Source organism: Rhizobium sp. FG113 (genome assembly GCF_057809895.1).
Genome location: NZ_JBMDKV010000009.1, coordinates 1 through 221,063, shown reverse-complemented (window position 1 = coordinate 221,063; position 221,063 = coordinate 1). Strand labels below are relative to the sequence as shown.

The window sequence follows — 221,063 nt, the reverse complement described above, 5'->3', positions numbered from 1 at the left end:
AGCTGATCATCGGCACTTACACGATCGTGTCGCTGACGCCGGTCGTCGTCTCGGCACTCGTTTCCACGCTGGTCGCCCGGCTGCTGGCCGGCAGCGATTTCATCATCGATGTCGGCGATTTCGGCACCGTCATGCCGGCCGACTATGTGCCCGCCATCCTGCTCGGCGCCTTCTGCGCCGGCATCGGCATCCTGATCATGCAGGGCGTCGCCTTTATCGAGGAGCTCGCACGCCGCAGCTCGATCGCGCTCCCCTTCCGCCCGGCGCTTGGCGGCATCATCGTCGGGTTGCTTGCGCTGGTGACGCCGCAGGTACTGTCGGCAGGCCATGGCGCCCTGCATCTCAATCTCGACCGAGAAGTCGTGATTCCCGTGCTGATCGGCCTTTTCCTGCTAAAGGCGCTGGCCTCGGCGATATCGATCGGCTCCGGCTTCCGCGGCGGCCTGTTCTTCGCCTCGCTGTTCATGGGCGCGCTGCTCGGCAAGTTCTTCGCCTACTCGGCCCCCTATTTCGCCCATGCGACACTGACACCGATCATCTACGCCGTCGTCGGCATGAGCTCGCTTGCCGTGGCCGTCATCGGCGGACCGCTGACCATGACCTTCCTGGCGCTCGAGATCACCGGCGACTTCCCGATCACGGCGCTGGTCTTGGCTGCCGTCATCACCTCGTCGCTCGTCGTGCGCAGCACCTTCGGCTACTCCTTCGCCACATGGCGCTTCCACCTGCGCGGTGAAAGTATCCGCAGCGCCCATGATGTCGGCTGGATCCGCAATCTGACGGTCAACAAGCTGATGCGCGCCGACGTCAAGACCGCGAAGGTCGGTATCAGCATCGAGCAATTCAAGGAAAGCTTCCCGATCGGCTCGGCCCAGCGCGTGATCCTGGTCGAAGACAGCGGCAAATATGCCGGCCTCGTGCTTGTGCCGGATATCTACGCCAACCTCACCGACACCGCCGACGAGAGCAAAGGCCTCGACGAATTCGTGCGCTACCGCAACGACTTCCTGACCCCGCAGATGAATGCCAAGCAGGCCGCCGCGATCTTCGACAAGACGGAAAGCGAAGCGCTCGCCGTCGTCAACAATCTCGTCGAGCGCACCGTGGTCGGCCAGCTCAGCGAAGCCCACACGCTGCGCCGCTACAGCGAAGAACTGGACCGCCGCCGCCGCGAGGTCTCCGGCGAGATTTAACTGAGCAGACTATCCAGCCAGCGCTTGTCGAGATGCGTTTCGAGCTCTGCAGCAACCTCGTCAAGCGCCTGCTCGACGCCGGCGCGATAGTCGCGGCTTTGGCCTGTCAGGCCGAAGCTTGCAAGCAGCCGGGACCGGTAGCCGTCACTCGCAAACAGCCCGTGCAGATACGTCCCAACGATCCGCCCGTCCCCTGAGATCGCGCCATCAGGCTTGCCATCGACGATCGCGAAGGGCCGCACGCGGTCGGCGCCTTCGGTAATCCCGAGATGGATCTGGTAGCCCGAGAGAGCCTCGCCATTCTCCGCCGAAACCGCCACGCTGTTGCGCACGGTCTTCTCCGCGTCCATGACGGTCTCGACGTCGAGCAAGCCGAGCCCCTCGATCTCGCGCACGCTCCCTTCGATCCCCAGCGGATCACGCACCGTCCGGCCGAGCATCTGGTAACCGCCGCAAATGCCGATGACCCGTCCACCGCGCCTGATATGCGCGGAGAGATCCTGATCCCAACCCTGCGTCCTGAAATCGGCAAGATCGGAAATAGTCGACTTCGACCCAGGAAGGATGATCAACTGCGCATCGGCAGGCAATCGTTCGCCAGCGCGCACAAAGACGAGTTCCACATCCGGCTCCGCCAGCAGCGGATCGAGATCGTCAAAGTTGGCGATCCGCGGCAAAACCGGAACCGCGACCTTCAGCGCCCCGGCCTGCCCCCGCGCCAGCCGCTCCAGCGCCACCGAATCCTCCGCCGGCAGCCGCGAAGCGGCCTTCAGCCAAGGCACGACGCCGAAACAGGGCCAGCCGGTGAAACGCCCGACAGCAGCAATCCCGTCATCGAATAGCGACACGTCGCCACGAAACTTGTTGATGATATAGCCCGAGATCATCGCCCGATCCTCGTCAGACAGGATCGTGTGCGTACCGACCAGCGAAGCGATCACGCCGCCACGATCGATATCGCCGACGAGAACCACGGGAACGCCGGCGCGCGTCGCAAAGCCCATATTGGCGATATCGCCGGGCCGCAGGTTGATCTCGGCGGGCGACCCCGCCCCCTCGACGATGACGAGATCGGCGCCGCCCGAAATCCTCTGAAAGCTTTCGGTGACATAGTCGAGCAATTGTGGCTTCAGCCGCTGGTAGTCGCGTCCCTTGGCCTGCCCCCAGACCTTGCCCTGCACGATGATCTGGCTGCCGACATCCGATTGCGGCTTCAAGAGCACCGGGTTCATGTGCACGGACGACGGCACCCGCGCGGCCATCGATTGCAGCCACTGCGCCCGCCCGATCTCGCCGCCATCATCGGCGACCGCGGCATTGTTCGACATGTTCTGCGGCTTGAACGGGCGCACCGAGATGCCGCGATTGGCGGCCAACCGGCAAAGGCCGGCGACGAGCACCGTCTTGCCGACATCCGAGCCGGTTCCTTGCAGCATGATGGCTTTGGTCATTTGGCGCGGCGCTCCTCAAAACTGAAGACGGCGTACAACGGCGTTTCAGCCCCGGTCAATCGCAACGGCTCAATCGCAGCCGCTTGAAATGCGAAAGCCGCGCAGACCTAAGGTCGCGCGGCTTGCCGAAATACGCTGGCGCTTTGCCCATACACGGCGAAGCTCACGTTCCCCGGGACGCAATACCTGATCCGGAGAAGCAGCGGTTGTCCCCCGCCACGCAGCTATTCTTAGCGCCACATTGTTACCGGATGGTTAGTGAGCACTTAACCAAATATGAATTCAGGCCCTTTTGACGATTTTGTTTCGGCAACGATATGAGCGGATTGAGACAGGCTGCCGCACGGGCGACAGGTTTCGGCAAGCCAGCGCGTTGCATATAAGTCGCCGAAGACGACTCGCCGCTTCCAGCGGCGAACGAGTACCGATGACATGGAGAATGACGATGACCTCAGCCCCGTTTCCCGATTCCGAGACGATCGCCGCCAAGTTTTCCGCGCTGGGCGAACAGGACAAGTCCTATCTTGGGCTGATCATGGAAAACCCGGCGCAGGACGACAGCCTGCTAGATGGCATCCATCGTCACCTCGACAATGCGTCGCGCGCACCGTTCCTGAACACGCTGAAGCTCGAGGCATTGGGAAAATGGGTTGGGGACGCAGCACCGCCGCGTCTCCAGATTCGTTTGATGGAAGCTTCCAAGTCCAGCCAGCATCCGACCTACTCCGCCTTCCGCAAGGGCCTGACGGCATCGGGTGGCCTAGAGAAAGCCTATCCGCAGGCGAAGATCTGAGCCGGCTTAGCGCTGCGCGGCGTGATTGACGTTGCGGCCGGCATCCTGCGTGGCGTTGACGGCGTTCGCCGTATCGCGACCGACGCCACGGATGGTGTTGGCGCAAGAGGCCAGAGTGAACAGAAGCATGATGGCAGCACCAATCTTTACCGTGGTGGTCATAGTCGGAAATCCCTTGTTTAAAAAACCGCTCTCCGCAGCCAGTCGCACGACTGCTGCGCGCTGATAACGCACTGAACCGAAAAAGGTTTCAGCCGGACTTCTCTTTTTTAAATGAGCGATATTAGCCGGGCACGAATACCCTGCCCGGCTGACCTTCAGGCGGCGATCGCCTTGGCTTTTTCGCTGAACGCAAGCCGGATGCTTTCGGCCACCGTTTTCATAGGCGCGGTCATCTGCGAGATGGTCAACAGGCGGATATCGAAGGAGCCGAGCTCGGGAAGCCCGTCCTGCGCGCCGAGGATTTCCATATCCTCTCCGACATAGGAGCGCGGTAGCGGCGCGATCGCGAGATCAGAGACCACGGCGGCGCGCTGCGCCATCGTGTGGCCGCTCAGAAACGCCACGCGGAAATCCCGCTTCATCCGCTCGAGCTGCGCAAGCGCCTCAAGCCGCCAGATGCATCCCTCTTCCCAGATGGAGATTGGCAGCGGCTCGCGGCGATGCGCGGTACCGCATTTGGCGCCGGCCCAGACCAGCCGCTCGCGATAGACGATCTCACCATCGGTCGGCAGCGGGCGCGTGGCGCAGTTGATCAGCGCCAGATCGAGCCTCTGCTCCTCCATGCGCTTGCGAAGCCCCAGGCTCATGTCGATGGTCACATCGACCATGATGCCAGGGAAATTCTCGGCGAAGTTCTTCAGGATCCCGGGCAGGATGCGCTCGCCGATATCCTCGGGCGCCCCCAGCCGCACGACGCCGCTCAGCTCCGGCATGATGAAGCGCGACACGGCCTCATTGGAGAGAGCCAGCATGTTGCGCGCATAGGAGAGAAGGACCTCTCCGTGCTGCGTCAGCGACACCGAGCGGGCGTCGCGCAGAAACAGCGTCGCGCCGAGCTGCTCCTCGAGTTTCTTGATCTGCATGGACACGGCCGAAGGCGTTCTGAAGACGGCTTCGGCGGCCGTTGAAAAATTGCCGGTCTCGGCGATCGCCACGAAGGTGCGCAGCACATCGTTGTCGAGGAGCGGAATGGGACGGCGAAGCGGAGCTGTCATCATCTCATCTTTCAATTTTCTTGATACATAACACAATATCATTTTGTTTGATTGAAAGTCAACCAAGGTTCAATCTGGCTGGCATCGGATCACTTCGATGAAGGAGACAAACCGATGACCACTCGAACCCTGATAGACAGCCTGCGCGACTTCATCGCCCGTCGGCGCGTTTTGGCGATGCGACGGACCGCCATCGAGCAGATCGCCCGCCAGCCCGGCCACCTTGCCGCCGATGTGAACGTGCCGCGCCGGTATGCGCCAGCGGGCATCACTGTCGTCATCGTGTACGGAGAACATTTTTTTGATTCATCTAACCATTTGAAATTATTGATCAGCGGAAAATTTTTTCGATTCTGAGTACGCAATTCTCTAAGCTCTGCCGATGATCGATAGGAGATACTGTTCTCCATCGTCACGGTGATATCGATGCAAGTCAAGTAGGGTCAGCTTTGCTCCAGCTGCTTGAAGGCCAGCCCCAATTTGAATGACCGACTGTGGCTTTATGCCCTCCATGATCAGTCTGGCTCTAATCTCGAACGGCGAAATGAACTCGTCTTGGAAACGCCAGATTTCTTCCATGGTGATGATGTCACCTTTGAAATATCCATGACGCTTTAACGCCCCAACATCTCCGGTGCCCATTCGCAGGTAAAACTTTGCTTCTCTCACATTGACAATCGCCTTCGGATCGACGCTCGCCTGATGAGTTTCGCATATGTGCCGGACACGCTCTACGTTGCCGGTGTAAGCGCTTTCCAAAAAGTTCTTGGACGAAGCTAGGATGCTCACGCCAATCTTTTTACTGAGGACTTCTTGCATGACTTGCGACCAGGGATGCCGAGACGACTTGCTCCCCCAGACAGCAACGGGAAGCGAGACCAAACCCCTAGCCCTCGCCTTAGCTGTATGTCTCGCAAATGCGTCAAAATTCATGGGAGGTGCGCCGCTCGGGATGCCCAACCGCTCTGCATATCGCCTATCTGGGCATTCGATGACCTGATCAGCATACAGCGAAAGCATATCGAGAACAGGCAGACCAAACTTCTTCGCCTGCTTCATGACAGCAGGTGATGACCAAAATTTCACTTGTGTTGCGCCGCGACGTGCTTGGGAGTTCACGTCGTAATTTCTTGTCCGACCGCTCAGAACTGTGGCGAGTTCCTTCCTCACGACCTTTCTCAAGTCCGCCGTCACACCGTACAAGCTGCTGTCTAGGGTGTGGTTCTGATCCGGCCTCTTATTTGAGGCGTAAATCTCAACGACTTCGGCAAATTTCTTCGGCCAACCTTTGATGGCACTCCCTGCCAGACTAAGGCTCTCGGCTGTGGGGCTCGGCCTTCTGGTACCTCCCGAATCTTCTGTTTGGATGACTCGTGCCAAGGTCGTCGCCAGCGTAAAGATTTCTCCCGTGCCGAAGCTTTTCAAGTCATCGTGTACTCGGCAGGCGCTCTGGGCTTCCGGGTCGATCAAGTTGGTGACGAAGTCCAAGCCTTCAACATCGTCGACCTCGACAAGTGCTTGGGGATAGTCGCGAAAGTCGGCTATCCCACAACGAGTGCACCGGCAGATGTCTCCCGCAATTCGATATTGAAGGATCGAATTGCACTCTGGGCAGCGGTCTAAAAGTCGCTCTTTTGTGCGGGGATCGAACGAGAGGCTACGAATAGACCAGATCGCCTTTGCAAAAGGTTTCTCACTCAATGAACGCGGGGAAATACGACGAGTGGCTATCAGCTCGTTCCCGCTGATCTCGACGCCAAAAAAATTAACGCCACGACTTCCCTTCCGGTACATCAGGCGCTCGATGTCCGCGACACCGTTGGGGACTCCAAGAAAGTCCGCAAGCACTTTCACATCAAAATCGGACCGAGCGAAACGTGAATGACCCCACCCCTGCTTTATGCTGTGTTTGCCAAGCAGGCGGTTGATAATCCAAAGATCATGGAAACCATTTTCCGCACATGCACGGAACACGATATCTGCCAGCCCCTCCCCTGGTTGCGGTTCTACTGGAATAGCAAGGGCTTTCGGTCCTGACACACTAGGATGCTCAAAACCTCCAGCCATTGCATCACCTCTCGTCTTTCGCTTCGGTGTTTTCCGTTTGGGTTGGAGCTTCAGGGCGGATGTCTTTTATCCAACGAACACCCGCGCCGAACGCGATTGTCTCAGACGTCATCTCGATGTTCTTCGTGCGAAGCCCGTTCACAAGGCTGTTCAGCGTTCGCTCGTTAACAGCGTCATACCGGTTCTTTTCCAGACGAGCGATGAAGCTCGGATCGACACCGGCTGCCTTTGCTAGCTCGCGCTGACTAAGGTCTGCCAAGCCTCTGGAAGCCCTGATTATCCGACTGCCGAAATGGTCAAGTGTCTTATCTTCCAGAACGGTGCCAGGCTTCCTCCACCTAACACCAGCTCCGTGCCCTTCACCGGCCTCGACGAACTCGACCCCTGCGTCCTGATAATAAGCTTTCAGTATCCAGGCTTCTCGCGGGAGCAGCTTATACTTGCCACCCTCAATCAACTGGATGGTCTTGGCTTTGATCCCCGTCGCCACGCCAACTTCAGCCTGACTCCAGCCAAGCATAAAACGTGCAGCTCGCAACAGCGGAATTACCGGGTTCATGTCCCCGAAAAAACGCTCAGGGCTGAGAATGTCAACATTATTCGCTGTGCGTCACCCAACCGCGTTTTGCGTCATTTTCCTTTGATTTTGAGTCAAGAATCGGTTTTCTTGCTTCAGGCCAACTTCCTCAAACCGAATCGAAGGTGCTCTCGATGGACAAATGGCTTGGAACTTCACCCAGTGTAATCATTCCCCGGCTGCAGTCCCTGCTCGCCGACTTACAAGGCTTGTCATCGCCTGGCGGCTTCGACGGTCCCGTAAATCCTGTTACCATTCGCAACTGCATGCTCGTCCAGCGCTCCGTGCCATGCCTTATCGGCGAGATGTCCGGTCATCCGCATATCAAAGAAGGTAGCCCCGGCGTTACGAGCGAACTCTTCTACCTCGATCAAAAACGCAAAATCGGCCGGACTCTCAGCAGGTGGTACTATTTCGACCACGGGCTGATCGGTTAGCGACGAAAGAGGAGCTGATCATGGACAAAGCCCTGACCGATAGCCTGGACCGTTACATTGCGAAGCTGCAGCAAGCCGCCGAACAGCTCAAGACGCCTCGAACTAACGAGTTCCGGTTGACGAAACGGAATCTACCTGCAATCGCTCGCAAGTCAGCGACTGACTTTCTAGCTTATTGCGCTCTCGTGGCGCTCTTCCGCAGAAACATTGGTGCCCTCTCCGAACCTTCATGCGTCGCAGTGATCGCCGTCCCTCCCCAATGGCAGCTGAAAGACGTTCATGACGCGGCGAACATCATTTTGAAGGACAAGAAGGGCGTCAAGTTCTGCCTCCATCCTACTTCCAAGCACAAACGTGGATGGGAAATCGACCCGGCGGAATTCCTTGAGACGGGAGAGAAACTGATCGTCTTTACTCAGGAGGGTTCTGTCCTTCATGAGGATTTCGAGCTGGCGGCCACGCTCTCTGACAGGCTCGCTCTTTGCGATGTTCGGCACTTACGAGCGCTATGTACCTTTCGCAAGTGCGGCATGCTGACGGACGAACAGGCAGCAGTCATCTCGGAGCAAGCATCAGAGCGAATGGAAGCCATCTTCCGTCGGGACCAACCCGCGAGCCGGGCCGCTATGAAGCTGTTGAAGGTCGCGAAGGTGCCTTCCGGCAATGAACGGCTGCTGGATGTCACCAAGGGCTTCGGCGAAGCGAGCGTGTGGGCCGAGGCTCTGAAGAATGACCTATCCGATTGGCGGCAAGGAAAACTTCCATGGGCCGAGGTGGACAAGGGTTGCTTATTGTACGGTCCACCCGGAACAGGTAAGACGCGATTTGCAGCAGCTCTAGCGTCCCACTGCGGCCTCCATCTGGAAGCAACATCAATCCCGAAGTGGCAGTCTTATAAAGACGGCGATCTCGGTGACATGTTGAAGGCCATGTATCAGGCGTTCAGTGCCGCCAAGGAAAATTCGCCCTGCTTATTATTCCTAGATGAATTCGACGCCATTGGGGACCGAGCCAAATTTCCTAGCCGCCACGAGACCTATTCGACAACCGTCGTGAACGCGCTCTTAGAATGCTTGGACGGAACGGAAGGACGCGAGGGCGTCATCGTCCTTGGTGCGTGCAACTATCCGGAACGGATCGACCCTGCTCTTCTAAGGAGCGGTCGGCTCGAAAAACATGTCAAATTTCCTTTGCCTGACGCAACAGCGCGAGGACAAATCCTTGAATTTCATCTTCCGGACCTAGTGGGTGATGCCGCTCTCAGGGAAATAGCTGCACGAATGCCTGGCAAGAGCGGCGCGGACATTGAAAGGCTGGCCCGCGAAGCCAGAAGGATTGCCCGAAAGGAAAATCGAGATGTCAACATTTCGGACGTCAGATCACAGGTGCAAGTGCCGCCTCCGCTTGATGCCGAAACTCTGTACCGCGTCGCGATTCACGAGGCGGGTCATGCCCTCGTGACCCACACGTTGCAGCTGGGCAAGATCGAGTGGGTCGAAATCTACGACAACGTGGAAAACTTCGCCACCGCTGTCGATGCGAACGGCGGCATGTTCATGGAAAGACCCGCCCGCGAATTTCTAACCCAATGGGACGTTATGAAGATGATTACTTCGGACCTGGCAGGAGCAGCAGCGGAGGATTTGATTTTCGAGCACCGCGCCAGTTGGTCAACCGGAAACCAGGGCAGCGACTTTGCCAGCGCGACCATGTTGGCGATCAGGATGGTGACGGAATACGCCTTCGGAAATTCTTTGTATTACCTTCCCGGATCGGTCGACATGACGTCCCCTCCCAAGCTTTGGGAGGACCTCGCTCTTCGCGACGACGTCAAAGAAATTCTTCAAGAGCAGTACCAGCGGGCGAAAGAAATGCTCGACGGCGTTAAGCCCGAACTGCTCAAGCTTGCCGACGCGCTCGTGAAACACAAACGGCTGGACGCCCGCCAATTGGAGCCGTACTGGCCGGGATCGCGGAAGACTCGGCAGTCGACGCCGCAACGCCCAAAAAGCCGCCGTCAACATTAGTGGCGCTCGACACTCAGCCAATCCTACCGACCATACACACGCCGCATTCCTTTGCGGCCGATGGAGGCCCCGTGAAAGCTTGGATCATTAGTGACATCCATCAAAGCCACCTCACAAGGTTGCTTCGCGACCCGCCCAAAGTTCCCATAGCGGAAATCTGTATATGTGCTGGGGACGTCACGAACTTCATCGATGACAGCATCGGCTTCATCCGTCGAGTCATCGAGCCGAAGATGCCGGTAGTGCTCGTGCTCGGCAATCACGATTACTACGGCAGCAGCATCAGCGGCGCACTAGAACGGGCCCGACGTCTTGTTGAAGGAAGCCGAGTTCATTTCCTTGAGAACGATACCGTCACAGTCGGCGACTGTCGCTTCATCGGTGCTACCCTGTGGACCGATTTCGCGGTCTCCGTTGGGCATGATGAACACATCCCTCCTGAAGAGAGGCGGGTTAAAGCATTCGAACTGGTGCCGTCGCGGATGATGGATTTCCAATGTATTTATCGTTCCGACCCTCGAAGACCAGGCGAAAACGGAATGGTTACGGCCTGGGAAATCCTTGAACGCCACAGAGAAAGTCGGAGATTTATAGACAGAGAATTATCGGTTGATTTTCCCGGACGTACCGTCGTGGTAACCCATCATGCGCCCTTGATGCAGAGCTTTAACCCCGACTTTTTCGGGAACGTGACAAACGCTGCTTTCGCTTCCGATCTTTCCGACCTGATCATACGCCGACGCCCAGGCCGATGGGTTCACGGTCACATACATAAGTTTCGGGACTATATGGCCGATCAGACGAGAGTCATCTGTAACCCGTGGGGCTATAGGGGCGAACTTTATACGTCCGGCTTCCGCCCAGGTTTCATCATCGAATTATAAACAGTGACAGAGGCCGGTTTTCGTTTTTCTGTGTCCGAATGCAACAATTCCTAAACTCCTGATGCGACAAGGAATTGATCGAGGAGATTGCGGAGTTCGTCAAAAGCGAATTCGCGGATTTCCTTGAGGCGGAACTCATAAGGACCACATAAACCATGAATGACGATCTCTTTATCGCGTCTTTGATCGTCGTGCTGGCGTTTGCTGCCCATGCTCTATTCTTGTGCATTTGGCACGCTATGGACGCTTTTACCAACAAGTTCAGTCCAAGCGAGTGGGCACCTGACCCAGGCAAACCGCTTAGCCTTGGCCGCTTCAAACTCCCCGTCTTGTCTGCTCTCATGGTCGTGGGCACTATCGCATTTTCAGTGGTGCTCGGCCAAACGCTGCTGATGCTCGGTGTCCGCCCTCCCGGCACTTGATTCCTTGAGCGTCAGCGGCGAAAGAAAATTCAGTAAAATTTGAAGGGCAGAAGCACTAGACGACGAGAGTGACGGTGCAGTTCGTGGAAAAGTCAACATAATGGACCCGAAACTTCTCACCCTTCCCTGGGTAACGCTTCTGACCCTCGCCGCCGGATACATGGGTTACTTCGTTGCCCATGTCGGTCTTCGGGATCACCACAAGACTGTGGACGTCACGTTCAGTACACTTGTCTTTGGGTTTTGTGCTGCGTTCGCCTATCAGCTGCTCAGATATGTGAACATTAACATCCTGGCCGCTTCTGGGGCCGCTGTGGTGACGTCCATTGTCCTTGGAGCAGTATGGCGAGCGCTGCTGCGGCCGGTTTTCTACAACATAATGCGGAACACGAATGTCAGTTATGCCGACGATATACCCACAGCGTGGCTCAATCTCTTTGGCGAGACGAGCATCGTCGCCTCTCAGTTGATCGTGCGACTGAAGGACGGACGGACGCTGATGTGCGCCGATCTCCATCGGTTCAAGGACGAGCCCAACGGCCCCTTCCGGTTCGGTGCGACCGGCGACATCCTAATGTATGTCACCGACCAGAAGGTGGGCTATGCGTGGTCGACAATAGACGACGTGTTTTGGGACGAATGGGGATCGGAAATAACCTACATCCCCGCTTCAGAGGTTGCGCAGGTCAACTTTCGCCGTCGAGGGCGATAGACTACTTCTTGGGCGGCGGCGGCCGGTTATGGTTTTCGGTCGGCGCGGTATAGCTCCCCCTTTTGCCGTCGGTGTTTCCGATAGGCGGTCTGGGAGGCTGGGGTACGACAACTTTCTTTTCAGTCATGGCGTTTCCTTCACTGGCTCGTACTCGTGCAGTTCATTTTCAAGTTGAACAACCTGCCGTTTGAACGGCTTGGTCTGGAAGTCGTACACGGTCTTCCCGCAGGTTATCGCGAACAGAACGGTCGCCCCGGCTTCTTCAAGGGTTTCCTTGGCTGCGAGCATTGAACTTCCAGTGGAAAGTACGTCATCGATGAGGACGACGCTGCGGCCAGCAATATTTCCTTGCACCCGAAGGAACTGCTTCAATTGCGCACGGCTACGATGCCCGTTTCCCTCATGTGATCTGGGCAGGGGCTTGGCCCACCTGAGCCCATCGTAAATGACGCCACTATATCGCTTGTCCTTCAGCGCTTCCGCAACCATCCACAATGATCGGTATCCGCCTTTGACGTTCGGCTGCGCATCCTTCGAGGGAATCGGAATCAACAGCGCGTTCTTCGGCACCTCAGCGTTGTCGAGCGTCGCCACAATGAACTGTCCGAAAGCGCTTCTTGCCCTCTTGATGTTCCCGGTGGTGATCCTAACCCTCTCCCCGTTTCGGAATAAAATTGTGAACGGGGTCTTATATTGCCCGGTCTTGACCGCCCAAACGAACAGGTAGGAATCCCAATATTCGGGCTTCCGCTTTGCCTTTTCCTTGTGCGCCAGCTCCGAATAGTAGGCACTGATAAAGTGCACGTTCATTTACGAAATCCGAGACAGAATATCTTGTACGCTGGTCAAGACCACCGTTTTGGGGTTTCCCAAGAAGCGCTCGGGCCAGGATAACGCTTGGTTCTCGACGACGGAGCGCATGATGAAAAGCCAGCGCCCGAGACGAATGCATTCAGCCGCTTGATGAAGCGTTCCTGAGGTGTCGGACGCCTCGACTATAACGCTGCCGTCGGAAAGCGCTGCCATCAAACGATTGCGTTTTGGAAAGTCCGATTGAAAGGTCCGCTGGCCTGGGTGGAATTGCGACACCAGAAGATGGCGCTCGTATATTTCCTGTTGGAGGTCGGCGTTTTCGGCTGGATAGGCCTTGTCGAGAGGCGTTCCGATGACTGACACAGTTTTACCGCCCTCGGCGATAGCAGCTCGATGAGCAGCAGTATCGACACCTTTTGCCAGCCCGCTTGTTACGACTAGCCCCGCAGACGCCAGTTCTCGCGATATCCTAGCCGCGCGAGCCAAACCGTCAGTAGATACGGACCGTGCACCGATGACAGACAGGGACTTCACTTTAAGCAGATTAAGATCGCCGGAGAAGAAGATTATCGGATCGCGTTCTTCCGCCTTCTTGAACAGCCCTTCGAGTTCTTTAGGCATCGGCCGCCCAGCGTACTCCATCATCTCGCCCAGTGGCATGGAGCCAAAGCTCGTCGGCGGTGTGTAACCGGACGCCCGGGTCACTTTCGTCACTCGATTCTGTTCAGAGTGCATATCCATCAGCACTTCAACTTCTCCAGAAATGCTTTGTTCGATGTCTACCGCGATTCGAGCACCCGGGTCACGTTCTGCCCCGGCGGCCGAGTGCATTTCGCTGTGGGTAAAGCGACAGCGAACTTGAAAGCAGCAGACCCCGTGGATCAATCGCGGCTTGATGTTCACTATATGTTCTGATGCAGTTTTGTCAATCTTGGGACGTTCTGGCGTTCATGCGCAGCCGCTTGCGACCAATCGAGAGGCGAGACCGCGCCCTGCAATCGGCCTGCTTCTTGTTGCCTGACCATGCCTTTTTCAGGATACGATCAGAAATTCATTGGAGGTGCGTAGAAGCAGCGCAACGTGTCTTCGTTTGGAAACAAACATAGGTGGTAAAGCCCATCTGGTGATGGAAAGCTTTTGGCTTGAGGGACGATGAATACATGCTCTCGCGTAGCAAGGCGGTGATCTCCCGCTTTGAGCGTAATTTTGTAATTCGCTCCTTCCAACGTAACATCGTCGCTGGGTATCGGCTGACAATCGCCAGTCTCACCATCGCCATTGCAACAAAATGCGTCGTACTTGAAACCAGAGGGAGCGTGGTGAGCCTCTGCAGCGGCGACAGGCGTCAAGGCAAACACTGCAGCGAGTAAGACGCGCATCACGATCCTCCAGGTCGAGGGCAAGAGCGTATGGCTCTTGCCTGGTTTCACTTGCCTCCGACGAAGGGGTCAGCCAATGCGGCTGCCGGTCTACTGATGGGATATTTAATGTCGGAAACCTTTTCAGCGAGCTTCGTGTCACCGTTTTCCTTCAGGAGCGCACGGAAGCTGGGGTGCATTCCGCCGTCCTGATAGGCTAACGGTTGGAACGACTTTTCCAGAAGCTCACCTAGTTTCTTATCGTCGGCTGCCGATTTGGCCGCAACTGCTGCATCCGGTTGATCGACCCGCTTGGGGCAAGCCGCCAAAGGATTAGTCGGCTCGCCGCCGTCGAACTGCGCGTTGAAGGTATAGTTCCCGTTGCACGCGGAAACTTTCGGTTCCCTGCGACGAACTTCGAAACTGTCGTAACCGACCTTGAGCGTCTTCCAGAAGGCCATATTTGGGTCGTCCCGGTGTGCTGCAAGGTTTTCGGGCGTCATTCGGAATGGATAGGACTGCACCTGAAACGCGGGCTGGCCTGCACGCAGCGCTTTCTCCACAACTGCGTAGATTTCGCCCACCCCCTGGTCTGTCAGCGCAAAGCATCCCGAAGACGAACAAGCACCGTGGACCATCAGGGCCTCCCCGGTGTAGCCTAGCGCAGACTCCAGCCGGTTCGGGTAGCCCAGGTTAAAGGAGAGGAAAAACTGCGATTTCGGGTTTAGTCCGCCGAGGGACACACGATAGAAGCCCTCAGGAGCCTGTCGGTCGCCTGTCTTTTTCTTCGGCCCGAGTTTCCCCGACCAACGGCACATCGGGTAAGTGTTGAGCAGGGCGTAGTTGCCCGATGCGTCGACTTTCCAGACCTCCAGTTCGCTCTCCATCTTGAAGATGCGCACAAGGACAGGGCTGTCCGAAGACATCCTTTTGCTTTTCATGTCGGCAAGAAGCTTTGATGGGATTTCTCTCGATGAAACGCCCAGATCATCAAGAGAGGCAGAAACGCAGCCGGACAGCACCAGTGCCGTGGCCGGAAGGATCAGCCACCGCGCCCACCGCCGCAGCTTTCCTGAAATCTTATAGGTAGGAGTGCGAGCAATAACGCTCGTTGAGAAATGGCCAAGCGCCATGATGAATCCTCTGACAGTAAATCGACCCAGGTCCAAATACTTCAGATGATCGGCGGGCGGTGCTCCACCTCAGCAGACAGCCCGACCGCCGCCGAATACGCGTCTTGTCCATAGGCTTCGCTACACTCGCGCGATTGCGCCAGCAGTGTTTCCGTTTTCAGCAGCCCTGCGTCCAGTTTACAATGCGAAGCCTGCCTCGCGTCTGCTGGCGAATGATCGTGGTCATGATGAACTGGAGACATCAGCGCGATCACTACGGAGGATTGAGGAGAAGCAGACGCAGTTTCACTGCAAGGAAGGACCAAGACCCCTCCCAGCATACTGATGATCAGCAATAGCTTCAAAAAATGCCGCAATGAATCAGCCCGCTTCAACGACCAGCATGATGGTGCCCCATACCGGAAACGTCAACAACAACAGGAACAAGGCAATCTGTTGACATTCCAACGGTGGTAATCTTCTCGCGATCAGTGCTTGATCCTGGAGACCAGCGATTTGATCCAGGACATGCAGGTCTCTATGGCCCAGCTAGTCTGCTCAAAAGTCAGCGCAGGCATCGGCTCATCACCCGGTCCATGCCCCAGCGGATTTCTGACTTTGGAGAAGAAAGCCTTCAGAATCTCGCCCTCCCATACGTCGATAAAGCGGCCATTCTTTTGGCTGACCAAGTTGTCGATATAGCTGGACGCACCGTTTTCCTTTCCATGAGTCCAGTTGTTCATCCCGGAAATGATCTTGATGGTGCTTTCCAATGCCCTTGCTGCCGATAGTGAAGCGTCTCGGTCGCCAGTGTCTCTTTGATCAACCGCTCTCAGCATATCATTCTGGACATTTTCTCACCTGACGTCAGCAACAAGCTCCCAGAAAGGCTTCTCAATCGTCTTGTCCACCAGCGCGTCGCTCGAAAGCTGTACGAACCCATTGTGATACGACAGTGGGAATTTTGCCTGCCGAAACCGCTCGTTCAGTTCGTCAAAGTTCGCTGCCCATCGCTGATTAAGCGCCTCGTTCTGCTTGGAAAGAAACTCCTTGGTAAACTCAGGCAATTTCAGCGACTTGGCGAGCCCTGCCAGTCCGACGCCATATTCAACGTCAGACACCTTGCCTGGCAGCGCTCTATTGGCGGCCTGCACCTGATCGCCGTATTCCCTGAAGGCTAACTCCACCAGGCTGATCCGGCGCTTTATGTAAACGTCGGGATCGAAGCCATCTTCGAACTCACGTTGCAGGAAATTCTTCAGGACGTCCGCGATTGTGTGCCGATAGCTGCCCAGAAAAAGCGGAGATAGAGGGTCAATGCCGATCTCCATGGCAAGCTTATTATGAATACGTTCCAGGCTTTCTTTCGCCGGTTTGTTGATTTCGCCGTTGATGTAGAAAGGAAAAAGCTGCTCGGTGACCATCTTGGTCGCCTGGACCATGAAGCGACGAGCATTCTCTCCGTATGAAGTCCAGATCATCGTGCCGTCGTATCGATTGACAAAGACGTCGGTCAGCATCGGGAAGCTCCATCGGTTGGTTTGCCATCGATGTCAGCTCGACGATAGCTGTTCAATCGTAAGAAGGCATCGAACGCGTCCGCTCCACAGCAATATCAGAAATTAGCCGCCCACCGTGGTACAGTCGGCGCGAAAATTGAGCAGCAGAGGTCTCAGGTGGGTCGAAAGCGCCATCAGCGGAACAGTCCGCAACTGCGCCAGCCTTATAAGCAGCGGCCTCCCAGGCGCGTCCGTCACCGGGTGAAGCTGGCGGCCAACAAACAGATCGCGATCATCGCCGGGATTGCCTTCACCCTTGCGATGATCGCGGTTGGACTTGACGCGCTTATGAACTAAGCGCCGATCTTCATGTAGATAGCTGGGACAGCCCCCTGCTTGCCAAGGCTGTAAACTTCGTAGGAAGCGTTGGGATTATCTCCCATCCCGAGCGACCCGGCAGGCATACCGGGAACGGCAAGCCCAGCGATGGACGGCTTCTCGGAAAGGACCTTTTCGACGGCCTCCAGTGGTACATGACCTTCAAAGACGTAGTCCCCAACGACCGCCGTATGGCACCCCTGCAATCCGGCAGGTATGCCGTATTTCGTCTTGACCGAGGCCAGATCGTCGACATCGTGGACGATCACGTTGAAGTCGGCATCTGCCATCGCCGCCGCCCAGGCTCCGCAGCATCCGCACGTCGGGTCCTTGTAGACGTCCATCTGCTTTTGAGAAGCGATGGCGGACCGGGCGGCGAACACCGCCAACCCCGTTACTGCCAGACAAATGAAGCTTCTCCTGTTCATGCTCGCTTTCCTTCCAGGTAAAATTCTTCAGCGTCGCTGGCGTCCGCATCCACGTCGCCTTGCGAGGAGCCCTTCTCAAGCCTCCATCCCTTGACTATGCCGTAGACGGCCGGAATGACGATCAATGTTAGAAGTGTCGACGAGATCATGCCTCCGATCATCGGTACTGCGATCCTTTGCATGATCTCGGAACCAGTTCCCGTCCTCCAAAGAATCGGCACCAGGCCCGCCATGATGGCAACCACAGTCATCATCTTCGGTCGAACTCGCTCCACAGCACCAATCATAATAGCCCGATTGAGGTCAGTCCTTGTGAATGCACGGTGATCAGCCGCGCATACGGCCTTCTGCTCCTTCATCGCGTGATCCAAATAGATCAACATGATGACTCCGGTTTCGGCGGCGACGCCTGCCAAGGCTATGAACCCTACAGCCACTGCAACCGCGGCGTTGAAACCCAGCCACCACATCAACCAGATGCCGCCCACCAACGCAAACGGCAGGGACAGCATGACAATGAGCGTCTCTGTTAGCGCCTTGAAGTTGAGGTACAAAAGCAGGAAGATCAACGCCAGCGTCAACGGAACGACGACCGCCAGACGCGCTTTGGCACGCTGCAGGTATTCGAATTGCCCGCTCCATGCGACTGAATAGCCGGAAGGCATGGTCACACTCTTGGCAACTGCCGCCTGCGCCTCTGCAACGTAACCGCCGAGATCACGGTTGGAGATGTCGACGAAAATGTAGACTGCAAGCTGACCGTTTTCAGTTCTGATTGTGGTCGCACCCCTGCTGAGCCTTACCTCGGCGACCTCGCCTAGCGGAACTGTACCGCCGCCGGGTAGAGCAACCTGCACATCTCGTGCAATCGACTGCGGGTCGCTTCGCATCCAGCGGGGGTAACGGATAGCTACACCATATCTCTCCCTGCCTTCGACCGTCGATGTCACGGTTTCCGAACCCAGCGCAGTACCGATCACTTTCTGCACATCATCGATTGTTAGCCCATAGCGGCCAAGCGCAATCCTGTCAGGCACGATGTCCAGGTAGTAGCCGCCGATCACCCGCTCCGCATAGGCGCTTGACGTACCGGGTATCGTTTTCAACACCTGTTCAATTTGGCGGGCGACCTTTTCCATTTCGCCAAGATCGGTCCCATAGACCTTCACGCCGACCGGCGTTCTGATGCCTGTCGAGAGCATATCGATGCGGGCGCGGATTGGCATTGTCCATGCATTGGAAACCCCTGGAAATTGAAGGGCGGAATCCATTTCCTGCTTCAAGCTCTCGGTCGTCACGCCCGGCCGCCACTCAGACTTCGGCTTCAGCGTGATGATCGTTTCGAACATCTCTGTTGGGGCAGGATCGGTCGCCGTAAGCGCACGCCCGGCCTTGCCGAATACGCTCTCCACTTCAGGGAACGACTTGATGATACGATCCTGGGTCTGCATCAGTTCCGCCGCCTTGGTGACGGAAATACCGGGCAGCGTGGTCGGCATATACATCAGCGTTCCCTCATCGAGGTTCGGCATGAACTCGCTACCAATGTGCTGCACCGGCCAGATCGTCGCTGCTAGGACGATGATCGCCAACAGTATGGTCACTGTTTTCACCTTCAACACGCCTGAGATGATTGGCCTGTAAACCCAGATCAGAAACCTGTTCAGAGGATTCTTATGCTCGGGTACGATACGGCCCCTGACGAAGATCACCATCAGCGCGGGCACCAAGGTCACGGATAGGAAAGCGGCTGCCGCCATGGAGAACGTCTTGGTAAACGCCAGAGGCCCAAACAAACGACCTTCCTGAGACTCCAGAGTGAAGATGGGTAGGAACGACACGGTAATGATCAACAAACTGAAGAACAGCGCCGGTCCGACCTCGCTCGCCGCCTCGACCAATATTTCGACTCTCGGCTTGCCAGGCGGCGCTCGCTCAAGATGTTTGTGTGCGTTCTCGATCATGACGATTGCAGCGTCGATCATCGCACCGATAGCAATCGCGATCCCGCCAAGGCTCATGATGTTCGCGCCGATGCCCAGCAGCTTCATCGCGATGAAGGCGATGAGAATGCCAACGGGCAGCATGATGATTGCCACAAGCGCACTGCGGACATGCAAGAGGAAGGCTATGGTCACCAGTGCAACCACTATCGATTCTTCGACCAGAGTGCCCTTCAACGTCTCAATGGCAGCTTCGATCAACGTCGAGCGGTCATAGACAGGGACGATCTCGGTTCCTGCAGGCAGGCTGCCTTTCAAGCCCTCCAAGCTTCTCTTCGCGTTGTCGATCACAGTCAGTGCATTGGCCCCGAACCGTTGCAAAACGATCCCGCTTGCGACTTCGCCTTCGCCATTAAGCTCAGTGATACCGCGTCGTTCATCGGGGACAAGTTCGACTTTCGCGACGTCGGCCAGGCGCAAAGGTACGCCGCCACTGGTCTTCAGGACAATGTTCTGAATGTCGCTGACGCCTTTAAGGTAGCCGCGACCGCGAACCATGAATTCGAACTCAGAAAGCTCAATTGTCCGGCCGCCGACGTCCGTATTGCTCGCCTTTACAGCATTCGAGATGTCCATCAGCGACACCCCCTGAGCCTTAAGACGCGAGGGATCGACCACAATCGAATATTGCTTGACGAAACCGCCGACGCTGGCAACCTCCGCAACGCCTTCCGATTTTGAGACCCCGAACCTTACCACCCAGTCCTGAAGCGAACGCAGTTCCGCGAGGCTGAGGTTTTTCGCCAGAACGGCGTACTGATAAACCCAGCCGACGCCTGTTGCGTCAGGTCCAAGCGTTGGCGACACGCCTTGAGGCAATCGGCTGGCAGCCGCGTTCAGATATTCGAGGACGCGGCTTCGGGCCCAGTAGGGGTCCGTGCCATCCTCGAAGATCACGTATACGAACGAGACACCAAAGAACGAGAATCCTCGGACGACTTTGGATTTTGGCACCGTTAGCATCGACGTCGTCAGAGGATAGGTCACCTGATCTTCAACGACCTGCGGTGCCTGGCCAGGATACTCTGTGTAAACGATGACTTGGATGTCGGAGAGATCGGGGATGGCGTCCAAGGGAAGCGAACGCAAGGCAAAGATGCCCCCGCCGACGGCGAGAGCCGCCCCAACGATGATCAGCACCAGGTTGTGAGCTGACCACGAAATAATTCGCGAGATCATGGCTTTGCCTCCTGAGGTGTCATCGCACTCAGAGCCGAGTTCAGGTTGCTCTCAGCATCCAGAAGGAAGTTAGCTGCGATCACGACGCGGTCGCCTGGAGCGATACCCTTGGTGATCTGGCTCCGTTCATCGCCGCGAACCCCGAGCGTCACGTCCCTTGGCTCGAAGCGGCCTTCGCCCTTGTCAACGAACACCACCTGGCGGTCGCCCGTATCTATCACCGCGCTGGAATCCACGCTCAACACGGGAGACGGGGCACCCGCTTCGATGTCGACATCGGCGTACATGTTCGCAAAGAGCTTGCCTTGAGGATTAGGCAGCTCAATGCGGATTTTCGTCGTCCGGGTCTGCTGCTCGACCTCAGGATAAATCAGGCTGACGTTACCGCTGAACTTTTGCCCCGGCAGGCTTCTCACTGTGACGGTGACCGGGGACCCGATCTTGACCGAGCCGATATCGTATTCCGGAACCTCAGCCACAACCCAGACCACTGATGGATCGGCAACACGAAACAGCTGATCACCAGGTTTGGCCATCATGCCCGTTGTTGCCATTCGCTCCAGAACGATGCCTTCACGCGGCGAAGCATAGTCGATGCTCGCCGGGACCTGACCTTGCGCTGCGATTTGCTCGATTGCCTCCTGGGGGACGCCGAGGTTTTTCAGGCGAAGCGCGGAGCCTGCTGCAGTTCCCCTTCCACCTCTACCGGCAGCATATTCAGCTCCGGCGGTGGCAATCTCCTGGGAGTAAAAGCTGAAGAGCTTCTGCCCTTTCGCGATACGATCTCCAGTGGTCACGTTCGCAACGGCATCGATGAAGCTGTCCGTGCGCATCGAGACGACGCTGACCAGCCGCTCATCCCAGCCGACGACACCCGGAACGCGGACCTTCCGAGAGATCGGCATCATCTCTGCCAGGGCTGTCTTCACGCCAGTCCGCTGCAGCTTGCCGAGCGAGACCTTGACCGTCGAGGTTTCCGCCTGCTCTCCTTCGTAGACAGGAATGTAGTCCATCCCCATCGAATCCTTCTTCGGTTCCTTCGAGGTGTCCGGAAGACCCATCGGGTTGCGGTAATAAAGGACCTTCCGCTCCGGCTCTGACGTCGCGCCTACCTTTGGGTTTTGCGCGGCAGCTGCAGAAGTAGGCGCGACCACACCTGATGCGTCGAAGCTTATGTCGGCGCTCTGGCGGACAGCAATGAAATCGCGGCCATCGGACGTTTTCCTGGGGCCGTGAGAATATTGGGCTTTGCCATCAGGATCGCGGTAATAGATGATCGCGCCCGCACCTACCGGCGGAAGGGGTTCGGCATCGGCTGCCTTCCCAAGGATGTTGTTGAGGTATTGCTGGCCAACTCCATTGGCACCAGCCAAGTACGCTCCCCCGCCGAATACGGCGAAGGAGGTAACGGCAACCAGCCATGTGACCCTCTTCAAGGGACGGCCTTCACGACGACTTCACCTTGAACGGTAGCGCCCTCGCCCTGCACTTTCGCGCCCAGCTGAAAGCGCCAACCGCCCTGCATACTGAGGTTTGTCTTAAACTTGTACGTGCCCGGCTGCGGAGCCGGAAGCTCTTCAACGGGTGTGGTCATCATCTCCATCCCCTCAGGAGCCATATCCATACGGGTCGTGAAGATGACGGCATCCGAGACAGGCTCCCCGGTTCGCTTGTCGATCAGGCGTACCGAGACTTCCGCCGTCGGCCCTTGTTTAACTTCCGAGGAGAGGAGCTGGAACTCGTAGTCCTGCGGAGCCGCGTGTACGGTCGAGAAAGGGATGGTAGCAAGAGTGATTGCCGCGAGAATTGCTCGCGTTGAAACGTAGATTTTCTTCATTTGACTACATCATTTGCTGGCGGGCAGAGCCTCGCCATGAGATTTGGATACCAGCCTATCAGGGCCAGCGGTCTAAATTTGCGATGTAGTTGGCCCGAGGTGGGCGGGCTGGAGGTTTCACTTCGGCGGACGGTGCTTCATCGTCGTGCAGAAGCGAGTAACGGACGACTAGCGGATATGCGGCCCGTTCCCCAACCCCGTGCAGGGGATGGACCAGGATCATCGATGCGCAGATGAGAGCCAACGGGCAGTTCTTCTGGCACCCTGGCGCAACAGGCTTGGCCTTCGGGCAGCAGGGCATCTCGTCGACGTTAGCTTGCTCCCCGGCAACAGCCGACGACGTCATCAGCATGCCGTCTTGAATGTGCGTTTCAGTAACGTCACTAGCTGACATCGTCATACCGTTCGATGAAGCCATCGCACTTTCAGCCATAGCAACGCTCACGGGACCAAGCATGATCCCGAGCACAGCCAAAAGGCAAACCAGGCGCTGAAAAACGACGAACTTCATAGCGCTTATTGTGGCACGGCATTTTTGCGGGCGGAAGTGCATCACGAAGATTTGCGGCTTTTTGTCCGATCTCGCGTTCTTTCGGGTCCCGTAAATTGATCTTTCGAACCTACTTGACCTTCCCATGGTGGGAAGCACCACATACAGGTCATCACCTTCTAAGGAGACGTCAAAATGATCAGATTCGAAGTTCCGGACATGACTTGCGGCCACTGCGCTGGCACCGTGGAAAAGGCGATCAAAGCAGTCGATCCGAACGCTTCCGCCAACGTCGATCTCTCCACAAAGACCGTTTCGGTTGAAAGTGCCATCGCGCCTGAGATCATCAGCGCATCAATCGCAGACGCGGGTTATACACCATCGCTTGCGAAATGAATGATCTCCAGCGGCGGGCTTGGAATGTCTCGTCCGCCGCTGACACGATAGCTAAAATGGGGAACTGAATGGTAGCGTGCCCTTGCGGGTCAGTCCGCGAATACGAAGCTTGCTGCGGCAGGTACATTTCCGGAGAACCAGCTCCTGACCCGGTAACCTTGATGCGTGCACGCTATACTGCGTTCACTCGTGGTGACCTCGATTTCATCGAGCGGACCTGCACGGACGACGGCAAGTCGAGCCTCGACAGGTTCGAAATGGAGCGCTCGCTTCCCAAGACGACCTTCCTTGGCTTCGAGTTACGGGAAGCAACTGAGGAACCCGAACGAGATACCGGAAGCGTCACGTTCGCCTTTCGATATCGCTTCCAGGACAAAGAGTTCACCCAGGTCGAGATCGCCAACTTCCGACGCGTCGACGGAATTTGGTTGTTCAATGACAGCGTCGTGAACCCGAAACCCGCCACCATCAGAGTGGAGTCAATCGGACGGAACGAGCCCTGCCCCTGCGGCTCCGGGAAAAAGTACAAAAAGTGCTGCGGTGCTAATGCATGAAGGAGCAGAGGTTCGCATGCACTGCCTGTGGCCTCTGTTGCTACGGCCTACTGCCGCTCACCATCAATGAAGCAATCAGCCGCGCCGACAGGTTTCCGCTCGCGATTTCCGTGACGCCGGTACGATCCGGAACACGCGGTCATACGTCGATCTCACGCATTGGCGTCACCGCTAGCATCGGCAAGGGCAAGCCAATCAATCTGCTAGTCACCCCAATATCGTTCATTCCACCTTCATCGCCCTGCCCGGCTCTTGGTGCGGATAACCTTTGCTCGATTCACAATGAGAAGCCAGAGCGCTGCAAGACGATGCCGTTCTATGCTTACAAAGACGAGGATAGCCAGCGCGACATGCTCGTCCCCCGCCCTGGCTGGGAGTGTAATACCGGCGACGATGCTCCGGTTGTCTACCGCGACGGATCGATCATCGACAAAGCTGAATTCAGCGCCGAACGAGCGGCACTTGTAGAGCAGGCACCAACACTGCAGCGCTACATCGACTTGCTGCTGAAGTACGATCCAACCTTCGTCATGCGTCTGCAGAAAGGTATCCACCTCCTGCCGGGCGGGAAGATCGTCCTTAACTTCGCTTCACTCCTGCGCCACATCAAGAGCGCGGACGTGACCGAGTACGCCCGGAGGCAGCACCCAGTGTTGGCTGAGTGGGCTCTTAAAACGGCTGACGACCCCAAGTCGTCCCAGTTTCACGCCTATTACAAGGGCGCTCTGTCCGAGATCGCACGATACCTAGTCTGACAAGCAGCCTGGGTCGAAGGGGCAGCGCTGCCGCCCCCTTCCCGGCGTGCCTTCAATATGATTGAAGCAGCGCGGCTCCTTCCTGCCCGAAGCGAGCTTCAACACCAAGCAGCGGTGCTGCCCTCTTGATGATATCGCGAACCATGGGTGCCGCCGTATAGGCAGCGATGTTCTGACCCTGCTCGCCGTTCTTGGGCTCGTCGCAAAACGTCAGCACGACATACTGCGGCTTCTCAATTGGAAACGCGGCCAGGAAGGCATTGAAGTTCAGGTTGTCAGCATAGCGTCCGTTCACGACCTTGTCGGCAGTACCCGTCTTTCCGCCTACGTTGAACCCGGCAACATCAGCGTTGCGACCTGACCCCTTCACACCGTTGAGCTTGAATAGGTAACGAACGTCATCGCTAGTCGAAGGTTTGACGATCACCTTTGCGACGGTATTCGCTTGTTCGCGCGTCCGTGGCAGGAACGTCGGGTTCATCAATTTTCCTCCGTTGACAAGGGCTGCTCCGGCGACAGCTGTCTGCAGAGGCGTCGTCGCAGCGCCGTGTCCGAATGAGATCGTGATCGAGTTGATCTTCTTCCATTCCTTTGGCTGGGAGGGCGACTTCACCTCGGGCAATTCGGTCTGAAGCCGCGTCAACAATCCAAAGTCGGTCATATATCGCCGCTGGGTCTCCATCCCTACTACGTCGATGATCCGAGCTGTTCCAATGTTTGACGAGAACTCGAAGACCTCCGGGAGCGTTAGCCAGCGCCGTTGCCCATGAAAATCATTGATCGTGAACCCACCAATTCGCAGCGGCTGCGTAGCATCAAAACTATCACTCATCTTGACCTTCCCAGTGTCGAGAGCCAGTGCCAGCGAGAAGGTCTTGAAGGTCGAGCCCATTTCGAAGGTGCCAGCGGACATCCGATTGAGCCAGCCATCTTTCGCTCCTTCGAGCGGATTGTTCGGGTTGAAGTCAGGAGCTGAAGCCATCGCCAGCACCTCCCCCGTATTGACATCAAGGATGACTGCGCCCGCGCCCTTCGCTTGATAATTGGCCACCGCGTTCACGACGACATCGCGAACAATGTTCTGCACGCGATTATCAATGGAGAGCATCAGCGGCTCCAGGGGCTGATCGTTTGTGAGCCCGGCAGACTTCAGATCGGCGAAGCCTTGTTCGTCGATATAGCGTTCCATCCCTGCCACACCACGGTTGTCGATGTCCACGTAGCCCAGGATATGGGACGCGGTCGCACCACCGGGATAGAACCTTTTCTTTTCAGGCCGGAAACCGATACCGGGTACGCCAAGGGCAAGGATGTTGCTTTGCTGGCGTGGCGTGATTTGCCGACGCAGCCAGGCAAATCTGCCGCCGTTTACCGTCAGTTTCCTATAGATGTCGCGCCGGTCGAGGTCAGGAAAAACAGTCGCCAGCTTCTCTACGGCCTCATCGGCATCAACGATGCGATTGGGCTCCGCAAACAGCGAAACCGTGTTGATGTCAGTCGCGAGTAACTCTCCATTCCGGTCAACGATATCCGGGCGCGACGCCATCAGTCGATCACCCGGTGGAATCGACGCAGCGCTTTCGGGGTCGCGGATCGCATACTGGATCAACCTTCCGCCGATGACCGTGTAGAGGCCGACGAACAGGATGATGAGAATGCGGGTTCGGCTCCGCGCCTGCCGCCTCTTCTGGCCACCCCGTACCCCCTTTGTGGATGTGGCACCAGGTAACACGCCGGACCGAAAGTGGGCCCTGCTCTTCATGGCGATAATTCTAGTGAGGAAGGTCATAACAGCGATCCTCCGCCTTCAGGGGATCGGTGACCGAACGAACTGGATGGAGCGCACAGCCGCGCTCGCGAGAGGAATGAAATCATAGTTGCCCATCCGCCGGGCATTGCCCGCACGCGTTGAAACCAATGGTTTTTTGGTGTCAGGCAGTCAGAATGGGCGGACGATGCCCCGGAGCAACCGGTGTGCCAGTGATTGAGGTAATGGCCTCTGAAAAATGAGCGCGATATTCGACCCGTACCATCGAAATTTCGGGATGGTCGCAGTTGAGCTGGACCGAGAGACAATGTTCGCTCTGGCCTATGTGCGGAACGGCGTGTTTATCTGCGGAAATAGCCTTCGACAGCGTCAATTCCTGCCCATAGCTATGCTCCGCCTGGTCCGGACAGCCAACCTGCCCGCCGACCAGCATCAGCAAAACCAGCATAACGCCCGCGATGATCCTTCGCATGGAATCCTGTCCGACAATCGCGGAAAACTTGTCACCGCACGCTTGCGCAAAGTTGGAGCCAGACAAGGCTTGCCCAACCTTGCCTGGCAGACGACCGCCCTTTGAGAGCAACGAAGGCGCGGCCGCAAACGTCAGGCTTCATACCCGACGTATGTCATCATCCCGCTCACCATGTGATAGAGATGATGACAATGCAACGGCCATCGGCCGGGGTTATGAGCGTCGAACACTATCGACACCTGCGACAGGCTCGGGATCAATACCGTATCGCGTAAAGCGCCATTGACTTTTCTGCCCTCGATCTGGGTGACCTGGAAGTGGTGACCATGTAGATGCATCGGATGTGACATCATTGATCCGTTCCTGATGGCGATCTCTACGCGGTCGCCAGGAAAAACCGTTAAGGGATCGCCGCTGATACCCCAGGAATATTTGGCCATGTCACCCGTCAGGGACAGAGTGAACGACTTGTCGATATGCCGTTCCGCCGGAAGACTTGTAGGCTTAAGGCGCATCTCCAGATCGAGGCCTACCAAGGGACCCGCTGTTTCACCGACCGGCGCGACCTTCGAGATATTAGCCCCCACGGTGGACAAAACTACCCCGGTGCGCTCTCGGGCTCCTTCCCGCAACGCAAGCACAGGAAAGGTGCCCCCTTCCTTCGGTATCTGCAGCAGAATATCGAGGCGTTGCCCCATCGACACCGGGAACATCATTCTTGGGATCGGCTGTACATCCTGGCCGTCAACCGCCACAAGTTTTGCATCGAGCTTCCCCGTGTCAATCGTGAAGGCGGTAGCCGCAGCACCGTTGATCAACCGCAGCCTGACCCGGCCGCCCTTTTCAACCTGAAAGACCTCCGGATCGTCGAGCGTCCTGTCGTTGGCAAGATAGGCGTCGTAGTCAATGTCGTTGATATCCATCGCGGGCATGTCCATTCCGGTCATCGACGAAGCATTGCCCATGGCCATACCCGATCCACCGGCATCATGGGACATTCCGCCCATATCCATGCCGGTCATGTCCATGCCGGTCATGTCATGAGGTGTTGCCGTGCTGTCAGACGGTTTCCGCAAACCGGCGAGAAGCTCCTCAGGAGTCTTGAACGAAAAATCGTGAAGCAGGACAACCACCTCTTGCTCATCGCGCTTTTTGTCTTCCGCAGTACGCACGATCAAGGGTGCAGCCAGCAGGCTCTGCTCTTGAAGCGTATGGGCATGCATCCAATGGGTGCCCCCAGCCCCAAGGTGAAAATTGTAGGCGCGGTTTTCGCCAGGCTTGATGGGTGCTGCCGGATTGTCGGGTACGCCATCCTGGTCCCAGGGCGGTGTGAGACCGTGCCAGTGGATCAAGGTCGGCTGGTCGATCTGGCTCGAAAGCTGGACGTTGAAGGCAGTGTCAGCATCGAGCACCAACCCGGGCTGGCCATCGGGGCGATAGAGCCCGAGCACGTTGGCTGGCTTTCCGTTCACCTCGATAACGCGTTTGACGATTTCAAGGGTTTGAAGGGGAGCCGTTTCATGAGCTGCGGCCGAGTTCGGAGCTGCCCTGACCATAGCATCTGGAAGACCGCCTAAAGCGCCGTAAGCGGCGGCACCGGTAACAGTCTTGGTGAGAAAATCACGACGTTTCATAAACGTATTCCTGTTCCTGTCGGCTATTGCCGAACAATAATGAAAAGGCCTGCAAAGCCTCAGCTGGGATCAGGAATTGTAACGGGGCGGATCGAGGCCCGGGGCCACCGAAATCCCATGAAAATTTCTCAAGGTGGAAACGTACGAGACCGTTTGAACAGCCAACGATGGGCCGCTCATTGCTTCAAGCAACGGCACCGCGCAGGATGCACAAACCGAAACGCAACACATCGGCGCTTTTGAAGGGGCGGAGTGTTCTTGATGCGTGATGTGTGCAGCAGCCGTCCGGCCTTCTACGGTACTCAGCTCGCAGCTGGCATGGGCGCTCGATACGGCCGCAGCAGAAACAACGAGAGCTAGAAGCAATCTCGCCATCATGCGCACCAGCCCTGCTGCCCAGTCTGCTCTCATAGGACCAATGTACAATGCGAACGCATAGGCGGCAACCGGATGCGGCTGATCGCCGCCAGATGGAGACAGGAGCCGCGAGCGGTTCCTTCAGCGGGCTCAGCGGGATTAAAGAAGGATCAATCAATCTGAAGCGGCCCGAGAGCCCTGTCATATCGCCCGTCAGAATCTCTCAGAGCGATCTCATCCTGAAGCCGTTGCCTTGAGACGCGTGCTTCTTCCCGATCCAGTTCGATCTCCTCGATCTTTTGCTCCAATGATTTCCGCAGATCGCCTTTCCGTTGGCTCTCAAACTTTAGGCCGTAGTCACCTTTGATGCGGTCAAGCAGATGGAACGCTGAGAGCCCGATAGCGGCATATCGAAGCTGGCGCTCATCGAAATATTCTTCATAGTCCGGCGGACCGGCAATGTTCTCCGAGATGAAGGCCAAGCTTTCGAGGGCGCTTTTGACCATCCCCGGCAACAGCAGACAGCGGTACATAACCTCAGTGTTGAGGAGCGGCCAATCTAAAGCGTCGGGCCAAACAATAGCCGGATTTGCCGACGTCGTGACTCGCTCACCCTCCTGATCTGCGATCCCGTCGTCGAACGCTGCAGTCATGCAATCGTCAACAAGCTGGTCCAGCGTCACGGCAAGCAACATGGCGTGGTATCGCGCTTGCCTTCTGCGCCGCCACCAGTCGGTGAAAAGTTCTTTAAATGCTCCAAGCCAGACACCGAAACCGGTGACCAACAGGGTCCCCGCCACCGTGAAGATGGCTTTCCCGAAATCGTCACTGACGAAATTCTTCAGCGAATCCACGACATTCTCCCGTCAAACGAACTGATACAGCAAGGGCCGAAGCTCGCCAGCCGCGAGAGACTTGAAAGCCACGCAATTCCCAACTATCTTTATGTTGTTCCCGGCAGGAGCACGCCGCCCGTCAGTTGCGAAGCTGTTGACAGCACTGCCTTAGGTTAGACGCTCACCCGTTCATGTTTTTGATCGGGCTCGCGAGGTGGTTGACGGGTGACGCTTCAAAAGAGTCTGGGAGAGAAAACATGTCCGTTCACGACGTCACACCCACCACCATCGAAGGAATCAAGCGCCTAGCGAGAGATATCTCGAAGCATGACGGCGTTGCTCATTCAATCGGGCTCGACCGCGCTTCGTCCCGCGCAGGTTTCTCGAACTATCAGCACGCCCGGCGCTCGATATTGGCTTCGAGCACCACTACTATCGCGTCTGAGTTTTCGACGTTCATCAGCGTCTATTGGCGTGACCCGAAGACGAAGATCAGCGGCAGCAAGATCATACAAGTAGCTCTCCCCAAGGCGCTGGACGAGATTGTTCCCAGTAGGAACTACAAGCACGCACGCGGACTGGCGTACTTCAAGCGTTCAGCGTCGGACCTTATTTACTGTGAGATGACTAGCGACAGCTCATCTGCACTCGCATTGGCTTGCAAGGCAGCGCGGGCCTTGCAATTCATGGCGGCAACCGGACTTCAGCCATCTTCAAAGGCTGTGCCCGTGAGTGACGGGCGTGGGAGTGGACTGCCGGGTAGAGACCACGGAAGCAGCTGGTTCGATCCGGAATCGAGGCGGTACATCTACGTCGACGAGCCTTACGCAGCCGCAGTGAAGGACCGCCAGGACGAACGTGCCGATTGGGGCCGCCGGAATGGATGGGAAGTCGCCAGAGCAATCTGGCCGGGGATGTATTATCCCGAGGGTGGTAGCGAGCTTTATCTTGCAACGGAAGGAAAGAGGGGACTGCCTATCGGCCCTGTTCTTGCAGACTTGTCCCACATTCAGGCTGCGACCGTGCCGGAGAACTGCAAGCAGGTTCATGTGCCAGATGGCGAGTATTTCAGGTCACCCGGGCAGGAACGCGACGCCAATGCAAAGGTTTTGAAGCCAAAGCAAAAGCGCCCTTCCCGCGCGGCTGCTGATACCGTCCCCTTCAAAATGGTCATGGCATCAGGACGGCGGCCGAATGCAAAAATGGCTGTCCCAACGCACCAGCGGGTCGGGCAACTGCTTAAAGACGTGCTGTCGGCGACCCGTGATCGAGCTGGCGTTGCTAACAGACTTGGGTCTGTTCGGTCAGAACTCGACGATTGGGTCCAGATGGAGTACGACCACGAGGCACTTCCCAATGATGTCTTTTTCGAACTCTACTACCGGGAGCGTGTGACTGTCCCCGATGATGAGCGTGGTCTCGCTGGTCGCGACGTGCACATTGAGCGGCTTATGGAAGCCAAGGAACTGATTGGCTCTGCATATCCTGATTGCCAGCCCGTCCGCGCCTTGCTTCGCAAGCTCGACTTGGCGGTGCAGTCGCTGATGAACTGGAAGTAACAGCAACATTGACCCGGGGTCAGTGGCCGCGTTGGCGTACTTTCCGCGACGCGGCCGTCTTGGGGCGATGTTCGACGAGCTTTCAGGTCTGGAAGGGGGTTTCCGACAGCTCCGCCTGTACCGAAACGCGCATCGCTTCGAACGCGGATAAAGTTGATTGACACATCGGATATATCCATTATCTTGGATATATGGATTCTATCAAAGCTATCGCAGCTCTCGCCGCCCTTGCCCAGGGCACCCGCCTCGAAACGTTCAGGCTGCTTGTTAAGCACGAGCCCGACGGCCTACCGGTAGGCGAGCTTGCTGCTGCAATCGGCATCCCGCAGAACACTATGTCGGCCCATCTCAAGACCTTGTCCCAAGCGGGCTTGCTCTCCGGTGAGCGACATAGCCGCTCGATCATTTACAGAGCAAAGCTGGATACTCTCCGGGACCTAACGCTGTTCCTGCTGAAGGATTGCTGCGGCGGTTCGAGCGAGCTTTGCGCTCCGTTGATCGCCGAACTGACACCGTGCTGCGAGCCAGGAGTGCGGCCATCATGACAAGACTTGCTCTGACGCCCGTACAAGGAGCCGATCCTGGCTTGAAAGTCGCCCTGGCGGCGTCTGGCCTACCAATTGAGGACTTGGCCTACACTGACCGCTCATTTTTTTGCGCGACCAACGAGGATGGCGAGGCTATCGGCTACTCTGGAATTGAAGCGTGCGGCGACGACGCCCTGCTTCGTTCGGTCGTTGTCCTGCCGGAACACAGAGGGCAGGAACTTGGAGCTTTGCTTGTGCGAGAGACGCTGGCTTTCGTCGGCGAACACGCGGCGGTCTACCTCGCGACAACATCGGCTGCATCGTTCTTTGAGAAGCTTGGTTTCGAGGCGGTGAACCGCGCTGACGTTCCTGCCGATGTCATGGCCACGCGACAATTGTCCGGCATTTGCCCAGCTTCCGCAACCGTCATGAAACTAACCCGATCTCGAACTTAACCACGGATCACGACCATGACCGACAAGACCTACAACGTGCTCTTCTTGTGCACGGGCAATTCCGCACGCTCTATCTTAGGTGAATCCATCCTTAATGCCGAGGGCAAAGGACGCTTCAGGGCGTTTTCTGCTGGCAGCCAGCCGAAGGGACAAGTCCACCCGCTTGCGCTCGATACACTAAGAGCGCTTGGCTACCCCACGGAGGGTTTCAGTTCCAAGAGCTGGGATGTTTTTGCCTATCCCAGCGCTCCGAAGATGGATTTTATCTTCACCGTCTGCGACAGCGCTGCTGGAGAAGCCTGTCCTGTCTGGATAGGCCATCCGATGACGGCACACTGGGGGATTGAAGACCCGGCCGCCGTAGAAGGAGCCGACTTTGAGAAGGCCCGCGCTTTCTCGGACGCCGCGCGGTTCCTCAAAAACCGCATTACTGCTTTCCTCAGCCTACCTCTGTCGTCCATCGAAAAACTCGCACTGGAGCAGCAGCTTCGGCAGATCGGCCGAATGGAAGGGGCAAGCATTTCACAGGAGAAGGCCAGCTGATGTCGACGTTCGAACGCTACCTGACAGTCTGGGTTTTCCTTTGCATCGTCGTCGGCGTAGCACTCGGCCACCTGATGCCTGGCGTCTTTGAGACAATCGGCGCGGCAGAGATCGCCAAGGTGAACATTCCCGTAGCCATCCTCATCTGGCTGATGATTATCCCGATGCTCGTCAAGATCGACTTCCGGTCCCTTGCAAGAGTTGGGACCTACTGGCGCGGTATCGGCGTCACACTTTTCATCAACTGGGCGATCAAACCGTTTTCCATGGCGGTGCTTGGTTGGCTATTTGTAGGCTGGCTGTTCCGGCCGTATTTGCCTGCCGATCAGATCGGCTCTTACATCGCGGGCTTGATCATTCTGGCGGCGGCCCCCTGTACGGCGATGGTCTTCGTCTGGAGCAATCTGACGCGAGGCGAACCGCTGTTCACCTTGTCACAGGTCGCGCTCAACGACGCGATCATGATCGTGGCCTTTGCGCCCATCGTCGGATTGCTGCTTGGTTTGTCGGCGATCACCGTGCCGTGGAATACTCTGGTAATTTCCGTGGCTCTGTACATCATCGTTCCGGTCATCATTGCTCAGGTGCTCAGGAGCCGTCTCACCGCCGAAGGAACCACAGGGGCATTGGATTTGATGCTGTCAAAGCTTCAGCCGGTTTCGCTGATTGCCTTGTTGGCGACACTCGTTCTGCTCTTCGGGTTCCAAGGCGAGCAGATCATTGCGCAGCCTACAATTATCGCGCTGCTAGCGGTTCCGATCCTGATCCAGGTCTACTTCAACTCCGGACTTGCCTACCTGTTGAACCGCCTCTCCGGCGAACAGCACTGCGTTGCCGGGCCGTCAGCGCTTATCGGAGCAAGCAACTTCTTCGAACTTGCAGTAGCCGCCGCCATCAGCTTGTTCGGCTTTCAATCCGGTGCAGCGCTCGCAACCGTCGTGGGCGTGTTGATCGAAGTTCCTGTCATGCTGTCGGTCGTCTGGATCGTGAACCGCTCGAAGGGCTGGTACGAGGCATCACCCGCCGTCTCCAAGAACACAGCAACCGAAAGGGTCTGAAATGGACGTCACCATATACCACAATCCCGAGTGCGGGACCTCACGCAACACCGTGGAGCTGATTAAGCACGCTGGCATCGAACCAACAGTGATCATCGAGTATCTGAAGACACCGCCCACGCGCGAACAGCTCGTCAAGATGATAGCAGATGCCGGTCTGACAGTGCGTCAGGCGATCCGCGAGAAAGGAACGCCCTAAGCCGCGCTCGGCCTCGACAACCCGAAACTGTCTGACGATCAGCTTCTTGATGCAATGCTGAAGAACCCGATCCTTATTAACCGGCCGTTCGTAGTCACACCATTGGGTACTCGCTTGTCACGTCCCTCCGAAATGGTGCTGGATATTCTGCCGAGTGAGGCCTTCAAGGGCCCCTTCACCAAGGAAGACGGCGAACGCGTACTCGATGACGAAGGAAAGCGCATTGTCTGAAACATTTCCTGCTGCATCGCCCGAGCATTTTCGTGCGCCTGATCTGGATGCTCTACGACCACCGTTCTCGACACACAAGCCTCGGATTCTGGTTCTGTACGGCTCTCTTCGAGAAGTATCGTACAGCCGACTTCTGGCGTTCGAGGCTCAGCGCCTTCTGGAGCATTTTGGATGCGAGGTGCGGGTTTTTGATCCTAAGGGATTGCCTCTTCCGGATGAAGCGCCGGTCACGCACCCGAAGGTGCAGGAGCTTCGGGAGCTGTCCGAGTGGTCAGAGGGTCAGGTATGGGTTAGTCCGGAGCGGCACGGCTCTATGACGGGTGTAATGAAGTCTCAGATTGACTGGATTCCGTTAGCTGTCGGTTCTGTCCGTCCAACACAGGGGAAGACGCTCGCAGTGATGCAGGTGTCGGGTGGGTCGCAATCATTCAATGCTGTCGGCCAACTTCGAATTCTTGGCAGATGGATGCGGATGATCACGATCCCCAACCAGTCTTCGGTTGCGAAAGCGTTTCAGGAATTCGACGCTGATGGCAGGATGAAACCATCGTCCTACTACGACCGCGTCGTTGACGTCTGCGAAGAGCTTGTCAAGTTCACGCTACTGACCCGGGATGCCTCTTCCTATCTCACCGACCGCTATAGCGAACGGAAAGAAGATGCCGAGAAGTTGGAAAAGCGAGTGCAGCTGAAATCCATCTGAGATTCACTCAGCCGGGGCTAAGTTCCGCTTGGTCGACTTAGCGACGCTGATAAACGCGGCCATGCCGACCATCCCCAGCGCAGCGGTAGCGAACAATGACAATCCGATCCCGAATTGAGCCATCGCCGTCGCGAACATGAATGGCGCAGCCGCCCCTGTTGCCAGTCGCGCTGCCGCCATCTTGCCGGTGACCGAGCCGTACCCATCGCTTCCGAAAAGATACAGGGGCAGGCTGCCCTGCGCGATTGAATTGATGCCTGAGCCAAGACCAAGGCAGATTGCAAATGAGACTGCACCCACAAGGGAGTTGCCGGTCAGGCCCAAAATGGTAATGCCGGTGACCATCAACCCGGCCGAGATGACCGCTAACATCGGCGGTGATAAGCGCGTGCCGAAGATCATGTTGATCAGGCGGCTGAGAACCTGCGCCGGGCCGAACAACGAGCCGACAACAACGCCTGCGGTACCGAGACCGAGTTTACCAAGCATCGGCACCATATGAGCAAGGATCGACGCCAATGTGAAGCCAAGGATGGCGAACGCAGCTGAGACGACGATCATTGCGCCACGTCGCCCTTCCAGCGGGATCGCGCCCACGACGTGCTCGCGTGCCCGCCTGGTAGCTTTCGAGCTTTCGGCTCTGCCTTTCCGTATCATCCAGAGGTGCAGAGGCATACAGATGACAAGGTTGAGAGCAGCGAAGATAAGGTAGATTTCGCGCCAAGATAGATATCCCATCAACGCGGCAGAGATCGGCCAAAAAATAGTCGAAGCGAACCCGCCAATCAGCGTGAGGTAGGTGATGCTCCGCGACGCCGTCTTAGGATCGCTTTCTACCAGAGCGGCGAACGCTGCCTGGTACTGGACCATGCCTGAGGACACCTCCAGCAAGATAATCGCCAGGGCGAAAACGACGACCGATGGCGACCATGCGCAAAGCATGAGCGTCAGTGCCGACAAAACCGAGCCGACCGTCAGAACGGTGGCAGCGCCGATCCTGTCCATTTCCTTGCCAATGATAGGGGCCGACAGCCCCCCGATGAAGAGCGAGATTGAAAATATCGCGAACACGTTTTCAAGGCTGATGCCAAGGTCTTCTGCTATGCCAGGCGCGAGGATCGAGAATGAGTAATAGAGCGTACCGTACCCAATAATTTGAGTAAGGCCGAGAGCGGAAACCAGACCGACGTGAATACTGTTCTCACGCAAGGTTGGCGTCCTCGGTCAGTGCGGAACAGTCGTCCGACTGCTCGACTGAGCTGCAAATTCTCGGGTGGCCAGAGCAGCAGTCCTCCATGAGAAACTTTATGAGGTCCGCAAGGGCATCAAAATTCGCGGCGTAAATCAGCGAGCGCGATACACGGCGCTGGACAACTAGGCCAGATCGTTCAAGCTCCTTCAGATGAAACGAAATGTTCGACGGGGAAACCCCCATCTGGTCTGCAATAATCCCCGCTGGCAACCCATCCGGTCCGACGACAACCAGTGCCCTGACGACCGCGAGCCGGGTTGCCTGAGAGAGTGCCGCGAATGACAAAAGCGCTTGATGGTCATTCATATTTCAATATTCCTTGAATTATCAAAGAACCGATAACAGAGATGAAGGTGACCAGCAAGGTATTCGACCGCGAATTCGCTAGGGAAGCTTAAGTGCAGCCTTTCTGCTCCCGCACTTAACCTTGCTGCGAGGTTCTTTTACAGACTGTTCCTACCACACCAAGACCTTGTTGTAGTCGTCGTGAACGGCAGGCGAGCCGATCCTCAGGACGAAATGATACTCCCGTCAGAGAACCAGCTTGGCACCTGAGATCACCAGAAGGCCTGCCAGTATGAACCGCAGCCATCGCTCGGGAAGGTAACGGCTGCCAGCAAAAGCACCTGCCAAGCCGCCTGCCGCCACAGCAATCGACCAGAGCGGAAGAGCGCGGGGAGCCTGGTCCCATATTGCATACGCTCCGATCAATGCCGCTGCTGAGTTCATGAGGTTATAGACGGCGGTCGTGGCAGCCAACTGCCTGGCCGTCGCCCAATTCATGCCCAGGATCACAGGAGCTAAAAAGACGCCGCCGCCCGTTCCAGTCGTCCCCGAAACGAAGCCGATCACCGCTCCGGTTGCTAACGCTGCGCCAAAAGGAGGGACAACAGGAGGCTGATCGGCTTCCCGTGACTTATCCCGAAAGGCGGATCGAGCCATCTGGGCTCCCGAGACGATCAGCACAATACCTACCACCGGGAAATAAGCTTGCTCTGGCAAGTGAACAGCGCCACCCAGCATAGAGAAGGGAAAACCAAGTGCCGCAAACGGCCAAACGCTTCGCCATGACACTCGGCCAGCTCGCAAGAATACGGCGGTTCCGATACCAGCCACTATCAAGTTCAGTACCAGAGCCGTCGTCTTCATGGCGATGGGCTCGAAGCCTGCCAAGCCCATGACAGCTATGTAACCTGATGCTCCGGCTTGCCCAACGGCCGCGTAAAGAAGAGCGATTAAGAAGAAGGCGGCGGCAAGCTCACTGGTCCCACTATCCACTAACGATCCTGACTGTCCTGGTAGGGTGGTTTCGGTTCAAACCATTCGTGGATGAAGGCAGCGCCATGAACACGCCGCTATAGCTTGGAGTTGACGGACGCCCCGGAACCATCACCCACTAAACTTCTTATGTTCGCTTCGCAGCAAGCGTTTCAACAAGAAAAGTTGCAACAGCTCCTGCGGTGTTGACGGCAAGGCTGGCGTGACGTGGTGATGGCCGCACAGGAAGCGAGCCGCCCCGTCCGTGGGCATCACTGAGACGATTTCTCAACGTGCCTATCCCGTTCACTAAAGTCATCGCACCTCCGAGAATTTGTTTAATCGGCTCCTCCGTGTGCTGGTCGGGGGCAAGGTTGAGTTCCTTTGCCGCCATCCGATAAAGCTGGGGAAGGTCTTCCTTGTCGGTGTATTTCACCGCCAGCTCATCGAGAACCCGCTTGCAAACCGTCTCTAGCAACGTCCGTGCAACAGTGATCGCTCCTTCTGGATCGCTTTGCCGTCTTGCCAACGCCTTGTGCCAAACCGCATGAACGCCCTCCGCATCAAACGTCAGCAGAGCGTCCGACGTAACGCTGTCCCCTGGATGTCGATTACGCCCTTCCAAATGCTCGATTAGCGGCGTGAAGGCTTGGCTAATGTACTCCCGGCGCTCGGCATAAGTCCCAGCGGTGCGCTTGATGAAGGGCCAGAAGGTTTCGAGGGTGCGGCTCGTCCGGACGAAGCTCGGCAGCAAGTCCTTGAGTTCGTCGACCAGCATGAATTCCTGCCGAAGATGCTCATATGTATGCGTATCAGCCTCCTTTCCTGTGGCGCTGGCGGTAAGAAGCTGCTCCATCATTGTAGCTTTCTCCAGCAGCGAACTGGGTAATTCGTCTTCATAGATCACCACGTCTCCTCTCCCTCTCGAATTATATATTTTCGAAGCTTGACCTTCCCGTCATGGGAAGGTTTACATATCTGTGCAGTTAAGGAAAGGATTTCTCCGATGACTGCTTTATTAAAGATCGAGGCTGCGGCAGGGCCCTTCAAATCGGTCGATTTCGCCATTGAAGGCATGACCTGCGCGTCCTGCGTCGTCCGGGTTGAGAAGGCAATCGCCTCGGTCCCCGGCGTCACATCGGCGACCGTCAACCTTGCCACCGAAAAGGCAACCGTTCATTTCGCTGCCCCGGCTGACACGTCCTCACTTCTATCCGCTATTGAACGCGCGGGCTATGAGCCAAGGCTCTCGACCGAAGAGTTTGAGATTCAAGGCATGACATGCGCATCCTGCGTTGCCAGGGTCGAGAAGGCGCTGAAGTTGGTGCCCGGCGTCGCCGAGGCTAGCGTAAACTTGGCGACAGAGCGGGCGACGGTTCGCCTTGCATCTGGCGCTGCCGACTTCGCTGCCCTGGAAGCGGCCGTTCAAAAGGCGGGCTACAACGTCCACCGTATGCAGCGGACAGATATTCGAGATGACGCGACAGACCAAAAAGCGTCCGAGGTCGCGAATTTGCGGGCATTGCTGATATTTTCCGCAGCACTGACGCTTCCGCTGTTCATTCTGGAGATGGGTTCTCATTTCATTCCAGGCGTCCATGAGCTGATCATGGACACAATCGGCATGAAAAATAACCTCTATCTCCAGTTCACGCTGGCGACCGTCGTCCTATTCGGTCCCGGGTTCAAGTTCTTCAGGAAAGGCGTGCCCAACCTGTTACGTTGGACGCCGGATATGAACTCGTTGGTTGTTCTCGGCACATCGGCGGCCTGGCTGTACTCGGTTGTAGCCACGTTCCTGCCCACTGTACTGCCGGAAGGCACCGCCAACGTCTATTACGAGGCAGCTGCTGTCATCGTGACCCTGATCCTGCTTGGACGTTTCCTTGAGGCGCGGGCGAAGGGTCAGACCAGCCAAGCGATCAAGCGTCTCGTCGATCTGCAGCCGAAGACGGCCTTCGTGCTTCGTAACGATCACTTTGTTGAGGTCCAGATAGAAGAGGTGATTGCCGGTGATGTGATCCGCATTCGCCCGGGAGAGAAAATTCCTGTCGATGGCAAGGTCGAAGAAGGCAGCTCGTTCGTCGACGAATCCATGATCACAGGCGAGCCGGTGCCAGCCGAAAAAGTTGCCGACAGCGAGGTGGTCGGCGGGACCATCAACAAAACTGGTTCATTTACCTTCAAAGCCACTAAAGTCGGCAACGAAACCCTCCTTGCCCAGATCATCAAGATGGTCGAGGCAGCACAGGGATCGAAGCTGCCGATCCAGGCACTGGTCGACAAAGTCACCGGTTGGTTTGTTCCGGCCGTGATTATGGCAGCCGTGGCAACTTTCGCAGCATGGTATCTGCTCGGTCCCTCACCTGCTTTGAGCTTTGCGCTTGTCAACGCAGTGGCGGTCCTCATTATTGCTTGCCCCTGCGCTATGGGCCTAGCGACACCGACATCGATCATGGTCGGCACTGGTCGTGCGGCAGAACTGGGCATTCTTTTCCGAAAGGGCGAGGCCCTTCAAAGTCTGCGGGAAGCGGATGTCGTTGCCTTGGATAAGACCGGCACCCTGACTAAGGGCCGTCCGGAGCTGACCGACTTCGTCGCCACCGACGGCTTTGCGAAGGACGAGGTGCTGGAACTGGTGGCGAGCGTGGAAGTGCTCTCGGAACATCCGATTGCCGAAGCGATTGTTGCGGCGGCAAGGGACGCCGGGACCGATCTCCATTCGGTAACAGATTTCCAGGCCGCTCCCGGGTTCGGCATCGAGGGGATTGTGAAGGGCCACAAAGTCCTCGTCGGCGCGGACAGAGCGCTGGTCAAAGCAGGTATCTCGGTGGCTGAGCTGAGTGACACGGCCTCAGCGCTGGGAGACCAGGGCAAGTCTCCGCTCTACGCGGCTGTGGACGGAAAGGTTGCCGCCATTATTGCGGTCGCTGATCCGGTCAAGGACACGACACCAGCGGCCATCCAAGCGCTGCACGCGCTCGGTCTCAAGGTTGCGATGATCACTGGCGACAACAAACGGACAGGAAATGCAATCGCGAGGCAGCTGGGGATCGACGAAGTAGTGGCCGAGGTCCTGCCCGAAGGTAAGGTTGAGGCTGTGAAACGGCTCCGCTCAGGCGGACGGAAGGTCGCCTTCATCGGTGACGGGATCAACGACGCCCCTGCCCTGACGGAGGCCGACGTTGGGTTGGCCGTCGGGACTGGAACGGATATCGCAATCGAGAGCGCCGACGTCGTTCTGATGTCGGGCGACCTGAATGGTGTGCCGAAGGCGATAGCCCTCAGCAAGGCCACGATCCTCAACATCAAGCAGAACCTTTTCTGGGCTTTCGCTTACAATGTAAGCCTGATCCCGGTCGCCGCTGGCGCTCTTTATCCTGTAAACGGCACCTTGATGTCGCCAATTTTCGCTGCAGCAGCGATGGCTATGTCCAGCGTCTTCGTGCTGGGCAACGCCTTGCGTCTGCGCTCTGCAAATCCTTGAAGGAGACGAAAAATGAATATTGGACAAGCCGCGAAGGCAAGCGGGGTCTCCGCGAAAATGATCCGCTACTACGAACAGATCAAACTGATCAGTCCAGCGCACCGGACGGAGGCGAGCTACAGAACCTATAGCGAAAACGACATCAACACCCTGAAGTTCATTCGCAGAAGCAGGGACTTGGGGTTCTCGGTCGAGCAGATGAAGACATTGCTCGCCCTGTGGCGAGATAAGTCTCGCAGCAGCGCTGATGTTAAAGCTATGGCGCTGGAGCACGTCGAGGAACTTGAACGGAAAGCAGAGGCAATTCAGGCGATGTCGCGCACACTGAAGCATCTGGCCAGTCACTGTCATGGCGATGAACGGCCAGATTGCCCGATCATCGACGAGATCGCCACCGGCAAGGAAGAGATGCCGGAGATCAAGGCGAAGTTCGGCGTGAACGGTCTAAGAGCCGAGCAGGCGCGATAACAGCTGCCCGTACCCCAATCAAGCGACTACTCCTTCCTGAAGCGAGCATGGCAGGTGGTACATGTCTGCAGCATCAGGTGGAAGGCGTGCTCGGCAGACATTTTCGACAGCTGCGTCTCGTCCCGTAGTCTGGTGCCCAATGGACCGCCGCCCATCGCCTCTCCCTGTTTCATACGCATGTCGTCGGTCATCTCTCCGGGATGAGATTCCGCCGCGACCGCCAACGCATCCGCGTAAGTTTTCAGGTCCTTGGCCAGGGCGGCAAACCTTTCCGGATCGCCTGCTATCGTCTCCGCTGCCTTGGAGCCCTCTGACACGGTGACCTTGGAGAAGTGGTCGGCAAGCCGACGGTCAGCACGTGTGCTGATTGATTGTGCGGCCTGTCTGAAAGCTGCCGAGGCATAGGTTCCTGGTGACTTGAACATCTCTGCCATCGTTTTCGCCGAAGCTGCTATAAGCTTCATGTCGTTCTGTCGTTCGGCGACAACATCTTCGGAAGCGGTTCCGATAGCTGCTGTGCCAATCACAGCAACAGCAATCGCTGACGTCAGAGCGGCAACAAGACCGGCTGGACGTCGCGTTTCACGAGGTGATCGCTCTGTCACGTTTGTCCCCATAATAGGCAAGCATGTGTTTGCGGGGAATGTGGCGGATTCACGATCCTGAAACAGCAAGCCTCCCGCCTTCGTCCCAGCTCAGCACGGCTGATCAATCGCCTGACGACCGGTATTGGCAGTCATAGGCGGACAAGGATCGTCGCCGAAACGGTTGCTATCAAATGCACCCGAAGTGGCGTGGGAGAAAGTCCGCGAGACGAAGTTGGCCGTCTCATAGCTCTTGGCGAAATGAGCAGTCGCCTCCCCAGTAACGCTAGCCGGGATCAACAGGGCAACGGCACCAGTCCTGGGAACGAAAGGAGCGACCTTGACGTACTCAGGCTGCGGCTCGATTGAAGCCGTGACGATCTCGTCATCCGTTCGTTCTTCGCTTGCGCGAGACGCGAAGGTTGGTACAGGGATCGCTCCCGAGGGAACGAGGACTTCATCCTCTAAATCGTCGGATTCCTCGTTGCCAGAAGTAGCAGCCAACAGGCCTTTGTGAACCTCCTCTGGCCTGACCGGCAGCATCGCAAGGAGAACGCTATCAGACGGACGCATCGCTGGAACCGGCGCAGCAAAAACTGCATCCGCGCTTCCGGACGCCGTGACGGGAGAAGAGACCACCATAGAATTCGGAGTTGTCCCTGCGACAGCCGACGCCCTGGCTCCAGCAGTGGATTTCGCCTCTTCAGCATCCGCCCCCCTGAACAGGCTCCTCTTTCTGCTTCCCGTTTCCGTGCTCAAGCTTGCGACGCTAACAGTCGAAAGCGATCCCCGTCGCTTGTACTCCGCAACAGCCTCCGCATACCCGGCCAATGGCCTGCCATCGCTCGGCAGATGGAGGGTCCGCCCATCGGGGAAAAGCTTCGCAAGCTCCTGGTGGCTCATGCGCGGCCAGGCGCGAACGCCGCCGACGTCGATGTGAACGAAAGGCGAGGCCGACCGTGGATAATAACCAACGCCCCCACCCTGCATCTGCATTCCAATGGCGCGGAGAGTAGCGAGGTTCACACCAGGAATAAAAAAGTCGATAGCCTTACCTCGGGTGTGCTGGCTCTCTTTCGCAACGCCCGAGGATCGCGACCGGAGCATGGCGTTCGTGTTCGGCGAGCGGTAGCCGGAGACGACATTGATGTAGTCCCTTGCCCCGCTTCGACGGTACATTTCCCAGACGATATCAAATAGACGCGGGTCCATCCGGATCGTTTCATTGCGTCGCCAATCACGAAGGAAATGGTTCAGCTGGGCAAGGCCATTCTGGTCGAAGACACCGTTGCGTTTGTATGTGATGATAGCTCGCTCACCCGTGTTCCCAAAGTACAGCTTCAGCGTCTTGTCTTCGTTCTGCGCTGCTCCGCTTGTTGTCGCCGACGCAGTCACGAGACAGGAAGCAAGCAAAACCTTGGAGAGTAAGCCCCTTGCGGAATTTTCGGAGCGTGGGTTCGCCCTTCCCTTCTTTGACAATGAACTCGCTCCTGCATAAGGCTGCGTCACAGCAACGCCAGCTCGGTTTTCGTGACTAAGCATTGTTAACAAACATGCTCAAAAAACCGTTAAGACCGGCTCTCACTGCGGCGTTGCGGCACTCCCTCATTAGTTGATAATGTGATTTCGGGAATCAACCGAGGGACTTTGATGGCTGACTTGCAGGATATCGAACGGGGAAAATTAAGGTCCCTGTCGGTAAGAAATTTCAGATGTATCGGCAATGACCCGGTCAAAGTCGATCTCGACGATATCGTGGTTCTCGTCGGACCAAATAATTCGGGCAAAAGCTCGATCCTGCGAGCCTATGAGATTGCGGTCAGCGAGGGATCGAAACCGGGTAACCTAAAGCAGGAGGATTTCCCGAACGGCATCTCAAATCCTGATACGCCCACCGAGATAGAACTCGTGACCGAGGTGGTTGATGGCGATCCTGGAAAGCACTGGATTGGAGACCTCGACGGAAACCCTGTCGAAGGAGGCGGCCGAAAATACGTCAAGGAAAAATGGGTCTGGACGGCAGCTGGCAAGGGTACTCGGTTCGGCTGGAACGTTGATAAGCAATCGTGGGATGACAAGAAGCCATGGGGCTGGGCAAACGTTGCGAACGCTCGTCGACCAGCTGTACATCCAGTTCGGGCGTTCGACCCACCAGAAGCGCAGGCAAAACAAATACATGATCTCCTCAGCAAAGCGATCATCGGTTCGGCACGGCAACTGACAAAAGACGGCGTGAACCTGTACGACAAGCTGCTAGCCGACGTTACCGAATTTCAAAAACTTGCCGTCGACCATAACAAAGGAAAAATCGAAGAAGCGGAAAAGATGTTGAACGAGATCGTCTCTTCGATCTTCATCGATCACGCGGTTGAGTACGTGCAAAGCACCGATGCCTCAGAGTCCTCGTTGAAGCTGTTTCCGGACGGCGGCAAGCTCACGATGGGTCACAAGGACGGCCATATGTCGGACCTTGAGTCCCAAGGCAGCGGCGCTCGCCGAACTATGCTCTGGGCCACCCTAAAGCTTCTTAAAGACAGCGCTCCAGACCAAAAACGGGCTAACGTGCTGTTGATCGATGAACCGGAGCTATGCCTGCATCCGAGCGCGATCAGGGATGCCTGCAAGGTGCTGTACGACCTGGCATCCAAGGACGGCTGGCAAGTGATGATCACCACGCATTCGCCGGTCTTTATCGACCTCTCGCGCGACAACACCTCAATCGTCCGAGTCGAGCGCAAGGATAAAGGAGAAATCGTCGGGACGACACTCTATCGCCCTGAAAATGCGCAGCTCGACAGCTGCGACCGGACAAACCTCAAGCTGCTGAATATCTACGATCCCTACGTAGCGGAGTTTTTCTTCGGCGGGTCGGTGATCCTGGTAGAAGGAGATACGGAATACTCGGCCTTCCGCATGATCATGGATGGGGACAAGACATTTCCGAACGTTCATGTCATCCGAGCCCGAGGAAAGGCAACGATTGCCTCGCTCGCAAAAATCCTGAACCAGTTCGGCGCGAGGTACTCGATCTTGCATGACACGGACACACCGAAAACGATGCGCAAGAACCCGAAGAGCGGTGAAAAAGAGGAAATCGTCAATCCTGCCTGGACGACAAACCAGAACATCCTTACCGCCGTTCAAAAGCAGCTCGATAGCAAGACGGTTCGACTTGTCGCATCCAGAGTGCACTTCGAGGCAGCATTCTTTGACACCGCTCTGACCGGGGAGAAGCCTTACACTGCAGTGCAAAACCTGGAGAAGGATGAAGGCCGCCGCAAGGTAATCACAGCGCTTCTGAGAGGTTTGGTGGACCACGATGAGCCGCTGCCCGAGGGTGCAATCCAGTGGTCGGTCATAAGTGATTTGGAAGCAGCCGTCGTTTGATCGCTTCAAAGACGACCGAGGGCGGCTTGAAAAGCCGCCCTCGCCTATTCAAGCGGCCATTTGCTCACAGCTTTCCGCACACTTGCGGCAAGCATCTACGCAGCTTTCCATGTCACCGACGCGTTCACAGTCGGCCGCACATTGTCGGCAGATTTCCGCGCATTCACGGCAGGTGTGCTTGTGATGTTCGGTGCCGATCAACATGAAATGCGCCGACGTCCGACACATTTCAGCACATGCCATCATAAGGCGGAAGTGATCCGGCTTCGTGTGTTCGCCACCCATTTCCAGGCAGTGCGACATCGCCATCGAAAGGCACTCCTGGTAGCAAGCCAGGCAGTTTTCGATGCAGCGCTTCATCTCTTCTGATTGATGGTGCATGACGATCTCCCTACTTTGCTTCCTTATCAAGCCACTTGGTCATTTCGGTGATCTCTTTCTTCTGAGCGTCGATCACCTTCTGTGCCATCTCTTTGGCTTCCTTGTTGTCACCATACTTCAGCTCGACCTCAGACATGCTGATCGCGCCCATATGGTGAGCAATCATCCCGCAGATGAACGACACGTCAGCGTCTTTTTTCATCATGCCCTGCATCATGTTCATGTGCATGGACTTCATGCCTTCCATCGACGCCTTCTGGTAGTCGGTCATTTCACCCATGCCGGACATGTCCATTTTCGACATATCCATCTTCGACATATCCATGCCGCCTTCCATTTTGCACTTGTCTGGATAAGCCATCTCTTGCGCCATCGTTGGCATGGCGATCACAGAAATAGCTGCGGCTGCAGCGAATGCTGCGAGAAACGGGGTCTTGTTCATCAGTATTCTCCTATTGATCTACGGGTAAACGATTCAGAACTCGGCCGTCTTCGGCGGAGGGTCGATTGCCCTGATCAGCAAGAGCGGTACGGCCGCTGCGATCCACGACCCAACAGCGTCCGTCCCTGGCGATGGCGCTTTGGCAGCTGGAAGGGCGGGAATGAGCGGGCAGCAGTGCATGTCGGTGCAGCACGAAGTGCTTTGGTGATGCTGGTCACCTGTCGAGTGCTGCTGGTAGTTCGTCGTGACACAGTGAACTGCAGGCACGGCGGCAGCTGACGGTCCTGCCATAAGGACAATCATCAGGCCAAAGGCGGCAGCAACGAAAATGTGGCCGATTTTTTTGCCAAGCGTCAGCAACTGGAAATCCCTTCCGCCCCCGAACCTTCCGGCTAGAAAATTGTTCCACGGAATGTGGAGCAGCGGAAAGAAAGGACAAGGAGGGTCGGCGATCCTAACCTCGGCTGGCTGACTGCGTCCTGTGCCGTCCACTCACAAGAAGGCGGTCTCGTACAAGCAAGAATGACCGCTCCACGACCAGCCAGAGCAAAAATGCCGCTGCAAAGCTGGTCACGCCGTAGACGGCGAAGCCCCACAGACCAGTGAGATTCTCCTGCCCGATGAGCGCCCTGTCGATGCTGAAAACAGATTTGTGCGTCAGATATAAGCTGTAAGAAAGCGTGGCCACCGCCGCCACGCCGGGGACCGGTATATTTCGCAGCGTCTGCTCTCCATCGAGCGCCGCCCCTAGCAGCAGCGCGATACCCGCCGAAATCAGGGGGAAACCCGCTACCGCCCCAGGCATCGCCTGAAAAACAAGGAAGAGGTTTGTCCCTTCCAGAGGCCCCCGTATCGTGAAGAGCACAATTGCAATCGCAATCAGGGCAGAGCCGAGTGGAATAGCGATCAAGGGCGGGAGGAAACGCTTGTATAGGTCTGACTTGAAGAACCGAGCGGCAGCAAGAAACACCCCAAACAGCAATCCATCCAATCTTGTGTAGGTGGGGTAGTAGATGTCCTTAAGGTATACGGCGAATGCTTCCCGCGCTCTACCGTCATCGATCAACACACCGATCTGGCCTTCCCACAAGAGAGAACGACACACGACCCCTGCCGCAACGAGGAGAATCAACGTGACCATGGATGCGAACACAGACAAACGGCCTACGAAAACCATCGCTAGCACGGGCAGGACCAGATAAAATTGCTCTTCCACACTTAAAGTCCAAGCCTGTGTGAAAGCGTTTCCTGTTCGCGGATCAAGACCGAAGTTCACAGTGAAAGTCGCGAAGCGCCATAGGGGCTGCATGTTCGGCGTGTCGCGGAACAGCGGAACGAACGCATAAAGCGCCAATACAACAAAATAGGCGGGAAAAATGCGGAGCGCCCGTTTCAGGTAAAAGGTCTTTAGGTCGACGCCTCCGGTCTCGACAATCTCCTTGAACAGCTGCGTACCGATGAGATAGCCGCTCAGGACGAAGAAGACATCTACGCCGAGCCAACCATAGTTGCGGATCGTAACCAATCCGTACGGCGTTGCCTCCAGAGGCAAATGCACCAGCATCACCAGCAATATAGCAACAGCACGGAGAAGATCGGGCCCAATTGTTCGCGAAGAGCCCGCCTTTACGGTGATGACGTCCGGTTTGGTCGTGGCGAAAGATAAAGTCGCTTCTTGAAGAGCCATTGCAGTTCCCACACACGCGGATAATGCGTGCGCCAGCAACCTAGAGGACATGCGCGGGCTCGAAAATCCATCCGGCTTCCGAACTGCCCATAAGCTAAACATTTAGTAAAAGTGAGCAGAAGCCGTTAACTTAAACCGCCTCGATGAATGGAGCGCTATCTCAGGTGGTCGATTTCGGCTGCGATGTTAATGCGGCACATAAGATCGCGTGGATGACATTGAACGGAAGGACAGCTTCGGATGCGGCATTCAATCCAACGAGTTGACTTAGACCTGGAAGGGCTCCCGGCAGATTGAAAGATGAGAAACGTCGCATGTATGATGGCATATCAAAGCTGTCCGTGGCTACGCTCGCGATATTGGCCTCTACCAATCTTGCTGCTCCAGCAAAACCTCGGTCTTCAGCTATTTCCGGCGCGGCCGTCTTCGAGAACGTCTGTCTTGCCGACGGTCCGATCCTTGATCATCTTGAGGACCTCGCCAAGGCCTCTCGATGGAAGCCGCTCGCGGAGGACTTGGTGGTCGCATTCACCCTGAGCGAAAACGCAGCAGCCGCAAAAGGGTGGATTATCGCGGATGATCCATTCGTCGCGGTAGCATCAAGCATGAATATAGTTGCTGGCCGTGCAGTGGAGGCATGCACCGTCGCCGCAGCAAATCAGGACGTCTCGCTCTTCGAGAAGCAGATCGTGGCAAAAACGGTCGCGACGCTTGAAGATACGGTTCAAAGCGAAAGAACAATCCTCAAGCGGTACTCGGCCCCCGACGGTCCGGAGAAGCAGGAACTCACCCTAACCCTACCAATCAACCTCATGGGTAAGGGCGCGGTAACCGCCTCGATTACAAGGAATCAGAGAATGGAAAATTGATCGAATGCGGGGCACGTAAAGTTAACGCCAGCGCTTTAGTGTGACTCCCAGAAGCGGGGGAACCAATGCGCAACGGATACCATCTTTCCCAAATTGTCATGCATTGGTTTATCGCGCTTCTCTTGCCGATCCAGTATCTGACGGGCGGAAGCATTGAGCGAACCCATCACGCGGTTCACATGGGAATGCAGCCCGCTTCCTCCGACATCCTCCAGCACACCATTCATAACTACGCCGGGCTTTTAATTGGCGCAGCAATGGTACTGCGCCTGCTTCTCCGAGTGCTTCAGCCGCCAAGCCCTCGAAAGCGGTTGAAAGGACAGCATCTCGCGGCCGCCCTGCTCCACGGCAGCATGTACGTGGCCATCATCTTCCAGGCCGCGCTGGGCGTGGTCGCAAGCTACGTGACATTTGCGGTCGCGCCGCTCCACGTCATCGGGTCGAATGTCATTCTCGCTGTCGTGGGCTTACATTTCGTTGCTGCGGCATGGCACACGTTGGTTCGTCGCGATGCCACCCTCGACCGCATGATGCTGCCACGTTCGGATCAGCCAAGGACCTGGACCGTCAAAAATGCCAAAACTACGTAGCGCCCGGATTTCGCGACAAACACGAGAAGAGTGAACGTCAACAGCGGCTCCCGCAAAATCCCTGCAACCACGGTGATCGCGTCCCCGAAGATCGGCATCCAGGACAGCAGTAGAGACCATTTTCCATACCGACGGTACCAGTCTGATGCCCGCTTCAACCGCTCCTCTGTGACTGGGAACCACCGTCTCCCCTTGAAGCGTTCGATGCCCCTCCCAAGGAACCAGTTCGTCACGCTGCCCAGCGTGTTGCCGATGCTGGCAACGACGAGGAGAAGCCAAAGCGAAAACTTCTGCGAAATGATCATCCCGACCAGCACCGGCTCCGACTGAAGCGGAAGAACACTTGCCGCGCCCAAAGCGGTGAGAAACAGAGCTGCATAGGAAGTGAGAGTCAGAAGCACGCCTGGACCCGATCCGAACTATGAGACGCGGCCGATTTGCTGGTCGGGCCTTCTCGACGCCGTAACATTTGGTTTATTCTGCCTCAGCCTATAAACCGCGTGCGCAAGTGCAAGCGCTACTGAGTAGACAAGCACGACGAAGGCGATATCGAGTACGGGATTGAGGGAAGGTTGCAGGCTCTGGGGCAGAGCCTCGCTGCGCCAGATGAAGGCTGCGGCCATGCAGAAGACTGCTGGCACAACCCGATGCAACAGCGCTCTCGCTGTCGATTTCGCTTCCAGACCCCCGCTGTCATGCTGAAGACCAACCGTCGACCAAAGACCGTAGGCAGCAACCCCGCACTGGGCAATCGCCAGCATAACGGGCCCTAGCGGCGCGAATGCGAAGGTCGCCCCGACGAGGAGCGCAACATTCCTTATCGTTATCTTCAGCCGCTTCGCTATCGTCCCGGTCACTGATAGCAAGGGTTCATTGAAGTAGCCGGGCAGCAGCAGCAGTTGCTTCACAGCAAGGATTGAGACGATAAGGGCGCTAGCGTGCCAGCGCTCTCCGAGCAGCTTGTCAACGATCTCGCCGGAGAACAGCAGCAGGACGAAAAAGATGGGAAAGGAAACTGCATAAAGCGCCACCCAAGCCGTTGCCACGAACTCCCGCAGCGTTCCCTTCCCTTCAGCATACCCCCGCCGGAACATGATCCAGGAAAGTGCTCGCGTCGGTTCCCCAAGGGCTTCCGAGAAGGCCGCAACAATTCGCTCGGCCGCACGGTAGTAAGCCGCATCTGTGACGCTTTGAAATCCTGCGACTGCGAAGGTGCTACAGAACGAGCCCGCGAATATTATGAGGCGATTGACGACGATGTTGAACGAGAAATCCGCCAGTTCCCGGGCATCACGAACTGTCGGGCGCAGCGATGGCCGCTCACGCATATGATAAAAATACAAGCCAATGGCGACAATCTGAGACATAAACCGTCCCAAGGGCAATGACACGACGCCGAGTTCGGTTGCCATACCACCGGCCGCAATTGCGAGCCCCGCAAACTCTGACACCAACCGGACTGTAGCCTGGGCTTTCAGATGCCCTTGGGATATGAGGGCGGCCTCGAACGAGGTGGCAACAGTGGTTGGCAAGATCACCAAACTATACACGGCGAGCAAAGTCCCCGCTGCGGGCCCGGCCAGTGCCGCGACAAAACCAGCCAGCGCTAGAGAGATCACCGAGCAGAGCCCGGCGCTTCCCACAGAGAGCGAGGTAACTATCTGGAACAATGATCGGCTGTAACCCGTGCGCAGTAGGTGCTCGGCCCATCCAGCTTCCGCGATGATTGTCAGCAACGTCATCACGGCGGACAAAACGGCGTAAAGACCGAACTCTGACGCCTCCAAGAACCTGGCCGCCATGAAAAAGAGCAGAAACTGGATCGCCTGCGACCCGATCTTAGCTCCCAAGAGCCACACACCATGTCTGAGCGTATCGTTGACCTCCGTGGGCAGCGGCGGCTTGATCGACGCCGCCGCCCTGTTATCAATGTGAACGCTGAAAAATGATGGTGTAACGCACCCGCCAGTCTGGCTCGCTCCGGTCAATTGGCTCAGCGGCCCACCGCAACCACGGCCAGCCCTGCTTTGACTCGTCTGAAGTCCAAATCGCGTCCTGATTGATAAGCACCGGGGTGAACCGAGAACCCCGGATGGTCCGCGTCTTTACATCAAGATCGACGCCGTCGATGACAAGGATGCCACCTGGGCGGACCAGACCCATCACATTACGAAGACATTGATCCGCTGAACGATCATCCATTGGACCCATAAAGTTATTCGCGAGAACTACGTCCTGCGGTCCGATCATCGCTACGATGTCGTCCTTGATTGCGTCGGCAACAAACCATGAGGTCCCAGCCTTCAACCAGTCGTGGACCTCACACACCCCATCTCTGCCCGGCTCCATCAATCCGGAGAACTCGGCGACCTCTGAGGCCTCCACTTCAGGCCGACCAGCGTGGAACATTCCTCCTTCGCCAGCCGCTCTTCCTGGCTGGTATCTTCCTAGCTGCGCGACCTTGACTACCTCCTCAGACAGGTCCGAGCCATATCCGAAAATTTCCTTGCCTGGATAAGCTTTTCGAAGCGTGTAAAGCACAGAGTACAATTCGGCCCCGGTACTGCATCCTATCGAGGCGATGCGGAGAGGTTCACCTGTCTCCATCCTGCCGGTCAGTTGGGTCAGTGCATCCAGGAGAGGTGGATTGCGCATGAAATGCGTGAAGTGCGTCTGCACTTTCACGGTATCTCGGGTAAACCGCCGATAGATGAACCGACCGGTTTTATTCATGATTGGCGTCTGTGCGACGGACGCTGGCATGGTCTCCCACACTGTCCGGCAGACACGACGCGGCATTCGGCGAAACTTCGCCATCGTATGAGTAAGCATAAGGGCTCCTTCAGCGCTCTGCGGCTCAGCGCGGCGCTCAGGTCAAAAAGACAGTGGCTGTTGGCTCCAAGAGGCGCATCAAGCCAGGTGATTTGAAATGGAGATGGTCTCGCTGACGCGTTCGGCCCAGACGGGCAGGAAGCAGGATGCGAGATCGGCGATCTTATGCTCGCGGCGGACGAAGGATACCAGACGGCGATTGAGACGTGAGCGACGACACGACCGGGTCAGGCTCCGTCCCGCTGACTTGCGGGAGTCGAACCTGCGCAAACGCAGTGAGGATGGCTGGAGAGTTGCATGTGGGGCTGCAGCAGCGCCCGTTCTGGTGCTGATCCTTTGCCGAAGGCTCGCCTTTTCCGCAATGATTTTTGGCACTTTCGTGGAGGGACACTTGGTCAGCTCGCCCCGTATCGTCGTGATCGAGGGATAACGAAATCGCACCAAAGCTCATCGAGATCGCGAACCACAAGATCGCAACTGCTTTCCACAGCGAGTTTCTCGACATCTTAGCCATGGCTGATTTTCTATGAGGAGAAGCAGCCTGATTCAATTCGTCCAGATGGTCGGGCTATGACCGAATGACGTAGAATTCATTGATCACGCAGGTTGACCTTACAACGATGGCAAGGTCTACACGCTCCCTCGTCCGCCTCGAAAAGGTCGCGAATCTTTGACAGGCAGGACGCTCCGATTGAACTTGAGCTGCTTTCGATGTAGCTCTTTGGAATGGGCAAAATGTATCGAATCGCACTGAGCAAGATGCTCGTCATTGTGCGGCTGGTGATCATTGTATCACTGGCAGGATACACGTTGTCCAATGCGAACGCCGCCATGCATGGCAACGCGTTTCCCGAAGTATCTGTCGCGGACGTTTCCGCAACGGCCCATGCTGTTCATTTAGAGGCGAAAGCGCCGGGTCAGCATGCCGCCCATCACCATGCCGGTGCCGAGAATGCAGCTGATGGTGATAACGATCAGATTGCCAAGCAAGAGTGCTGCAAAGATTTCTGCGGTGGATTTGGAATCATTTGCGACGGCCACGATGTTGGCGGGCCCATCGTCGCCGCCATCCGGCAGTTCGTCGATGATCGCGAAACAGTTGGCGAACTGCCGGTCCTTCATCGTCCGCCTAATATCTGAATAAGCAATCCCGTTCGGCCGGGCTCACCAGGCGCTGCGAATACCGCACGCCGGAATGACATTGCTTATTTGGATTCCGAAAAATGAAAACGACCATATTCGTGGTTGGTCTGCCCCTTCTGCTGGGCAGTTGCGCCGCCACGTTGCCTCCTGACGTCGTCGCCTCGTCTGACGTCGACGAAACCTACTCAGTTCGTCCGGTTCAATATGCATCGCCGATCTCAGGTTACACCGCTCGGCAGCCTGTCGATCCCAAGCCGTGGCGCAGGCAGGACAACCGCACGACAAAGCAAGAAGGAGGTGCTTCATGACCTCCCTGAGAACCCTTCTGATCGTTGCGGTCATCCCTCTTGCGGTCGCGGGCTGCGTTACTAATCCCGAGTATTCCAAGAAGGATGGCGGTTTCAGCACCGTCGCCAATAAGACTGCTGCGATCACAGCGAAAGAAACGGTCTGGATTCAAAGCCAGCAGCAGGCGCAAGCGACCTCTGCTCAGGTCAGGACCCTGCTTTCGCGAAAGAAGACGCTCGATGCCGATACAGCTGTCCAGATTGCCCTTCTCAACAACAAGGGTCTCCAGGCAGCCTATTCCGAGCTTGGGGATAGCTCAGCCGACGCTTGGCAGGCGACAATGCTGCTGAACCCGACGGTCTCGGTCGGCTTCTCCGGTATCGGCACACCGGAACTTGAAGCTTTTCGGGCCATCGAGGGCGCGATAACAACCAACATTCTCGCACTGATGACCAAGAAACGTGACATCGAGATTGCCGACACGCGATTTCGCCAAGCGCAGCTCAACGCGGCTGTCCGTACGTTGCAAACAGCCGCTGATACTCGCCGCGCGTGGATAAATGCGGTCGCCGCCTGGGAGAATGTCGGCCAGCTGCAGCGGGCGCAGGTAGCCGCCGATGCCGCGTCGGAGCTGGCACAGAAGCTTGGCGAAACGGGTGCGATGGCGAAAGGTCCACAAGCGCGTGAGCATGTGTTCGTCGCTGAATTGGCGGGCGAAACCGCAAAGGCACGGTTGGCAGCTCGTCTGGCAAAGGAAGAACTTACCCGTCTTATGGGACTGTGGGGATCAGACCTTGATTACAAGGTGCCCAATAGCCTGCCTTCCCTGCCCAAGGGCGTGACCAAACGCGATGCCATCGAGGCCGAGGCGCTTCGCAACCGTATTGACCTCCAGGTTGCGAAACTAGAGCTTGAGGCAACCGCGCGGTCTTACGGCCTGACAGAAGCCACACGTTACGTGACCGATCTCGAAATCCTGACAGGCTTCGAATCCGAGCGTGAAGTCGAAGACGGCAAGAAAAAGTGGGAAACCACGGCGTCCGGGGAACTAGAATTCGCCATCCCCCTTTTCGACACCGGCAAGGCGCGAATGCGCAAGGCTGAACTCGGCTACATGCGTGCTGCCAACCAATTGGCGGAAAAAGCCGTCAACGTGCGCTCGGAAGCTCGCTCTGCCTATGAGGCTTACCGGTCGAACTACGACATCGCTCGGCACTATCGGAACAACGTCGTGCCCCTACGCACCAAGGTCGAAGAGGAATCCCTCCTCACCTACAACGGCATGATCACCAACACGTTCGAACTCCTGACCGACACCCGAGACAAGATCAATTCCATCCTGCTTTCCGTCAACGCCAAGCGCGACTTCTGGCTTGCCGAAGCAAACCTCGCACCTGCTGTCTACGGCGGCGGCTCCTCTGCGGCATCAGCCGAAACAGAAGTGGCCGCAGCGTCCGAAGGCGGCGGTGGTGGCGGGCATTGAGAAAGGGCATCCAAATGTTCAACAGACGACAACTATTTGGCGCGGGCGCAGCTCTGATGGCGGCCGGTGCCTGGACCAAGACATCGGCGATGGGCCTGCCTGACGCGCCGACGATGGAGTCGGCCGATATGCAGCCGCCGCTTCATCCGACGTCCGGTCCCGACTACCAGCCGGTGGTCACTCTCAACGGCTGGACCCTGCCCCACCGGATGAATAACGGCGTCAAGGAATTCCACCTCGTCGCGGAGCCAGTGGAACGGGAAATGGCCGAAGGCATGACCGCCTACCTCTGGGGCTACAACGGCCAGTCCCCGGGTCCGACGATTGAAGCCGTCGAAGGTGATCGCGTCCGCATTTTCGTCACCAACAAGCTCCCTGAACACACGACGATCCACTGGCATGGCATGATCCTGCCCTCGGGAATGGACGGCGTCGGCGGGCTGACGCAGCCACACATCCCGGTGGGCAAGACTTTCGTCTACGAGTTCGACCTCGTGAAGTCCGGCACCTTTATGTACCACCCGCATTCGGACGAGATGGTCCAGATGGCGATGGGCATGATGGGCTTCTTCGTGATCCATCCCAAGGACCCGAAGTTCATGCCGGTGGACCGGGATTTCGTGTTCCTTCTAAACGCCTACGACATCGATCCGGGTTCGTACGTTCCCAAGATCATGGAGATGACCGACTTCAACATGTGGTGCTGGAATAGCCGGGTGTTCCCGGACATCAGCCCCTTGGTCGTGTCGAAGAACGACCGCGTGCGCGTGCGCGTCGGCAACCTCACCATGACCAACCACCCTGTCCACATGCACGGGTATGATTTCGAAGTGACTTGCACCGACGGCGGCTGGGTACGCCCCGAAGCCCGCTGGCCGGAAGTCAGCATCGACATCCCGGTTGGCGCAATGCGGGCTTACGAATTCGACGCAAAGTACCTCGGCGACTGGGCGATCCACTGCCATAAGTCACACCACACGATGAACGCGATGGGGCACGACATTCCAACCTTCATCGGCGTCGACAAGTCAAAGGTCGCCGAGAAAATCCGAAAGGTCCAACCCGAGTACATGCCCATGGGCACCAAGGGTATGGCCGACATGGGCGAGATGGAGATGCCAATCCCTGAAAACACCGTTCCGATGATGACCGGTTGGGGTCCCCACGGCCCCATCGAGATGGGCGGAATGTTCTCCGTCGTGAAGGTTCGCGAGGGTATCTCTGCGGACGATTACTCCGATCCGGGTTGGTACGAGAACCCGCCCGGGACCCAGGCTTGGGAATGGACCGGCGAACTGCCGGACGCCACCAAAGCCACAGACGCCAAGACACAGATCACGCCAAAGCCGACGAACGGCTGAAGCATACTCCCCCCCAAGAAGAAGGAACCTGCAATGAAGCATTATGTAATCGCCCTCGCCCTCGCCGCTCTCGCGAGCCCAACGCTGGCCTCCGGCAACCATGCTGGCGGACATGGCGAGAAGCTTGCTGTCGGCGAACCCGGCGACAAGACCAAGGCCACGCAAACCATCCGCGTGACCATGAAAGAAACCGACGACGGCAAGATGATCTTCCAGCCTGCAATCATCAAGGTCCGCAAGGGTCAGACCATCAAGATCGCTCTGAAGAACGCGGGCGGCACTGACCACGAGTTCGTGCTCGATCAGGAAGACAAGATCATGGAGCATAAGGCTGTGATGGAGAAATTCCCGGAAATGGAACATGCCGACCCCAATTCCATCCGTCTGGCAGCAGGCGCGACGGGTGAAATCGTCTGGAAGTTCACGAACGACGGTGAATTCAAATTCGCCTGCCTCATCCCCGGTCACTACGAAGCTGGCATGCACGGCGACGTGTCCGTTGCAGCAAAGTAAGGAAAGGAAACTCGTTATGAAATTCGCAATCAATCTCGCGCTGGCAGCCACAATTGCCCTCGCAGGAACGTCGATGGCTCTGGCTCAGGAATTCACGAAAGGCGTCGTCAACAAGATTGACGCCAAGGCGCAGAAGGTCACCATCAAGCATGAAGACCTCAAGAACCTCGATATGCCAGCCATGACGATGGTCTTCCGTGTCAAGGATGCGGCAATGCTCGAAAAGCTAAAGGAAGGTCAGAACATCGAGTTCGTCGCTGAGCGCGTCGATGGAAAACTGACAGTCACTGAAATCAAGTGACCAATCATCCCTGGGCTCCGTAAAGGGCCCAGGGACCCCAGTTTGAGTTCTTATAGCCGATACGCATGTCACCCAACGTTGATCTCAGCGCCCTCATTTTACGGTTAGCCTCAGCTCTCCTGGTCTCGTCGGCTCTCTGGACCGGCAGCCTCGATTCCGCTGCCATCGTGGTCTTGTCGTATCTGTTCTGGAGCGTCTTGGGAGATGCATTGCTTAGGCCTAGAATAGGCTGGATCGCTCCGATTGGCCTTGCGATCCTGGATGCGGCGCTGGCGGGGTATGTACTCTACGAGCATCTGCTGGCTCCCTCACCCCAAGCCCGTCACGAGTTGACAGCATCCAGTCTGGTCGTTGTCTTTCTTCTCTTGAACCAAGTCGCGATGCGCCTAGACACCGCACTCGTTCTGGTATTCGGGGCCGCTGTCGCGCTAGCCTGGAGCGCGATGTTGGTGGTGCTGGCTTTTAGGCACACGGGCAGTCAGCACGGCCCGTTGGTCGACATCATTCCGTTGCAGGACCTCCTGCTTCTTCTTTGCTTTTGCCTGGCCATCGGTGCAGCCGCCCTTTCCGCGAGGCGTTTTAGGCACGTACGTGTACATGCCTACCGGCTTGAGGAGCGACGCGCGAACCTCTCACGCTTCTTCTCTCCGACGGTAATCGGCGACCTCCAAGATGCGACATCTGTCCTTGATCTTGAACGGCGCGAAGCAGCCATCATGTTCATCGACCTACGAGACTTCACGGCCTATGCCGAAAATGCACCGGCCAGCGAGATGGCTAGCGTGCTTGCGCAATACCGGCGCATCATCGCTGGCGCGGTCCTCAGCTTCAATGGGACCGTCGATAAGTTCATCGGCGATGGAGTCATGGTTGTTTTTGGTCAACCAAAGGCCTCGCCAGACGATCCCGAGCGAGCACTGTCTTGCGCTCTATTCGTTGCGCAGGAACTCGAAGTGTGGCGCAACGAGGCGTTCGCAAGAGGACAACCTTCCTTCCATGCAGGGATCGGCGTTCATTGCGGAGTGGTTGTCGGCGGCGTCTTGGAGAGCGGCTTCCATGATGAATTTACGGTCATCGGAGACGTGGTGAATGTGGCCCAGCGCTTGGAGGCGCTTGCCAAAATACTCGGTTCGCCGCTGGTCGTTTCTGAAAATCTGCTGAAACGAGCGCCAGCCCAAGCGGCAAAAATACAATGGGTCAGAAAGAGAGATGTCAGTCTGACGGGTCGAAGTGGCTCCCTCGACATTGCCTTCATCCGCCGGAATTCGTCTGCAACCGGTCAAGTCGATGGGGCCGAGCACAGCGCTTCAAGCAAATCTTCTTTCCAATCCCGTTTGGCATCGACCGGCCTCGGCAGGTAATCCGCCCCTCCAACGTATACCCGGCCGGGAGTGCACTTGACCTTGGCTCCATGCGCTCCTCCGTCGGTGAACACCGTAACGCCCGCCTTTGTCTTTTCCGAAAGCCCAATCGTGACTTCGTAGTCGTAATCGTCTTCACGAAGTGCCGTCACCTCGTTGATCGTCAAAGCGACCGAGATGTCTCCCGGAAAACTAGATGTGTGAAATGGAGAACGCTCTCCAGCGCTCGCTGCCGCTGGAGCGATGATAACTGCAAGCAGGGTAACTTTCGCCCACATTTGGCCCTCCTCGCCTGAGCAGACAGGTGATTATACGCTTCTTGAGCGATCCCGTCGACTCACGCCCCGTCAGCTCGGAAGCTGCTGCAAACGCCAGATTGGTCGCGGCTAACCTCATTTTGATGGCGTTCGATGTGTTCAAGCCCAGATGTCTACGCAGGCGAGTCATGTAACAGGCAACTACCCTCGGTCTGAAACGAATGCTTATACAGGCAACTGCCAAGTCACTCGCGTGATAACGATGCCCCATAGGGCGGCAACGGCCAGCGCGAACCTGCCGTGACGGACAACCCAGATCAGGATTGCCCGGTCCGATGTTAGGCCGTGCGCCCTTCTCAGTCCTCCTCCTCCTGCATTTCGATCCACTCCCCAGATGCCCTATCGAAAGCGCGAGAGATTGGCAAAGGCTTGTCCAACGCAGCGACTTCGAGTTCAGCTGTGTACGGCACCTCAATGCCCAAAGCCTTCGCGCGTTCGAAGACTTGCGGGCCACTCAGCCCAAGGCGTTTTACGACGCGTCGTAAACTAAGCGAGCCATAAGACCATCCATCAATCATCGTTCGCTCGTAGTCCGGATGGCCCTTCTCGAAGCGGCCTCGATCTTCTGTTCTATAAAGCTCGACGGCTTTCAAGACACAGCCAATAGCTTCTTCGTCAGTCATATATCCGGCACCGAAGCCATCATCGGTCGGCCACTCCTCCCCGTGCCACCAACCAGGAGCCCGGGTGCCACTTTCATTTCCGCCGATCTCAAGCCGCCACTCGGCTCCCCTTGCCCGGAAATACCAGAATTCCCCGTCGATTATTCCTTGAGCCTGAACAGGGCATGAGCCAGCTAGCTCGAACAAGGTAAATTCCGGCAAGCTTTCGAGTTTTGCCCGGGTGTCTGGATCGAGCTTAAGCCGCTGGAGATTGAGCGGGCCACCCTCTTCTCTGTCGAATTCGAAATGAAAGCCCCTTGCTCTTGCGACCTGAAAGAACTCCATCAGCTTGGTGTTCGCAGTTGTCGCCCAACGGTTACCGTCGATCACGATGCCTTCGTGTTCGGCGGCAAGCTCGATTTCACGACGCTGCTCTGCAGAGGCATCGGAAAACGTCACAAGGTGTGTCGGTGATCCGTTTGACCATTCGGTCCGCCAGTGGATCGTTCGCGTAGCTGCCATTCATTTCCCCCGCGCAGGTCGTGTCGGCTCGGCGACCAGCGCCGCCACTCGAATTTCCACCTTAAACGTGCTTACCTCAACGCAGACAGTATGGTTGGCCTCTTGGTGCGACGTCGATGTCGTTTGTTGTCCTAGCATCGGGCGACCGACCGCCATTTTGCTCGCCTAGCGCAAGCCGAGGCATGATAACGCGGCATCCCGTTGCCAGAGCACCATGTTCTCCGCCAAAATATGTGGCACTTCTGCTCTCTGCAGAAGGGTAAACACCTTTGGCGTTCTGATTCTGCGGATCACGCACAAATCCGTCAGTTCGAAGCTGAATGCATAGGATCGACGCAAATCTGCCAACCTCCTTATCGTCGCGACGCTCTGCCATTGGAAGTGCTTCGACAAAATTGCAGCTATCCTCCGAGTTTTCCCCATTGTCATTGCCAACTCCGAGGAGGTTAGAAAAACTTCGGCAAAGCGATTGGGACGTGGAGGAACATCAAGAAGAGCTGTCAGCTCTTCGAAATCGTCGACGTACAGGCCGCGCAGAACACCCTGATCGCAACCGGGACCTCGCTGCAAATGCACCTCCCCTTCGATTGCGGCGTGCAATACCACCGACCAAGGAAGAGAATGTGTTGGATCGAGAGCGAACTTGGCCGCAACCAAACTCATGCCGTTTGGCTTTCGCGCGACGGGCACATTGGCGTTGATCCATTCCAATACGTCGACCGGCTTTTGCCGAACCTCCTGATCAATTCCAATCGCCGACATATGTTGGTGCAGCGGGTCGAGGAGACCTGAGAGGTAGACTTCCACAAGATCGGGTATCGAGAGGCCGAGCTTAGTCGAAAGGAGCCGGGCCGAACGGATGTCTCGGACAACACGGATAGCGACCTCGGTGCCGTTCCTCACGTTGCCTGGTCTGTTCACTAGCTCAAGCATGCTGGTCCGCGCATTTCGCGCGGGGGCGGAAGATACTATGGCACCGGCAAAACCTGGAAATTTTTCCAGCCCCTGGAAAACGCCGAGAGCCATCTTCCGCGTTTGAACCTCCATCAGCGCCCGGATATCAGCCCTAACCGCTACGCTAAGCGAGGAATCCCCCTCCAGATATTTCAGCATTCGTGTGTCGTTGCGGGTCGCGCCATGTTCGTCAGCTAGTTCGAGCAACCCTGCTGGCCAAGCGAGCAATGCACGACCCGCTCGCTGAATGTTGTTGGAAGAGAGGTGTTTAACAGGGCCTCGGCGGCGCTCCTCGTGGCGCTGGCATTCCATAGCTAGCTTAACAACGAACTGGTAAAGCTCTGCGCGTGTCTTCGGCAGATAGGCCGTCGGCCATCGCGCCTTAAAGGAACCATCGGATATTAGTGGGTCCAAAATTTCCAGGACAAATTGCATTGCATCCGGATCATCGGGCTCGACCAAGGGCTGCGGAAAATCACGCAGGTCGGTCATTGGACCTCTGCATCTGTGGCAGAAGGATACTCCTCTGGTCGTCTGCCAAGCCAGATGTGCATGACACACCGGACAGCGATCTATCAGACGCTCCATCGTAGCGGGATCACAGGGCAGCCAGCGGACCGACCAGATTGCCCGTTGATACTCTGCCACCTTTAACGCTCGGGGGGAGACCCGGCGGAACTGTGAAAAGTCGGCTCGCTGTAGATGGTGGCCAAAAAACGAAACATACTGCCTAGAGCGGACCTGACGGTTTTCCAAAAGCTTGTACAAGTTCTCGGCATCACGGCGAATACCGAGGACATCAACGATGCGAGAGACATCCTCCTGATGGGCAACTGATGTAAATCCGGATAAGCTCCTGAACGAAACGGGACGCGCTAGACGAACCACCAACTCCGTACGCCGATAACCGTTCTCCTCTGTGGCGCGATACGCAGCGTCGCGAAGGCTTTCACCAGGTTGCAGCTCAAGCGCCACCGGAAAAAACATATCTAAGGTTTCCTCCCGCAGAACATCAAAGTCATCGCCATCTACAGGCGGGCGATCCAGCGCTCCGACGATGTCATCGACCTCGCGGTCGCCTGGGCGTGTGCTTAGAAGATCAGGCAACGCGGGTCTCCTTTTTGCGAGTCTTGCGGCTCTCGCGGAAGGGGTTGTGGGTCACGATCTTATTCTTGATCGAATACGCGTCGGTCGCGGCTTCCAAATGGTCGAGTCGGACCTCCTCCGCATCTTCATGTCGTGCAATGTATGCGGCGTGTTCGACGAGGCGCGATACACGACCACGAAGCCCGCCACTGGCGATAAAGAGACAGGCGATGGTATTGTCGATGACGAAATTACTCCGCTTGGGAAAGAGGCCATGCTCCTTCAATGCAAGGCCGAGATCGGCACAGTAACTTCCGAAGAGGTGCATATCTGCAGCGCAATCTTGCTTTAACGTCTTTATCGACACGTCGTGATTCATGCTGACGAGCTGGCCGTCGCTGAGAATCTTACTTTCGGCCTCTTCCGTACCTGCCACAACCACGGGACACCCCATTTTGGCAAACCCGCGAAGCGTATTGTGGGTCTTGGTCGCGTCAAGATCAGTTGCTTTGCGAATACGGAGGTTGCTCGCTTCGTCGAAGATCAACAACTCGGTCTTGTAGTAATTGATGTACTTGATGATCCTTTCCAATTTGTCGTCCGCATTGCCGTCACCGGGAAACGGGTCTTTGTAAGCTCGCAGTATTTGCTTGACGAAACTCAGGTAAGAAGAGTCGCCGTTCAAGGTTATTCCAACGATTTTACGCTGGGGTCTCTTGTTATCTGGCTTTTCTGGATCGACATCATCAGGAAAGTGGGCCTCCATGTACGCCTCCAGGATTGTCGTCTTTCCTGCGTGCGACTTTCCAAAAAGGCTGACCAGCGAGCCTTCGATCTTCGACCGCCCGCCAATCTCTAGTGCGCTTCTTCGCGCCTCTCGAACGTTGTCAAAGGCGGAATGGGCAGCCACCATCTCAGGATAGATGATGCGCATGAGGCGAAATTCGGTTGTTATGTTTGGCCGTCCATCCATCGCTCTTGTTCCTCAAATAGGTAGTCAGTGCCGAAGGGAGCGACGTCCACTTCGCTCTAATTGGTCCAGAAAAGCCTCACTCGCTTCGGCCGACATTGCATATGTGGCGGGCACGTCGGGTTGATCGCGGATCACTGGTTCGGACGGAGGAGCCGACTTTTCGGTCTTCTTCATGGATCGGTTAAGCCCAGTCTGTTTTGGCGTTTCCGTTGGCCCTTGTATGTGCTCCAGCCGAAGTTGGACCGGCACGTCAACCTGCGACACGCCGAGATTGGTCACAGGGATGACCACGTCGAACTGTTGAACGTCGGCCGAAATGACAACAGCTCTGCCGCCTTCGAGCAATCGCGCGGTCTTCTTAGCATCGCGATGCGTCTCCTTTTTGATGCGGGCTTGCAGCATTTCGAAAAACTCGCGCAGGTACTTCGCCCTGGTGGCGGGAGGATAGTATTCTTCGAATATCTTCTTGTTCGCCTGACGCGCGGATGTCGCGAATTCGAACGAGACGGCCTTGTTTGCGAACACCGGGTCAACGTTTTCGAAAAACAGTATGTCGTTCGATTTTGCGTCGATCACTCCAAGCGATGAGACATCGCTGGGATTCCATAACACCTCGACTTCTAAGGTGGATCGCTTGCCAGTTTTCAACGTCAACTCAGATGCGCGTGAATTCAAGATTTGGGTCGTGTATGCTGTATTCTGATATCGGTGGCCTTTGAACATCACGCCGCTCGGCGTGAGCTTGGCTTTGCCACGTCGTCTGAGTAGCAGGTCGAGAACGCGAATATCGGCTACCATTCCACGGCCGTGCAAAGGCAGATGTTTAGACCACCGATAGGCTGGTGGCTCATCGGTCCCACCGTGCACGAGCATGTGGTGTTCAGTGACGATCTTGTGGATCACCAGATCGTTGATTTCTTCAAGATCGAAACGTGCGTATTTCCGATAATCTGCAGATGTCACATCCTCATCGATTGAGAATCCGCCTGGCAATGTGGCCATCACCCGTTTGCACGTACCGATAGCTCTTTCTACGACTGCCTTCCACTCGGGGGAGGCTAGTGGTGCGTACTCAATGCCGATCCCAATCGACAGCAAACCCAACTGAACGCTTCTAGTGACATGAGAACGAAGGTTATCGACAACAATAGTCGTGGGACATCCATAGCCATCAGTCGCATCAGCCAGGTCCGGAAACCGCTTAATCCACCCGATCTTCGGTGTCATGACCATCTTCAAGCACGCCATGAACGTCGAAATGCTAGGTGGCGCAAAGGTCAAGATGATGCCAAGCGTCATCCTTGTGAACGCGTCAACGGCGTAAACGACCTCAACGCGCTTCGTATCAAGAATTTCAGCTTCTTCCCCATCGGCTGGCACTTCCTGATGAGTTTGGCCACTCTCCGTCGTCTGGCGTTTAACCGCTGACCAAATGTTCCCCAATGTTTGATCGATGATGACGATGTGTAGTGGGTATCGAGCATCCTGTGGCACGATTGTCCCTTGCAGCCGTCGCGCGGCTTCTCGTTCGCCTTGAAGCTTTGCAAGCCTCTCTTTAGTTGCGTGTTTCTTCAGCCAGTTGTTGAAGGTTTTTTCATCCGGCGGTTTCTGCCGCTTGCCTGTGGGAATCCCGACGCCTTCGTCGCGTTCCTTGTAGAATTCGGCGAAGAACCACTCGTATGCCTGGCCGGGTGTGGCGAACCCACCGTCGAACCGCTGCTCTATCGCCTCCGTCGCAAGTTCATAAACCCAGCTAGGCCAAATTCCTCTGTCACGTACACCACCACCTTGCCTGCGGAAGCAGTCGACAAGCGAAACGTGCGAAGTCCTTCCGAAGACAAGCTTTCTGATCGTTGACGCTGACGGTATGGTCTTCCCGAACCCTCGACTCGACGCATCGGCATGGTTGGCTGCGATAAATTCCGTGAGATGAGGGTCTCCCTTAGTGTAATAGCCCACTTCGGCTCGGTGATCGATGTACCGATTGGCATAGAATTGCTTGGTTCCCGCCCAAAGAACCGCTTCAAGCTCTTCGTCATGATCCTTAGCCTGACCCGCCGTAACTTGGCGTCCTTCAGGTTCGAATAGAGCAAGAAGATGCTTCACTTTCATCGTCGCAAGCTTCTGTCCGGCACTTGCGGTCTTGGTGATGTGTCCGCCCGCGTGACGGACCGCAAACTCTGTGAACTCGATGCGTATAGTCTCCCCGCCAGGATATCTCGAAAGAGAAATATCCTTCTTGTTAAGCGCATCCACGGAGAATTCGCCTGGCACCATAATGTCGCGCACAAAGAAGCGGTCGTCGAGGAGGATGTTAAGCATTGCCGGATTGCTCTCCCGCAAGCCGAAGCCACACTGGCGAACTGGGCGAAAGGCCCCTGCTCAAGTCTATTGAAACCGCATGCTTGTAATGGAGGGCTTTGACTAATCTATCGCCCCGGGGCTGCCCTCCAAGCTCTGCAGAAAGGGTACTGAATTGTAGCCACCGCGCCCCCCCGAATGCGAGAACGCATCGCGACCTTTCCAAGGCCCCGACACGGTCATTTGCTGCGATTTCAAGAAATATGAGTGAATCGGTAAATTGCCGATCAATATGCGGAGTGTGATGGAGCGTAAAAAAAGGGCGGCCTGCGTGGCCATAGACCGCCTTTACTATGTCCATTTTCATCTTCGCAACATCATCGTTGACAGTTTGATCGCTATCCGACTTCAACTCGAAAACAAGTGTAACGGGATCGAAAGAGTGCGAAGGTTCCGCGAAAGGTGCTGCGACAATTTCATGAAGCGGTCTTCCCCTGACGAGTTCGTCCCTGAATGAGGGGTGGACCCGAACTTCGATGTCGGGGGTATAGCGCAACTGCCTCTTGATACCCCTCAGCCCGATAAAAAGGCTATGAGGCTGTGCGACAATGTCTACAACACGCGAGCAGACTGCTAACATGCGCAGCACGACCGACTCCACTGCTCTGGATTCCCATGGACTACCCATGTGACGGCTTTTGTTGAGCGGCAATAGACCCACGGCATGCGTACGGTGACCATTCGCGATCCACCGTACAGGACCGCCGCCCTCGGCCCTGCCAAAGGCATACCACTCAACCACATATGGCTCTCGGTAAGTTGGCACGGAACGAGGCTTTCCTTATCGTTATCTCAAGGAAATTCCTGAGGGTTGTGGCCAATGCTCAATGTTTACAAATGACATGAAAGCCATAACTCGGTACGATTCAATCAGAGGCAAATCAGGTTTGGAAAGATGCGAACGAACATGAATGACTCATATATGATTCTCGAAAAGGAGGAAGAAGAGAATCTTAACATCCACAAAAAGAATGACACTCTTGGCGATCCTGATATTTGCGCTTGGGCTGGAGAACTCAAACGGAACATCGCTTCGTCGGAAGCAGAGGCCTCTTCGCTTAGATCGAGAGCCGAGGTGCTGGAGGCACGAGCAGATACCCTCCGACAAATGGCGAAGGCGTCTGATGCCAAGACCAAGGCGCTCCGCGATCTACTGCAGCAGATGGAGACCACTACTAAGACGCTGGGCCCGGTAGCAGGCAAAAAGACGCGGCAACCAGGCGGAGGTTCAACCCTTACCGCGCTCGTGCGCGAGCGTGCGAAAGAGATACTTAAAGCCGCCGGACATCCGCTTGGGCGGACGGAGATATTAGCCCAACTGATCGATGACGGCATCTTGATCAAGGGTGCGAAGCCCGCGCAGCGCGTCGGCAAAATCTTATGGGAATCCGACGAATTCGAGTACCAAGGCAAGGGTTATTGGCTCGTGGGTGAGCCAATCGCGGCTGGCTATAAGCGTGAAAAACGATTTAGAGCGCCCAATCGCAAAAAAACTTCTGACAACTGAACAGTCGGATATTATTCCCAAAGGAAATCAAGATTTTCCTCCAGATTCTCCCTTAGACGGAAATTCGTGACGCTTTGCGTCAACACGAATAAAAGTGCCCTTTTTTCAATTGCTTCGGCGAAATGCGACTATGATTTTCCTTCCGAATTTCCTTGGTGCTCAAGCCGAGTTATATCCGGCGGAACTTCAATCGGGTCGTCGATATTGAATTCCTTTTTGACAAAAGAATTCCTTGGTGCTCGCTTGAGAGGTGTGGAAGGAAATTCAAAAGAATTCGATTTAGAATTCCTTACCTAGTGTCAAGGATGTCACCTACCAAAGAGAAGTGATGTCGCAGTGCGTGCGGATTTCATAGACATCTTGGGGCGTTTCCATATCTCTCCGGGGAGCACGATAACTAATTCTGCAGCGGCGGGGATGGCTTTCGTATCAACAGTCGCGCCATCACTAATCAGAGCGTGCCTGGGCGGCTAGTGCGCGGGAAGCCGCCCCGCAATGCTGACAGACGCGGGCCGCGCATCTGTCTTCGCTGGGTTGTGGATAGATGCCGCGTCGTTTCGCGCTCGACCTAAATATCTCACCACAGCCGCTGGAGGTCCGCGAAACAACAATCACCGGCGTCAAAATCTCTTTGCGGAGGAGAAGACGCGCCGAGCGGTATTCTCCGCCTAACGCATTTCCCCCTACTGGACCCCGAAAAGCGCCAAAAAACTAAACCATTGATTTTGCTTGCTTTGGAAAATTTAGTTGACTCTAGACCCCACATTTTTTCCGAAAAATACCGAAATTTTTTCCGCCAGAGTACGATATTTTTTCCCCAAACACATCGTCAGCGCCATTGGCTGCCCGATCCACATGATCGGCCAATCATTCAAAATGATTGATGATAGCCATAAACTCTATTCGTTTGATTGATGGGCCGCAAAGGACCATATCAGTAACAACGAATTCACAACCGAGAGACGTCGGTCGATACGAGAAAGGACATTCGACATGACCACGATCACCTTCAGAGACAACAAGCTGCCCCATGTGGTTCATCATGATCACTCCCTGTCAGCCTATGCCCGCAAGGTTGCCCGCGCATGGCATCAGTGGCAGGCCGCCCGCGAAATCGAAGCCATGCCGATCGACATGCGCAAGGATTTCGGCTGGCCGTCGGCGGATAATGTAGACGACCACAAGGCGATGTAATGGATGCGACATACCTCCCCGCATGAGAGCGGCGCCTGCTTACCCGCAGCGCCGCTTTCGTCGTTTTAGGCCCCTCGTGATTTAATCTTGAATATCAGGAACATGTATTTCCAAGGCGGCTTTTAGCGAACATTTGTTCTTGGCAAAAGCCAATTGACCGACGTCAATTCAAGCAATGTCGCATTTTTGCTCTTTGCGGCCGCATTTTTCCATGAGAATGTCGCTTTCTGAATATCTAAGCGGCGCAATCCAAGCACCAATAGCGCATTGGCCCTCCATCATGGATTTCTCGCATGAGCAAGATGTCGCATAAGAAACGCTCCATCGTCTTCTTCATGGTACCGCAGTTTACGATGCTGCCCTTTTCGGCCGCGATCGATACGCTGCGCATCGCCAACCGCATGCTGGGCTACCAGGCTTATACCTGGCGCCTGACCTCGGTGGATGGCGAAAAGGTCTATTCCTCCTGCGGCATCGGCGTCGAGGCCAACACATCGCTGGCGGACGAGCGTCGCAACCTCGGCGGCGAGAACCGACCGAGCATGGTGCTGGTCTGTTCCGGCATCGACGTCGAGGAATTCAACAACAAGTCCGTCAATGCGTGGTTGCGCGAATCCTACAATCGCAGCGTCGCCGTCGGCAGTCTCTGTACGGGCGCGCATGTGCTTGCCCAGGCCGGTCTCCTGAATGGCAAGCGCTGCGCGATCCACTGGGAAAACCTGCCGGGCTTCTCCGAAGCCTTCCCGCAGGCGGAGGTCTATGCCGATCTCTACGAAGTGGACAGCAATCTCTACACCTGCGCCGGCGGCACCGCCTCGCTCGACATGATGCTGAACCTCATCGGCGAGGATTTCGGCGAGACGCTGGTCAACCGCGTCTGCGAGCAGCACCTGACCGACCGCGTGCGCAGCCCGCACGACCGTCAGCGCTTGCCACTGCGCGCCCGCCTCGGCGTTCAGAACGGCAAGGTTCTGTCGATCATCGAATTGATGGAAGGCAATCTCGCCGAGCCGCTGTCGCTGCTGGAGATCGCCGACGGTGCCGGCCTGTCGCGCCGGCAGATCGAGCGCCTGTTCCGCCAGGAAATGGGTCGTTCCCCTGCGCGCTATTATCTCGAAATCCGGCTCGACCGCGCCCGTCACCTGCTGGTGCAATCGTCGATGCCTGTTGTCGAAGTGGCGGTTGCCTGTGGCTTCGTGTCCGCGTCTCACTTTTCCAAGTGTTATCGCGAACTCTACCACCGCTCGCCGCAGCAGGAGCGCGCCGAGCGGAAGATGACGATGGCCACGGCCCGCCAGGCCATCGCGGCCTGAGCCTTACGACAAGTGCCCACGATAGCGGCCGTAAACCGCTATCGTGGATGCGACATCACTCCGCCGCGTTCGTCACCACACGCGCGTCGGAATAGACCTGGTTACGCCCATGATGCTTGGCCATGTAGAGATACTGGTCGGCGGCGTTGAGATAGTTCTCGAACGTCTCGTAACCACCGATTTCGGCGACGCCAATGGAGACGGTGACCGAAATGTCTTCCTCCTCGGCCACGATCTTCAGCGCTTGAATTTCCTCGCGCACCCGGTCGCAAAGCGCCGTCGCGGCCGCTGAGTCCAGCCCGGCAAAAAGCATAGCGAACTCCTCGCCACCCACGCGCGACAGGAGATTGTCAGTGCCGATAAATTCGCTCTGCAGCCGCATCGCAACCGCCTTCAGCACCCGGTCGCCGATCTCGTGGCCATAGGTGTCGTTCAGACGCTTGAAATGGTCAATGTCGAGAACGGCGACGGAGGCGGGTCGCGAGCCGCGCAGACACTCCGTGATGATCCGCGGTCCCTGGTCGTAGAAATAGCGCCTGTTATAGAGCCCGGTCAGATAGTCGCTCGCCGCCGCAGCCCGCAACTGTTTGATCTGCGTCAACGTCTCGATATTGTGCGAGATGCGACATTGAAGTTCCTCGGGCACGAAGGGGCGATAGACGAAATCGCTGGCGCCGGCCTTCAGAAAGCTCGCGGACAGAAACCGGTCTCCCGACGACGAGATGCCGATCACACGGATTCGCTCGGTGCTGTAGCGATTGCGAATCCGCCGCGTCAGTTCGTATCCGTCCATGTCGGGCATGTGATGGTCGGTGAGAACGAGCTCGATATCGGCGTGCTTCTCCAGCACCTCCAGCGCCTCGATGCCGGTACCGGCCTGACACACCTTGAACTGCTGCGCTTCCAGCAGCTCGACGAGCGCACTTCGGGCGGAAACGATATCGTCGACGACAAGCACACGCGTTCTCCGGTTGGAGATGGCGCGCCGCACGGCGGCGATCAGATTGTCGAGCGCGAACTCGTTATCCTTCAAGACATAGTCGATGACATTGCGCGATGTGATGCGGTTGCGCACGTCGGCATTGAACGATCCGGTAAAAACGATGGCCGGGATGTCATGCGCAAGAATCTGGTCAAGCGCTTCTCCATCCCGCGCGCCGGGCAGATTGAGGCCGACAACTGCCATGCTGAAACCATCCTCGGCCTCCAGAAGCGCTGCGTCGAGCGCCTCCTGGGATCCGCAATGCGTCACCGTCAACCCGAGCTCCGTCTCGAAACGGTGCGATAGGACGGACGAGAACATGCGCGAATCCTCGACCAGAAGAACCGTGCGCCCCTCGCGTTGCGAGGCCTGTCGTTCACGCAGAATGTCTGATTTCATGTCGGTCACCTGCCTTGTTGGGCTTTGCCTGGCGAACAAAAATGCGTCCCGCGCCGCATCCGGTCAAAAGACCGCAGGCGGGGCGCGAAAGGCGATTTTCATCGGTTGGGTATGGGAGTGGAGAGCACTTCCGGGAGTGCAATCACACTCCCTGGAGAGATGCCTGCACCCCGGTGCATGGATTAGCGGATGCGGCCGCTTAGGCGCTCTTGCGCGCCGGCTGCATCGCCTGGATCTGCAGAAGCGTGTCGAGGTTCTGATTGACGCGGCAATAGAACTCTTCGTCGATGAACGGACGCAGCATGAAGTCGTTTCCGCCGGCCTTCAGGAAGCGCGCCGAGAGCAGACGGTTGGAAGACGACGAGACCCCGATGATCCTCAGCTCATGCGAGCCGATACTGGAACGGATGCGGCGGGTAAGCTCGAAGCCGTCGATATCAGGCATGTTGTAGTCGGTAATCATCAGGCCGATATCACGGTTTGCCTTGAGGGTTTCGAGCGCCTTGGCGCCGCTATCGGCCGTGCTGACACGGAAATTGTAGCGCTTCAGGCGGCTGGACAGCAACGCACGCGCCGTCGGGCTGTCATCGACGATCAGCACGTGGTGACGATGGTTGGTCAGGAAGCGGCAGACGGATTCAGCCAGAAGGTCGACGGCGAAAACATTGTCCTTCAAGATGTAATCGACGATCTCCTTGGCGACCAGCTTGTCGCGCATGCCTTCCTGGAAGGTGCCGGTGAACACGATCGTCGGGATGCTGAGATCCACCAGATATTCCAAAGCCTCGCCGTTTTCGGCGCCCGGCAGGTTGATGTTGGAAATGGCGAGTGTGATTTCCTGGGAGGACTTGTCGTAGCAGAGCTGCAACTCTTCGAAGTTGCGGCAGATTTCGACCTCGATGTCGAAAAGCTCCTTCAGGCGCTTGCTGATCATCGAGGTGAAGACGTTGGAGTCTTCGGCGACAACAATACGTACATTCTCAAACGTGCCACCGGAATACTGCATCCCGGAAATACCCAAAAAAGCCATTTCAAAACCCCAAGAAGAAAATCGTCTGCTTGGTTCAAATCGCTACATCAGGGTGTTTGAATAAGTATTAAACGGACACGTTCTTGACCGGACAAACTAGCGTCCGGCGCAAAGGGCGCGGCTTTCTTGGCAACATGATTAAAGGACTATTCAGCGTGTTGTAATCTATAACCTAGTGATCGGTTCACTACATCACGTGCAGTCAACAACGAGCACAAGCAGAGCCTGTGCCCGCATTGATCTAGCCTTCAGACTTGCCACGAAGACGGCGCACCCTGCCATCACCTTCCTCGATATCGCGGCTATCGACTGGCTCGTCCACCACGGGCTCGGGCGCCAGTATCGCCGCATCCGGCGTGACCGTATCCGGCTGGCGGTGGAAAACCACGTCGCTCTGCGGCAGCGGGATCTCGATCGCCTCCTGGCGGAAACGCTTGAGGATCGCGATCCTCAGATCATTGCGCACCTTCAACCCGTCGCCCATGTCGCCGAGCATGAAGCGCAGCTCGAAATCGAGCGAGTAAGGACCGAAGCGCAGAAACTCGACATGCGGCTCCGGATTGCGCAGCACCAGCGGCACGGCGTTCACCAGCTCGAGCAGGATATCCATCACCTTCTGCGGATCGGAATCGTAGCTGACAGACACCGGGATTTCGGAGCGTCCCATCTTGTTGCGATGGGTCCAGTTGCCGACATTGGCGTTGATCAGCTCCGAGTTCGGCACGATGATCGACTGCTTGCGGAAAGTCTCGATCTCGGTGGCGCGCACCGAGATGCGCTTGACGATACCTTCGGCCGTGCCTGACACCACGTGGTCTCCGACCTTGAACGGCCTCTCGACCAGCAGGATCAAGCCGGAAACGAAGTTCGACACGATATTCTGCAAACCGAAACCGATACCGACGGACAGTGCCGAGGCGACCAGCGCGAAGCTCGACAGATCGATACCGGCAGCCGACACGCCGATCAGCGCCGCGATGCCGACGCCGAGATAGCCGATGCCCGTCTTGACCGAATTGCGCACGCCGAGATCGACATGGCTGCGGGCCATGACGTTGTTGTCGAGCCAGCGCTGGATCCAGCGCGTCAGGAGATAGCAGCCGGCAAACAGCAGGATACCGGTGAGTATGCCGACCAGCGAAATGCTGATGCCGCCGAGCCTGACTTCCGTGAACAGGCGGTAGGCGATCAGCTGCAGGTCCTGCACATGGAAGCCCCAGAGCAGCAGGATGAGCGGAATACCGGTCGCCAGCGCCACGCCATAGATGCAGAAGCCGACGAGCAGCCCGACCTGGTCGATCACGACAGGCCCGAGCTTGAAGCGCGACGCCAGATATTGCCCCGGCCGGGTATCGCCGAAGGTTTCCGTCCGCGAAATCGCTTTGCCCGAGAGCAGGCCGATATAGGTCGTGACGCCGATCGCGCCGGTAAAGATCAGCTGCGAGGCGATGAAGCGCGCGAAGCCGACATAACCGGTCAGCGCCGCGAAGATAAGACCGCCGCCGAGGACACGCAGCACAATCGCCAGCCCCTTCGGCCAATGCCGGCCAGGCGCATCCGGATCACGGCTCTTCGCCATCATCGGTCGCCCGAAGGACGCCGCGATCAGGATCAGACCGATGATCAAGGCCGCGATCCAGCTTCTGACGACGGTCAGAACCAGAGGCGAACCCATCGATTCGCTGATGCTGCCGAAGAAGAAGTCCAGCGCATGGACGATCGCCATCGCCAATAGGCAGGCGCTGATCGAGCTCGCGCCACGATTGGACAGGCGGACGAGACGCCACTGCGGATCGCGTGGCGCGAAGACGGCATTGGTGAAGCGCCGAACGAAATAGATGACGCCGATCGTCGAAAACAGCGCCGCGACCACAGGCGCGATGTCGGGTCTCAGAACGTTGAAGCTATCGAGGAACAGATAGGACGTGACCAGAAGCGTCGCGAGCGACAGCGTCCTCACCAGCGTCGACCAGAAGGCAATCGAAAGCCGGCTGATATAGGAGGGCGGCTCATCGCTCTCCTTGCGCTGCAGATAGTGCCCGAAGAGCCGGTAGCTGCCCGACAGAAGGATCAGCGCTGTTGCGAGCGACATGAAGATGGCCGCGGCAAAGGCGAAGGCCTTGAACTTCAGCACGAAGCCCAGCCAGCTCGCCAGCGCCTGCTGGAACGCACCCACTTCCTGAACAAACGCGGTGCCGGCGTCGGCAAGCACGGAGGCGGAAATGTCGCTGCGGCGAAGCAGCGTCGCGGCAAACAGCTTGCGGCGCAGTTCCGCGATCTGGTTGCTCATCCGGCCGAGCGAGGCGGTCAGCGTTTCGGCGTCACCCTGCACCACGTTGAGCTGCGCGCGCTCCGCCATCAAGGCATTCCGCTCGTTGGCGACGATCTCGGCCTCGGGCGGCTGCCCCTCCTTCGGCGGCTCACCGAGCTCGGCCAGGCGCGCCTTGATCTGATCGAGACGCGGCGTGATCCCGCCTGAAATCCCGGCAACGCCGCGATTGAGCTCATCGGCCCGCCCCGCCAGCGCCACTAGCCCGTCATCGTCGTCGACGCTCTGCTTCACGCTCTCCTGAAGTGCGGCAAAATCGGCCTTCGCCTTGGCCATGTGCTTGGCGGCCTGATCGCCCGGCCCGCTCTGCGCGGCAGCGTTCTGCTCGGCAGCCGGCTGAACGCTCTGCGCCGGCGCGGCGGGCGGCGGGGTCTGCGCATGGCTGGAACCAGCGCCGGCCACGGCCAGCGAGACAAACAATAGGCTCTGAAGCAGAAAACGTGTCAGCCGCAAGGTATCCCCGCCAGGTTTGGTAGCAACTTCGGTAGTGAGAACGAGCGCCCGCTTTTCATAGGAAAGAAAGGCGACAGAAAGGCGACGCGGCTCGAAGCAATCATCTGAGCCCTCGCTATCACGTCACGATCCGGGCGGCGACGTGGAAATCGGCCGCACCTGGATAACCGTCTACGCGCTACCGCTGACGCTTGTGCCCCGAAACCTCGGCACCGGCATCGTGAGGCAATTGCAGAAACCGTAGCGTCGAAACGACGCCGATCGCGCCGATGACAACGAAAGCCCAGCGAAAATCGACAAGTCCGGGATCACCAAGCCCTCGAACCGCAGCCGACACGTTCAGAACCGCAGCCGCAATCGCGACACCGAGCAGCATCGACATCTGCTGCAGCATGCTCGACAAGGTCGAGGCCGAACTTCTTTGCGCGCCGCTGATATCGGCAAAGGCAATCGTGTTCAGCGCGGTAAACTGCATGGAGCGCGACAGGCCGGTGATGAACAGCAGCGCATAGATCACCAGACGCGGCGTCTCCGGCACGAGAAAGCCGCAGGCAGCAATCGTCAGCGCCGCGATCAACCCGTTGAAGAAGAGCACCGTCCGGAAGCCGAACCGGGCAAGCAACGGCGTCGTCACCGTCTTCATGCTCAGATTGCCGAGGAAATAGACCAACAGGTAGATGCCCGCCTCGATGGAGCTCAGCCCGAAGCCGAGCTGGAACAACAGGGGCAGCAGAAACGGCGGCGCGTTGATGGACGTGCGGCTTGCCGTTCCGGCCGACAGCGTGGCGATCGCAAAGGTCTGTACCTTGAACGACGAGAGATCGAGCAGTGGATTGTCGACCCGCATGAAATGCCGGTAGGCGATGAAAGACAGCACGATGCCGGCAACCAGCATGGCGCCGACCGGCAAAAGACCGCCATGCCATTTCGCGGACAGTTCGAGCGCCGCCAGAAGAAGCGTCAACCCGGCACCGCTCAGGATAAAGCCGCGCACGTCGAGCCGCCCGGCATCCTCCTCGCGCTGCTCCGGCACGAAACGCCAGACAAGCGCCATGCCGAGCACGCCGATTGGCAGGTTGATGAGGAAGTTCCAGTGCCAGCTTGCATAGGTGGTGATGACGCTTCCGAGCAGCGGCCCGATGACAGGCGCCGTCAGCGCCGGCCACGTAATCAGCGCAATGGCCTGCACCAGTTCGGACTTGCGCGCGTTCTTCAACACGATGATCCGCCCCACCGGCGTCATCAGCGCGCTGCCGGCGCCCTGGACCGCGCGGGCGAGCACGAATTCGGTCAGATTCTCGGAAAGGCCGCAGAGCAGCGAGGCGACGGTGAACACGGCGATGGACGCCATGAAGACGCGGCGTGCGCCATAGCGATCGCCAAGCCAGCCCGACAGCGGAATGAAGGCCGCCATGGTCAGCATGTAGACGGTGATGCCGATGCTCATCGAGATCGTGGGAACACCGAAGCTCGCCGCCATCTGCGGCAGCGAGGTGGTGACGATCGTGCCGTCAAGGATCTGCATGAAGAAGGATACGGCGACGACCAGCGCCACTATTTTCGAACGGCGCGCGCTACCCGCGTCACCATCCGCCTCGACCGTCTCAACTGCTGTCATCAATCTGCCAATGTGAAATCTGGATCAAACGGCCGGCAACAGCACGTGCGGCGTGGGGCGTCGGTCGAACCCGATCGTAGATAGGCTCATCGTGCCGAGCGGGAAAGGGAAAAACGACCTGCACGGGCAATTTCGATAAGCCGGCGCACATGACATCAATCAAATCTGCGGCACCATCAGCCGAGGATATTGGTGACCGCCCGCAAAAACACGCCGGCCCCGATCGGGATCAATGCCTCGGGGAAATCATAATCCGGATTGTGCAATTGCGGATGCGTCTCGCCCGACCCGAGGAAGAACATTGCCGACGGCGCCACGGTTCGAAACAGCCCGAAATCCTCCGAGCCCTTCATCGGCAGCAGGCGACTGTCGCTCTGGTGGCTGACGCCCTCGTCATCCAGCGCCCGCCGCAACGCATCGACGGCTTCAGGCGAGTTGAAGCACTGATGAAACACATCCTCGTAAGTGATCTCGATCTGAAGCCCGGCCGCATCCGCCTCGCTCTTCGCCAGCATCTCGGCGCGCTGCACCAGCCCGGCCATCCGCTCGTCGGTCAGCGTCCTGAGCGTCGCCCATATCTCGGCCCGCCCGGGGCTGATACCGAAGGCGGGCTCGCCGAGCCGGGCGTGGGTGACGGTCACCAGCGCGAAATCGGGACCGACAGGCGCAACACTCCCGAGCGCCGTGAGCCCGCCAAGCAGGCTCGCCAGCGCGAATGTCGGCGCAACGCCATCCTCCGGGCAGGATGCATGGGAGGTCTTGCCGTTGAGAATGATCTTCATACCCCGCGACGCGCAATTGACGGGCCCTTCGCGCAGCAGCACATGCCCGAGCGGCACACCCGGAAGATTATGCAGCGAAAGCGCCATATCGGGTTTCAGCGTCGCGAACTGAGGATCGGCGAGCACTGCGGCCGCACCCGCGCCATTCTCCTCGGCCGGCTGGAACAGGAGGATAACACGCCCCTTGTTCGGCCGCTTCTGCCCCAGCGCGGTCGCAACCGCCATCAGGATCGACATGTGCCCGTCATGACCGCAAAGATGTCCCTTGCCCGGGATCGTCGACCGGTACTCCTCGTCGGAGATCTCCTCGATCGGCAACCCATCGAGCTCGCAGCGGATAAGCACCGTCGGCCCCGGAATGGCGCCGTCATAGACCGCGGCAACGCCATGTCCGCCAAGGTTCGAGACGATCCGATCGGGCTTTGCCAGAAGCAGCGCTTCCTGTACCCGGCGCGCGGTCTCGACCTCTTCGCCCGAGACCTCGGGATAGCGGTGAAGCTCGCGGCGAAACGCGATGATATTTGAAAGCTCTTCCTGCGTCAGAAACATCGGCGTCATCCTGCAAATCTGCCGCATGCTATGTGCGCCAGAGATGGGTAGCAAGCTGCTTCGTGAAACCGAAAAGTCGTCCCGCACAGTCGATAGCACGGCCGAACTTTCGCTTTTCGGTTTCGGCTTATTTGTATATGTAAAGGCATATTCACAGGAGAACAGCATGGACGCGGATGAAGCCGACCGGTACCGGGCGCCTGCCTTGGACAAGGGGCTTGATATCCTCGAGCTTCTGGCGAGCGTCGAGGAGGGGCTGACCCAGGCGGAAATCGCCAAGCGCCTCGACCGCAGCCCCAACGAATTCTACCGCATGCTCGACCGGCTCGTGCGCCGCCGCTATGTCACCAAGCTTGAGGGCGACCGCTTCACGCTGACGCTCAAGCTCTTCGGCCTATCGCAGTTGCACGCCCCTGCCCGTCGCCTCGCCTCCTTCGCCATGCCGCTGATGCGCGACCTCGCGCAGCGCACCCGCCAGGCAAACCATCTCGTCGTTTTCGATCGAGCTTCCGCCGTCGTCATCGCCCAGCACGAAGCACCGAATTACTGGGGCATCTCGATCCGCGTCGGCTCGCATATGAGCCTGCTTGAAACCGGCTCCGGCCACGTGCTGCTGGCCTTCCGCACCGATGAGGAACGCGAAATGATGATCGCCGAGCATGCCCGCGATCCTAAGGCCAAGCGGCTGGGACCAGAGTTCTATCAGCGCCTGAGCGATATTCGCGAACGTGGTTACGAGAAGATGCCGAGCGCCCAGACCGCCGGCGTCCACAACCTGTCGGCCCCGATCCTCGGCCCCGACGGCCGCGTCATCGCCGCCCTCACCTGCCCCTATATTGGCCTCGTCAACGCGCCCGACGCACCCGATATCGACGGGACGATCGTCATGCTGCAACAGGCCGCCCGCGACCTCTCACTGCTCGCCGGATCGGACGTGAAGATCACGGGCTGAGCGGGCGCGAAAGCGTTCGCGATACGGCATCGCGCCAGCCGGCGATCTTCTCCTGCCGTTCGGTGTCCGGCATCGTTGGCAGGAACTGACGGTCGCTGTGCCATGCTTTCGCGAAAGCGGCGCGCTCCGGCCAGACACCCGCCTGCGATCCTGCAAGCCATGCAGCACCGAGAGCCGTCGTTTCTTGCGCTGCGGAGCGATCCACGGGATTGGCGACGATGTCGGCGAGACGCTGCATCGTCCAGTCGGAATTCGTCATGCCGCCGTCGACCCTGAGCACTGTCCCGATCCGACGCTCGCCCCAATCCTTGCGCATGGCCACGAGCAGGTCCAGCGTCTGGTAGGCGACCGATTCAAGCGCCGCATGCGCAAGCTCCGCCGGCCCGCTGTTGCGCGTCAATCCAAAGATGGCGCCGCGCGCCTGCGGGTCCCAATAGGGCGCGCCGAGACCGGTGAATGCCGGCACCATGTAGACGCGTTGCCCATGATCGGCCGCAACAGCCAAAGCGCCGCTGTCGGAGGCGCGCGAAATGAGGCCGAGCCCATCGCGCAGCCATTGCACGGCAGCCCCCGCGATGAATATCGACCCTTCGAGCGCATAGGTCGTTTCGCCGTCCAGCCGATAAGCGATCGTCGTCAGCATCCGGTTCGACGAGGCGACACGATCCCGGCCGGTGTTGAGCAGCGCGAAACAACCCGTTCCATAGGTCGATTTCATCATGCCAGGATCAAAACAGGCGTTACCGATCGTCGCCGCCTGCTGGTCTCCGGCAACGCCCAGGATCGGGATTGCCGCTCCGAGGATCGACTTGTCCGTGACCCCGAAATCGTCAGCGCAGTCCTTGACGTCAGGCAGCAGCGGCGCCGGTATCGCAAGCACGCCCAAAAGCTCGTCGTCCCATGTGGCATCAGTGATGTTGTAAAGCATGGTGCGCGAAGCGTTGGTCGCATCGGTCGCGTGAACCCGCCCGCCCGTCAGGTTGAAGATCAGCCAGCTGTCGATGGTGCCGAAGCAAACACCGCCCATCCGTGCGCGCTCCCGCAGCCCATCGACATTGTCGAGCAGCCACCGCAGCTTGGTGCCGGAGAAATAGGGATCGAGCAGCAGCCCCGTCTTGGCGCGAACCAGCTTCTCATAACCATCCGCCTTCAAGCTGTCGCAGATCTCGGCGGTGCGCCTGTCCTGCCAGACGATTGCCCTGTAAAGCGGCCTGCCGGTCTTGCGATCCCATACAACGGTCGTTTCACGCTGATTGGTGATCCCGATCGCGGCGATTGCCGAGGCCGCGATGCCCGCCTTGTCGATCGCCTGCCGCGCGGTGGTGACGACACTCTCCCATATCTCGCACGCATCATGTTCGACCCAGCCCGCCTGCGGATAGTGCTGCCGGACGTCCATCTGCGCCGAGGCGACCATCGTCATTCTGCCGTCGAAGATGATTGCCCGAGACGACGTCGTGCCCTGATCGATCGCCAGAATGAACCCGCCCATGATCTGTTCCGACTGAATAGGAGTACCGTTCCCGCCGCTCGAACGGCAGGTTTCCAACATGGATTTGAAAATGGAGAGCGCCGGCGACAGCCCTCGCATGCCGCCGGCATAGAGTTGACCGGGGACGCTAATCCCCGGCCGTGGAGCCCGTTACTGGGACTGCCAGCTCTTGACCAGTTCGTCGTAGTTGACGGTGACCGGCTTTTCCTTCTCGTTCTCGATCTTCAGCTGGGGAGCGAGGTTGCCCTTGGCGACCGCGTCCTTGTTCCAGTATTCGAGATCATGCTCTTCGGCGAGCTTCGGACCGATATCGCCCTGCACCTTGGCGCGCTCGAGGCGCTGCAGGACCTTTTCCTGCTCGGCGCAAAGCGAATCCATGGCTTCCTGGGCGGTCTTGGCGCCGGAGGACGCATCGCCGACAGCCTGCCACCAAAGCTGTGCCAGCTTCGGATAGTCAGGAACGTTGGTGCCGGTCGGCGACCACTGCACGCGGGCCGGCGAGCGATAGAACTCGACCAGACCGCCGAGCTTCGGAGCACGCTCCGTGAAGCTCTTGTCGCGAATGGTGGATTCGCGGATGAAGGTGAGACCGACATGGCTCTTCTTCACGTCGACCGTCTTCGAGGTCACGAACTGCGCATAGAGCCATGCGGCCTTGGCGCGATCGTCGGGCGTGGACTTCATCAGCGTCCAGGAACCAACGTCCTGATAGCCGAGCTTCATGCCGTCCTTCCAGTAGACGCCGTGCGGGCTGGGCGCCATGCGCCACTTCGGCGTGCCATCCTCGTTGACGACAGGCAGGCCCGGCTTGACGGCATCGGCCGTGAACGCCGTGTACCAGAAGATCTGCTGCGCCACTTCGCCCTGCGCCGGCACGGGGCCGGATTCGGAGAAGTTCATGCCCTGCGCTGCCGGCGGTGCATAGGCCTTCAGCCAATCAAGATACTTCTGGATCGAGTAGACGGCAGCCGGACCGTTGGTATCGCCGCCGCGCGCGACGCATGAGCCGACGGGACGCGAGTTCTCATCGACCTTGATGCCCCATTCGTCGACCGGAAGACCGTTCGGAAGGCCCTTGTCACCGTTGCCGGCCATCGACAGCCATGCGTCGGTGAAGCGCCATCCGAGCGACGGGTCCTTCTTACCGTAGTCCATGTGGCCGAAGACCTTCTTGCCGTTGACTTCACGGCCGGTGAAGAACTCGGCGATATCCTCATAGGCAGACCAGTTGACTGGAACGCCGAGGTCGTAGCCGTACTTCGCCTTGAAGTCCGCCTTGTTCTTCTCGTCGTTGAACCAGTCGTAACGGAACCAGTAGAGGTTCGCGAACTGCTGGTCGGGAAGCTGGTAGAGCTTCTTGTCCGGCGCGGTCGTGAACTTGGTGCCGATGAAGTCGTTGATGTCGAGTCCCGGATTGGTGACATCCTTGCCTTCGTTCGCCATCCAGTCGGTCAGCGAGCGGGCCTGCTGGTAGCGCCAATGGGTGCCGATCAGGTCACTATCGTTGACATAGGCGTCGTAGATGTTTTCGCCCGACTGCATCTGCGTCTGCAGTTTTTCGACGACGTCACCTTCGCCGATCAGGTCGTGGGTGATCTTGATGCCGGTGATGGCGGTGAACGCCGGCGCCAGCACCTTCGATTCATATTCATGCGTCGTCAGCGTTTCGGAAACGACCTTGATATCCATGCCGGCGAAGGGCTTCGCGGCATCGATGAACCATTGCATTTCCTTTTCCTGGTCGGCGCGCGAAAGCGACGAGAGTTCGCCGACTTCCTTGTCCAGGAATGTTTTCGCCTCGTCCATGCCGGCATAGGCGGAACCCGCCATGGCCAGCAAGATGCCTGCTGTTGTCGCTAGTAGATGCCGTCGCATGATATCCTCCCAAGGTTTGCGATTGCAGTCTTCACGTCAGGCGGCCAGTACCCCCGGCCATCTGTATCTCCCTGGCCTCACACGTAGCGGAACACGCCGATGGCGTAGACTACGGCAAGACCAAGAGCCCACCACAGGTTGGGCCCGACGAGGCCCAGCCATGCGAGATGAATGAACGCTGCCCCCAGCAGCGATATGAAGAGACGGTCTCCCCGCGTAGTCTCGAACCTCAAGACCCCGACACGCGGCGAGCCGCCCGGCGCCAGATATTCCCAGATGCTCATGCCGATCAGAAGCACGAGGATCGTGAGAAAGAACAATGCGGTCGGCAGCGTCCACGCCATCCAGGAAAAGTTCATGTTTGGTCTCCCCTTTTAGACGCGGCCGAGCGCGAAGCCCTTGGCGATGTAGTTGCGGACGAAATAGATGACGAGCGCGCCGGGAATGATGGTGAGCACGCCGGCCGCCGCCAGCACGCCCCAGTCCATCCCCGAGGCCGAGACCGTACGCGTCATGATGGCCGAGATCGGCTTGGCGGCCGTGGTCGTCAGCGTGCGGGCCAGCAGCAACTCCACCCACGAGAACATGAAGCAGAAGAAGGCCGCCACCCCGATCCCCGATGCCACCAGCGGCATGAAGATGCGGATGAAGAAACGCGGGAACGAGTAGCCGTCGATATAGGCCGTCTCGTCGATCTCCTTCGGCACGCCGGACATGAAGCCTTCGAGGATCCAGACCGCCAGCGGCACGTTGAACAGGCAGTGCGCCAGCGCGACAGCAATGTGGGTGTCGATCAGGCCGAATGCCGAATAGAGCTGGAAGAACGGCAGCGCGAAAACGGCGGGCGGCGCCATGCGGTTGGTCAAGAGCCAGAAGAACAGGTGCTTGTCGCCTAAGAACCGGTAGCGCGAGAAGGCATAGGCCGCAGGCAGTGCCGCCAGCACCGAGATCACGGTGTTCATGACCACGTAGGTGATCGAGTTGATGTAGCCGTTGTACCACGACGGATCGGTGAAGATGATCGTGTAGTTCCTAAGCGTCGGGTTCTGCGGCCAGAGCGAGAAGGTGCCGGTGATTTCGGCATTCTCCTTGAAGCTCATGTTGACCAGCCAGTAGATCGGCAGGAGCAGGAAGATGATGTAGACGGTCGAGACCACCCAGGAGAAGTTGCCGGCCGGCTTGTATTTCATCGTCTGTGTTGTTGCTTGGGCCATGGTCCTCTCCTCCTCACGCGTTCTCGTCGCCGCTGGTCATCACGGTGTAGAAGATCCATGAGAGCAGCAGGATGATCAGGAAGTAGATGATCGACATCGCGGCCGCCGGACCGAGGTCGAACTGACCGACGGCCATCTTCACCAGATCGATCGACAGGAAGGTGGTCGAGTTGCCGGGGCCGCCGCCGGTGACGACGAAGGGCTCGGTATAGATCATGAAGCTGTCCATGAAGCGCAGCAGCACGGCGATCAGAAGCACGCGTTTCATCTTCGGCAGCTGGATGTAGCGGAAGACGGACCAGCGCGAGGCACCGTCGATCTTCGCCGCCTGATAATAGGCGTCCGGGATCGAGACGAGGCCGGCATAGCACAGCAGCACGACAAGGCTCGTCCAATGCCAGACGTCCATGACGATGACGGTGATCCAGGCATCGACGGGATCGCGGACATAATTATAGTCGAGCCCGATCGCCTCCAGCGTATGGCCGAGCAGGCCGATATCGACGCGACCGAACACCTGCCAGATCGTGCCGACGACGTTCCACGGGATCAAAAGCGGCAGCGCCATCAGAACGAGGCAGACCGGCACGCCGATCCCCTTCTTCGGCATGTTGAGCGCGATGAAGATGCCGAGCGGGATTTCGAGCGCCAGGATGATCAGCGAGAAGGCGAGATTGCGCTGCAAAGCCGCCCAGAAACGGTCGGATTGCAGCGTCTGCACGAACCAGTCCGTGCCCGCCCAGAAGAACTCGTTGTTCCCGAACGTATCCTGCACCGAGTAGTTGACGACCGTCATCAGCGGGATCACCGCCGAGAAGGCGACGAGCACCAGCACCGGCAACACCAGAAACCAGGCCTTGTTGTTCCAGGTCTTGTTCATGGCTCAGCCCTCCCTGCCGACGCGCCAGGAATCGGCGTAGATGTTGATGGCCTTGGGATCGAAAGTGACCCGCGCCTCCGAGGGGATCTCGGCATCCTCGGTCAACACGATGGCGATCGGCTGGCCCGCGAAATCCGCCCGCACGATCTTCTGCCGCCCGATATCCTCGACCCGGTTGATGGTAACGGGCATGCCCTCGCGCCCGAGGCGGATGAACTCCGGCCGGATACCGAGCTCGGTCTTGGCACCAGCGGCAGCCTTCGGCGCGTAGTCGAGCGTCAGCGTCTCGCTTCCCATCGTCACCCTGCTGCCATCAAGCTTTGCCGGCAGCACGTTCATGCCGGGCGAGCCGATGAAGTAACCGACGAAGGTGTGGCTCGGCTTTTCAAAGAGCTCGGCGGGCGTGCCGATCTGCACGATCTCGCCCTCGTACATGACGACGACCTTGTCTGCGAAAGTCAGCGCTTCCGTCTGGTCATGCGTGACATAGACCATGGTGAAGCCGAACTGCTTGTGTAGCCGCTTCAGCTGCGAGCGCAGCACCCATTTCATATGCGGATCGATGACCGTCAGCGGCTCATCGAACAGGATGGCGTTGACGTCGCTGCGCACCAATCCCCGGCCGAGCGAGATCTTCTGCTTCTGGTCGGCGGTCAGGCCCTGCGCCTTGCGTCGCGCCATGGGCGTCAGATCGATCATCTCAAGAATTTCGCGAACGCGACGGTCAACCTCGGGCTCTGATACGCCGCGATTGCGCAGCGGGAAAGCCAGATTGTCGTAGACCGTCATCGTGTCGTAGATGACGGGGAACTGGAACACCTGTGCGATGTTGCGCGCCTGCGTCGCGAGATTGGTCACGTCCTTGCCGTCGAACAGGATGCGGCCATGCGACGGCTGCAGCAGGCCGGAGATGATGTTGAGCAACGTCGTCTTCCCGCAGCCCGACGGCCCAAGCAGCGCATAGGCGCCGCCGTCGTTCCACTCGTGGTCGACTTCGCGCAGCGCGTAGTCCTTGTCCGATTGCGGGTTCGGCCCGTAGGCGTGGCGGATGTGGTCGAGCGTGATGCGTGCCATGTCCCTACCCCTTCAAGCCGTTGCGCCGGACGAGATCGCCCGGCCGCTGGTGTCGAACGCCATCAGGTGGCGGCCATCAAGAAACACGTCGATATCGGTGTCCGGATCGATGTCGTGGATGCCATGCGCCAGCATCACCCAGCGCACACCCTCGTAATCGAGGTAGACGAAACTCTCCGAGCCGGTGATCTCCGAGAGCTGCGTCCGCGCCCTGAGTTGCACGGCACCCGGCGTCTGCGCGGAAAGCCCGAGATGATGCGGATGAAACGCCACCGTCACCGGTCCATCGGCCATGCCGACCAGATGCGCCGGCACCGCAAACACATCACGCCCGTCGCGCTGGAACGTCGCGCCCGCTTTCACCACGTCGATGAAATTGAGTGGCGGATCGGCGAAGGTCTTGGCGGTGGTGAGATCGCGTGGCGTCCGGTAGACCGAAATGGTCGGCCCGAACTGCGTCACCCGCCCTTCCGACAACGTCGCCGTATTGCCGCCGAGCAGCAGCGCTTCGGATGGCTCGGTTGTCGCATAGACGAAGATGGCGCCCGATTGCGCAAAAATCCTCGGCAACTCGGCGCGCAGTTCCTCGCGCAGCTTGTAGTCCAGATTGGCAAGCGGCTCGTCCATCAAGACGAGGCTGGCGTTCTTCACCAGCGCGCGGGCAAGCGCGGTGCGCTGCTGCTGCCCGCCGGAGAGATTGAGCGGCGTGCGGTCGAGATAGGGCGTCAGCCGCAACAGATCGGCGGCCTTGCGCACCTCGCGATCGATGGTGGCACCATCCTTGCCGGATATGCGCATCGGCGAGGCGATGTTTTCATAGACCGTAAAGGCGGGATAATTGATGAACTGCTGGTAGACCATCGCGACATTGCGCTTCTGCACCGGCATGCCGGTGACATCGACGCCATCGAAATGGATCGTCCCGCTGGTCGGCCGGTCGAGCCCGGCCATCAGCCGCATCAGCGACGTCTTGCCAGACAGGGTCGGCCCCAGCAGCACGTTCAGAGTGCCGCGTTCAAACGCGAGATCGGTCGCGTGGACATGCGTATCCGCGCCCACCGTCTTTGCGATGTTTCGCAATTCCAGCATTCAGGTTCCCGTGCCTCCTCACAGCGGGGATCACATGCCGCTCTTTTATCCGGCCATCTGAGCCGGTAGCGCGGCCATGTACTCCTCCAAAACCGCAGCTTGCTCCCTCGTCAGGCGCAAGCCCTCCTTCGTTCTCCTCCAGAGCACGTCATCGGCGTGTCTCGCCCATTCGTGCTCGATCAGGTAGCGAACCTCCACCTCATAGAGGTCGCTCCCGAAACAGCGCCCGAGATCCTCGGTCCCGCGCGCCTGTCCCAAAAGCACCGTAGCCTTCGTGCCGTAGCGGCGAACGAGGCGGCGGGCATGCGTATCGATGAGAAACGGATAGCTGCTCTTCAGCTTGCGAACTTCCGCCTCGTATCCCTGCGCCGGAAAATCGCCGCCGGGCAGATGGCTCTTCGCCGTCCACGGGGCACCCTTGGCGCCGATCGCCGCGCCGATCTTTTCCAGAGCGTGTTCCGACAGCCGGCGATAGGTCGTGAGCTTGCCGCCGAACACATTGAGCAACGGCGCCGGCGCGCCCTCGCCTTCGAGCTTCAGCACGTAATCGCGCGTCGCTTCCTGCGCCTTGGACGCGCCGTCGTCGAACAGCGGACGCACGGCCGAATAGGTCCAGACGATATCTTCCGGCCGCACCGGCTCGTTGAAATATTCGCTCGCGGCCTTGCAGAGATAAGTCGTCTCTTCGTCCGAAATCTTCACATCCTTCGGATCGGCCTTGTAATCGCGATCGGTGGTGCCGATCAGCGTGAAGTCCTGCTCATAGGGAATCGCGAAGATGATGCGGTTGTCCGGGTTCTGGAAGAAGTAGGCCCTGTTATCGTTGAACTTCTTCTTCACGACGATATGGCTGCCCTGGACGAGCCGCACATGCCGCGCCTCGTTCTGCCCGAAGGCGGCGCGAATGACGTGATCGACCCATGGACCCGCCGCATTGACCAGCATCCGCGCCTGAAAATGCCGCTTCTCACCAGTCACCGTATCCACTGTCTCGATCGCCCAGACACCGTTCTCGCGGTGCGCCGAGACGACCTTGGTGCGCGGCATGATCAACGCGCCCTTGTCGGCCGCATCGCGCGCGTTCAGCACCACCATGCGGGCGTCATCCACCCAGCCGTCGGAATATTCGAACGCTTTGGAGAACAACGACTTCAAAGGCTTGCCCGCCGGATCGCGACGCATGTCGAGCACCTTGGTCGGCGGCAAAAGCTTGCGACCGCCGAGGTGGTCGTAAAGGAACAGACCAAGCCGGATCAGCCATGCCGGCCGGATCCCGCCCTTGTGATAGGGCAGCACGAAGCGCATCGGCCAGATGATATGCGGCGCCATCGCCCACAGGATCTCGCGCTCCATCAGCGATTCGCGCACCAGACGAAACTCGTAATGCTCGAGATAGCGCAGGCCGCCATGAATGAGCTTGGTGGCGCCGGAGGACGTGCCGGAGGCGAAATCGTTCATCTCGGCCAACGCAACGGAATAGCCGCGCCCGGTCGCGTCACGCGCAATACCGCAGCCGTTGATGCCGCCACCGATAACGAAAAGATCGTGAATCTGACCGCTCACGCGTTCCATGCCCCCAGAAAATGCCGCAACGCAAACAAGACAACGCAATTGCGAAAGTGAAAACAGTTAAAGCGAAACTCATTCGAATGTCAAACGAATGTTTCGCACAGTTATGGCGCGCGCCGATGTCGGGCGTGTGACAGCGCGAAACGCCTGCATTCGAAATTATCGAGGAATTTCAATTGGGCTCGGCAACCCGGAAATAGGCGCGCGGCGGCGCGCCGAGCATGCGCTTGAACATGGTGGTGAACGCCGCGACGCTTTCGTAACCGAGATCGAACGCAACTGTGGTGACCGGCTGGCCTGCCGCCAGCCGCGGCAAAGCCGTAAACAAGGCAGCCTGCTGCCGCCATGTGGAAAGGCTGATGCCGGTCTCGCGCCGGAACGCACGGGTAAACGCCCGCCGACTCATGTTCAGCTGCTCGGCCCAATCGTCAATCAAGAGCCTCGCGGTTGGGTTCGCCAAAAAGGCACGGCAGAGCCCCGCAAGCCTCGCGTCGCCGGGAATAGGCAGGCCAAGCGAGCGGTCCGGCAGCCGCGAAATCTCCTCGAGCATCAGCGCGACCACCAGCCGCTGGCGCCGCGAGCCCTTGAGATCACCACTTGGAGACACCGCTTCGATGATCAGCGCACGCGCGAGATCGGTAAGCCCGACCACACGAATGGCCTCAGGCAGCGCGACTAGTGCATCGGAGCTGATATAGGCAGAGAGCATCGTCACCTCGCCCAGCATGTCCACCGAGTGGTCCAGTCCGGCCGGTATCCACAGCGCATGCTCCGGCGGCACCATCCAGCGCCCTTGCCGCGACGACACCATGACCACGCCGGTGCGCGCATAGACGAACTGCGCGCGGCTGTGCCGATGGGGCGCCACGTGATAGCCCGAGGGATACTCGGACGGGATGGTGTGAACCGGCTCCGACGCCGCCTCGATGGCCGCCAGCCGCTCGACATGGAGCTTGGCCAGTTCCGCCGACGTCATATTTTGCAACGCTTTCATAAGCCCTGGCCCAATCGCGAAAGAATGAGACCAAAACACGAAAGCGGGACTGCCGCAAGGAGACTATGCGGATAGTCAGGTTCTCAGGAGGAACATCGTGACAACAGGTACAATGACGGCGGAGAAACACTCCGCGGAACAGACGGTTTTCAGCATCATCATGGCAGTGAGCTTCTGCCATCTCTTGAACGACACGATGCAGTCGCTCATCCCGGCCCTCTATCCGATGATCAAGGAGGGCTACGGTCTTGACTTCACGCAGATCGGTCTGCTCGGCTTGGTCTTCCAGGTCACGGCCTCGCTGCTGCAGCCGCTGATCGGCATCTATACCGACAAGCGCCCGCTGCCCTATTCGCTGTCGGCGGGAATGTTCTTCACGCTGATCGGCCTGGTGCTGCTCGCCTATGCGCATGCCTATTGGGTGCTGCTCGTCGGTGCCGGTGTCGTCGGCCTCGGCTCGGCGGTTTTCCATCCGGAATCCTCGCGCGTCGCGCGCCTTGCGTCGGGCGGACGCCACGGTCTGGCGCAGTCGCTGTTCCAGGTCGGCGGTAACTTCGGCTCGGCGATCGGCCCGCTGGCCGCCGCCTTCATCGTGCTTCCGCGCGGACAGACCAGTGTCGCATGGTTCTCGGTCGCCGCACTGACCGGGATGATCATCCTGTGGCGTGTCGGCGTCTGGTACTCCAACCACCGCCGCACCAATGCCGGCCGTAAGGCCGCGATGCCCGCCGTCGTGCTGCCGCGCGCCAAGGTGATCATGTCGATCGCGGTCCTCGCCATGCTGGTCTTCTCGAAATACGTCTACATGACCAGTCTTTCGAGCTACTACACCTTCTACATGATCGAGCGCTTCCAGGTGTCGGTCCAAGAGGCGCAGATCCTGCTCTTCGTCTTCCTGGGCGCCGTTGCCATCGGCACGGTCGCAGGCGGCCCGATCGTCGACTGGTTCGGAACGAAGTTCACCATCTGGTTCTCGATCCTCGGCGCTCTGCCCTTCACCCTGGCGCTGCCCTATGCGGGCTACACCTGGACGATCGTGCTGACCTTCGTGATCGGCATCATCCTGGCCTCGGCCTTCTCGGCCATCGTCGTCTTCGCGCAGGAACTGGTGCCCGGACGCGTCGGCATGATCGCCGGCCTGTTCTTCGGCTTCGCCTTCGGCATCGGCGGCATCGGCGCGGCAGCCCTTGGCATGGTCGCGGACCGCATGGGCATCGTCTTCGTCTACAACATCTGCTCGTACCTGCCGCTGCTCGGCCTGCTCACCGTCTTCCTGCCGGACCTCGGCAAGGGCAGGCGCCACGCAACGGCTGCGAAGTAGCAAACGCAAAGCCGCAACATCTTCAAAACCAAAAAAGGCCGAAGCACCCGCTTCGGCCTTTTGTCTTTGAATATCATGTGAAGAGCCTGGTGCGCCCGAATTCCGGACAATAAAAAAGGCCGGGGCGAAACCGCACCGACCTTCCTATTCGCGTCTCACACCAGTGCCAGTACATCCGTGGTCAAAAGCATAAACGCGATACCGGCAACTGCGAGCGTCCGCTGTGTGGAACACTGACCAGCAATGCCGATGGGCTTGATATGGGAGGTCAATGTGGCGAATTCAAGTCCGGGAGGGAAATTGCAGAAAATGGCGACCCCTGCAGGACCGTCAGAAATCGCGAATTAGCCAGCAAAAACAATAATTATGGTACAATGTGAGGGGCGATTAGTGCGGATTGATATCATTATGCTTTTTTAGTCCACGCCCCTCACTTTTCTAACTCCACCGCACCTTGGGACGGCAGGATCTCTGCATTAGGCTCCAGCGGCTGACCGCTTCAAATCTCTTGCCAAGGCGAATGGCAGCTGCAGGTGATGACCGGCTTCGGTCACAGACCAGCTTCCGACAGCTACCTTGGCTGCGCAGCCATCTGGTCCACTTGGTATCACCGTCATTGCCGTCGCAAGCTGAACCATCCTGCCAAACAGATTCTCTCTCGCCTGACCTCCGGCCGCCGGCAACTTTGCTGCGGTTTCGAAGAACGACTGCTCGAGGTATGTGAGCGTCCCATCGTGAAGGCCACCACCAACGCCGCCCTTCCCGGAGCCGGCCACCACCAGCGCCGCCATTCCGGTGACGATCCCCCTGCGCGAAAGGCACGGATTTTCGTTTTCCTCAGCCGCCCGGCCGAGACGCTTTGCATCGCTTTGCATTTCAACATTCCCTACACTGCATCCTTTGCTTGAAGAGGCCGAGCCAGGGCGATGCTTTCCCGGCCTCTCCGTTCCCGTACGCCCTCAGCGCTATCGCGGAACGGCAGCTATTCATTAACTACACTCAACCGGCGATATGCATAACCAATCTGTGGCATCGTGGTGGCATATCGGTCAATCGCCGTTTGTGGCATCGCTGCGGCATGGCGGTTGAAGACTTACATTTTAGGTTACGAATACCTGAAGAACTAAAGAAACGCGTGGCTGCAGCTGCTCGAGCGAATGACCGATCGATGACGGCCGAGATCATCGCACGTCTGTCTGATACGTTTTCGAGCGGCGAAGAAAATATGTTAGATGAGGAAATGGCCGATATCGTCGCGGACTTTGAGCGCCTGAAGCGACGGGTAATTGCCTTGAGCGGCAAAGAAAGCAGCCGGACGGCGCCTGAAGACGACCGTTAACTCCTATGGACATTCGCACGGCTAGTCGTGGCGACCAAAATCAGCTTGGGAAGCTTCGAGAACCCTGAGCAAATTCAAAGCGGCGTTTCACTGAGACTGGACCTCGCCGGGATCGATCCGGCGGGGCTCTGAAACGCCAATCACCTGAGACCTGGTCAAAGTCGGCGATTGACCGCTCGCACATCGGATGCAAAACGAGCGAATGCTCGTAAGTTTTCGCGAGGGCGAAATCGGTGCCGATAGCACCCATTGTCCGAGTGCAGCTCGAACGTAAAGTCCCCCCATTCGGCCATGAACGTCATTTGGTCCGGCCTGCCGTCCGCAGAACCAGGCTGTCCTTCATTGACCGGCGCAGCAAATACGAACGAAGCCCACGGTGGAACAATGCTGTTAGCCGCGTCCTTGCTAGGAACGCCAGCTATATACACCTGACAGTCCCTTTCTGCGCCGCTTACATTAGACCTTATGGAGGCTGACATGATCTTCATTTGGCGGATTGAATTATTCAATCCTCGACCTTGTATTCCGGCGACATATATCGGCTCGCCAGGGGAGCCATGTAACGACAGATGGAATGTCTCGAAATTGATCAGTAACGGGAAAGCGCGTCGAATGAAAGGAATCCGACGTGCATCGAGACGACGCCCGAATGGCTTCGCGAACCACCAAGTGTAAATAGCGTAAAGCAGGAGTCCGACCCCTGCAACGGCGATGCAAGCCTGAACGTAGGCAGGAAAATATGTGGGAAAAATCGCAGGCATCCATCCGAGGATGAAAGTTATAGCTTCAAATATGCCCAATCGTGCCACCAAGCTTTCTAGCCCATCGGGGAGGTTATCACCGCGCGATAAGGTTGCAAAGTGCTCGCATCGTCGCTGACCGCTTTAACGCCTACCAGTTGACGCTACTCTGTAAGGCATGGAACGATATCAGTCCGCCAGAACCGCTATCATCGATCTCCTGAAATCGCTGGAGACGCCGATCGGACAGCCTTTGAGCATGTACGCAATCGGCGTTCCGTTGATCGCAAAGGGCTTCAGCGAGCAGGAACTCACGGTCGCTATCGAAGACTTCTGCAGAGAGAAGCTAATCGACATCGTGCCAGGAACTAACTCGATCCGGATCCTGCGACCTCTGGGTTAGGAGGATTGCTCTTGCTTCGCAATGCAAGCGACGATTGCCTGACCAGCCGTAGTTGATCCGCGAGCCGTCAAAAGGTGGGGCTTCTCAGACATGCCATCGTCGACGGCGATCTGCTTTTTGGCTGATGCGAAAGCCTCGACGAATTGCCGCGCCTGATCGCTATCCAGGTCCGCATCTGACGCTGCCAGATTGTCGCCGACCGATCCTGCACTGCCTTGTGTCTCGAACAGCAGCTTGCCGTCGAACGCAAATTTGACCGCCGGAGTAAAACCTTCCATTCGCTGGTCATACGCATAACCAGGAATAGCCCTCACGGTCAGGCCTTTCTTTGCGGTGTCGCACATGATGAGGACACCAGAGCGCATCGAAACCATGAAGTTCACCGAGACGTTTTCTCCTCCGGAGAATGGGTCGGCTTCCTTGTTTACAGACCACCTCTGAAAGCCCGCGAGGCTCTGGCTGGCCAGCATGAGTGAAATGATTGCTGCAGTAGAAAGTGTGCGAAACACCGTAACCCCCTGTTTGATGTCGATCGACATCATGCTGTGCTTGCAATGCAAAGCAACTACAAATTTCAAACATTATTACCAGCGTTGCGACGCGGTGGCGCACGATGTGTTAGAGGGTGGGTGCTTAGGCGGTGTTCTGACGAGATTTCAGCCGCAAAGATGTTTCATGCACAAGCCATCAGAAAGCGGCACATTCAGATTGTCAACGCAGGCGGTCGAAGCTATTCGAGGGCATCTCACAATCAAAAAGAAGCCAGATATGCTGATGCTGAACAAACCGTTCGCGAAACATGGCTACCGCGCCGATATTGACGGGTTGAGGGCTATCGCTGTCGTCGCGGTCCTTATTTTCCATGCCTTCCCGCGAGCGTTGCCTGGCGGTTTTTTGGGTGTCGACATCTTCTTCGTGATTTCCGGATATCTCATCACAGGCATCATCGCGTCCGACATAAACCGCGGCGATTTCTCGATTGTAGTGTTCTACCAGCGCCGCATCCGGCGCATCTATCCAGCGCTCATCCTTGTTCTAATCGCCACGCTACTTGCAGGGTTCCTCATACTGCCGCCAACCCAATTGCAGCAGTTGGGATGGCACTCGATGGGGGCGGCATTCTTTATCCCGAACCTATTGCTTTGGAACGAGGCGGGATATTTTGATGTACAATCCCTGACGAAGCCTCTCCTCCACCTCTGGTCTCTGGGCGTGGAAGAGCAGTTCTATATCGTCTGGCCTGCCCTTCTCTTTACCCTGAGCCGGTCGCGCCTCAAGGCCTCATGGTGTCTGGGGGCTATTGTCGTGGCATCGTTGACCTACAACGTCTTTTCTAGCTTTTACGCTCCAGCGGCGTCATTCTATTCTCCCTTGAGCCGAGCATGGGAACTGGCATTCGGTGGCCTATTGGTAAGCTTTGCCAGTACAAGGGTTCCGGAGCGCGTCCGGTCGACGCTCGCCGCTGTTGGCTTAGCCCTCGTCTCCGGCGCACTGATTTTTACGAGCAAGACGGATTTTGCTCCAGTCCACGCTGCCATCGCAGTGATCGGCACTGGTATTCTGATATTCGTAGGCCCGCTCAACCTAATCGCCGATGCGCTCCTCTCCCGCCGGCTGGTAGTGGCCGTTGGCCTGATCAGCTATCCGCTCTATCTTTGGCACTGGCCTATACTGGTTTTCGCCAGAAGCGGGGAGCGCCACCTCTCCGGAACACAAACGCTTGTACTCATGGGGGCGGCAGTAGCGCTCGCGGCATGCACTTACTTCTACGTCGAGCGGCCTTTGCATCGTTTCGGCCTGGGAAAGGTTGCCGTTCCTCTTCTAACTCTTCTTGTTGCGTTGGGTGTATTCGGAGCAGCGACAAGTCAAATCGACATACGCTCGCTGACCTATCCGAAGGAGATGCGGGAGATCCTTGCATTTGGTCACTACGATTACAGGTCGGATGCTAGAGTTGGGACGTGCTGGATCTACAAGCCAGAGCATCGCTACCTTCCCGAGTGCGACTTCCAGCCAGGAGCCCGGTCGCCCAAGATTGCCGTTTGGGGAGATTCTCACGCTGCCCGCCTGTTCCCCGGCTTATCTCTCGCGGCTGAGGGCAAGGCATCGGTTTCGTTTTTCGCGGCTGACTCGTGCCCCCCGATCCGCGATTTTAAGGCATGTTCACAGTTCACGAACGCTGCGCTATCGGCCATAATCAGAAACAAGCCTGATGTCGTTATCCTGTTTGCAAGATGGTCATTCTATTCCGCGGATTATGTAGAGGGGGCAATCGGTGCGGGGCTAAAGTTCTACATCGACGCACTTGAATCCGCTGGCATAAGGGTCTTCATCGTAGGTCCGTTTCCAGAGTACAACGGGCAACTGCCAGACCTGATTTACCAGCAGTGGGAAGCCGATAAATCGCTAGGCATTCCCACCCGCATCCCTTCCTTGCCGAGGGCCGACTCATCGGCGGCGGAACGAAGCCTCATGGCGCTGACGACGGCGAGGCATATTCCCTATCTTTCGTTGATCAACATGTTTTGCGGCAACGGCAGCTGCGCAACCTCATGGTCTAGTAATCCGTCTGACCTTCTTTCGTGGGACTATGGCCACCTCACCACTGGGGCCGGTAGGTACATTGGAAATGCAATATTCCGCGCCCCGATATTTGAAAGTCAAACGGCTCATCAATGAGTTACAGCAAGCTTGCCGACTAGTGCTTGCGCGCCATCTCAAGAATAAGCTTGTCCAGGACACCGGTCAGAGAACCGACCTTATCGGAGAGGGCATCAACCCGCCGACAGACCATGTGGGCATGGTCCTTCGCCAGTTCGTGATGTTCGTCGAGTGCGTCGGTCAATCGGTTGACGGCAGACGTTGCGTTGACCAGGGCTGTCGGGTCGACAATGACGGCGGCAACCTGCGCGGCGGCGGGGTTGTTCGATGGCGTGGCGCGAGCGCCTGCCAGCAGGCCCATATGCCTGACGGCGAATATAACTGCCAAGCCGACTCCCATAGCGATCAGGAGCGGCAGTGGAAGCTTATCGAGATTTTCCATTCCTTGCTTCCCCTTGGTCGTGCGCGGCCCTATTGATGTTCACCAGTTCGCCGAGGGCGAACAGCGGGTAGATTGCGAGCCACGTCGATACGACGCCAGAGGATGCGTATCCGTATGTAATGCCCGACCAGATGAAAAAGCCGAGGCCGGCGGAAAATTGCCGGATTGATGGCGTTACATCCTTCTTCGCTCCGTTAACGATCAGCCCGCCAAGGCGCAAAAAGCCAAGACCAACCATCAACGCACCCAGCAAAGTTGCGTCGCCGAATAGATCTTTGAAGCCGCCCCACGCGGGCTGCAGGAAAAGATTATCAGACCACAACAAGACGGCGCCCCACATGATCGTATGACCGGCGAGAAACCACTCCATCATGCGCGGACCGAAACGATGCTGGATGCGTATCCAGATACCGGGACCAGCGTAGGGTTCAGCTACCATCATCAGCCCCTCCACTGGAGAGCAACCGGTCGATTCGCGCGTTATAGTCGTCTTCGAACGCCTGACAGTCCACGGCCTTCCTGTCGCGATTATCCGCCGATACCTGCCAGCGCCAATCGTGGATCACCCACGGCTCATCCGCATCGAGCACACGATCAACCTTTGCCGTGCAAGCAGCAGGTAGAGCGAGTTTCGGCGGTTGCGCCTGCGCCTGCCCCTTGATTGCCGCAGCGGCATCGAGCCGCGCACGGGCTTGCGTGTCGGTGAATTCGTCGGCCGTCTTGCAACCGGCCAGCGCCGCCATTGAAATCGCCACGATCGCCATCAGTGCTTTGATTGCCATTCCCTGTCCCTCTGATTTGGGCGCGACAACCCTTCGTCCTGGCTGGCTTCGCTGAGTAGCCTGGCAATCGTCGCCTGATCTTCAGTCTGCTTGCGCTGCGCTGCGAACTCGCGCTCATCCGCTTTCGCGGCGGCCTCGTTGGCCATCCGAAGCAACACCCGCTCGCGATCCAGCGTCGCCTTCAGCGCCGCCACTTCCGTCGACGAAGAAAGCTTTTCGATGCGTCCGTCGCAAACGGCTTTCTGTTGGCCAAGCGCAGCCGTAACTGCATCCTGGATCTTACCGTTGACAAGCTGACCGACGATCGGCATCCGGACGCCCTCATAGACGAAGAGCATGACGGCAAGGCCGATCGCGAGACCGAAGAGGATGGCGACAGGGATCTTGATGATGTCGGTGAGTTTCCCGAACATCAGACGCCCTTCATGCAGAGGGCGATTTCATCCTTCCGCCTTTCGAAAAGACCGCGGATAACCCGCCCGCCCGCCTTGTTGAACCATCCGATCGCCTGGCAACCAGCGGCGACCTGCCCGGCATTCAGCCGGCGCACGGCGGTACTGTTTCCAGCCGTGCCAATACCGATATTGTAGGCCAGCGAGGTATATGCCGTGTCGCGCGTGGCGGGCAGACGATCCCTGATGGTCGCGGGCGTGAAATAGCGGTGAAGACCGGCGCGATATTCGGCCACCTTCAGGCGCATGAGCGCAAGGCATTCAGCCATGGTCATCGTCGGCATGCCGATATAGACCTTGATGCCAGCCGCCGTCGTCAATCCTCCACAGATTGTCGGCACGCCCACGATGTCGAGATAGGCAATAAGCTTCACGCCCTCTTTTTTCAGGATGAAGGGGACCGCGATATCGAGCGTTTCCGCCTCGGTTGCTGGCGCCGCGCGCACGGTCGTGGCGAGCATGAGGGCAAGCAGCGTGAGGATCGCAACCACGCCGACTATCCGGAGCCACTCCCGGATCTTGGACACGCCTTGCTCGTAGAGACGGCCGACGATACCGGCGGCCAGCAGCAGCACGCCGAGCCACCAGAAGAAGACGGGATCGGAATCTTCTCCGGTCCATTTGTATTTCAATTCAGGGAGGATCAGTACCACCAGGCCGGCGATCTGCATCCAGAAGCTCAAAGAGATCGCGACTACGCGCCGCCAGTTGGTAACGAGCATGAAAATTCTCCTAATTTTTAGGGGTATGTCGGCCCTACGGCCAGATGATTTCGGGGAGTTCGCGCAGAAAGTCGGTGACGCCCGGCTGCTCACGCGCGCCGGCCTGCACCTTCGCCAGTTCCGAATAGGCGTACTGCCAAACGTTATCACGCCAGGCAACGAACGTCTGAGCCTGCGCTGCCCATTCCTCGACCGTGGACGCCACATAAGATGCCATCGTCACACCGTCGTTGAACTGCTGGGAGCGGGCAGTCTCGTCAACAAATGATTGGATTACCATCTGGTAATCTTCAATTGACGGCACGTAGGTCGGCGGCGCGTAGTCTTCCAGACTGCTTTCGCCTGTGATTGCGTCGAAAACCACCTGTTTCATTAAAAATTCCAATCTGCCCAGAGAGAACCGCCACTAAGCGCCACAGCCGTGACCGAACCGAGTTCAAATCGGTCAAGGTCGGCGGCAAGCGATACAGAACCGCCGACTTGGTTAATGTTGCTCGCGCCGCTGGTGTATACTCCTTCATACACCCAGTTGTTTGTCCCGGGTTCACGTGTGAAGTTGATGTCGCCAGTCACCAGCGTCGCCGGGGCGGAGGCGGTGTTTAGTAAAACCGCTGCGGAAGAAGCGGCGGCAGCTGTAGCGCCGCTTGTGTTTATTGTGGAAACTACCGTGCCGTACCCTGCGGACACGACACCGCTGGACGGTCCCACTTTCAATTGTGGTTGGGCGCTTGCTGCGTAGGTGATGGCCCTCATGTGAATTGCAAACTTCGAGACACCAGCAGGAATACCTACGTAGGCCTGTGCGTTTCCGAAGGGGGTGACCTTTGCGCCAACGTTCAATCCACCCAGCGCAGTGTCGGCATTCGGGAATATGTAGTTCCTGTCTGCCGTCAACGCCGTCACACCAAATATGGGCGAAAACCCACCAGCGTTTTTCATCCGGAATGTGGATGCCTGCACGATGACGTTCGCTATGACGCGCGATGCCTTGAAAATACTTGTAATCAAGTTGGAAAGCGCGGAGGTTTTGAGCTCGAAATCCGCTCCGCTATCCATCAAGGGAAATTTGTCGGCGTCCTCAATGGGCGCCTTTGCCGCGCCGGCCTTGAGAATGCCGGCCACGTCAGTCTCGGGCACGAGATCGATTATTTGTCCGACTGAAAGCTTTCCCGGCTCCCCGTCATGCATCGCCGGCAGGACATGCTCTCGGCTAATGTCGGCAAAAAGAGTAAGGTCGTCGATTGTGATTTTTTCAGGAGTATCCATCATGATGCCCCTATGCCGTCGCTCGAAAATCAATCTCGACGTACCCGCCGGTCGCACCAGGCTTATAGTCTGTCGCCACGTCGAACACCGTGGAATAGCGGTCGACTGCTTTGTTGTAGATTGCGTTTGCAGCGCCTTCTATTCCCATCGTCGAAGCATAATCAGCGCCAACGATGGCAATGATGGACTGCATCGACGGCGTGCGTGAAAAGTTGTAGGTGAAGCGATTCCCTGTCTTGCTGACGGATGCCGACCCATAAGGCGTGTCAGCGATGACGACGCCCGTCGTGACTCTGCCGGTTGCCGAGAAATACGACATCCGATCGCGGTTCACGAGATTGACGATCGCCGCAACGTTGCTTGCGTTTGTCACGATCCTGGAGACAAGCATGTCGTCGTATGCGCTGTCGAAGCTCGAATGCCCCTCGGCAAGCCCGCCGGGATTGTAGGCGACATCCGACAGATCTTTCAGCACGAAACCGGACGTCGGATTCCAGCGCAGGTGATAGGTCTTGTTGATGCTAGTGACAAAGTCGACCTGCGTCGTGGTGACATTGAAAATGCCGCGATGCAGAAAATTGTAGCCTACCGGTACACGGATCTGTCCTGTACCAGGTGAGATTACAGGTAGCGTACCGTCCGCAGTCTGCACCTCGGGAAAAATGGGCAGTCTGCCGCGCGCCTGCGTCATCAAGACATAGTTCGTGTCGCCAGCGCCACCAGTTGCAGCGTCAATAAGGCTCTGGATTGCCTGCAGCAACTGCGTCAGATCCGCGTTGTCGCCGACGATACCGGCGGCGGCAATCACGGCCATGATTTCTCGCTGCGGATACTCCACGGCTGCGGCCGGCACACGAGAGCCAGCGATGGCAGCGGGCGTGTTTCGGTCGAGATATGCCGCGTTGGGATCTGGGCTGCCGAAGGGAGCGTTGTATTTCATGGTTTCCTCAGAGATTAGAGAATGACGCAGATCGTGTGGCCATAGCCGTCTGCAAGGACGTGATCGTCGTCGACGGCCAATGCCACATAGTTGATCCATGGCTCGGGTACGGGTGTCGCCCAACCGGGCATTTCCTGCCGCAGAAAGCAGACAATCTGCTCTGCGCCACCCAGCGAAAACAGCGGGTCGAAACCGCACTCGGACGCCCCGACTTCGAAATAGGCGATCGATGCATCCTTCACGCGGACGATCACGTAGGATTCCTGTACCGCAGCCCCGGTTCCGTGACGGCCGCCGATTTCCGAAAAGCCGCACTCAAAGACAGAAGGCTCTTCAAGCTCGATGGTGAAGCCGAAGTCCGCCGCGACGCGCACGAAGTCTTCCGGGTGATTGAGCGGTTCGGCGGCAACCTTCCTGCGGAGCGCGGTCAATCGCTGGACAGTCGATTGCTCACCGCTGAAGCAGCGCTCCGGCAACCCATAATCCGCTTCCCATTCATCGAGCGTTTCGTTGACGGTTTGGGCGCTCGATTCCCTGATTAGCTGCCAGCCACGTGCATACAAGAACGCAAAGGGAGCCAGCAGCACCCGCGTGAAGCGAGCAAGTCCGCTATCAAGTGAAACCGCTTCACCATCAGGACTACCCCACGCCGGCCCGGCAGGCCAAAATGCAAGCCCGCTCGATATCAGGTCATCGCTCGTCGGCTGGGAGAGCGCATCCTCAGCAAGGCTGAGCGTCGACGTCGCCCGAGGCGTAAAGCTGTTTGTCAGCGTGTGAGCATAGGGTGAATTAGACATAGTTGATTGTTCCCGGCACGGGGTATCGCCCGTTGCTGTATGACAGGTCATCCAGCGGCCAGTTGAGGACGTGGCTCGTCTCGCCCGTCACCCCCGATATCGCCTCGGAAATCCAACTGCGCGACAGCGTAAAAACGTCTCCGGCAACACCGGGGCGCGCCTTGTCGTAGAGAACTTTTGCGATGGCCGCGTCGATCAGGGTGCGCACCTCTTCGGTGTCGTTGGAAAGGTTGGCGATGACAGGATTGAGCGCGACGGCGGTCGGAGCCTCGACGACACTGTCATTGACCCTGATCAGCCGCTTCGCTTCCACTGCCGCCTGCACGACAGCGACGTCTCCCGCTGTTGGGATATTGTCCACCCGACCATCAAAGAGAAAGAACACCACCATGAAAGAAGGCGTCAGCGTGTCGCGGTAAGCCCACGCCTTCAGCACACCTGGCACATCGAGAGCGGCCTGCTCGTAGTCGGTGAGCTTGCCGGCCCCCAATGGGTTCGCCTTTCGGAAAAGGTAGCGCGCCCGAAATGCATCTTCCTCTTCGATATCGGCACCACCACCGAGACCACCCTCCCCAACAGAGAAGGATGATCCGAGCGTTGGGTAGATGCCGGGATCAGCCAGGGTAAGCGTACCACCCACGTCGCGGTTGGTGACAGCGCCCTTGCTCTCCGACGTCACATCGACGCTGACCGCACCGATGGGGCTGGTTTGCGCCGATCGTGTCGATACATAGATTTGCGATCCGGACGAAAACCGAATACCGGCCGGATAGATCTCATTCGGCTGTCCAGTTCCCACGATCGTACCGGCCGCAGCTGACGGCTGCTTCCGATAAATGTTCACGTCGGCGGCATGCAAAGTCAGCATGGCGAGGTTGGCCGTGCGGCCAAACAACTGCCGAGCAAGGTATGCAAGACGAAGCTCCAATTCGTGGCCGATGCCCGCCAACACCTTCGCAGCGACAGTCACGAAGTTGTTCTTCAGGCTCGTATCCGTACCTGTCATGTACGTGCGGAAATAACCGCGCGCCCGCGACGAAAGCTCATCCAGCGAGCGGACTGTCCACGCCATCTATCTGTCTCCAGAGGTTTTCGAATTTCTGTTGGTAGACGCGCGCACCATCGCGACCATAAAGGTTGACGACACAGTCGAGACGGTTGGCTGGCCTGTCCGCCGTCGCGATCGCCTCGATCCGCGATACCGCCCCTTGATCGATCAGCGGCTGCAGAGCCTCGATTGCATAGTCTTGCGCATCGACCTCGATCCCTTCGTAGAGTGACCGGCGACGCAGCAGCCACCAACGCGAGCCGAGCGGTCCTTCGCCATCCATCTGATCAAAGCTGTCACCGAACCAGCCCCGGTTCTCTTCACCGTCGCGCAGCTCGCTTTCCTCGACGCGACGGTCGGTCATAAGATGGATGAGCACCTGCGTGGCCAGACCTTGCTCGGCGCGCAGGTCGCCAGGCGCTGTCGGGTGGTCGGGCGGATTGAGAATCAAGCTGCCGACAAACCCGTTCCAGCCGATATCCGGCGCGCGATAGGGTTCGGCGCTATCATCCTTGGGAATGATGCGAACCACGGAAAGCCTCGTATAGATAGAAGGGAGGCCGGCTAGGCCCCGTTGTTGCCGTCGCTGTCGGTGATGACGCCGCTGGCAGTGATATTGCCGTTCACCTGCAGATCGCCGTTGATCGTCGCAGGACCATTCAGAACCCAGCCACCCGTCGTCGTGGTGATCGTTCGCCCACCGACGTCGACGACAATACCCTCGGCGACGAACATCTGAATATTGCCGAAGGCGTCGTAGATCGCGGTCCCGCCACTTTCGAGCACCGGCCGCTTGTCCGGGTGTTCGCCGCCGATGATCAGCGCGAAGTCCGGCGTGCCCGGCTTGGGCAGAACAAACCCCTTGCCGCCAGCTATGGGGCTCGATGCAAAACCGTGCGGTTCAGGTCGATAGATCCTCGACCATCCGTCACCGTATGCGCCGCGACCGGAGACGAACTGCTGTCCGCCCTTTTCCAGAACGCGACCGTCCAGCTCGACCCTGATCATTCGTCCTCATACTCCGCGTCGATGACGCCAGGCGCAGCATAAATCCCGGCGCTTTTGCCGCGGGGATTTTCACCACCCAGCGCGCGAGGATCGGCAACAGACAGCGTCGCCGTGGTCATTTCGCCCTGCGCGAACGTGACGCTCTTGATGATCATCATGCCCTCGATACCAAGCCAGTCGTCTTCCACCGGCACCAGCCAGTTCGGTTGCCAGATCTGCCCGTTGGCATCGCGCCAGCCGGTGACGGGAATGTTTGCCGTAACGCTGTTGCCGGCGGCCCGTCGAGCGGCCCAGATTGCCCGCTTTTTCATGCGATCAACCGTCGTCTCGCCCTCGTGGACGAGGATCAGCGGGCGGCGGCGTCCGAGACCCTTGTCTTTCACCGAAGTTTGAGGGCGAAGCTGCTGCTTGCCCGTGCCCTCTGTTGCCTGCCCGCGTACGGCGATATCGCTGTAACGATCAGCTTCGGTGAAGCTAGCGGATGCACCTGGCAGAATGTTGACGCCGCGACGCAAGGTGCCGGCATGCACTCCGGCTGGCTTGCTGGCGATCATGATCTGCCCCTTTGGCGTATCGTAGATCAGCGCCGCTCGACCCCGCGCCCGCCGTTCGATCGAAGTGAATGCGCTCTCTCCCAGATCCAGCTTGTGCCGAGGCTCTTTAGGAAAGACAGTCCCGTCCGACTTTACGCCGATCCCGAGGGTGTCGAGCTCCTTCGCTATCGCGACGATGTCCTTGTCGAACATCTCGCCAGTTGGGTGCTCGGCTGAGCACTCGATGAAGTCGATCGTCTTCGAGATCAGATTGCAACTCAGATAGCGATCTCGCTCACCGTAGCTAGTGTCTACATCGCGCACATAGCCCGTCAGCATCACGTCTCCCGAGGCCTCGACCACAGCGTGATCGCCAGCCGCGATTGGCAGGCCGGAACCCTTGATCACCATATCCAAGCTTGCGGACCTGGCTGCCTTCTCGGCAGACACACTGATCGTGATGGATTTCACCGGCGGAAAGCCGACAATCTTGACTGTCTCGAACATATCAGCTTTCCAAAGCGTCGAATCCGACAGGCATCAGCATCGGCGTTGCCGATCCGGCGATATCGACCAGACTGCCGGCGCGCGTTGCATCACCGTAGAGCTTGTAGGCCAGCACGGATGACGGCAGTGAAATCCCGGTTTCGACGCGCACGACCGGAACGAGATCGGCCGCGATGTCGGAGACCAGGCGAATGGATATCTGCGTCAGCTGCGTCAGCCAGCCGTAAAGATCAGCGGCCTCGGCGCCGATCGCCGACACGACGGCGAGAGCGCGATCAGCGACAACAGAAATCCGCTCACGGCCGGAGCGGGCTTGCGGACGAGATATCCATTCCGCCCGGCCGCCCGCGCAAGCAAGACTGACCGCCAGCAACACCGCGCTGAGATCCTGCGCGTCGCCGCCGGAAAAGGCGACGACCTTCAGAGCGCCGAAGTCATCAGGAGAAGAGACACTCTCGCCAATCTCGCGCGCCATCGACAATAGTTCCGACGCTCGATCAGGAAGCGTCTGCAAAGGAATGGCAGCTGCGCGACCGATGAAATTCGCGAGGTCGTCGACATCGTCGATCAACACCGAGCCAAGATCGACGAGCCATGAACACACCGACGCAATGGCAACAACGTCGTCAACGAGCGACAGCAGGCCAGGCACCGCGATGCCAAGGCCATTGAGAAAAGCAGCGGTGACATCCCCCAGCCCCAGCACGGCGCCGGCTTCATTGCTGAGCGGGATCGCCGTAAAGCTGAAGGCGATATACCCCTGCCGGTCCCGTTCCCGCGCGCGGTTGAAGCTTTCGACGTAAGCAAGGAAGCCGCCGTCGATCGGCAGGACGAGCCGGCCAGGGCCTGCAGCCAGGCAGACCGTCTGCAGCGAAACCGCCTGCGCATCACTTTCATCACCAAGCAGGTACGCAGTGACGTCGTAGATCGCCGTGGCAAGCCCGGCTTCCTCAAGCACCGTCGTCCGGCCGCCGGCATACTCATGGCGCGCGATACGCTTCCCGCCACTCAGCGCGTCCTGATCGACCCAGAAGCGGACGCCGCGAAAGCTCGCGGCGCGCAGATCCCTTTGCCAGTTGCGCACGAAACGTTACTCCATTCCCGCATTCATCGGGCGGTTGACGGAAGGCCTCATGGACCGGCCGGTGTTGGCATTGACGCCCGTGGGTGGACCATTGGACGTTCCAGGGCCGAAGCTGTTGAACCGACCGGCGGCGGCCGAGAGCTTTTCTGCAGCCGCCGAGATCGCCGCGCCGACATCGTAGCCCGCGACCTTGAAGAAGGCGGCGGAATCCTCGATGGCTTTGCCGGCTTCCTTACCGCCATCGGCGACCTTCTGACCGGCCTCGTCACCGCCGAGATCGATCTTCAGCGCATCCTTGAATTCTTCCTTTGACGGCATGCGGAAGAAATCGGATTGCAGGTTGGGAGCACTCGGCATGCCAGCCGCCTTCGCCTTTTCCCATCCAGCGGCCGAGTTCCGGCTATCGGCATACTGCCCATAGATTTCCGCCAGATTGACCTTGGGCGCAGTGACCATGGACGGGCGAGACCCCGGCGCTGGCACACCCGTCTTAGGAAGATTGCGAGGATCGAGATGACGATCGCCGCCGGGAAACTCTGGAAGCTGCGGGCCTTGCGGCATATTCGGCCCCTGCCGCATCCGCTTGATGAATTCCGGATCTCGATAGCCACCGGTGAGCGCCAGGCGGTCCGCCTCGGCGCTATGCGAAAAACTGCCGAACGGCAGGTTCATCGCCATCCATGTTTCCGTTTCCCAATAGCCCTTGCCCTGCTTTCCGAGCGCTTCGCGCACCGCGCTGCCGTAATCGACATCCTTCGAGATCGCGTCCATGACAGGCACGGCCGGTCGGGCGACGCCCTTGCCGAGGCTATTCATCATCTTGTCCCAGCTGCTCGACAGCTTATCGATGCTGGCCTGAGTATCCCCGGTGACGCGATTGAGATCCTGCAGAACCGTGCCGTCGACCTCCGAGCTGTTCACCGTGTCAATGAACTTCTTATAGCTGTCCGCCGAGGTCATCAGAGACTGCATGCCGAGACGAAACTGCTCGTCGGTGAAGAGCAGCGGAAGCTTGCTGAGATCGCCCTTGATTGCCTCTTTCGAGATCCGGACGAAGGCGGCGACGGTATCCTCGCCGCTTTTACGTGCAGCATCCATCTCCTTACGGATATCGATGCCCATCTTCGAAAACTTGGTGGCCGTATCCGCCGAATAGATCTTGCCGAAGATATTCTGCGCGTAGGTCGCAGCGGACGACGCGGAGCCAGTATCCTCGCGAATCGTCTGCAGGATCGCCACCAGCTTCTTCAGGCCATCCTCGCCTGTATACCCGAGCGACGCGAACGAGTTCGCGAGGTCCGGAATATATGTCGCCATATCCTTCATCTCGAATTGGCCCGCCTTGCCGCCGGCAACCATAATATCGAACGCCCGCTGCATCTGACTGGTCTCGAGCTTCAGGGCCGAGGCCGCCTTGATCGCGGTGTTGGCGATATCGTCGGTGGCGGCGCCGGATGCCTGCGCAGTGGCGAGCACAGAAGGAAGGAAGGCCATCGCCTCTTTCAGATCCATGCCCGACGCGACCAACGTGTCGAGCGCGGTGATACCATCCTCGACACCCAGGGCGAGCTGCTTGGTCGTTGACTGCAGCTCGGTGAAGGCAGACTTGGTTTCTTCGGCGCTGGCGTTGGCGGTGATGCCGATCCGGTTCATCTGACGCTCGACGGCGGCGAAATCCGTCAACGCCTTCTTGGCGCCATAGGCAAGCGCAGCCGGCGCGGCAAACCGCGCGATACCGGCATACATGGCAGCAGTCGATTTCCCCAGGACGGACTGCTGCCTGTTGAAAGCGGCCGCCCGTTTGTTGATATCGGCCATCTTGTCGGACACGTTCTTCAGCGTCCGACCGGTCTTATCGACGGCCGATATCTTGAGCCGGGCTTCGACTTCGCGTGTCATGATCAACCTTTACGGAATGCGATCGCGCGGTTTACCCACCACGACAATTCGCGAAGCGTCATTCGCTGGACGGCTGCTGCGTCCCATCGGAGTCGGAAGACGAACTGGTCTGCGGCGCTGACGAAGCTTTCAGTGCCGCCTGCCGGAAAAAACCGCAGATGGCATCCTGCAGGTCATTGGTGTCCGCAAATGACAGGCCGGCAAGATCCTTGTATTCCGGCGAGACGACGAGCCGCTGCGCGTATGCGTCGACGACGGGATAATAGGTCACCACCATCGTGCCGCCATGGCCGTTCGGCTGCAGTTCCTGTGGGAAGCCGAGACCGGACATGATGATGTCCTGATAGGTGGGCTCCCGCAGCGTGATGCTGTCGAACGGCTTTTCGCCAAGCGGCTCGTAACGTTGCGAGAGCTTGATGGTCTTCTGTGCCATCGTCAGCCACCCGTCTTGCGATAGGCCTCGCCAACGATGGTCACGCCCGAGGCTTCACCGTTGACACGGTTGCTCTCCGGGGTGCCGGTGAAGACGGCGTCGATGAAGTGGTGGGTGACGCCCGTATTTTCCTCGTTGATGACGATGTTCTGGCGCGGCGCCTCGATCAGATCGTCGGCGCTGATATCGCCGTCTCGGAAGTTGATAGACGCGCTCGGCGAGCGTGGTGTGAAGGTCCGGTCCATGGACCCATCCTGATTGGTGATCGCCTCCGACGACGAACGCGCGCCGGAGACATTGAACGTGCCGCGCAGCGAAAGCGTGCTGCCGCTCGAAAGCCTGACGCTCATGCGCCCGCCAAAATCCTTGCCAGCCATGGCAGTTTCTCCTGAAAAAGAAAAAAGAGATGCGAGGGCGAAACCGCCCTGCCGTTAAGCGTAGACGCGGGCAAGGCCGGCGAAGATATCGAGCGGATTGGCCCGGTCGATCGGCAGAACGATATTGACGCGATTGCGGTTGTCCGCATCGCGCGTCACGGCGATCTGATCGAGGAGATCCTGCGACGACTCGACGACACCCCGCATTTGCAGCTGCACCGTGGAATTCACCAGCGTGGCCTTAATATCCTTCGGCGTCCGCAGGTTCGCGTTGTTGGCCGGATTGTCGTCGACGATCGCCTTGTTCGAATGCTCATTGGCAAGCGCCGTCCGATGGAACTTCAGCGCATAGGTGATCTGGTAGACCGCCTGAATGTCGCGGAACACCGTATCCGGCACGTTGTTCGTCGTCTGCTGCTGCGTGATCACCTTGTCGATCAGGACGTCACCGCTGGTATTCACCTTCCAGGCGGAAACGCCGTTCTTCAGGAACGCGTCGCGCGTAGCGTAGCCCGGCCAGTATGTGCGGTCGCGCGGCGCCAGAACGCCTTCGACCTTGAGACCGGTCTGGTTCACCGAGACACGGCCATCGGCGCCACTGCCGAGCAACGCCGCGATACGCCCGACCACGGCGGCGACGAATTCGTAATCCGGCGTCGCCATGCCCGAATTCGACAGGATGGGGATCATGGTAAGGTGCCACGTATCCTTTGCCAGCGCGGATGCGGTCAGTTCGGCTGTCGTACCCGTCTTCGGATAGAAGGCATGGCCGTAGAGCTGCTGCGCGTAGGACCAGCGACCCGACGTATTGTTGTGGAAGTCGTCGAGCTTCGTGCGATTGCTGTCGTCACCGAAAGCCGAGACGACAATTTCGAACGGGTCATCGCCCATCGCGGCGAGGATGGGAGCGACATCAGGAACACCAACGCCTGGCGTGGTCGTGGCAAAGGCAAGGATGCCGCTGAATGCATTGCCGCCATCAATGACCGGAATGTAAGCATCGAGCTTGGAAGCATAGACACCCTTGTGCCGTGCCGTCAGTGTGACGACGTTCGCCGCAGCAGTGGCCGTGAACGGCAGGCTTTTCTTGGTCGCAGCGTTGAAATAGACGTTGATGGCAACAGCCAGGAGCGTGGCAACAGCATTTGCGGAAGTGCCGGCTGCGATCTCGACCGAGACATCCTCACCGGCAATTTGCAGGACGCCCTGCCCACCGTTGGCCGGGACGACACCGATGGTAACCGTACGGACTTCAGCCGTTCCGGTATCCGCAACACGGCCAATGTAAAGCTCCTGGCTCGGAGCGTTCATGAATTGCCTGATCACCATGCTCTCGAGCATCGATCCACGGCCAGCAAGCGCGCGGGCTTCGTTGACGCTGGAACAAAGCGAGATACCGACCTCGGCCAAGGAGCCAGCAGCAAGGCCGTGCCCCAGAAGGATCATCTTAGTTTCGGAGGTAAACTGCCCAGCCGACTCCACGTCGAAGGCAAGAAGCGGAGCGACGATATCGCTCGGAATGTTGGCTACCATTGATCTAATCCTTCTTCGTGGTCTTGGCGGGTTTCACCTCGACGAGGTCGCCATCCCTCACGAGGTTGCGTTCAAACTGGCTAAGTTCATTGATCGGCCGCCCGTCTTCCGGCCAACCGCCAGGGATCGCGCGATCGGGCGCCGCGACATAAATCCTCGTCATCGATTTCTCCTGAGGTCAGGGCGCGGTATCGCCGACGCCCATTACGATGTCTTCCGAGCCGGTTTTTACAACTGCTCGGATGCCTTCCAGCGGCGGCGGCGCTGTGGCGATAAAATACTGGCCCAAGGCTCCAAGTTTCGCTTTCGCATAACTCTCAGCCGGCAGGGCCTCGAAGACGGATCGGAGCGGCTGCGGCAATCCCTCGCCGTCGAAATCGTCGTCATGGATCTGGCAATGGAATCGCATGGTGACCCTTTGCCACCGAAGGCCGAGATCAGGCACAGCGAAAGTCTGTTCCTCGATCTTGATGATGTGGTTGACGAGCGACCGCCACAAACCGCCAGATGCCGCGCGATCAAGCTGGTACCTCACCTGCGCGCAGAGCGCTGCCAAGACGAGCCTGGCTTCGGGATCAGTGTCGGCCATTGCGTCCGCGAAATCGCCCCGATCGTCCGATGACGTAATGGCGAGTTCTGCAACCACATCTAGGACCGCGTCAGCAATTGTGTCATCCACCGCGGCCAGCGGGCCGCGAAGCGAGACACCACTTTCGGGCGTATAGAGAGCGAGAACCGGCGTGTAATCCCGCGACCTATCCAGATCCTCTATCGCGACGGCGCGGCTGTCGAGAACGCGCGAACCGGCCAGTGTGGGAAACACACCGCCGGCTACTGCGGCAGCCGTTGGGCAGAGAACCTCGATCGCAGCAAGTCTCAAAGCTTCCGCAGCAAGCATCACGCCCTCGATAGATACCAGGCCGGCCGCGCCGTGCCGTCTTGTTCTTTCGCCACGATCTTCCAGACCTCACCGGTCTTCGTATTGACGACGTGATCGTTGCGATCAGGTTGGTATGGCCACGCCGCAACGTACGCCGTCAGGACCGCGTCATAAGACACGGCACCGCTTTTCACGCCGGTATCCGCCGAGAAGTGACGTGGGATACGGTCGCTCGGCGGCTCGAGATCGATCGTGCCCGTGAAATCAAAAGCATTGCGGATCGGATCGTTACCCTGCGCGTGGTTTGCGGTCAGACCGGACCTCCGAGGCTGCAGCCGGCAAGGGGTATAGTCGAAGATGTCGGCGCAAGCCTGCAGCGTGAAGTCGCGCGCTGCTTCCCAGTCGACCACTGGATCAGCCCTTCAGCTTTTCCAGCGCTGCTTTTGCGCTCGCGAGAGCCTGATCGGCCGCTTCTTTGCGAACGGCCTCGTCGCCCGCGGCTGTCACTTCCGCTTCGGCGTCCGTCACAGCCTTCTCTGCCGTGGCGATTTCAGCGGCAGTGGCGCCGGAGGCCGGCGTTTCGGCCTTCTTGGCCTTGGTGACCTTCTCGACATCCTTCGCGTACGCAAACTTGTCGTCGATGAGGTGCTGACCGTAGTCGGCGGGCACCTCGATCGCCTCGTGCGCGGCCACCGTTACATCTTCGTCCTTTTTCAGGACAGACGCCGGAATGATGCCACCATGATGAAAGGCTATGCCGATTTTCGTCGATGCCATTGTAGGAACTCCCTTCCTGTTGCCGGATACCTGCTCGCCAGGCATCGGGAAACAGGAAGCCGGCTGGGCCGGCCTCCTGGTCTTCTCGACTGCTGCAATCAGGTGAGGGTGAGCTTGCGCAGAACCTCGGGGCGAGTGCAGATCGAGATCGGGTTCGACTGAACTTCCAGGTCGTAACCTTTGTGGTTCAGCTTTTCGATCATCTGCGCGTAGAGCGGCAAGCCCGGCGTGTTCACCGTTTCATTGTAATCGGCCGGCGCGAAACGCGTGATGTAGAGATCATCGACACCGGTGATCGCGACGCGGGCTTCGTTGGCGGCGATGTACGGTGCGCCGAGATCCGCGGTCGCTTTCGCGCCGGTCTTGTAGCGTTCCCAGGTCGCGCCGCCCCACTCGAAGGTATCGGGAACGTCCTGACGCAGGATGACGGCGCTTGTGCCGTAGAGAAATGTTTCGCGTACGGACTTGTGCTGCCAGAGCGCCTTGTGAAAATCACGACCGGTGAAGCAGTGGATGCCGCCATAAGGCTCATCCAGAGAATCTTCGATCGAATAGACGACATCCTGCCAGAGCCCGGTAACGAGCGTGGCGTCGACATCGAGCTCCAGCGAGATGGCCGCCGGAACGGCAATTCCGAATGCATTGTAGAGATCGACGAGCGTCTTGCCGGACTTTGCCGTGACGATACCCTTCAAGGCGCCCACACGCTGGTGTTCCAGCGTCATCTGCAGGTCCTGACCGTGCCGAGCAGCCTTTCGGTTGACGCGACCGACGACGGTTTCGAGAGAGCTCTCGGTGCCGAACTCCCTGACGTTCTGAACTTCATCGGCGATGACGCTGTCATTGCGCTGGTAGTGCGGCACGTTGATCGGCACCTTGGTGCGGTCATCATCACCAGTCGTCTCACCAGGACCGCCACGCTCGGACGGCTCCACCAGGCCGAGCTTGCCGTTGCGACGCTCGATCGAGATCATCGTGGTAGAGACACTATCTTCCTGGAAGATGCCGCTGGCGCTGACTTGGCCAGGGCGATAGGGAACGGCGTTGACGGCCGCTGTCAGGCTTTCAAGGCTGAACGGGTCGGAGGCATGGACATTCGGTGCAGGCATCGTCGTTCTCCTATCGTGCCTTGATTGTGACGGCGCGCAGCTGCGCCAGCTTGGTCGTACGTTTGGCCGCGTCGTTCACCGTCGCTTCGAAAATCAGCATCGGCAACTTGACTTCCGCGTCATTCGTGACGCAGACCGCAGGTACATCCGCGGAAGTCGCGTCGACCTCGTAGCCAAGGATCGCAACACCGGTTTCAGCGCCCTCTTTCCCGGCGACACTGGCGTTCGGCGATGGAACATACTTGCCATCGGCAGTGACTTTGCCGAGGACGGTTCCGGCCAACACCTTGCCGGACCCGGACTTGATGGTGAGCACTTCGCGCGACACCATACCGTTACCCTCGGAGAGGATGAAGGCGAGGTCGCGCGGCGTTTCAGTGAAGCTCGTCGCCATGATCATGCTCCTTTCGGGGTTACGCGACGCGCGGCGAAGATGGCGTCACGATTGATAGCGGCGGCCTTCTGGCCGGCGCCGGATGCGCCAGGCAGCGCGAGATTGGCAGCAGCGAGGCGTTGCGCCTCGTAGGCCGATGCGGACGCCGGCGCTGCAGAGGCCGCCGGCTCGGTGGCGACTATCGACGCCTCGGCGGCAGGAACGTTGGCGACGACGAATGAGATGACGGCATCGGCCGACATGTCCGGCGACGCTGTCGAAAGATCGAGCGCCGCGCTCATGCGCTTGGCGTCACCCTTGACGCCTTCTGCGCCGAGAATGGCGGTCATGCGGTCGGTGGCCGCCTTGAAACCATCGGCGCCACCGGCTGCGGCGGTTGCAACGGCTTGAGCGATCGATGCAGGGGCCATGCCGGCCCCAGGCTGTGGATCAGGCATGTCTTCTCCTGTTAGCGATGCCTCGAGCAGAGGCCCTTCGGTGATGGACGCGGAGGCGTCCGGTTCGCCTTCGTCGGTGACGAGGACATGAGGAGCCGCTCCGGGGCGCACGGCGGCCCGGATGGCAGCAATCAGACTGGTCATGATGGGTCTCCTGGGGATCAGCCCCGGTTCACTTCCTTGACGAAGGCATCGAACGCTTCCAGCGGATCGCCGACGGCATCGGCAAGGCCCAGCTTGACCGCGTCCGATGCGTCGAAAACGCCGGCTTCCGTCGCCAGCGCCTTTGCCTTGGTGATGCGGCCGCGGCGGCCAGAGGCAACGACCTGCGCGAAGTCCTGACGCATGCCCTCCGCTTCGGCCTGCCACTTTTCGGCAAGGCTCGCATTGAGCGGCTCGTAAGGGTTTCCGTCGGCCTTCTGCTTTCCGGCACGAATGATGGTGAGGCGAATGCCCTCATCCTCGAGCGCCTGCGAATAGTCCGCGTGGATCATGATCACCCCGATCGATCCGGCGCCGCCATAGCGCGGCATGATGATCTGCCGCGCCTGTGACGCGAGCAGGTAGCCGGCGGAATAGGCATGATCCGTCAGGATCGATATGGTGGGCTTCTCCTTCGACAGCTGTGCCATTGCCGCCGCCGTCTCGAAGCCGCCGTTGACCATGCCGCCGTAGCTGTCCACCTCGAAAGCAACGCCGCGAACCATGTTCGAGCGACGCGCCATCGATATCTGCGCCTGCAAACCCTGGTAGGACGTCTCGCCGGAACTCGATCCGACCCAGCCGCCCTTGTGCACCAGGCTGCCTTCAATCGGGATGATGGCGATGTTTTCGACTATGTCGAACGGCAGGGCGTTGGCCCGGTTATAAACCCGCTCGATACGGCCTCCGACCTTTCCTGCCAGCGGCCGTCCATTGCCGCCACCGACATGATCGATGGCGCCCTCGGGATTGGTGATCACGACGGTATCGCCGGCGATGCGGCTCCCAAGCCCTTGCAGGAATGCCTCTGCCTTGCGAGGATCATACATCAGCGGCGTATTAAATACGCGCTGGGCGATCTGTGCATAACGAAAGCTCATGACATATCCTCAGAAACGCAACCGCATGCGCCGCGTTGGACGGCAACCGGTTGTCTTCGCCTGGCAGGCTGCCTGCAGCCTGACCAGTTCCTTGTCGATATCGGCGATGCTCGAGGACGCGACCTTGATCCGCTGATGCATGACCGGGGATCGGATCTCAGATTCCTCGATCTGCTCGCCGGCGAGGCGTTTGGTCCGGGCCGCGGCGAGAACGGCGTAAAGCGCGCAGGGATCTTCGACATCGACCGTGATGCCGCCGATTTTTACCGCGTTCGTCATGCGTCCACCTTGCCCTTGCCCGCAGGCTCGTCGCTCGAAGCGCTCGGATCGCTGGGCAGGCCGCGTTCGAACGGCGACTTCATGCCTGCCTTGATGTAGCGGTTGTGCCAGTAGAGGCGGTTTTCGAAGACCTCTTCCGGATCTCCTCCATCCTCGCTGATTTCCTGCTCGAGCGTGCCTGTACCGTTGACGATCCGCTCGCTAGCCCCCTTGGCCTTCTTGACATCATCGGCGGTCGGCTTGCTCGGCCCGGTGCAGATCGCCCACAGGATCGCCTCGCGATTGGCACGATAGACATCGATCCCACCCTTGAAAGGGGTCAGGCCAGTCTCAATCCGCTCATCCACCCAGCTTGCGTAAGGGATCAGAACGTGCGGCGAAGCGATGCGATCGGTGCGCCGGCGCGCGATCGGCCAGGTCGACGCATTCTCCATCTGGGTGCTGGCATAGGTCGCCGCAGTGAAGTCCAGCGTGTAACCGCCGTAAGTGATGCCGAGAGCGCGCGCCGTTTCCCGGTTGAACGTTCCGATCACATCCTTGTGGTTCGGCCCCGGCGCCGTGATGCTCTTGAACTCCATATCCTCGCCGGGCGCCAGATGAGAAACCCCTGCCCCCGGGCCAAGCCGTATTTCCGATTCTGCAGCCCTGTCGAGCTGTGCCTTGAAGTAGTTCACGAAGTCGGAAGCGATCTCGGCCGCGCCGTCTCCGCCGGCTTCCTTCATCATATCGAGCGCCTCGAAGGCCTCAGCGCTCGGCTTGTCGCTTTTCAGGATCGCCGCATAGATCGTCTGCAGAAACATCAGCTGCGCCGTCGCGTCGTCGACGTTCTCGGCCATCAGGTATTTCCGGAACGTCGTCACCAGCGGTGAAATCCCGCGCACATCGTCGCTCGAGAACGGGTCATAGGCGTGCATGACCATCTGCCGGCCATCACTGTCGCGCGCCGCATAATCCTTCTTCTGCCGGAACCCGTCACGCTTCTCTTCGAAGCGATAGGCTATCGGGCGACCATAGCTGTCGTGCACGACGCCCTGATAAAGGCCCTCGACGTCACTGGTATCCTGGACCAGTTGCTGCGGCGAAAGCAGCAGGAATTTCGTCCCGGTCTGCGTTCCCGCAAGACGCTGCGACCGCGGAAGATACTGGCAGACCCCGACACTCTCGCCGAAGGCCAGCCAATGACGAACCCCGATATCGGTCATCTGCGGGATGGTCCACTTGGCGCGAAAATCGCACTCGAGCGGGTTCCATGCCCAGATCTTCCAAGCCGCCTTCAACTCCCGGATCCACACGGTGGTCTCTTCCGGGCTATAGCCGAACCTGGTCAAATCAGGACGCGGGTTAAGCTGCAGCTCGATGCCGACCGTGTCGGCAATAATCTGATCCGCCGCGCCACGAAGCTTTCCACTGTTCTGTAGCAGATCCATGGCAAGCCCCGCCGCGCGCGTCCAGACCCTGCGGATCTCGTCACGGTGCTCGCGAAGCGAAGCGGGCCGGGCAGCAATCACGCCCGACTGGGTGTCGCGCATGTAGCTGGCCCGCACCCTACTAGGGCCAGGAGAAACAGACGGGGCATCGCTGCGAACGCCGGTCGCCTTGACCTTGTGTCTCGGTTTCACCTGCGTCGTTTCCATCGATTCTCTGGCTCTGGCTTGTTCACCACCGGCGACGCCGGCTGAGGTTCTGGCTCGGGTTCTACAGTCTGCTGCGCGACGATGATCGACGCGGGTGACAGAAGATCGGGATGCATGATCGGATCGTGCTTGGCCCTTAGTGCTGCCCATTGACTTTTCGTCATCCGCGACAGGCCGAGATGTTCGGCCATCGCCATGGCGTAGATCCTGCAATCGAGAAAGTGATTGTCAGGGCGCCGCGTAAGCCATTCTTCGTGGAGCTTCCCTTTGATCAGCTTTTGCGAAAAGTATTCCGCCGTGAGCTGCTGGAAGTATTCCTCGCCAAGCTCCATGTGGAAATGGCAATAGCCGGGCGGATCAGCAGCCTCGCCGGACCGCAAACCAACCTTATGCAAATTGCCGTAAAGCTCGGCCTTCAACGACCATGTACCCACCGGCCACGCCATCGACGAACCGAAGCGGCGGCGCTTCCCGCCTTTCTTGATCGACTTCTTTTGCGGCGCGCTGATCGCCGGGACACCGCGGCCAGGCATGCCCTTGATGGCATATGTATTGGGGTGGCGGCGGCACCACTCGAGAACCTGGTTGGTGCGATAACCACTATCGACGCCGAGCGCCTCGATCTTTCGCAGCACCCCGTTGGCATCAGGAAATTCCTGCTGATACCACTTCTCCAACAGCAGCCACGCGCCCGCCTGGGGGTTATCGGTCGCACCCTCGAAGAATTCGGCAAAGACATTCCAGCTCTGCCGATCCTCGGCGAAGACGACCGCTTCGCAGTAAATCCCGTAGGACTGGACGTCGGCGCCGGCGACAAACAGAAGCCCGCCCGATGGGATCGTGCCGACTTCGTAGCTTTCACGCCGCTCCATGAGCCGTTGGTGATCCGGCGCATTGCCTTTCATCTGGTACGGCAAGGCCTTCACCAGATTGCTGTAGTCCTTCGCACCGGCCTCGCCCTTGGCCTCGTAGGTGATCTTGTCTTCGGCGATGGCCTCATAGGACATCATCAGCGACATGAAAGCATCGACGTGGAAGCCAGGATGCCTGTCCGGCTCATCCTTGGTGGCTATGTAACGTCCCTGACGAACGCCAAGTACGCGTTCCATTTCTGAAATGTGATGACCACAGTCGCAAACCATTACAGTCTTGTGAGGATGCGCGCGGTCGATCCGCAGCTTAGCGTCGACTTGCACCATCTCCTGCCGGCACTCTGGGCAGCGGATAAACCAGAACCGCTGGTCCGATCGCCGGAAACTCCGGTCGATCCGGCAGTGACCGGGCCCCTCACCAAGTGCATCCCCGCTGTCCAGCTCGGGCGTCGACAGTTCGAAGATCTTGTAGGTCTTCTGTCGGCGAAAAGCTGTGAAGCGACCAAAGAAAAGGTTTTCTGGATCGGCACCATTGGGCAGCATCTGCCACTTCGATACCTCGTCCTTCACCCCGAATCTTGTCGTCTTGGACGACAAGTCCATCACGGTGTTAGCGTTGGCCAGGAATATCGAGCCACCTGGGAACTTCTTCTCGTAGGTGGTCGATCCGACCCCTGACCGACTTGTCGTCGGCTGGATGATCAGCTTTTCTGTCTTTTCCTGCCATCTGTCGATGAGAGGCTGCAGCTTCGCCGAATTGATGTCCTGCAGCGCGTCGATGCCCGGTACGCCATAAAGCGCATTATCGGGGCTGTTCTCGGCGATGTACATCATCCAGGCGAGCGCGAGGATTGTGACACCCGTCTGCTGCGCCTTTCGCACCGTCACCAGATTGCAGGGATGTTCCTGACTGAGGCAATCAGCGATATCCACCAGGTACGGCGCGTCCTCTGCCGACCAGAGCTCCCCTTTTCGCGGGCCATCCACAAGAACGACGTTCTTTGGTAGCCAGACCGGAAATGATACTGGTGGCTGCGGGCGGATCGACCGCTCGAGAACGGATGCGACCGACCGCAAAGCGCCGGGATGCACCGTCACGCTTCTTCATCCTCGATTAGCGGATCATGCTCCGGCGCGGACGCCGCGATCACCGCCAGCTTGTCGGCGATCTCTGTACCGATGGCGAATGCGATTTGGCGAAGCAGAACGCGAACACCATGTACGCCTTCTTTTGAGACAGCTATTGCAACCTCATCCGCCCTGTTCGGCAAACGCCTCAGGATTGCTTGTATCTCGCCGCCGATGATAGCTAAGGCCTCGTCGTTTCGATCTTTGCGGATAAGTTGATCGCAATCTTCCTGATGACGGATCTTCTCACGTCCAACCTTCAGCCACTCTGACTGCCGGCGGGCCTCTTCGAAACTCTCCTCATCGCGCGGCGGCGGTCTGGTCGATCCTGAATGCTCGCCTTCACTGACACCTCTGATCGGAGCCGTGGCCTTTGCCGGGTTCGTGAACCGCTGGCGAAACTCATCGTAGTGAGCAAGGGAGACCCGCATCACCTGACCTTGAGAGCCACGCTCGACGGGGGTGTCTTTCCAATCATCGAGCATCTTCTTGACGGCTTTCGAAACAGCCGCCTTGGAAATTCCGTCGCGCGCAGCAATCTGCGCAATCGACCACATGACAGTGCTCATCGTTAACCTGCTCGTTAACTGCCGCGTTAACGCCGTTAACCCCGTTAACCCAAGTTTTTGAAGCGAAAGACTGACAGGATCTCGGGGTCGCCCCGGCCCGCAGGGGGTGGAAAGGCGGTACGGTCCCTTGACCGGGGGGTGGGGGTCCGGGGGGCCTTGGACCCGCCTCGACGGTCACCCCGGGAGAAGCCGACCGAGTTCGTGAAGGACGCGCGGCGCGAGATTATCCTCGATCAGTTCCGCAAGAACCTTGACGAACTCATCCGGGTTGTTGGTCACGTCGTGCGCCGGGTTAGGACCGAATAGCTCCCTGATCGGAAGCCTTTCCTTGCCTACCCGCTTCATAACGCCCCTATGTCCATTCGACATCTGTGCAATGAAGGCCGACTTGTAAGAACCACGTGCTCTCACCCGAACGCCGCGCGCCGTCTGCGTCGCGCCAAGATCGATGAGAGGTATCCATCCGGACTTCTCAACGACCTCGATTGTGTTGCCGCCAGCATTGAAACTGGCAGATGTTATCTTCCTAACGCGGCTCACAGGCAGATCTGTCCGCTCGGCGCTGCGCTTAACGATCCGGGTGCGGGCCATGTCGCGCATGCGACGCATCGCGCTTGCCAGCGCCTTAGCCTTGATCTGGCCGGGCAGGTTTCCAATGGCTTTGGAAAGCTGAAGGATTTCTCCAGCGTCCAAATGCAATTCCGGAGCCATGCCGTCATCCTCGAAAGCCGCCATTACAACGGCGAGATCATGATCGCCTCCATCATCCGGAAACGCAAAACCCGCCGGGCGGTTGCCTAGCGGGTTTCTCTAACCTTTTTCAGTGTGCTTAATGTATGTCAACTATCTGCCGCATCGCAATCCAGCCGACTGAAATTTATATCAAGCATTTTCAGTGTGTTGCGTGGCAACCCTCCCCCGCGCCCATGGTGCGCGATCAGCAAAAAACGGAAGCAGCGTTGAGCTGTGAAGCTTGCCTGATAGCTCCCGATGCAGCGTTTCGAGCGCATCCTGCCACAGCTGCCAGTCCAGACGGGAGAGGATCGCACCTCTCAGCGGCGCAGAAAGCTGGTATTTTCGGTAAGCCCCACGCATCGGCCGCTGTTTCTTGCGGTCAAAGCCGTCCGTTTCGAACGTATAGGATCGGCCAAAACCGTCGTTGGTCGAGCGCTGGACGAACCACAACGGCTTTCCCCTCGAAGATACCATCGTTTCTTCCGGCCGATCCACCGTCCAATCCGGCCCACGGCCGAGGATGGCATAAGTGACCACCAGGTTGACGACGTGACGTCCGCCCAGCACATCGGGCTTAAGGCGAAGCGCCTGTACAGTGCTGGCAACCTCACCAGCGACGAGACCCAGATCGTCGGACCACTCGGGGAACGGCTTCCAGCCATCGCCGATCTCATAGCCGCCGCGTGCCGCCAACCGCTTCACCGCATCGCCTGCGGCCACAGCGTCCGGATGCGGATCGCCACCAGCCATGTAATCGGGGATCACCCCGTAGCCGTTCGGCGAGCGGTCGATGATGGTTCCAAGATCGGCCATCTCGCTGACCTTGCCCCAGGCTCCCGCAATGCTCGGACCGTAATCAATTCCAGACCCGACCTTGCACAACTCCTGCGTAAAGGCCCAGGTCAGGAACTGTTCAATCGATACCTTTTTCATCTTCTTCTCCCTCAATGGATAGTCTGGATAGTTGATTGGATAGTTTTTGGAGAGTTATTTCTATTATTTTCAATAGGTTAGATGGTTTGGATGGTATTTCTCGCCTTACATTGGTGTTTCACTGAAATTCCCCTCTCTCCATTTCTCGATAATAGTACGCACGCGAAAACCCTCCGAAACTCTCCAAGTCTTTGATTTTATTCCCCCACACCCCCTTGGAACCCTCCAAGAACCCTCGAAGAAACTATCCGAACTATCCAATTCTGGAGGGTGCGAGCGGTGACGGGTGGGGTTACGGGGCATGTCAGTACATCTCCGGCAGCGGTGCATCGTCATCGAAGCGACCGGCTGGCGGTTCGGGAACGTTGTCGCGATGCGGCGCGGGAACGTCGCGCAAGCGGATGCCGTGGTAGAAGACGTAACCCGATGTCTCCTTCTTGAATTTCTTCGCCATGGCTCGTCCGAAGGCGGTCGCGCTCATCGGCCTGCCACCCTCGTCTTCGGTGAACCGGCAATAGGCGGCAAAGAGCGTTTTAGATTGTATCGGCTCCGCCTCGGGATCCTTGACAACGCAGCGCGCGACGAACGCCGATGTCCTGTCCATGTCGTCGCGATATTCCTGCGTCGCGCTGCGCACCGCGTCAGGAATGACGATCCCTTCCTTGAGGTAGATGTTCACGCCCTCGATCAGCCAGTTGAGGATGCCGGAATACTCGGGCCGAAAGTAATTCAGCATATCCTCGAACTCGCGCCGCTCGGCCTCGGGGACCTTGACCGGCCAATGCACGACGGACATGCGTCGCCAGATGCCATCGTCATTGCCGGAAATTTTCGGGTAGCCGTTACCGCTCATGATGACGACGAAGATCGGGTCGAAGTCCATGTACCCGGCGAACAGGTCGCGCGCAGTGATCGTCTCGCCGCCTGTCAGCTCCTTGACGAGGTTTTCTTTGAGATCCTCGCCCTCCGGCAACTCCTTCACGCGCAACAGCCGTCGGCCGAGCAGGCGCGCCAGATCCGGCGATGCGCCGCCGGACGATCCACTCTCGCCGATCAGGCTGGTGGCGGGCAGCGTCACGGCGACATCGCCAAGCAGCCGGCACAGTGTTTCCATGTAGACCGACTTGCCGTTTGCGCCGTCGCCATAGTGGAAGAAGAGGTACTGCACGGTAATCCCGACAAGTCCCAGACCGGAGGAAACCTGCACCAGGCGACGAACGGCGGGGTCGGGCAGCATCGTCTCGAGGAACCGCGTCCAGCGCGGGCACGTCGCCTTCGGTTCGAAGCGAACAGGCGCGACATGGGTGATCAGATCCTCGCGACGATGACCTCTGGTCACCTTGGCTTCAGCCTCGATGCACACGTCGATCGTCTCCGGAACGTTCGGCGTCTCCTCGCGACTGACGAATTTCGGGTTCTTGCGCCGCTCCATCTTGCGCTCGAAGCGCAGGGTGGCGTTCTGAACCGCAAACCGCATCCTGTCGGCGTTGAGCTCGTCCGGCGTCTTGATGATGTGCGGCGCCGAGCACGCGAGCGCGGCATTCATTCGGGCGATGTTCTTCGACGAAACGGCATGATCCATCCGCCGTTTCACCCTCTTGCTCAAAGCGTCTAGCGCGATTTCGTGCGCGTCGAACAAGCGTTTCTGGCTTGCATCAAGCTTCTCGCCACGCTCCTCCATCTCCGCCGCTGCCTTGCCGGCTTCGATCTTCTCCTGCTCGGACTGCGTCGGTTTAATGTAGAAACGCTCCTGCGAGATCCTGTCGCCGAGCTGCTGCGCGATCTTGAGCGCCTTCGGGCCGCCGTTGGCGATATCCCAGTGCGTCCCGGTCCAGACACCGAACAAAGCCTGCTTCGCCTTCTCCTGCGAGATGACAAGCAGATCCTGTCCGAAATGCTTCAGCAGGCGCTTGCCGTTATCGGTGTCGGAATGGTCAAGGCCTGCACAATACTCGAGCGCTGCCTTCAGATCGTCGTCGGCGGGTGGCGCCGGCGGCATGTCGTCGAGGGCTCCATCCGAATCGTCTGAGACGGGTGGGGTTTCGGGGTCCACCCCGCGCTGCACCAAGGCGTCCTGAATGATGTCCTTCAGACCGCCTGGCATGTCCGCCGATAAATTTTCCTGCATTCCCCTCATGCCCTTTCAGAAAGAAGACTGGCAAAATCCGCGCCCACGGGCGGCCACCAGACCTTGATGTCGCGGCCGGGCACTGACATGCGGGCTTTCGCCCGGGCCATGGCGGCGGCCGTGAAGTAAAACTCGCTGTCGCCGTCGGCGAGCAGCACAAGTGCGGCGACATGCGCCGGAACCTGCATGGCTTCATCCGCCTGCTGATCCGGCTTCGGATGCGGCCAGACCGGAACCTTGCGGCCATCGACCGCATAACTCTCGCTCCTGCCACGGCCGCGATCGGCCGGCCCCGCAAGATTGCTGAGATCGCCGGCCGCAAAGTAGAACGTGTCGGCGCGAAAGCCCTCGTAACCGGCGACGGCGACGGCATTCTCGATGCCCTCGCCACCAACCCAGCGTCTGGCCGCCAGATCGCCGAGAACAGGGATCAAGGATCCCTTCTTGGTGCCGCGCATCTTCTTGGTGGCGAGCGGTTTGCCCTTGGCGTCGAGACCGAGAAACGGCCGGAATTTCGGCACGTTGCGCATATCTATCCACGTCTGGTGGCAACCGGTGACCTGGCCGTCGAGTGTAACGAGCGGCGCGATCATCGCCGGGCCTGAATGTATCGAACGTTGCCGACCGAACTCGTCATGCTCGTGCCAATACGTGTGGCGGCCGTCGAAACGGATGTTGAGAAAAAGCTCCATCGGCACGGTGCAGCCGGTGCGCCGCAACAGATACGCCCGGATCATCCGCGCGCCGTAGAGCGTTTCGTCCAGGCATTCCTGCGCATGGAAATAGATCCCGCGTGCCCGTGCGATCTCACGCTCGCGGTGCGCGTTCTGGTCGCGCTCCTGATCAGCCCTGTCGGCCTCCATCTTCGCACGGCCTTCCGCGATGCGTTCTTCTCGCGCCCGCCGATCCTCCGGCGTCTCGCGTTCGCCGCCTTCAGGAATCTCTTCGCCGAGCACGGCCGCGCAGGCTTCGAGAAACCCCGAGCGCGTGTGGAGATCGAGACGTAGGAGATATCCTGCCAGACCGATGCCAGTGCGACCGCCGATGCTGTCATTGCGGCAATTCCACGCTTCCTTGCTGGCGCTGATCGAGAAACGATCGGTTCCGCCACAGCGCGGGCACGCCTGGCCGCGATCACTCGACCACGGCAGACCCTTGACCTCACCTTTCGGCCGTGGCACGCCCAGCCGCGTCGCGGCCTCGGTTACGCTGACTTGCTGTGCCTTCAGGACAAATTCATCGAGGACCGTATTGCTCACGCTTCGGCACTCTTTCTGAGAGGCGCCAGATCGCGCTCATTGGCGACGCGCAAATGGCCGCTGCGCGTCAGGGCGGTCAAGGCGCGATCGAGATCGACGCCACGTGCTGAAGACCAGGTGCTGCAGTCCATCGCCAAATACGCGGTGCCGCGGGACCAGCCGCGCAGGCTGTATGCCTTGTCGATGTAGCGAAGTCCGTCCCGGCTCGCATCGAGGCCAAAAGCAGCGAGTGTCGCAGCGCGCTGCAAGACGTCTGGCGCCACGATCAACACAACCTTCGTCTTCCGATCCTGCATCAGGCCGCTCCCACGGTGTCGATGATCGGCTCCGGCGCCGAGATGAGATTTCCATCGAGAGCCACATGCGGCGTTCCGAGCAGCATGTGCAGCCGGTCTTCCATGTTGCGCGCCTCGATCTCGAACGCCTGAAGGGTCAGCAACAGTCCGGCTTGCGAGCCCTCGTGCTTCAACCTTTCGCGCATATGCCGGATCGAATCGGACAGCATGTGTCATGCCCCGGCCGCGTCGAGGTGGAAGACGGCCGCGGCGAATTGCTCGCCGCGCTCGGTGGCACGATAGAGTGCCGGCTTGTTGCCAGAGCCAGCGGCCGCGCGGACGATAAGCCCCTCATCCAGAAGCCGCGTCATGCCGGCGTCTATGATCTTGTGCGAAACACCGAGCTCCGACGCCAGGTCGTCTTTCCCGATTGAAAGCTCGAACTGACGCTGCGCAGCGTATTTCAGGATCAGGAAGCTGCCGCGCGGCAGACCTTCGGTACGGTGCGCCGGCTTCGATGCGGCATCACCCGCCTCGTCGAGGGTCTCGGCCGCCCGTGGCAATTGATAGCGATGGCGAGCGCTGGCCAGTCTCTCGATCACGGCCGGCCGCACATTGAGTGGCCGCGCGATCTGCTCGATCGTTAGCCCGGCTTCGCGCATCAGCGCGACGCACTCGCTGCGCACATGCGGCGCCATCGCCGCAAGCTGCTGTTGTGTGACAACGGGCGGGAACCCGAAACGATCGGCTACGAAACTCATGACCACCTCGATTGTCTTTGGAGCACGGCAACAGTTGCGGACGGCTGGGCGCGCGCGGCGGCCTGGGCGTTGATGAAATCGGCATATTGGGGGACGGGAGCGTCGGATGCTTCCGCGAGGATCTCGGCGACGAGCCGGCGCTCCGCTTCGGCGCGCTTCGCCCGCCACTCGTCCAGCCGCTCGAGAAACTTGATGGTCATTCCCTCGATACCGCCACGGAAGCGACGGTCCTGCCACGCGAGCTGCGCTGCGTCGTGACGATGCGCGCCCCAGGCAAACCAGCATCCGAAGCAACGGACGCCGACAGGCAGCTTGCGGATCTCGTCTGCCTCGGTGACGATCCGGATGAATGGCGGCACATCCTGCAGATGCACGCCAACGACATCGAGGCTAGCGCGCTCGGCGTCGTCGGTGACCACGAAGAGATGGACAGGCTCGCTCACTCGGCGGCCTCCAGCAGATCGAACAGCGTCGGCATGGCGCGTTCGCGAGCGATCGCCTCGACATATTTGCAGCCATCAAGGAAATAGGCGGGGTTCAGCTCCACCGCTTCGGCACGGCGATGGAGCTTCAGCGCGCGATAAGGGACCGTCATCAGGCCACCGAACGGGTCGAAGACCGTCTCGCCTTCCTCGGTGTACTGCAGGATCGCGCGGTCGACGATGTCGAACTGCAGCGGGCAGAGGTGCAGTTCCCGCCCCTTGGCCGCCTGCAGAGTGTTCATCGACAGCATGCGCGTCACGTCGGTCCACACGTCATCGTGCTTGGAATGCGGCGGCAAGAGCATGAATGTAGAGGGCAGCATGCCGCGCTCTTCCAGCGCTTCCGCGACCTTAACGTGATGCTCGAAATCGTAGATGCTATCCAGCTGGAAAGACTTCCACATCTTGAAGATCTGGCTGGCGTCCAGGCCAAGCAATTCCTCCGGTCGCAACAGCCTGTTGCCGGATGACGGCTCGTATCCATGGGCATCGAGCTGCCAGCGGGCGCGGCTGTATCCGTCGTCGTTAGACCAGGTCGAGGCCTCGGCCGACCATTGGCGCTTCTTCTTTCCGACCGGTTTGTCGGCGTAGCCGTTCGAGGCATCGCTTGGCGGCTTGCGGAAGATCAGCAGGTATTCGGGCAGACCATTGCCCATCCGACTGCCGTCTTTGCACTGCTCTGACCATCCGAGACGGTAGGTCTGATTGTTCTCGCGCACGACGTCAGTGGTGATCGTCTTGCGGGAAAGAAACGCGAAGCCGTGCTTGCGGAAATGTGCCGTGCAATCGTCGGCGAAAGGATAGACCGTCTGAAAGCCGAGACCCGTCATGCCGCCCGGCACGATCCGGTCTTTTACGTGTATGGCGGCGATACGCCCCGGCGCCAGCACGCGCAGCAGCTCGGGGATCAAGAAATCCATCTGCTCCCAGAAATGCGCATTGTCGTCGGTATGCCCGAAGTCCGCATAGTTCGGCGAATATTCGTACTGGGTGGAAAATGGGATCGAGGTGACGATCAGGTCGACGCTGTTGTCGGCCATGCCCTTGCATTCCAGCACGCAGTCGTTGTTGGCGATGCGGTATCCCTCGCCCCTGACCTCGATACGCTCCACGCCCATGGCGCGGGACAGCGTTGCGGCCATGGCTGCAGCTGAAAGGCCGAATTCCTTGATGATCGCGGTCATTTCCGCCCTCTGCTCGATGTGGCGGCGCCACTTGGCTTCCAGGCTGTCGCGCACCGGGCGTTCGGCCTCGGTGTAGATCAGGTCGAGACGAACGACATTCGTCTGCAGGAATCTCTGGATGCGGTGGACGGCCTGAATGAAGTCGTTGAATTTGAAGCCGATGCCCAGAAAGATCGCCCAGGAGCAGAAGCGTTGGAAATTGCAGCCAGACCCCATGATCGAGGCCTTGCCCGCGAGCTCCTGAATGCGACCTTCGGAAAAGTCGATGATCGTGTCTTCGCGGATGGTGAGCTCTTGCGTGCCGTAGACGGTGCGAACAGACGGGATGGCCGCCTCGATCGCATGACGCTCGGCCTCGAGATCGTGCCAGATGAGCCTGTGCGCGTCGGGATCCTCGGCACGGATCTCCATCATCTTGGCGATGCGATCCGGCAGGCTGTCGCGCTTCTCGCGCGCCGTCTCGACCAGAGAGGCCGACACGTTGCGCAGCAGGCGCCCCTGCCCGTTGCGCTCCATACCGGCCGTCGTGTGGTCCGCCGGGAGTTCGTGCCAATTGACCTGCATTTCCGGCAGATCGTAGCCTTCGTCCGAGTAACCGAGATCGGACGGGCGCTCGACGAAGAGGCCCCAGCTTGCCACCCAGAGCCAGAACTCGCGGGCCTTGTGAGGGTGGATGGTGAGCGTGTCGGCCTTTTCGGAATTTCGCTTGAAGAACCGCGTCTTCGCCTGGCCGACGTCCATCACCTCGAGGAACGCGCTGTAGGCCAAAAGCTCGATGAATTCGTTCGGGCTCGGTGTTGCGGTGGCCACGAACTTAAAGCGGACGCCGTCGAACAACCGCATGAATTCGCGGAACGTCTTCGATCCGCCGAAGCCGCGCAGGCACGACGCCTCGTCGAGGCTGGCTGCGGTGAAGTGGTGCGGATCGAGCTTGCCGTCGCGCACCGTCTCGTAGTTCGTCATGTAGATGCCGTCGGCGCCAGCTTCGAGGATCGACCGGACGAAGGTGATCTCGATCCCGAGCATCGCCGCATCGCGACGGAACTCCTGACGGACACCGAGCGGGATGACGAGCAGCCCACGGCCGCCGAACCGCTTCAGCACCAGGCGCAGGATTTCCAGCTGAATGACGGACTTTCCGAGACCGAAGGCCGCGAAGATCGCGCGACGCCCGCCGGCACAAGCCCAGATGACGATGGCGCGCTGGTGCGGCTTCAGGATCGGGTTGATTTCAGCGTCCAAAACCGTGAAGCCGCCTTCAGGCGCCATCTGGATCTTCGCATGCAGGAAAGCGCCGTAATCCATCAGGCGATACCCCGCGAGATCGCCGCGTGCTCGGCGCAATAGCTGCTGTCAGGCGAATCGCCGCCGCGGCGCGGGCGGCCACAGCAAGGCATGTCGGCTGTATCCGCATCCTCGAAATCGGTAAGCGGCCAGGCGCACTGAAATCGGCCGACCTTGGAGAACGGGACCGTTTGGCTGTCGTCGAGGCGGAAATCCCGGTGGCGATAGTTGCCGGCCGGCCGTTTCGGAATGTTCATCGCCTGCACGACAGGAGGCACCGGATCGGGCCGACGGGCGCGCGGCGCCGACGGCTGGTATCCGAAGCTCGAAGTGCGCTTCACTACATCTGTCGCCGTCACAGCAGCCTTCGGTGCCGGACGGGCCGACCGCCCTATCCGCTGCCCGCTCTCGCGGCGCGGCGCGAACAGGTCGGGATGACGGTTGACCTTGCCGAGGACGGCACTGCGCGTGATCCCGCCCAGTCTTTCAGCGATCGCGGCGGCAGACAGCCCTTCGTTCCAGAGCTTGGCGGCGGCGGAAACGCGCGCATCGGTCCAAGAGATATCGATGGAGACATTCATGCGCGCACCTCGCGCGGCTCAACGTCGCCACACTTGGCGCAGTATTTCTCGACGACCTCCGCGATCGCCAGGACGTGATCACAGCAGGGGCAGACGTGCGTATTGCTCGATACGGCCTTGATGCCATGCCGGTTGAGGCCACGCATCAGCGTCTCCACGTCGGACACCGACATGTTGACATTGCGAAATGTGATGGATGCCTGACCTTTGCGCGCCATCGCCTCAATCCTCGTTAACGAGGCGAAGCGACGCGTTGACACCGCCTCTGGCCTTGATGGTTGCCAGCGCCGACCGCATGTCGGCCATTGCCGTCTGCATCTTGGATGCGACCTTGTCGATCGACGCCGCTTCGGCCGGTGTGACCTTGCCATCCGCAATTGCCATCGCCAGGCCGGTCGTCAGCTCTGCGGCGCTGCGCAGAAGCTCGGCATGCGACGTCATCACGCAGACGTCGCCGGCAGCATCCTCGCCCGGATCGCTGAGGCGCCGCCCCTGCAGCTCGGCAAGAACCGTGGTGACGAAGGGGACACCACACTCGCTCTCGAGCGCCACGACGGCCTCGATCGGCATCAGCGTCGGATCACCGCCGTTCGTCCACCGACCGACCGTCGATTTTCCGAAGTTGAAGCGCTCCTCGATACGGCGCACCGTGCCGCACGCCTCGATCAGGTCGCGCTGCGCGGCCTTTACACGGTACATCCAGGCTTCAGAAAGTCGCATCGTCTCGTCTCCAGTCAAAAAGGCAAACGCGTCCCGCCACGGGACAAACCCATGAAATGTCCCGTGGCGGGACAGAGCTAAAAATGTGAGTTTCAGTCCGTCAGCAGGTCACGGGGGACCACATGAGAAACGAACGCAGAAACTGGTTGCAGGGGCAGGATTTGAACCTGCGATCTCGTGGGTATGAACCACGCGGGATGACCTCTTCCCTACCCTGCGAAACGGTGAGCGGCCGGGGATCATGGAGGATCGACGCCCCCGGCCGACAGGTACGCCGCCACGAGGCGAAAGACGGCGTACACGTGCGAGTGAGTGAAGGCGCGTCATTCGGCCGCCCTCACTTGGAGTTCAGGATAAGCGGCGAGCTGCTCCGGGCGGTGCTCGCGAAGCCATTCGAGACGCTGGTGATGAAGGTCATCCAATGTGACGCAGCCATCCGAAACCAGCCTGATGCGAACAGCCAAAGGCGCGTCTGGCCGGTTCTCACCAGTCTCGTACCTCCGATATGAACCGACATGGTCGATGGAAAGCAGCGTGGCCGCTTCCGCCATTGTCAGTCCCCGAAACTCTCGCCAATCCTTCATAATCATGGACGCAATATAGCGTTTAACGCGATACTTTTGTCAAGGGTTATTTAGCGTTTAACGCGATATTCGTTTGTAGCGGGAAACGCTAAAATGCTCAACATGTTGAGAATTAAAGAAATTCGCAAAGCCAAGGGCTTGACGCAGGCGCAGGTTGCTGACGAACTCGGCATCCACCTGACCAACTATAACAAGTTGGAGAACGGAGCAGCCGACCTGACGCTGAAGCGCATGGAAGAAATATCCAGGATCCTGCAGTGTGACCCGACCGACCTTATCTCGGTCAAAGCGGCGCACACGCGTATGGTTACTGTCACCCAACGAGTGGCGGCCGGAGTGTGGAGCGAGTCTCCCCTATGGGATGAGGATCAGTGGTACGAGGTCGCAGTTCCAGACGCACCTGAGTTGCGCGGAGTTAAACTCTATGGCGCCGAGGTACATGGGCCATCCATGAACCGCCGATATCCCGAGGGCTCAGCCCTGATCTACACCAGCATGGTCGAGCGGCCAGAGAGCCTAATTATCGGAAAACGTTACATCGTCGAGGTGGAACGCAACGACGGCCTGCGCGAGGCAACAGTGAAAACGCTGTGGCGCGATGACAACGGTAAGCATTGGCTGCTGCCCGAATCTACCGACCCCCGCTACCAGGCACCGATCGCCGTCGACGGCGCCGAGGGCGACAACGTCCGCGTTGTCGGCAGGATCCGCTACTCGGTTCAGCGCGAAGACTGACTACTCTGCAGGTGCCGCCTGCTTCCGTGGCAGCGGCTGGACGTCAAAGGGCTCATCGAAGCGCGAGATCAATCTCGACATGCCGATTATTCCCCAGCCACCGCACCACAGAACGCAGCCCGCGATCTGCTGAATGGCCGTCGGCCCGGCGATGACGACCACCACCCCCGATAGAACGGTTAAGATACCGACGATAAAGAACAAGGCAGGTATGATTGTCTCCAGATCGCTTGCCCTAACATTTTGATTCTTTGGATCAATATTTGATATAGCGTTTAACGCTATTTTATGCCTTGACACTGTATAGCGTTTAACGCGATATTGTTCTTGCTAGTCAGAGCGCTTCGGCGCGCGACGTACAGTCTTTGACGCTAACCTAGCGATCACAACAGCAAGAGGCAATCATGCAGGTTCAAACTTTTAGCACCCCTACCAGCACCGTTATCGGCCGCGACATTGCGCTCGAAATGTCCAGCTTCATGCTCGCACATCCGGGCTGCACTCGCGAACAGCTGCGCGAGGAATTCTCGTCGCGACAGATCGACCGTTACGGCGATGAAGCCAAGTCCATAGCCGATCGCCGCAAGGTGAAGCGGGTCGCCTGATCGTCGACCGGCTTCGGAATGGTCCGTCCGTCACCCCTCGGACGCGGCCATTTCCAAACCGACCAGCGAGGGTATGGCCATGGACAACAATCATTTTACGCCATTTGGTGCGCGCGTCGAACCTCCTCCGACGATCGAGCTTCAGCGCCGTCCGGTCCTCCCCTACAAGACCATGCTGATCGTCACGGCCGTCCTGTGGGTGCTGGCGTGGATCACCACAGGTAATCTCTTCCTGCAGACCTATTACGGTCTGGAGAACCTGAACCAGCAGTACGCGTGGGACGATCGTCGATGACGGCTCGCCTGGCGTCCTCACCCATCCCATCCTTCCGCTGCGACGGCTCGTTGATGGATCTGGCCGCTCCAGATGCGGCGGAGATCAATTTCAGCGAGATCGCCGCACGGCTATCGGTCATTCCGCGCTTTGCCGGAAGCCGCATCGGACCGGCATTCTCGGTCGCGCAGCACTGCGTCATGGGTTCCGAGGCATTGCTGAACGAAGGCGCGAATAGCCGCGCGGCGGCGCTCTTCCTGCTTCATGACGCTCATGAGGGATTGCTTGGCGACATCACCGTTCCGATGCGCAACCTTATCGCCGCCACGATCCGCGATCTTGATCCGAGAATGACCGGCGAGGCGTTCGAGCTCGCCCTCGACACCATCAAGGACCGCTGGGATCACGTGATCTACACGGCGGCGGGACTTCCCGTGCCGTCTGCCTGGACTAACAGCCAGCGCGCGCTTGTCCGCGAAATGGACACCCGCATGGCGGCCGCCGAAGCGCGCGCGCTTTGCGGCCCGCGCGCCGTCGAATTCTACCCGGTCGATCGATACCCGAAGCCGAAGTTTCGCGGCGACCTGAAGCTGATCAAGCCATGGGGTCCGATGAAGGCCGAAGAGGCCTTCATCGAGACCTTCAAGCGGCTGATCGGGGAGGACCGGTTCTTCGAGGCCGCTGCCTGCAACGCCGCCCACCGCGGAACACTGGAGTTGAAGCTGTGACCAAGACACCAATCCCCTGCACCATCATAGACGACAGCTTCAGCCGCTCCGGCTGCAAGCTGGTGCTGACCGATACCGGAGGCGAACTGCCGCAGGGCGTATCGCGTAGCGGCATTCCGATCAGCCGCACCTTCAGCCCTTCCGCGGTCGCGGTGGTCGATGCCAATTTCGATTGCGTCCTCGCGCCGGTCGATCTCGTGGCGGCCGAGCACTTCGCGCGCAGGATCCTCGACGGCGATCCCCGAGCGCGCACAGAAGGCGGCCGCGACATCCTCCTCGCCAGCGCATTCCTCGCGCTGCTGCTTGTCGGTGGCGAGGTGACACCTGATGGTGGCGCCCAGTTCGCGGATGTCGCGTAATGGCCGGCTCCGTCAACAAGGTCATCCTGCTCGGCAACGTCGGCGCCGATCCCGAGATCCGCCGCACCCAGGACGGCCGCGCGATCGCCACCATCCGCCTTGCCACGTCCGAAAGCTGGCGCGACCGCACCAGCGGCGAGCGCCGCGAGAAAACCGAGTGGCACCAGGTCGTCATCTTCGCCGAGCCGCTCTGCAAGGTTGTCGAGCAGTACGTCAAGAAGGGCTCGAAGATCTACGTCGAAGGCCAGCTGCAGACACGCAAGTGGCAGGACAGCCAGGGCCAGGACCGGTACTCGACCGAGGTCATCCTGCAGGGCTTCAACGCGTCGATCCAGCTGCTCGATAAGCGCGAAGGTTCCGGGTATCGCGCCGGCGGCGACGGAGCGTCCGACTACGGGCTCGACGGCGACCGCGCCTCGCGCACCAGCAGCGGCTCCGACGCATCAGGTGCGCCGGCGAACTTCTCCCGCGACATGGATGACGACATTCCCTTCGCGCCAGAGTGGCGCTGATAACCCGAGAGGACCACTACATGAAAATCATCCGCGACAGCCAGGCGCTTGTCGGCATGCTCGAGGGCGGAGAACTCAACAAGCAGTTTTCGTCGAAGCTGCAGGAAGTGCTGAGCGAACTGGCCGATCTGTCGAACGACAGCCCGAAGTCCACCTTCAAGGGCACACTCAACCTGAAGCTCGATTTCGCCGTCGCCAACGGGATGGTGACGATCAATGCCGACGTCTCCACCAAGACGCCGAAGCGCCCGCGCCGCGCCTCCGTCTACTGGGTCACCGAAGGCGGCGCGCTCTCCACTGAGCATCCCCAGCAGCACGACATGTTCTCGCCGCGCGAAGTGCGCGACCGCGAAACCGCCTGAACCTCAACGCCAGCAACGAAGGACGCTGACACATGACCAAGGAAACCGCCGAGCTTCTCCCGATCGCGGGCGCGATGGGCGCCGACATCGAGGCGATCAGCAAGCTGGCCGACAAGGCCGGCTCGAAACTCGAGATTCTCGAACGCACCGATGGACAGCACGGTATCCCTGACAAGGTGCCCGTCTTCGTCGATCGCGAGAAAGGCCGCGTCGAGACCGTCGCCGACCTGTTCGAGCGCTTCCGCTTTGCGCCCGCACGCAAGAGCGGCACTGCGAAGGTGACGACGCTGGAGAGCTTCATCGAGCTCGGCCAGCGACACGCGACGGACGATAGCGCGATCTTTGCGGACACCGACTGGCAGAAGCCGTCACTGACCATGGTCGTCGATTATCATCAGGCTGTCGCCGGCGGCGTCGCCGACAACGGCAAGCATCGCATCCGCTACGATTTCCCGCTCTCCGACGAATGGAAGGCGTGGGTTGCCGTCGACGGCAAGCCGATGGATCAGGGCGATTTCGCCGAGTTCATCGAAGACCATATCGCCGAGCTGTCCACGCCCGACGGCATTGAGGAGGAAGATTTCCGCCACAAGTTCGGCTTCCGTGTCGCCTACCCGACCGAAATGCACACCCTGTCCCGTGGCCTGCAGGTGTTTGCCGAAACGCGCGTCAAGAACGCAGTGACGCTCCAGACCGGCGAAGGCCAGATCTCCTTCGAGGAAGAGCACAAGGACGCGAACGGCAACAAGATCGACGTGCCCGGCATGTTCATCCTCTCGGTCTCGCCGTTCTTCATGGGCGACACCTGCCGCATCCCGGTGCGCCTCCGCTACCGCCTGTCTGGCGGCAGCATCAAGTGGATCATCAAGCTCTACCGTCCTGACGTCTACATCACCCAGCAGGTGATGCGCGACATGGAAAAGGCGGCTTCGGAGACCGGCGCGCCGGCCTTCCAGGGTCAGCCGGAAATGAGCGCCTGATAGCTGCGGAGCGAGCCATGCAACGATTGTGGTATCCAGAATTCATGATCGACGAATGGTTGCCAAAGGGCCGCAACAGCCCGGAAGCATGGCTCGCTCCGCTCGATCCGGAAAGCACGGACTATGCTGACGATGGGTACTTCCTTGGCAGGGTCTCCGACTTCAGCCCGGGTGAGCGCGTAGGCTTCAAGTGGTGCGAACATCACGGCCTGGCGAAACTGGTCATCGACGCCGACGGCTCGCTACACGGATCGCAGCGATGCCCGCTCACCATGGACCTCTTTGGCCATGTCGGCATCCATCTTCCCGCCGAAGATCGCCTGCCGCCGAACAGCTTCTATGACCGCGAAAGCGAGATCTACGCGATCAGCGCCGAGAGCTTCGCCCGTCAGTATGCCGACGCTCTGGATGCGTTCGAAGACGACGAACCGGTGACCGTCGAGGTCGAAGCCGCTCACTGGAGCAACACCATATTTTTCATCATCAGCCCGGACGGCAAAAGCCTGCTCCCGGCCTCTCCGGAGACACCTTCAAATGTTCAAGGCTGAAAAGTCCGCCCTGATGGCCGCGCTTGCGCTGACGTCAAACGTCGTTGAGAAACGCAACACCATCCCCATTCTGCAGAACGTCCTGATCGAGGCGGGCCCGACACCCGGCACGCTGTCCGCGCGGCTGAGCAATCTCGACATCGAGGCCTCGACGCCCTTCAGGGCCGATGTTGATATAGACTTCAACGCGTTCACCGTCCCGGCCGGCATGCTCACCGACATCGTCCGCAAGCTGCCCGACGGCTGTGACGTCACGGTCAAACGCAAGGATGCGCAGGCCTCGTCCATCTCGATCGAAGCCGGCCGGTCGCGCTTCAGCCTGCAGGTTCTGCCGGCGACCGATTTCCCAGAGATGAAGGTTCCGTCAGGCTTCCAGCACCAGGTAACCGTGCCGAGCGCGGACTTCGCGGCCGCCATCACGGCCTGCGGCTTCGCGGTATCGACCGAAGAGACGCGCCACTACCTGAACGGCATATTCCTGCACCCCACCAGCGCGGACGCTCCCGAGGAAGGACTGGTGCTTGTCGCAACTGATGGCCATAGGCTGTCGAAGAGGCTGGTGGCGGCTGCAACCACCCCGGATATGGCGTCCGTCATCATTCCGCGCCAGGCGCTGAAGGTGATCGAGAAGATCCTTCCGAAATCCGGCGAGATCACGATCGAGTTCTCGGACACGCTGATCAGATTCTCGGGCGGCAGTTCGCTGATCACGTCGAAGCTCGTCGATGGCGTCTTTCCGGATTACGCGCGCATCGTGCCCAGCGGCCACGAGATGCAGGCGACGATCGCATCTGCCGCGCTGTCGGCAGCGATCGACCGCGTCGCCACCATCAGCGGCGAGCGCGGCCGCGCGGTCAGCTTCAGCTTCGCCGGCGGCCAACTGAACCTCGAGGTGAACAACCCGGATGCCGGCACCGCAACCGACACCCTGTCCTACACCGGCGAGGCCGAGCTGCAGATCGGCTTCAACGCGAGGTACGTCAACGACGTACTCGCGCATCTGCCGGGCGAGCAGCTGACAATCGAGCTCGCGGACAGCGGCTCGCCCGCGGTGCTTCGCAGCGTCGGCGGCAACCCGGCAAACCTGATCCTGCTTATGCCAATGCGTGTGTAAGGGAGAGAACCAATGAGCATATGTCAAGATCTATCGGGATGGCAGGACATCAGGAACGCCCCCAAGAATGGCACCTTTATCCTGACGCGTGTCGGCTATTACCGCCCATGCGTTGCTCATTGGGCGACCTACGGCGGCAGGGCGCGCTGGGGCTCGGACCCTGAAGGTTTCATTGAGGAAGATCACTTCCTGCAGTATTGGCTCACCATCGACTACGAGCCGACACACTGGATGCACTTGCCGGACGAAGGGTATCAGGACCGGGTCGAGGAAGCTCACTACGCCCTCTTCCACGATGATCCGACCGACGTCACCGAACGGTGCGCGCGCTTCTTCGAAGAGGCCAACGAGACCTGTCAGGCCTTCGGCATGACCCGCCACGAGGCGCATCAGCTCGTAGACTACACCTATGACCGCCCGATCGGCGAGCCGGCCAAAGAAGTTGGCGCCGCGATGCTCACACTGACATCGCTTTGCGTTGTTGCCGATCTGAATTTGTTCGGCTGCGCCGAAGCTGATCTGGAAAAGCTGCAGCGTCCCGAGACTATTGCCCGCATTCGCGCCAAGCGATCGACACGCCACGGCCGTGGGCCGCTGCCTGGTTACGACCCAAAAGTCTCGTCGCCTGCTGCGGAGGCGTGCAAATGATCAGCGCCCCCTTAATTGTCGACAGCTTCGCAGGCGGCGGTGGCGCTTCCACCGGCATCGAGATGGCACTGGGGCGCTCGCCTGACATTGCCATCAACCACAATGCCGATGCGTTAGCGCTCCATGCGGCCAATCACCCGGACACCATCCATCTATCGGAGAACATCTACAAGGTCGATCCGCTCGACCACGTCGCCGGCAAGCATGTTGGCCTCGCTTGGTTCTCGCCAGACTGCAAGCACTTCAGCAAGGCCAAGGGCGGCAAGCCGGTTGAGCGCAACATTCGCGATCTCGCCTGGGTGATCGTCCTTTGGGCCGAGCGCGCCAAACCTGACGTCATCATCATGGAAAACGTCGAGGAGTGGAAAGACTGGGGTCCGCTAATCGAGACCGAGCGCGGCCTGATGCCGTGCCCTGACAGCCGCGGCAAGACCTTCGAAAAGTGGTGCAAGGCAATGCGCCGCGCCGGATACAAGCTCGAGCACCGCGAACTGCGGGCGTGCGACTACGGAGCGCCGACAATTCGCAAGCGTCTCTTCCTGATCGCGCGCTGCGACGGCAAGCCAATCGTATGGCCGCAGCCGACCCACGGCGATCCCGAAGACCAAGACGTCATCGACGGCCTCAAGAAGCCGTGGCGTACAGCCGCCGAGTGCACCGATTGGTCTCTTCCTTGCCCGTCGATCTTCGACACGGCCAAGCAGGTATGGGAAACCCATCTGCTTCGTGCTGTTCGTCCGCTCGCCAAGAATACTATGGCGCGCGTGGCCAGAGGCATGAAGAGATACGTGCTCGATGCTGATCGTCCGTTCTTGGTCCAGACGGGCTACGGAGAACGCGCGGGACAAGCTCCCCGGGCCATGAGCGTCGACAGGCCTTTGGGAACGGTGGTTGCCGGAGGCATCAAGCATAACGTCGTGATGCCACACCTATCGGCCTTCTATGGTCCCGGCGCCGGTGGAAAAGACCGATCGGCCAGCATTCAAGAGCCGGTCAGGGTCATAACTGCCGAAAACCGCCACGCTATTGTAGCGCCTGTCTTCACCTATGCCCAGCAAGGCGGCGCCAACAGGTCTGCTGAAGATCCGCTGCACACCATATGCGCCAGCACCAAGGATCAGAATTCCGTCATCATCCCGACATTGGTGGGTTGCGGCGGCCGCGCGGCCCAAAGTCGCCCCCGCGGCGCTGATGAACCAGCAGCTACGATCACTGCCAAAGCAGACACCTGCACGGCCGTGGCTTTCGTTGCGCAACATAACAACGACAAGCGCAGAATGGGCGGAGTAAATCCCGGTCGACGAGCGGATGAGCCGTTGTCAACGATCACAGCGTCCGGAGCCCAGCAGCAGCCTGTTACTGCTTTCATTTCACGGCAGTTCGGAACGTCAACCGGGCACGAGATCGATCGCCCCTTAGCGACAACGACAGCTGATGGCGGCGGGAAATCTATGCTCGTGGCGCCATACCTTCAGGCGTATTATGGCAACGGCGACGGTGGCGAACTCAATCAGCCTTGCCGGACTATCACGACGAAGGATCGTCACGGCCATGTCGAGGCACAGATCGACGCGCCACCCTTCACCAATGACCAGGTCGAACGCGCCCGCGAGGTCGCGGAATTCATGCGCTCGCACGGGTTCTGGGATGAGCGCGAGTTCGTCACGATGACGATTGGTGGCGACGAGTTTGTCATCGTCGATATTGGGATGCGGATGCTCACGCCACGGGAGCTCTACACCGCGCAGGGCTTTCCGCCTGACTACAAGATCGACGCTGATCTCGACGGCCGGTCTTTCTCTAAGAATGTCCAGGTTTCTTGCGTCGGCAACTCCGTGTCACCGCCGATCGCCTGCGCTCTCGTGAGCGCCAACTGCAATCACCTGATCGAATACAGAGAGGCCGCAGAATGAGCGCGCACGAAACCGATAACCAGCCACGCTACACGACGAAGCGCCTCCATGATGAGATCGACCACGCCCGCCGTCTCGGTCGCCTCGAAGCGCTGCAGGAGGCTGCGGCAATCGTCGACGATAGCGTGGGCGAGTTTGAAAAGGCCGCCGGAGGATCGGATGGTGTCGCCCACGACGCGATGCTGCTGGCGGGTGACGCCCTCGAGCTTGTCAGGGACGCTATCCGAGAGAAGATCTCGGCCGTACCGGCCAGCGCGCCTCGTGAGGAAATCTTTCCGAAGTATCGGAACCTGGTCAACGGCGATCTCTGCGAACTGGTGTCGCAGGGTGTTGACGGTGTCGCGTTCCGACGGGTTGGCAGCACACAGCTTGCCTATCTCGGCCACACTGAATTTACCAAGCGATTTAAGGAAGCGCCCCCAGCACCCCTTCCTATTTCGGTTGGGGGTGACGACTGGTTTAACCAGGTCGTTCTATTCCTCGTAGATCACGGCATGCTTGATGAGCGCGACGAATATGACGTCAGTGACGTGATGGCAGCTCTGGCCGACAACTACGAGCCCGCCTCGTCTGGCGACGGCGACGCTATCGACGCCATCCAGCACCTGATGGACACAAAGGGGCTGAAGCGAAAAGACCTGTTTCCGGCCAAATCTCGCGCTTCCGAATATATGAACCGCAAGCGCCCGCTATCGATGCTGACGATCCGCAAGTTGCATTTCGAGCACGGCATTTCGGCTGAGGTGTTGATCAGACCTTACCGACAGATCGAGGACGACGCCGCTCTGTCCTCTCCTATGGGAGGCGGGGAATGAGCAAGGCGCCGTTCAAATCCACCGATCCATTCGATGCTACGGCTGAGCGTCTTCGTGTTCTCGTCTGCGAGGCGGCGCTATCGATCATGACGACACCCGATTACCGATCGCTAACGCCGGTCCAAAGGGTCGAAGTCTCCATCGCTGGCATCACGACAGGGCTTCTTTCCGTTGCCTTTTCGTCCATTGAGCCTTCCGGCCGCGATGAGATTACTGCCTTCATCGTCAACTACATTGATCAAGCGCGTGAGCAAGTCGAGAGCATCCAGCATGCGGGAGGATCAATGCAATGACCGACCGCAGCAACCGCCGCGAGGTCCGCAATCCCGTCCTCGCTCTTCCAGCCGTCAAGCGCCTCGACGAACTGACGCCGGAAACTCGCGCCATCGTCGCCGACATTCTTGGCGACCTGGTCAACGATGCGCGCGCCCGAGCGCAACAGTCGTGGCTAAAGAACAAAGGCCCAATGGCCGCATACTGGAAGGCTGTCGGCGCCTACGCGCATCACTTCCGCCGCGTGGTCAAGTCACCACCGCCCGTAGAGAGGGAGGCCGGCGAGTGAGGATCATCGAAAAGAGCCGCGGGTATTTTCTCGGCACTCACAAGGGTGCGACGATAGAGATCGAACGCAACCACGATTACGCAGACCACAAGTTCTATATCCGGGTTCGGTGGAAAGACGGCGGCCACCTTTACGATGGCTATTCTCCGGAGGGCATCACCACGATGGCCCAAGCCAAGCGGGAGGCGATCCGAGGCGCATGCCTTGACACGCCGGCGGCCACCGAGATGGAGGCGACCGATGCCAATTCGCGCTGAGCGGCAGGCTCTATATCCAGGCGGCGGCACGCATTCGAAAGAATGGAAGGCCTTTCGCGCCGAGCTCCTCCAGCGGGCAGGAAACGCCTGCGAGGGAACGCCGATGAATCCCGAGTGCCGCGCTGCGAACGGTCAGGCTCATCCGGAGACCGGCAGCAAGGTCGTGCTGACAATCGCGCACATGGACCATGACGAGCGTCACGCCGATCCGGCGCGCTGTCGTGCGCTCTGCCAGCGCTGCCATCTCCGCTGGGACGCTCAGCACCATTCCCGCAATTCGGCCGCCACCAGGCGGCGCACTGCGGCCCTTTCCCCTATTGTTCAGGAGTAGCCCCATGTTCTCCAGCCTTCAGGAATCGGAACTACCCGTCTTTGCGCTCTCGATCCGTCAGCCATGGGCGCACGCCATTGCGATGGGCTGGAAAGACATCGAGAACCGCAAGTGGAACACCGCGCAGCGCGGTCTCATCTGCATTCACGCCAGCGCCTACACCAAGAAGAACTTCGAAGACGATCGCGAGGATTACCTCGAGGTTGTCCACGACTACGCAAAGGCGTCTCCGTACAGCGAATTGTCGAACATCGACGAAAGCGAGCTGTCCTTCGGCGCCATCATCGGCGTCGCCCGCCTCGTCGAGGTCACCAGGTCGCACGATAGCCCTTGGTTCTTCGGACCCTACGGCTTCGTCCTAGCCGAGCAGCAGATCGTGCAGACCCCGATCCAGGTCAAGGGCGCCCTGGGTTTCTTCGACTGGCGTCAGCGCCTGATCGTATCCGAACCGGTGATATCGCCACCAGCACCGCCCCAGCCAGCGCAGGGAAGCCTTTTCTGATGCCGAGCTCAGTGCGTAAGACTTTCATTTCAAAGCTCTCCGCGCAGAGCCGCTGCCCAGTCTGTGGCGGTGAGCGCAGCAGCTTGGCGGAGAGGTCCTTCGAGGGTGCGGGAACGGTCATGACCGTCGCCACTTACGATTGCGAAGCCATATTCGGCGCGGACGCTGCACACATCACCAATCTTCAACCATGCGCATCAGGCTCCGCACTGGCCGCCAAGCTGATGACGATCGAAGTCCATGGCGGCATGCCTAAAGAGGAGCCCTACCATGGGTAGACGTGCAGTCGCTTTCACTGAAGATTCGGTCTCCCGTGCCATACGCGCTGTCAAAAAGGCTGGTGTAGAAGTTAAGACTGTCCGGGTTGAACCTGACGGATCTGTGATTATTAATGGAGATAGCGGGGGCTTCACGCCAAAACAGCTTGAAGAGAGCCTCGCGGGTTATCTCTGATGGAAGCCATGCCGCGCAGCAAATACCCACACACCCTTCGGGAGGTCGACCGCTTCGGCAATGTCCGTTGGTACTTTCGCCTCGGCAAGGGCAAGCGGACTCGCCTTCCCGGAGAGTGGGGCTCGAAAGAGTTTGCCGCGGAGTGGCGAAAGTGCATGACGAGCGAGGAAGCTGCGCCGGCGCCAAGCAAACACACCCTTCAGTGGCTTGTCGACAAGTACGTCGAAAGTGCCCCCTTCAAGGTTTTGAGCCCCAGTACGCAGACCGTTCGCCACAACATCCTCAAGGGCGTATGTGAGAACGGCGGAAAGATTATCCTGTCGCAGCTGACAAGGACAGTGATCGCCGCCGGCCGAGACAGGCGAGCCGCTACTCCGTTTGCCGCCATCTCCTATCTCAAGGTGATGAGCTACCTTTGCGATTGGGCCGTTGATGCCGGGTACATGAAGGAAAACCCCGCCAAGGGCGTGAAAAAGCCAAAAGCCAAAACCCAAGGCTTCAAGCCGTGGACCGCGGCCGACATCGAGGCCTTCTATGCGAAGAATCCTGAAGGAAGCAAGGCGCGCCTCGCAATGGACCTTCTCCTGTTCACCGGTCTGCGTCGATCAGACGTTTATCGAATCGGCCCTCAGCACATCAAGAATGGCATCATCGAATTCCGCGCGTCGAAAAACGCCCAGATGACCTACAGCCCCGTGCATCCGAACCTGAACTTGGTTTTGAGCAATCATCAAACAACACACCTCGCCTTTCTCCTCACGCCCGTGCATGGCAGACCATTCAAGAGCGCGGCCGCATTTGGAAATTGGTTCGGGGATGTTTGCGCCGAGGCGGGTGTCGGCGGGAGAGCACACGGACTGCGCAAAACCTTGGCGACGGTCCTGGCTGAAGCCGGGAACAGCAACAGCGAATTGAAGGCTCGGTTCGGCTGGAAAAGCGACGCTATGGCCAACCTTTACACGCGCGAGGCCAACAAAAAGAAGCTCGCAATATCAGGCGCCGAGAAACTTAACGAGAACAACCAAACCCCTCACTTCAACTCAGTGAGGGGAAAACAGGAAAAAGATTAAGCGTTTTCAATGGCTTAGAAAATGGATGGCGACCCCTGCAGGATTCGAACCTGCGACCACCTGCTTAGAAGGCAGGTGCTCTATCCAGCTGAGCTAAGGGGCCACACTGCCGATGCGCCTGGGCGCATCGAAGGCATGGGCTCTGGAAGAAATCAGTGCGTCCAGGGCTGCGTGCGCGTATAGCGGAAATTATCGGGATACGCCACCGTCTGACGCTGCGGATCTTTCGGCGCGATCACCCGGTATTCGATGCCGTTGCGCTGCGCATAGGCTTCGGCCAGTTCTTGCGTTTCGAAATTCAGCTTCACCTGCTGGCGCATGTCCGACGACGAGGTGTAGCCCATGATCGGGTCGATCGTGCGCGGCGTTTCCTGATCGAACTCCAGCACCCAGAGATGAGTCTTTGCCTTGCCGGATTGCATGGCGGTCTTTGCTGGACGATAGATCTTGGCAGACATAGCTGCACGCCTCCGAATTATGGCTTTCGCAATCAATGGACTGCCCCCGTGCGGGACATCTTCATCTACGATCGCACAGATAGATGAATTTTGCTTAGCGGCGAATCCCTTCCTTTTCAAGCGAAAAGCCATGAGGTCCGCGCGCCAACAACCTACCCTTTGAACGAGGCTTGCACCGCCTTGTCCGGCGCCTTCCGGCAGCCGGAAAACAGGTCGAGCTTCGCATCGTAGACGCTGGTTTCGACATCCATCAGCCCGAGAACGCTGTGGAAGAAATTGTCGTGCGACACCGGATTGGAAGCGCTCGCCGCAAGACAGGCCGTGTCGATGCCGGAGGCCGCGCTGAAATCGGGCGACAGCCAGACGATGATCGGCGCCCGCGTCTGCTCCGCCGGGGCGATGATATAGGGCGCGCCGTGAAGATAGAGCCCATTCTCGCCCAGTGATTCGCCATGGTCGGAGACGTAGAGCATTGACGCCGAAATCGTGTCCTGGTGCTTCTTCAGGTAATCGATGACCTTGGCCACCACGTGATCGGTGAAGAGGATCGTGTTGTCATAGGCGTTGACGATCTCCTCCGGCTTGCAGGCGCCGAATTCAGGCGTCCGGCAATCCGGCGTGAAGCGACGGAAATCGTCGGGGTAGCGCCGGTAATAGGCCGGCCCGTGGCTTCCGAGCTGATGCAGCACGAGAACGCTGTCGCTCTTCACATTCGAGAGCCAGTCGCCGAGCTTGTCGAGCAGCACGGTATCGAGGCATTCGCCATCCGTGCAGAAGCGCGGGTCGGCGGCATCGGGTAGGAAGCGATAGGGAATGCGGTTGGCGACGCCATAGCTGCCTGTATCATTGTCCCACCACTCGACGTCGACCTTGGCATGGCCGAGAATATCCGTGAGGTTATCGGTCTCGAGCCCCTTGCGGTGCGTGTAGTCCGCCCGCGTATAGACCGAATACATGCATGGCAGCGAAACCGCCGTGGAGGTGCCGCAGCTCGTGGCATTCTTGTAATAGATGACGCCGCGCGCCTTCATCTCCGGATTGGTTTCCCGCGGATAGCCGCCGAGCGAAAAATTCTGCGCCCTGCCCGTCTCGCCGGCAACGATGATCGTCACCCTGGGCTTACCATTGGCGCTCGCCGTGCGCTGATGCGCATCCGTCCCCAGCGGTCGGCGCACGACCGTGCGGTCGTTCTCGGTGGCGAAGACGAAGCGCGCGGCGTTTCCGATCGGAATGAACGGGTTCAGCGTCAGCATGATATCCTTGTGAAGACGCCCGACCGCGGCATAGGTCTGTGAAAAGCCGAGACCGGCAGCGACGAAAATCGCCAGGCACGGCAGAATAACGGCCATGTTCCAGGCAAACTTCTTCAAAAACGGCTTGTGAACGATCTCGACCCAGGCAATCAGAAGCGACGGCAGCACGCCGAACAGGAGAATGTGAAGCACGAAGGAAAAGGTGATCAGATGCGCCGATTCCGCCCGCGTGGTCACCGCTGCGTTGCGGATCATCTCCTTATCGATGATCACGCCGAACTGATCCGTGAACCAAGAGGATACCACCGCCACCATAACGAAGAAGATCAGCGCCGGCTTGGTCAGGTATTTGACAGAAAATGTGGTCAGCGCCGCGATGGTGATTGCGAAAATCCCGAGCACGAAGGCGATGAACGCCATTGGCGTGGCGGCCAGATAGCCGAAAGCCCGCACCCAGAATGTCTGGTTCGCCACCGCCAGAATGTAGACCGCCGTCAGCACCGACAGCGTGACACTTCCGATCTTCGGCCGATAGCCGGCCCGCGCACTCGATGAACCAGTATTTTCCAAAATGCATCCCAATGCCAGAACGCGCACCAGCCAAGGCTGCCACGCCAACCAGGCGGGGATGGCATTGCTTACTGACATCAACCTGAAAGTCCCGGAAAGACGATCCGTTGGAAAACACGATTTTAGTTATTGCAGCGCACGATCGAACCGTGTATTGCGCTCCTCGTTGGCACGGAGTGTAGCGCAGTCTGGTAGCGCATCTGGTTTGGGACCAGAGGGTCGGGAGTTCGAATCTCTCCACTCCGACCATCATCATCACGCTGAAACAGCTGATAAATTCCCCTGAAAATCTAAATGGCCGACTATCGCAAAGCGCATGCTTTGCTGGAGCATATTCGTATGCGGCTCTATCTGGCGCGCGGCAATTCGCGAGCACCCGCCCGCTCCGGCATCTGTACAAACACGAAGTCATGACGATGCGGCAGCTCGCGCGCCTGCGCGCTCGTCATGATCCCGAGCGGAATCAGCCGGCCATCCCTTTGAATTGACACTTCGACAAGTGGCATGCAGTCCTTCGTCATTCCTGTTCCCTCCTTATGACTGTCCGCCGCAATCCTCTCGCAGGCTATCGAGCGCCGTGGATAGGAACGCCGGAAGCGTGAATTGCCAGTAGAGCCGTTCCCAGAGCGACGCATCCGGATCCATATCGAGCAGCGCCTCGAGCGGCATCGAAGGAAATGGCTGTGCCGGCCCGGATGACGGTTGGCATGCGATACTGTCGCGAAATGCCTGGGTGGTCATGACGCATCCCTTTCGTTCTCTGAGAGGAGCCTAGGGCCAGGGCCGCGATCTCGAAATCCTATTGGGGTGTAGCTGCGACCATACAAAGGTATGTGCCTTCGCCATTCAATCGACGAGACGCAAGCGGCCAAGGCGCATGCGGGCTCCGCTGCACGCGGGACATATCCGCACCAACGGCTGGACGCATGCTAATCAAGAAACCATCCCCAACCGGCAAGGCCGGGGATGGCTGGCGCTAGAGTAGTCTCATACGCTTACGCGCCGCGGCGTGTGCTTTCGAACAGGAACCAGGCGCGGCGCTCGGCTTCGTCGATCCAGTTTTCGATGAGGCTCGTCGTTGCGACATCGTTATGCTCGGATGTCAGTTCATGCAGCTGGCGCATCAGGCCCACAAGCTGCTTGTTGTCGTCGCGCAGCTCGGCAAGCATATCCTCCGGCGTCACGTAATCCGCATCGTTGTCGAGCAGCCGCTGCAGGCGTCCAATGTGGCCGATGGAGCGCAGCGTGGTGCCGCCGATCTTGCGGACACGCTCGGCGATGTCGTCGGTCATGGCGAAGATCTGCTCGCCCTGCTCGTCAAGCATCAGGTGATAGTCGCGAAAGTGCGGGCCGGACATGTGCCAGTGAAAATTCTTCGTCTTCAGATAAAGCACGAACACATCTGCAAGCAGCGCCGTCAGCGCCGCCGCAATATCGGTGGTGGCGTTCGAGGAGAGATCGGTCGGCGTGGCGAGCGCTGCACGCTGGATCCTGGATGCGGGTTGGTATGTCATGGTCGGTGTCTCCAGATGGTGTGGTGAATGGGGCGGGATCAATGAATGGTCGGCGCTATCAGCAGGACCGGCAAACGCCTCTCATCGGTATGGACGGTGATCGCAATCCGCTTCGGTCGCTCCGCCTCGGGCAGCTGTGCCGACGGGCTGGCTCCGGGTTGTTTGGCTGCCAGGGAAAACGTCTTCTTGAACGACGACATGGGATCAGCTCCAGTCCGGTGAATATGGCTGGAGCTTAGGCAGTCTTCTTCGGCCGGCCTATTCTATGGTCGTCTAGTCTGACCACACCTAAGTATAGTTATGGAGCGGATGGGAACGGAGTAGCTTCCTCTCATGCCTCACGTCCCCTCCGTGAGGCGGTAGCGCCGAGCGCTACCTGTCGTCGATGCCGCCCCCGCATCGACGCCGCGGATCGCTCCCCCTCGATCCGCCAGAGACCGCCCCCTACCCCGGGGCGGTCTTTCCTTTTTGGGGCAAAGTTAGAAAATCACCCGCTGCGGATGCGTAAAGATCTCGAAATCCTCTCCACGTGCAACAGCGATCATAGTGATCCCGGCCTCCTTGGCCGTGCGTATCGCATAGGCGGTCGGCGCCGAGATGGCGATCAGGATCGGGCTGCCGAGGAACCCGGCTTTCTGGATCATCTCGATCGAAAGCCGGCTGGTCACGACAACCGCGCCGCTGCCGCCGGAAACGCCCGAGCCGACGACGGCACCGCAGAGCTTGTCCAGCGCATTGTGCCGGCCGACATCCTCGCGCACTGCCACAAGCCCTTTCCCCGGCACGAAAAACCCGGCGCCATGCACCGCGCGGGTCTTGTGGTTGAGTTGCTGGTGATCGCCGAAGCTCGTAACCGCGCGCGCGATCTCATCGGGCGTGATCGTCAATTCGGACGACAACACCGGCCGAACCGTGCGCACGGCCTGCTCCAGCGATTCGATGCCGCACAGACCACACCCCACCGGCCCCATCATGTGCCGGCGGCGCGCGCGCAGCTTCTCCTCGACATCGTCGGCAAGCGTGATCTGCACGTCGATGCCGATCTCGTCCTGGACCACCTCGATCGCCTCGATCTGCGAGACGGCGTCGATCAGCCCCTCGGTAAGGCTGAAGCCGACGGCAAAGTCGACCAGATCATCCGGCGTTGCCATCATCACCGCATGCGAGCTGCCGCCATAGGAAAAGGCGATCGCCACTTCCTCTGGAACACTGCGCGTCGCAGGCGCTGCAACTCCGCCCCGAAAGGCGATCGTCTGCACCGCTTCATGGCTCGCTCGGCTATCGACGAAACTGATATTCACTCTGCTCTTCCCTGAACAACGCGGCATAGCCGGACAGTCGGCCGTCAAAACGCACTATAGGCCGGGACCGGGCGGTCTGTCCTCGTCAAAGAACATCCGCCTCCGGTCCACACGACTGCCAATCCAGCCGCACATACAGTCAATCGCTTGAAACAGAAGGCAAAACCACCTTTTGCGCAAACGACACCTATGTATAGGTTAGAATGACGGCCGCGATCGCTATCATGCGCGCCAAGGTAGATGGGGATCATATCATGAGCGCGGAACGAGCCGGTGTGCTGTTCAACCAACGTGGCGGCACGGGCCATCGCGTCACAGTCGCGCTGATATCAGCCTTCCTGATAACGATCGTATTTGTGATAGACACCTTCACCGACATCGAAGGCGCCATCGCGGTTCTTTATGTCATGGCTCTTCTGCTCGGCTCGGAAATCCTGACCCGCACCGGATTGCTGCTAACGTCGATCGTCTGCATCTTCTTGACGGTCCTCTCCTATTTCCTGACCCACGGCCCCGATCCCGACCTGCAGACCTTCATTCGGCTCGCGGTCGCGCTAGCGGCGCTCGCCATCACCATGGCCCTGCTGTTGAGAAACGACGCCTTCCGCGCCGAACTGATCGAAAGAAATGCCGAAATCCGCGACAGCGAAGCCCGTTACCGCTCGATTTTCGACGGTGCCCGCGTGGCGCTCTGGGAAAGGGATTATTCGCAGCTGCGCGCCTACCTGATGGGCCTGAAGGCATCAGGCATCTCCGATCTTGAAGAACACGCGAGCCGACATCCCGAAGTCATCGACGATTGCATCGGCCTGCTGCGCACTGTTGCAGCGAATGAAGCGGCCCGGGAGCTTCTCGGCACCACCTCCGGCGGCGAAGTGCGGGATTCGATGGTCCATTTCATCGCGGCGGGAGACCAGACATTCCTGCGCGTGATGGACGCCATTTTCAACGGCCAATCCTATTTCGAAGGCAAGGGCACGATCACCACCGACGGCGGCGAAGTCAGGCAGGTGCTTTTGAGCATCAGTTTCCCTGAAGACATCGCCGCCTTCAACCGCGTCGTCGTCGGCATGGTCGACATCACCCAGCGCGAAATGACGGAAGCCGCGTTGATCGAGGCGCGCGCCGAATTCGCCAAGGCGTCGAAAGCGGCCACCATCGGTGCCCTCTCCGCTTCGCTCGCGCATGAACTGAACCAGCCGCTCGGCGCCATTGCCGTCAACGCGCAGACGCTGCTTCGCTGGCTGGATCGCGACCCGCCGGATCTATCGGCGATCCGTCGTTCCGCCGAACGCATCATCCGCGACGGCCAGCGTGCCAGCGACATCATCCACAACACCCGCAACCTCCTCACTCAGCAGGAAAGCAAGGCCGAGTGGATCGACCTGTCGACACTGATCGATGAAACCCGCTCGCTGGTCGAGCACGCCCTGAAACGCGATGGCATCACTGTCACCGTTCGCCCAGGCGCAGGCGTGCCGCGCGTGAAGAGCGTGCGGGTGGAGATCCAGCAGGTGATGATCAACCTGATGACCAACGCCATCCAGGCGATCAACGGCGCCAAGTGCCCTGTTCGCGAGATCATCGTCGAAATCGAGCCGACGGATGGCATGGTCGGTGTGTCGGTCAGGGATAGCGGCCCGGGCATCAGCCCAGAGGGAATGGAGAAGCTGTTCACGCCCTTCTACACCACCAAGGTCGAGGGACTCGGAATGGGGCTGTCTATCTGCCGCAGCACGCTGGAAAGCCGCGGCGGCAGGCTCGACGGCTTCAATCATCCCGATGGCGGCGCGGTGTTCAGGATGACGCTACCGATCGAGGATCCACATCTGTAACCGCCCGCAGCCGGAGCCGGTTGTGCGTCCCGCTCAGCGCGCGGCGGACGTGAAGAACCTAAACCCTTGTATGATACCGTTTCCCGGTATCGGCGCGCATATTAGGGGAAACAAGCAAGCATCCGAGTCCGAAATACCCACGTACCGGAATACCCATATCAAGGTCCCCTCTCTTGCCCCACATTTCCACCATTGCCATCGTCGACGACGACCAAGCCATTCGGGAGGCGCTCGACGATCTCGTCCTGTCCTGCGGCTATCAAAGCCAGCTGTTCGCCAACGCCGAGGAGTTTCTGGCCTACGAGGATCGCGCCTCGATCGACTGCATGCTTCTTGATGTCGCCATGCCCGGCCTGAGCGGCATCGAGCTGCAAGCCGAACTGAACAAGACACCGCCGAGACCGCCGATCATCTTCATGACCTCCTATCGCGACGAGCGCACCAGATCGGCAGCGCTCGATGGCGGCGCCTTCGCCGTTCTCGGCAAGCCCGTTGATATCAAGCACCTCCTCGCCTGTCTTGAATCGGCACTTCAACGCCAGACCTGACGGAAGGCCGCCACCTTTGCGCGGCCTGAAACGCAAAACGCCAGGTCTCTCGACCTGGCGCTGTAAGGGCGTGGCTCTCGTTCAAGCCGCGGAAGATTGCCGCTTCGGCAGCTTCCAGCCTGGGCGCACGAAGTGGCACGTATAGCCGTTCGGGATCCGCTCCAGATAGTCCTGATGCTCAGGCTCGGCCTCCCAGAAATCGCTGACTGGCGCGAGTTCGGTGACGACCTTGCCCGGCCACAGGCCGGATGCATCGACATCGGCGATCGTGTCTTCGGCAACACGCTTCTGCTCATCGTTCGCGTAGTAGATGGCCGAGCGGTAGCTGGGGCCGAGATCGTTGCCCTGGCGATTGGGCGTCGAGGGATCGTGAATCTGGAAGAAGAATTCCAGAATGTCGCGATAGCTGGTCTTGGCGGGATCGAAGAGAATCTCGATCGCCTCGGCGTGGTTGCCGTGATTGCGATAGGTCGCGTTGGCGACCTCGCCACCGGTGTAACCCACGCGCGTCGTCTCGACACCCGGCATACGCCTGATCAGATCCTGCATCCCCCAGAAACAACCGCCTGCAAGCACTGCGCGTTCGATAGTCATCGAATATCTCCATTCCCTGAGGTTCGTTACGGAATTCGCCGGGCGGCAGCCTGAATGTCTCCACCCATCCTGCCTGAGCCACCTGCAAAGGCAACTCGCCGCGTGGCCTACAGATAGGGATTCGATGTCATCTTTGCCAGTGACAGCATCGAGCTCGCTCATATCAGCAGCGAGACATTCAGCCACCGCTGATCAAAGACCGTGTCCAACCAATTGATTTTACTTTGGCGGCTCCAGCCTCTAGGGAAGCATCATAAGTTGCGTGGCGCAGGCTCGATAACCCAACGTGATGTGCATCACGTAACGGGAACCGCAGGCGCGCCATATCCCTCATATCCAACAAGCAATTTAGAAAAGCGAGATCATAATGACCGACGAACCAATCGTAAGAGACAGCAACGGCGCCGAGCTCAACGACGGCGATTCCGTCACGCTCATCAAGGACCTGAAGGTCAAGGGCACATCGGAAACCATCAAGCGCGGAACGCTGGTGAAGAACATCCGCCTCAACGGAAACCCCGGTGAAGTGGAATGCAACACCAAGCAGGTCAAAGGCCTGGTACTGAAGACGGAGTTCCTCAAAAAGGCGTAGGCAGCGGAGATATGTGTGCCGGATCGCAACGTTTGATGCAGATCAATGTGGCGACGGCGCACCGCGCTATTGTCCGCTCATGAGCTTCATGCACGTCGCTCATAACCGTACAACTTGGCTCGTCCTGGCGATACCGCGGGACGAGCCTTTTTTATGCCCAAACCGAAGAAACGGGAGCCGATCTGAGGCTATTTGTACTTGGTGATCGTCGGGCTGGTGACCCGGTCGCCCGCCTTCAGGCCGAGCTTGGCGGCAGCACCCGCATTGAGCTCGATCACGTACTTCACCGCGGTCACCGAATCGATGATATCGCGGGAATAAGGCACCGCATTCTGCTTGATGCCGCGAACGATACCCGCCCGATCGACGAACAGCATGTCGAGCGGCAGAACCGTGTTTTCCATCCACATCTGCACGCGCTTCGACGCGCCGAAATCGAAGATCATGCCGGCATCGGCGGGCATTTCCTGACGGTACATCAGCCCGCGCTGCCGTTGCTCGTTGGTATCGGCGATCTCAACGGTAAAGTTGTACTTCTGTCCTGCCGTCGTCTCGATGACCAGCGGCTCCTTGTCGAACTTGACGACAGACTGGGCGAACGCCGGCAGCGCCAGCATGAAAAAAAGCGCCAAAAAGGCGCTTCTGATCCGATGCGAAACCATCTTCATCAATGCGCCCGGCTCACAGGGGTCGGCGCATCCGGATGGATTTCGGCTGCCATCAGGCCCTTGTCGCCATCGCCGAAGCGAACGAGCACAACCTGGCCGGGACGAAGCTCGGTAAGTCCGAAGCGACGCAGCGTCTCCATATGCACGAAAATGTCCTCTGTTCCCTCGCCGCGCGTCAGGAAGCCGAAGCCCTTGGTGCGGTTGAACCACTTGACCAGCGCGCGCTCCAGGCCGCTCGTCGCCGTGACCTGCACATGGGTGCGCACCGGCGGCAGCTGCGACGGATGAACCGCCGTCGACTGGTCCATGGAGAGGATCTTGAAGGCCTGGTATCCACGATCGCGACGCTGGATGAGTGCCACGATGCGCGTGCCTTCGAGGATGGTCTGGTAACCGTCGCGGCGCAGGCAGGTCACGTGCAGAAGAACGTCCTGCATGCCGTTGTCGGGAACGATGAAACCGAAGCCTTTCGCGACGTCGAACCACTTCACGACACCGGTGATTTCGATGAGGTCAACCGCATCGCCCGCGAGTTGTTCGAGGTCAGTGAATTCCGTCGATGAAATCCTGTCAGCCATTTCGCCAGCCCCTCAATACGCGTCACACTGTTACGGTTAACTGATTCTTGAGATCAAGATTAACATGTTGGTAACGGATTAGCGCAAGCCCTACTTTTCGTTTATTCGCAGCTGCCAATCTTACCCCCTAGTCTTGCCTGAACCTGACGTTCCGCCACATAAGGGGCACGCCAGCATTTAGAGAGGAAACAGAATGCGTTATCTCCACACCATGGTCCGCGTGAAGGATCTGGATGCATCGCTCCATTTCTACGCGACCCTCTTCGGGCTCGAAGAAACCCGCCGCATCGACAACGAGAAGGGCCGCTTCACCCTCGTGTTCCTGGCAGCCCCCGGCGACAAGGCCGACGCCACCGCCAAGGGCGCCCCATGCCTGGAACTGACCTATAACTGGGACCCCGAGGACTACACCGGCGGACGCAACTTCGGCCACCTCGCTTATGAGGTCGACGACATCTACGCGACCTGCCAGAAGCTGATGGACAACGGCATCACCATCAACCGCCCGCCGCGCGACGGACACATGGCTTTCGTGCGCTCGCCTGATGGCATCTCGATCGAGATTCTGCAGAAGGGCGGCAACCTGGAAGCGGCCGAACCATGGGCATCGATGGGCAACACCGGCGCCTGGTAAGCCGAGGCTTTTGCGAGGCTTGCGGCTTTTTCGATTTCCGGCCACTGCGTCCGGATCGTCCTTGCCGCACAACCTTGCTGCGGGCACTCTCCGGATGACTCGAGGGGAAACGTGCGTTTGGCACGCCCCTCGCCTTCATTTTGGAGAATGCTCGCTTGCTCGCTGTTGAAAAGCGCACGCCCATCAAGGCGGCACTTCTGATCGCCGCCTCCGCCTTGGCGCTGTCTGGCTGCGTGTCCGACAAGCCCGCCGTAGACGCGCTCGCATCCGCCGCTGCCGAACCCGCGCCCGCGCAAGATCAGCAAATGGCCGCAAACGCTGCCCCGACAGCTGGCACCCAGCAGGCCGGCTACCGCGACCCAAGGATGACGAACGTCTCCGGAATGACGAATGTCTCCGGGATGACCAATGGCCCCGGCGCGCAAGCCGCCAATCTGGCACAAGCGCCCGGCCAGCCGGCATCGGCCACGCCGGAAGCCATGGCTCCCGCCAACATCGGCGGCCTTGCCATGCAATCGACCGGCATCAACGCCCAGGCGATGAGCATCTTCTCGGTCAAGCCGAAGATCCAGAACAACCCGACGTCGACCACATTGCAGCCCTCGAACGGCGTCGGCGCAACGCGCTCCAGCGTCTATTCGAGCCAGCTCCCGGTCGAGGAGACGCCACAGCAGCAAACGCTGCAGCCGCAGCAATCCTCGCAGAACACCAGCACCAGGGTCGATCCGGTGCAGACCGCCTCGCTGGCGACAAGCTCTCTCCCCGGCCAGAGCATGAACGCGCTCTACGCCGCGCCGAAGCAGAACCTCCTCACCAGCCTCTCCGGCCTCATCAAGAAGGCGTCGCTCCCCGGCATGACCCGCGTCGCGCCGAACGGGTTGCATCTGCAGAACGACAAGGTCGAGGTCGGCTGCTTCAAGCCGAACCTTCTGAAGGTGATCAAGACGGTCGAGACCCATTTCGGCAAGCCCGTCATCGTCACGTCGGGTTACCGCGATCCCGAACACAACCGCATGGTCGGCGGCGCCGAGGAATCGATGCACATGAGCTGCGACGCCGCCGACATCCAGATCGACGGCGTCTCCAAATGGGATATCGCCGCCTACATCAGGTCGCTCCCCGACCGTGGCGGTGTCGGCACCTATTGCCACACCGATTCCATCCATCTCGACACCGGCCGCAACCGCGACTGGAACTGGGGCTGCGGCGGCCGACAGCCATCCGCGACCGTGGCGCGCGCGCTCTGATATCAAGCTTATTCCACTGACCGCCGTCCGCTGCCTCTCCCGGCAACGGACGGCGCTTGCGTTTAGGTGTTTGATTTCAAGACAATACGCGCGTTTTTCCACACGCCGACATTTCTTGTCATTTTTTTGCAAAAAATCACTTCTTGCCGCTTGCGGGAATCCAAGTGCCTGATTATAAGGGCGCCACCACGAAGGAAGCGCCCTTCGTCTATCGGTTAGGACACCAGATTTTCATTCTGGGAAGAGGGGTTCGACTCCCCTAGGGCGTGCCACTTCTCTCTATTTATCCAAGCATTATCAATACGATATAGTCCGAGAGTGTTTCTTGGCCTTCCGTGCGTAGCTCATCTCTCTAAGAGTTAATCAGTCGTGCGGGTGTTGGAACGCAAGGCTGTACCGCTATCTCGCAAGCCACTTGGAATATGGTCCGACGCCAAACGTTTGATCGGCTACCTCGTCAAGGACTGCGATAAATTCGATGGAATGACCATCCGGGTCTGCAAAATATTGCGATAGCGCTGGCATCCAGCCAATCACTTCAGCCTCGGAGGCAGGATCACCACGAAAGCCCAGCGGTTGTACGCCCCTGGAAACCAGAAACGCGGCTGAAGCCAGAACCTCCTCTACCTCCATCCGAAAAGCGAGGTGGAGGCGCATTCGCATGGGTCCGGAACCCGTCTCCCACAAACCAATCATCCCCTTCATCTTGTCTCCGACCCAGAAAAACGCGATGCGTCGATCGTTAAACTTCCGTGCTAGCTCCAGCCCTATGATGTCACGATAGAAGGTGATGGACCGATCCAGATCGGCAACGGTTAGATGGGTTTCGTAAATGCCATCTATTCTGGGAATGTTGTGCTTCATGAGTTGTCTCCGTAAACTCCCGGTTAGGAAGATGACAAGTCTCGCGGATAACCGCAATTTGGCGCCGGGCAGGTGTCGACCACTACGGCGATGCGGGTATCACACATGCTTCCTAGTCGCCGGAATGTGATAGACAACGGAAGTGTATTTCGGATTCACCCGGCTACCTTCCCGCCGTATGCTTCCGCGATGCTCCTGCTCGCGATATTTTTCTCCGCCACTGGATATTCGAAATATCGGACGGTGCGGCGACCAGATATGTATTCCAGAACGGCACCAATCAGCTCGGTGCCAAGCCGTTGGCCATGAACGTCGTACCGCAGCCAAATCCCCAGTTCAGGGGTATCCGTTTCCAAGGCGTGTACGCCGACGATGCCCAAACATCTCCCATCAACACGATCGCGGGCCACAAAATACAGCTCCGAAAAACCTTCCATTGAAGATATCCAGGAGGTCCAGACTTCAGCAAAGTGCTGGGCGGATGCTGGAGGTTCCCATCCCATATATCGAGTGATCTCGGGAGATATGCATGCGAAAACGTCCGCCGCGTCACTGGCCTCGAATGGCTGCAGAATTGTGCGAGCCGTAGTCAGCTTGATATCGGCCACCGCTTCTTGCCCCGTAGATCAGCGAGGCTCGATCTTAGGCGGTTTTGGCTTGTTTGCAATCACCACTTGCAAAGAAAGACGTACTAACGCACGCGTGGTTCTCACTATCGGATAGAAGCTCGCGCATGTGGTCTGGATGTAAACCAGCTCCCCCACTCAAACACCGCTAATCAACTCGATCTTCGACCCATCGCTGAACCGCGGCAGCCTGAACGCCTTGGGATCGACGATCGGCGCCCTGCCCGTCACGATGTCGGCCATCAGCCGCCCGGCGGCGGGCGCTATGCCGAAGCCGTGGCCGGAAAAGCCGGTTGCGATGTGGAAGCCCGGAATGGTCTCGACCTTGGAGATGACAGGCACCGCGTCGGGCGTCACGTCGATATAGCCCGCCCAGCGCTGCGCGATCTCGGCCTTCTCGAACACGGGAAACGCGGCCTTCAGTTCCGCCAGCGCCTTGTCCTGCTTGCGCCTGGATGGGATGGGATCGAGTACCCTGTTATATTCGAAGGGGCTCGCCTCATCGAGCGACCACTGGCGCGGGGTGCGGGCTTCGTCGAGGAAGCGCAGGCCGAGCCGGAAGGAGAGCGCCTTCCACTCGGAGCGCAGCGCCGGCAGAAAATCCATGGCGTGGCGAAACGACGCCGGCACGATGTCGACGATATTATCGTAGCCCGACGCCACCGTATATCCGCCGTCCTGGCGCTTGCGGATGGCGAAATCGTTGGCCCAGATCGTCTGCTCCGGCCCGCCCTCGAGCGGCTTGGTCCTCAGAACGCTGTTCATCACCTTCAACTGCGGAAGATCGATCCCGAAGCGGCCCGAAAACATGCTGGACCACGCCCCACCGGCCAGCACCACGGCCTGGCAGGCAATCGGCCCGCGTTCCGTCACCACGCCGCAGACTGCGCCCGCAGCCAGCTCGATCCCGCGCACAGCGCATGCGGTGAGGATGGTGGCGCCCTTGTCGCGAGCGGCCTCGGCAATCGCGGGTGCTGCCTTCTGCGGTTCGGCGCGGCCGTCGGCGGGTGTATAGAGCGCGCCGGCCATGGGTAGCTTCGAGCCGGGAAAGAGATCGCCGAACTCGCGGGCGCTCAGCATCCTGGTGTCGATCTGATAATCCTGGAGATTGGCGCGCCAGCGGTCGTGATCCGACAGTTCCTTCTCATTGGCGCAGGTAAAGATGATGCCGGCGCGCTTGAAGCCGGTATCGCGCCCCGTGCGGGCGTCGAGGTTATCCCATATGCGCAGCGCCTCGGCCATCAGCGGCACCTCGCGCGGATCGCGCATCGAGATACGCACCCAGCCCCAGTTGCGGCTGGATTGTTCCTGCCCGATACCGCCCTTCTCGCACAACACGACCTTCAGCCCACGCTCGGCAAGCTCCAGCGCCGTCGAGCACCCGACGATCCCGCCGCCGATCACCACGACATCGCAGGCATCGGGAAGCGTTTCATCGCCGTGAACGGGAACGACATAGGGACCGGGCATAGAGGATCTCGCGGATGGTGGTTGTTTCACGAGATGGTCTAGCGCCCGCAATAAGCGCTAGAAACAGCAAATCCGCCACAAGCGCGAATTTGCCGCGGATAAGAACAACTTGCGACGATCGAGGGGCCGAGCAACGCGCGCCGCGACCACCAAAAGCGATCGGCTATTTCAATGGAAACGCAAACACGTCGACCGGTTCGCCAAGCCCGCGAAGCGGAAACGCGCCGAGGCTATCCATCTGGTCTTCCTGGCCCGCCATCTCCACGAATGCCCGGGACAGAAGCACCGGCCGCTTGATCTCCTTCGTCAGGCTTTCCAGCCGCGAAGCGACATTCACCGCCGGACCGATCACGGTAAAATCGAGCCGCCGGCGCGATCCGATATTCCCGTACATCACCTCTCCGACGTGCACGCCGATCCCATAGCGAAGAACCTCGCGGCCCTTGCGCTTGTTCTCGGCGTTCAGTTCGACCATCGACGCCTCGGCGGTCTTGATCGCCTGCAACAGGTTCTCGCAGGCGTCAGGGTTGCTGAGCGGAAAGATCGCCAGCATGCCGTCGCCCATGAATTTCAAAATTTCGCCGCCATGCTTCTCGATCGGCTCCGACATCGCGTCGAAATAGCCGTTCAAGAGCTCGATCACGTCGTCGCGCGGCCAGTGGTCCGAGATCGTCGTGAAATCGCGAAGATCGCAGATCAGGATCGCGGCTTCGACCGTGGCGCCGCTGCCGCGCGTCGTCGCTCCGGCCAGGATCTGTTCGCTGGCATGTGGGCCGACATAGGTCTGCAACAGCGTGCGCGCCATGATGTTCTTCAGCCGGATCTCCGTCACCAGCGTCAGCGCCGGCAGCAGGTCCTTCAGATAATCGACATGCTCTTCCAGGAAGCCACCGGGACGATCGCTGGCGAAGGTCACGATGTGCCGCTTGCCGAGCGTATGCTCCATCGGCCAGGCGATATACTCGGTCACGCCCTCGCGCTTGAGATCGTCATAGAATTCGGCATGCCCGTCGCCGGGGCGCAGCGCCTCGATATCCTTGCGCACCTCGCTGGCACCGCTGAAGATCTCGTTGACCGGGCTTCGCAGAAACTGCGGCGTGTTTTCGATACCGTAGTCGAAGGTGGTGATCTTCGCCTCGGCCATCCCGGTCTGCCAGAGAATGCGCGCACCCAGCCATTGCGGATGATGCGTCCTGAAGTGCATCGTGGCGCGGCTGACGGGAATGCCCTCGTCGCGCAGCCGGTCACAGAGCTGGACCAGAAGATTGTCGATATAGCGCTCGTTGCGTGTCTCGTTGACCAGCCAGTCGAGGCTGGCCGTCCGCTGCCTCGGCCACTGGCCAACGCTCAGCTCTGAAGGCTGTGGAGCCGGGTTTGATTGGAATTGCATCGCCCTACACTCCGCGAGATCCCGCGGCCTTCTCAACATCAAAACAAAAAATCATTCCTACGCCAGCTAAATGGGGTGGCCGGTCGTGGAATGGAATGCCCTATCGGCAACAGCTGACGGAAAAAGTTTCGGCCAATCCTATCGATCAGCCAAGCAGCCGCCGTGTCTGCTCGATCGTTTGCGCGCTGGGTTGTGTCGGCCGGTACTCCAGCCCCAGGGCGCCGCGATAGCCCTGAGCCACGAGCCAATCGGCGCGCGCCTTCAGGTCGATCGAACCGCTGCCAGGCTCGTTGCGGCCGGGATGATCGGCGATATGAACATGGAAGACCTTGTCGATATCGCCGCTGATCACCGTGGCGGTATCCTCGCCCATGACGGCGGAGTGGTAGATATCGTAGATGATCCCGATCTCCGCCCTGCCCGTCTCCTTGACGATATCGAGCCCTTCCCGCGTGGAGCCGAGAAAATAGCCGACATGGTCGATCAGCGTGTTCAAAGGCTCGACGCCGAGGCGAACGCCGCTGTCTGCCAGCACTTCGCCGGCGCGGCTCAGCGTTTCGGTGAGCGCCGCCCGCTGCTCTTCGCGCGTCTTGCCGGCGAGATCGTCGCCCGCCTGTGCGATCAACGTCCTGGCGCCAAGCCGCCGCGCGACCTCGATCGTCCGCTTCAGCCCCTCCAGAAACGCCGCCTGGTTGGTGCGGTCCGTGAGTGGGATCATCGGCTCGGCCACGAAGCTTGCAAGCTCGATGCCGGTCTCGTTCAAGGCCCATTCGATGCTGCCGACATCCTTGTTGGTCCAACGCCAGAACTCGACGGCTTCGACGCCATGGCGATGCGCCAGCCCGATACGATCGGCAAAGGTCTCGGCTTCATCGGCAAAAAGCCATTCGATACAGGCAGAAAGCTTCATGACATCTCACTTCGTTTCAGAAAGGCAGACGGCGCGATCCGGGCCATTTGCCCGGACTTTAAGCGCGCCAAACCGTCCGCGCCAGCATTAGACTCGCTGCCTCAACATTACAAACTACAGCGATAGTTTTCATGCAAAATACACGCATCATGTTTATTTTTGATTGTGTCGGCGAAATCCCAAACTAGGATATTGCCAGCGCCGATCTGCGCATACCCACCTGGAGACACCAATGCAGCTCGCGCCGCAGCACCGAATCTATGTCTGTTTCTTCCTCTTCGCCGTGTCGATGGGCGCCCTGCTTGCCCGCATGCCGGACCTGCAGCTGGCGCTCGGCGTCGATCGTTCGGAACTGGGCCTGACGCTGATCGGAGCGGCCGTGGGTGCGCTGACGGCGCTCACATTCGCCTCCCCCATCATTGAGCGCCTGGGCGCCCGCACGACAGCCTTCATCACCGTGCTCGGCACATCGGCGCTGATCGCGACGGTGCCGTGGATGGCAAGCGCGCCTTTGGTGTTCTGCATCCTCATTCTTGAGGGCCTGCTGGCCGGCTCGCTGGAAATCAACCTCAATGTCGAGATCGACCGCATCGAGGCGCAGCTCGGTCGCGGCGTGATGAACCGTGCGCACGGCTTCTGGAGCCTCGGCTTCTTCCTGACGGCGCTCGCCGCATCGGGGATCCGCCAGGCAGGCGTGCCGATGCATATCCATCTCGGCATCACCTTCGCCTTCGTGCTCATTGTCGGCACCTGGGTCATCTCGGGCATGCGCAATGCGCCCGCGCGCGTCACGCATCACGAGGAAGCGAAAGCGCCGCTGATCGCGCTGCCGACAATGGGCCTGCTGCCGCTCTGCGGCATCGGCATCGCCGCCTTCCTGATCGAGGGCGCCGGAATCGACTGGTCGGCGATCTACATGCGCGACGTCTTCAATTCCGAACCCTTCATCGGCGGACTGGGCCTCACCTCGTTCACCTTCTTCATGGCCGCCACCCGCCTGCTGGTCGACCCGCAGGTCGATCGCTTTGGCGCACGCGCCGTGGCGACCGTTCTGCTGGTGCTGGCAGCGGCCGGCGTCATCGCCGTCTGGGCGGCACCGCACCCCTTCGTGGCATTGCTCGGCTTTGGCCTCATGGGCGCCGGCTGCAGCGCCGTCTACCCCCTCAGTGTCTCGGCAGCAGCACAGCGCACCGATCGTCCATCCCACGTCAACGTCGCGGCCGTGGCGCAGATGTCCTTCGTGGTGTTCTTCCTGGCGCCGCCGCTGCTCGGCTTCATAGCCGACCATGCCGGCATGCGTATCGCCTACCTCATCTGCCTGCCGCTGATCATCTACGCGCTGCTGTCGATCAAGTCGCTGCCCAGCCGCAGACGCGCCGACCAGCCGACCGATGCGAGCGCCGGAAGCGCAGCCTAAATAACGACGGCAAACTCGGAAAATGAATTTTCGCGACCGCCGACGGCGCTCGCGAGGGCACAGTGAATCGCTGAGCCGGCAAATCATGCACTGCGAAAAAATCCTGATTCGAATCGGTCCGGAACGTGCTTTTCAGCATCGCCAGAGATCGCGCGACCGTTGTGATTCGCGCGGTTGAACGAAGATCAAAAAACGTCGGATAAAGTGCAGGCCCCGCCTTCCCGGCGGCACTCGCCGAAGCGAGTGTTGCATCTGCAATACTTTGATTTCTTTGAAAGAATGGTGGGTGATGTAGGGCTCGAACCTACGACCCGCTGATTAAGAGTCAGCTGCTTATCTCATGTTTTCAAGTATTTCTGTACTAACTGCCTCTAAGAACGTCCACCAAATTTCAAGTACTTACAGTTGGAATGCAAACCAATCCCTGTCAGCGGCTTTCGCAATCTCTGCGCTAAATCGTTGCTTAGCATGGGCGCCCGCGCGCGTCACCATTTCCAGCATTTCACCGAGTCGTCACATAATAGCAACTGCAGTCTATCCTCATTTTTAAGCATATTGCTCGATGCGATAAATCGCCTATAACTGGTATCGGGCTTGATAACCCTGACCGATTATAGGCGCGCACCAGAGTGCGTGCTGAACCTGTGCGCAGCTTAGCGGCAGCGCTCGCCTTGGCCAATTCACGTTGGCCGGGAGCGTTGCGCTATGTCCAAGCGATCCCTGCCTGCAGGGCAGCCAAAGGCGCCTCGGGCCGTCTAATCGGCGGTTTATCAACTCCCGGCTACGGCGCCGATCGCCGCGCAACGGGGTTAAGTGTAATGTCAGCGGCAGTGCATTATTGGGAAGTTGAGCGCGTCAGTGAAACGAGAAGACGGCGCGTGTATCAGGCGGGTTGGCGATTCCGCATCGGCCAAGCCGTGAGGTTTGGCGGCATGCCGGCCATCGTTCTATCGAGGCAGTGCAGCGCCATGGGACATGAGACCTATCACGTGTGGGTCACGCGAGGCAGCTGCGGCCGGCCGTATCGATGGGTCCGAGGAGCGGCTATAGATGGAAAATAATTTCATTTGGTGTCACTCAGACCAGTGGGGTTCCGGCGGAAGAAATTTCTAATTTTAACCACGTGGATAGGTTGACAGAGGGTAGCGAAGCGGTATATCCCGACGTATCTAGAATTCCCACCCAAAATTTACCTTGCGTTAACGCTGCGACTCGGGCATTAAAAAAGCACGCCTGAAGCGAATCGGGCGTGCTTTTCGGGTGCGGCTTTTAGCCTTGCCGCGAGGCTATTACATATTGCTGTGAGAGGCTCTATAATAGCTCCGAAAGGCTGATTCTGCAAGGCTATCAAAGGTAGTATTGCCGATGGCAAAAACTAGCGGACTAAAACCAGGAATGATCGCCCCTAAGTCAGGCCAGTATGAAATAACTGGCCCTCGTGGGGGTTCGGGTCCAGAGAGAACGGTTGTGCGCGGCGAACCTCTGCCGCCCACACCGAAGTCTGGATCAACGTACAAGCTCGTTGATCCCACTAAAACGCGATAGCGTTTTGTAACGGAAGGGGCAGCTTTCGGGCCGCCCCTTTTTGTCACCCATACCGCCGCAACGCCTCCTCGACCTTCCCGAATAGCGCGTCCGGAGAGTTGTCGTTCGCGATCTCGATATCCTGGTCCCCACACCCGCGCTCGGAGACGTGCCCGCCGGCAATGCCGCCTCGACCCACGATCTTGAAGATGTCGCCACCCAGCTTGCGGATCGCCTGCGCCTCGTTCGGGAAACGGCAATCGTCGACTACTACGCGGCCCTCAGCAGCGAGCACTGCATCGACTTCGCGACGCCACAGACGGATCCAGAAGTCATCGACGATGCAGTTGCGGCCCCATTCAGTGCCAAGGGTCTGCATCGCGTGCCGCGGCGTCCTGCCGCCGAGCAGATCATTCGGCGTCTCCTTCAGCTCGCCCTCGATCTCGGCGTGGCTGAAGCCCATCGCCGCCATGGCAGCCTTCAGCGGCCCGGCGAACCGAACGCGCGTGTATCCCAGGTTCTCGACGAGGTAGCTTGCCGCGGTGGACTTGCCGCTGCCAGCCGCGCCGGTGAAGGCGACGACGGGCGGCAGGTTGTCGTTGGCTGCCACCTTCTTTCCGATGGCGGCGCCGAGCGCAGCGATCTGGCTGACGTCTCGGGTGTTGGGCACGGCGGTGAGATCTTGGCCGCACACAGTCCATGGCGTCCAGTTGTCGGTCGGTGTCATGCGGTCTCCTTTGCAAGAAGCTTAGAGATTGCGGCAAAGGCAGCGTCGACGTCCTCCAGAACCTTCAACCGCTCAAAGTCGAATGCAGGTCCATTGTTTAGCTTCCGTAGGCTACCCGCTAAGGTATCTGCCCAATCAGCCGCGTTGCGAATGTCCGCGCTTTGCCGCGCCAGTTTATCCAGGTCGATCATACCAACTCCTCCACTCTTTTCCTCTTGCCAACGCCGCCCTCAACCAGCGGCCTGAACCGATCGGCGCGGAACGGCATGTCGTCATAGCCGAAGCCGTCGGCGTCATCGTCTTGCCCTCGATCGATCTCCAGCAACTTGATCCCGTAGAAATCGCCGTCGATGTAATGCCGGTAGTTGCCGGCCCATCTCACTGTGTATTCCTGGCCCTCGCGGATGCCTTGATCTATGCTAACCCGGACGAAGCGGTCATTGACGCAAACGACGCGCTCTCCGATGCGGTATTGGTAGGTCATGCTTCCTCTTTTCTCTTGTTTGGGCACGGATCCTCCCGCACGAGGTCAAAGGCGCCAGTGCCGCACTTCCTGCACACGCCGCCCCTATTCCAGTCATGCAGTGGCGATGGCGTGGCTGGGCGCAGCATGTCGACTAGCGCCTGCCTTCGCAGGATCTCACTGATAGTCATGCCACACCTCGATAGCTTGCGACCGCCTGCTCGATGGTCGGATGTCTCTTTGACATGCAGCCCTCCCGGCCCTCGCGTGGCCACATCTCGATCGCTAGGTAGCGGAATGCGCGGGGAGATATTTCAACCCGGATGCATTCTTCATGCGCGCCGATCACCAAGCGGGTTAGCCTGTTGAAATCCCACGTAGATAGTCCGTGCGTTGACGTGACGAACTCCGTGTGGCGCTCGCTCCCCCACTTCACCCGATCCCAGTTCACCTGGATATTCCAAGGCCCGAGACCGAAGCCCCGGCAGAGCAAGCCGATAGCCCGGCGGTTGAAATCGGTGAGCCGATCCTGCGGGATCCCGCCCCACCGGCTGCAATGGTCTTCGCTGGTGTGGTCTATCATGCAGCCTCCGCCAACGCTGCGCGGCCAGCGTCAGTGATATCCCACCGGTAGCCGTAGTATCCATTCGTGCCTGCCGACTGCCGCAGGAAGCCATCTGCGGCCAGAGCCTTCAAGCGACGCAACACAAGTGCACTTGTCGGAGCGTGACCCGTTGCTCCACTGCGAACTGCCGCACTGTGCTGTCGCTGCACTTGGTCGATGATGTAGATGGAGTCCGGGCTGACCGCCTTTTTAACGGCCATCAGGACCTGATCTTTCGTCAGTTTACCCATCACGCCGCCTCGACAGCCAATGCGGCCTCTATCAAGGCGCCGCGGACAGCATCACGCCGCAATTTTCGCTGGTCCTCGGATGTCAGTTTGAAATAGTCAGCAGGAGCTTCGAAACCGTCCAGGTATCGTTCGGCGGCGTTGACCATGGCCTCCGTAATTTTCACCTTCCCCATCACGCCGCCTCCCTCGCCCGCCCACTCATGAGAGCGTCGAACGTCGCCAGAAACTCCTCCTTGGCCTGCTCTGGGGACCAATAGCGCAGCCGCACGCCGAGCTCCTTGCCGGCATACCGAGCGTGCCAATCCATCGGCACAAGATTGGCCAGCTCGTCAGCGATGATGCGCTCGTCCGCGTCGTGTACCGCGGCGGGCATCTCTTTTGCTAACGAGAAGCGTTCGCAAACAACTGCCATGACCTTTGCCTCGGCAGCCTTGTAGCCGGTGAGGTATGGCTTCACCGGTCGCGGGACGTCGACGAGGTATGCCTCGCTGGCATCATGTAGAAGCGCAAACAGCGCCACGTCAGCGCCCTCCCACCGCAGATGGCGGGCCATCAGCACCGAATGCTCAGCTACGCTGTAGAAACGCAGGCAGTGGCCGGCGTAGCGGCATTGCATGCTGAGTGCGTGGGCGATGTCCTCGATGAACACCTCGTCGGCGCGCGCATCCATCGGCCAGAACTTGCGGCCGGTCGCTGTTTGCATGAAGTCGCCAGCGCGCTCTGGCGGGATCACGCCTCGCGCGATGAGCGCTTTCCGCATCTGCTCACCGCGCCGCAACCCGATGTAGCTGCCGCCCTGGTGGTTGTCATTCGCCGGGACATACTTGTCGAGCGGGCCGAAGGTGGTCGTGACCACCTCGCCATGTTCCATCAACTGGTGGAGCTCCATTACGCGGCCTCCTTCTGCTGCCAGAAGCGGCAGTGCTTAGCGCCGAGACCGGCATCCTTTTCGGGGTATCCATCGCGGATCAGCGTGTCTTCGAGCGTCTCGCCGGCAACTGGCTCATAGGCCTTCGGGAAGCCGTGCCGCCATCCGCCTGGCGGGTCGTACAGGGTTTTGGTCATGCTGCCTCCCGCTGATCGGTGATGATGTTCGACGAAATCCGCTTCATGGTCTCGACAAGAGGATTGACGAAATCGACCTCGATACCGTTCTGCCGGCCGAGTTCGATCACGTCAGACAGTGCGCCCATGAATTCCTTCATGCGGGTTTCTTCTGGCGATGGCAGCTTGGCGATGAAGGCGTCCATCTTGCGCAGGATCTCGGCGGGTGTCTTGCCCTTCACCCACTCGTACTTGCTCCCGTATGCCGTTTTCTTGTCGTCCCATCTGAGGTGAGCCGACAGCTCGGCATTAGCGCTGATGGAGAAGGCCGCATCGGGATTTCGCAATCCCTTCGGCGACATAGCGGCAGGCATGGCGTTGACGCGCTTTTGCACGTCCTCGATTGTCAGTGTCTTGCTCATGCCGCCACCAAACGGGTGCGCAGCCCGACCTTCTCACTCGTAGCATTGAACTTCGACCGCACCGCTACGTCGAGATCGATACCCTCGGCAGCCGCGATGAGATCAATGCAGATGATCGCGTCGGCCAGTTCTTCTGCAAGGTGCTCGACGGTGTCGCGCGATCCGGCGATACCAAGGCGCTCTCGATCGAGCTTCTTGATCACGTTGCACGCCTCGCCAACCTCGCCGGCCAACTCATTTCCGCGGTAGGAAAGAGAGATCTGGTTTCCGGCATCCCATTCCTTCTGGCGAGCAATGTTCGCGGCGCGAAGTGTGGTGAAGGTGTCAGCCGGCGTAGGGTTGTCGTTACTGGGGAGCATCTCCAAAACCCACTGCAAGATGTCGCGGCGGATGCGGTGATAGCTGGCCGCTTGGACCGCATCCATGAACATAGGCGCATCCATAGGATCCGCCCGCCCTGCCTCTGCGAACTTCGCCTCGAATAGCTGTCGAAGTCTTTCCATTTCAGTCTCCTCTTGGTGGTGGATGTCGCCGGCTGGTGACCGGCGACGGTGGTGGTTAAGCGGCGGCGTCTTGCGAAGTAGCGTCGTTGTCGTTAGCTGGATCCAACCATGCCCAGCTGCGTCTGCAGTGTATGTCCCTGATAGTCTGCGCTGAGACAGCGAACCGGCGAGCTAACGTCTCACTGTCAACCAATCCCTGCATGGATCTGATCGACAGCACTTCATTTTCCGTTAAAACAGCCATCCCGTGCCTAGAACCTCGGTTGCTTGTGCCGTGTTCTATCTTGTCTCCTTCGTTGGCTGATCGGTGCGCCCAGCGAAGATGCCTCGGATTGCAACAACCTAGATGTCCGTTCCCGCAACTATGTGCAGCATGTATGTCTGGCTCATCTGGGGGTGGTCCATGTACTTCTTCGCAAGCACGCCGATGTACGAGTTGGCTGCCTTCATCTAAGTGGATTTTTCCGTAACCGTAGGAGTCCCTACCAAAGGGCCAGACAAGGCACTCGTCGCTGACGAAGGGCACAACAACATCGAAGAAGTATCGCCTGACGGTGCCGTCCTTTGGGGTTCCTCCCGCTAGCGGGTCTCCATGGCGCTTCCATCGCGTCCAGTGCTTTGTGCACCATCCTCTGGCCACCACACTATTTTCGCATCCATGTACGGAGCAAGTCACGCAACAGCCCTCATCGGCTCGTTGTCGTTGGCGGCATCCATCATGGCCACGCGCACTCGGGATATCTCGCCGTAGGACGAATGGTAGGTGATCGACTGCATCGATCGACCGGACAGGAATCCAGCCCCGTAATGCCACGCGTCCTGCGGAGTTGGTGTCTGGTGGCTCTCCGAAATCACGCCGTTGCCTTCGGTGGCGAACTTGCTCGAGTGGTGGATATGGAAGCCGTGAATGAAACGGTGAACGGTCGCGCCCCAGTCCTCAGCCCGACGGTGAGCCATGATGCTGGCCATGTCCTTTAGCTTGACCGTGTGGCCATGGGTGGCGCCGATCAACACGCTGCCAAAGCGGAACCAGAAGAACAGCGATGGATCCACGTCGACGGTCACGCGCGGCTCATTGCGATACCAGGCGAGCAAGAAGTATGCGACCGCTACGGAGGCGTGCTCATCGTGATTGCCCGGCAGGATGCGGACAGTGACATGTCCATGTCTTCGCAGGTTGGCGTCGATTGCGCGAACGACGAGACGGCAGGCCGTCATAAGCACCTTCTGGTAACGCCCATCGACCTGAAGGACATTGCCAGAGCGCGCCGTCTTGTTCTCGTTGTTGTCCGAGTGCAGAAGGTCGCCGCCACCCAATACGATCGCGTGAGCGCTAGGCGGCGTGCGGCTGACTAGCGATTCGATGGCATCGCCGATAACCCGCTCGGAAATCTTGAGATCCCAGTTCGTGCCGGTCTCTTTGCCCCATGAGAAGAGCCCGATGTGGAAATCAGCAAGGGGCGTCAGTGTCAGAAGATCGTCATAGACGTCCTGAGATGGCACCACTGGTTCGGCTGGCTCGATGTCGACGAACGCTTCCTTCAGGATCGCAGCGACATCCTGCGGAGCGTACTCGTTGCGCGTCTTCACCCACTGCTGGATCGTCCGTCCATCCGCGTCGACGAGCGCGGACACCCCCTTGATCGTGTGGCCTACCGGCAGTTCGAATTCCGCTCCCCGCTCCGGCTTCTGCTGGATGAAGTCGCCTTTCGGAGTGCTGGTGACCTGACTGATCCGGAAGCCAGGCAGCACTGGCTTCGTGCCAAGCATTCCGCGCTCCGCAGCCACCCGCAGGCGAGATTGAAAAGTCGTGCGAGACAGGTGCAGCAGGGTGGCGGCAGCACTCTGGTTGTTGTCGAGCGCGATGTATGCGTCGGCAGCCTCCTTGGCGAGCTCGTCGCTAAGCGGTCTTGTTGGCATTGTGCCCCCATATTTTCAGGAAAAGACTGGCCGCATTCGCGCGGCCGTGGTGGTCAGCGGAAAGCCTCTCGGACGGCGGCAAAAGTCGCCGCGATCAATGCCATCACTATAGCTCCGCCGCGAAAATCAGTCGGGCCGGCACCCATGCAGATGGCCAGTATCGCGCTGACGACGAAGACAAATGTCGCAACCTCCCGCATCACGTCCTCGCCATCAGATCACAGACCGTCTTCGATGGGACGATCGTGCCGTAACCGGTAAGAGCGAAGACCGGGCCCATCGGTGTCGGGATCGGCGCACTAACGACACCCACGGTAATCCCCACCAGTGCCCCCCCCTCATCAAAGACCGGGCCTCCGCTGGCGCCCATGACGGTGGTCAAATCGGTGACCAGCACCGACTTCCACGGCCCGAGTTTTCGGACGTCGCCCGAGATGCGGCCGTAGGATGAGACGAATTCAAGAGATAGGGGATTGCCGATCGCGCGGATGTCTTCGCCGACGTGGGCGTAGCGGCAGGAAAGCGTGGCGGCGCCGATGCCCTTCGGATCGGTGCGCAAGAGCGCGACGTCGTACTCTTTATTGATCCAGAGCACATCAGCTGGCCGTAGCTTACCGCCGGCAATCTTGATCTGGAGATTCTTCGCGTTGTCGGCGACATGCCCGGCGGTGAGGATATAGCCATCGCCGATGTGGACGCCGGAGCCGTGGCCTCGATCGGTATCGACATAGACGACGGATGCGTCGGTGACGAGCGTCGCCTGGATCGCGGCTGGTGCGGGATCGGATGGCGTAGCAATCGCGACGCCGCCGAAGATCAGGACTGCAAATGCGACGACCGCAATCCCGGCATATCTGTAAAAGTGTCTCATAGGGTCTCCTCTGCTGTGGTGGTGAGGAATTGTGGAGCTGATGCGTTGGTGGCGCAGTGTTTCAGCTTCGGTTACCCTATGCTATAGTAACAAATTTGTCAAGATGGAGAGAGCGGGAGCTAGACTCATCGCCGCCAACGATGTTAGAACGAAAATAGAACAAACTTACGGAGCAAAAGATGCTCGATCGCCCAAAGCCACAGCAGCGCGACCCATTTGACGAGTGGTGGGATACCATAAAGCAGGAAGGCATGGATCTCCGCGTCGCTAAGCTGGCATTTCGCGCCGGCTATACGGCTGGCTGCAAGAAGCACCTGCGCCGCTTTGTCTTTCAGGCGGCCACCTTCCGCGTGACCGTCTGGGCCACCGGCGTCGGAGAGGCCCGCAAGCTGGCAAAGAAGAAAGCCGAATACCGCGCGACCGCCAAGGGCTGGAAGTCCCTCCCCGCCGAATTGGAGCTAGTCGAATGAGCGATCTCGATAGGCCAATGCAGAACATGTCCGGCCCGCAGGTCCATCTGTGCTCGGTTGGCGGCTGCAACAAGTGGGGCGGTCACGGCTTCTCGACCGGCCGATACGTTGAGACGCGATGGTGGTGCTATGAGCACTACCCGCACAAGGGCCATGCGCAGCGCGAGGCGGCGGCGATAGCTGTGAGCCTAAACGGAAAAAGCCGCCTCCCCGGTTAAGGAGAGGCGGCTTGTCTAGTGAAATCTACTTGCGGCTAGCCACCACCACATGATGATGGGGAGGTGCGGCCTAGGCAAACACACAGGCTGGATTGCTGGGCTCAATGATTGCCGCGCCGAATTCGGGCATCAGGTCTAATGGCCCCCGCCACCTGCCGTTTATATGGTAGCCCGGCAGTGCACCCCCCACAGCGTCGTAGATCGCACCGGTGCCGAACACTACGTCCAAAGCATAATAGTAGGCGTTTCCGTCTCTGGCGGTCCAATAACCATCCGAGGGGAGATCGGTTGCTTCATCGCCCGAAAACCTCAATGCTTTCGCCACAGCCAGCGCTTCCGCCGCATCGTTAAATCGCAGATAGACTGTGATGTAGTCAGACATAGACGGCTGCCTTTTGCGCTAGAGATGCGTCAGACAAACGGAAGGGCCAAATGACAAACTGATTGTACCAGCCGTTGGACGGTCCAACGACCATCGGCGCGGCCGTGGGCCATGCGGACGTATTGCCAACCACTACTGAGCCGTTGCTGGATGCTCTTCGTGCTGCCGGGCCGCCAGTCATTGCCACTCCTAAGGGCGAAGTAACGGCGGTAGTCCCCACTTCTGGGTTCGGCTCCATCCAAGGACGATCTGCCGCTGTCGATTGAGTTCTCAACAACGTAAGGCCGTTGGACGTTATGATATTCGAATTCGAAACCCCTGTCAGTCTGCCGATCTGTAACAGATAGCCGCCGGAAGCTGTCAGGGCTGCTTCTACTGCAGGCGAGAGACGTGCACTATCTTGGGCGCGTGTGGCAGCAGACCCTGCTGTTTGGATGTACGAGGACGGCATAGGCGCCGCTTCAAGCTGCACTTGCATCACCGAGCCGGAGACTGTTGCCGTCAAGCTACCGGCTGTCGGCGTGAACGTGTATGTCGTGCGACCGCCCGATGATGGCACGCTGGCCACCGCAGCACCAGAAAGCGTTATGCTGCCAGTACCGTAAAAGGACAGCGCGTAAGGCTGCGCCGTAACGGTGAAGCTCTGCGTCACGCCAGTGGCCGAATTCAGCCATATGTTTGTCGCCGCCGTTTCGAGCAAAAACTGCGAAACGCCGTTGGTAAAGTCAAACCTTGGCTCGTCGATTGCCGCATTCTTGATCAGGCCATCGGACCCGACGTACGTTGCCGCGCTGGCGCGCGTGAAGGTGAAGATATCGGAAAAGACAGCCGGTGCCAGAACGCCGCCCGATGTTTTGGCGTAGCGGCCTCCACGCAGGTCCGCGATAAAAGAAGGCACTTTAGCAACGCCATCGGCATTGTCTGTAGCCATATAGGCAGCGGAGCTGTACCAAGACGCCCCACCGCCCTGTACCCGGGCGGTGAGTGCGTGCGTCATCAGCGGTGTGAAGAGCGGGCTGAGTAGTAGCCTAAGCACTGAACACCCCGCATGTGCCGCCAGCCTCACGAGTGAAGCGGTAGGTACCAGGCGCCGTAATGCAGATTGCCGGTCGGAACGACGTCAGGTCGCCAACGGTGGTGTATCCGTTCGCGTCGTCTTTCAGGGTGATGCGGACGCGGGGTAGCGCGTCGACCATTCCTTTGATGCCCACAGTCACCGAAGATCCCGATGCCACAACCAAGTCGGCGGAATCGGCAGCCGTCGAGCCAACGGCCAGAAGCTGAGTTGCCATGTTTTGTTCTCCAATTTGGTCTTACGAGCGAGCGGCGGGGCGCCGTGACTGACTTTCGAAGGCGCGATCGAGCCGGTCGCTCATGGAGTCGATGCGGTTGCCCACGCTCTCGATGGCGCGCATAATTTGCCCGGTCTGTTCCTGAAGCCCCTGCTTGGTGACGTAATGTTCCGCGACATAAAGCTTTTGTGCTGCAAGCTCTTCGCGCGCCAGCGATGCAAGCGCCGTGGCCGTGGCCGCCTGCGCAGCGGCCTCAGTACGGGCCGCGGTGAGTTTGCCGTCGATCTTCCACCAGATGCCCCAGCCAGCGCCAGCGACGGTCAGAAAGAAGACAACGATCTTCATCAGATCCTCTGGTGTCATTTCGTCACCTTCCGCGGTGCTACCTGAACGCCCGGCAGTTCCGAAAGCAGCTGGTCGCGGTCGGCGTAGTAGTCGCGCAGCGCTAAATGGCGCCGAGCGCACGACAGCAGCCGCTCGCGATCGGTGATCCACAGCTGCTCGAGCTGCGCCTGCGAGAGCGGCTTGTCACCGAGATCCACCGGCCCCTTGCACTTCGCCGTCAATGCTGCGTCCGGCTTCGTCAGCACCGGCAGAGGCGGGACAACGGCGATCTTATCTGACCTTGTTGATACGCTGCACGCTGGGAGCGCCAAGCACAACGCGGCCAGCATCAGGATCTTCGCTAGCTTCACGCTGTAGCTCCTTGATTTTGTCTTCGAGGGAATCGTTCTCGGCCTGGATTTGGGCGATGCGCTCCGCCTCGCGAGCCTTAGCTGCGTTGTTGGCGGCAACCTGACGGTTGGCCTCCTTGTCGCGCGCCTCAGTGGCCGCTGCCTTGAGCTCGATGATCTCCGCATTCTTGACGGCGGTCGCGGCCTCGTAGCCCGCATTGTAGATGGAGCTGTAGCCCCACCACACGAGAAGACCGATCGCGATGGCGCCGATGAGGTAGCCACCGACTTTGCTGGTGAGCAGTGCGATCATGCGCCACCTCCCGTGGCCGCGCCTTTGCCGTCGGCAGACAGGCCGGAGACGCAAAGCTCGGCCTCGCCGATGCGCTGGGCGTCTCCCATTTCGCGGCGCTTGACGAGCCCCTGCACTACTTGGCCGCCTGCGCGGTTCCATGCGGTCTGCGCTTCGCACGCTTCCCGGTAGCGGCCCTGCGTCGCCAGCCTAGCAGCTGTGGAGCCAGTCATGCCACCAACACCGAAGTTGTAAGCGCCGGAGATCTGCACGGCCTGCACGCTCGTCGGGAAGGACTTGAAGCCCTTGATCGACTGCGTCAGCGGCAGGTAGTAGTCGTTGTACACGCGCTTTTCGAGGATCTCGTCGCACTGCGCCTTGGTGAACGACATGCCGGCCGTAACCGGCTTGCCGTTGATGCGGGTCTCGCCGTAGCAGATATCCCAGATCTTCGCGTACGGATCCCAGTGCGACTTGAGCACCAGGCCTTCCCATGGCTTGATCAGGCTGTCGGTCGCGAGAACCACCGCCGCCACTGGCGCGGTGGGTTCGGTGAAAAACGCCCCGCCGCCCGCAAGCATGGCGGCCAGCACAGCAGCGGCGATAGCCTGCTTTCCGCGGGCGCTCGCCTTGATTTTATTGATCGGCACTTAAGCCTCCTTGGAAAACGAGGCGGAGGATTGCCACCGCGAAGTTTGCTGCGGCCATCGACCAGTAGAAGGTGCCATCCATGGAGAAGCCTCCCGCCACGCCCATGGCGACGGCGATGAGGATGTTTCCCCAGAATGACAACGACTTCCGGATGACCGTGCGCCAGTTGGCGACGATTTTCGGCATCGTTGGATGTCCTGATGGTTGGGTGTGGGAAGCGCGATCTCAGTGGAAAGCGATGGGCCGGCTCGGCGGAAGGTTGAGACCGTGCAGGTTGTGGTGTATCGCTCCGACTAGTTCGCCGGAGGGGCAATGCAGAACAACCGTATTGATACGCTCGATTGGATGCGCGCTTTAGCCGTCGCAGCCGTTGTTGCCGGCCACGCCTATGGCTTCATAGCTCGAGGTGGAGCGGTTGGTGTCAGTGTTTTCTTTGTTCTCAGCGGGTTCCTAATCGCATCGATCTTGCTACGCGATGGGATGATGACGGTTCAAAACATCGCCGTTTTCATGCTGCGCAGAATCGTCAGAATTTATCCGTTGTACGCGCTTCATATTTGCGCGGTAGGGGCTTTTCTCGCCCTTGCAGACCAGAGAAGCTTTCACCTCTTTCAGAAATCAGCGTGGGCGATGTTCACCTTTTCTGGGTTCCCGGGCGAGTGGATAGGTTATAGCACCGGCGTCCTTTGGACGCTTTACGTCGAATTTTGGTTTTACGTCTCGTTCCCGCTGGTCTTGATGGCCCTATCGTTTCTACCCGGGCCTCCGCTGCGAAACCTTTTTGCTGGCTTTGTTTTCCTTGGTGGTCTCTGCGTTGCCTATAAGGCCACAGGCGGCGCGGATGCAGCGTGGATCTACTATGATCACTTCCTTATTGGGGCTGCGGCGGCCGCTGTGATTTCCTTCAAAAAGATCCCTTCCATCTTTGCGGACCGATCCAGCTATATTTTCGGCGTGTTTCTGATCTTGGCGATGATAGCGAAGCACTATCCTGGAGACAGAAATTTAGAGTGGCACATCCAGAGCCTCGTCGCGGCAATCGGCACGGCAATTTTCATTTTGGGAACAACCGCAAGCCCGCCCCGCGTCAGATTGCCAATCGTTGCTTGGGTGGGGCGAATTTCCTATTCCGTCTACCTCGTCCACTCGTTGGTTTTGGACATTTTCATCTCGGTTGCCGATCGGCCGATGAACTTCTCAGAATTTGTCGTCTACACCGCTGTCGTCTTAGCTATCTCAGACTGGACATATCGGCGGATCGAGATGCCTTTCATTGGAAAGGCTCATCAATTTCTACGGTTTAGAACCGCAAAACAACCAACATGAGGATGGCTTCGCCTTCACGGGGTACGGCATCGGAAACAGCCTATTCGCTAGCTCTCCGATCATCACCATATTCATCGCATTGCCCGGGTGGGCGTTGCCATCCCCGAACTCCGGCGTTGGGAGTTGATCCATCCATCCTGCTTCCGCGTGAGCGCGCTGAAATAACTCAAGCGGATCGAAGAATCCGCTGTTGGTTTGCTGCGCGACTTTTTTGAGAGCCCCATTGATCTCGGTCATCCGAGCCAGAGTCTGGTCGTAATCTGGATTCCAATTATTGGCCGGCGTCTGCCCCATCAAGAGGATCGACATGTCGGAGGAGCCGCGCACGGCGCGAATTGCAGCAATAGCGGCCATATGGTTCGCTATTGTCTGCTCCGTGGTCTGGCGCCCACCTTCAGCCTGCAATATCCTTTCGTTCGTCCCGAAGTCCACGATCAGAAGGTTTGTTGATGGCTTTTGGGTTATGAACTCAGTCGCTTTCGAGTGTGCCCATATGAATGAGTTCTGCCCAGACCACCCCTCATACGTCACAACAACAGGATACCCGCGAGCCCCTTCCGCTATAAGTTGGTCAATGCGATAACCTGGCGAAACGCCATACCCCTCTACCTTGCTGTCGCCAACGACATGGATACGGATGGGCGTGCCATCGGCCCGCGCTTTCACCAGTGCGGTGTAAAAAGCGGCCAGGTTTTCCCGCCCATAGAGGGGATCTGCTGCCACAGGATGCCATGAAAGCAACAGCAGAAGCACAAGCTGTATAAATCTCTTCATTCGCGATGCCTATCAGAGTCAAAACTTCAGTCAACTGATGGCACAAAAAGCAGACTTAGGGGATGATTCGCATGCGATCCATATATGCCATAGCGTAGTTCCGGTGTCCTGCCGTGTGGGGGTGGACGTTATCGGGGGAACAATCTCGAGTCACGTCATAGAAATCATTGACGGGGACCGCCTCTACAGGGAAGCCATCTGCTCTCCACTCAGCAATGACGCCATCGATGATTGCATTGGCTTGATCAACGAGGGCTTGGGTCGCACCCGACAGGCCGCCGGCAGTCCAGTTCGCGAGATACGGAACATGCCCTACGAAAACTGGCGCGAATCCCTCGGGTTGAGGAAAGACGAGACAGTCCACGGCGGTGTAGGCGCCCGCTGTTGTCGGCGGGGTAATCTTGATGGAGTGGGGACCGGTTCCGAGGTTGCGGTAAATTTTCGCTGCTCCGCAGTACCCCTCACCGGGAAGAGCCTTGTTATTGAGGAAAAAAACATCAACCGGGCCGCCGTCGATCGATACATCGAGGTCTTTGTACGTTGATCCGAAAGCGACAGGCTCTGTGATGTACGCATGGACCGCGATACGGGGAAAGGTGAAATTAAAGCTCATGCTCGCTGCAGGGTCGCTGGTGTAAAGCCCCCTGGAGCTAAACGATAGCGCTTTTCCGCCGAAGTTTGTCCCGAGCGTGTTCCATGCCCCGATCTTCGAAACACCGGAGTATGAAACAGGAACAGCCCCTCCGGCAAAGGCCGAAGAGAGGAATGCGTCAAGCGCGGCAGGGATGGCATCCAGTGCAACCGCGCCGTATCTTCGAATATCGTTGAGCGGCCCGTCCCATATAACAGGCTTCGAGCGAGCCCCATACGGGTGGTAGGTGTAGCCCTGTTGGGTTATCGACTGAACCCCCGTCCCGCCGATCGCCCGGCTTTCAAGGGAACCGCCGATAAACGCAACCACGGCATTGGAATACCCGTTCCCAGCGCTGGCAACGCTGCCTGCGGCGATGCTGTTGCCAAAAGCCTGTACCCCCGAACCGAATTTTACAGCCTGCGTCATTATTTTATTTCCCCTGTTATGGCGGAACGGAAACCATTCGTAGACCCAGTCCAAGTAGCGGTGCCACCGCCAACCGACCCAAGGAGTGTTATAAAATGATATCCCTGCGTCAGATTGTTTCGGATTGCCGGGGCCGCGAACGACTGACTGTTGTTGGCGTTCGTCGAGCTCGTCAGAATTCCGGCCACCTCTGGCGTCGTTGTGCTATCAACCCCAATAGACGTGACGTTGGCGACACTCGCGCTGCTGTTTGAAACAGAGCCCGTGCCAGCGGCACGTAAAACTTCTCCAGACCAAAGCAGAAACTCGCATCTGATTTCTGAGTTTATCTCTGTAAAGGAGATGCTCGCCGTCGTTCGATCGGCAGTGAAATTCGCAGAAAGCGCGATTGTTGGGGAATTAAACCAGGAGCGGACAAAGCGCTGGTTCGGATTATCAACCCAAGCAGGTCCGGTCACTGGTCTCGCCATGCCGACCAGAGTGCGGGTCGCATCGCCCGTCTTGATCGCCATCCCGGTGGCTGCGTCGATCGCAGAGACCGTCGTTGAGGCCTCCATCGCCATGGTGCCAGAGTTTATGTACGCGTAGATGTAGTAGAGCGTGCCAGGCGTGAGGCTCGTAGCGGCCAATGTTGGACCACTGGCGGGGATGACATAGTGGGCGCCATTGACCGTCAGTAGTCTTCCGTTTTTTCTGGAAAGAAGAAGATTTCCACCCGACAGCGTCAACTGGCACTGCCCATACGCCTGGTCTGACGACGGCGTTACGTTGGCATAGGTCACAACATTTGTTGCGGTATTGACTGTCCAAAGAAGGATATCGTCAGTGCCGTCATAGTGATTGTACTTCACTGTTCCCGCGACCGAGGTGTCTTCCCAGATCATACCCTCTACCGCATAGGCGGGGCGAGCAGATCCAGAATGTCCGGAAATGATCGCATCGAAGTTGTCATCGATGCGCTGCGCCATCACCGTCGGGCTCGCCGGCCCGACGGTTGGCACGCTATAAAGCGTTGCTTGCGTCACTGAACTGTCCCGTATCCTTTCGCGACGTAATCAAACGATCGCGTCACCGCCGTGCCTGATGCATTGCGGAAGATGATGGTGAAGCCGGCTGCATCCTTTGCGGTGATCTCGTAGTAATCACCGGTCTGCAGACCCTGGGCTGAGATGGAGACCCCGCTGAGCGCGAAGTATGGAGGCGTAAAGCTGATCGTCCTGCCGCCCGTCCCGACGGTGAGGTCGTTCTCGGCAAGCACCCGGTCTGGCATGTCGACTGTGACCGCCAAGCCAGTTACGACCGGCGTCACATCGAACTGCAACGACTTCAGGAGAGCGCGGAAGCGATAACCGCGTGCCGAGATGTCGGCCGCAATCAGTTCGCTCCATGCGCTCCAGACAGGCGTGCCGGCTGGGTTGTCGTTTGTGGTCGATATCTCAACCGTGACGTCCCATAGCGATTCAGACGCCGTGCCAAAGAAGTCGGGTGACCCGAACCAATCCGGACGCGAAAATACCTCTTCGCTGGTGAGTTCACCGAATGCGACCACCTCAGCAGACACACGAGAGGTGTAGACCTGCCCGAGATCGATGACGTTGACGAACTCATAGATTCCCTGCGATGGGAAGCCACCACCGGACAGGAAGTAGTCAGGAGGTGCGAAGAAGTCAGTCAGATCGAAAACGTCACCGCCGCTTTCTAGGCGAAGCTGTCCGCTGCTTACGGAGACATCCGTTTTGGTACCGGCAAACGTCGGCGCGTCCTGCATCGCCTCAACAGCGTTGAAGGATGTCAGTGGATCCACCGTCGATGCGATGATCGCGGGATTGACTGAATCCAGCCCAGAGTACGTGACAGCCTTGATCAGATAGGTTCCGACCATGGCCGAGACCTGCACGCTTGTGCCGACGACGTTGTTCCGGAGCTGCGATGAAGTCTGCCAGGTCACGCCGCTGGTGAGCGGTGAGAACCGGATATGGTAATAACTGACCGTCTCGTCCTGCGGATCATCCCACTGAAGCGTGGCCGTATCGCCGGCGATCGAAATTCTGAAGCCTGAAACGTCATCTGGCGGATCGGCGAAGATCGCCGCCACCATTGTCTGAGACGCCCAATCGGAGAGCTGGCCATTGGTAAAGATGGCTCGCACTCGAACGTCATAGACGCCAGCATCTATGCCGTTCAGATCAAGTGATGTGCCAGCTGCGGAAACCGATGGGTTCCAGTTATCGCTGCCTTTGACCGCATACTGAACGATGTAGGACGAGACTGATCCGACCGAGGGAGCGAGCCAGCTCAGCTTGAACGTCGACTGGCCGGACGCTTTCGTCCAGATGGTTTCGACATATGTCAGCTGCTGCGGAGCATAGGCCCGATAGTCAACCAGCGTTGCGATGCCCGTCTCGAATGGCGGGATATCGCCCTTGTCCGCAAGCAGAATGTCGGGTGCGTCATCGACCAGCTCGATCTTAGCAGACAGGTCTGGCTGGGCTGTGATGCCCTTGACGCGAAGAACCACACTATCGAGACCGTTCTCACCGAACAGCGCGAGGTCACCCCGCATCGGCAGGTCGCCAGTGCCGACCAGCGTGAACGTCCTGAAGTCACCGTCAATGCCGGCGACCTGTCGAACAACGCTAGATCCATCATCGAGCCTGAAGCGGATCGAATAGGTCTTCCCCGCCTCCATCGGGAACGTATCGTCGATGACGACCGTATCCGGCGACGAACTGACGAAAGAGACGCGGCCAGCGCCGAGACCCCAAAGAACCGTGTCATGGTTGACGCGAACGCGATCGCCGCGTGTGCAGACGAGGTTCTCGAAGTCCGTCGAGAGCGAATAGGACTCGCGCTGCAAGCGAAGCTGGGCCAGGTGATACCGGCCGTGCTTCCAGATCAGATCCTTGTCAACGACGCCAGGGAAGTCCAAGCCTTCAAACTTGGTGGCGTTGGCTTCTGTGTAGCCATCGTCATAGACGACGCGCTCGTCATTGAGGTAGCCGTTGGCCTTGTTGATGAACGAGACACGGAAGCCATGCGGCAGGTCAGCGTATGCGCGGGTGGACGAGAAGCTCCACGAGTTGCGCGGTGTGAAGTGCTGGACGATCGGGCTATCTTCGACGTCCCATACGACGCCCCACTTGCCATCGCGCAGCGATACAGCCGCCCTACCTGCAGCAGCAATCTGCTGAAGCTGATCGAACACCGACTGCTGGCTTGTGGCCACGATATCGAAAGTGAAGCCCTTAACGCGGCAGTATTCGTGCCACTCCTGGATCCCGGCGAGATCAATCAACGCGTCGGCCACCGGACGAGCGTTGGCATTCCCCTGCAGCACATGCCGGAAGTGGTCGGCGGGATTGCTGGTGGGCTGGCCATCGGCCCAGATCGTGCCGTTCCACGCGCGAATGCGAGGCGTGGCGAGAAGGTTCAACTTGTCGACGACGCCAGAAAGCTCGTTAGTCGCCTTGATCCGCATGGCAATGACAGAGAGAGGCTTGGTGAAATTGATCGCCGGAACCTGCCGGCGCCCGCGCAAGGCGGAGAAGTAGACGACCTCGGACACCTGATCATCGACAAAGGGATTGTCGGACGTCGATTTCCTGACCCTGACGTCATATTTGCCAGAAGGAACCGTCCATGCCACGGTGCGGCGAACCGCCTGGGTAGAGTTGGCCGTCAGGACAACAGATCCACCTGCAACCCAAGCCCCGGAATCTGCCGGCGCGTATTGCACCTCCACCCCGACTGTGTAGTTGACCTTTTGCCCGTTCGAGCTGCGAAGCTGATAGACACCGTTCGGAAAGGCGATATCGACCGAGATCTCTTCGACCTTGTCCGCGGTGGTGCGAGTGGTCCAGCTATCGGCGAACTCCATTGAAACGGAGACGTCTTCTTCATAGACAGGCTGCGTGTAGAGCGTCGGCGGCGTGGCAATGTGATCCTCGATCACCTCCATCGTCACGCCATCAAACTTGCTGATTGGCGTCTCGCCAATCTTGATGTCTGACATCGAGATTGGGCCGTAGCCGACGCAGAAGAGCATGCGCAGATACTGATCGTCACCGATGATTTCGGTGTACGGGCCTGCCGCATAAGGCGGCGAAATGCGATGCGTTCCAAAGATTGTCGGAACGGCGCCGTACTGGGTGGCCTCGTTCTGCGCCCCACCGATCGAGTAGAGCGTCTTGGTGTTGTCGACCTGGCTGACTGGCTTGGCCGGCGGGAACAGCGCGTTCACGATCATCGATCCAGCCATAGACAGGCCGGCGCCGATCAGGCCGGTAGCTACGCTGAACGCAGTGGTGCCCGCCGCAAGACCGAACACCGCAGTCGCCAGATATGGCGCCACAACCGCCGCCACGAGCGCGACGATCGCACCGAGGATCTTGCCGATCGCCTTGCCTCGCGGCACGGCGACGATGTTGACCGTCACGCCAGACTTGGCGCGGAGGCGCGCCCAGTTCGCGCGCGGAATCTTGTGGCCATTTAGCGAGACCACCAGCGCGGACTTCTCCGGGTGGAGACCGGCCTGCGCTGCGCACTCCTCAATCATCTCGCCGACAGTCAGACCGGCCGGGATGCGGAAATGCTTCTTGTCCTGACGGAGCGGCGACGGGCGGATGTAGACATCGACCTTATCGGCAGGCGCAATGATCTCTCCGGCGTGACTGTGCGCCACGACGTTCCGTGCAATCTGCATGTGGGAACCGCCTGTTTACGCCGGCGGCGAACCGTCGGTCTTCAATCTGAAATACCCGGCGATGCGAGAACGCAGCCGTATGTCGTCTAGGCGCACCACAACTGAGGGCTCTGGACCCTCGCTGTGCAGCATCTTGCCAGCTCCGAGGAAGACGCCGACGTGGGTGTTGAACCGCCCTGCCCGCAGCAATACGCCGTCGCCCGGCTGCGGATCCTCGACCTGATCCCATAGCCGATCGATCTCGACGTCCATGAGCGGCCCGATATCCTTGCGGTGGAACTCGCGTTCCCGCATCTCGGCCGAATAGGAAGGGATAGGCGTGCCGAGTTCATCGCGATAGTAAAGGAAGAGCAAACCCCAACAGTCCGCTCCCGCGTAGTCGCGACCGTGAGCCACATAGGGGATGCCTACGAACCTTGAGAGCATCAGAACAATCCCGGAAATGCGCCAGGCGTGAAAAGCCCGGCCGGATAAGGCTCGCTGATGAGTGCGTCCGCGACCAGCGTCGCCGAGATCGAACCTTCGTTGATCGTCACGTCGCCCAACTGCAAAGCAGGCATGACCAGTTCGACCTGATTCAAATCCGATGCCAGCACGATCTCAACGAGCACGTCGGCTGGCGTCGAGATCGACCGCAGCAGCGCGACGAGCGACCGATCGGTGTTATCCATCGTCAGGATAACCCGTGGCGGGCTATCGCTCTTGTCGTCCGGAAGCGTGAACTCGAACGGCAGGTATAAATGCTGGTTGCCGCGGCTCGTCGTGCCGTAGATGAGCGGATCCGCCGATAGACGCTCGGTCGCGTCGCTCGACAGGTAGATCGGCTCGGGGATTTCCTCGTGTGTCACCGTGAGGAGACAGATGACGACCTCATCCGTCTCCTGGGCATTGGCTGCCGAGATGAAGTTCGACGAGACTGTCCGGCTCACGGCAGCACCTCTAGCGTTATCGCCACCTGCCAAAGGTTGGCATCGAGCGTCGCCTTCGGCGGCTCCTTGAACCTGACCAGCAAGTTCGGGCCGCCAAGTCTGTCTGGAAACCAGAAGGCCTTGGCGCCGCCGCTGACGTCTTCCGACCGGAACCGCAGGAATGCGCGATACTGGTCATAAGTCATGACCATCGTGCCGCTCTGATCCCAGACATTCGAGGTGGTGCGTCGTCGGGCCTTTGCTGGCCCGATCGACACTTCGGAATAGATGACGTTGTCAGGCAGCGTTTCTTGATACGACGCCACGTTGAACCGCTTTGGCAGGCTGTCTGGCCAGATTGCTGTCATCGTCTAGCTAGTCCTGTTTTCAAGCCGAACTGCGACTGCACGGCGCCGCGCGAGCGCGAGCCGGGCTTGTTCATCTTGTCGGCGACCATATCGTCGATGACCACGTCGATAGCCTGACCGGAGGCCGTTTTGCGCTTGGTCTGGGAAACCTGCGAGCCGTTGTTGTTGATCACGTTGATCTCGACGTCACCACGGCCAAAGCCGCCTGATGGGGCGAGTGTTGGGGCGACCGCACCAACCACGCCGCCAGCTGCAAAGCGTCCGATCGTGCCATTGTTGATGGCGTGAAGGAGCGCTCGGTGTTTCTTGGACTGCCTGGCGTTGACGATGAACTCTTCGTCCGATGCCATGATCGGAATGCTGTCAGACGTCCCGCTTCCGGGGCCGGTAATCAATCCGCCATCAGCAAACAGGCCGATGCCGCCACTAGCCGCAAGCTGACCAGATCCGGCAAAACTCGTGCCAGCGAGGAAGTTGAGCCAACCTCCACCCCCACCACCGCCTACAGACAGGTTACTTCCGAGCTGATTGAGACCCTTGCCGAACTGGCCGAGCCCCTGCGTGGCATTCATCGACGAGTTAGCCACCTTCCCCAGCGACGAAGCAGCGTCAGTTGCGCGGCGGGCTTGGACGTCCATCGCGTCGACCCAGCTCTTGCCAACACCATTGCTGAGATTGCCCGAAAGCATCTCAAGCTGCTGCTGGCCACCGACAAGGCGCGTGGCACCCGTAGCGAAGCCGACATGGCCGCCCGACTGGCTTGCCCCAAGACCGCGACTCTGCACAAGCACGTCACCCTTAAGGATCTGGCTCGGGTCGATCTTCGTTCCCCAATTGAGGAACGAGTTAGCCACATTCGATCCGCTTCCGCTGACGCCAACTTGCTCCAGCGAGGAGTTGACGAAGGCAGCGCACCAAGCGGTTTGAGCCGCATTCAGGTCAACGCCGCCCTGTTTCAGGAAGGAGTTGATGGATGATGCGTTGCTCGTCTCGTTCTGGCCGAGAAGCGAAAAGGCTTTATCGACAGCACCACTCGCACTCGATGATACGGCCTTGCTCGCCGTTGCGCTGCCACTACCGCTGAACACACTCCCGATGAGGCCGCCAAGCCCGCCACCATTGCTGGCTGCGGCCTGACCGGATCCGCTATTGAGAAACGCGTTGATGATCTGATCAAACAGCTTGTCCCAGATCTTGGCGACCTGGTTCATAAGCGCATTCTCGATCGAATCCGCGAAGGCTTTCCCTATATCGCCGCCGTTGTTGAGCAGCGATGTCCGGAAATCCGTGGCAAACGACTTCAGATCATCGCGCAGCTCGTCGGTTCGTAACGACTGCCTGATCTGGCCCGCTTCCTTGCTTCCCAGATCTTCCGACAGTCCGTATTGGCGGAGCGTCGTGGTGATCTGCTGGTCTTCCTTCGACAGCGAGTTGAACCGCTGCTGCTGCAAAATATCCTGCGAAAGCTTCGCCTTGGCGAGCGCCTCAGAATACTGCTTGTAGAGCTCGACCTTCTTCTCGATCTCTTTGCGCTGTGTCTCGGAGAGCGAGCGTCCTTTGTCCTCGGACTGCTGCATGAGGTCCAAGGCGAAGCGCGCGGCGTCGGCTTCGACGCCGTATTTGCCGAGCAGATCAATCTCCTGCTGCACCTGCGCAATGCGATCGCTGGCAGATTTGAGCAGGTCGCGATAAGCGTTGGCCGCCTTTTGAGCGGCCGTCTCGGCTTTCTTATCGGCTTTGTCGGCGCCCGGTAGTCCTTCCAGCTCGACCAGCGGTCGAGACTGAGGGGTCGGGACATCGAACGTGCGGCCATCACCGTCGGTGACGGTCGGATTCTGGTCCGCGATACGCTTCTTGGCCGCAGCAAGCGCGTCATCAGCTGCGCGAACGTCCGCCTCAGTGCGGGCCGCCTTGAGGGCGTCATCATAGGCCTTCTGGGCTCTCGTGATGTCAGCAAGCGGCGTGGGCGAAATGTCGGACAGCTTGTCGACGGCCTTGACGAACAGATCAATGTTCTTCGCCGTTTGCGCAGCAGCCAGGCCGACGCCATCGATCGTCTTGGTGAGCGGATCGAGCTTTGCCTGCGCATCAAGGCCAGCCTTCGCCGCCTCGCGGATCTCCTTGATGAGTTCCTTGATATTCTCGGGCGTGCCTGACTTATTTTCGATCTCAATCAGTTGCTCGATGAACGCGCGCAGATTGGGGTTCCCAGCCTTGATGCCGGTATCCAACTGGCCGATCGCCACCTGCACAAGGCGGATCGTCTCCGTCGCACCCTGAAAGTCGCTAGCCGGAATGCTCAGCAGTGGTGATTTGGCATCCTTTGCCGCATCGACAATCGCCGACTTATAGAGCTCAACCGAGTCCTTCGTATCCTGCATCAGGATACGTTTGCTCTCCGCCGCGTAGTCTTTCAGGCCTTCCGCTGCCTCTGGCCACGCTTCCTTGATCCGTTGGATCAGGTCGGAGTGGTTCTTAAGCGCGTCGGCCGCCTTGTCGGCCTCATCCTCGGTCGAGCTGAAATACTGAAAAGCAGCCACACCTGCCGCGATGGCGCCGATAGTGACCAGGCTGACCGGGCTGACGATCGACATGAACGCCGCGCCAATGCCCTTGATGGGGTTTTCCATCTGGCCAAGGATGGAAGAAAGCTGCGTACCCTGCTGAAGCGCAACCTGAATGGGATTGCCGTAGGTGGCGCTAACGGCGATATCCTGGAATTGAGCGGCGATGTTCGCCGTCTCAAATCCGCGCACGGCGCCGGTCGAGCCAGGCTTTGCAGCCGGAGTTGCCGCCAGCGCAGCATTGCGACCCTTGATCGCCGCGGTAGATGCTAGAGCGGCCTGCCGCTCCTTGCTGATCGCGGCTGCCATCTCGTTGGCCGAGATTGCGCCGATTGCATGGGCGCGTCTGATGTCGGTGACGGCCTGCTTGTAGTTGTTGATGGTGGCGAAAAGAGGCGAGTAACGAGCACGAAGGCGCTCAAGTTCCTTGCCCTGATCGGCCAGCGCGCCGGTCCACTCCTTCGAGACCTTAGCGCCAATCCCGACCACGCCGTTAATGCGAGACTGAAGCGCGGAAACGGATCCGTCGATCTTGGCGCCGGCGGCCGCATATTTTCTAGCGATCTGGTCGGCCGATGCGCCTACATCAACCGCGAACTTCGCCAAGCCGCGCTGCGCGGCGGACATGTCCGAGCTGACGGTAAAGACCAGATTATTGTCGTTGTCAGCCATCAGCATTTCGCCTTAAAATGGAAAAGCCCGCGTGGTGGCGGGCCCTTCCGAAAATCATCCATACTTCGCCATGAGCTCAGCCATCTCGGTGGCCGTCGGGCCGCCCTCTTGCTTCTGCTCTGGCTCTTGCGCTTCGTTGTGGCCGTTGATGGCCGCAAAGAATTCAGTGAGCGTGGCTTCCCAGAAATCGGCCGGTCGCCATTTCAGGCCACCGGTCCCGATCCGCAGCCATTCCCGCCACGGGAACGGCTCCTCTTTCTTTAAGCCGCCTCGTCGACGGCTTCCGCGTTTCCCGCGTCACCCTCGTCACCCTCGAAGTGATGAGAGAGGACGGCAGAAAACGCTTCGGCGCATGCCGGGAAGTGCTTCAGCTTGATTTTCGTGATCGCCTCGAGCGCATTGCCCTTGACGGTCAGAAGCTCGATCGCAGCAAGCGTCGCCGCCGTCTCAACGCCAGAAAGTCGCAGGAACAGATCGTTGAGCGACTTGCACTGCAGGCGGGTTGATACGGCCGACAGGCGACCGATCTCGGCCGCCAGCACTAGCGGTACGCCCGCGACCCAAAGCGCCGTTTCACCGCGCGCTTCGTTTACGGCCAGCGGAAATACCTTCTCCTCTTTAGCCATGGATTATGCCTCCGCCGTGAATACGAGCGCAGCAGCAGCTTCAAAGGTCGCGCTGAACTGCAGGTCATTTTCCATGTCGCCGCTAGCCTGGAAGCTGGTGACGAAGTAAGGGCCGGCGAACGTTCCGAGACCAGGCACGATGACCTGCGCGTTGAAGACGGTCGCGTTGATGACGTTGGTCATGAACGCCTTCATGGCGGCGCTGGATACGAACGTGCCGGAACCCTGGAAGGTTCGGCTGACAATACCCGGCCGGCCAGTCTTCTGGACCGGGCCACCGGGATTGGTGCAGCTCGGCTTGGTGGTATCAACCGAATTGGCGGAAAGGTCGAAGCTTCGATCCTTCAGGCCGCACAGGTTGCTGAATACTTCTGGATCAGCGCCGTCGCCTACTTTGATGAGTAGGGTTCTGCCGAGCTGTTCGCCATCTGCCATAGTGACTCCTTTGCCGACGAGGCGGCCTATCTTTGTGTTTGTGTGTTGATGGCGCTAAGCGAACGGCTTGCGCACCGATGCCACGAAGTCGATCACCGCGTGACTGGTCAGCCCGTCAGCATCACGGAACGTCCGCGTCTGACGATGCATGAGTGAATTCAAATGATTGGTCGGAAGTGCTATCGGCGCCAAATGAAGGCTTTCCACTACGGCTTCCGCGATCCTTCTCGCCTCGGGGTAGCCGACCGCGGTCGACCAGCCATGGATCGTGAGGTAGACCTTGCCGCCGCTGATGCATGTTGCATCGTTGCGTAGCGTCTGCGCTTCTCCGATGGTGACGTAGGGGTAAGTCACCGGAGACGGCGGTTGATCGTAAACGCGCCCGCCGACAAGCGCCGTCAAGGCAGCGTCAGCCTTCAGGCGAGCGACGATCGCACCCTGCAATTCAAGCTCTGCTGCAGCCATTGACTATATCCGATTGAATTCGCGTATCGCCTTGGCAATCGCGGCGCGTTTGATCTTCACCGCCGTTGCCTTGAAGCTTCGCCATGTCGGGTAAATGTGCGGCTGGGCTGGCGTGCCTGGATGCAGGTTTCCCTTGCCCTCAGAGAAAGCCGATCGGCCCTTCACCGTGCCGCCACCTGCCGCTGTGTTGTGCGGCGCAGTCCCGAATTCCAAGAATCGCCAGATATAGGGAGCGAATAGCCCCGCGGCGTCTTTGTCTTTGGTCGGGTTGTCGCTGAAATCGAGAGCATCCGGGTGATGCTTCACGAAGTCGCCGTGGATCGCCTCTGCATATTCGAGCGTCGCGCCACGCGGAGCAACTTCCCGGATCTTGTCAGCAACCTCTTCGGCAATCCGATAGTTGGCGTCGGCTGCATAGACCAAGGCGTTCGGGACGAATGCTCTGAGGTTCCTAGTCAGCTCCGCCCTGCCCGTGACCTTCGCCTTCAGTGCCATCAGGTCGCCACTCCCTGCGTCGCCATCATGTCGATCATGGCATTCTTCTCGTCGACGTTGGCCGCTGACGTGATGTTGAAGATCCGCGATGGATTGCGCGCATCGACCGCTCGCCACGCCGTGGTGACGGCCCTAGCCGCCACGCAGCTGCGAATGCTGATGATATAGGGCTGCACTCCGGCCAGCCGCGAGGCGATGACGGGCTCGCTGCCCTTCATTGGCGTGAGACGGGCGGCGGTGGTGAACACAGTGGCGAAGTCGCCAGCCTGCTCATTGCCATAGCCGTCATCGATCATCGCGCGCGCCTGGAAGTGCAGTTTCTCCCGCATCGCGCCGGCGCTAGTTGGCTTCGCCATCAGAACCTGCCTTTCGGCCGCTGGCAGGTCTCGGCCTTTCCAGCCTCAACCGCCGCTTCGGCGCAAGCCCGCGTCACCGAATAGCGACCATCCTTGAGCGGGCCGCCATCTGGTCGAAAAACGACGGTCACGGCGGCGTTCGCGATAAAGTCGAAGCGCTCGCTAAACCGCACCCACACGTTAGAGCGCCACGCCTGCGGATTGGATCTTAACGGCGAGAACGCTCGTCGACTTGGCGATACCAAGAAAGCACGTGTAATCGCCGGTTGTCAGGTCAGCGACCGGCACGATCGAGCCAGGCGCCCCGCCGAGGTAGTAGCCAACACCCTTGGTCAGAGTGGCGCCGATTGTCAGATCGCCATCCTTGAGGATAGCCACGGGCTGGTTAAGGGCAGCGCCGTTGAGGGCGATGCCCTTGGCGACACGCGCCTCGACCGTGGGCGAATTTGTGTCAGCCAGCATCCAGCGGTTTGTCGTCGACGACAGATACACGGTCTGGCCCGCGGTGATTGCCTCACCAGCAGTGCCTGAATCGCGCGTGGCATTGGCGCCGGCGACGACATTCGCCGGCGTGATAGAGATTGCTGCCATGTTGTTTTTCCTAGTTGAAGGACGCTAATCGATCGGGAAGGTTTAGGTAAGCGTCATGACCCCAAGCAGCTTTTGCTGCTACGTCATAAGCCACTGCCGCTTCCTCAGGAGTTTCGAAAACACCCAAGCTACGTTGAACGTCGCCAATCTTAATAGTTGCCCGCCACTTATTTCTGTCTTTCCGGAACGACACGCCTTTGTAGCCAGACGTGTTGTTGGAACTTACAGACGCAGAGTGCGAAGCCCTTGCGGACCTTTCGCGCTCTAAATCGTCTTGGTATCGAAGTGAGACGGCGGCCGACATATTGCGCTTATGCAACTCTGTAAGTTTCCTGCCGGTCATCGTGTGGACAATCTTATCAACTTGATCCGCCGATATGGTTTTGCCCTTGTGTTCCGCGCCGATCTTTGCCTTCGTTACATCGGAATGCTTCGATCCAGTCTGCCCGAGAGAGATAGCTGCGCGATGCTCCACAGAGAGTGGAACACCCGTCTTGATCTCTCTCAGCTTTATCTTCACGCTATCCGGACGAGGTTTTCCAACCTTAGAGGCGCCTATCTTAGCATTGTGCTCTGGCGTCCGTATCGCTCCAGCGAAGCCATCGCCGCCATCAGTTTTGTTGACAAGGAGACCGCCCATCTCGCGGCGCCCATACAACTCGATCAACTCGACTTCGTGAGCATGCGCTTGCGATTCGTGAATGAATCGGTCGGCAATCTCTACGGCACATCCGCCGCGACCGTGGACCCTCTTGAATTCTTCAGACCTACTAGCGATCTGGTTAAATCGCCGGCCTTTGCCCTTGCCCACATAAAACGGCACGCCAGCTGCATCACGCCAAATGTACGTGTAAAAATCCATCGCGAGTATCCCTCTCACTATCCAGATGTGGCGCTTGGCAGGCGGCTGGATGACCGCTTTTCGGGAGCTACCCTAGCCAAGCAACTGGTATATAGCTGCCACCAGCAAAGAATCCAAATTCTTCAGACTGCCCAGTTCCGATAGGGATAGAGCAGTGCGTCGACCGCCATAGGCAGGTCGGTAATCTTCACGTCGGATGCCGCCTCACGGTGTTCGTACCAATGGCCAATCATCAGAAGCGCCGCCTGCTTTACCGACGTGGGAACCGTTTCGAATCCAGCCTTGAAAGCGATGCGTACAGACGCGGGCTCCCCGTTTGTGACTGGCCAAGCCGTGCCGACCGCCGGGAGGACGTATCCACCGTCGGGCACTTTGGCGTCGATGACCCTAAATCCGGAAAGAGTGACCTCGACCCCGCTTGCGGGCGTGTAAAATACGCCGTCAACCGACTTCAATGGCGGTTTTGGCAGATCGATCCTCGCGACCGGGAAACGGTCTAGCGTGAGCTCCCAGGCCTGCTCGACGACCGATCGACCCAGCCAGTTCTTCTCACCGGCCAGCCAATCCTGCGCGGCGGCGATCAGGCCGTCGATATAGTCGTCGTCGTCTTCGTGGAAGACGCGAAGATGCGCCTTGGCTTCCGTCAACGACACAATCGTAGCCGATGCCGGCGTCACAAGGCGCAAACTCATGTTACTTCCCCGCCTTCTTTGCAGGCTTTTCAGGTTCCGGTACCGGCTCTGGCTCCGGAACCGGCTCTGGAACAGGTTCCGGTTCGGGCTCGGGTTCCACGGAGCCTTCTACGGCCTCGACCCACCCTTCAGACGCCAGGCCTTCAGCGAGCGCGCCGAAATCTCGCTTATCACCCACATTCAGGCCGATAAGCGTTACGCCGTCCTCCGAATACGGGAACGGCTTAACGACCTGGTGCACCATTAGGCGACCGGCTTGCTGCGAGCGTGCGACTTCAGAACGACGGCGCTTGCTGCGACGGACGTGCCGCTATTCAGCGTGATGACCGTGCGGATGTAGCGCTTCGAGCCGAGATAACCGACCTTATAGGCGGAATCGGCAGCGAGAGCCGCAGGGAATGCGCCGAGAAGGTCTTTCGCAGCCACATCGGTGAATCCGGAGCCGGAAGCGTCGGATTCCTGCAGCTTCGGCGTGAAGTTACCGGAGGCTACGATCGCGCCAGAGGTGACGACGACAGTCGCGCCCTCAAAGCCAGCGAGGTCGATGGCGGCTGAAGTGTTGGTAGCCGAGAGAACGGCCGGCGACACAGCAAGCGTGACGCCAATGTTGTTGTAGGTGTCCTTGGAAGCCATCAGGCTATCTCCTTATGGTGTTGGAAATGGGCGCCCCGGAGAGCGCCCGCCGTTGGCTTAGACCGCGCAGGTCAGCTTGCGGATTGCTTCAGCCAGCACCACCTGACCACCGAGACGACGGCGGAAGATGAAGCGGACGTTGCCGCTGGTAGCCTGCGTGTAAGGATCACGGAGCATTTCCATGGCGATGCGATCTACCAGCGTATAACCGCGAGCGAAATCGCCGTATGCTACCGGAGTGGCACCTGCGCCTTCGTTCGGCATATCCGGAACTTCGACGTAGGGGTCGCCGTCGATCGTGTTCGGGCGGCCGTTGGCAATGCCTGGCATCCAGATGTAGTTCTTCTGGGCGTCCTTGAGGCGACGAACGGAGCCGAGCGTGGTACGGTTGAGAGCCCACGACGCGTTGCGCGTGTAGGCGGTCTTCAGGCCGTACTTCAGCTTCAGCAGGCCGTCAGCCTGGCCGTCAGCGTCAGCGATCGTGGTCGCGGAACCAGAGTTCGCGCCGCCTACGCCAGCAGCCACCAGGAAGCCTTCCGGCTTGCCAACGCCGTTGCCGGACACGAAGGCAGCACCTTCGGCCACAGCGAACTGCTCGGTCGCCTCGAAGCTGATCTCCGACTCCAGATTGAACGCCGAGTCTTCGAGGTTCTGGTTCGAGATGTCGATCAGTGCGAACAGCTCATGGGTCGGGATTTCCCACATGCCGTAGCGCAGACCGTCGGTCTCGGACTTTTGGCCCTGCTCAGCAACCCACTGTGCGGCGAACTGGCCGGTGCGCTTCGGGAGCTGGATCGACTTGGATGCGGTCTGGCGAACGCGAGCAAGCGCACGGGCCGGAGAGATCTCCGTCACGGTCTTGATGATCTCGCGGACGTATTCCATCGGCGCCAGATAGCCGCCAGTCGTGTCATTGCCGACCGAGAGCGACTTGTATTCAGCGGTGACGTCGGCCAGAGCCTTCTGCTGTTCAGCAGGCAGGTTCGGAATGCCGATCGTGTGTGCGCCAACAACAGCGCGAGCCCACAGGTTGACCTTGGACTTCAGTTCTTCTGCACGCTTGGCGGGATCGGCCGAGCCGGCGAGCGAAAGGCGATTGAGCTTTTCTTCGAGCTCATCGACATGCTTCTTCTCGTCGTCGAGAGCCTTCTTGGTCTCGAGCATCTCGGCGGTCGCCTTCTGATTGGCGTCCTCGAACTTGTCCATTGCCGCGTTGATGCGGTCTACTTTCTCGGTGAGAAGCACGTCGGCGACGCCCTTCTTCTCGATTTCCTTGATGCGATTGTCGTTGGCTGCCTTGAACTCTTCAAAGGCAGACATGACCTGCTCGACAGCGGTCTTCTCAGACATATTTATCTCCTGATGTGGTGGTGGGTGGTGAAGAGCGTGCCGCGCTAGCAGGTGGCTAGGCGATCAGCGCCTTGATGCGCTCCGCCAGCGTGGTTAGCTCAGCGTCGCTCTTGGTTGCCGCTTCCTCTTCATCACGAAGATCCGCATTCGGCTCTGCTTCATCGCGAAGCAGTACGCTTTTGAAGACCGCGACAGCTTTCACGCTATCCGCCCGCGACAGGCCAGCTTCACGCAGACCGTCTTCGATTTCTCGCGGGTTGAATTCCGATTTGACGCTCAGAACGCGTGCTTTCGCGTTCATGGGGAAGGTCACGAGGCTGACTTCCGACAGCGCGACCGACTTCAAAGTGCGTCGGGGCTCGCCGGGGGCACTTCGGAGGGTCCATTCGACTGGCCGGAAGCCAATAGACAGGCCGGAAATGGCCGGCCTTGGCTTCATTTTCACCAGTTCGTACGCTTCCCGGCCTCGCTCGGTGTTGGCAAACTTGCCTTCGACGTATAGCCCGACATCGTCCTCGCGCATCTCTGTCCAAACACCGATCGGCGTCAGCTGAGTGCCGTATCCGCCGTGCTGGGATAGCATGGCGGGCCAAATTCCGGTGCTTTTTGCCTTCGCGAGGGTGTCCTTGAAGGCGCCCTTAACGAGAACGTCCTCGCCGGCGTCAACGTTGTCGAAAACAGCGCCGTAGCCGGAAAACGTCATGTCATCGCCAACAGTGTCGGCCTTGATCTCGCCGAGGGCGAAACTGAAGTGCTCAACGCCAGGCTGACCAGTGGTTTTCGTCATGTCTTCTTGTCCTGTTGGCCGTCCTGCGGCTTATTTGGCGCAGGCGCGCCACCAACATTCGTCGGCTTGGGCAATTCATCCCCGCCGGCGATAGGATTTAGATCCTCGAGCGCTCGAATCTCGTTTGGCGTCATCCACGCGGGCGATCCGCCGGACCCCAGAGCCTTCGAATAGAACTCGCTGCGGTCCTTCGCGGCGCCCTTCAGCAGGGCATTCGCATTGAATTTCGCGCAGAAACCATCGTCCTCGTCGCCATCGAGCAGGTTTGCGTCGATCGATTCCTCGATCCGGCGCCACCAAGGCCCGAGCGTATGGACAACGTGCGCCAGAAACACCTGCTCGGCGCTTGCAAACGTCATCGCCTGCCCAGCGTGGCCGATCATCTGTGGAAACACGCCGAAAGACTGGCAAACCTGCTCAGTCTGGAACTTTCGCGTCTCGAGATGCTGCGAATCCACGCCAGTCATCGTTTGCGGGGTCCATTTGAACCCGGCATCGATCACGAATGGCTTGTGCTTGTTCGCGCCGCCGATCTGCGCAGCGATCCACGCCTGGATCTTCTTATAATCATCAGGCGAAATCTTCTGCTCGGTCGAATAGACGCCACCAGTCTGCAAGCCGTTGGCGTGCATCTCGGCCTGTGTGTTTTCCGTCGCGATCGTGAGGCCGATTGCCTCCCTCGCCTGCCGCACCGCATCCAAACCGCGCCAAGTATCCCAAGAAGGGCCTTTTACGTGCCAGATGAGCGACTGCGGGAAGTCCATCGTGCGGCCATCCAAGCCGCTAACGCGATATGACAGCGAATAATCGTCGTGGCGAGTGATCGTCACTGAGCCCGGGTCGATCGGGATGAGCTCCTTGACCTTGCCGCGGACCATGTTCTTGTAGAAGAACGCGTTGCCCGTGAGAGCAACGTGGAAAATCATGGTCTCAAGTAGCTCGAAAGCCGTCATCCACTGGTTGGGGCGACGGTTCAGCACCTTGTAAAGCGGGTGATCCAACGCCGGCGTGCCGCCTTTGGCGTCCGGCAACTCCTTCATGACCTGCAACGGCACCTGCGCCACACCGTTTGCGATGACGCGAAGGCAAGCGAAGACCGTAGAAACGTCGAGAGCGCGCTCCCAGCTGACCGAGACGCCAGCCTTTGACTGGCGCGACCCGAACCAATTCAGCCAGACCGGATCAAATGATACGGACTTTTGCTCGTCCTCTCGGCCGAGCAGGCGATTCCAGATACCCATCCGGCATTCCTTGTTGTCAGTATTGCTGGTTGGGGTCGAGAACTTCCCAGAACGACGTGGTTTGATCCGCGCCCTCGTAAGTCCCTGCCATGGCCGTCGCCATCGTCAGCGCAACTGCACCGTCGATACGGCCTCGAGACTTCTGCTTGTCGAGCTTGCGGTTTCCAGATGGATCCTGGCGCACCGTCGCATTCATCATGCACATCGTCAGGACCGGGTGGCCGCCATGTGCCAGCTTCTTGTTAAGCAGGATGCCCTCAAGCTCGCGAAGAGCCGGAGACATAGACGCGAAGCCCTGCCCGTACTGCTCGAATATGGCGTTGTCGCCTTCGAGCTGCTCCTCGGTGAAACCAACCTTGAGCAGCCACGGCTTCAGGTGTCGCCAGTTCCAGCGGTCGAAAGCGATCTTCCGGAGGTCCATCTGCTGCGAGAGCTCATAGAGCCTGTATGCAACGAACTCATACTCAACCGTCGAGCCCGGCGTCGTTTCAAGCTGGCCGTTCTTATGCCAGATGTCATACGGGACGCGGTCGGCCTTTGCCTTGTCGCGCAGCGCGTCGCCAGGTAGCCAGAACGTCGGCTTGACGCGCCAGATCGTGCCTGTGTCCGTCTCTTTCGGCGCCATGAGCACCAGAGAGGTCAAGTCGGACACCTCTGACAGGTCGAGCCCGCCGAAGACTGGCGCTCCATCGAAGTCATCGACCTCGCCATCGCATGCCCGCCAGACGGCAGGCGCCACAAATGGAGCCGATGCGTCAATGCGCTGGTTAAGGTGCAGCCAGCGGAAGCTTGCTTCCTCTGTCGGTTGGCGTGACGCTCGCTCAGCGTCGTCTCGCACTGCGGTCACCGACTTGAAGAAGCCAAGAGCCGGGTTTGCAGCCTTCCACGCATCCTCGTCGAGAACGTCACAATCGGCCGGTGCGCTGTAGAGATGACTGACGATACGAGGCGCCTTGGACATCTCGGCGTCGTCGAGCCAGCGCGAAAACAGATCACCGTCCGTCGCGGCCTGCGTGGAGATGGCAAAAACCATCGCCTTGTCGCCGTATGCTCCCTGAGACGTGACGATGGCCTCAACGAAATCGTCCGTTGGTCCCTTGATCTGGCCAACCTCGTCGAGAATAGCCAGAATAGGCGATCCGCCGTGCGCGCTCTTTGCCTCAGCTGAGCTAGCCTGATATTCGACGTTCATTGCCAGGCCGATAATCATCTTACCGGATGGCACGATGCGCACCAGCTTCGACAGCTTCGGCGACATCATGCACATTTTGCTGGCGTAGTTGTAGACCTCGGCAGCCTGTTTGCGCGACCGCGCGCCAGACATGATGCGGCTATTCTGGTACGCTTCTGGCCCAACAATGTGAGCCAGCAGGAGACAAGCGATCGTCGCCGTCTTCGAGTTCTTACGAGCGATCGACAGGTAGGCGCGAGCCGTACCAGCCGGATTGTCGTAGGTGCTGAGGATAAAGGCCTCTTGGAAGGACAGCAGTCTGATCGGCTGCCCGACAAGTTCGCCCTCCGGAACTACCAGATATTCTTCGATGAAGCGGCAAACCCGCTCCCCGCGGGTCAGCTTGTTGTTCGGCAGCTTGCGCCAGTCTCTGAGCTTGGGGATCCGCCCGCACTTGATCGCAGCAAGCGTCGACGCTGGAAGTTTTACGGGCATTCATCACCTAGCCCGGTCGGGCGAGCAGATCGTCCTTTAATGGATTGTCACCCTCGATGCCCTTGGCCGCCTCGCGTCGCTTGGCTGCGTCCCTCGCCTCGCCCTGAACGGCGCGAGCATGAAGGGCCAGCGAACGGCGAAACGAAAGGATCGATCCGGCGTGCATCTGGACGATCTGTTTGCGTGGATTAGCAACGGGTGTGCCTTTCTCGGAATAGGCAACGCCGCCCTCGTCTCGCAGGAGCTTTTGCTCTCGCACAAGGTCTGCCATCGTTCTGGCGAGCATGGCAGCGAGCTCAAGCTGATGGTCGGTCCATTCCGACCGTGCGAACTCAGCAACCACGTTTTTGAAGAAAGGCTCGTCCTGCTCGTCTAGAGGCACGTTGGCCGGCGGCATTATTTCAATCGTTGCCTTTGCCATCACGCGCACGGCCTCAGTCGCGCTGTCGATGCGCGCCTTTCGCTTCGCCATGATGGAAATCCTCAGTTTGCCTCGCGCGCTTGCGCACGCGGGAGACGAATTGTCTTGACAAATTTGCTGAAATGGATGAAATTGAACGCACGCCATCCAAGAAATTCACCGCGCATCGACCGCGGCGCTGGCGCTCACCCAATTCTCCTCGTAGAAAATACTGTAATAGCGTTAGCGTTGTGCCCCGACGCCGGTACCCAGGCCGACATGTGGCAACTTTGCCACACCCCCTACCCTCTGTTGCAGAAATGCAACATCTACAGTTAGGCGGCTATGGGCGGGCGCATCCGGTTCGCACTCTCGACGATCCGCTCGACCGCGGCACCAACACCGGTCTGGCAATACATCCAGAACGCATGGTCGACGAAGATGGGGATGCGCAGACCGTAGAGGCGGGGAAGCGAGCCGTGCCCATGGACGGGATGAACATGGCACCGCTTGAAGAAGTCTCGGCCTCGCAGGTCGTAGATCATCCGCTCGACATACCGAGCCATGACAGCGCTGTGCACTACGACGAAAGCGCCACCATCGGGTAGCGCCATGACCATTGCCTTCGTCCTGCCGTGTTCGCTCATGCCATTACCCCAGTTCGATCGGATACCCGTCGAGGCCATAGGTCACCACGACCTTGCCGCCTTCGATCATCTGCTTGGCGCTGTCGTGGTGATGCTTGCAGAGTGACTGCAGGTTCCTCGGATCATAGAAAAGATCGAGGTCGCCTTTGTGCGCCTTGATATGGTCGACGATATCGGCAGCAGTGACATCCTCGGTCACCAGACAGAACCGACATAGCGGCTCAATGCTCAGCTGGTAGTCACGAAGGCGACGCCATCTGGCCGTCTTGTACAGCTTTCGATATGCGTCAGCCTCGGCTGATCGGTAGCGTGATTTGGTTGCAGAGGTCGGAGTCGAACCGACTGTCTGATGGTTATGAGCCATCTGAGATACCGTTTCTCTACCCTGCATGATTGGCGCAACGCCGATGGAATTGAACCATCCTTGACGGTTTTGGAGACCGTTGCCTCACCACTAGGCTAGACGTGCGTGAATTGGTGCGACGAGATGGCTTTGAACCACCGCGCCTAGGGCTTCAACCTAGAGCTCTACCAACTGAGCTATCGTCGCATGGTGCTGGCAGCAGGAGTTGAACCCACGACATCCTCGTTACAAAGGAGGCGCTCTACCGTCTGAGCTATGCCAGCGAAAACAAAAGCGGCTGCTCGACCTCGCATCGCAAGGGAGCAGCCGCGTGATCGCCAGTCGCCGGAGGAGGCAGCGCCAGGCAATGTGGTTAGAGGAAACTAGATCCACTGAGTGCTAAACCAAGAAACAAGAGCACGGCAAAGGCGCCAACCGCGACGCCACCGATGAAGGCAAGCACGATCATCTCATTCCCTCAGGATAGGTGCATCCAGCCACTGCTCGTCAGCAGCGCCCTCCTGTTGCTTCAGGACGTTGGGCTAACCTGCAAGGGCTGGTGTGAGCCAGAGCTGCAGGACAGGGGAACCAGGACGCTCATGATTGCCGCCATGGTCCGATATCGGCGCGACATGGCAGGCTGTTAATTAGATGTCGCTGTCTACGCCCATGACATCCTCGATAGTTACCCCTCGTTCAGCGGCTGCACTAAATGCAGCATGACGAAGGGGCGGCATTGCCGCGTCTCTCTGCGAGATGGCTATTTCCATCTCTCTCATAAGAGTACGCAGCAACGACGCACGAAAATTTAGGCCGCTCGCAATTTCTTTCCGTCACGCATCGACGACAAGACCTCGGCCAAATCCACTAGCGCTTGCTTGCCCGCTGCAATGGCGGACGCTTCGCTATGTCCCAGCAGAAGGCCTATCGACTTGAGTGTGCCGCGAGCAGCTACCTCTTCGACGATCACAGCAGCGTTGCTTGTGGGTGCGTCTGGCTGGTCCCACATGACCGCGCCGCTGGATGAGTTGCCCGACGGCTGCGACACTCCACCGAGGAAGCCAGCGCCTTCTGCCACCGCGACGCGGCACATGGTTGCCTTGACCGGAAGCTTGTCGGCGGGCTTCCCGCCATCCACCCCGAGGCTCCGGAGAAGTGCCCGTCCCGCCTCTACGCCAGGAAGCGGATCATACATCGAGGCAATCGCCGGCTCTCCGGACATGGGCCTGTGCAGGTGCTCGGCCTGGAATGGCGAGCGTGTCGTAGCCTTCCGCGAAAGGTAGAAATACGGAGACCGAACCTTGTTCTCCTTGCTATCCGTGCTCCTAGGCCTGTCCGAAGGCTTCAGCCTCTTGCCCTTCTTCGTCATTCCCCATTCGATGAGGCGACCACTCAGGAACCGTAGCGAGCCTATGGACACGCGACGTTCAGTCTCGAACGCCACCGGCAGGCTGTTGCCATCCTCGTCGTGCGACGCCTTCATGAGCTCGCCGATGGTGGGGCGAATTTCCTGACGTGTCGGCTCGACATCGACAAACCAATCTGAGGACCGGCGAGGCAGTGCATCTGCAAATGCTTGCGCAAGATCTGGCCGATTGTCCCAGAGCCAACGCAGCGCCGGAAGCGTCCCGCGGTAATGCGGCTCACGTGGCTTGCGCTGTGGCTTGTTGTCGTTCGCCGCTAAGGGCGGCTGCTTGCCGTAGGTCGATAGCTGCTCAGCGAGCGATCCGTGTCTGGCCATAAATCCCCTCGTGTGGCGTTTGGCTGGTGGGCCGATGCGTTGGTAGCGCGACTGTGAAATCTAAGCGGAAATAACAAATTTGTCAAGATAGAGCCAGTTGGTGAGCAACTCCACTGTCCTGCTGGCCGCCTCGGCCTCGCTGCTGACCTTGAGCGTCACAACAGGATGCCCGAGCGCTTCGAGAAGCGGATGGCGCTCCTTCTGGCTATCCGTCAGTCGGCCTTCCGCGTTCTTGTACTCGATCAGCCGTAGGACGCCGTTGGCCATGTATAGGCGCAGATCCGGATCGCCTGCAGCGATGCCGGTGGCCTTGGCCTTCACTGCTGCCTGCTTGCTTCGGTAATCGCCGTTCATGTCGCCAGCCAGCGTGAAGCTGGGCAGGCCGCGTGCCGTGTTGGCTGCGACGTCGGCTGATGTGGCTGCGTACTCTGGCATGGCCTTGAGCGCTCTCACTGCGGCAGCCTGTAGCACCCATTCCTCAATTGGCGCGGGCTTGATGGTGATCTTCTTGTTGCCGCCCGGCGAGGTCGCGGTGATGAGCCGCACCTTGGCGCCATTGATGCGGGTTGTTTGGGTGGTGCGCTTAGACATGTGTGTCTCCTGGTGTGGTGGGTCTCGATTGGTGGTCGCTGGTGGTCGTCGACGGCGTTTCGTCTATTCGTCCTCTATATTCTACACAAATAACAGAAAAGTAGAGAAATAGACTACTTGTATAACGTTAAGGATGAAAAGATGAAACTATATATAGGTATAATATACCATTGATTTCATTGCATATTTTCATCGGAGTTTCGTCCTAAGTTTGATGAGTTTCGTCCTAGACGAAATTCGGCGTCTGAGTTTCATCCTAGGACGAAACTCATTTTGTCCGAGGATGTTATCCCACCCAAATCAGCCGCCGTGACGGGCGCCCGACCTTGTTGTCGTTGGCAGCGAATTCGACCTGTCCGGTCTTCTGCAGATCCTTCAAAATCTCGTCTCGCTGCCAACCGTCGATGGCCTTGCACTTGTCCGCAATCTTGCCCTCTGTAATGCCCTTCCCTGCCGCCTTGCGGATCAGCGCAGCGATCTTCTTGTAGTTCGCCTCTCGCTGGTTGTCGGCCAGGCGCTCGCCAACCTCTGCTAGCATCGCCGCAGCACACGTCCACGCCACAGCGGCGGCCCACTCGAAGATCACCTCGGTGATGACCGGGTTCTTGGGATCGGTGCCGACGGCTGCGATAAGCGCAAGCTTGATAGCGTTCTCGATGATGCGCCTGACAAACGGCTGCGACTCTGCTGGAACGCTCGATTCCTTAGCCTCGATCGTCTCCTTCACCGCTCGCAGGATCCCGACAGCATCCTCGCTCCACGGCACCACAAGCGGCTTCGTCTCCTTGGATGGCATGGGGATGTTTACGCCATGCAGGTTGCCGCGCTGCTTGGCCACGTCGATGCCGGCTACATCGGCCATTCTGCCCAAGAGAGCCAACGGCACGTAGCGCACGTCGCGCTCTGGCACCACAGCGTCAGGCTTCTTGCCCGTCACATGGAACAGGATAAGACGTGGCAATAGGCCGTCTTCCGCGCTGGCCGACGAGAGGGCCGACCAGAATTGCTCCGGTGTGGACGTGCCATGAATGCAGAGGTTCGGGTTATAGATGCGCTTCGGTGGGCTACCGCGATATGCGGCTCCCTCGAAGAAGGTCGAGCTGGCGCTGTAGTAGTCGCGCAAGTCGGTGGAGATCGCCCGCTGGTGACTTCCAGCCTTGCGATCGGTGATGTCGCGAACAAACCCGCCGAACTCGTCGATCTGGCAGTTCACCGACTGACTGCTTTCCAGCACCTCACGGAGGGCCGACGCGGACATGATTCGGGCCGGGCCGCTGTATTTCTCGAACACGCCGTGATCGGACATCAGAAGCCGCTTGATCTGGCTGCGCGCATGCTCTTTGCCAAAGCCGGATTCAGCAAGCGCCACTGTGTAGATGTTGGGACGCGTGTCTCGCGAGCCGGTCGAGTACCTCGCTCCGCAAAGGCTCGACACCAACGGTAGGACGGCAGCCATAGCGAGGGCGCGCGACGGCTGCTCGGCAGACGAGACAATCCAGTCGATGAGATCCTCGACGAGTCCGCCTGGATAGGTCAGGCTTTCGAGGTCAGCCACCGCTTCGAGCTTGTATTCTGGCGGCTCATCATCGTGCAGGGGCACTGGCTCATCAATCTCGGCAGGAGCGTTGGCGGCCTCAAGCTTGCGCTTCGCGCTGGCCACGAGGCGAGACGTGTCCTGCAAGGGCGTATTGTCATGCTGGTACTCGCGCTCCGGAATGACGCGCGGCTGTTTGATGCCAGCATCGAGCCCGCGGCGGATCTTGGCACGGATCTCCTTTTCACCGTCCTTGGCCACGACGCCATTGGAGTAGGCCGCATCGAATAGGCCTGCCTCTGCCTCAGAACGCGAAAGCACGCCGGCTCCCACCAGCGTGCCGAGCGAGAACGCCGACTTGTTGACCTGCTCGCCCCGCCCGCCCTGCGTGGTGTTGGCTAGGGCGTCGAGTTCCGACTGCACTGCGCGCTCGACGTACAACTCGTTCTCGCCAGACTGGTAGGTGTATGGCGTCGCCCCGCTTGCGGCTTGCGGGGGCGGCAGCACTAGCTCAAGAAGCCAATCCGGAGCGTCGGCGAGTGGCGGGATCCCCTCACCGTCATAGTCGATCCAAACGTACTCCTTGCCCTCGGCAGTGACGCTGCCCGGCGCGATCACGTAGCCGCCCGAGCCGCGAACATCCAAGCCCTTGCCCAGCTTGCCGCGGTTGCGGACACCGGAAACGTATTTGAAATAGCGATGCTCGCCACCGCCTGCCGTCTTGGCTGTAGCGGTGGTCGGAAGCGCGCCATGTTTTTCCTCGAGTGCTGCGAGCGTCTCATAACCGTTGATGACCTTGCCATCGTCATCCTTGTGGACGTCGACGTCGAGCACCCACGCGCCAAGCTGCTCGCCGGTGGGAATGCCAACCATAGCCGTGGGGTTGCGATCCCAGAGAATGCCGGTTACGCGGCGGTTCTTGGATGCCCCCTTGAATCCGTTCGACACTAGAGGTGTCTTGGCCTTAAGCACCTCGAATTCGCCGGTGGTGTGGTCGTAGCTCTCCGACACCTCATCGGCCGCTCTGCACGGGAAGACGGGCACATCCATAGCGATGTAGGAAAGGGCTAGATCCTTTGGGGTTTTTGTCATGCTGCAAAATTCCTATTGACAGATAGGGCCAATGGTCCTAGTTTGATTTCACCAACACCACACATGAGGAGACTACCAAGATGACCGAAGAACAGATTGCCCTCGACACCGAAGCATTCCTGCGGCGCATGCTCGCTCGCCCGATGACCCATGAAGTTGTCACCAAGTTCGCTAGCGGCAGGGAGCGTCGCCATAAGACGCAGAGCCTTGGCGCCGCAAACAACTACGCAGTTGGCGAACGACGTAAGATTGGCCGCGACCTTATCAGCCACGGTGACAGCATCGGCCACGAAGCCGGTGAAATCGTTCGTGTAGTCTCCGTTGAGATTGTGGAACTGTGACATCCTCCGAACTGGAAAAGCGCGCTTCGGCACTATTCGGCGCGAACTGGCAAACGGCACTGGCGCGCCACACTGGCGTTGACGCACGTACCGTTCGGCGATGGAAGTCTGGCGATCGTGAAATCCCGCCATGGGTGAACGCATTGCTTCACGCATGGGAGGCCTTGCGCTCTTTTGGCGTTGATGTGCCCTCTATAGCCTTAAAGTAGTTGGCCCACAGCCAGTCATCCAGCTTGGCCCATGTCCTGCCAGCGAGGCGGCGCTGAGTCCTTTGCCTGATAAGCCAGAGTAAAAAGCGGGGCCACCGTGGCAGGGTGAACTTCTCCGACCACCAAGGCCGCTCGACGTATGGCTCCGAAGCGCCCCTGTTGGCCTGTTGTGCGGCGATGATTGCTGCCCAGAGTGCTGGATTCATTATGCTGCTTCCCTCATGATGTGGTTATCATTCGCTGCCAACAACGCCGCCATACGTCGGCCGAGCCAAGCGAACTTCGGCACGGCCCAGCTGTTGCCAAGCCCCTTGTAGCGTGGGCCGTCGGGGCATTGCTCAGCAGGCTTGCCGCGCCATGGGATCAGTGTGTAATCGTCAGGAAACCCCTGGAGCCTTTCACACTCGCGCGGCGTCAGGCGGCGGACGGCTGAGCCATACAGCGCCCCGTTGTGGCGACGTGATCCGTTGTTGCTATCAAGCGTCGCGTGGACGTCATCGACGCGAACTCCAGACTGGCTTGATTGGAAGGCAACAGCCTCGGCCACATAACACTGCTGCTTCGCACCAGTCTCCGCTGCCAGCGCGCCAACGATCTGGCCATCTCCACCCATTAGCCGAACTTCGTCGCGGCTGTTCTGGACGAATGCGACAGCATGCGCCTGCCCGCTGGCCATCAGATTGTATGACGTGCCGTCCTCGTTGATACCCATGCCTGGGTCTCGAATGCGAGAAACGCCCGCAGCGTCAACGCTAGGCGTCCTCGCGTCACCGGTTCGGCCTATTGCATCGGCATGAATGCAGACGATCGGGGCGCCGCGCCCCGATCCATCCTCGCTCGCGTCGTGCCCTTCTGCGGTGAGCGCGTGCGATATCTCACCTGTGACGCAGACCGCGTTCTCTTGTCCGGTGTTACGCCCTAGTGTGTGCGCCATTTCAAACTCGACACACGGATCCTGCGTTCCGTGGACTGAAACAACCATCGTAGTGGTTTCGTAGTCCTGCGAAGAACCCTCGCGCGTTGCGACGCAACGCGCGATTTCAGGCACATACGTCTCCTTCGTGGTGTCATGGCTACTGTTGCCCTTGGCGAGTAGAGGATGAGCGGCCTCGTCGAGGCCGCCATCTAAATCGAAGTCGGTTCCGAGCCCGCCACCACCTTTAGTGCGTGCGCTAATTGTGGGGGCAACATCTTTCCGCGCTTCTCGGCTCGGCGGAGAATACCTGCGCACGCCGTCTTGCTCAAAAAGAACCGCGGCGGGATCTGCCCCGTTTCCAAAATCTGCGACAACGATGACACGGCGGCGTCGTTGGGCCACTCCGAAGTATTGAGCGTCGAGGACACGCCACGCGGCACGTCCTTTTGGTCCAGAGACCATACCTGCACCGGGCCACTTTCCTCTTCTCGGCGGCTCGATGGCGGCATCCGCGCCCACAAGTCCCGCCAGGAAGCATCCGAAGGCGTTGTCTTTGGTGCTGAGGACGCCAACGACGTTTTCCCAGACGACATTCCGAAGTCCATTGCGATCTGCAAGCTCATGTGCAAGCCTCACGAATTCGAGTGAAAGGTTGCCGCGCGCGTCGGCAAGTGACTGGCGAAGACCAGCTACGCTGAATGCTTGGCAAGGCGTGCCGCCAGCCAGAATATCGACACGGCCAAGCGTGCTGACATCAATCTTGGTGAAGTCGCCTAAGTTCGGCACATCCGGATAGTGATGCGCGAGAACCGCCGATGGAAACTTCTCGATCTCGGAATACGCCACGGCCTGCCAGCCGAGCGGATGCCAAGCGACGGTCGCAGCTTCGATGCCAGAGCATACGGAGAGGTAGCGCAGGCCTGTGTGGTTGTCGTTTGCGTGCTCAGAACGGTGCATCGCGTAGAGCCTCCCTTACACCCTCAGTGCAGCCCTGCCAGATCGCCTTGCAGAACATCAATCTGTCGAGCTCATCCAGATGAGCGACGTCGGTAATGCCCTTCTCTGCCAGCCACTCGCCGCCGGCATCCACGCCCTTCTCGAGCGCCTTGACTTCATAGAGCGAAAGCCTATCCAATTTCGTGAGATCTCCTATCGCGACAATGCAAGGTTTGCAGAGGTAGCCAGGGTCTTTGGATCCCGGAGTGGCGCGGCCGATTCCAAACGCTAACCCACCGCATGCCTTGCACACGGTGGGATTGCCTTGAGGATCAGCCGTCGGCGTGAACGGAATGATCGGCTTCCCGGTTGGGAGTTTCGCCATCAGGACACCCTTCCAATTCTTTTTGGGAAATTGAGAAAGCATTTTTCGCCCCATGTTTCATATGCTGCGGCGTCATACGCAACGGCGGCTTCCTCTGGCGTTGAAAACACCCCGATATGGCGCTGCTTCCTTTCATGCCTTATCGTCGCTCGCCATTTTCCGTTTTTCCCATAAGGACTAACCCCCTTGAAGGCACCCAAGGGGGGCTTCATGTGCTGCGCTTCAATGTTGCTGCGGTGGACTGGTGGCGCCTCTGGCACCTTATTTGGAAAATTCAGGTAGCAGCCAGATCCCCACCACGCGAAAGCGGCGGAGTCATAAGCGAGCGCCGCCAACTCCTCTGTTTCAAAGTACCCTAGATGGCGCAATTGCCCCTCTATGGTGATGTGCGCAATCCACTTCCCGTTCCTGCCAACAAATGAAACGCCCTTAAATGCCCCTTTTTTTGGCGGCGACCTGCGGCTTGATGCGCTCATTTTAGCCCTGCTGGAGTCTGAATAGACAAAACCGCTGGACCCCTCGCCGCCCTCGGTTAAATTTACCAATAAGCCGCCAAAATCCCGGCGACCGTATTTGGCGATTTCGCGACGCTCAATCTCAAATGCCTCAGACTCCGTGAGGCCGTCATGCAACTTCACTATCGTGGGTTCGGCGCCATCGCGCTTAATCTTCGCGACGATATTCTTGAATATCACGCCGCGCTTCATCTTCTCGGCGCGACGCCCCTTGCCCTTTCCGACATAGAACGGAGTGCCACATGGTCGCAGCCAAGCGTATACGTAGAAGTCCGCCCTAACTCCAATTGACGTATCGTTCATCAGGCCGCCCTCGCCACGTCACCAGCCGGTGAGTTGTCATTTGCTGCGACTTCGAACTTCCCGACCTGATTGCCCCACGCTGACCAGCCGGACCAAGCCTGGCGCGCGAACAGCTCGAGGTATGGCCCGCCGACCAGCCGCTCGATCCGGCCGTACTGCTCGTCCGGCTTGCGGCTGTGCTCACGCCGTGGCGCGCGGATCAGTTGGCGAACGCCCTTTCCGAGTCTTCTCGGCCTGCCGCGCTTAAACAGGTGGCAGATTTCGACCTCCTGGCGCGTCCAGTAGCCCATGCCCATGCGGCTCTTGTCCCAGACGAAAGCAACGGACACGGGCTTGAATCCCCACGCTGCGGCGACTTCGAAAGCGGCCTGCTGTAGGTGCGAAACGGTCCACATGAAGAGAAGCGCGTTCGGCGCCGCCACGTCAGCGACGGGCAGCGCCTTGATGTCACTCAAGCTCATAACGTCGTATGGTTGGACTCCCCGGGCCGGAGCCACCGATTGGCGCGAATAGGTTCGGAATGCCCACGGCGGATCCGCGAGGATCGCGCCGTACCTGCCCGCAGGCAGCGAATTGTTCATGATCTTATCTCCTCAGACTGTGGTGGTGTCCCGCGCGTTGGTGGCGCGCGGGGTGGTGTAACTATTGCGTATTTGAGATACGCGAAGGTTGCCGGACTGCGCGCTAGGGCGCGGCAGTGGGGCTATGACGTGGTCATGCTGGCACCATGCCGGTGGAAAGTGCAGCGTCGATGCGGCGTACGAATTCGCGAAAGTGGACGGCGCAATCTACATCGGCGAACCGCGCCTGATCGGCGTACCAATCGCGCAATTTCTTTACCGCCTCAATGCGGTCTATCATGACGCCGCGCTCTGCAGTCCACTGCTTCTCGCAATATCGCAGGGTTGCCTCAGATTCGACCGCTCCATTGGCAAGACCCAACACATCGCCATGGTCATTGACCGCGCAATCGCCCTTGTATCCAAGGACTCGCGCCAGTTCATCATATTGCATGTAAAACCGCTCCTCGTCGCCCATCAAGCCGCCACCTTCCGCTCAACAACCGAGAACCCCGGGATCGAGCGAACACCCGCCCTCACCTGCTCCTCGGCGTTCCGCTGCGCCAGCGCGCGGAATTCATCAGCCGCGCGGCCATAGGCCCAATCAAGCGCCGCTTCCTCGTCAACGAGCGTGACATCCCATACCGTGCGTAAACCGAGCCCGGTAGATGCTGCCTTGTCGGCTCTTCTCGCGGTCTTGGCCAACGACTTTGCATCGGCCAACAATTCCTCGGCTGTCTCACGCGCCGCGAGGTTGCCCGAGGACGCGCGCATTGCCTCTTGTGCGGCCAGTGTAGCGGCTGCGGCCTCCGCGGCCTTCCTTGCCGCCTCTGCGGCCTTTTCTGCCGCAACCTTCGTTCGCCATGGTGTCAACAAGGCGTCTAGCGTCGACTTGGCCATGTCGACCTTGCCACGCTTAGGCTGGATAAGCGGATTGAACTTGTCCTGGACGGCCTTCACCTGATCGTCGAGCGGCTTCTTCTCCTCGATGCGCAAAGCGTCGGCGCGCTTGCCGGCGTCGTGAATGCTGTCGCGGAGTTTCTCGATCTGGTCGTGGATGGCTTGGCTGGAAATGGCCTCGCCGTCCGCCCAGTTCTTGGCCTCATCAAAAAGGTCTTCTATTTCCTGCTTGATGGCGTCGAAGGGCGTTGGCTCGTCGAGAGACGGGCCGCCGTTGTCGCCGATGACGGGGGTGCGGGCGTCGGTCATGCTGGCATCACGCGGTAGGCGATGATGCAATCACGAACAGGACGGTCGTGATCCCATGCCCAAATCCCAGCCGGTGACGGTTCGGCGCTAGGCTCAAATTCAGCCTTGATTTGCACCAACGCATCTGTCTCGACCGGGCATTCTCCACCGGCCCAATCTACCCACCCATCTTCGGCGCGCGCAGCCGCTTCCTCGTGGGCGATGATATCAGCGTTCGTGGCCATGTTTTCAGGATGGAAGCTTGCCACGAAGCCAGGATAGTAGTCATCGATGTTGTCGGTGCCGACTTCGAGCACGACTTTGCCAGTGATCGCGTCGACCAACTCAAGCACGTCATCCGTGCCAGAGTAAGCGCCTTCTGTACGGTGCTTGCCGATAACCTCGATCGCCGGAAAGACGTTCTTCATCTGGGCTTCGTTTGCGACGGTCAGCGTGCGCATGGAGCTGCGATAACCGTCGTCAGGATCCTCCATAGCGATGTAGACTACTCCATCGAGCCGGAACCGGCACACGGACGAATCCTCGAAGCCGTCGCCATAGAATTCCTTGATCTGCTCATTTTCGAAGTCGACAGCGTCCAATCTTCTGCTGCCGACGAGATCGGTCAATTCTACCATATCAGTCTCCTCAGTGTGGTGGTTATGCGCTGGTGGGCGCTATCTTCTGCGTGCGCCTTGGCTCGGCGCTTTTGGCTGGTTCCTAGCCAATACCGTATCGGTTTCAGTCAGTCGGACCAGCAGTCGTCGCGTCGGCGCATCAGCCTTGACGCCACGATGAAAATCGAAGCTGGTGAAGGTGGTGATTGCATTCGGCGCGCAGGTCGAAACCTTCACTTCGGCCGGTATCTGCGCCAATAAGTAGGCCATATCGACATTGCGAGTTACCGCGTCGGTCTGTACCTCCAGCGTGATCGGCTCCGCGATGAACTCGGTGAGCGGGCCGTTCATGACGAACAGGTGGTGATGGTCCGGCGTGACGCCCTCTTTGGGAAAGGCTCCGTCAATGTGCCAGCCGGGTATGCATGAGTAAAACTCAGGCGTAAGATCCTGAACCTTCACATCGATCAGCACGCGCTTGAAGGTTCCAACCAGAGGGCTAGCGTCGATAATCTTGCGCACCAACTCGTTTGTCCGGCGATAGACAAACTCGATGTCAGCATATTTCCAGTCATCGGCTGGCCAGTCACCAACCTCGGGAATGAACCCGAGGCTGGTTACAACCGGCTGCCGGCTGTTGAAGGTCATCGCACTCATGATGTCACTCCCAGCCGGCGCACCATCAATAGCCGCAGTCGTACTCGCCCGACTCCACCTCGAACTTCCCGTCTTTGAGCACGTACGAGACATAGTAGTTGGTGTCGTGCTCTTCCTCGGCTGTGTCGAAGATAACCGCCCGGATCGCCTGCATAACCTCGGCGGAAGGCTCAGAGTAAACGTGGCCATGCTCGCGGCACAGAGCTACGTTGTGCTCAAGCGCAGTAATGTCGATGTCATAGTCCCGCTTTTCGCGGTTCCACGTCCGCTCCTGCTTGATCCCTTCGACCAGTTCATCAGCCAGTTCGAAGCCAAGATCATTGTCATGGAGCTCTTCGCCAACCACGCTCTCGACGTTGACATAAAGGTCGGCCGAGTGCTCGCAAGGCTCGCCGTCATTGAACGATGGGGTCGAGCCACGCACGACGATAATCGATACCTCGCCGGACGATGCCAGGGCATCGAGGAACGGTTCGATGGCAGACTTGCGCGCAGCCTTGGCTTCATCGCGGAGTCTGGCGATGTTCGCATTGATGTCGTTGATCGACGAAAGCGTGCTGGCGACTGCGGAATTCAAAATGGTCACTGTAAGCTCCTCTTGTGGTGTGGTGGTTGGTTGGTACGGTGAAAGCTAATCCATCATAACAAATTTGTCAAGATGAATCAGAATGGAATATCGTCCGCAAAGTCCTCATGCCGCAGGTTATCATTCGCCGCCTCCGGCACATTGTCGTTGTCCGGAACTAGGCTCGACCGGTGCGCCATGACATCGGGGTACTTGGCGTTCTTCGCGTAATCGAGCTGCACCTCGGCCGTGCCGTTCAACTCGCCGGCGCGCTCCAGCCATTCAATGACCGTCGACGGGAACGGCCGCTGGCCTCCGTGCGCCATCCAGAACCTATCGGCTTTCGCCTTCGGGTATCCCTTATGCTCGCAGCAAAGCCACTCGTTAACGGCTTTCATCCCGATCATATAGGTGCACTTCACCGAATCGGGTTTCCCCTCCTTGCCGGGATGATGGCGAAATGTCCGGCTGGCCACTTCTGACCATGGCTTTTCCGTCGACAGCACCGGCGTGGTGTCTGCCTGCGCGGTGATTTTCTCTTCCTCGTTCGGCGGGAAGACGTAGCCGCAGCACTGGCAGGTCATGATCGATATCGGCAGCATTTCACCGCAGCCGCAGTTGCCGTTCACATCCACCTGATCCTGTGGGCAGAGCTTCTTCGGTTGCTCGCCAAGACCTTTGCCTGGCTCGCGCGGACGGATCTGGTCGATCGGCCCGTGGTACGCGAGATTGCGGCCGTGGTCGGCGATGAGGCAGTCGGTCTTTCCTTCGCAGTTACGCGTGCCGCGACCCAGGATCTGCACCAGCTTGCCCGGCGATTTGGTCGAGAGGATCAGGCTGATGAAGTCGACAAACGGGAAGTTCGTGCCGGTGGTGATCATGCTGACAGACGAGATCGCCCAATACTTGCCGGCGCGGAAGCCCTCGAAGATTTCCTTCGTCTGGTGAGCGTTGTCACTGGTGAGGACAGCACACGGCCGACCGTGCCTGCGGATGGCTTCCGCGACATGGTTGGCGTTCTCTTTGCTGGTGCTGAAGAACAAGCCGGCTCGGCGCCCTTCTGACAGGATCATATCCTCAGCGACGGCCTCCTCGATGATGGCCTCGGCAGCTTCTGACACCTGGCCGGGGATATAGTCGCCTCCCCGCGTGCCGATCCCTTTGAGATCGATCTTGCTTGCTGTCTTCTGGCTGGTGAGGCGCGTGAGATAGCCCTGATCGATGAGCTCGCCGATCCCGATCTCATAGACCACATCGTCGAACAGCTTGAATTTCTTGACGCCCTCGACCTCTTCACCATCGGTATCGAGATCATCAGTCAACCGGCCCGAATCCATCCGGTAGTCGGTCGCGGTCGTGCCGCAGGTCCGGCTGTCAGGGTTCCGATCGCGCACCGCCACGAAGAACTTGCCGTACTGCGTGTTGGAATTCCGGCTGATAGCGTGCGCCTCATCGACGATGACGAGATCGATATCGCCGAGGATGTCGATCTTGTTCCACACCGACTGGATGCCGCAGAAAAGGATCTGCGCGCGCGCGTCACGACGATTTAGCCCGGCCGAGTAAATCCCGGCGGGCGCGAACGGCATCAGGCCGATGAACTCCTTGAAGTTCTGCTCGACCAGGCGGGCGTCGTGGGTAACGTTCAGGATGCGCAGCGTCGGGTAGTCGGCCAGCAACTCCTCGATCAGCTTGGCGATGACGAGCGCCTTACCAGCGCCCGTCGGCAGAACGATCAAGCCATTGCCGCCGCCCTCCGCCCAGTATTTGTAGAGCGCATCAAGAGCGTCACGTTGATAGTATCGTAGTTCCAGCATCAAGCGGCCCTCCGAGCAGAGCGGCGGAATGCCTGGATCTTCTGATGCACTCGCTGGCGGGTGACGCCATGAATCTCGGCGATCTCCTCGCTGGTGTGGCCGGACGCGACAAGGCGCATGACATCAGCGTACGGGCTGGCGTCTACCAGCCGCATGACGTTCTGCGCCTCAGCGTGATCCTCCTGCGTCGCCGGCACGGTCTGGCGATCGAGCGCACCGGTCTCGACGGTCATCACCTTCCGGCGACCCTCGAATGCGGCGTGCCGCATCTGATAGACAAGCCAAACGCTCAGCTTCTTGGCAGGATCATAGCTCCGCCAGTAGCGCAGTCCGGCCTCCACTGTTGAGTTGACGAGATCCTCTCGCTGGTCACGATCGACCAACTTGCTCGCCATGCGGTGAAGCTTCGGCAGGTTAGCGACAACGCCGGCATCGAAGGCGGCGGGACGGTTGGCGACGTCCACCATCTGGCGCCCCCTCATGCTGCCACCTTCGTGTTGCCCATGCCGAGCGCCGCGCGAAGAGCCTCGCGCTGGTCCCACTCGATCTGGCGCACGCGCTCACGGCCAATGCCGTAGTCGGCTCCGATCTCAGCAAGCGTGTCGCCCATGATCCGGCGGCGCAGGATATCGCCATTACGGCCAGCCGGAATGAGGTTGTAGATCTCCATGACGTCGATTTCGTCGACCTGCCGGGCGGGCGTCGAGAGACTGTCCAGGATGTCGTCGCCCTCGACATGGCGAAGATGGCGGCCCTGCCTGATAACCTTGCGGCGCTTCTCGGATGCGATCATGCGCACCATGAAGGTGATCCACATGTAGAAGCTGCCATCGGGCCGGAACTGGCGCCATTTGGCGAGCGCGTGCGCGAAGACATCCTGAACGAGATCGTCTCGTTCCTGCATGTTGCGCACCTGTCTGCGCGCTACCTTCTTGATCAACGGAAGGTGGTCTGTGAGCCGCCGGTCGAATTCAGCTGGCCGATTGTCATTGGCATGTTCCATTGTTCTTGCTCCTCTTGTGGTGGTGTCAGGCGTTGGTGGCGCCATCGACGAATATTGTTCCGTCCGGTCGACGGTAGGTGATTTCCTCTCGATCAGCGTCGACGTCGATCTGCTCAAGTCCGACGAGCAGCGACGGAATGAAGAGGTGCGCGGGGCAGCCATCATCTTGCTCCGGCAGGCTCAGAGGCTTGGCCCATCGGGCGCAATCCCAGCCAGCGTTTCCGTCCATGAGCGGGGTCGAGTGCAGACACGTCCGGCAGTGCGAGCGTGGCATCTCCTGGCCCCAACACACGGCGGCCTGTCGGCAGAACTTGCCGCGGAAGTCGTCGCTCTTCGAGCACAGCCGAGACGGCGGCTCCGGCGCGTTGATGATGCGCTCGATCCTGGTGACCGCCCGCATGGCGTATTCGACGTCGAGCTCGACACGCTCGATGTGCAGATCCTCGTCGTTCTTGTTCGACATCATGTAGACGACGCGGTTGAGGCCGAGGCCATACATATAAAATTGAAACGTGGCGTAGTGCTTCGGCATCCCGATCTTCACGCCGTGCTTCTTCACCGGCTTGAAGTATTCCTCCTTCGCCGACTTGCACTCAACGACGTGCTCGGTCTTCGGAGCCTCGATCAGGCCAAGCACGCGCCCGTCGATCTTGCCGCGCAGATGTCCGCCTGCCGCGCGCACGCGATCCTGCTGGCCCCAAACCTCGCAGCCAACGAGGCGCAGCAGGTCAAGCAGCCGGTCTTCCTCGATGTTGCCGCGTTCGAAGATGCGGCGCTTTTTCCAGTCGATCTCTTCCGGCACGGATGCGCGGCGGAAGGCCAGCCAGATCGCACGATCACACTCGACGCCGATATCGCCAGCCGGCACGCCGACAGATTCCCAGTCTTCATGGTTGGCTATCAGCGCGTCTTGGATGGCGCGCTGGGTTGATGAGGTGGGTTTGGGAAGCGGGGCCATTAGGCCCCACCCATATTTGCGAAGAGTGGCGATGATGCGAGTGCGGATTGATGGCCGCGAACGTCACCCTTTCGGACGTAGGTTGTCCAGAGCTCACGACCATCACGAGTGATGGGGTGCATCTCTTGGATATGGAAGTTCACGTCATCGATGCTGTCTGCATCGATTTCGAAATCGTCCTTGTTCACCTCCTCCTCAACCAACGCCTCGGCAGCCTCCTTGGATTCGGCTTCGATAGTGCGGCTGCTCCGACCTTGGAACGTGTAGTCGACCATGAACTTTGCCATCGGCTACACCCTCATCGGCATCAACACGAGCGTCACGGCCTCGAAGCCCGGCGACGTGAGCAGCCCCGGCGAAGCACCATCGGAGAGCGCCAGAACGACCGGGCCCGACGGAAACACGCTGAGAACCTCGCGGACGTACTGGCTATTGTAGCCGACCACGATCGGCTCGCCGCTGTACTGCGCCTCGACCTCGTCGCTTGCGCTTCCCGAATCCGGGTTGCTCACTTCGAAGGTGATAGCGCCCGGTGCAATGGATAGGCGGACGGCCCTGCCCCGCTCAGAAGATACGGTCGAGACGCGGTCGGCGGCCTTCATGAAGGCGTCGCGATCGAAGGTCACCAGGTTGTCGTTCATGGTCGGGATGACGCGCTGATAGTCTGGGAACGTCCCATCGATCAGCTTGCTGGTGAGGGTGAAGTCGCCGGCGACAACCTGGATCTTTGCATCGGAGAAAGACAGCGAGACGGTGCCCTTGGGCAGAATGCCGACAGCCTTGCGCGGGATGATGATGCCCGGGAACTGCGGCGCGGCCTGGCCGACATGGCGCGAGAGTCGGTGCCCGTCGGTCGCGACCGCAACTACATTGCCGTCAAGCACGTGCAGGAAGACGCCATTTAGGTAAAAGCGGGTCTCTTCCGTCGAGACGGCAAACGTCACCGGCGCGACCAGCGCAGCAAGATCGATGTCGAACGTCGCCGTGTACTCGCCGCCTCTGAGGTCGGGGAAGTCGCCAGCCGGCAGTGTCTGCAGGGTGAAGCGCGATCGTCCCGACTTCACAATCAGCTGGTCACCTTCGAGAGACATGGTGATGTCGCCTCCCGCCTTCTTGGCGATATCCGACAGCAGCTTGGCGTCGACACAGAGGCTGCCAGGCGCGTCCACGACTGCCGCCGCCGCATCGGTCGCGACGATGTCGAGATCCGTGCCAGTGACGCGCAGCGTGCCGCCCTCGGCCGCAAGCAGCAGGCTGCCAAGGATCGGAATGGTGTTTCGTGTCTCGACGACACGGCCGACATTCGTCAGCACGCGCGTCAGGTCTTGCCGGGTAATGGAAAGTTTCATGTGATCTCCTCAGTGGTGGTGAAATGGCGGGCCGCTGGTGGCGACCCGCCTCGCTTCGCTGGTTACTTCCGCGCGCCCCAGGGCTTTGCACCAGCCGGCTTGGCAGACGCCGCAGCCTGGCGATTGTCGTTGGCGGGCGCCTGCGCTCGGGCGGCAGGTGCGGCCGGCTGGACAGCGTCGACTGCGGGCTCGGGCACGTCGCCTTCATCTTCGAAGAAGTAGCGCTTGATTTCCGCGCGCGCCGGATGTTGCCCGTCCTTAGATGGCTTGCCGAGACCGATCTTTGCGGTGAAGAGATGGAAGTGGAGATCCTCGGAATCCTCCACCTCAGTCTTGCCAACGGCGCGGCAAAGGCTGGCGAACTGACGCTGGCCGATCTCCTGGGCCTGCGCGTTGGCGTTCTCGAGATTGTAGGTGGTGAAGAGCTTGCGGCCCTTATACTGCTCCGGCTCGACGACCACCATCGTGGTCTTCAGCACGGTACCGTTGCCGGCCTTCGTCGGGCCGACGTCAGACGCCTCGATTTCGAGCTTGTAGACGCCGTTAGGCAGCTCAGCATAGTCGGTCTGCGTTGTATCGTGATCCTGGGCGTTGAACGTAGATCCAAGTCTCGCCATTTCGTAGTCTCCTTCTGTGGTGGTGGTCAGTTGGTGAATGCGTAGTAGCGCCAGTCGCCGCTACCGTAGGCGGTGTGCGCGCACTCGCGCAGCACGGTTTCAAGCCAAGCCCATCGCTGGCCGGTTCGCGTCCGGACCTTAACCGGGAACCACGCGAACCATTGTTCCTGGTGGAACATCAGGCTGCAATTCCCGTGGGTTCCGGGAAGTACTTCGCGAGTTCCTCGTACCCCTTGCCCTTACGGTAGGTGATCGCATCCGGCATGGAATAGCGATTCTTCGCTACGAAGCCGGCGCCTTCGGTCAGGTGGATCTGGCGCTCCTTGCCGCCCTCGGCGTGGGTGACTTCCTTCTTGATCCCGACTTCCTTGCTCTTCAGCGAGACGCGGTAGTTCAGGAATGCCACGATGTCGGAACGCTCGCGCACCAGAGCCGCCGCGCGCTTGCGGAGCTTCACCTGGTAGCGATCGTAGGGATCAGTCACCGGGCTATCGAAGCGCTTGATTTCAGGGTGCGCCAGCAGCACCACGGCGATACCGCGATCGGTCAGTGCAGTGCAGGCGTCCATGAACTCGCCCCACTCGACGTCGCCCTGCACGTCGCCCTGCCCGAACGCCGCCGGCGAGCCCTTGTCGTTGCTGCCGATGGAATCCGCGCCGATGCGAGCGCAGGTCTCGGCGTTGATGATTGGCTCGAGACCGTCGAGGCTGTCGAAAATCACGGTCTTGAACTCGTGCTCTTCGGTGATCAGCTCGCCGACCACGTTCTTGAGGTCTTCCCAGGTTTCGACGTCGCCGGGTGTGGCGAGGTCAACGTCGCTCGGCGGACGCTCGCCGGCCGTGCTGATGTAGATCGCGTCGGGAAACTCCGCCGCGAGCGAGGACTTGCCGACGCCGTCGACGCCGTAAAGCAGCGTGATTGGCGGCTTCTGTCTGGTGGTGCTTCGCAGGGATGTAAGGGAAATCGCCATGCTCTCTCCTTCCTAGAGATAGAAAACCAAGGTGATGAAGACGGCTGCCGCAATGAACGGCAGCCAATCACGAGGCGGTGGCCAGCTACTCGCGGTCGTAATCATTGAGGCGGTCGGCCCACTTGCCGGACAGGTGGACGGCCCCGACGAGAGCAATGATAGAAACGGCGGCTAGCGCTACGGTGGGCACAAATACCGCGACGCCGACGGCTGTGGCGGCCACCGCACCGGCGATGCTGGCGCGCTTGAGCGGGTTGGGCTGCAGCCACTTGGGGGGCTTGAAGCCTGCCCCGCCGTCAAGCCTGGATACCGGCACGTAATCGAGTGGGGGATGGTCGGTCATGCCGCTACCGCCACTTTGACGTAATCAGTGCGGCTTGCCGAGGCGTGCATGAACTGCCGATCTCGGTACTCGCTCACCTTGGCGTTTGCCGCCTCACGAGCCGCACGCTTGCGGTCACCGCGCGTGGTGCCATCGGCGCGCTTCGCCGGCTCCTTCGGGTGGGTGCGCCAGCCCTTGCCGTTGGCCATGCGCTCCAGGATGGTGCGCCGGCGAGCCGCGTGCATTGGATCGGTCGATGGCATGCCGAGCTTGGTGTCGTTCTCGTGCTCGCGAGCTACGATTGCGTCGAAAACATTGCTCATGCCGCCACCTTCGACTTCGGAGCGCGGTGATAGCTTACCGGCGCGCTCGACACGTGCGTGCCTTTGACCAGCTCAGCAGTGAGGCGGGCTTCCGCCTTCTGCGCGGCGGTGCGGTAGGGCTTCCGGTTCAGCATGTTGACCTTGCCGGTGCGGGTGTAGGCGGTCGCGTACGGATGATGTCTCAAGACAATGATCTCCTCTGGCCAGCTGCCGAAGCAGCTGGCTTTGTTGTGGTTGGTGGTGGTGGTGGTTGGTTAGGCGGCGGTCGCGAGCCAGTGCTCGACCGCATCCTTGGCACCCTTGAGCGTCAGGTCGTTCGCAGCCTTGAGGGCTTTGATCGCCGGGATCTTGTCACCCTTGACGGCAAGGCGCTGCCATTCGTGGGCGTAGACCTTCTCCTCGCTGACGGTCTGCGTCAGCACGTAGACGCCGAACTGCTTGCCCTTGTTGATCGATGCCAGGCGCGAGGCTTCCTTGCTAGCCGCACCCTCGTCAGCGTGGACGTACGGGCGATCGGAGGGCTTCGGCTGGCCGTTCTCGATCAGCGCGACGATGGCGGGGTTGGCGGTGACCAGTTCGAAGTTGCGGGCATGCCAGCCGTCACTGCCGCCGTGCCGAGGATTGATGAAATTGATAAACCCATCGATGCCGACGTGAGTCACTACAAACTCATCGCCCTTCCGAACGACTCGTCCGCCACTTGTTTCTGTCGCCACAACCCGATCACCAACCTTGAACTTGGCCGACGCCGCATTGTCGTTGGCAATTGCCGGCTCGTCGACCCATTCGGCGATGAGGTCGGCATCATCCTGTCGATCAATAATGGTGGAGAATGTTCCATCGGCCCGCCAAGCTTTGCCCACCGACGATTTGAAATCGTGGCCTACCGTGAACTTCCATTCCGGGCCATAGACCCACGCATCGGTGCGCATCGGCCCGACCTTCCGGCCATCGCGAGTCCGGTAGAACTTTCCGGCTTCGATGTTGAGAACGCCGGCGGGCACTAGCTCGAAGCAATCGACCGTGGCGCGGGTGAAGTTCGCGGGTGTCGCCTTGGTGCTGTAGGTGACCGGCGGATCGATATCGAGCAAATACTCTCCATCGTCGACGAACGAACCGTCAGACCACGCCTTGACGGTTGCAAGCTTGCCGACTGCGCCTCTGGTCGATCGGCCATCCTTCACGAGACGCACCCGATCACCAACTTTAAACTTCTTCGTTTCCGAACCCATCACGCTGCTCCCTCCGTTTCGGTATCAGGCGTCAAATCGCGCCCCTTGGTGAAATCGACCCGAACGACGTTGGTCTCATCGTCCTCAACCTGCACAGGCGGCTCGCCATCCTTATCCACGTGGCGGAGCGTCGCCCAATGGAAGGGTTTCACTTCCAGGCTGCCGAACAGCTGCACCTGATAGTAGCGGCCGAAGTCGGATTCACTGATAATGATGCCGAACAGCTCAGTGTTCAGCTTGCACTCGACGAGGTCGCCCTCTTCGAAGAATTCGCAATCGCACTGGCTCATGCCGCCACCTGCAATTCGCGGCGCAGCGCGTAGTCGGCGACCAGCTGGCCGGCGCGGAGATCTTCGTCATCGGCTTCGACCGTCTCAGTTCGACGGACGGAAACCGGCATCATCCCGCTCAGCGTGGAGCAACCGCCGTTGTGCGGCGAAAGGACGGTCTTGCGGTCGGGGTTGTTGTCGTTTGCCGCCGCGGCAGCGGCCGGCAGTACGCGCTGGCCCAGCCCACGGAAGTCACGGCTGAGCCGCATCTTGACGGCGGAAGGCGTGATGCCCCATCTGGCCGCGATCTGTTGGAAGCTTGCGCCCTCCTGCCGCATGGCGAACATGTCGGCAGTTGCGGCTTTATCTCTAAGCTGCATCTTATCTCCTCTGATGTGTGGTGCAGGCGGTGGGCTGGTCGGCCCTTTGACAAATTTTCGCAAATTTGCCATCTTGGAAACCATATGACAAAGTAACAAATTTGTCAAGATGGAGGTCGTATGTCTCGTCTATCTCAAATGCTCACCGCCGAGGTAAAACGCCGGCAGATGAGCGAGTTTAAAATCGCCGAAGAGTTCGGCTGGGCGCCGCAAACGTTCAACACTTGGAGACACGGCGTCGTGCCCCGGCAGAACTGGTTCGTCGCACTCTCCAACTTTTTGCAGATCCCGATGGCAGACGTCGAGACGCTCGTCGAGGAGGCGCGCACCTCCACCGGTAACACCAAGATCCCGAAGATCGATCCCCTGTACGGGAAAGTCAGCGATCGGAAGGACGGCAAGTTTGCATTCCCCGCCGAACACGGCCAGCGCTTCCCGCTCGGGCGCTACGCAATCCGCGTCGACACGAAGGTGATGGAGCCCGCCCTGCTCGTCGGCACGAAAGCCTGGCTGGATCCATCCATCTGGCCGCAGACCGGAAACGACGTTCTCGTGCATACCAAGAGCGGCGCAGCGTGGATCGGCCAGCTTGTGGCGATCGAAAACAACACTGCGAAACTCCACCGGCACGCCGCAAAGGAGATCGCGGTCGCGGATATCGAGGCTATTCACGTCATCGTCCTTTCCGAGCGACTGCCAAGCGCTAGCGGCGGGGCTTGACAAATTTGTTGAGATGGTGATATTCATATGCCTGCGCCTGTGGTGGGCGTATGGACCGATCAGGGTTTGATAAGCATCAGCTGTCTCCTCCCCTTTTCCAGTACGAACCAATTTCCCCGAGCCGCGAAAGCACGTGGTGGTGGCCGTAAGGTCGGCTCGGAGAATTCGGTCAGCCAATACAAAAAAACGCTGCCAGCGCATTCCTGCGCTCGGCGGCGTTCTTATTCGTCCAATGTCTTGTTGTTATCGTTTCTCATATCAATGCCCCTCGCTTGCTCTCTTCCCCGAGTTTTAAAAGGCCGCCCTACGCAATACTGTGGGCGGCCCTCTCTGGCAGCGGCTGCGTCTTCTCTCGCAGCCTCCGCCATGATAAATTCTTCTTCTATGCCCCTGCGCCCTCATGGCGCGCCGTCTTCTGATGCTGTTTGCCCTGATCAGAAATGGTCTTCTTGGTACTGAGTTCTCGTCGTTCATAGTGTCGCCTTTCCGTTTTGTTAGCGCCCCCAAACGAGCGTGGTATTTTGTTGTGGTTAGGCAGTTACGACCGGCCGCGCTTTCTGCGTCTTGTTCCGTTCATGTGATTATCAGTATCGGCTATCAGATTATAGGTCAACATCTTTCTGTTGCCTATTGGCACATAAACTGATAACCGATTGAAAAACAATAAGGAAAAAACCAGTGAGCAAGCTATCAGACGTCGTATCAAGGCGCGCCGCAGAGCTAAACATTTCGCAGACAGACCTGGCAGAACGGGTTGGAATGTCCCAACCGAGCATCAGCGACCTCTTTAATGGAGTCGTGTCCTCCCCGCGCAAATGGAGGGAGATTGCGCGCGAGCTGCAGATCGCCGAGGAGGAGATGCGCCAACTGATGATCGAGGCGGGCCGTGAGGACGGCAAGTCGACGAGGCTGCCGCGCATCGTTCAAGAGCCGATGCGCGAGATCACATATCCGATCGCGCCCGAACCAAATGGCACGATTGACAAGACCCCAATCCCCACAACCGGCAAGCCCGTGCGAATGCTGCCTGTTTTGGGGGAAGTAGTCGGCGGCAGCGACGGCCAGTACGATTTCAACGGAACGGTTCTCGACTATGTCGCCTGCCCGCCATCGCTCGCGAATGTGGCGGACGCCTACGCCGTATGGATCGATGGCGAGTCTATGTATCCCCGGTTCAAATCCGGCGAGCTCGCATACGTCCATCCGCGCAAGCCACCGCGCCGCGGTGACGATGTCGTCGTGCAGGTTCGACCGAAGGACCATGACATGCCGCCGCGCGGCTTCGTGAAGGAGCTTGTTGGTTATGCTGGCGACAAGCTCGTGCTGAAGCAGTTCAATCCTGATATTCGAATCGAATTTCCTCGCGAGGATGTGGTCAGCATCCACGTCATCACTTTGTCGGGGCAATACTGATGATTTATGTGTTTTATAGGTTGACGAGATAAAACCTATAACCTATACATCTCCTCACCGCCGCACCTAACCAGGCGGGACACCACTGAGGAGACCATCTCATGAGAAGAAGACTTTCTTCCGCAAGCCTCGTCGACGAGTTCGAAACCGATTACCCCCTCACCACAGCGGTCGGCAGCATCGAACCGATGCCGCGGCCAGACCACAAAGCAAAGAAGCAAGGGCGCCCGATTCGCCGCCCGACCAGCCAGCCTCGCTTTCGCGGCCATGATCGCCGCACCTGCCGCACCATGTGGCTCGACGAGGCGGTTTCGGGAGTTGACGCATGATGCGCGCTCCCGCCGGCCATTATGATGGCCCTACCCTCCGCGATTTTCTTCACGACCTGATGGGCGCCGCTTCGGCTGGCATGTTTGTCTGGTGCGTCTGCACCTGGGCGCCGTACTTCGCTCGTTGATTGCGCTTTCGACTACCAATTCACCAACCGCCCACCACAATCTGAGGAGATTTTCACATGGCGAAGAGAGCCACAAAGACTGCGGAAACATCTACCGCGCTGACGACGTTCAAGGGCTTCGGCAAAGACTGGAAATGCCGCGACTACCAATACGAGGTCGGCAAGACCTATGAGCACACGGGCACTGTGGTTCGGTGCGCATCTGGTGGCTTCCACTCGTGCGAGATGCCGCTCGACACGTGGAATTACTACGCTCCGAACACCAGTCGTTTTGCCGAAGTCCTTGCCGACGGCGCAATCGACAAAGGGCGCGGCGACGAAGACAGCAAAATCGCATCTGCCAAGATCACGATCAACGCCGAGCTCCGCATGCCTGAATTCATTCGCAAGGCGGTGACATGGATCATCGATCACGCGAAGGAAGGGGTGACGACCGGCTACCGCGCCCATGCGGCCAGCACCGGGAATGGCGCCCATGCGGCCAGCACCGGCTACCGCGCCCATGCGGCCAGCACCGGGAATGGCGCCCATGCGGCCAGCA

General features: G+C 59.0%; 251 protein-coding genes, 8 tRNA genes and 5 pseudogenes (1 of these 264 running past the window's edge). 76 read left to right on the top strand and 188 right to left on the bottom strand.

Annotated elements, in window-relative coordinates; all coding sequences use genetic code 11:
- Nucleotides 1-1,193 carry the 3' portion of a chloride channel protein gene (locus tag ACODTZ_RS21245; RefSeq protein ID WP_489027833.1) on the top strand. Its footprint begins 598 nt before the window's first position, so 1,193 of the gene's 1,791 nt are visible here — the last part of the coding sequence; its start codon lies beyond the left edge, outside the window; the stop codon is at nt 1,191-1,193.
- Here ACODTZ_RS21245 and ACODTZ_RS21240 read toward each other — a convergent pair.
- Nucleotides 1,190-2,644, bottom strand: coding sequence for a cobyric acid synthase (locus ACODTZ_RS21240; protein WP_489027831.1), 1,455 nt, complete (start codon nt 2,642-2,644; stop codon nt 1,190-1,192). The genes ACODTZ_RS21245 and ACODTZ_RS21240 overlap by 4 nt on opposite strands.
- Before the next feature lie 445 nt (nt 2,645-3,089).
- On the opposite strand from ACODTZ_RS21240, the gene ACODTZ_RS21235 reads away from it, so the two are divergent.
- On the top strand, nt 3,090-3,437 hold the full coding sequence (locus ACODTZ_RS21235) for a hypothetical protein (RefSeq protein WP_489027829.1): 348 nt from the start codon (nt 3,090-3,092) through the stop codon (nt 3,435-3,437).
- 6 nt (nt 3,438-3,443) lie between these two features.
- On the opposite strand, the gene ACODTZ_RS21230 is transcribed toward ACODTZ_RS21235, so the two are convergent.
- Nucleotides 3,444-3,599, bottom strand: a complete 156-nt coding sequence (locus ACODTZ_RS21230; protein WP_047505485.1) for an entericidin domain-containing protein — start codon at nt 3,597-3,599, stop codon at nt 3,444-3,446.
- Nucleotides 3,600-3,754: 155 nt separating this feature from the next.
- Nucleotides 3,755-4,696, bottom strand: a complete 942-nt coding sequence (locus ACODTZ_RS21225) for a LysR family transcriptional regulator (protein ID WP_181459226.1) — start codon at nt 4,694-4,696, stop codon at nt 3,755-3,757.
- Between the two features lie 72 nt (nt 4,697-4,768).
- On the opposite strand from ACODTZ_RS21225, the gene ACODTZ_RS21220 reads away from it, so the two are divergent.
- Nucleotides 4,769-5,011, top strand: coding sequence for a hypothetical protein (locus ACODTZ_RS21220; protein ID WP_489027827.1), 243 nt, complete (start codon nt 4,769-4,771; stop codon nt 5,009-5,011).
- A 12-nt stretch (nt 5,012-5,023) separates the two neighbouring features.
- On the opposite strand, the gene ACODTZ_RS21215 is transcribed toward ACODTZ_RS21220, so the two are convergent.
- Together ACODTZ_RS21215 and ACODTZ_RS21210 are read right to left on the bottom strand one after the other, a co-directional pair.
- Entirely contained in the window at nt 5,024-6,721 is a 1,698-nt protein-coding gene (locus tag ACODTZ_RS21215) for a hypothetical protein (RefSeq protein ID WP_203428655.1), read from the bottom strand.
- A gap of 4 nt (nt 6,722-6,725) precedes the next feature.
- A complete protein-coding gene (locus ACODTZ_RS21210) occupies nt 6,726-7,280 on the bottom strand; it encodes a helix-turn-helix domain-containing protein (RefSeq protein WP_203428654.1) in 555 nt (184 codons plus the stop codon).
- Nucleotides 7,281-7,432: 152 nt separating this feature from the next.
- Here ACODTZ_RS21210 and ACODTZ_RS21205 point away from each other — a divergent pair, with 152 nt between their 5' ends.
- The 5 genes from ACODTZ_RS21205 (at nt 7,433) to ACODTZ_RS21185 (ending at nt 11,780) form a co-directional block, all read left to right on the top strand.
- Nucleotides 7,433-7,735, top strand: coding sequence for a hypothetical protein (locus tag ACODTZ_RS21205; RefSeq protein ID WP_203428653.1), 303 nt, complete (start codon nt 7,433-7,435; stop codon nt 7,733-7,735).
- Nucleotides 7,736-7,755: 20 nt separating this feature from the next.
- Entirely contained in the window at nt 7,756-9,762 is a 2,007-nt protein-coding gene (locus ACODTZ_RS21200) for an AAA family ATPase (protein WP_489027824.1), read from the top strand.
- 71 nt (nt 9,763-9,833) lie between these two features.
- Nucleotides 9,834-10,646: a metallophosphoesterase gene (locus ACODTZ_RS21195; RefSeq protein ID WP_203428651.1), complete on the top strand. Its 813-nt coding sequence runs from the start codon at nt 9,834-9,836 to the stop codon at nt 10,644-10,646.
- A 155-nt stretch (nt 10,647-10,801) separates the two neighbouring features.
- The gene (locus ACODTZ_RS21190; RefSeq protein WP_203428650.1) at nt 10,802-11,068 is read left to right on the top strand and encodes a hypothetical protein; all 267 of its coding nucleotides are present in this window, start codon (nt 10,802-10,804) and stop codon (nt 11,066-11,068) included.
- Between the two features lie 100 nt (nt 11,069-11,168).
- A complete protein-coding gene (locus ACODTZ_RS21185; RefSeq protein WP_203428649.1) occupies nt 11,169-11,780 on the top strand; it encodes a hypothetical protein in 612 nt (203 codons plus the stop codon).
- Between the two features lie 123 nt (nt 11,781-11,903).
- Here ACODTZ_RS21185 and ACODTZ_RS21180 read toward each other — a convergent pair whose 3' ends face one another.
- The 11 genes and pseudogenes from ACODTZ_RS21180 to ACODTZ_RS21130 form a co-directional block, all read right to left on the bottom strand.
- Nucleotides 11,904-12,590, bottom strand: a complete 687-nt coding sequence (locus tag ACODTZ_RS21180) for a phosphoribosyltransferase family protein (protein WP_489027821.1) — start codon at nt 12,588-12,590, stop codon at nt 11,904-11,906.
- Nucleotides 12,591-13,496, bottom strand: a complete 906-nt coding sequence (locus tag ACODTZ_RS21175; RefSeq protein WP_246777476.1) for a DNA-processing protein DprA — start codon at nt 13,494-13,496, stop codon at nt 12,591-12,593. It lies immediately after the preceding gene.
- A gap of 140 nt (nt 13,497-13,636) precedes the next feature.
- On the bottom strand, nt 13,637-13,972 hold the full coding sequence (locus ACODTZ_RS21170) for a hypothetical protein (RefSeq protein WP_203428648.1): 336 nt from the start codon (nt 13,970-13,972) through the stop codon (nt 13,637-13,639).
- A gap of 47 nt (nt 13,973-14,019) precedes the next feature.
- Nucleotides 14,020-15,084, bottom strand: a complete 1,065-nt coding sequence (locus tag ACODTZ_RS21165) for a L,D-transpeptidase family protein (RefSeq protein ID WP_203428647.1) — start codon at nt 15,082-15,084, stop codon at nt 14,020-14,022.
- A 467-nt stretch (nt 15,085-15,551) separates the two neighbouring features.
- A pseudogene (locus ACODTZ_RS21160) lies at nt 15,552-15,908 on the bottom strand (AbiJ-NTD4 domain-containing protein); the annotation flags it as partial.
- A gap of 12 nt (nt 15,909-15,920) precedes the next feature.
- The gene (locus tag ACODTZ_RS21155; RefSeq protein ID WP_489027818.1) at nt 15,921-16,583 is read right to left on the bottom strand and encodes an AbiJ-NTD4 domain-containing protein; all 663 of its coding nucleotides are present in this window, start codon (nt 16,581-16,583) and stop codon (nt 15,921-15,923) included.
- Nucleotides 16,584-16,915: 332 nt separating this feature from the next.
- A complete protein-coding gene (locus ACODTZ_RS21150) occupies nt 16,916-17,368 on the bottom strand; it encodes a DUF411 domain-containing protein (protein WP_203428645.1) in 453 nt (150 codons plus the stop codon).
- A complete protein-coding gene (locus ACODTZ_RS21145) occupies nt 17,365-20,550 on the bottom strand; it encodes an efflux RND transporter permease subunit (protein WP_489027816.1) in 3,186 nt (1,061 codons plus the stop codon). Before ACODTZ_RS21145 ends, ACODTZ_RS21150 begins: the two co-directional genes overlap by 4 nt.
- Complete coding sequence (locus ACODTZ_RS21140) at nt 20,547-21,986, bottom strand: efflux RND transporter periplasmic adaptor subunit (RefSeq protein WP_203428643.1); 1,440 nt, start codon at nt 21,984-21,986, stop codon at nt 20,547-20,549. Before ACODTZ_RS21140 ends, ACODTZ_RS21145 begins: the two co-directional genes overlap by 4 nt.
- A complete protein-coding gene (locus ACODTZ_RS21135; RefSeq protein WP_203428642.1) occupies nt 21,983-22,387 on the bottom strand; it encodes a FixH family protein in 405 nt (134 codons plus the stop codon). Before ACODTZ_RS21135 ends, ACODTZ_RS21140 begins: the two co-directional genes overlap by 4 nt.
- A gap of 58 nt (nt 22,388-22,445) precedes the next feature.
- Nucleotides 22,446-22,898, bottom strand: a complete 453-nt coding sequence (locus ACODTZ_RS21130; RefSeq protein WP_203428641.1) for a hypothetical protein — start codon at nt 22,896-22,898, stop codon at nt 22,446-22,448.
- A gap of 174 nt (nt 22,899-23,072) precedes the next feature.
- On the opposite strand from ACODTZ_RS21130, the gene ACODTZ_RS21125 reads away from it, so the two are divergent.
- From ACODTZ_RS21125 to ACODTZ_RS21110, 4 genes and pseudogenes are all read left to right on the top strand, one after another.
- Nucleotides 23,073-23,273, top strand: coding sequence for a heavy-metal-associated domain-containing protein (locus ACODTZ_RS21125; protein ID WP_203428640.1), 201 nt, complete (start codon nt 23,073-23,075; stop codon nt 23,271-23,273).
- A gap of 68 nt (nt 23,274-23,341) precedes the next feature.
- Nucleotides 23,342-23,395 (top strand): annotated as a pseudogene (locus tag ACODTZ_RS21120) (SEC-C metal-binding domain-containing protein); the annotation flags it as partial.
- 39 nt (nt 23,396-23,434) lie between these two features.
- On the top strand, nt 23,435-23,827 hold the full coding sequence (locus ACODTZ_RS21115) for a YchJ family metal-binding protein (protein ID WP_246777475.1): 393 nt from the start codon (nt 23,435-23,437) through the stop codon (nt 23,825-23,827).
- Complete coding sequence (locus tag ACODTZ_RS21110) at nt 23,824-24,582, top strand: YkgJ family cysteine cluster protein (protein WP_203428638.1); 759 nt, start codon at nt 23,824-23,826, stop codon at nt 24,580-24,582. Before ACODTZ_RS21115 ends, ACODTZ_RS21110 begins: the two co-directional genes overlap by 4 nt.
- A 52-nt stretch (nt 24,583-24,634) precedes the next feature.
- Here ACODTZ_RS21110 and ACODTZ_RS21105 read toward each other — a convergent pair whose 3' ends face one another.
- The 4 genes from ACODTZ_RS21105 to ACODTZ_RS21090 form a co-directional block, all read right to left on the bottom strand.
- Nucleotides 24,635-26,371, bottom strand: coding sequence for a peptidoglycan D,D-transpeptidase FtsI family protein (locus tag ACODTZ_RS21105; protein ID WP_203428637.1), 1,737 nt, complete (start codon nt 26,369-26,371; stop codon nt 24,635-24,637).
- Nucleotides 26,372-26,513: 142 nt separating this feature from the next.
- Complete coding sequence (locus tag ACODTZ_RS21100) at nt 26,514-26,822, bottom strand: hypothetical protein (RefSeq protein ID WP_203428636.1); 309 nt, start codon at nt 26,820-26,822, stop codon at nt 26,514-26,516.
- 131 nt (nt 26,823-26,953) lie between these two features.
- Nucleotides 26,954-28,456, bottom strand: coding sequence for a multicopper oxidase family protein (locus ACODTZ_RS21095; protein WP_489027813.1), 1,503 nt, complete (start codon nt 28,454-28,456; stop codon nt 26,954-26,956).
- A 527-nt stretch (nt 28,457-28,983) separates the two neighbouring features.
- A complete protein-coding gene (locus tag ACODTZ_RS21090; RefSeq protein ID WP_489027811.1) occupies nt 28,984-29,667 on the bottom strand; it encodes a hypothetical protein in 684 nt (227 codons plus the stop codon).
- Nucleotides 29,668-29,906: 239 nt separating this feature from the next.
- On the opposite strand from ACODTZ_RS21090, the gene ACODTZ_RS21085 reads away from it, so the two are divergent.
- The 7 genes and pseudogenes from ACODTZ_RS21085 (at nt 29,907) to arsH (ending at nt 34,924) form a co-directional block, all read left to right on the top strand.
- Complete coding sequence (locus tag ACODTZ_RS21085; protein ID WP_203428634.1) at nt 29,907-31,208, top strand: DUF5623 domain-containing protein; 1,302 nt, start codon at nt 29,907-29,909, stop codon at nt 31,206-31,208.
- A gap of 191 nt (nt 31,209-31,399) precedes the next feature.
- On the top strand, nt 31,400-31,753 hold the full coding sequence (locus ACODTZ_RS21080; RefSeq protein WP_489027809.1) for an ArsR/SmtB family transcription factor: 354 nt from the start codon (nt 31,400-31,402) through the stop codon (nt 31,751-31,753).
- A complete protein-coding gene (arsN2, locus tag ACODTZ_RS21075) occupies nt 31,750-32,190 on the top strand; it encodes an arsenic resistance N-acetyltransferase ArsN2 (RefSeq protein ID WP_203428632.1) in 441 nt (146 codons plus the stop codon). The genes ACODTZ_RS21080 and arsN2 overlap by 4 nt, the downstream gene beginning before the upstream one ends.
- A 15-nt stretch (nt 32,191-32,205) precedes the next feature.
- A complete protein-coding gene (locus tag ACODTZ_RS21070) occupies nt 32,206-32,733 on the top strand; it encodes an arsenate reductase ArsC (protein ID WP_203428631.1) in 528 nt (175 codons plus the stop codon).
- The gene (arsB, locus tag ACODTZ_RS21065) at nt 32,733-33,791 is read left to right on the top strand and encodes an ACR3 family arsenite efflux transporter (protein WP_203428630.1); all 1,059 of its coding nucleotides are present in this window, start codon (nt 32,733-32,735) and stop codon (nt 33,789-33,791) included. The genes ACODTZ_RS21070 and arsB overlap by 1 nt, the downstream gene beginning before the upstream one ends.
- A gap of 1 nt (nt 33,792) precedes the next feature.
- Nucleotides 33,793-34,221, top strand: a pseudogene (arsC, locus tag ACODTZ_RS21060) (arsenate reductase (glutaredoxin)).
- Nucleotides 34,196-34,924 (top strand): arsenical resistance protein ArsH, encoded by a 729-nt coding sequence (gene arsH, locus ACODTZ_RS21055; RefSeq protein WP_203428629.1) that lies wholly within the window; start codon nt 34,196-34,198, stop codon nt 34,922-34,924. Before arsC ends, arsH begins: the two are co-directional and overlap by 26 nt.
- 3 nt (nt 34,925-34,927) lie before the next feature.
- On the opposite strand, the gene arsK is transcribed toward arsH, so the two are convergent.
- The 4 genes from arsK to ACODTZ_RS21035 all read right to left on the bottom strand — a co-directional run bounded on the left by arsK (nt 34,928) and on the right by ACODTZ_RS21035 (nt 38,343).
- A complete protein-coding gene (arsK, locus tag ACODTZ_RS21050; RefSeq protein WP_489027806.1) occupies nt 34,928-36,133 on the bottom strand; it encodes an arsenite efflux MFS transporter ArsK in 1,206 nt (401 codons plus the stop codon).
- On the bottom strand, nt 36,126-36,482 hold the full coding sequence (locus ACODTZ_RS21045; protein WP_203428628.1) for an ArsR/SmtB family transcription factor: 357 nt from the start codon (nt 36,480-36,482) through the stop codon (nt 36,126-36,128). The genes arsK and ACODTZ_RS21045 overlap by 8 nt, the downstream gene beginning before the upstream one ends.
- Before the next feature lie 225 nt (nt 36,483-36,707).
- Nucleotides 36,708-37,454: a sulfite exporter TauE/SafE family protein gene (locus ACODTZ_RS21040; RefSeq protein WP_203428627.1), complete on the bottom strand. Its 747-nt coding sequence runs from the start codon at nt 37,452-37,454 to the stop codon at nt 36,708-36,710.
- 127 nt (nt 37,455-37,581) lie between these two features.
- Nucleotides 37,582-38,343, bottom strand: coding sequence for an abortive infection family protein (locus ACODTZ_RS21035; protein ID WP_489027804.1), 762 nt, complete (start codon nt 38,341-38,343; stop codon nt 37,582-37,584).
- A 96-nt stretch (nt 38,344-38,439) separates the two neighbouring features.
- Between ACODTZ_RS21035 and ACODTZ_RS21030 the strand changes: the two genes are divergently transcribed.
- Nucleotides 38,440-40,920: a heavy metal translocating P-type ATPase gene (locus tag ACODTZ_RS21030; RefSeq protein ID WP_203428626.1), complete on the top strand. Its 2,481-nt coding sequence runs from the start codon at nt 38,440-38,442 to the stop codon at nt 40,918-40,920.
- A gap of 12 nt (nt 40,921-40,932) precedes the next feature.
- The gene (gene cueR / locus ACODTZ_RS21025) at nt 40,933-41,388 is read left to right on the top strand and encodes a Cu(I)-responsive transcriptional regulator (RefSeq protein ID WP_203428625.1); all 456 of its coding nucleotides are present in this window, start codon (nt 40,933-40,935) and stop codon (nt 41,386-41,388) included.
- A gap of 26 nt (nt 41,389-41,414) precedes the next feature.
- Here cueR and ACODTZ_RS21020 read toward each other — a convergent pair whose 3' ends face one another.
- Nucleotides 41,415-42,062: a c-type cytochrome gene (locus ACODTZ_RS21020; RefSeq protein WP_489027801.1), complete on the bottom strand. Its 648-nt coding sequence runs from the start codon at nt 42,060-42,062 to the stop codon at nt 41,415-41,417.
- A gap of 692 nt (nt 42,063-42,754) precedes the next feature.
- Nucleotides 42,755-43,514, bottom strand: a pseudogene (mepK, locus tag ACODTZ_RS21015) (peptidoglycan L,D-endopeptidase MepK); the annotation flags it as partial.
- 108 nt (nt 43,515-43,622) lie between these two features.
- Between mepK and ACODTZ_RS21010 the strand changes: the two are divergent.
- Entirely contained in the window at nt 43,623-45,359 is a 1,737-nt protein-coding gene (locus ACODTZ_RS21010; RefSeq protein ID WP_203428623.1) for an ATP-dependent nuclease, read from the top strand.
- A gap of 48 nt (nt 45,360-45,407) precedes the next feature.
- Here ACODTZ_RS21010 and ACODTZ_RS21005 read toward each other — a convergent pair whose 3' ends face one another.
- The 3 genes from ACODTZ_RS21005 to ACODTZ_RS20995 form a co-directional block, all read right to left on the bottom strand.
- Nucleotides 45,408-45,740, bottom strand: a complete 333-nt coding sequence (locus ACODTZ_RS21005; protein ID WP_203428622.1) for a four-helix bundle copper-binding protein — start codon at nt 45,738-45,740, stop codon at nt 45,408-45,410.
- Between the two features lie 10 nt (nt 45,741-45,750).
- A complete protein-coding gene (copM, locus tag ACODTZ_RS21000; RefSeq protein WP_246777566.1) occupies nt 45,751-46,122 on the bottom strand; it encodes a CopM family metallochaperone in 372 nt (123 codons plus the stop codon).
- A 514-nt stretch (nt 46,123-46,636) separates the two neighbouring features.
- Nucleotides 46,637-47,869 (bottom strand): acyltransferase family protein, encoded by a 1,233-nt coding sequence (locus ACODTZ_RS20995; RefSeq protein WP_203428620.1) that lies wholly within the window; start codon nt 47,867-47,869, stop codon nt 46,637-46,639.
- 314 nt (nt 47,870-48,183) lie between these two features.
- Here ACODTZ_RS20995 and ACODTZ_RS20990 point away from each other — a divergent pair, with 314 nt between their 5' ends.
- Entirely contained in the window at nt 48,184-48,738 is a 555-nt protein-coding gene (locus ACODTZ_RS20990; protein WP_203428619.1) for a hypothetical protein, read from the top strand.
- Between the two features lie 65 nt (nt 48,739-48,803).
- Complete coding sequence (locus ACODTZ_RS20985; RefSeq protein ID WP_203428618.1) at nt 48,804-49,328, top strand: cytochrome b; 525 nt, start codon at nt 48,804-48,806, stop codon at nt 49,326-49,328.
- Here the strand turns inward: ACODTZ_RS20985 and ACODTZ_RS20980 are convergent.
- The 3 genes from ACODTZ_RS20980 to ACODTZ_RS20970 all read right to left on the bottom strand — a co-directional run bounded on the left by ACODTZ_RS20980 (nt 49,286) and on the right by ACODTZ_RS20970 (nt 52,160).
- Nucleotides 49,286-49,729 carry a YqaA family protein gene (locus ACODTZ_RS20980; RefSeq protein WP_246777470.1) on the bottom strand — a complete coding sequence of 148 codons (444 nt, stop codon included), beginning with the start codon at nt 49,727-49,729 and terminating at the stop codon, nt 49,286-49,288. The genes ACODTZ_RS20985 and ACODTZ_RS20980 overlap by 43 nt on opposite strands.
- A gap of 18 nt (nt 49,730-49,747) precedes the next feature.
- Nucleotides 49,748-51,187: an oligosaccharide flippase family protein gene (locus tag ACODTZ_RS20975; RefSeq protein ID WP_489027841.1), complete on the bottom strand. Its 1,440-nt coding sequence runs from the start codon at nt 51,185-51,187 to the stop codon at nt 49,748-49,750.
- 67 nt (nt 51,188-51,254) lie between these two features.
- Nucleotides 51,255-52,160 carry a CheR family methyltransferase gene (locus ACODTZ_RS20970; protein WP_489027798.1) on the bottom strand — a complete coding sequence of 302 codons (906 nt, stop codon included), beginning with the start codon at nt 52,158-52,160 and terminating at the stop codon, nt 51,255-51,257.
- A 726-nt stretch (nt 52,161-52,886) separates the two neighbouring features.
- On the opposite strand from ACODTZ_RS20970, the gene ACODTZ_RS20965 reads away from it, so the two are divergent.
- The 7 genes from ACODTZ_RS20965 to ACODTZ_RS20935 all read left to right on the top strand — a co-directional run bounded on the left by ACODTZ_RS20965 (nt 52,887) and on the right by ACODTZ_RS20935 (nt 58,610).
- Nucleotides 52,887-53,300, top strand: a complete 414-nt coding sequence (locus ACODTZ_RS20965; RefSeq protein ID WP_203428616.1) for a hypothetical protein — start codon at nt 52,887-52,889, stop codon at nt 53,298-53,300.
- Between the two features lie 83 nt (nt 53,301-53,383).
- The gene (locus tag ACODTZ_RS20960) at nt 53,384-53,611 is read left to right on the top strand and encodes a hypothetical protein (RefSeq protein ID WP_203428615.1); all 228 of its coding nucleotides are present in this window, start codon (nt 53,384-53,386) and stop codon (nt 53,609-53,611) included.
- Nucleotides 53,608-55,074 (top strand): TolC family protein, encoded by a 1,467-nt coding sequence (locus tag ACODTZ_RS20955; RefSeq protein ID WP_203428614.1) that lies wholly within the window; start codon nt 53,608-53,610, stop codon nt 55,072-55,074. Before ACODTZ_RS20960 ends, ACODTZ_RS20955 begins: the two co-directional genes overlap by 4 nt.
- Before the next feature lie 14 nt (nt 55,075-55,088).
- On the top strand, nt 55,089-56,435 hold the full coding sequence (locus ACODTZ_RS20950) for a multicopper oxidase family protein (RefSeq protein WP_489027795.1): 1,347 nt from the start codon (nt 55,089-55,091) through the stop codon (nt 56,433-56,435).
- Between the two features lie 33 nt (nt 56,436-56,468).
- Nucleotides 56,469-56,948: a cupredoxin domain-containing protein gene (locus ACODTZ_RS20945; RefSeq protein ID WP_203428613.1), complete on the top strand. Its 480-nt coding sequence runs from the start codon at nt 56,469-56,471 to the stop codon at nt 56,946-56,948.
- 16 nt (nt 56,949-56,964) lie between these two features.
- On the top strand, nt 56,965-57,249 hold the full coding sequence (locus ACODTZ_RS20940) for a copper-binding protein (protein ID WP_203428612.1): 285 nt from the start codon (nt 56,965-56,967) through the stop codon (nt 57,247-57,249).
- A gap of 65 nt (nt 57,250-57,314) precedes the next feature.
- The gene (locus ACODTZ_RS20935) at nt 57,315-58,610 is read left to right on the top strand and encodes an adenylate/guanylate cyclase domain-containing protein (protein ID WP_203428611.1); all 1,296 of its coding nucleotides are present in this window, start codon (nt 57,315-57,317) and stop codon (nt 58,608-58,610) included.
- Nucleotides 58,611-59,223: 613 nt separating this feature from the next.
- Here ACODTZ_RS20935 and ACODTZ_RS20930 read toward each other — a convergent pair.
- The 4 genes from ACODTZ_RS20930 to ACODTZ_RS20915 all read right to left on the bottom strand — a co-directional run bounded on the left by ACODTZ_RS20930 (nt 59,224) and on the right by ACODTZ_RS20915 (nt 65,386).
- A complete protein-coding gene (locus tag ACODTZ_RS20930) occupies nt 59,224-60,051 on the bottom strand; it encodes a hypothetical protein (RefSeq protein ID WP_203428610.1) in 828 nt (275 codons plus the stop codon).
- A gap of 165 nt (nt 60,052-60,216) precedes the next feature.
- Nucleotides 60,217-62,112: a hypothetical protein gene (locus tag ACODTZ_RS20925; protein WP_489027791.1), complete on the bottom strand. Its 1,896-nt coding sequence runs from the start codon at nt 62,110-62,112 to the stop codon at nt 60,217-60,219.
- Nucleotides 62,105-63,025 carry a TniB family NTP-binding protein gene (locus ACODTZ_RS20920; protein WP_203428608.1) on the bottom strand — a complete coding sequence of 307 codons (921 nt, stop codon included), beginning with the start codon at nt 63,023-63,025 and terminating at the stop codon, nt 62,105-62,107. The genes ACODTZ_RS20925 and ACODTZ_RS20920 overlap by 8 nt, the downstream gene beginning before the upstream one ends.
- Nucleotides 63,026-63,088: 63 nt before the next feature.
- Nucleotides 63,089-65,386 carry a DDE-type integrase/transposase/recombinase gene (locus ACODTZ_RS20915; protein WP_203428607.1) on the bottom strand — a complete coding sequence of 766 codons (2,298 nt, stop codon included), beginning with the start codon at nt 65,384-65,386 and terminating at the stop codon, nt 63,089-63,091.
- A gap of 961 nt (nt 65,387-66,347) precedes the next feature.
- Between ACODTZ_RS20915 and ACODTZ_RS20910 the strand changes: the two genes are divergently transcribed.
- The 3 genes from ACODTZ_RS20910 to ACODTZ_RS20900 all read left to right on the top strand — a co-directional run bounded on the left by ACODTZ_RS20910 (nt 66,348) and on the right by ACODTZ_RS20900 (nt 69,439).
- Nucleotides 66,348-66,932: a hypothetical protein gene (locus ACODTZ_RS20910; RefSeq protein WP_203428606.1), complete on the top strand. Its 585-nt coding sequence runs from the start codon at nt 66,348-66,350 to the stop codon at nt 66,930-66,932.
- A 993-nt stretch (nt 66,933-67,925) separates the two neighbouring features.
- Entirely contained in the window at nt 67,926-68,126 is a 201-nt protein-coding gene (locus ACODTZ_RS20905) for a hypothetical protein (protein ID WP_489027788.1), read from the top strand.
- Nucleotides 68,127-68,419: 293 nt separating this feature from the next.
- Complete coding sequence (locus tag ACODTZ_RS20900; protein ID WP_018900461.1) at nt 68,420-69,439, top strand: GlxA family transcriptional regulator; 1,020 nt, start codon at nt 68,420-68,422, stop codon at nt 69,437-69,439.
- 55 nt (nt 69,440-69,494) lie between these two features.
- On the opposite strand, the gene ACODTZ_RS20895 is transcribed toward ACODTZ_RS20900, so the two are convergent.
- The 5 genes from ACODTZ_RS20895 to ACODTZ_RS20875 form a co-directional block, all read right to left on the bottom strand.
- Nucleotides 69,495-70,820: a diguanylate cyclase gene (locus ACODTZ_RS20895; RefSeq protein ID WP_413391392.1), complete on the bottom strand. Its 1,326-nt coding sequence runs from the start codon at nt 70,818-70,820 to the stop codon at nt 69,495-69,497.
- 199 nt (nt 70,821-71,019) lie between these two features.
- Nucleotides 71,020-71,850 carry a response regulator gene (locus ACODTZ_RS20890; protein ID WP_209233692.1) on the bottom strand — a complete coding sequence of 277 codons (831 nt, stop codon included), beginning with the start codon at nt 71,848-71,850 and terminating at the stop codon, nt 71,020-71,022.
- A gap of 241 nt (nt 71,851-72,091) precedes the next feature.
- The gene (locus tag ACODTZ_RS20885; RefSeq protein ID WP_489027785.1) at nt 72,092-74,632 is read right to left on the bottom strand and encodes a mechanosensitive ion channel family protein; all 2,541 of its coding nucleotides are present in this window, start codon (nt 74,630-74,632) and stop codon (nt 72,092-72,094) included.
- Between the two features lie 178 nt (nt 74,633-74,810).
- On the bottom strand, nt 74,811-76,250 hold the full coding sequence (locus tag ACODTZ_RS20880) for an MFS transporter (protein WP_489027783.1): 1,440 nt from the start codon (nt 76,248-76,250) through the stop codon (nt 74,811-74,813).
- Nucleotides 76,251-76,426: 176 nt separating this feature from the next.
- Nucleotides 76,427-77,581 (bottom strand): amidohydrolase, encoded by a 1,155-nt coding sequence (locus tag ACODTZ_RS20875; protein ID WP_489027781.1) that lies wholly within the window; start codon nt 77,579-77,581, stop codon nt 76,427-76,429.
- A 166-nt stretch (nt 77,582-77,747) separates the two neighbouring features.
- On the opposite strand from ACODTZ_RS20875, the gene ACODTZ_RS20870 reads away from it, so the two are divergent.
- A complete protein-coding gene (locus ACODTZ_RS20870) occupies nt 77,748-78,533 on the top strand; it encodes an IclR family transcriptional regulator (protein WP_489027779.1) in 786 nt (261 codons plus the stop codon).
- On the opposite strand, the gene glpK is transcribed toward ACODTZ_RS20870, so the two are convergent.
- From glpK to ACODTZ_RS20825, 9 genes are all read right to left on the bottom strand, one after another.
- Nucleotides 78,523-80,025, bottom strand: coding sequence for a glycerol kinase GlpK (gene glpK, locus ACODTZ_RS20865; protein WP_489027777.1), 1,503 nt, complete (start codon nt 80,023-80,025; stop codon nt 78,523-78,525). The genes ACODTZ_RS20870 and glpK overlap by 11 nt on opposite strands.
- Nucleotides 80,026-80,175: 150 nt before the next feature.
- Nucleotides 80,176-81,900: an ABC transporter substrate-binding protein gene (locus ACODTZ_RS20860; RefSeq protein WP_489027776.1), complete on the bottom strand. Its 1,725-nt coding sequence runs from the start codon at nt 81,898-81,900 to the stop codon at nt 80,176-80,178.
- Nucleotides 81,901-81,977: 77 nt separating this feature from the next.
- The gene (locus ACODTZ_RS20855) at nt 81,978-82,259 is read right to left on the bottom strand and encodes a DUF2160 domain-containing protein (protein ID WP_037178747.1); all 282 of its coding nucleotides are present in this window, start codon (nt 82,257-82,259) and stop codon (nt 81,978-81,980) included.
- A 15-nt stretch (nt 82,260-82,274) separates the two neighbouring features.
- On the bottom strand, nt 82,275-83,090 hold the full coding sequence (locus ACODTZ_RS20850) for a carbohydrate ABC transporter permease (protein ID WP_037178748.1): 816 nt from the start codon (nt 83,088-83,090) through the stop codon (nt 82,275-82,277).
- A 37-nt stretch (nt 83,091-83,127) separates the two neighbouring features.
- The gene (locus tag ACODTZ_RS20845; RefSeq protein WP_037178749.1) at nt 83,128-83,994 is read right to left on the bottom strand and encodes a carbohydrate ABC transporter permease; all 867 of its coding nucleotides are present in this window, start codon (nt 83,992-83,994) and stop codon (nt 83,128-83,130) included.
- A gap of 3 nt (nt 83,995-83,997) precedes the next feature.
- The gene (locus ACODTZ_RS20840) at nt 83,998-85,068 is read right to left on the bottom strand and encodes an ABC transporter ATP-binding protein (RefSeq protein WP_489027773.1); all 1,071 of its coding nucleotides are present in this window, start codon (nt 85,066-85,068) and stop codon (nt 83,998-84,000) included.
- A 12-nt stretch (nt 85,069-85,080) separates the two neighbouring features.
- Nucleotides 85,081-86,157: an ABC transporter ATP-binding protein gene (locus ACODTZ_RS20835; protein WP_489027771.1), complete on the bottom strand. Its 1,077-nt coding sequence runs from the start codon at nt 86,155-86,157 to the stop codon at nt 85,081-85,083.
- A gap of 45 nt (nt 86,158-86,202) precedes the next feature.
- Nucleotides 86,203-87,729 carry a glycerol-3-phosphate dehydrogenase gene (gene glpD / locus ACODTZ_RS20830; protein WP_489027769.1) on the bottom strand — a complete coding sequence of 509 codons (1,527 nt, stop codon included), beginning with the start codon at nt 87,727-87,729 and terminating at the stop codon, nt 86,203-86,205.
- A 169-nt stretch (nt 87,730-87,898) separates the two neighbouring features.
- A complete protein-coding gene (locus ACODTZ_RS20825; protein ID WP_489027767.1) occupies nt 87,899-88,720 on the bottom strand; it encodes an AraC family transcriptional regulator in 822 nt (273 codons plus the stop codon).
- A gap of 112 nt (nt 88,721-88,832) precedes the next feature.
- On the opposite strand from ACODTZ_RS20825, the gene ACODTZ_RS20820 reads away from it, so the two are divergent.
- The 3 genes from ACODTZ_RS20820 to ACODTZ_RS20810 all read left to right on the top strand — a co-directional run bounded on the left by ACODTZ_RS20820 (nt 88,833) and on the right by ACODTZ_RS20810 (nt 91,380).
- Nucleotides 88,833-90,041, top strand: coding sequence for an MFS transporter (locus ACODTZ_RS20820; protein WP_489027839.1), 1,209 nt, complete (start codon nt 88,833-88,835; stop codon nt 90,039-90,041).
- Nucleotides 90,042-90,577: 536 nt separating this feature from the next.
- Nucleotides 90,578-90,949 (top strand): hypothetical protein, encoded by a 372-nt coding sequence (locus tag ACODTZ_RS20815; RefSeq protein WP_489027765.1) that lies wholly within the window; start codon nt 90,578-90,580, stop codon nt 90,947-90,949.
- A 170-nt stretch (nt 90,950-91,119) separates the two neighbouring features.
- Entirely contained in the window at nt 91,120-91,380 is a 261-nt protein-coding gene (locus ACODTZ_RS20810) for an Arc family DNA-binding protein (RefSeq protein WP_489027763.1), read from the top strand.
- Nucleotides 91,381-92,519: 1,139 nt separating this feature from the next.
- Here the strand turns inward: ACODTZ_RS20810 and ACODTZ_RS20805 are convergent.
- Nucleotides 92,520-93,062, bottom strand: a complete 543-nt coding sequence (locus ACODTZ_RS20805) for a hypothetical protein (RefSeq protein ID WP_489027762.1) — start codon at nt 93,060-93,062, stop codon at nt 92,520-92,522.
- 136 nt (nt 93,063-93,198) lie between these two features.
- Here ACODTZ_RS20805 and ACODTZ_RS20800 point away from each other — a divergent pair, with 136 nt between their 5' ends.
- The gene (locus ACODTZ_RS20800; protein WP_489027760.1) at nt 93,199-95,202 is read left to right on the top strand and encodes an acyltransferase family protein; all 2,004 of its coding nucleotides are present in this window, start codon (nt 93,199-93,201) and stop codon (nt 95,200-95,202) included.
- Between the two features lie 19 nt (nt 95,203-95,221).
- Here the strand turns inward: ACODTZ_RS20800 and ACODTZ_RS20795 are convergent, their stop codons facing one another.
- The 44 genes from ACODTZ_RS20795 to ACODTZ_RS20580 form a co-directional block, all read right to left on the bottom strand.
- A complete protein-coding gene (locus tag ACODTZ_RS20795; RefSeq protein WP_489027758.1) occupies nt 95,222-95,566 on the bottom strand; it encodes a hypothetical protein in 345 nt (114 codons plus the stop codon).
- The gene (locus ACODTZ_RS20790) at nt 95,550-96,008 is read right to left on the bottom strand and encodes a hypothetical protein (RefSeq protein ID WP_489027756.1); all 459 of its coding nucleotides are present in this window, start codon (nt 96,006-96,008) and stop codon (nt 95,550-95,552) included. Before ACODTZ_RS20790 ends, ACODTZ_RS20795 begins: the two co-directional genes overlap by 17 nt.
- Nucleotides 95,995-96,348: a hypothetical protein gene (locus tag ACODTZ_RS20785; RefSeq protein ID WP_489027754.1), complete on the bottom strand. Its 354-nt coding sequence runs from the start codon at nt 96,346-96,348 to the stop codon at nt 95,995-95,997. Before ACODTZ_RS20785 ends, ACODTZ_RS20790 begins: the two co-directional genes overlap by 14 nt.
- Nucleotides 96,330-96,761 (bottom strand): hypothetical protein, encoded by a 432-nt coding sequence (locus ACODTZ_RS20780; RefSeq protein WP_489027752.1) that lies wholly within the window; start codon nt 96,759-96,761, stop codon nt 96,330-96,332. Before ACODTZ_RS20780 ends, ACODTZ_RS20785 begins: the two co-directional genes overlap by 19 nt.
- Nucleotides 96,761-97,522, bottom strand: coding sequence for a lysozyme (locus ACODTZ_RS20775; RefSeq protein WP_489027750.1), 762 nt, complete (start codon nt 97,520-97,522; stop codon nt 96,761-96,763). The genes ACODTZ_RS20780 and ACODTZ_RS20775 overlap by 1 nt, the downstream gene beginning before the upstream one ends.
- Nucleotides 97,523-97,556: 34 nt before the next feature.
- Nucleotides 97,557-97,895: a hypothetical protein gene (locus ACODTZ_RS20770; protein ID WP_489027749.1), complete on the bottom strand. Its 339-nt coding sequence runs from the start codon at nt 97,893-97,895 to the stop codon at nt 97,557-97,559.
- Nucleotides 97,895-98,788, bottom strand: coding sequence for a hypothetical protein (locus tag ACODTZ_RS20765; RefSeq protein WP_489027747.1), 894 nt, complete (start codon nt 98,786-98,788; stop codon nt 97,895-97,897). Before ACODTZ_RS20765 ends, ACODTZ_RS20770 begins: the two co-directional genes overlap by 1 nt.
- Nucleotides 98,789-98,798: 10 nt before the next feature.
- A complete protein-coding gene (locus tag ACODTZ_RS20760; protein ID WP_489027745.1) occupies nt 98,799-99,602 on the bottom strand; it encodes a hypothetical protein in 804 nt (267 codons plus the stop codon).
- 140 nt (nt 99,603-99,742) lie between these two features.
- On the bottom strand, nt 99,743-100,525 hold the full coding sequence (locus ACODTZ_RS20755) for a hypothetical protein (protein WP_489027743.1): 783 nt from the start codon (nt 100,523-100,525) through the stop codon (nt 99,743-99,745).
- Nucleotides 100,518-101,597, bottom strand: a complete 1,080-nt coding sequence (locus ACODTZ_RS20750; RefSeq protein ID WP_489027741.1) for a baseplate J/gp47 family protein — start codon at nt 101,595-101,597, stop codon at nt 100,518-100,520. Before ACODTZ_RS20750 ends, ACODTZ_RS20755 begins: the two co-directional genes overlap by 8 nt.
- A complete protein-coding gene (locus tag ACODTZ_RS20745) occupies nt 101,569-102,105 on the bottom strand; it encodes a phage GP46 family protein (RefSeq protein WP_489027739.1) in 537 nt (178 codons plus the stop codon). The genes ACODTZ_RS20750 and ACODTZ_RS20745 overlap by 29 nt, the downstream gene beginning before the upstream one ends.
- Before the next feature lie 32 nt (nt 102,106-102,137).
- Entirely contained in the window at nt 102,138-102,581 is a 444-nt protein-coding gene (locus ACODTZ_RS20740; RefSeq protein ID WP_489027737.1) for a phage baseplate assembly protein domain-containing protein, read from the bottom strand.
- Nucleotides 102,578-103,621 (bottom strand): phage baseplate assembly protein, encoded by a 1,044-nt coding sequence (locus tag ACODTZ_RS20735; protein ID WP_489027735.1) that lies wholly within the window; start codon nt 103,619-103,621, stop codon nt 102,578-102,580. The genes ACODTZ_RS20740 and ACODTZ_RS20735 overlap by 4 nt, the downstream gene beginning before the upstream one ends.
- A gap of 1 nt (nt 103,622) precedes the next feature.
- Nucleotides 103,623-104,705 (bottom strand): DNA circularization N-terminal domain-containing protein, encoded by a 1,083-nt coding sequence (locus ACODTZ_RS20730; protein WP_489027733.1) that lies wholly within the window; start codon nt 104,703-104,705, stop codon nt 103,623-103,625.
- Between the two features lie 6 nt (nt 104,706-104,711).
- Nucleotides 104,712-106,604 (bottom strand): phage tail tape measure protein, encoded by a 1,893-nt coding sequence (locus ACODTZ_RS20725; protein WP_489027731.1) that lies wholly within the window; start codon nt 106,602-106,604, stop codon nt 104,712-104,714.
- Between the two features lie 58 nt (nt 106,605-106,662).
- Entirely contained in the window at nt 106,663-107,037 is a 375-nt protein-coding gene (locus ACODTZ_RS20720) for a hypothetical protein (RefSeq protein WP_489027730.1), read from the bottom strand.
- Nucleotides 107,038-107,039: 2 nt separating this feature from the next.
- A complete protein-coding gene (locus tag ACODTZ_RS20715) occupies nt 107,040-107,414 on the bottom strand; it encodes a phage tail tube protein (RefSeq protein WP_489027728.1) in 375 nt (124 codons plus the stop codon).
- Nucleotides 107,415-107,468: 54 nt separating this feature from the next.
- The gene (locus ACODTZ_RS20710; RefSeq protein ID WP_489027726.1) at nt 107,469-108,947 is read right to left on the bottom strand and encodes a hypothetical protein; all 1,479 of its coding nucleotides are present in this window, start codon (nt 108,945-108,947) and stop codon (nt 107,469-107,471) included.
- A gap of 4 nt (nt 108,948-108,951) precedes the next feature.
- Nucleotides 108,952-109,110: a hypothetical protein gene (locus ACODTZ_RS20705; protein ID WP_489027724.1), complete on the bottom strand. Its 159-nt coding sequence runs from the start codon at nt 109,108-109,110 to the stop codon at nt 108,952-108,954.
- Nucleotides 109,111-109,125: 15 nt separating this feature from the next.
- Entirely contained in the window at nt 109,126-109,845 is a 720-nt protein-coding gene (locus ACODTZ_RS20700; protein WP_489027722.1) for a hypothetical protein, read from the bottom strand.
- Nucleotides 109,845-110,237 (bottom strand): hypothetical protein, encoded by a 393-nt coding sequence (locus ACODTZ_RS20695; RefSeq protein WP_489027720.1) that lies wholly within the window; start codon nt 110,235-110,237, stop codon nt 109,845-109,847. The genes ACODTZ_RS20700 and ACODTZ_RS20695 overlap by 1 nt, the downstream gene beginning before the upstream one ends.
- 4 nt (nt 110,238-110,241) lie before the next feature.
- Nucleotides 110,242-110,604 (bottom strand): hypothetical protein, encoded by a 363-nt coding sequence (locus ACODTZ_RS20690; RefSeq protein WP_489027718.1) that lies wholly within the window; start codon nt 110,602-110,604, stop codon nt 110,242-110,244.
- Nucleotides 110,605-110,702: 98 nt separating this feature from the next.
- Entirely contained in the window at nt 110,703-111,713 is a 1,011-nt protein-coding gene (locus ACODTZ_RS20685; protein ID WP_489027716.1) for a major capsid protein, read from the bottom strand.
- A gap of 10 nt (nt 111,714-111,723) precedes the next feature.
- On the bottom strand, nt 111,724-112,107 hold the full coding sequence (locus ACODTZ_RS20680; protein ID WP_132668048.1) for a head decoration protein: 384 nt from the start codon (nt 112,105-112,107) through the stop codon (nt 111,724-111,726).
- 2 nt (nt 112,108-112,109) lie between these two features.
- Complete coding sequence (locus tag ACODTZ_RS20675; RefSeq protein WP_489027714.1) at nt 112,110-112,688, bottom strand: hypothetical protein; 579 nt, start codon at nt 112,686-112,688, stop codon at nt 112,110-112,112.
- Nucleotides 112,689-112,705: 17 nt separating this feature from the next.
- The gene (locus tag ACODTZ_RS20670; protein WP_489027712.1) at nt 112,706-113,626 is read right to left on the bottom strand and encodes a S49 family peptidase; all 921 of its coding nucleotides are present in this window, start codon (nt 113,624-113,626) and stop codon (nt 112,706-112,708) included.
- A gap of 9 nt (nt 113,627-113,635) precedes the next feature.
- On the bottom strand, nt 113,636-113,905 hold the full coding sequence (locus tag ACODTZ_RS20665; RefSeq protein WP_489027710.1) for a hypothetical protein: 270 nt from the start codon (nt 113,903-113,905) through the stop codon (nt 113,636-113,638).
- Nucleotides 113,902-115,524 (bottom strand): phage portal protein, encoded by a 1,623-nt coding sequence (locus tag ACODTZ_RS20660; RefSeq protein WP_489027708.1) that lies wholly within the window; start codon nt 115,522-115,524, stop codon nt 113,902-113,904. Before ACODTZ_RS20660 ends, ACODTZ_RS20665 begins: the two co-directional genes overlap by 4 nt.
- Nucleotides 115,521-117,503 (bottom strand): terminase gpA endonuclease subunit, encoded by a 1,983-nt coding sequence (locus ACODTZ_RS20655; protein ID WP_489027706.1) that lies wholly within the window; start codon nt 117,501-117,503, stop codon nt 115,521-115,523. The genes ACODTZ_RS20660 and ACODTZ_RS20655 overlap by 4 nt, the downstream gene beginning before the upstream one ends.
- Before the next feature lie 2 nt (nt 117,504-117,505).
- Nucleotides 117,506-118,108, bottom strand: coding sequence for a plant Invertase/pectin methylesterase inhibitor family protein (locus tag ACODTZ_RS20650; RefSeq protein WP_489027704.1), 603 nt, complete (start codon nt 118,106-118,108; stop codon nt 117,506-117,508).
- Nucleotides 118,109-118,282: 174 nt separating this feature from the next.
- The gene (locus ACODTZ_RS20645) at nt 118,283-118,819 is read right to left on the bottom strand and encodes a phage tail protein (RefSeq protein ID WP_489027702.1); all 537 of its coding nucleotides are present in this window, start codon (nt 118,817-118,819) and stop codon (nt 118,283-118,285) included.
- Nucleotides 118,820-118,990: 171 nt separating this feature from the next.
- The gene (locus tag ACODTZ_RS20640; protein WP_489027700.1) at nt 118,991-119,776 is read right to left on the bottom strand and encodes a hypothetical protein; all 786 of its coding nucleotides are present in this window, start codon (nt 119,774-119,776) and stop codon (nt 118,991-118,993) included.
- A gap of 304 nt (nt 119,777-120,080) precedes the next feature.
- Nucleotides 120,081-121,880, bottom strand: coding sequence for a DNA primase family protein (locus ACODTZ_RS20635; RefSeq protein ID WP_489027698.1), 1,800 nt, complete (start codon nt 121,878-121,880; stop codon nt 120,081-120,083).
- A 29-nt stretch (nt 121,881-121,909) separates the two neighbouring features.
- Entirely contained in the window at nt 121,910-123,163 is a 1,254-nt protein-coding gene (locus tag ACODTZ_RS20630) for a DUF7146 domain-containing protein (RefSeq protein ID WP_489027696.1), read from the bottom strand.
- On the bottom strand, nt 123,160-123,459 hold the full coding sequence (locus tag ACODTZ_RS20625; protein ID WP_489027694.1) for a hypothetical protein: 300 nt from the start codon (nt 123,457-123,459) through the stop codon (nt 123,160-123,162). Before ACODTZ_RS20625 ends, ACODTZ_RS20630 begins: the two co-directional genes overlap by 4 nt.
- Entirely contained in the window at nt 123,459-123,668 is a 210-nt protein-coding gene (locus tag ACODTZ_RS20620; protein WP_489027693.1) for a hypothetical protein, read from the bottom strand. The genes ACODTZ_RS20625 and ACODTZ_RS20620 overlap by 1 nt, the downstream gene beginning before the upstream one ends.
- Before the next feature lie 3 nt (nt 123,669-123,671).
- Complete coding sequence (locus ACODTZ_RS20615; RefSeq protein ID WP_489027692.1) at nt 123,672-124,199, bottom strand: hypothetical protein; 528 nt, start codon at nt 124,197-124,199, stop codon at nt 123,672-123,674.
- Entirely contained in the window at nt 124,196-124,642 is a 447-nt protein-coding gene (locus tag ACODTZ_RS20610) for a hypothetical protein (protein ID WP_489027690.1), read from the bottom strand. The genes ACODTZ_RS20615 and ACODTZ_RS20610 overlap by 4 nt, the downstream gene beginning before the upstream one ends.
- On the bottom strand, nt 124,639-127,170 hold the full coding sequence (locus ACODTZ_RS20605) for a DNA methyltransferase (RefSeq protein WP_489027688.1): 2,532 nt from the start codon (nt 127,168-127,170) through the stop codon (nt 124,639-124,641). The genes ACODTZ_RS20610 and ACODTZ_RS20605 overlap by 4 nt, the downstream gene beginning before the upstream one ends.
- Nucleotides 127,170-127,730, bottom strand: coding sequence for a GcrA family cell cycle regulator (locus ACODTZ_RS20600; protein WP_489027686.1), 561 nt, complete (start codon nt 127,728-127,730; stop codon nt 127,170-127,172). The genes ACODTZ_RS20605 and ACODTZ_RS20600 overlap by 1 nt, the downstream gene beginning before the upstream one ends.
- Nucleotides 127,727-127,948: a hypothetical protein gene (locus ACODTZ_RS20595; protein WP_402928893.1), complete on the bottom strand. Its 222-nt coding sequence runs from the start codon at nt 127,946-127,948 to the stop codon at nt 127,727-127,729. The genes ACODTZ_RS20600 and ACODTZ_RS20595 overlap by 4 nt, the downstream gene beginning before the upstream one ends.
- Before the next feature lie 4 nt (nt 127,949-127,952).
- Nucleotides 127,953-128,450 (bottom strand): hypothetical protein, encoded by a 498-nt coding sequence (locus ACODTZ_RS20590; RefSeq protein ID WP_489027684.1) that lies wholly within the window; start codon nt 128,448-128,450, stop codon nt 127,953-127,955.
- 143 nt (nt 128,451-128,593) lie between these two features.
- Nucleotides 128,594-128,669: transfer RNA gene (locus tag ACODTZ_RS20585), tRNA-Met, on the bottom strand.
- 104 nt (nt 128,670-128,773) lie between these two features.
- Entirely contained in the window at nt 128,774-129,001 is a 228-nt protein-coding gene (locus ACODTZ_RS20580) for a hypothetical protein (RefSeq protein ID WP_489027682.1), read from the bottom strand.
- Nucleotides 129,002-129,127: 126 nt separating this feature from the next.
- Between ACODTZ_RS20580 and ACODTZ_RS20575 the strand changes: the two genes are divergently transcribed.
- On the top strand, nt 129,128-129,769 hold the full coding sequence (locus tag ACODTZ_RS20575) for a helix-turn-helix domain-containing protein (protein ID WP_489027680.1): 642 nt from the start codon (nt 129,128-129,130) through the stop codon (nt 129,767-129,769).
- On the opposite strand, the gene ACODTZ_RS20570 is transcribed toward ACODTZ_RS20575, so the two are convergent.
- A complete protein-coding gene (locus ACODTZ_RS20570; RefSeq protein ID WP_489027678.1) occupies nt 129,770-129,973 on the bottom strand; it encodes a hypothetical protein in 204 nt (67 codons plus the stop codon).
- A 200-nt stretch (nt 129,974-130,173) separates the two neighbouring features.
- On the opposite strand from ACODTZ_RS20570, the gene ACODTZ_RS20565 reads away from it, so the two are divergent.
- The 20 genes from ACODTZ_RS20565 (at nt 130,174) to ACODTZ_RS20470 (ending at nt 141,802) form a co-directional block, all read left to right on the top strand.
- Complete coding sequence (locus ACODTZ_RS20565; RefSeq protein ID WP_489027676.1) at nt 130,174-130,374, top strand: hypothetical protein; 201 nt, start codon at nt 130,174-130,176, stop codon at nt 130,372-130,374.
- A 79-nt stretch (nt 130,375-130,453) separates the two neighbouring features.
- A complete protein-coding gene (locus ACODTZ_RS20560) occupies nt 130,454-130,669 on the top strand; it encodes a hypothetical protein (protein ID WP_489027674.1) in 216 nt (71 codons plus the stop codon).
- Nucleotides 130,666-131,376: a hypothetical protein gene (locus ACODTZ_RS20555; protein ID WP_489027672.1), complete on the top strand. Its 711-nt coding sequence runs from the start codon at nt 130,666-130,668 to the stop codon at nt 131,374-131,376. Before ACODTZ_RS20560 ends, ACODTZ_RS20555 begins: the two co-directional genes overlap by 4 nt.
- A complete protein-coding gene (locus ACODTZ_RS20550; protein ID WP_489027670.1) occupies nt 131,373-131,735 on the top strand; it encodes a hypothetical protein in 363 nt (120 codons plus the stop codon). The genes ACODTZ_RS20555 and ACODTZ_RS20550 overlap by 4 nt, the downstream gene beginning before the upstream one ends.
- Nucleotides 131,735-132,247 (top strand): single-stranded DNA-binding protein, encoded by a 513-nt coding sequence (locus ACODTZ_RS20545; RefSeq protein ID WP_489027668.1) that lies wholly within the window; start codon nt 131,735-131,737, stop codon nt 132,245-132,247. The genes ACODTZ_RS20550 and ACODTZ_RS20545 overlap by 1 nt, the downstream gene beginning before the upstream one ends.
- A gap of 20 nt (nt 132,248-132,267) precedes the next feature.
- Complete coding sequence (locus tag ACODTZ_RS20540; RefSeq protein ID WP_489027666.1) at nt 132,268-132,609, top strand: hypothetical protein; 342 nt, start codon at nt 132,268-132,270, stop codon at nt 132,607-132,609.
- Nucleotides 132,610-132,641: 32 nt separating this feature from the next.
- A complete protein-coding gene (locus ACODTZ_RS20535) occupies nt 132,642-133,589 on the top strand; it encodes a DUF2303 family protein (protein WP_489027664.1) in 948 nt (315 codons plus the stop codon).
- A 17-nt stretch (nt 133,590-133,606) separates the two neighbouring features.
- Nucleotides 133,607-134,137, top strand: coding sequence for a hypothetical protein (locus tag ACODTZ_RS20530; protein ID WP_489027662.1), 531 nt, complete (start codon nt 133,607-133,609; stop codon nt 134,135-134,137).
- The gene (dnaN, locus tag ACODTZ_RS20525) at nt 134,124-135,251 is read left to right on the top strand and encodes a DNA polymerase III subunit beta (protein WP_489027660.1); all 1,128 of its coding nucleotides are present in this window, start codon (nt 134,124-134,126) and stop codon (nt 135,249-135,251) included. The genes ACODTZ_RS20530 and dnaN (ACODTZ_RS20525) overlap by 14 nt, the downstream gene beginning before the upstream one ends.
- A gap of 12 nt (nt 135,252-135,263) precedes the next feature.
- Entirely contained in the window at nt 135,264-135,899 is a 636-nt protein-coding gene (locus tag ACODTZ_RS20520; RefSeq protein ID WP_489027658.1) for a hypothetical protein, read from the top strand.
- Entirely contained in the window at nt 135,896-137,812 is a 1,917-nt protein-coding gene (locus tag ACODTZ_RS20515) for a DNA cytosine methyltransferase (protein ID WP_489027657.1), read from the top strand. The genes ACODTZ_RS20520 and ACODTZ_RS20515 overlap by 4 nt, the downstream gene beginning before the upstream one ends.
- Nucleotides 137,809-138,627 carry a helix-turn-helix domain-containing protein gene (locus ACODTZ_RS20510; protein WP_489027655.1) on the top strand — a complete coding sequence of 273 codons (819 nt, stop codon included), beginning with the start codon at nt 137,809-137,811 and terminating at the stop codon, nt 138,625-138,627. The genes ACODTZ_RS20515 and ACODTZ_RS20510 overlap by 4 nt, the downstream gene beginning before the upstream one ends.
- Nucleotides 138,624-138,920: a hypothetical protein gene (locus ACODTZ_RS20505; RefSeq protein WP_489027653.1), complete on the top strand. Its 297-nt coding sequence runs from the start codon at nt 138,624-138,626 to the stop codon at nt 138,918-138,920. The genes ACODTZ_RS20510 and ACODTZ_RS20505 overlap by 4 nt, the downstream gene beginning before the upstream one ends.
- The gene (locus ACODTZ_RS20500; protein WP_489027651.1) at nt 138,917-139,189 is read left to right on the top strand and encodes a hypothetical protein; all 273 of its coding nucleotides are present in this window, start codon (nt 138,917-138,919) and stop codon (nt 139,187-139,189) included. Before ACODTZ_RS20505 ends, ACODTZ_RS20500 begins: the two co-directional genes overlap by 4 nt.
- Nucleotides 139,186-139,446, top strand: coding sequence for a hypothetical protein (locus tag ACODTZ_RS20495; protein ID WP_489027649.1), 261 nt, complete (start codon nt 139,186-139,188; stop codon nt 139,444-139,446). The genes ACODTZ_RS20500 and ACODTZ_RS20495 overlap by 4 nt, the downstream gene beginning before the upstream one ends.
- A complete protein-coding gene (locus ACODTZ_RS20490) occupies nt 139,430-139,777 on the top strand; it encodes a hypothetical protein (protein WP_489027647.1) in 348 nt (115 codons plus the stop codon). Before ACODTZ_RS20495 ends, ACODTZ_RS20490 begins: the two co-directional genes overlap by 17 nt.
- Nucleotides 139,778-139,781: 4 nt before the next feature.
- Nucleotides 139,782-140,279: an ASCH domain-containing protein gene (locus ACODTZ_RS20485; protein ID WP_489027645.1), complete on the top strand. Its 498-nt coding sequence runs from the start codon at nt 139,782-139,784 to the stop codon at nt 140,277-140,279.
- A 119-nt stretch (nt 140,280-140,398) separates the two neighbouring features.
- On the top strand, nt 140,399-140,557 hold the full coding sequence (locus tag ACODTZ_RS20480; RefSeq protein ID WP_489027643.1) for a hypothetical protein: 159 nt from the start codon (nt 140,399-140,401) through the stop codon (nt 140,555-140,557).
- On the top strand, nt 140,550-140,732 hold the full coding sequence (locus ACODTZ_RS20475) for a hypothetical protein (RefSeq protein WP_489027641.1): 183 nt from the start codon (nt 140,550-140,552) through the stop codon (nt 140,730-140,732). Before ACODTZ_RS20480 ends, ACODTZ_RS20475 begins: the two co-directional genes overlap by 8 nt.
- Complete coding sequence (locus ACODTZ_RS20470; protein WP_489027639.1) at nt 140,732-141,802, top strand: tyrosine-type recombinase/integrase; 1,071 nt, start codon at nt 140,732-140,734, stop codon at nt 141,800-141,802. The genes ACODTZ_RS20475 and ACODTZ_RS20470 overlap by 1 nt, the downstream gene beginning before the upstream one ends.
- A gap of 26 nt (nt 141,803-141,828) precedes the next feature.
- Here ACODTZ_RS20470 and ACODTZ_RS20465 read toward each other — a convergent pair.
- From ACODTZ_RS20465 to ACODTZ_RS20455, 3 genes are all read right to left on the bottom strand, one after another.
- Nucleotides 141,829-141,905: transfer RNA gene (locus tag ACODTZ_RS20465), tRNA-Arg, on the bottom strand.
- A 49-nt stretch (nt 141,906-141,954) separates the two neighbouring features.
- Nucleotides 141,955-142,260, bottom strand: a complete 306-nt coding sequence (locus tag ACODTZ_RS20460; RefSeq protein WP_018900450.1) for an ETC complex I subunit — start codon at nt 142,258-142,260, stop codon at nt 141,955-141,957.
- 152 nt (nt 142,261-142,412) lie between these two features.
- Nucleotides 142,413-144,083 (bottom strand): phosphoethanolamine transferase, encoded by a 1,671-nt coding sequence (locus ACODTZ_RS20455; protein WP_489027837.1) that lies wholly within the window; start codon nt 144,081-144,083, stop codon nt 142,413-142,415.
- Between the two features lie 172 nt (nt 144,084-144,255).
- Between ACODTZ_RS20455 and ACODTZ_RS20450 the strand changes: the two genes are divergently transcribed.
- A tRNA-Pro gene (locus tag ACODTZ_RS20450) sits at nt 144,256-144,332 on the top strand.
- A gap of 98 nt (nt 144,333-144,430) precedes the next feature.
- On the opposite strand, the gene ACODTZ_RS20445 is transcribed toward ACODTZ_RS20450, so the two are convergent.
- From ACODTZ_RS20445 to fdhD, 5 genes are all read right to left on the bottom strand, one after another.
- Nucleotides 144,431-144,604, bottom strand: coding sequence for a hypothetical protein (locus ACODTZ_RS20445; RefSeq protein ID WP_489027637.1), 174 nt, complete (start codon nt 144,602-144,604; stop codon nt 144,431-144,433).
- Nucleotides 144,605-144,617: 13 nt separating this feature from the next.
- Entirely contained in the window at nt 144,618-144,824 is a 207-nt protein-coding gene (locus ACODTZ_RS20440; protein ID WP_489027635.1) for a hypothetical protein, read from the bottom strand.
- Between the two features lie 254 nt (nt 144,825-145,078).
- A complete protein-coding gene (locus ACODTZ_RS20435; protein WP_111561986.1) occupies nt 145,079-145,597 on the bottom strand; it encodes a Dps family protein in 519 nt (172 codons plus the stop codon).
- A gap of 38 nt (nt 145,598-145,635) precedes the next feature.
- On the bottom strand, nt 145,636-145,797 hold the full coding sequence (locus ACODTZ_RS20430) for a hypothetical protein (protein WP_489027633.1): 162 nt from the start codon (nt 145,795-145,797) through the stop codon (nt 145,636-145,638).
- 279 nt (nt 145,798-146,076) lie between these two features.
- Nucleotides 146,077-146,898: a formate dehydrogenase accessory sulfurtransferase FdhD gene (gene fdhD, locus ACODTZ_RS20425; protein WP_489027631.1), complete on the bottom strand. Its 822-nt coding sequence runs from the start codon at nt 146,896-146,898 to the stop codon at nt 146,077-146,079.
- 254 nt (nt 146,899-147,152) lie between these two features.
- Here fdhD and ACODTZ_RS20420 point away from each other — a divergent pair, with 254 nt between their 5' ends.
- Both ACODTZ_RS20420 and ACODTZ_RS20415 read left to right on the top strand, forming a co-directional pair.
- A complete protein-coding gene (locus tag ACODTZ_RS20420; protein ID WP_489027629.1) occupies nt 147,153-148,733 on the top strand; it encodes a PAS domain-containing sensor histidine kinase in 1,581 nt (526 codons plus the stop codon).
- Between the two features lie 173 nt (nt 148,734-148,906).
- Nucleotides 148,907-149,281, top strand: coding sequence for a response regulator transcription factor (locus ACODTZ_RS20415; protein WP_111561989.1), 375 nt, complete (start codon nt 148,907-148,909; stop codon nt 149,279-149,281).
- Between the two features lie 81 nt (nt 149,282-149,362).
- On the opposite strand, the gene msrA is transcribed toward ACODTZ_RS20415, so the two are convergent.
- The gene (gene msrA / locus ACODTZ_RS20410) at nt 149,363-149,875 is read right to left on the bottom strand and encodes a peptide-methionine (S)-S-oxide reductase MsrA (RefSeq protein WP_018900361.1); all 513 of its coding nucleotides are present in this window, start codon (nt 149,873-149,875) and stop codon (nt 149,363-149,365) included.
- A gap of 367 nt (nt 149,876-150,242) precedes the next feature.
- On the opposite strand from msrA, the gene ACODTZ_RS20405 reads away from it, so the two are divergent.
- Complete coding sequence (locus tag ACODTZ_RS20405; RefSeq protein WP_018900360.1) at nt 150,243-150,467, top strand: alkylphosphonate utilization protein; 225 nt, start codon at nt 150,243-150,245, stop codon at nt 150,465-150,467.
- Nucleotides 150,468-150,655: 188 nt separating this feature from the next.
- On the opposite strand, the gene ACODTZ_RS20400 is transcribed toward ACODTZ_RS20405, so the two are convergent.
- Nucleotides 150,656-151,135, bottom strand: a complete 480-nt coding sequence (locus ACODTZ_RS20400) for a DUF192 domain-containing protein (protein ID WP_489027626.1) — start codon at nt 151,133-151,135, stop codon at nt 150,656-150,658.
- Nucleotides 151,135-151,713 carry a cold-shock protein gene (locus tag ACODTZ_RS20395; RefSeq protein WP_018900358.1) on the bottom strand — a complete coding sequence of 193 codons (579 nt, stop codon included), beginning with the start codon at nt 151,711-151,713 and terminating at the stop codon, nt 151,135-151,137. Before ACODTZ_RS20395 ends, ACODTZ_RS20400 begins: the two co-directional genes overlap by 1 nt.
- A 193-nt stretch (nt 151,714-151,906) precedes the next feature.
- Between ACODTZ_RS20395 and ACODTZ_RS20390 the strand changes: the two genes are divergently transcribed.
- From ACODTZ_RS20390 to ACODTZ_RS20380, 3 genes are all read left to right on the top strand, one after another.
- Nucleotides 151,907-152,347 (top strand): VOC family protein, encoded by a 441-nt coding sequence (locus ACODTZ_RS20390; RefSeq protein WP_489027624.1) that lies wholly within the window; start codon nt 151,907-151,909, stop codon nt 152,345-152,347.
- Between the two features lie 155 nt (nt 152,348-152,502).
- On the top strand, nt 152,503-153,594 hold the full coding sequence (locus tag ACODTZ_RS20385) for a YcbK family protein (RefSeq protein ID WP_489027622.1): 1,092 nt from the start codon (nt 152,503-152,505) through the stop codon (nt 153,592-153,594).
- Nucleotides 153,595-153,791: 197 nt separating this feature from the next.
- Nucleotides 153,792-153,866 (top strand) — tRNA-Glu (locus ACODTZ_RS20380).
- Nucleotides 153,867-153,993: 127 nt separating this feature from the next.
- Here ACODTZ_RS20380 and ACODTZ_RS20375 read toward each other — a convergent pair.
- From ACODTZ_RS20375 to ACODTZ_RS20355, 5 genes are all read right to left on the bottom strand, one after another.
- Nucleotides 153,994-154,458, bottom strand: a complete 465-nt coding sequence (locus ACODTZ_RS20375) for a VOC family protein (RefSeq protein ID WP_489027620.1) — start codon at nt 154,456-154,458, stop codon at nt 153,994-153,996.
- 155 nt (nt 154,459-154,613) lie between these two features.
- Complete coding sequence (locus ACODTZ_RS20370; RefSeq protein ID WP_489027618.1) at nt 154,614-155,066, bottom strand: GNAT family N-acetyltransferase; 453 nt, start codon at nt 155,064-155,066, stop codon at nt 154,614-154,616.
- Nucleotides 155,067-155,222: 156 nt separating this feature from the next.
- Entirely contained in the window at nt 155,223-156,554 is a 1,332-nt protein-coding gene (locus tag ACODTZ_RS20365) for an NAD(P)/FAD-dependent oxidoreductase (RefSeq protein ID WP_489027616.1), read from the bottom strand.
- Between the two features lie 163 nt (nt 156,555-156,717).
- Nucleotides 156,718-157,944, bottom strand: coding sequence for an adenylate/guanylate cyclase domain-containing protein (locus tag ACODTZ_RS20360; protein WP_489027614.1), 1,227 nt, complete (start codon nt 157,942-157,944; stop codon nt 156,718-156,720).
- Nucleotides 157,945-158,089: 145 nt separating this feature from the next.
- Nucleotides 158,090-158,854, bottom strand: a complete 765-nt coding sequence (locus ACODTZ_RS20355) for a TIM barrel protein (protein ID WP_489027612.1) — start codon at nt 158,852-158,854, stop codon at nt 158,090-158,092.
- 232 nt (nt 158,855-159,086) lie between these two features.
- On the opposite strand from ACODTZ_RS20355, the gene ACODTZ_RS20350 reads away from it, so the two are divergent.
- A complete protein-coding gene (locus ACODTZ_RS20350) occupies nt 159,087-160,271 on the top strand; it encodes an MFS transporter (protein ID WP_489027611.1) in 1,185 nt (394 codons plus the stop codon).
- 1,588 nt (nt 160,272-161,859) lie between these two features.
- Here ACODTZ_RS20350 and ACODTZ_RS20345 read toward each other — a convergent pair.
- The 12 genes from ACODTZ_RS20345 to ACODTZ_RS20290 all read right to left on the bottom strand — a co-directional run bounded on the left by ACODTZ_RS20345 (nt 161,860) and on the right by ACODTZ_RS20290 (nt 168,600).
- Entirely contained in the window at nt 161,860-162,522 is a 663-nt protein-coding gene (locus ACODTZ_RS20345; protein ID WP_489027608.1) for a deoxynucleotide monophosphate kinase family protein, read from the bottom strand.
- Complete coding sequence (locus ACODTZ_RS20340; RefSeq protein WP_489027606.1) at nt 162,519-162,713, bottom strand: hypothetical protein; 195 nt, start codon at nt 162,711-162,713, stop codon at nt 162,519-162,521. Before ACODTZ_RS20340 ends, ACODTZ_RS20345 begins: the two co-directional genes overlap by 4 nt.
- On the bottom strand, nt 162,710-163,006 hold the full coding sequence (locus ACODTZ_RS20335; protein WP_489027604.1) for a CAP-Gly domain protein: 297 nt from the start codon (nt 163,004-163,006) through the stop codon (nt 162,710-162,712). The genes ACODTZ_RS20340 and ACODTZ_RS20335 overlap by 4 nt, the downstream gene beginning before the upstream one ends.
- 166 nt (nt 163,007-163,172) lie before the next feature.
- A complete protein-coding gene (locus ACODTZ_RS20330) occupies nt 163,173-163,568 on the bottom strand; it encodes a hypothetical protein (RefSeq protein ID WP_489027602.1) in 396 nt (131 codons plus the stop codon).
- Nucleotides 163,565-163,840 (bottom strand): hypothetical protein, encoded by a 276-nt coding sequence (locus ACODTZ_RS20325; protein WP_489027601.1) that lies wholly within the window; start codon nt 163,838-163,840, stop codon nt 163,565-163,567. The genes ACODTZ_RS20330 and ACODTZ_RS20325 overlap by 4 nt, the downstream gene beginning before the upstream one ends.
- Complete coding sequence (locus ACODTZ_RS20320; RefSeq protein ID WP_489027600.1) at nt 163,840-164,013, bottom strand: hypothetical protein; 174 nt, start codon at nt 164,011-164,013, stop codon at nt 163,840-163,842. Before ACODTZ_RS20320 ends, ACODTZ_RS20325 begins: the two co-directional genes overlap by 1 nt.
- Entirely contained in the window at nt 164,013-164,729 is a 717-nt protein-coding gene (locus tag ACODTZ_RS20315) for a hypothetical protein (RefSeq protein ID WP_489027598.1), read from the bottom strand. The genes ACODTZ_RS20320 and ACODTZ_RS20315 overlap by 1 nt, the downstream gene beginning before the upstream one ends.
- Nucleotides 164,729-164,905: a hypothetical protein gene (locus ACODTZ_RS20310; protein ID WP_489027596.1), complete on the bottom strand. Its 177-nt coding sequence runs from the start codon at nt 164,903-164,905 to the stop codon at nt 164,729-164,731. Before ACODTZ_RS20310 ends, ACODTZ_RS20315 begins: the two co-directional genes overlap by 1 nt.
- Nucleotides 164,902-165,306 carry a hypothetical protein gene (locus ACODTZ_RS20305; RefSeq protein ID WP_489027594.1) on the bottom strand — a complete coding sequence of 135 codons (405 nt, stop codon included), beginning with the start codon at nt 165,304-165,306 and terminating at the stop codon, nt 164,902-164,904. Before ACODTZ_RS20305 ends, ACODTZ_RS20310 begins: the two co-directional genes overlap by 4 nt.
- Nucleotides 165,303-165,737: a MazG-like family protein gene (locus ACODTZ_RS20300; protein WP_489027592.1), complete on the bottom strand. Its 435-nt coding sequence runs from the start codon at nt 165,735-165,737 to the stop codon at nt 165,303-165,305. The genes ACODTZ_RS20305 and ACODTZ_RS20300 overlap by 4 nt, the downstream gene beginning before the upstream one ends.
- Before the next feature lie 744 nt (nt 165,738-166,481).
- Nucleotides 166,482-167,729, bottom strand: a complete 1,248-nt coding sequence (locus ACODTZ_RS20295; protein ID WP_489027590.1) for a hypothetical protein — start codon at nt 167,727-167,729, stop codon at nt 166,482-166,484.
- Nucleotides 167,730-167,928: 199 nt separating this feature from the next.
- Complete coding sequence (locus ACODTZ_RS20290) at nt 167,929-168,600, bottom strand: trypsin-like peptidase domain-containing protein (RefSeq protein WP_489027588.1); 672 nt, start codon at nt 168,598-168,600, stop codon at nt 167,929-167,931.
- Nucleotides 168,601-168,779: 179 nt separating this feature from the next.
- Between ACODTZ_RS20290 and ACODTZ_RS20285 the strand changes: the two genes are divergently transcribed.
- Nucleotides 168,780-169,070, top strand: coding sequence for a hypothetical protein (locus tag ACODTZ_RS20285; protein WP_489027586.1), 291 nt, complete (start codon nt 168,780-168,782; stop codon nt 169,068-169,070).
- Entirely contained in the window at nt 169,067-169,288 is a 222-nt protein-coding gene (locus ACODTZ_RS20280; RefSeq protein WP_489027584.1) for a hypothetical protein, read from the top strand. The genes ACODTZ_RS20285 and ACODTZ_RS20280 overlap by 4 nt, the downstream gene beginning before the upstream one ends.
- A gap of 70 nt (nt 169,289-169,358) precedes the next feature.
- Here ACODTZ_RS20280 and ACODTZ_RS20275 read toward each other — a convergent pair whose 3' ends face one another.
- The 8 genes from ACODTZ_RS20275 to ACODTZ_RS20240 all read right to left on the bottom strand — a co-directional run bounded on the left by ACODTZ_RS20275 (nt 169,359) and on the right by ACODTZ_RS20240 (nt 172,765).
- Complete coding sequence (locus ACODTZ_RS20275) at nt 169,359-169,670, bottom strand: hypothetical protein (protein ID WP_489027582.1); 312 nt, start codon at nt 169,668-169,670, stop codon at nt 169,359-169,361.
- On the bottom strand, nt 169,663-170,601 hold the full coding sequence (locus tag ACODTZ_RS20270; RefSeq protein WP_489027580.1) for a hypothetical protein: 939 nt from the start codon (nt 170,599-170,601) through the stop codon (nt 169,663-169,665). The genes ACODTZ_RS20275 and ACODTZ_RS20270 overlap by 8 nt, the downstream gene beginning before the upstream one ends.
- Before the next feature lie 97 nt (nt 170,602-170,698).
- Entirely contained in the window at nt 170,699-170,962 is a 264-nt protein-coding gene (locus tag ACODTZ_RS20265; RefSeq protein WP_489027578.1) for a hypothetical protein, read from the bottom strand.
- 21 nt (nt 170,963-170,983) lie between these two features.
- A complete protein-coding gene (locus tag ACODTZ_RS20260) occupies nt 170,984-171,325 on the bottom strand; it encodes a hypothetical protein (protein WP_489027576.1) in 342 nt (113 codons plus the stop codon).
- Entirely contained in the window at nt 171,322-171,528 is a 207-nt protein-coding gene (locus ACODTZ_RS20255) for an anaerobic dehydrogenase (RefSeq protein WP_489027574.1), read from the bottom strand. Before ACODTZ_RS20255 ends, ACODTZ_RS20260 begins: the two co-directional genes overlap by 4 nt.
- A gap of 49 nt (nt 171,529-171,577) precedes the next feature.
- Complete coding sequence (locus ACODTZ_RS20250; RefSeq protein WP_489027572.1) at nt 171,578-171,949, bottom strand: hypothetical protein; 372 nt, start codon at nt 171,947-171,949, stop codon at nt 171,578-171,580.
- Nucleotides 171,946-172,578, bottom strand: a complete 633-nt coding sequence (locus ACODTZ_RS20245; RefSeq protein ID WP_489027570.1) for a lysozyme — start codon at nt 172,576-172,578, stop codon at nt 171,946-171,948. Before ACODTZ_RS20245 ends, ACODTZ_RS20250 begins: the two co-directional genes overlap by 4 nt.
- Entirely contained in the window at nt 172,565-172,765 is a 201-nt protein-coding gene (locus ACODTZ_RS20240; RefSeq protein ID WP_489027568.1) for a hypothetical protein, read from the bottom strand. Before ACODTZ_RS20240 ends, ACODTZ_RS20245 begins: the two co-directional genes overlap by 14 nt.
- Before the next feature lie 126 nt (nt 172,766-172,891).
- Here ACODTZ_RS20240 and ACODTZ_RS20235 point away from each other — a divergent pair, with 126 nt between their 5' ends.
- On the top strand, nt 172,892-173,905 hold the full coding sequence (locus tag ACODTZ_RS20235) for an acyltransferase family protein (RefSeq protein ID WP_489027566.1): 1,014 nt from the start codon (nt 172,892-172,894) through the stop codon (nt 173,903-173,905).
- Here ACODTZ_RS20235 and ACODTZ_RS20230 read toward each other — a convergent pair.
- From ACODTZ_RS20230 to ACODTZ_RS20075, 32 genes and pseudogenes are all read right to left on the bottom strand, one after another.
- Nucleotides 173,873-174,679, bottom strand: coding sequence for an SGNH/GDSL hydrolase family protein (locus ACODTZ_RS20230; protein WP_489027564.1), 807 nt, complete (start codon nt 174,677-174,679; stop codon nt 173,873-173,875). The genes ACODTZ_RS20235 and ACODTZ_RS20230 overlap by 33 nt on opposite strands.
- Before the next feature lie 55 nt (nt 174,680-174,734).
- Nucleotides 174,735-175,739 carry a hypothetical protein gene (locus tag ACODTZ_RS20225; protein ID WP_489027562.1) on the bottom strand — a complete coding sequence of 335 codons (1,005 nt, stop codon included), beginning with the start codon at nt 175,737-175,739 and terminating at the stop codon, nt 174,735-174,737.
- Nucleotides 175,739-176,764, bottom strand: a complete 1,026-nt coding sequence (locus ACODTZ_RS20220; protein WP_489027560.1) for a hypothetical protein — start codon at nt 176,762-176,764, stop codon at nt 175,739-175,741. Before ACODTZ_RS20220 ends, ACODTZ_RS20225 begins: the two co-directional genes overlap by 1 nt.
- Nucleotides 176,761-180,441, bottom strand: a complete 3,681-nt coding sequence (locus tag ACODTZ_RS20215; protein WP_489027558.1) for a host specificity factor TipJ family phage tail protein — start codon at nt 180,439-180,441, stop codon at nt 176,761-176,763. Before ACODTZ_RS20215 ends, ACODTZ_RS20220 begins: the two co-directional genes overlap by 4 nt.
- A 15-nt stretch (nt 180,442-180,456) precedes the next feature.
- Nucleotides 180,457-180,867, bottom strand: coding sequence for a C40 family peptidase (locus tag ACODTZ_RS20210; RefSeq protein ID WP_489027556.1), 411 nt, complete (start codon nt 180,865-180,867; stop codon nt 180,457-180,459).
- A complete protein-coding gene (locus tag ACODTZ_RS20205; RefSeq protein WP_489027554.1) occupies nt 180,867-181,370 on the bottom strand; it encodes a DUF1833 family protein in 504 nt (167 codons plus the stop codon). The genes ACODTZ_RS20210 and ACODTZ_RS20205 overlap by 1 nt, the downstream gene beginning before the upstream one ends.
- Complete coding sequence (locus ACODTZ_RS20200) at nt 181,367-181,717, bottom strand: hypothetical protein (protein WP_489027552.1); 351 nt, start codon at nt 181,715-181,717, stop codon at nt 181,367-181,369. The genes ACODTZ_RS20205 and ACODTZ_RS20200 overlap by 4 nt, the downstream gene beginning before the upstream one ends.
- On the bottom strand, nt 181,714-184,953 hold the full coding sequence (locus ACODTZ_RS20195; protein ID WP_489027550.1) for a phage tail length tape measure family protein: 3,240 nt from the start codon (nt 184,951-184,953) through the stop codon (nt 181,714-181,716). Before ACODTZ_RS20195 ends, ACODTZ_RS20200 begins: the two co-directional genes overlap by 4 nt.
- 54 nt (nt 184,954-185,007) lie before the next feature.
- Nucleotides 185,008-185,187: pseudogene (locus ACODTZ_RS20190) on the bottom strand (phage tail assembly chaperone); the annotation flags it as partial.
- A 26-nt stretch (nt 185,188-185,213) separates the two neighbouring features.
- Entirely contained in the window at nt 185,214-185,579 is a 366-nt protein-coding gene (locus ACODTZ_RS20185) for a hypothetical protein (protein ID WP_489027548.1), read from the bottom strand.
- 3 nt (nt 185,580-185,582) lie between these two features.
- Nucleotides 185,583-186,014, bottom strand: coding sequence for a phage tail tube protein (locus ACODTZ_RS20180; RefSeq protein ID WP_209190962.1), 432 nt, complete (start codon nt 186,012-186,014; stop codon nt 185,583-185,585).
- A gap of 54 nt (nt 186,015-186,068) precedes the next feature.
- Complete coding sequence (locus ACODTZ_RS20175) at nt 186,069-186,479, bottom strand: DUF3168 domain-containing protein (RefSeq protein WP_489027546.1); 411 nt, start codon at nt 186,477-186,479, stop codon at nt 186,069-186,071.
- A 3-nt stretch (nt 186,480-186,482) separates the two neighbouring features.
- On the bottom strand, nt 186,483-186,974 hold the full coding sequence (locus ACODTZ_RS20170) for an HK97 gp10 family phage protein (RefSeq protein WP_489027544.1): 492 nt from the start codon (nt 186,972-186,974) through the stop codon (nt 186,483-186,485).
- The gene (locus tag ACODTZ_RS20165; RefSeq protein WP_489027542.1) at nt 186,974-187,330 is read right to left on the bottom strand and encodes a head-tail adaptor protein; all 357 of its coding nucleotides are present in this window, start codon (nt 187,328-187,330) and stop codon (nt 186,974-186,976) included. Before ACODTZ_RS20165 ends, ACODTZ_RS20170 begins: the two co-directional genes overlap by 1 nt.
- A gap of 180 nt (nt 187,331-187,510) precedes the next feature.
- On the bottom strand, nt 187,511-187,921 hold the full coding sequence (locus ACODTZ_RS20160) for a hypothetical protein (protein WP_489027540.1): 411 nt from the start codon (nt 187,919-187,921) through the stop codon (nt 187,511-187,513).
- Nucleotides 187,922-187,931: 10 nt separating this feature from the next.
- A complete protein-coding gene (locus ACODTZ_RS20155) occupies nt 187,932-188,783 on the bottom strand; it encodes an AP2 domain-containing protein (protein WP_489027538.1) in 852 nt (283 codons plus the stop codon).
- A gap of 122 nt (nt 188,784-188,905) precedes the next feature.
- Nucleotides 188,906-189,475, bottom strand: a complete 570-nt coding sequence (locus ACODTZ_RS20150) for a head-tail connector protein (protein WP_489027536.1) — start codon at nt 189,473-189,475, stop codon at nt 188,906-188,908.
- Nucleotides 189,476-189,718: 243 nt separating this feature from the next.
- A complete protein-coding gene (locus ACODTZ_RS20145) occupies nt 189,719-190,108 on the bottom strand; it encodes a hypothetical protein (protein ID WP_489027534.1) in 390 nt (129 codons plus the stop codon).
- Nucleotides 190,109-190,165: 57 nt separating this feature from the next.
- Nucleotides 190,166-191,458, bottom strand: coding sequence for a phage major capsid protein (locus tag ACODTZ_RS20140; RefSeq protein WP_489027533.1), 1,293 nt, complete (start codon nt 191,456-191,458; stop codon nt 190,166-190,168).
- Between the two features lie 55 nt (nt 191,459-191,513).
- Nucleotides 191,514-192,245 carry an HK97 family phage prohead protease gene (locus ACODTZ_RS20135; protein WP_489027531.1) on the bottom strand — a complete coding sequence of 244 codons (732 nt, stop codon included), beginning with the start codon at nt 192,243-192,245 and terminating at the stop codon, nt 191,514-191,516.
- Complete coding sequence (locus ACODTZ_RS20130; RefSeq protein ID WP_489027529.1) at nt 192,242-193,486, bottom strand: phage portal protein; 1,245 nt, start codon at nt 193,484-193,486, stop codon at nt 192,242-192,244. Before ACODTZ_RS20130 ends, ACODTZ_RS20135 begins: the two co-directional genes overlap by 4 nt.
- Before the next feature lie 16 nt (nt 193,487-193,502).
- Entirely contained in the window at nt 193,503-195,152 is a 1,650-nt protein-coding gene (locus ACODTZ_RS20125) for a terminase large subunit (RefSeq protein ID WP_489027527.1), read from the bottom strand.
- A gap of 7 nt (nt 195,153-195,159) precedes the next feature.
- Complete coding sequence (locus tag ACODTZ_RS20120) at nt 195,160-195,624, bottom strand: terminase small subunit (protein ID WP_489027525.1); 465 nt, start codon at nt 195,622-195,624, stop codon at nt 195,160-195,162.
- Between the two features lie 263 nt (nt 195,625-195,887).
- Nucleotides 195,888-196,199 (bottom strand): hypothetical protein, encoded by a 312-nt coding sequence (locus tag ACODTZ_RS20115; RefSeq protein WP_489027523.1) that lies wholly within the window; start codon nt 196,197-196,199, stop codon nt 195,888-195,890.
- Between the two features lie 4 nt (nt 196,200-196,203).
- On the bottom strand, nt 196,204-196,398 hold the full coding sequence (locus ACODTZ_RS20110) for an HNH endonuclease signature motif containing protein (RefSeq protein ID WP_489027521.1): 195 nt from the start codon (nt 196,396-196,398) through the stop codon (nt 196,204-196,206).
- Nucleotides 196,399-196,514: 116 nt separating this feature from the next.
- Nucleotides 196,515-196,589: transfer RNA gene (locus tag ACODTZ_RS20105), tRNA-Met, on the bottom strand.
- A 4-nt stretch (nt 196,590-196,593) separates the two neighbouring features.
- Nucleotides 196,594-196,668, bottom strand: a tRNA-Trp gene (locus tag ACODTZ_RS20100).
- A 6-nt stretch (nt 196,669-196,674) separates the two neighbouring features.
- Nucleotides 196,675-196,749: transfer RNA gene (locus ACODTZ_RS20095), tRNA-Phe, on the bottom strand.
- A 1-nt stretch (nt 196,750) separates the two neighbouring features.
- Nucleotides 196,751-196,826, bottom strand: a tRNA-Thr gene (locus ACODTZ_RS20090).
- A gap of 524 nt (nt 196,827-197,350) precedes the next feature.
- The gene (locus ACODTZ_RS20085) at nt 197,351-198,283 is read right to left on the bottom strand and encodes a hypothetical protein (RefSeq protein WP_489027519.1); all 933 of its coding nucleotides are present in this window, start codon (nt 198,281-198,283) and stop codon (nt 197,351-197,353) included.
- Nucleotides 198,284-198,343: 60 nt separating this feature from the next.
- A complete protein-coding gene (locus ACODTZ_RS20080; RefSeq protein WP_489027517.1) occupies nt 198,344-198,874 on the bottom strand; it encodes a VRR-NUC domain-containing protein in 531 nt (176 codons plus the stop codon).
- A 286-nt stretch (nt 198,875-199,160) separates the two neighbouring features.
- Complete coding sequence (locus ACODTZ_RS20075; protein ID WP_489027515.1) at nt 199,161-201,500, bottom strand: bifunctional DNA primase/polymerase; 2,340 nt, start codon at nt 201,498-201,500, stop codon at nt 199,161-199,163.
- A gap of 80 nt (nt 201,501-201,580) precedes the next feature.
- Here ACODTZ_RS20075 and ACODTZ_RS20070 point away from each other — a divergent pair, with 80 nt between their 5' ends.
- Nucleotides 201,581-201,841, top strand: a complete 261-nt coding sequence (locus ACODTZ_RS20070) for a hypothetical protein (RefSeq protein WP_489027513.1) — start codon at nt 201,581-201,583, stop codon at nt 201,839-201,841.
- Between the two features lie 414 nt (nt 201,842-202,255).
- On the opposite strand, the gene ACODTZ_RS20065 is transcribed toward ACODTZ_RS20070, so the two are convergent.
- The 24 genes from ACODTZ_RS20065 to ACODTZ_RS19950 all read right to left on the bottom strand — a co-directional run bounded on the left by ACODTZ_RS20065 (nt 202,256) and on the right by ACODTZ_RS19950 (nt 217,932).
- Nucleotides 202,256-203,923, bottom strand: coding sequence for a DNA cytosine methyltransferase (locus tag ACODTZ_RS20065; RefSeq protein WP_489027511.1), 1,668 nt, complete (start codon nt 203,921-203,923; stop codon nt 202,256-202,258).
- Nucleotides 203,910-204,101, bottom strand: coding sequence for a DUF6511 domain-containing protein (locus ACODTZ_RS20060; protein ID WP_489027509.1), 192 nt, complete (start codon nt 204,099-204,101; stop codon nt 203,910-203,912). The genes ACODTZ_RS20065 and ACODTZ_RS20060 overlap by 14 nt, the downstream gene beginning before the upstream one ends.
- Before the next feature lie 185 nt (nt 204,102-204,286).
- Nucleotides 204,287-205,105, bottom strand: a complete 819-nt coding sequence (locus ACODTZ_RS20055; RefSeq protein ID WP_489027507.1) for a hypothetical protein — start codon at nt 205,103-205,105, stop codon at nt 204,287-204,289.
- Nucleotides 205,105-205,686 (bottom strand): MT-A70 family methyltransferase, encoded by a 582-nt coding sequence (locus ACODTZ_RS20050; RefSeq protein WP_489027505.1) that lies wholly within the window; start codon nt 205,684-205,686, stop codon nt 205,105-205,107. The genes ACODTZ_RS20055 and ACODTZ_RS20050 overlap by 1 nt, the downstream gene beginning before the upstream one ends.
- A gap of 133 nt (nt 205,687-205,819) precedes the next feature.
- Complete coding sequence (locus ACODTZ_RS20045; RefSeq protein ID WP_489027503.1) at nt 205,820-206,143, bottom strand: hypothetical protein; 324 nt, start codon at nt 206,141-206,143, stop codon at nt 205,820-205,822.
- A complete protein-coding gene (locus ACODTZ_RS20040; protein WP_489027501.1) occupies nt 206,143-206,874 on the bottom strand; it encodes a hypothetical protein in 732 nt (243 codons plus the stop codon). The genes ACODTZ_RS20045 and ACODTZ_RS20040 overlap by 1 nt, the downstream gene beginning before the upstream one ends.
- Entirely contained in the window at nt 206,871-207,491 is a 621-nt protein-coding gene (locus ACODTZ_RS20035) for a hypothetical protein (protein ID WP_489027499.1), read from the bottom strand. The genes ACODTZ_RS20040 and ACODTZ_RS20035 overlap by 4 nt, the downstream gene beginning before the upstream one ends.
- Nucleotides 207,492-207,530: 39 nt before the next feature.
- Complete coding sequence (locus tag ACODTZ_RS20030; protein WP_489027497.1) at nt 207,531-208,127, bottom strand: hypothetical protein; 597 nt, start codon at nt 208,125-208,127, stop codon at nt 207,531-207,533.
- A gap of 25 nt (nt 208,128-208,152) precedes the next feature.
- Complete coding sequence (locus ACODTZ_RS20025; protein ID WP_489027496.1) at nt 208,153-208,713, bottom strand: hypothetical protein; 561 nt, start codon at nt 208,711-208,713, stop codon at nt 208,153-208,155.
- A 77-nt stretch (nt 208,714-208,790) separates the two neighbouring features.
- A complete protein-coding gene (locus tag ACODTZ_RS20020) occupies nt 208,791-210,509 on the bottom strand; it encodes a DEAD/DEAH box helicase (RefSeq protein WP_489027494.1) in 1,719 nt (572 codons plus the stop codon).
- Entirely contained in the window at nt 210,509-210,976 is a 468-nt protein-coding gene (locus tag ACODTZ_RS20015; protein ID WP_489027492.1) for a sigma-70 family RNA polymerase sigma factor, read from the bottom strand. The genes ACODTZ_RS20020 and ACODTZ_RS20015 overlap by 1 nt, the downstream gene beginning before the upstream one ends.
- 11 nt (nt 210,977-210,987) lie before the next feature.
- Nucleotides 210,988-211,512, bottom strand: a complete 525-nt coding sequence (locus ACODTZ_RS20010) for an RNA polymerase sigma factor (RefSeq protein ID WP_489027490.1) — start codon at nt 211,510-211,512, stop codon at nt 210,988-210,990.
- Nucleotides 211,513-211,537: 25 nt separating this feature from the next.
- Entirely contained in the window at nt 211,538-212,470 is a 933-nt protein-coding gene (locus ACODTZ_RS20005; protein ID WP_489027488.1) for an oxidoreductase, read from the bottom strand.
- Nucleotides 212,470-212,757: a hypothetical protein gene (locus ACODTZ_RS20000; protein ID WP_489027486.1), complete on the bottom strand. Its 288-nt coding sequence runs from the start codon at nt 212,755-212,757 to the stop codon at nt 212,470-212,472. The genes ACODTZ_RS20005 and ACODTZ_RS20000 overlap by 1 nt, the downstream gene beginning before the upstream one ends.
- A 3-nt stretch (nt 212,758-212,760) precedes the next feature.
- The gene (dnaN, locus tag ACODTZ_RS19995; RefSeq protein WP_489027484.1) at nt 212,761-213,819 is read right to left on the bottom strand and encodes a DNA polymerase III subunit beta; all 1,059 of its coding nucleotides are present in this window, start codon (nt 213,817-213,819) and stop codon (nt 212,761-212,763) included.
- A gap of 62 nt (nt 213,820-213,881) precedes the next feature.
- Nucleotides 213,882-214,436 carry a DUF669 domain-containing protein gene (locus tag ACODTZ_RS19990; protein WP_489027483.1) on the bottom strand — a complete coding sequence of 185 codons (555 nt, stop codon included), beginning with the start codon at nt 214,434-214,436 and terminating at the stop codon, nt 213,882-213,884.
- A 26-nt stretch (nt 214,437-214,462) separates the two neighbouring features.
- Complete coding sequence (locus ACODTZ_RS19985) at nt 214,463-214,615, bottom strand: hypothetical protein (RefSeq protein ID WP_489027481.1); 153 nt, start codon at nt 214,613-214,615, stop codon at nt 214,463-214,465.
- A complete protein-coding gene (locus tag ACODTZ_RS19980) occupies nt 214,615-215,406 on the bottom strand; it encodes an ATP-binding protein (RefSeq protein ID WP_489027479.1) in 792 nt (263 codons plus the stop codon). The genes ACODTZ_RS19985 and ACODTZ_RS19980 overlap by 1 nt, the downstream gene beginning before the upstream one ends.
- 85 nt (nt 215,407-215,491) lie before the next feature.
- Nucleotides 215,492-215,749, bottom strand: a complete 258-nt coding sequence (locus ACODTZ_RS19975; protein WP_489027477.1) for a hypothetical protein — start codon at nt 215,747-215,749, stop codon at nt 215,492-215,494.
- Entirely contained in the window at nt 215,746-216,051 is a 306-nt protein-coding gene (locus ACODTZ_RS19970; protein WP_489027475.1) for a hypothetical protein, read from the bottom strand. The genes ACODTZ_RS19975 and ACODTZ_RS19970 overlap by 4 nt, the downstream gene beginning before the upstream one ends.
- Entirely contained in the window at nt 216,048-216,236 is a 189-nt protein-coding gene (locus tag ACODTZ_RS19965; RefSeq protein WP_489027473.1) for a hypothetical protein, read from the bottom strand. Before ACODTZ_RS19965 ends, ACODTZ_RS19970 begins: the two co-directional genes overlap by 4 nt.
- A 69-nt stretch (nt 216,237-216,305) precedes the next feature.
- On the bottom strand, nt 216,306-217,283 hold the full coding sequence (locus ACODTZ_RS19960; RefSeq protein ID WP_489027471.1) for a hypothetical protein: 978 nt from the start codon (nt 217,281-217,283) through the stop codon (nt 216,306-216,308).
- On the bottom strand, nt 217,283-217,573 hold the full coding sequence (locus tag ACODTZ_RS19955; protein WP_489027469.1) for a hypothetical protein: 291 nt from the start codon (nt 217,571-217,573) through the stop codon (nt 217,283-217,285). The genes ACODTZ_RS19960 and ACODTZ_RS19955 overlap by 1 nt, the downstream gene beginning before the upstream one ends.
- Nucleotides 217,570-217,932, bottom strand: coding sequence for a hypothetical protein (locus tag ACODTZ_RS19950; RefSeq protein WP_489027467.1), 363 nt, complete (start codon nt 217,930-217,932; stop codon nt 217,570-217,572). The genes ACODTZ_RS19955 and ACODTZ_RS19950 overlap by 4 nt, the downstream gene beginning before the upstream one ends.
- A 168-nt stretch (nt 217,933-218,100) precedes the next feature.
- Between ACODTZ_RS19950 and ACODTZ_RS19945 the strand changes: the two genes are divergently transcribed.
- The 4 genes from ACODTZ_RS19945 to ACODTZ_RS19930 all read left to right on the top strand — a co-directional run.
- Nucleotides 218,101-218,652, top strand: coding sequence for a S24/S26 family peptidase (locus ACODTZ_RS19945; RefSeq protein WP_489027465.1), 552 nt, complete (start codon nt 218,101-218,103; stop codon nt 218,650-218,652).
- Between the two features lie 678 nt (nt 218,653-219,330).
- Complete coding sequence (locus ACODTZ_RS19940) at nt 219,331-220,065, top strand: LexA family transcriptional regulator (RefSeq protein ID WP_489027463.1); 735 nt, start codon at nt 219,331-219,333, stop codon at nt 220,063-220,065.
- 101 nt (nt 220,066-220,166) lie between these two features.
- Nucleotides 220,167-220,394 (top strand): hypothetical protein, encoded by a 228-nt coding sequence (locus ACODTZ_RS19935; protein ID WP_489027461.1) that lies wholly within the window; start codon nt 220,167-220,169, stop codon nt 220,392-220,394.
- Between the two features lie 185 nt (nt 220,395-220,579).
- Nucleotides 220,580-221,063, top strand: a 484-nt coding sequence (locus tag ACODTZ_RS19930; RefSeq protein ID WP_489027459.1) for a DUF7666 domain-containing protein, incomplete at its 3' end; no start/stop codon positions are given.

Bases quoted from the DNA above. Each gene is read 5' to 3' on its own strand.
- ACODTZ_RS21240 (WP_489027831.1), bottom strand. From the start codon at position 2,644: ATGACCAAAGCCATCATGCTGCAAGGAACCGGCTCGGATGTCGGCAAG.
- ACODTZ_RS21235 (WP_489027829.1), top strand. From the start codon at position 3,090: ATGACCTCAGCCCCGTTTCCCGATTCCGAGACGATCGCCGCCAAGTTT.
- ACODTZ_RS21230 (WP_047505485.1), bottom strand. From the start codon at position 3,599: ATGACCACCACGGTAAAGATTGGTGCTGCCATCATGCTTCTGTTCACT.
- ACODTZ_RS21225 (WP_181459226.1), bottom strand. From the start codon at position 4,696: ATGATATTGTGTTATGTATCAAGAAAATTGAAAGATGAGATGATGACA.
- ACODTZ_RS21220 (WP_489027827.1), top strand. From the start codon at position 4,769: ATGACCACTCGAACCCTGATAGACAGCCTGCGCGACTTCATCGCCCGT.
- ACODTZ_RS21215 (WP_203428655.1), bottom strand. From the start codon at position 6,721: ATGGCTGGAGGTTTTGAGCATCCTAGTGTGTCAGGACCGAAAGCCCTT.
- ACODTZ_RS21210 (WP_203428654.1), bottom strand. From the start codon at position 7,280: ATGAACCCGGTAATTCCGCTGTTGCGAGCTGCACGTTTTATGCTTGGC.
- ACODTZ_RS21205 (WP_203428653.1), top strand. From the start codon at position 7,433: ATGGACAAATGGCTTGGAACTTCACCCAGTGTAATCATTCCCCGGCTG.
- ACODTZ_RS21200 (WP_489027824.1), top strand. From the start codon at position 7,756: ATGGACAAAGCCCTGACCGATAGCCTGGACCGTTACATTGCGAAGCTG.
- ACODTZ_RS21190 (WP_203428650.1), top strand. From the start codon at position 10,802: ATGAATGACGATCTCTTTATCGCGTCTTTGATCGTCGTGCTGGCGTTT.
- ACODTZ_RS21185 (WP_203428649.1), top strand. From the start codon at position 11,169: ATGGACCCGAAACTTCTCACCCTTCCCTGGGTAACGCTTCTGACCCTC.
- ACODTZ_RS21180 (WP_489027821.1), bottom strand. From the start codon at position 12,590: ATGAACGTGCACTTTATCAGTGCCTACTATTCGGAGCTGGCGCACAAG.
- ACODTZ_RS21170 (WP_203428648.1), bottom strand. From the start codon at position 13,972: ATGCGCGTCTTACTCGCTGCAGTGTTTGCCTTGACGCCTGTCGCCGCT.
- ACODTZ_RS21165 (WP_203428647.1), bottom strand. From the start codon at position 15,084: ATGGCGCTTGGCCATTTCTCAACGAGCGTTATTGCTCGCACTCCTACC.
- ACODTZ_RS21155 (WP_489027818.1), bottom strand. From the start codon at position 16,583: ATGCTGACCGACGTCTTTGTCAATCGATACGACGGCACGATGATCTGG.
- ACODTZ_RS21150 (WP_203428645.1), bottom strand. From the start codon at position 17,368: ATGAACAGGAGAAGCTTCATTTGTCTGGCAGTAACGGGGTTGGCGGTG.
- ACODTZ_RS21145 (WP_489027816.1), bottom strand. From the start codon at position 20,550: ATGATCTCGCGAATTATTTCGTGGTCAGCTCACAACCTGGTGCTGATC.
- ACODTZ_RS21135 (WP_203428642.1), bottom strand. From the start codon at position 22,387: ATGAAGAAAATCTACGTTTCAACGCGAGCAATTCTCGCGGCAATCACT.
- ACODTZ_RS21130 (WP_203428641.1), bottom strand. From the start codon at position 22,898: ATGAAGTTCGTCGTTTTTCAGCGCCTGGTTTGCCTTTTGGCTGTGCTC.
- ACODTZ_RS21125 (WP_203428640.1), top strand. From the start codon at position 23,073: ATGATCAGATTCGAAGTTCCGGACATGACTTGCGGCCACTGCGCTGGC.
- ACODTZ_RS21115 (WP_246777475.1), top strand. From the start codon at position 23,435: ATGCGTGCACGCTATACTGCGTTCACTCGTGGTGACCTCGATTTCATC.
- ACODTZ_RS21110 (WP_203428638.1), top strand. From the start codon at position 23,824: ATGAAGGAGCAGAGGTTCGCATGCACTGCCTGTGGCCTCTGTTGCTAC.
- ACODTZ_RS21105 (WP_203428637.1), bottom strand. From the start codon at position 26,371: ATGACCTTCCTCACTAGAATTATCGCCATGAAGAGCAGGGCCCACTTT.
- ACODTZ_RS21100 (WP_203428636.1), bottom strand. From the start codon at position 26,822: ATGCGAAGGATCATCGCGGGCGTTATGCTGGTTTTGCTGATGCTGGTC.
- ACODTZ_RS21095 (WP_489027813.1), bottom strand. From the start codon at position 28,456: ATGAAACGTCGTGATTTTCTCACCAAGACTGTTACCGGTGCCGCCGCT.
- ACODTZ_RS21085 (WP_203428634.1), top strand. From the start codon at position 29,907: ATGTCCGTTCACGACGTCACACCCACCACCATCGAAGGAATCAAGCGC.
- ACODTZ_RS21080 (WP_489027809.1), top strand. From the start codon at position 31,400: ATGGATTCTATCAAAGCTATCGCAGCTCTCGCCGCCCTTGCCCAGGGC.
- arsN2 (WP_203428632.1), top strand. From the start codon at position 31,750: ATGACAAGACTTGCTCTGACGCCCGTACAAGGAGCCGATCCTGGCTTG.
- ACODTZ_RS21070 (WP_203428631.1), top strand. From the start codon at position 32,206: ATGACCGACAAGACCTACAACGTGCTCTTCTTGTGCACGGGCAATTCC.
- arsB (WP_203428630.1), top strand. From the start codon at position 32,733: ATGTCGACGTTCGAACGCTACCTGACAGTCTGGGTTTTCCTTTGCATC.
- arsH (WP_203428629.1), top strand. From the start codon at position 34,196: ATGACGAAGGAAAGCGCATTGTCTGAAACATTTCCTGCTGCATCGCCC.
- ACODTZ_RS21045 (WP_203428628.1), bottom strand. From the start codon at position 36,482: ATGAATGACCATCAAGCGCTTTTGTCATTCGCGGCACTCTCTCAGGCA.
- ACODTZ_RS21030 (WP_203428626.1), top strand. From the start codon at position 38,440: ATGACTGCTTTATTAAAGATCGAGGCTGCGGCAGGGCCCTTCAAATCG.
- cueR (WP_203428625.1), top strand. From the start codon at position 40,933: ATGAATATTGGACAAGCCGCGAAGGCAAGCGGGGTCTCCGCGAAAATG.
- ACODTZ_RS21010 (WP_203428623.1), top strand. From the start codon at position 43,623: ATGGCTGACTTGCAGGATATCGAACGGGGAAAATTAAGGTCCCTGTCG.
- ACODTZ_RS21005 (WP_203428622.1), bottom strand. From the start codon at position 45,740: ATGCACCATCAATCAGAAGAGATGAAGCGCTGCATCGAAAACTGCCTG.
- copM (WP_246777566.1), bottom strand. From the start codon at position 46,122: ATGCCAACGATGGCGCAAGAGATGGCTTATCCAGACAAGTGCAAAATG.
- ACODTZ_RS20995 (WP_203428620.1), bottom strand. From the start codon at position 47,869: ATGGCTCTTCAAGAAGCGACTTTATCTTTCGCCACGACCAAACCGGAC.
- ACODTZ_RS20990 (WP_203428619.1), top strand. From the start codon at position 48,184: ATGTATGATGGCATATCAAAGCTGTCCGTGGCTACGCTCGCGATATTG.
- ACODTZ_RS20985 (WP_203428618.1), top strand. From the start codon at position 48,804: ATGCGCAACGGATACCATCTTTCCCAAATTGTCATGCATTGGTTTATC.
- ACODTZ_RS20970 (WP_489027798.1), bottom strand. From the start codon at position 52,160: ATGCTTACTCATACGATGGCGAAGTTTCGCCGAATGCCGCGTCGTGTC.
- ACODTZ_RS20965 (WP_203428616.1), top strand. From the start codon at position 52,887: ATGGGCAAAATGTATCGAATCGCACTGAGCAAGATGCTCGTCATTGTG.
- ACODTZ_RS20960 (WP_203428615.1), top strand. From the start codon at position 53,384: ATGAAAACGACCATATTCGTGGTTGGTCTGCCCCTTCTGCTGGGCAGT.
- ACODTZ_RS20955 (WP_203428614.1), top strand. From the start codon at position 53,608: ATGACCTCCCTGAGAACCCTTCTGATCGTTGCGGTCATCCCTCTTGCG.
- ACODTZ_RS20950 (WP_489027795.1), top strand. From the start codon at position 55,089: ATGTTCAACAGACGACAACTATTTGGCGCGGGCGCAGCTCTGATGGCG.
- ACODTZ_RS20945 (WP_203428613.1), top strand. From the start codon at position 56,469: ATGAAGCATTATGTAATCGCCCTCGCCCTCGCCGCTCTCGCGAGCCCA.
- ACODTZ_RS20940 (WP_203428612.1), top strand. From the start codon at position 56,965: ATGAAATTCGCAATCAATCTCGCGCTGGCAGCCACAATTGCCCTCGCA.
- ACODTZ_RS20935 (WP_203428611.1), top strand. From the start codon at position 57,315: ATGTCACCCAACGTTGATCTCAGCGCCCTCATTTTACGGTTAGCCTCA.
- ACODTZ_RS20930 (WP_203428610.1), bottom strand. From the start codon at position 60,051: ATGGCAGCTACGCGAACGATCCACTGGCGGACCGAATGGTCAAACGGA.
- ACODTZ_RS20920 (WP_203428608.1), bottom strand. From the start codon at position 63,025: ATGCGCATCATCTATCCTGAGATGGTGGCTGCCCATTCCGCCTTTGAC.
- ACODTZ_RS20915 (WP_203428607.1), bottom strand. From the start codon at position 65,386: ATGCTTAACATCCTCCTCGACGACCGCTTCTTTGTGCGCGACATTATG.
- ACODTZ_RS20910 (WP_203428606.1), top strand. From the start codon at position 66,348: ATGATTCTCGAAAAGGAGGAAGAAGAGAATCTTAACATCCACAAAAAG.
- ACODTZ_RS20905 (WP_489027788.1), top strand. From the start codon at position 67,926: ATGACCACGATCACCTTCAGAGACAACAAGCTGCCCCATGTGGTTCAT.
- ACODTZ_RS20900 (WP_018900461.1), top strand. From the start codon at position 68,420: ATGAGCAAGATGTCGCATAAGAAACGCTCCATCGTCTTCTTCATGGTA.
- ACODTZ_RS20895 (WP_413391392.1), bottom strand. From the start codon at position 70,820: ATGAAATCAGACATTCTGCGTGAACGACAGGCCTCGCAACGCGAGGGG.
- ACODTZ_RS20890 (WP_209233692.1), bottom strand. From the start codon at position 71,850: ATGGCTTTTTTGGGTATTTCCGGGATGCAGTATTCCGGTGGCACGTTT.
- ACODTZ_RS20880 (WP_489027783.1), bottom strand. From the start codon at position 76,250: ATGACAGCAGTTGAGACGGTCGAGGCGGATGGTGACGCGGGTAGCGCG.
- ACODTZ_RS20875 (WP_489027781.1), bottom strand. From the start codon at position 77,581: ATGTTTCTGACGCAGGAAGAGCTTTCAAATATCATCGCGTTTCGCCGC.
- ACODTZ_RS20870 (WP_489027779.1), top strand. From the start codon at position 77,748: ATGGACGCGGATGAAGCCGACCGGTACCGGGCGCCTGCCTTGGACAAG.
- glpK (WP_489027777.1), bottom strand. From the start codon at position 80,025: ATGGGCGGGTTCATTCTGGCGATCGATCAGGGCACGACGTCGTCTCGG.
- ACODTZ_RS20860 (WP_489027776.1), bottom strand. From the start codon at position 81,900: ATGCGACGGCATCTACTAGCGACAACAGCAGGCATCTTGCTGGCCATG.
- ACODTZ_RS20855 (WP_037178747.1), bottom strand. From the start codon at position 82,259: ATGAACTTTTCCTGGATGGCGTGGACGCTGCCGACCGCATTGTTCTTT.
- ACODTZ_RS20850 (WP_037178748.1), bottom strand. From the start codon at position 83,090: ATGAAATACAAGCCGGCCGGCAACTTCTCCTGGGTGGTCTCGACCGTC.
- ACODTZ_RS20845 (WP_037178749.1), bottom strand. From the start codon at position 83,994: ATGAACAAGACCTGGAACAACAAGGCCTGGTTTCTGGTGTTGCCGGTG.
- ACODTZ_RS20840 (WP_489027773.1), bottom strand. From the start codon at position 85,068: ATGGCACGCATCACGCTCGACCACATCCGCCACGCCTACGGGCCGAAC.
- ACODTZ_RS20835 (WP_489027771.1), bottom strand. From the start codon at position 86,157: ATGCTGGAATTGCGAAACATCGCAAAGACGGTGGGCGCGGATACGCAT.
- glpD (WP_489027769.1), bottom strand. From the start codon at position 87,729: ATGGAACGCGTGAGCGGTCAGATTCACGATCTTTTCGTTATCGGTGGC.
- ACODTZ_RS20825 (WP_489027767.1), bottom strand. From the start codon at position 88,720: ATGAAAGCGTTGCAAAATATGACGTCGGCGGAACTGGCCAAGCTCCAT.
- ACODTZ_RS20820 (WP_489027839.1), top strand. From the start codon at position 88,833: ATGACGGCGGAGAAACACTCCGCGGAACAGACGGTTTTCAGCATCATC.
- ACODTZ_RS20815 (WP_489027765.1), top strand. From the start codon at position 90,578: ATGACCGGCTTCGGTCACAGACCAGCTTCCGACAGCTACCTTGGCTGC.
- ACODTZ_RS20810 (WP_489027763.1), top strand. From the start codon at position 91,120: ATGGCGGTTGAAGACTTACATTTTAGGTTACGAATACCTGAAGAACTA.
- ACODTZ_RS20805 (WP_489027762.1), bottom strand. From the start codon at position 93,062: ATGTCGATCGACATCAAACAGGGGGTTACGGTGTTTCGCACACTTTCT.
- ACODTZ_RS20800 (WP_489027760.1), top strand. From the start codon at position 93,199: ATGCACAAGCCATCAGAAAGCGGCACATTCAGATTGTCAACGCAGGCG.
- ACODTZ_RS20795 (WP_489027758.1), bottom strand. From the start codon at position 95,566: ATGGAAAATCTCGATAAGCTTCCACTGCCGCTCCTGATCGCTATGGGA.
- ACODTZ_RS20790 (WP_489027756.1), bottom strand. From the start codon at position 96,008: ATGATGGTAGCTGAACCCTACGCTGGTCCCGGTATCTGGATACGCATC.
- ACODTZ_RS20785 (WP_489027754.1), bottom strand. From the start codon at position 96,348: ATGGCAATCAAAGCACTGATGGCGATCGTGGCGATTTCAATGGCGGCG.
- ACODTZ_RS20780 (WP_489027752.1), bottom strand. From the start codon at position 96,761: ATGTTCGGGAAACTCACCGACATCATCAAGATCCCTGTCGCCATCCTC.
- ACODTZ_RS20775 (WP_489027750.1), bottom strand. From the start codon at position 97,522: ATGCTCGTTACCAACTGGCGGCGCGTAGTCGCGATCTCTTTGAGCTTC.
- ACODTZ_RS20770 (WP_489027749.1), bottom strand. From the start codon at position 97,895: ATGAAACAGGTGGTTTTCGACGCAATCACAGGCGAAAGCAGTCTGGAA.
- ACODTZ_RS20765 (WP_489027747.1), bottom strand. From the start codon at position 98,788: ATGGATACTCCTGAAAAAATCACAATCGACGACCTTACTCTTTTTGCC.
- ACODTZ_RS20760 (WP_489027745.1), bottom strand. From the start codon at position 99,602: ATGGCCGTGATTGCCGCCGCCGGTATCGTCGGCGACAACGCGGATCTG.
- ACODTZ_RS20755 (WP_489027743.1), bottom strand. From the start codon at position 100,525: ATGTCTAATTCACCCTATGCTCACACGCTGACAAACAGCTTTACGCCT.
- ACODTZ_RS20750 (WP_489027741.1), bottom strand. From the start codon at position 101,597: ATGGCGTGGACAGTCCGCTCGCTGGATGAGCTTTCGTCGCGGGCGCGC.
- ACODTZ_RS20740 (WP_489027737.1), bottom strand. From the start codon at position 102,581: ATGATCAGGGTCGAGCTGGACGGTCGCGTTCTGGAAAAGGGCGGACAG.
- ACODTZ_RS20735 (WP_489027735.1), bottom strand. From the start codon at position 103,621: ATGTTCGAGACAGTCAAGATTGTCGGCTTTCCGCCGGTGAAATCCATC.
- ACODTZ_RS20725 (WP_489027731.1), bottom strand. From the start codon at position 106,604: ATGACACGCGAAGTCGAAGCCCGGCTCAAGATATCGGCCGTCGATAAG.
- ACODTZ_RS20720 (WP_489027730.1), bottom strand. From the start codon at position 107,037: ATGGCACAGAAGACCATCAAGCTCTCGCAACGTTACGAGCCGCTTGGC.
- ACODTZ_RS20715 (WP_489027728.1), bottom strand. From the start codon at position 107,414: ATGGCTGGCAAGGATTTTGGCGGGCGCATGAGCGTCAGGCTTTCGAGC.
- ACODTZ_RS20710 (WP_489027726.1), bottom strand. From the start codon at position 108,947: ATGGTAGCCAACATTCCGAGCGATATCGTCGCTCCGCTTCTTGCCTTC.
- ACODTZ_RS20705 (WP_489027724.1), bottom strand. From the start codon at position 109,110: ATGACGAGGATTTATGTCGCGGCGCCCGATCGCGCGATCCCTGGCGGT.
- ACODTZ_RS20700 (WP_489027722.1), bottom strand. From the start codon at position 109,845: ATGCTTGCTGCGGAAGCTTTGAGACTTGCTGCGATCGAGGTTCTCTGC.
- ACODTZ_RS20690 (WP_489027718.1), bottom strand. From the start codon at position 110,604: ATGGCATCGACGAAAATCGGCATAGCCTTTCATCATGGTGGCATCATT.
- ACODTZ_RS20685 (WP_489027716.1), bottom strand. From the start codon at position 111,713: ATGCCTGCACCGAATGTCCATGCCTCCGACCCGTTCAGCCTTGAAAGC.
- ACODTZ_RS20680 (WP_132668048.1), bottom strand. From the start codon at position 112,107: ATGGCGACGAGCTTCACTGAAACGCCGCGCGACCTCGCCTTCATCCTC.
- ACODTZ_RS20675 (WP_489027714.1), bottom strand. From the start codon at position 112,688: ATGACCAGTCTGATTGCTGCCATCCGGGCCGCCGTGCGCCCCGGAGCG.
- ACODTZ_RS20670 (WP_489027712.1), bottom strand. From the start codon at position 113,626: ATGAGCTTTCGTTATGCACAGATCGCCCAGCGCGTATTTAATACGCCG.
- ACODTZ_RS20665 (WP_489027710.1), bottom strand. From the start codon at position 113,905: ATGACGAACGCGGTAAAAATCGGCGGCATCACGGTCGATGTCGAAGAT.
- ACODTZ_RS20650 (WP_489027704.1), bottom strand. From the start codon at position 118,108: ATGAGCACTGTCATGTGGTCGATTGCGCAGATTGCTGCGCGCGACGGA.
- ACODTZ_RS20645 (WP_489027702.1), bottom strand. From the start codon at position 118,819: ATGGCTCCGGAATTGCATTTGGACGCTGGAGAAATCCTTCAGCTTTCC.
- ACODTZ_RS20640 (WP_489027700.1), bottom strand. From the start codon at position 119,776: ATGAAAAAGGTATCGATTGAACAGTTCCTGACCTGGGCCTTTACGCAG.
- ACODTZ_RS20635 (WP_489027698.1), bottom strand. From the start codon at position 121,880: ATGCCAGGCGGTCTGAAGGACATCATTCAGGACGCCTTGGTGCAGCGC.
- ACODTZ_RS20625 (WP_489027694.1), bottom strand. From the start codon at position 123,459: ATGCAGGATCGGAAGACGAAGGTTGTGTTGATCGTGGCGCCAGACGTC.
- ACODTZ_RS20620 (WP_489027693.1), bottom strand. From the start codon at position 123,668: ATGCTGTCCGATTCGATCCGGCATATGCGCGAAAGGTTGAAGCACGAG.
- ACODTZ_RS20615 (WP_489027692.1), bottom strand. From the start codon at position 124,199: ATGAGTTTCGTAGCCGATCGTTTCGGGTTCCCGCCCGTTGTCACACAA.
- ACODTZ_RS20605 (WP_489027688.1), bottom strand. From the start codon at position 127,170: ATGGATTACGGCGCTTTCCTGCATGCGAAGATCCAGATGGCGCCTGAA.
- ACODTZ_RS20600 (WP_489027686.1), bottom strand. From the start codon at position 127,730: ATGAATGTCTCCATCGATATCTCTTGGACCGATGCGCGCGTTTCCGCC.
- ACODTZ_RS20595 (WP_402928893.1), bottom strand. From the start codon at position 127,948: ATGGCGCGCAAAGGTCAGGCATCCATCACATTTCGCAATGTCAACATG.
- ACODTZ_RS20590 (WP_489027684.1), bottom strand. From the start codon at position 128,450: ATGCGACTTTCTGAAGCCTGGATGTACCGTGTAAAGGCCGCGCAGCGC.
- ACODTZ_RS20580 (WP_489027682.1), bottom strand. From the start codon at position 129,001: ATGGCGGAAGCGGCCACGCTGCTTTCCATCGACCATGTCGGTTCATAT.
- ACODTZ_RS20575 (WP_489027680.1), top strand. From the start codon at position 129,128: ATGCTCAACATGTTGAGAATTAAAGAAATTCGCAAAGCCAAGGGCTTG.
- ACODTZ_RS20565 (WP_489027676.1), top strand. From the start codon at position 130,174: ATGCAGGTTCAAACTTTTAGCACCCCTACCAGCACCGTTATCGGCCGC.
- ACODTZ_RS20560 (WP_489027674.1), top strand. From the start codon at position 130,454: ATGGACAACAATCATTTTACGCCATTTGGTGCGCGCGTCGAACCTCCT.
- ACODTZ_RS20555 (WP_489027672.1), top strand. From the start codon at position 130,666: ATGACGGCTCGCCTGGCGTCCTCACCCATCCCATCCTTCCGCTGCGAC.
- ACODTZ_RS20545 (WP_489027668.1), top strand. From the start codon at position 131,735: ATGGCCGGCTCCGTCAACAAGGTCATCCTGCTCGGCAACGTCGGCGCC.
- ACODTZ_RS20540 (WP_489027666.1), top strand. From the start codon at position 132,268: ATGAAAATCATCCGCGACAGCCAGGCGCTTGTCGGCATGCTCGAGGGC.
- ACODTZ_RS20535 (WP_489027664.1), top strand. From the start codon at position 132,642: ATGACCAAGGAAACCGCCGAGCTTCTCCCGATCGCGGGCGCGATGGGC.
- ACODTZ_RS20530 (WP_489027662.1), top strand. From the start codon at position 133,607: ATGCAACGATTGTGGTATCCAGAATTCATGATCGACGAATGGTTGCCA.
- dnaN (WP_489027660.1), top strand. From the start codon at position 134,124: ATGTTCAAGGCTGAAAAGTCCGCCCTGATGGCCGCGCTTGCGCTGACG.
- ACODTZ_RS20520 (WP_489027658.1), top strand. From the start codon at position 135,264: ATGAGCATATGTCAAGATCTATCGGGATGGCAGGACATCAGGAACGCC.
- ACODTZ_RS20515 (WP_489027657.1), top strand. From the start codon at position 135,896: ATGATCAGCGCCCCCTTAATTGTCGACAGCTTCGCAGGCGGCGGTGGC.
- ACODTZ_RS20510 (WP_489027655.1), top strand. From the start codon at position 137,809: ATGAGCGCGCACGAAACCGATAACCAGCCACGCTACACGACGAAGCGC.
- ACODTZ_RS20505 (WP_489027653.1), top strand. From the start codon at position 138,624: ATGAGCAAGGCGCCGTTCAAATCCACCGATCCATTCGATGCTACGGCT.
- ACODTZ_RS20500 (WP_489027651.1), top strand. From the start codon at position 138,917: ATGACCGACCGCAGCAACCGCCGCGAGGTCCGCAATCCCGTCCTCGCT.
- ACODTZ_RS20490 (WP_489027647.1), top strand. From the start codon at position 139,430: ATGCCAATTCGCGCTGAGCGGCAGGCTCTATATCCAGGCGGCGGCACG.
- ACODTZ_RS20485 (WP_489027645.1), top strand. From the start codon at position 139,782: ATGTTCTCCAGCCTTCAGGAATCGGAACTACCCGTCTTTGCGCTCTCG.
- ACODTZ_RS20480 (WP_489027643.1), top strand. From the start codon at position 140,399: ATGACCGTCGCCACTTACGATTGCGAAGCCATATTCGGCGCGGACGCT.
- ACODTZ_RS20475 (WP_489027641.1), top strand. From the start codon at position 140,550: ATGGGTAGACGTGCAGTCGCTTTCACTGAAGATTCGGTCTCCCGTGCC.
- ACODTZ_RS20470 (WP_489027639.1), top strand. From the start codon at position 140,732: ATGGAAGCCATGCCGCGCAGCAAATACCCACACACCCTTCGGGAGGTC.
- ACODTZ_RS20460 (WP_018900450.1), bottom strand. From the start codon at position 142,260: ATGTCTGCCAAGATCTATCGTCCAGCAAAGACCGCCATGCAATCCGGC.
- ACODTZ_RS20445 (WP_489027637.1), bottom strand. From the start codon at position 144,604: ATGACGAAGGACTGCATGCCACTTGTCGAAGTGTCAATTCAAAGGGAT.
- ACODTZ_RS20440 (WP_489027635.1), bottom strand. From the start codon at position 144,824: ATGACCACCCAGGCATTTCGCGACAGTATCGCATGCCAACCGTCATCC.
- ACODTZ_RS20435 (WP_111561986.1), bottom strand. From the start codon at position 145,597: ATGACATACCAACCCGCATCCAGGATCCAGCGTGCAGCGCTCGCCACG.
- ACODTZ_RS20430 (WP_489027633.1), bottom strand. From the start codon at position 145,797: ATGTCGTCGTTCAAGAAGACGTTTTCCCTGGCAGCCAAACAACCCGGA.
- ACODTZ_RS20420 (WP_489027629.1), top strand. From the start codon at position 147,153: ATGAGCGCGGAACGAGCCGGTGTGCTGTTCAACCAACGTGGCGGCACG.
- msrA (WP_018900361.1), bottom strand. From the start codon at position 149,875: ATGACTATCGAACGCGCAGTGCTTGCAGGCGGTTGTTTCTGGGGGATG.
- ACODTZ_RS20405 (WP_018900360.1), top strand. From the start codon at position 150,243: ATGACCGACGAACCAATCGTAAGAGACAGCAACGGCGCCGAGCTCAAC.
- ACODTZ_RS20400 (WP_489027626.1), bottom strand. From the start codon at position 151,135: ATGAAGATGGTTTCGCATCGGATCAGAAGCGCCTTTTTGGCGCTTTTT.
- ACODTZ_RS20395 (WP_018900358.1), bottom strand. From the start codon at position 151,713: ATGGCTGACAGGATTTCATCGACGGAATTCACTGACCTCGAACAACTC.
- ACODTZ_RS20390 (WP_489027624.1), top strand. From the start codon at position 151,907: ATGCGTTATCTCCACACCATGGTCCGCGTGAAGGATCTGGATGCATCG.
- ACODTZ_RS20375 (WP_489027620.1), bottom strand. From the start codon at position 154,458: ATGAAGCACAACATTCCCAGAATAGATGGCATTTACGAAACCCATCTA.
- ACODTZ_RS20365 (WP_489027616.1), bottom strand. From the start codon at position 156,554: ATGCCCGGTCCCTATGTCGTTCCCGTTCACGGCGATGAAACGCTTCCC.
- ACODTZ_RS20360 (WP_489027614.1), bottom strand. From the start codon at position 157,944: ATGCAATTCCAATCAAACCCGGCTCCACAGCCTTCAGAGCTGAGCGTT.
- ACODTZ_RS20355 (WP_489027612.1), bottom strand. From the start codon at position 158,854: ATGAAGCTTTCTGCCTGTATCGAATGGCTTTTTGCCGATGAAGCCGAG.
- ACODTZ_RS20350 (WP_489027611.1), top strand. From the start codon at position 159,087: ATGCAGCTCGCGCCGCAGCACCGAATCTATGTCTGTTTCTTCCTCTTC.
- ACODTZ_RS20345 (WP_489027608.1), bottom strand. From the start codon at position 162,522: ATGACACCGACCGACAACTGGACGCCATGGACTGTGTGCGGCCAAGAT.
- ACODTZ_RS20340 (WP_489027606.1), bottom strand. From the start codon at position 162,713: ATGATCGACCTGGATAAACTGGCGCGGCAAAGCGCGGACATTCGCAAC.
- ACODTZ_RS20335 (WP_489027604.1), bottom strand. From the start codon at position 163,006: ATGACCTACCAATACCGCATCGGAGAGCGCGTCGTTTGCGTCAATGAC.
- ACODTZ_RS20330 (WP_489027602.1), bottom strand. From the start codon at position 163,568: ATGATAGACCACACCAGCGAAGACCATTGCAGCCGGTGGGGCGGGATC.
- ACODTZ_RS20325 (WP_489027601.1), bottom strand. From the start codon at position 163,840: ATGGGTAAACTGACGAAAGATCAGGTCCTGATGGCCGTTAAAAAGGCG.
- ACODTZ_RS20320 (WP_489027600.1), bottom strand. From the start codon at position 164,013: ATGGGGAAGGTGAAAATTACGGAGGCCATGGTCAACGCCGCCGAACGA.
- ACODTZ_RS20315 (WP_489027598.1), bottom strand. From the start codon at position 164,729: ATGGAGCTCCACCAGTTGATGGAACATGGCGAGGTGGTCACGACCACC.
- ACODTZ_RS20310 (WP_489027596.1), bottom strand. From the start codon at position 164,905: ATGACCAAAACCCTGTACGACCCGCCAGGCGGATGGCGGCACGGCTTC.
- ACODTZ_RS20305 (WP_489027594.1), bottom strand. From the start codon at position 165,306: ATGAGCAAGACACTGACAATCGAGGACGTGCAAAAGCGCGTCAACGCC.
- ACODTZ_RS20300 (WP_489027592.1), bottom strand. From the start codon at position 165,737: ATGTTCATGGATGCGGTCCAAGCGGCCAGCTATCACCGCATCCGCCGC.
- ACODTZ_RS20295 (WP_489027590.1), bottom strand. From the start codon at position 167,729: ATGCCAACAAGACCGCTTAGCGACGAGCTCGCCAAGGAGGCTGCCGAC.
- ACODTZ_RS20290 (WP_489027588.1), bottom strand. From the start codon at position 168,600: ATGAGACACTTTTACAGATATGCCGGGATTGCGGTCGTCGCATTTGCA.
- ACODTZ_RS20285 (WP_489027586.1), top strand. From the start codon at position 168,780: ATGCTCGATCGCCCAAAGCCACAGCAGCGCGACCCATTTGACGAGTGG.
- ACODTZ_RS20280 (WP_489027584.1), top strand. From the start codon at position 169,067: ATGAGCGATCTCGATAGGCCAATGCAGAACATGTCCGGCCCGCAGGTC.
- ACODTZ_RS20275 (WP_489027582.1), bottom strand. From the start codon at position 169,670: ATGTCTGACTACATCACAGTCTATCTGCGATTTAACGATGCGGCGGAA.
- ACODTZ_RS20270 (WP_489027580.1), bottom strand. From the start codon at position 170,601: ATGGCTACAGACAATGCCGATGGCGTTGCTAAAGTGCCTTCTTTTATC.
- ACODTZ_RS20265 (WP_489027578.1), bottom strand. From the start codon at position 170,962: ATGGCAACTCAGCTTCTGGCCGTTGGCTCGACGGCTGCCGATTCCGCC.
- ACODTZ_RS20260 (WP_489027576.1), bottom strand. From the start codon at position 171,325: ATGACACCAGAGGATCTGATGAAGATCGTTGTCTTCTTTCTGACCGTC.
- ACODTZ_RS20250 (WP_489027572.1), bottom strand. From the start codon at position 171,949: ATGATCGCACTGCTCACCAGCAAAGTCGGTGGCTACCTCATCGGCGCC.
- ACODTZ_RS20240 (WP_489027568.1), bottom strand. From the start codon at position 172,765: ATGCCGAAAATCGTCGCCAACTGGCGCACGGTCATCCGGAAGTCGTTG.
- ACODTZ_RS20235 (WP_489027566.1), top strand. From the start codon at position 172,892: ATGCAGAACAACCGTATTGATACGCTCGATTGGATGCGCGCTTTAGCC.
- ACODTZ_RS20230 (WP_489027564.1), bottom strand. From the start codon at position 174,679: ATGAAGAGATTTATACAGCTTGTGCTTCTGCTGTTGCTTTCATGGCAT.
- ACODTZ_RS20225 (WP_489027562.1), bottom strand. From the start codon at position 175,739: ATGACGCAGGCTGTAAAATTCGGTTCGGGGGTACAGGCTTTTGGCAAC.
- ACODTZ_RS20215 (WP_489027558.1), bottom strand. From the start codon at position 180,441: ATGCAGATTGCACGGAACGTCGTGGCGCACAGTCACGCCGGAGAGATC.
- ACODTZ_RS20210 (WP_489027556.1), bottom strand. From the start codon at position 180,867: ATGCTCTCAAGGTTCGTAGGCATCCCCTATGTGGCTCACGGTCGCGAC.
- ACODTZ_RS20200 (WP_489027552.1), bottom strand. From the start codon at position 181,717: ATGACAGCAATCTGGCCAGACAGCCTGCCAAAGCGGTTCAACGTGGCG.
- ACODTZ_RS20195 (WP_489027550.1), bottom strand. From the start codon at position 184,953: ATGGCTGACAACGACAATAATCTGGTCTTTACCGTCAGCTCGGACATG.
- ACODTZ_RS20185 (WP_489027548.1), bottom strand. From the start codon at position 185,579: ATGGCTAAAGAGGAGAAGGTATTTCCGCTGGCCGTAAACGAAGCGCGC.
- ACODTZ_RS20180 (WP_209190962.1), bottom strand. From the start codon at position 186,014: ATGGCAGATGGCGAACAGCTCGGCAGAACCCTACTCATCAAAGTAGGC.
- ACODTZ_RS20175 (WP_489027546.1), bottom strand. From the start codon at position 186,479: ATGGCTGCAGCAGAGCTTGAATTGCAGGGTGCGATCGTCGCTCGCCTG.
- ACODTZ_RS20170 (WP_489027544.1), bottom strand. From the start codon at position 186,974: ATGGCACTGAAGGCGAAGGTCACGGGCAGGGCGGAGCTGACTAGGAAC.
- ACODTZ_RS20165 (WP_489027542.1), bottom strand. From the start codon at position 187,330: ATGGCGAAGCCAACTAGCGCCGGCGCGATGCGGGAGAAACTGCACTTC.
- ACODTZ_RS20160 (WP_489027540.1), bottom strand. From the start codon at position 187,921: ATGGCAGCAATCTCTATCACGCCGGCGAATGTCGTCGCCGGCGCCAAT.
- ACODTZ_RS20155 (WP_489027538.1), bottom strand. From the start codon at position 188,783: ATGGATTTTTACACGTACATTTGGCGTGATGCAGCTGGCGTGCCGTTT.
- ACODTZ_RS20150 (WP_489027536.1), bottom strand. From the start codon at position 189,475: ATGAGTTTGCGCCTTGTGACGCCGGCATCGGCTACGATTGTGTCGTTG.
- ACODTZ_RS20145 (WP_489027534.1), bottom strand. From the start codon at position 190,108: ATGGCTTCCAAGGACACCTACAACAACATTGGCGTCACGCTTGCTGTG.
- ACODTZ_RS20140 (WP_489027533.1), bottom strand. From the start codon at position 191,458: ATGTCTGAGAAGACCGCTGTCGAGCAGGTCATGTCTGCCTTTGAAGAG.
- ACODTZ_RS20135 (WP_489027531.1), bottom strand. From the start codon at position 192,245: ATGACGAAAACCACTGGTCAGCCTGGCGTTGAGCACTTCAGTTTCGCC.
- ACODTZ_RS20130 (WP_489027529.1), bottom strand. From the start codon at position 193,486: ATGGGTATCTGGAATCGCCTGCTCGGCCGAGAGGACGAGCAAAAGTCC.
- ACODTZ_RS20125 (WP_489027527.1), bottom strand. From the start codon at position 195,152: ATGCCCGTAAAACTTCCAGCGTCGACGCTTGCTGCGATCAAGTGCGGG.
- ACODTZ_RS20120 (WP_489027525.1), bottom strand. From the start codon at position 195,624: ATGGCGAAGCGAAAGGCGCGCATCGACAGCGCGACTGAGGCCGTGCGC.
- ACODTZ_RS20115 (WP_489027523.1), bottom strand. From the start codon at position 196,199: ATGAGCGAACACGGCAGGACGAAGGCAATGGTCATGGCGCTACCCGAT.
- ACODTZ_RS20085 (WP_489027519.1), bottom strand. From the start codon at position 198,283: ATGGCCAGACACGGATCGCTCGCTGAGCAGCTATCGACCTACGGCAAG.
- ACODTZ_RS20080 (WP_489027517.1), bottom strand. From the start codon at position 198,874: ATGTCTAAGCGCACCACCCAAACAACCCGCATCAATGGCGCCAAGGTG.
- ACODTZ_RS20075 (WP_489027515.1), bottom strand. From the start codon at position 201,500: ATGACAAAAACCCCAAAGGATCTAGCCCTTTCCTACATCGCTATGGAT.
- ACODTZ_RS20070 (WP_489027513.1), top strand. From the start codon at position 201,581: ATGACCGAAGAACAGATTGCCCTCGACACCGAAGCATTCCTGCGGCGC.
- ACODTZ_RS20065 (WP_489027511.1), bottom strand. From the start codon at position 203,923: ATGCACCGTTCTGAGCACGCAAACGACAACCACACAGGCCTGCGCTAC.
- ACODTZ_RS20055 (WP_489027507.1), bottom strand. From the start codon at position 205,105: ATGAACGATACGTCAATTGGAGTTAGGGCGGACTTCTACGTATACGCT.
- ACODTZ_RS20050 (WP_489027505.1), bottom strand. From the start codon at position 205,686: ATGAACAATTCGCTGCCTGCGGGCAGGTACGGCGCGATCCTCGCGGAT.
- ACODTZ_RS20045 (WP_489027503.1), bottom strand. From the start codon at position 206,143: ATGGGCGACGAGGAGCGGTTTTACATGCAATATGATGAACTGGCGCGA.
- ACODTZ_RS20040 (WP_489027501.1), bottom strand. From the start codon at position 206,874: ATGACCGACGCCCGCACCCCCGTCATCGGCGACAACGGCGGCCCGTCT.
- ACODTZ_RS20035 (WP_489027499.1), bottom strand. From the start codon at position 207,491: ATGGTAGAATTGACCGATCTCGTCGGCAGCAGAAGATTGGACGCTGTC.
- ACODTZ_RS20030 (WP_489027497.1), bottom strand. From the start codon at position 208,127: ATGAGTGCGATGACCTTCAACAGCCGGCAGCCGGTTGTAACCAGCCTC.
- ACODTZ_RS20020 (WP_489027494.1), bottom strand. From the start codon at position 210,509: ATGCTGGAACTACGATACTATCAACGTGACGCTCTTGATGCGCTCTAC.
- ACODTZ_RS20015 (WP_489027492.1), bottom strand. From the start codon at position 210,976: ATGGTGGACGTCGCCAACCGTCCCGCCGCCTTCGATGCCGGCGTTGTC.
- ACODTZ_RS20010 (WP_489027490.1), bottom strand. From the start codon at position 211,512: ATGGAACATGCCAATGACAATCGGCCAGCTGAATTCGACCGGCGGCTC.
- ACODTZ_RS20005 (WP_489027488.1), bottom strand. From the start codon at position 212,470: ATGGCCCCGCTTCCCAAACCCACCTCATCAACCCAGCGCGCCATCCAA.
- ACODTZ_RS20000 (WP_489027486.1), bottom strand. From the start codon at position 212,757: ATGGCAAAGTTCATGGTCGACTACACGTTCCAAGGTCGGAGCAGCCGC.
- dnaN (WP_489027484.1), bottom strand. From the start codon at position 213,819: ATGAAACTTTCCATTACCCGGCAAGACCTGACGCGCGTGCTGACGAAT.
- ACODTZ_RS19990 (WP_489027483.1), bottom strand. From the start codon at position 214,436: ATGGCGAGACTTGGATCTACGTTCAACGCCCAGGATCACGATACAACG.
- ACODTZ_RS19985 (WP_489027481.1), bottom strand. From the start codon at position 214,615: ATGTTCCACCAGGAACAATGGTTCGCGTGGTTCCCGGTTAAGGTCCGG.
- ACODTZ_RS19980 (WP_489027479.1), bottom strand. From the start codon at position 215,406: ATGGCGATTTCCCTTACATCCCTGCGAAGCACCACCAGACAGAAGCCG.
- ACODTZ_RS19975 (WP_489027477.1), bottom strand. From the start codon at position 215,749: ATGACCGACCATCCCCCACTCGATTACGTGCCGGTATCCAGGCTTGAC.
- ACODTZ_RS19970 (WP_489027475.1), bottom strand. From the start codon at position 216,051: ATGAGCAATGTTTTCGACGCAATCGTAGCTCGCGAGCACGAGAACGAC.
- ACODTZ_RS19960 (WP_489027471.1), bottom strand. From the start codon at position 217,283: ATGGGTTCGGAAACGAAGAAGTTTAAAGTTGGTGATCGGGTGCGTCTC.
- ACODTZ_RS19955 (WP_489027469.1), bottom strand. From the start codon at position 217,573: ATGAGCCAGTGCGATTGCGAATTCTTCGAAGAGGGCGACCTCGTCGAG.
- ACODTZ_RS19950 (WP_489027467.1), bottom strand. From the start codon at position 217,932: ATGCAGCTTAGAGATAAAGCCGCAACTGCCGACATGTTCGCCATGCGG.
- ACODTZ_RS19945 (WP_489027465.1), top strand. From the start codon at position 218,101: ATGAGCGAGTTTAAAATCGCCGAAGAGTTCGGCTGGGCGCCGCAAACG.
- ACODTZ_RS19935 (WP_489027461.1), top strand. From the start codon at position 220,167: ATGAGAAGAAGACTTTCTTCCGCAAGCCTCGTCGACGAGTTCGAAACC.